General features: G+C 41.8%; 215 protein-coding genes, 1 tRNA gene, 1 other RNA gene, 2 riboswitches and 5 other annotated features (1 of these 224 only partly in view). Of the genes, 30 read left to right on the top strand and 187 right to left on the bottom strand.

Annotated features, from left to right (window positions below; translation table 11 throughout):
• Positions 1 to 691 precede the first annotated feature (691 nt).
• From BW986_RS03530 to BW986_RS03505, 6 genes are all read right to left on the bottom strand, one after another.
• On the bottom strand, positions 692 to 832 hold the full coding sequence (locus tag BW986_RS03530) for a YrzI family small protein (protein ID WP_076365157.1): 141 nt from the start codon (positions 830 to 832) through the stop codon (positions 692 to 694).
• A gap of 486 nt (positions 833 to 1,318) precedes the next feature.
• Complete coding sequence (locus tag BW986_RS03525) at positions 1,319 to 1,582, bottom strand: YrhC family protein (protein ID WP_076365155.1); 264 nt, start codon at positions 1,580 to 1,582, stop codon at positions 1,319 to 1,321.
• A gap of 113 nt (positions 1,583 to 1,695) precedes the next feature.
• Complete coding sequence (locus BW986_RS03520) at positions 1,696 to 2,832, bottom strand: bifunctional cystathionine gamma-lyase/homocysteine desulfhydrase (protein ID WP_076365153.1); 1,137 nt, start codon at positions 2,830 to 2,832, stop codon at positions 1,696 to 1,698.
• A gap of 1 nt (position 2,833) precedes the next feature.
• Positions 2,834 to 3,757 (bottom strand): PLP-dependent cysteine synthase family protein, encoded by a 924-nt coding sequence (locus tag BW986_RS03515; RefSeq protein WP_076365151.1) that lies wholly within the window; start codon positions 3,755 to 3,757, stop codon positions 2,834 to 2,836.
• Positions 3,758 to 3,851: 94 nt separating this feature from the next.
• On the bottom strand, positions 3,852 to 4,547 hold the full coding sequence (gene mtnN / locus BW986_RS03510) for a 5'-methylthioadenosine/S-adenosylhomocysteine nucleosidase (protein ID WP_076365149.1): 696 nt from the start codon (positions 4,545 to 4,547) through the stop codon (positions 3,852 to 3,854).
• 16 nt (positions 4,548 to 4,563) lie between these two features.
• A complete protein-coding gene (locus BW986_RS03505) occupies positions 4,564 to 5,202 on the bottom strand; it encodes a class I SAM-dependent DNA methyltransferase (protein WP_076365147.1) in 639 nt (212 codons plus the stop codon).
• Between the two features lie 157 nt (positions 5,203 to 5,359).
• Here BW986_RS03505 and BW986_RS03500 point away from each other — a divergent pair, with 157 nt between their 5' ends.
• Positions 5,360 to 5,572: a DUF2536 family protein gene (locus tag BW986_RS03500; protein WP_076365145.1), complete on the top strand. Its 213-nt coding sequence runs from the start codon at positions 5,360 to 5,362 to the stop codon at positions 5,570 to 5,572.
• Between the two features lie 67 nt (positions 5,573 to 5,639).
• On the opposite strand, the gene BW986_RS03495 is transcribed toward BW986_RS03500, so the two are convergent.
• The 8 genes from BW986_RS03495 to mltG all read right to left on the bottom strand — a co-directional run bounded on the left by BW986_RS03495 (position 5,640) and on the right by mltG (position 14,234).
• Entirely contained in the window at positions 5,640 to 6,347 is a 708-nt protein-coding gene (locus BW986_RS03495; RefSeq protein WP_179085994.1) for a YrrS family protein, read from the bottom strand.
• Between the two features lie 89 nt (positions 6,348 to 6,436).
• Complete coding sequence (locus BW986_RS03490) at positions 6,437 to 8,188, bottom strand: peptidoglycan D,D-transpeptidase FtsI family protein (protein WP_076365141.1); 1,752 nt, start codon at positions 8,186 to 8,188, stop codon at positions 6,437 to 6,439.
• 123 nt (positions 8,189 to 8,311) lie between these two features.
• Positions 8,312 to 8,788: a transcription elongation factor GreA gene (gene greA / locus BW986_RS03485; RefSeq protein WP_076365139.1), complete on the bottom strand. Its 477-nt coding sequence runs from the start codon at positions 8,786 to 8,788 to the stop codon at positions 8,312 to 8,314.
• Between the two features lie 302 nt (positions 8,789 to 9,090).
• Positions 9,091 to 9,729, bottom strand: a complete 639-nt coding sequence (gene udk / locus BW986_RS03480; RefSeq protein ID WP_034308619.1) for a uridine kinase — start codon at positions 9,727 to 9,729, stop codon at positions 9,091 to 9,093.
• A 1-nt stretch (position 9,730) separates the two neighbouring features.
• Positions 9,731 to 11,002, bottom strand: coding sequence for a peptidase U32 family protein (locus tag BW986_RS03475; RefSeq protein ID WP_076365137.1), 1,272 nt, complete (start codon positions 11,000 to 11,002; stop codon positions 9,731 to 9,733).
• A gap of 32 nt (positions 11,003 to 11,034) precedes the next feature.
• Positions 11,035 to 11,964 (bottom strand): peptidase U32 family protein, encoded by a 930-nt coding sequence (locus BW986_RS03470; protein WP_076365135.1) that lies wholly within the window; start codon positions 11,962 to 11,964, stop codon positions 11,035 to 11,037.
• The gene (locus tag BW986_RS03465; protein WP_081395487.1) at positions 11,951 to 12,616 is read right to left on the bottom strand and encodes an O-methyltransferase; all 666 of its coding nucleotides are present in this window, start codon (positions 12,614 to 12,616) and stop codon (positions 11,951 to 11,953) included. Before BW986_RS03465 ends, BW986_RS03470 begins: the two co-directional genes overlap by 14 nt.
• Before the next feature lie 481 nt (positions 12,617 to 13,097).
• Positions 13,098 to 14,234, bottom strand: coding sequence for an endolytic transglycosylase MltG (gene mltG, locus BW986_RS03460; RefSeq protein ID WP_076365131.1), 1,137 nt, complete (start codon positions 14,232 to 14,234; stop codon positions 13,098 to 13,100).
• 335 nt (positions 14,235 to 14,569) lie between these two features.
• Between mltG and BW986_RS30000 the strand changes: the two genes are divergently transcribed.
• Entirely contained in the window at positions 14,570 to 14,725 is a 156-nt protein-coding gene (locus BW986_RS30000; protein ID WP_169803977.1) for a hypothetical protein, read from the top strand.
• Positions 14,726 to 14,941: 216 nt separating this feature from the next.
• On the opposite strand, the gene BW986_RS03455 is transcribed toward BW986_RS30000, so the two are convergent.
• The 15 genes from BW986_RS03455 to cymR all read right to left on the bottom strand — a co-directional run bounded on the left by BW986_RS03455 (position 14,942) and on the right by cymR (position 28,719).
• Entirely contained in the window at positions 14,942 to 15,232 is a 291-nt protein-coding gene (locus tag BW986_RS03455; RefSeq protein ID WP_063232962.1) for a DUF1292 domain-containing protein, read from the bottom strand.
• Positions 15,233 to 15,243: 11 nt separating this feature from the next.
• The gene (ruvX, locus tag BW986_RS03450; protein ID WP_034308633.1) at positions 15,244 to 15,669 is read right to left on the bottom strand and encodes a Holliday junction resolvase RuvX; all 426 of its coding nucleotides are present in this window, start codon (positions 15,667 to 15,669) and stop codon (positions 15,244 to 15,246) included.
• Positions 15,669 to 15,938, bottom strand: coding sequence for an IreB family regulatory phosphoprotein (locus BW986_RS03445; protein WP_034311358.1), 270 nt, complete (start codon positions 15,936 to 15,938; stop codon positions 15,669 to 15,671). The genes ruvX and BW986_RS03445 overlap by 1 nt, the downstream gene beginning before the upstream one ends.
• Before the next feature lie 66 nt (positions 15,939 to 16,004).
• Positions 16,005 to 18,641, bottom strand: a complete 2,637-nt coding sequence (alaS, locus tag BW986_RS03440) for an alanine--tRNA ligase (RefSeq protein ID WP_076365129.1) — start codon at positions 18,639 to 18,641, stop codon at positions 16,005 to 16,007.
• A gap of 309 nt (positions 18,642 to 18,950) precedes the next feature.
• Positions 18,951 to 20,027 carry an AI-2E family transporter gene (locus BW986_RS03435; RefSeq protein ID WP_076365127.1) on the bottom strand — a complete coding sequence of 359 codons (1,077 nt, stop codon included), beginning with the start codon at positions 20,025 to 20,027 and terminating at the stop codon, positions 18,951 to 18,953.
• 228 nt (positions 20,028 to 20,255) lie between these two features.
• Positions 20,256 to 20,471, bottom strand: coding sequence for a hypothetical protein (locus BW986_RS03430; protein WP_063233024.1), 216 nt, complete (start codon positions 20,469 to 20,471; stop codon positions 20,256 to 20,258).
• Complete coding sequence (locus tag BW986_RS03425) at positions 20,461 to 20,919, bottom strand: PRC-barrel domain-containing protein (RefSeq protein ID WP_076366283.1); 459 nt, start codon at positions 20,917 to 20,919, stop codon at positions 20,461 to 20,463. The genes BW986_RS03430 and BW986_RS03425 overlap by 11 nt, the downstream gene beginning before the upstream one ends.
• A 237-nt stretch (positions 20,920 to 21,156) precedes the next feature.
• Entirely contained in the window at positions 21,157 to 21,318 is a 162-nt protein-coding gene (locus BW986_RS29995) for a hypothetical protein (RefSeq protein ID WP_179085993.1), read from the bottom strand.
• Positions 21,290 to 22,063: a TPM domain-containing protein gene (locus tag BW986_RS03420; RefSeq protein ID WP_076365125.1), complete on the bottom strand. Its 774-nt coding sequence runs from the start codon at positions 22,061 to 22,063 to the stop codon at positions 21,290 to 21,292. Before BW986_RS03420 ends, BW986_RS29995 begins: the two co-directional genes overlap by 29 nt.
• Positions 22,063 to 22,632: a LemA family protein gene (locus BW986_RS03415; RefSeq protein ID WP_397221448.1), complete on the bottom strand. Its 570-nt coding sequence runs from the start codon at positions 22,630 to 22,632 to the stop codon at positions 22,063 to 22,065. Before BW986_RS03415 ends, BW986_RS03420 begins: the two co-directional genes overlap by 1 nt.
• Before the next feature lie 87 nt (positions 22,633 to 22,719).
• A complete protein-coding gene (gene recD2 / locus BW986_RS03410) occupies positions 22,720 to 25,125 on the bottom strand; it encodes an SF1B family DNA helicase RecD2 (protein WP_076365121.1) in 2,406 nt (801 codons plus the stop codon).
• Between the two features lie 36 nt (positions 25,126 to 25,161).
• A complete protein-coding gene (locus BW986_RS03405; RefSeq protein ID WP_076366281.1) occupies positions 25,162 to 25,827 on the bottom strand; it encodes a tetratricopeptide repeat protein in 666 nt (221 codons plus the stop codon).
• Positions 25,828 to 25,948: 121 nt separating this feature from the next.
• Positions 25,949 to 27,064, bottom strand: coding sequence for a tRNA 2-thiouridine(34) synthase MnmA (gene mnmA, locus BW986_RS03400; RefSeq protein ID WP_076365119.1), 1,116 nt, complete (start codon positions 27,062 to 27,064; stop codon positions 25,949 to 25,951).
• 29 nt (positions 27,065 to 27,093) lie between these two features.
• The gene (locus BW986_RS03395) at positions 27,094 to 28,239 is read right to left on the bottom strand and encodes a cysteine desulfurase family protein (protein ID WP_076365117.1); all 1,146 of its coding nucleotides are present in this window, start codon (positions 28,237 to 28,239) and stop codon (positions 27,094 to 27,096) included.
• Positions 28,240 to 28,299: 60 nt separating this feature from the next.
• Positions 28,300 to 28,719 carry a cysteine metabolism transcriptional regulator CymR gene (gene cymR, locus BW986_RS03390; RefSeq protein WP_076365115.1) on the bottom strand — a complete coding sequence of 140 codons (420 nt, stop codon included), beginning with the start codon at positions 28,717 to 28,719 and terminating at the stop codon, positions 28,300 to 28,302.
• A 518-nt stretch (positions 28,720 to 29,237) separates the two neighbouring features.
• Between cymR and BW986_RS03385 the strand changes: the two genes are divergently transcribed.
• Positions 29,238 to 30,509, top strand: a complete 1,272-nt coding sequence (locus BW986_RS03385; RefSeq protein ID WP_076365113.1) for a replication-associated recombination protein A — start codon at positions 29,238 to 29,240, stop codon at positions 30,507 to 30,509.
• Between the two features lie 610 nt (positions 30,510 to 31,119).
• Here the strand turns inward: BW986_RS03385 and BW986_RS03380 are convergent.
• Positions 31,120 to 31,521, bottom strand: coding sequence for a hypothetical protein (locus tag BW986_RS03380; protein ID WP_076365111.1), 402 nt, complete (start codon positions 31,519 to 31,521; stop codon positions 31,120 to 31,122).
• Between the two features lie 120 nt (positions 31,522 to 31,641).
• The gene (locus BW986_RS03375; RefSeq protein WP_076365109.1) at positions 31,642 to 31,908 is read right to left on the bottom strand and encodes a hypothetical protein; all 267 of its coding nucleotides are present in this window, start codon (positions 31,906 to 31,908) and stop codon (positions 31,642 to 31,644) included.
• Between the two features lie 804 nt (positions 31,909 to 32,712).
• On the opposite strand from BW986_RS03375, the gene tagU reads away from it, so the two are divergent.
• Entirely contained in the window at positions 32,713 to 33,642 is a 930-nt protein-coding gene (tagU, locus tag BW986_RS03365) for a polyisoprenyl-teichoic acid--peptidoglycan teichoic acid transferase TagU (RefSeq protein WP_076365105.1), read from the top strand.
• A 461-nt stretch (positions 33,643 to 34,103) separates the two neighbouring features.
• Here tagU and BW986_RS03355 read toward each other — a convergent pair whose 3' ends face one another.
• From BW986_RS03355 to BW986_RS03335, 6 genes are all read right to left on the bottom strand, one after another.
• Positions 34,104 to 34,562 (bottom strand): hypothetical protein, encoded by a 459-nt coding sequence (locus BW986_RS03355; RefSeq protein WP_081395486.1) that lies wholly within the window; start codon positions 34,560 to 34,562, stop codon positions 34,104 to 34,106.
• Positions 34,563 to 34,676: 114 nt separating this feature from the next.
• Complete coding sequence (locus BW986_RS03350; RefSeq protein ID WP_397221442.1) at positions 34,677 to 34,850, bottom strand: VanZ family protein; 174 nt, start codon at positions 34,848 to 34,850, stop codon at positions 34,677 to 34,679.
• Between the two features lie 141 nt (positions 34,851 to 34,991).
• Positions 34,992 to 35,123, bottom strand: a complete 132-nt coding sequence (locus BW986_RS30595) for a YwzD family small protein (protein ID WP_260320715.1) — start codon at positions 35,121 to 35,123, stop codon at positions 34,992 to 34,994.
• 255 nt (positions 35,124 to 35,378) lie between these two features.
• Positions 35,379 to 35,516 (bottom strand): hypothetical protein, encoded by a 138-nt coding sequence (locus tag BW986_RS29990; RefSeq protein ID WP_170974034.1) that lies wholly within the window; start codon positions 35,514 to 35,516, stop codon positions 35,379 to 35,381.
• A gap of 241 nt (positions 35,517 to 35,757) precedes the next feature.
• On the bottom strand, positions 35,758 to 35,991 hold the full coding sequence (locus BW986_RS03340) for a hypothetical protein (protein ID WP_076365099.1): 234 nt from the start codon (positions 35,989 to 35,991) through the stop codon (positions 35,758 to 35,760).
• A gap of 30 nt (positions 35,992 to 36,021) precedes the next feature.
• Positions 36,022 to 36,126 carry an anti-repressor SinI family protein gene (locus BW986_RS03335; protein WP_076365097.1) on the bottom strand — a complete coding sequence of 35 codons (105 nt, stop codon included), beginning with the start codon at positions 36,124 to 36,126 and terminating at the stop codon, positions 36,022 to 36,024.
• Between the two features lie 18 nt (positions 36,127 to 36,144).
• A riboswitch (cyclic di-GMP riboswitch) is annotated at positions 36,145 to 36,226 on the bottom strand.
• Between the two features lie 1,227 nt (positions 36,227 to 37,453).
• Here BW986_RS03335 and purF point away from each other — a divergent pair.
• Complete coding sequence (gene purF, locus BW986_RS03330) at positions 37,454 to 38,824, top strand: amidophosphoribosyltransferase (protein WP_076365095.1); 1,371 nt, start codon at positions 37,454 to 37,456, stop codon at positions 38,822 to 38,824.
• A gap of 912 nt (positions 38,825 to 39,736) precedes the next feature.
• On the opposite strand, the gene BW986_RS03325 is transcribed toward purF, so the two are convergent.
• The 20 genes from BW986_RS03325 to BW986_RS03235 form a co-directional block, all read right to left on the bottom strand.
• Complete coding sequence (locus BW986_RS03325; RefSeq protein WP_076365093.1) at positions 39,737 to 41,536, bottom strand: ABC transporter ATP-binding protein; 1,800 nt, start codon at positions 41,534 to 41,536, stop codon at positions 39,737 to 39,739.
• A gap of 276 nt (positions 41,537 to 41,812) precedes the next feature.
• Positions 41,813 to 42,289 (bottom strand): lasso peptide biosynthesis B2 protein, encoded by a 477-nt coding sequence (locus BW986_RS03320; protein ID WP_076365091.1) that lies wholly within the window; start codon positions 42,287 to 42,289, stop codon positions 41,813 to 41,815.
• A 31-nt stretch (positions 42,290 to 42,320) separates the two neighbouring features.
• Positions 42,321 to 42,626 (bottom strand): lasso peptide biosynthesis PqqD family chaperone, encoded by a 306-nt coding sequence (locus tag BW986_RS03315; protein WP_076365089.1) that lies wholly within the window; start codon positions 42,624 to 42,626, stop codon positions 42,321 to 42,323.
• Complete coding sequence (locus BW986_RS03310) at positions 42,620 to 43,558, bottom strand: aldolase (RefSeq protein WP_076365087.1); 939 nt, start codon at positions 43,556 to 43,558, stop codon at positions 42,620 to 42,622. Before BW986_RS03310 ends, BW986_RS03315 begins: the two co-directional genes overlap by 7 nt.
• Before the next feature lie 99 nt (positions 43,559 to 43,657).
• Positions 43,658 to 43,783: a paeninodin family lasso peptide gene (locus BW986_RS29475; RefSeq protein WP_142244520.1), complete on the bottom strand. Its 126-nt coding sequence runs from the start codon at positions 43,781 to 43,783 to the stop codon at positions 43,658 to 43,660.
• 79 nt (positions 43,784 to 43,862) lie between these two features.
• Entirely contained in the window at positions 43,863 to 45,800 is a 1,938-nt protein-coding gene (locus tag BW986_RS03305) for an asparagine synthase-related protein (RefSeq protein ID WP_076365085.1), read from the bottom strand.
• A gap of 1,352 nt (positions 45,801 to 47,152) precedes the next feature.
• Complete coding sequence (locus BW986_RS03300) at positions 47,153 to 48,382, bottom strand: nucleotidyltransferase domain-containing protein (protein WP_076366277.1); 1,230 nt, start codon at positions 48,380 to 48,382, stop codon at positions 47,153 to 47,155.
• 244 nt (positions 48,383 to 48,626) lie between these two features.
• Positions 48,627 to 49,790: a DegT/DnrJ/EryC1/StrS family aminotransferase gene (locus BW986_RS03295; protein WP_076365083.1), complete on the bottom strand. Its 1,164-nt coding sequence runs from the start codon at positions 49,788 to 49,790 to the stop codon at positions 48,627 to 48,629.
• A 17-nt stretch (positions 49,791 to 49,807) separates the two neighbouring features.
• The gene (locus BW986_RS03290; protein WP_076365081.1) at positions 49,808 to 50,431 is read right to left on the bottom strand and encodes an acetyltransferase; all 624 of its coding nucleotides are present in this window, start codon (positions 50,429 to 50,431) and stop codon (positions 49,808 to 49,810) included.
• Positions 50,428 to 51,048 (bottom strand): sugar transferase, encoded by a 621-nt coding sequence (locus BW986_RS03285; RefSeq protein ID WP_076365079.1) that lies wholly within the window; start codon positions 51,046 to 51,048, stop codon positions 50,428 to 50,430. Before BW986_RS03285 ends, BW986_RS03290 begins: the two co-directional genes overlap by 4 nt.
• Positions 51,032 to 52,225, bottom strand: a complete 1,194-nt coding sequence (locus tag BW986_RS03280; protein ID WP_076365077.1) for a glycosyltransferase family 4 protein — start codon at positions 52,223 to 52,225, stop codon at positions 51,032 to 51,034. The genes BW986_RS03285 and BW986_RS03280 overlap by 17 nt, the downstream gene beginning before the upstream one ends.
• A 1-nt stretch (position 52,226) precedes the next feature.
• Positions 52,227 to 53,507 (bottom strand): nucleotide sugar dehydrogenase, encoded by a 1,281-nt coding sequence (locus tag BW986_RS03275; protein ID WP_076366275.1) that lies wholly within the window; start codon positions 53,505 to 53,507, stop codon positions 52,227 to 52,229.
• 7 nt (positions 53,508 to 53,514) lie between these two features.
• Positions 53,515 to 54,519 (bottom strand): NAD-dependent epimerase, encoded by a 1,005-nt coding sequence (locus BW986_RS03270; RefSeq protein ID WP_076365075.1) that lies wholly within the window; start codon positions 54,517 to 54,519, stop codon positions 53,515 to 53,517.
• A gap of 13 nt (positions 54,520 to 54,532) precedes the next feature.
• Positions 54,533 to 55,654 carry a glycosyltransferase gene (locus BW986_RS03265; protein WP_076365073.1) on the bottom strand — a complete coding sequence of 374 codons (1,122 nt, stop codon included), beginning with the start codon at positions 55,652 to 55,654 and terminating at the stop codon, positions 54,533 to 54,535.
• Positions 55,655 to 55,791: 137 nt separating this feature from the next.
• Entirely contained in the window at positions 55,792 to 56,757 is a 966-nt protein-coding gene (locus BW986_RS03260; protein WP_076365071.1) for an ATP-grasp fold amidoligase family protein, read from the bottom strand.
• Between the two features lie 363 nt (positions 56,758 to 57,120).
• Positions 57,121 to 58,365, bottom strand: a complete 1,245-nt coding sequence (locus BW986_RS03255) for a lipopolysaccharide biosynthesis protein (protein ID WP_076365069.1) — start codon at positions 58,363 to 58,365, stop codon at positions 57,121 to 57,123.
• A gap of 140 nt (positions 58,366 to 58,505) precedes the next feature.
• Complete coding sequence (locus BW986_RS03250) at positions 58,506 to 60,335, bottom strand: polysaccharide biosynthesis protein (protein ID WP_076365067.1); 1,830 nt, start codon at positions 60,333 to 60,335, stop codon at positions 58,506 to 58,508.
• A gap of 442 nt (positions 60,336 to 60,777) precedes the next feature.
• Positions 60,778 to 61,542 (bottom strand): tyrosine-protein phosphatase, encoded by a 765-nt coding sequence (locus BW986_RS03245; RefSeq protein ID WP_076365065.1) that lies wholly within the window; start codon positions 61,540 to 61,542, stop codon positions 60,778 to 60,780.
• Between the two features lie 136 nt (positions 61,543 to 61,678).
• Positions 61,679 to 62,356 (bottom strand): CpsD/CapB family tyrosine-protein kinase, encoded by a 678-nt coding sequence (locus BW986_RS03240; RefSeq protein ID WP_076365063.1) that lies wholly within the window; start codon positions 62,354 to 62,356, stop codon positions 61,679 to 61,681.
• 36 nt (positions 62,357 to 62,392) lie between these two features.
• Positions 62,393 to 63,082, bottom strand: coding sequence for a YveK family protein (locus BW986_RS03235; protein WP_076365061.1), 690 nt, complete (start codon positions 63,080 to 63,082; stop codon positions 62,393 to 62,395).
• A 478-nt stretch (positions 63,083 to 63,560) separates the two neighbouring features.
• Here BW986_RS03235 and BW986_RS03230 point away from each other — a divergent pair, with 478 nt between their 5' ends.
• A complete protein-coding gene (locus tag BW986_RS03230) occupies positions 63,561 to 63,872 on the top strand; it encodes a helix-turn-helix domain-containing protein (RefSeq protein ID WP_076365059.1) in 312 nt (103 codons plus the stop codon).
• 968 nt (positions 63,873 to 64,840) lie between these two features.
• Here the strand turns inward: BW986_RS03230 and BW986_RS03225 are convergent.
• Positions 64,841 to 66,094, bottom strand: a complete 1,254-nt coding sequence (locus BW986_RS03225; protein ID WP_076365058.1) for an O-antigen ligase family protein — start codon at positions 66,092 to 66,094, stop codon at positions 64,841 to 64,843.
• Positions 66,095 to 66,230: 136 nt separating this feature from the next.
• On the opposite strand from BW986_RS03225, the gene BW986_RS03220 reads away from it, so the two are divergent.
• The 5 genes from BW986_RS03220 (at position 66,231) to BW986_RS03200 (ending at position 74,314) form a co-directional block, all read left to right on the top strand.
• Positions 66,231 to 67,181 (top strand): right-handed parallel beta-helix repeat-containing protein, encoded by a 951-nt coding sequence (locus BW986_RS03220; protein WP_076365056.1) that lies wholly within the window; start codon positions 66,231 to 66,233, stop codon positions 67,179 to 67,181.
• Positions 67,182 to 68,451: 1,270 nt separating this feature from the next.
• Positions 68,452 to 70,476, top strand: coding sequence for a hypothetical protein (locus tag BW986_RS03215; protein WP_076365054.1), 2,025 nt, complete (start codon positions 68,452 to 68,454; stop codon positions 70,474 to 70,476).
• Positions 70,477 to 71,487: 1,011 nt separating this feature from the next.
• The gene (locus tag BW986_RS03210; protein WP_076365052.1) at positions 71,488 to 72,666 is read left to right on the top strand and encodes an MFS transporter; all 1,179 of its coding nucleotides are present in this window, start codon (positions 71,488 to 71,490) and stop codon (positions 72,664 to 72,666) included.
• A gap of 857 nt (positions 72,667 to 73,523) precedes the next feature.
• The gene (locus BW986_RS03205) at positions 73,524 to 73,715 is read left to right on the top strand and encodes a hypothetical protein (RefSeq protein ID WP_048681418.1); all 192 of its coding nucleotides are present in this window, start codon (positions 73,524 to 73,526) and stop codon (positions 73,713 to 73,715) included.
• 125 nt (positions 73,716 to 73,840) lie between these two features.
• A complete protein-coding gene (locus tag BW986_RS03200) occupies positions 73,841 to 74,314 on the top strand; it encodes a VOC family protein (RefSeq protein ID WP_076365050.1) in 474 nt (157 codons plus the stop codon).
• Positions 74,315 to 74,364: 50 nt separating this feature from the next.
• On the opposite strand, the gene BW986_RS03195 is transcribed toward BW986_RS03200, so the two are convergent.
• Complete coding sequence (locus BW986_RS03195; RefSeq protein ID WP_076365048.1) at positions 74,365 to 76,248, bottom strand: S8 family peptidase; 1,884 nt, start codon at positions 76,246 to 76,248, stop codon at positions 74,365 to 74,367.
• A 392-nt stretch (positions 76,249 to 76,640) separates the two neighbouring features.
• Here BW986_RS03195 and BW986_RS30590 point away from each other — a divergent pair, with 392 nt between their 5' ends.
• Positions 76,641 to 76,775, top strand: a complete 135-nt coding sequence (locus BW986_RS30590) for a hypothetical protein (protein WP_260320682.1) — start codon at positions 76,641 to 76,643, stop codon at positions 76,773 to 76,775.
• 62 nt (positions 76,776 to 76,837) lie between these two features.
• Here BW986_RS30590 and BW986_RS03190 read toward each other — a convergent pair whose 3' ends face one another.
• The 17 genes from BW986_RS03190 to BW986_RS29985 form a co-directional block, all read right to left on the bottom strand.
• Complete coding sequence (locus BW986_RS03190; protein WP_076365046.1) at positions 76,838 to 77,545, bottom strand: ABC transporter ATP-binding protein; 708 nt, start codon at positions 77,543 to 77,545, stop codon at positions 76,838 to 76,840.
• Positions 77,545 to 78,327 (bottom strand): ABC transporter ATP-binding protein, encoded by a 783-nt coding sequence (locus BW986_RS03185; protein ID WP_034308746.1) that lies wholly within the window; start codon positions 78,325 to 78,327, stop codon positions 77,545 to 77,547. The genes BW986_RS03190 and BW986_RS03185 overlap by 1 nt, the downstream gene beginning before the upstream one ends.
• Positions 78,299 to 79,264 (bottom strand): branched-chain amino acid ABC transporter permease, encoded by a 966-nt coding sequence (locus BW986_RS03180; protein WP_076365044.1) that lies wholly within the window; start codon positions 79,262 to 79,264, stop codon positions 78,299 to 78,301. The genes BW986_RS03185 and BW986_RS03180 overlap by 29 nt, the downstream gene beginning before the upstream one ends.
• Positions 79,265 to 79,277: 13 nt before the next feature.
• A complete protein-coding gene (locus BW986_RS03175) occupies positions 79,278 to 80,156 on the bottom strand; it encodes a branched-chain amino acid ABC transporter permease (protein WP_076365042.1) in 879 nt (292 codons plus the stop codon).
• Between the two features lie 163 nt (positions 80,157 to 80,319).
• Complete coding sequence (locus BW986_RS03170) at positions 80,320 to 81,498, bottom strand: ABC transporter substrate-binding protein (protein ID WP_076365040.1); 1,179 nt, start codon at positions 81,496 to 81,498, stop codon at positions 80,320 to 80,322.
• Between the two features lie 550 nt (positions 81,499 to 82,048).
• Positions 82,049 to 82,756, bottom strand: coding sequence for an ABC transporter ATP-binding protein (locus BW986_RS03165; protein ID WP_076365038.1), 708 nt, complete (start codon positions 82,754 to 82,756; stop codon positions 82,049 to 82,051).
• Entirely contained in the window at positions 82,756 to 83,535 is a 780-nt protein-coding gene (locus tag BW986_RS03160; protein ID WP_076365036.1) for an ABC transporter ATP-binding protein, read from the bottom strand. Before BW986_RS03160 ends, BW986_RS03165 begins: the two co-directional genes overlap by 1 nt.
• The gene (locus BW986_RS03155; protein ID WP_076365034.1) at positions 83,510 to 84,481 is read right to left on the bottom strand and encodes a branched-chain amino acid ABC transporter permease; all 972 of its coding nucleotides are present in this window, start codon (positions 84,479 to 84,481) and stop codon (positions 83,510 to 83,512) included. Before BW986_RS03155 ends, BW986_RS03160 begins: the two co-directional genes overlap by 26 nt.
• Positions 84,482 to 84,494: 13 nt before the next feature.
• A complete protein-coding gene (locus BW986_RS03150) occupies positions 84,495 to 85,373 on the bottom strand; it encodes a branched-chain amino acid ABC transporter permease (protein WP_076365032.1) in 879 nt (292 codons plus the stop codon).
• Between the two features lie 76 nt (positions 85,374 to 85,449).
• Complete coding sequence (locus BW986_RS03145; protein ID WP_076365030.1) at positions 85,450 to 86,637, bottom strand: ABC transporter substrate-binding protein; 1,188 nt, start codon at positions 86,635 to 86,637, stop codon at positions 85,450 to 85,452.
• A gap of 186 nt (positions 86,638 to 86,823) precedes the next feature.
• Positions 86,824 to 87,585, bottom strand: a complete 762-nt coding sequence (locus tag BW986_RS03140; protein WP_076365028.1) for a tRNA threonylcarbamoyladenosine dehydratase — start codon at positions 87,583 to 87,585, stop codon at positions 86,824 to 86,826.
• Positions 87,586 to 87,696: 111 nt separating this feature from the next.
• Positions 87,697 to 88,845, bottom strand: coding sequence for a M20 family metallopeptidase (locus BW986_RS03135; RefSeq protein ID WP_311316525.1), 1,149 nt, complete (start codon positions 88,843 to 88,845; stop codon positions 87,697 to 87,699).
• Between the two features lie 280 nt (positions 88,846 to 89,125).
• The gene (locus BW986_RS03130) at positions 89,126 to 90,097 is read right to left on the bottom strand and encodes an NERD domain-containing protein (RefSeq protein ID WP_076365026.1); all 972 of its coding nucleotides are present in this window, start codon (positions 90,095 to 90,097) and stop codon (positions 89,126 to 89,128) included.
• A gap of 212 nt (positions 90,098 to 90,309) precedes the next feature.
• Positions 90,310 to 90,495, bottom strand: a non-coding RNA gene (gene ssrS / locus BW986_RS03125) — 6S RNA.
• 86 nt (positions 90,496 to 90,581) lie between these two features.
• Positions 90,582 to 92,351 carry an aspartate--tRNA ligase gene (gene aspS / locus BW986_RS03120; RefSeq protein WP_076365024.1) on the bottom strand — a complete coding sequence of 590 codons (1,770 nt, stop codon included), beginning with the start codon at positions 92,349 to 92,351 and terminating at the stop codon, positions 90,582 to 90,584.
• Between the two features lie 12 nt (positions 92,352 to 92,363).
• The gene (gene hisS / locus BW986_RS03115; RefSeq protein ID WP_076365022.1) at positions 92,364 to 93,635 is read right to left on the bottom strand and encodes a histidine--tRNA ligase; all 1,272 of its coding nucleotides are present in this window, start codon (positions 93,633 to 93,635) and stop codon (positions 92,364 to 92,366) included.
• Between the two features lie 97 nt (positions 93,636 to 93,732).
• Positions 93,733 to 93,968 (bottom strand) — a binding site (T-box leader).
• 78 nt (positions 93,969 to 94,046) lie between these two features.
• Positions 94,047 to 94,220, bottom strand: coding sequence for a hypothetical protein (locus BW986_RS29985; protein WP_179085992.1), 174 nt, complete (start codon positions 94,218 to 94,220; stop codon positions 94,047 to 94,049).
• Positions 94,221 to 94,347: 127 nt separating this feature from the next.
• Here BW986_RS29985 and BW986_RS03110 point away from each other — a divergent pair, with 127 nt between their 5' ends.
• Positions 94,348 to 96,117: an N-acetylmuramoyl-L-alanine amidase family protein gene (locus tag BW986_RS03110; RefSeq protein WP_076365020.1), complete on the top strand. Its 1,770-nt coding sequence runs from the start codon at positions 94,348 to 94,350 to the stop codon at positions 96,115 to 96,117.
• 73 nt (positions 96,118 to 96,190) lie between these two features.
• Here BW986_RS03110 and dtd read toward each other — a convergent pair whose 3' ends face one another.
• The 6 genes from dtd to BW986_RS03080 all read right to left on the bottom strand — a co-directional run bounded on the left by dtd (position 96,191) and on the right by BW986_RS03080 (position 104,947).
• The gene (gene dtd / locus BW986_RS03105; RefSeq protein WP_076365018.1) at positions 96,191 to 96,634 is read right to left on the bottom strand and encodes a D-aminoacyl-tRNA deacylase; all 444 of its coding nucleotides are present in this window, start codon (positions 96,632 to 96,634) and stop codon (positions 96,191 to 96,193) included.
• 15 nt (positions 96,635 to 96,649) lie between these two features.
• Positions 96,650 to 98,848, bottom strand: coding sequence for a RelA/SpoT family protein (locus BW986_RS03100; protein WP_076365016.1), 2,199 nt, complete (start codon positions 98,846 to 98,848; stop codon positions 96,650 to 96,652).
• Positions 98,849 to 99,167: 319 nt separating this feature from the next.
• On the bottom strand, positions 99,168 to 99,680 hold the full coding sequence (locus BW986_RS03095) for an adenine phosphoribosyltransferase (RefSeq protein WP_061464220.1): 513 nt from the start codon (positions 99,678 to 99,680) through the stop codon (positions 99,168 to 99,170).
• Complete coding sequence (gene recJ, locus BW986_RS03090; RefSeq protein ID WP_076365014.1) at positions 99,671 to 102,046, bottom strand: single-stranded-DNA-specific exonuclease RecJ; 2,376 nt, start codon at positions 102,044 to 102,046, stop codon at positions 99,671 to 99,673. Before recJ ends, BW986_RS03095 begins: the two co-directional genes overlap by 10 nt.
• A gap of 137 nt (positions 102,047 to 102,183) precedes the next feature.
• The gene (gene secDF / locus BW986_RS03085) at positions 102,184 to 104,445 is read right to left on the bottom strand and encodes a protein translocase subunit SecDF (RefSeq protein WP_076365012.1); all 2,262 of its coding nucleotides are present in this window, start codon (positions 104,443 to 104,445) and stop codon (positions 102,184 to 102,186) included.
• A gap of 196 nt (positions 104,446 to 104,641) precedes the next feature.
• Entirely contained in the window at positions 104,642 to 104,947 is a 306-nt protein-coding gene (locus BW986_RS03080; RefSeq protein WP_076365010.1) for a post-transcriptional regulator, read from the bottom strand.
• A 170-nt stretch (positions 104,948 to 105,117) separates the two neighbouring features.
• On the opposite strand from BW986_RS03080, the gene spoVB reads away from it, so the two are divergent.
• Positions 105,118 to 106,680: a stage V sporulation protein B gene (gene spoVB / locus BW986_RS03075; RefSeq protein WP_076365008.1), complete on the top strand. Its 1,563-nt coding sequence runs from the start codon at positions 105,118 to 105,120 to the stop codon at positions 106,678 to 106,680.
• 28 nt (positions 106,681 to 106,708) lie between these two features.
• On the opposite strand, the gene BW986_RS03070 is transcribed toward spoVB, so the two are convergent.
• Positions 106,709 to 107,389 (bottom strand): DUF421 domain-containing protein, encoded by a 681-nt coding sequence (locus tag BW986_RS03070; RefSeq protein ID WP_076365006.1) that lies wholly within the window; start codon positions 107,387 to 107,389, stop codon positions 106,709 to 106,711.
• 169 nt (positions 107,390 to 107,558) lie between these two features.
• Between BW986_RS03070 and BW986_RS03065 the strand changes: the two genes are divergently transcribed.
• Positions 107,559 to 107,930 (top strand): TIGR04086 family membrane protein, encoded by a 372-nt coding sequence (locus tag BW986_RS03065; protein ID WP_179085991.1) that lies wholly within the window; start codon positions 107,559 to 107,561, stop codon positions 107,928 to 107,930.
• 45 nt (positions 107,931 to 107,975) lie between these two features.
• On the opposite strand, the gene yajC is transcribed toward BW986_RS03065, so the two are convergent.
• The 10 genes from yajC to safA all read right to left on the bottom strand — a co-directional run bounded on the left by yajC (position 107,976) and on the right by safA (position 117,329).
• Positions 107,976 to 108,260 carry a preprotein translocase subunit YajC gene (gene yajC, locus BW986_RS03060; RefSeq protein WP_076365002.1) on the bottom strand — a complete coding sequence of 95 codons (285 nt, stop codon included), beginning with the start codon at positions 108,258 to 108,260 and terminating at the stop codon, positions 107,976 to 107,978.
• 42 nt (positions 108,261 to 108,302) lie between these two features.
• Positions 108,303 to 109,442 carry a tRNA guanosine(34) transglycosylase Tgt gene (gene tgt / locus BW986_RS03055; RefSeq protein WP_076365000.1) on the bottom strand — a complete coding sequence of 380 codons (1,140 nt, stop codon included), beginning with the start codon at positions 109,440 to 109,442 and terminating at the stop codon, positions 108,303 to 108,305.
• Positions 109,443 to 109,478: 36 nt separating this feature from the next.
• A complete protein-coding gene (gene queA, locus BW986_RS03050; protein ID WP_076364998.1) occupies positions 109,479 to 110,507 on the bottom strand; it encodes a tRNA preQ1(34) S-adenosylmethionine ribosyltransferase-isomerase QueA in 1,029 nt (342 codons plus the stop codon).
• A gap of 38 nt (positions 110,508 to 110,545) precedes the next feature.
• A complete protein-coding gene (locus tag BW986_RS03045; protein WP_076364996.1) occupies positions 110,546 to 110,752 on the bottom strand; it encodes a DUF2905 domain-containing protein in 207 nt (68 codons plus the stop codon).
• Positions 110,749 to 111,747, bottom strand: coding sequence for a Holliday junction branch migration DNA helicase RuvB (ruvB, locus tag BW986_RS03040; RefSeq protein WP_034308811.1), 999 nt, complete (start codon positions 111,745 to 111,747; stop codon positions 110,749 to 110,751). The genes BW986_RS03045 and ruvB overlap by 4 nt, the downstream gene beginning before the upstream one ends.
• Before the next feature lie 11 nt (positions 111,748 to 111,758).
• Positions 111,759 to 112,373 carry a Holliday junction branch migration protein RuvA gene (gene ruvA, locus BW986_RS03035; RefSeq protein WP_076364994.1) on the bottom strand — a complete coding sequence of 205 codons (615 nt, stop codon included), beginning with the start codon at positions 112,371 to 112,373 and terminating at the stop codon, positions 111,759 to 111,761.
• Positions 112,374 to 112,703: 330 nt separating this feature from the next.
• Entirely contained in the window at positions 112,704 to 113,204 is a 501-nt protein-coding gene (locus BW986_RS03030) for an intercompartmental signaling factor BofC (protein ID WP_076364992.1), read from the bottom strand.
• Positions 113,205 to 113,314: 110 nt separating this feature from the next.
• Entirely contained in the window at positions 113,315 to 113,914 is a 600-nt protein-coding gene (locus BW986_RS03025) for a YhcN/YlaJ family sporulation lipoprotein (RefSeq protein WP_076364990.1), read from the bottom strand.
• A 102-nt stretch (positions 113,915 to 114,016) separates the two neighbouring features.
• Positions 114,017 to 114,964 carry a phosphotransferase gene (locus tag BW986_RS03020; protein ID WP_179085990.1) on the bottom strand — a complete coding sequence of 316 codons (948 nt, stop codon included), beginning with the start codon at positions 114,962 to 114,964 and terminating at the stop codon, positions 114,017 to 114,019.
• Positions 114,954 to 117,329: a SafA/ExsA family spore coat assembly protein gene (gene safA, locus BW986_RS03015; RefSeq protein ID WP_076364986.1), complete on the bottom strand. Its 2,376-nt coding sequence runs from the start codon at positions 117,327 to 117,329 to the stop codon at positions 114,954 to 114,956. The genes BW986_RS03020 and safA overlap by 11 nt, the downstream gene beginning before the upstream one ends.
• Before the next feature lie 321 nt (positions 117,330 to 117,650).
• Here safA and ypfJ point away from each other — a divergent pair, with 321 nt between their 5' ends.
• A complete protein-coding gene (ypfJ, locus tag BW986_RS03010; protein ID WP_076364984.1) occupies positions 117,651 to 118,496 on the top strand; it encodes a KPN_02809 family neutral zinc metallopeptidase in 846 nt (281 codons plus the stop codon).
• A gap of 87 nt (positions 118,497 to 118,583) precedes the next feature.
• On the opposite strand, the gene nadA is transcribed toward ypfJ, so the two are convergent.
• From nadA to nadB, 3 genes are read right to left on the bottom strand one after another with little or no spacing between them, the layout of a single operon-like run.
• Positions 118,584 to 119,690, bottom strand: coding sequence for a quinolinate synthase NadA (nadA, locus tag BW986_RS03005; RefSeq protein ID WP_076364982.1), 1,107 nt, complete (start codon positions 119,688 to 119,690; stop codon positions 118,584 to 118,586).
• Positions 119,687 to 120,538 carry a carboxylating nicotinate-nucleotide diphosphorylase gene (gene nadC / locus BW986_RS03000; RefSeq protein WP_076364980.1) on the bottom strand — a complete coding sequence of 284 codons (852 nt, stop codon included), beginning with the start codon at positions 120,536 to 120,538 and terminating at the stop codon, positions 119,687 to 119,689. The genes nadA and nadC overlap by 4 nt, the downstream gene beginning before the upstream one ends.
• Positions 120,519 to 122,102, bottom strand: coding sequence for an L-aspartate oxidase (nadB, locus tag BW986_RS02995; protein WP_076364978.1), 1,584 nt, complete (start codon positions 122,100 to 122,102; stop codon positions 120,519 to 120,521). The genes nadC and nadB overlap by 20 nt, the downstream gene beginning before the upstream one ends.
• A gap of 103 nt (positions 122,103 to 122,205) precedes the next feature.
• Here nadB and BW986_RS02990 point away from each other — a divergent pair, with 103 nt between their 5' ends.
• Both BW986_RS02990 and BW986_RS02985 read left to right on the top strand, forming a co-directional pair.
• The gene (locus BW986_RS02990; protein ID WP_076364976.1) at positions 122,206 to 123,333 is read left to right on the top strand and encodes an IscS subfamily cysteine desulfurase; all 1,128 of its coding nucleotides are present in this window, start codon (positions 122,206 to 122,208) and stop codon (positions 123,331 to 123,333) included.
• 49 nt (positions 123,334 to 123,382) lie between these two features.
• On the top strand, positions 123,383 to 123,913 hold the full coding sequence (locus tag BW986_RS02985; protein ID WP_076364974.1) for a transcription repressor NadR: 531 nt from the start codon (positions 123,383 to 123,385) through the stop codon (positions 123,911 to 123,913).
• A gap of 57 nt (positions 123,914 to 123,970) precedes the next feature.
• Here the strand turns inward: BW986_RS02985 and BW986_RS02980 are convergent, their stop codons facing one another.
• The 11 genes from BW986_RS02980 to BW986_RS02930 form a co-directional block, all read right to left on the bottom strand.
• Positions 123,971 to 124,675, bottom strand: a complete 705-nt coding sequence (locus BW986_RS02980) for a DUF6944 family repetitive protein (RefSeq protein WP_076364972.1) — start codon at positions 124,673 to 124,675, stop codon at positions 123,971 to 123,973.
• A 398-nt stretch (positions 124,676 to 125,073) separates the two neighbouring features.
• Positions 125,074 to 125,949 carry a prephenate dehydratase gene (pheA, locus tag BW986_RS02975; RefSeq protein ID WP_076364970.1) on the bottom strand — a complete coding sequence of 292 codons (876 nt, stop codon included), beginning with the start codon at positions 125,947 to 125,949 and terminating at the stop codon, positions 125,074 to 125,076.
• Positions 125,950 to 126,452: 503 nt separating this feature from the next.
• Positions 126,453 to 126,902, bottom strand: coding sequence for an ACT domain-containing protein (locus BW986_RS02970; RefSeq protein ID WP_076364968.1), 450 nt, complete (start codon positions 126,900 to 126,902; stop codon positions 126,453 to 126,455).
• Between the two features lie 40 nt (positions 126,903 to 126,942).
• On the bottom strand, positions 126,943 to 128,232 hold the full coding sequence (gene obgE, locus BW986_RS02965; RefSeq protein WP_076364966.1) for a GTPase ObgE: 1,290 nt from the start codon (positions 128,230 to 128,232) through the stop codon (positions 126,943 to 126,945).
• 48 nt (positions 128,233 to 128,280) lie between these two features.
• Positions 128,281 to 128,820, bottom strand: coding sequence for a Spo0B domain-containing protein (locus tag BW986_RS02960; RefSeq protein WP_076364964.1), 540 nt, complete (start codon positions 128,818 to 128,820; stop codon positions 128,281 to 128,283).
• A 539-nt stretch (positions 128,821 to 129,359) separates the two neighbouring features.
• Positions 129,360 to 129,650, bottom strand: coding sequence for a 50S ribosomal protein L27 (gene rpmA / locus BW986_RS02955; RefSeq protein WP_034308845.1), 291 nt, complete (start codon positions 129,648 to 129,650; stop codon positions 129,360 to 129,362).
• 12 nt (positions 129,651 to 129,662) lie between these two features.
• Positions 129,663 to 129,995, bottom strand: a complete 333-nt coding sequence (locus BW986_RS02950) for a ribosomal-processing cysteine protease Prp (protein WP_076364962.1) — start codon at positions 129,993 to 129,995, stop codon at positions 129,663 to 129,665.
• Between the two features lie 13 nt (positions 129,996 to 130,008).
• Positions 130,009 to 130,317, bottom strand: a complete 309-nt coding sequence (gene rplU / locus BW986_RS02945; RefSeq protein ID WP_034308849.1) for a 50S ribosomal protein L21 — start codon at positions 130,315 to 130,317, stop codon at positions 130,009 to 130,011.
• Positions 130,318 to 130,330: 13 nt separating this feature from the next.
• Positions 130,331 to 130,414 (bottom strand) — a sequence feature (ribosomal protein L21 leader region).
• Between the two features lie 75 nt (positions 130,415 to 130,489).
• Positions 130,490 to 131,962 carry an Rne/Rng family ribonuclease gene (locus BW986_RS02940; RefSeq protein ID WP_260320752.1) on the bottom strand — a complete coding sequence of 491 codons (1,473 nt, stop codon included), beginning with the start codon at positions 131,960 to 131,962 and terminating at the stop codon, positions 130,490 to 130,492.
• 42 nt (positions 131,963 to 132,004) lie between these two features.
• Complete coding sequence (locus BW986_RS02935; RefSeq protein ID WP_076364959.1) at positions 132,005 to 132,871, bottom strand: M50 family metallopeptidase; 867 nt, start codon at positions 132,869 to 132,871, stop codon at positions 132,005 to 132,007.
• Positions 132,864 to 133,613, bottom strand: coding sequence for a M23 family metallopeptidase (locus BW986_RS02930; RefSeq protein ID WP_076364958.1), 750 nt, complete (start codon positions 133,611 to 133,613; stop codon positions 132,864 to 132,866). Before BW986_RS02930 ends, BW986_RS02935 begins: the two co-directional genes overlap by 8 nt.
• A 259-nt stretch (positions 133,614 to 133,872) precedes the next feature.
• Between BW986_RS02930 and BW986_RS02925 the strand changes: the two genes are divergently transcribed.
• Complete coding sequence (locus BW986_RS02925) at positions 133,873 to 134,316, top strand: S1 domain-containing RNA-binding protein (RefSeq protein ID WP_076364957.1); 444 nt, start codon at positions 133,873 to 133,875, stop codon at positions 134,314 to 134,316.
• A 128-nt stretch (positions 134,317 to 134,444) separates the two neighbouring features.
• Here BW986_RS02925 and minD read toward each other — a convergent pair whose 3' ends face one another.
• The 10 genes from minD to BW986_RS02875 form a co-directional block, all read right to left on the bottom strand.
• Positions 134,445 to 135,248, bottom strand: coding sequence for a septum site-determining protein MinD (minD, locus tag BW986_RS02920; RefSeq protein WP_034308862.1), 804 nt, complete (start codon positions 135,246 to 135,248; stop codon positions 134,445 to 134,447).
• Positions 135,249 to 135,250: 2 nt separating this feature from the next.
• Positions 135,251 to 135,934, bottom strand: coding sequence for a septum site-determining protein MinC (gene minC, locus BW986_RS02915; RefSeq protein ID WP_076364956.1), 684 nt, complete (start codon positions 135,932 to 135,934; stop codon positions 135,251 to 135,253).
• 116 nt (positions 135,935 to 136,050) lie between these two features.
• Entirely contained in the window at positions 136,051 to 136,569 is a 519-nt protein-coding gene (gene mreD / locus BW986_RS02910; protein ID WP_076364955.1) for a rod shape-determining protein MreD, read from the bottom strand.
• A complete protein-coding gene (gene mreC / locus BW986_RS02905) occupies positions 136,566 to 137,438 on the bottom strand; it encodes a rod shape-determining protein MreC (protein WP_034308869.1) in 873 nt (290 codons plus the stop codon). Before mreC ends, mreD begins: the two co-directional genes overlap by 4 nt.
• 135 nt (positions 137,439 to 137,573) lie before the next feature.
• Positions 137,574 to 138,593: a rod shape-determining protein gene (locus BW986_RS02900; RefSeq protein ID WP_034308871.1), complete on the bottom strand. Its 1,020-nt coding sequence runs from the start codon at positions 138,591 to 138,593 to the stop codon at positions 137,574 to 137,576.
• Positions 138,594 to 138,742: 149 nt separating this feature from the next.
• Positions 138,743 to 139,417: a RadC family protein gene (radC, locus tag BW986_RS02895; protein ID WP_053537324.1), complete on the bottom strand. Its 675-nt coding sequence runs from the start codon at positions 139,415 to 139,417 to the stop codon at positions 138,743 to 138,745.
• Positions 139,418 to 139,469: 52 nt separating this feature from the next.
• Entirely contained in the window at positions 139,470 to 140,039 is a 570-nt protein-coding gene (locus BW986_RS02890; protein ID WP_076364953.1) for a Maf family protein, read from the bottom strand.
• A 193-nt stretch (positions 140,040 to 140,232) separates the two neighbouring features.
• The gene (locus tag BW986_RS02885) at positions 140,233 to 141,207 is read right to left on the bottom strand and encodes a hypothetical protein (protein WP_142244518.1); all 975 of its coding nucleotides are present in this window, start codon (positions 141,205 to 141,207) and stop codon (positions 140,233 to 140,235) included.
• A gap of 308 nt (positions 141,208 to 141,515) precedes the next feature.
• The gene (locus tag BW986_RS02880) at positions 141,516 to 142,268 is read right to left on the bottom strand and encodes a prepilin peptidase (protein WP_076364949.1); all 753 of its coding nucleotides are present in this window, start codon (positions 142,266 to 142,268) and stop codon (positions 141,516 to 141,518) included.
• Positions 142,269 to 142,813: 545 nt separating this feature from the next.
• Complete coding sequence (locus BW986_RS02875; RefSeq protein WP_076364947.1) at positions 142,814 to 144,103, bottom strand: bifunctional folylpolyglutamate synthase/dihydrofolate synthase; 1,290 nt, start codon at positions 144,101 to 144,103, stop codon at positions 142,814 to 142,816.
• Positions 144,104 to 144,201: 98 nt separating this feature from the next.
• On the opposite strand from BW986_RS02875, the gene BW986_RS02870 reads away from it, so the two are divergent.
• Together BW986_RS02870 and BW986_RS02865 are read left to right on the top strand one after the other, a co-directional pair.
• Positions 144,202 to 145,143, top strand: a complete 942-nt coding sequence (locus BW986_RS02870) for an ATP-grasp domain-containing protein (protein WP_076364945.1) — start codon at positions 144,202 to 144,204, stop codon at positions 145,141 to 145,143.
• The gene (locus BW986_RS02865) at positions 145,112 to 145,954 is read left to right on the top strand and encodes an ATP-grasp domain-containing protein (RefSeq protein ID WP_076364943.1); all 843 of its coding nucleotides are present in this window, start codon (positions 145,112 to 145,114) and stop codon (positions 145,952 to 145,954) included. Before BW986_RS02870 ends, BW986_RS02865 begins: the two co-directional genes overlap by 32 nt.
• 73 nt (positions 145,955 to 146,027) lie before the next feature.
• Here the strand turns inward: BW986_RS02865 and BW986_RS02860 are convergent, their stop codons facing one another.
• A complete protein-coding gene (locus BW986_RS02860) occupies positions 146,028 to 148,679 on the bottom strand; it encodes a valine--tRNA ligase (protein ID WP_076364941.1) in 2,652 nt (883 codons plus the stop codon).
• A gap of 42 nt (positions 148,680 to 148,721) precedes the next feature.
• Positions 148,722 to 148,950, bottom strand: a binding site (T-box leader).
• Between the two features lie 226 nt (positions 148,951 to 149,176).
• On the opposite strand from BW986_RS02860, the gene BW986_RS02850 reads away from it, so the two are divergent.
• The gene (locus tag BW986_RS02850) at positions 149,177 to 149,368 is read left to right on the top strand and encodes a hypothetical protein (protein ID WP_076364936.1); all 192 of its coding nucleotides are present in this window, start codon (positions 149,177 to 149,179) and stop codon (positions 149,366 to 149,368) included.
• Between the two features lie 56 nt (positions 149,369 to 149,424).
• On the opposite strand, the gene ysxE is transcribed toward BW986_RS02850, so the two are convergent.
• The 8 genes from ysxE to hemA form a co-directional block, all read right to left on the bottom strand.
• The gene (gene ysxE, locus BW986_RS02845) at positions 149,425 to 150,495 is read right to left on the bottom strand and encodes a spore coat protein YsxE (RefSeq protein ID WP_260320644.1); all 1,071 of its coding nucleotides are present in this window, start codon (positions 150,493 to 150,495) and stop codon (positions 149,425 to 149,427) included.
• 95 nt (positions 150,496 to 150,590) lie between these two features.
• Entirely contained in the window at positions 150,591 to 151,985 is a 1,395-nt protein-coding gene (gene spoVID, locus BW986_RS02840) for a stage VI sporulation protein D (protein ID WP_076364934.1), read from the bottom strand.
• 411 nt (positions 151,986 to 152,396) lie between these two features.
• Positions 152,397 to 153,686, bottom strand: a complete 1,290-nt coding sequence (gene hemL, locus BW986_RS02835; RefSeq protein WP_076364932.1) for a glutamate-1-semialdehyde 2,1-aminomutase — start codon at positions 153,684 to 153,686, stop codon at positions 152,397 to 152,399.
• Positions 153,687 to 153,727: 41 nt separating this feature from the next.
• A complete protein-coding gene (gene hemB / locus BW986_RS02830) occupies positions 153,728 to 154,720 on the bottom strand; it encodes a porphobilinogen synthase (RefSeq protein WP_076364930.1) in 993 nt (330 codons plus the stop codon).
• Positions 154,717 to 155,514, bottom strand: a complete 798-nt coding sequence (locus BW986_RS02825; RefSeq protein WP_076364928.1) for a uroporphyrinogen-III synthase — start codon at positions 155,512 to 155,514, stop codon at positions 154,717 to 154,719. The genes hemB and BW986_RS02825 overlap by 4 nt, the downstream gene beginning before the upstream one ends.
• A complete protein-coding gene (hemC, locus tag BW986_RS02820) occupies positions 155,514 to 156,446 on the bottom strand; it encodes a hydroxymethylbilane synthase (protein WP_076364926.1) in 933 nt (310 codons plus the stop codon). Before hemC ends, BW986_RS02825 begins: the two co-directional genes overlap by 1 nt.
• A gap of 9 nt (positions 156,447 to 156,455) precedes the next feature.
• A complete protein-coding gene (locus tag BW986_RS02815) occupies positions 156,456 to 157,286 on the bottom strand; it encodes a cytochrome C assembly family protein (protein ID WP_076364924.1) in 831 nt (276 codons plus the stop codon).
• Positions 157,287 to 157,296: 10 nt separating this feature from the next.
• Positions 157,297 to 158,643 (bottom strand): glutamyl-tRNA reductase, encoded by a 1,347-nt coding sequence (gene hemA / locus BW986_RS02810; RefSeq protein ID WP_076364922.1) that lies wholly within the window; start codon positions 158,641 to 158,643, stop codon positions 157,297 to 157,299.
• A 253-nt stretch (positions 158,644 to 158,896) separates the two neighbouring features.
• On the opposite strand from hemA, the gene BW986_RS02805 reads away from it, so the two are divergent.
• Positions 158,897 to 159,379, top strand: coding sequence for a LiaF transmembrane domain-containing protein (locus BW986_RS02805; RefSeq protein WP_076364920.1), 483 nt, complete (start codon positions 158,897 to 158,899; stop codon positions 159,377 to 159,379).
• 74 nt (positions 159,380 to 159,453) lie between these two features.
• Here BW986_RS02805 and yihA read toward each other — a convergent pair whose 3' ends face one another.
• The 34 genes from yihA to BW986_RS02640 all read right to left on the bottom strand — a co-directional run bounded on the left by yihA (position 159,454) and on the right by BW986_RS02640 (position 193,663).
• The gene (gene yihA / locus BW986_RS02800) at positions 159,454 to 160,035 is read right to left on the bottom strand and encodes a ribosome biogenesis GTP-binding protein YihA/YsxC (protein WP_034308918.1); all 582 of its coding nucleotides are present in this window, start codon (positions 160,033 to 160,035) and stop codon (positions 159,454 to 159,456) included.
• The gene (gene lon, locus BW986_RS02795) at positions 160,032 to 162,353 is read right to left on the bottom strand and encodes an endopeptidase La (RefSeq protein WP_076364918.1); all 2,322 of its coding nucleotides are present in this window, start codon (positions 162,351 to 162,353) and stop codon (positions 160,032 to 160,034) included. Before lon ends, yihA begins: the two co-directional genes overlap by 4 nt.
• Before the next feature lie 255 nt (positions 162,354 to 162,608).
• Positions 162,609 to 164,279 (bottom strand): ATP-dependent protease LonB, encoded by a 1,671-nt coding sequence (lonB, locus tag BW986_RS02790; RefSeq protein WP_076364916.1) that lies wholly within the window; start codon positions 164,277 to 164,279, stop codon positions 162,609 to 162,611.
• Between the two features lie 182 nt (positions 164,280 to 164,461).
• Positions 164,462 to 165,730, bottom strand: a complete 1,269-nt coding sequence (gene clpX / locus BW986_RS02785) for an ATP-dependent protease ATP-binding subunit ClpX (RefSeq protein ID WP_076364914.1) — start codon at positions 165,728 to 165,730, stop codon at positions 164,462 to 164,464.
• A 431-nt stretch (positions 165,731 to 166,161) separates the two neighbouring features.
• The gene (gene tig / locus BW986_RS02780) at positions 166,162 to 167,454 is read right to left on the bottom strand and encodes a trigger factor (RefSeq protein WP_076364912.1); all 1,293 of its coding nucleotides are present in this window, start codon (positions 167,452 to 167,454) and stop codon (positions 166,162 to 166,164) included.
• A 184-nt stretch (positions 167,455 to 167,638) separates the two neighbouring features.
• Positions 167,639 to 168,673 carry a tetratricopeptide repeat protein gene (locus tag BW986_RS02775; RefSeq protein WP_076364910.1) on the bottom strand — a complete coding sequence of 345 codons (1,035 nt, stop codon included), beginning with the start codon at positions 168,671 to 168,673 and terminating at the stop codon, positions 167,639 to 167,641.
• A gap of 166 nt (positions 168,674 to 168,839) precedes the next feature.
• The gene (gene leuD, locus BW986_RS02770; RefSeq protein ID WP_076364908.1) at positions 168,840 to 169,439 is read right to left on the bottom strand and encodes a 3-isopropylmalate dehydratase small subunit; all 600 of its coding nucleotides are present in this window, start codon (positions 169,437 to 169,439) and stop codon (positions 168,840 to 168,842) included.
• Between the two features lie 28 nt (positions 169,440 to 169,467).
• Complete coding sequence (gene leuC / locus BW986_RS02765) at positions 169,468 to 170,877, bottom strand: 3-isopropylmalate dehydratase large subunit (RefSeq protein WP_076364906.1); 1,410 nt, start codon at positions 170,875 to 170,877, stop codon at positions 169,468 to 169,470.
• A 70-nt stretch (positions 170,878 to 170,947) separates the two neighbouring features.
• Complete coding sequence (gene leuB / locus BW986_RS02760) at positions 170,948 to 172,060, bottom strand: 3-isopropylmalate dehydrogenase (protein WP_076364904.1); 1,113 nt, start codon at positions 172,058 to 172,060, stop codon at positions 170,948 to 170,950.
• A 15-nt stretch (positions 172,061 to 172,075) separates the two neighbouring features.
• Positions 172,076 to 173,611 carry a 2-isopropylmalate synthase gene (locus tag BW986_RS02755; RefSeq protein WP_076364902.1) on the bottom strand — a complete coding sequence of 512 codons (1,536 nt, stop codon included), beginning with the start codon at positions 173,609 to 173,611 and terminating at the stop codon, positions 172,076 to 172,078.
• Positions 173,598 to 174,626: a ketol-acid reductoisomerase gene (gene ilvC / locus BW986_RS02750; protein WP_076364900.1), complete on the bottom strand. Its 1,029-nt coding sequence runs from the start codon at positions 174,624 to 174,626 to the stop codon at positions 173,598 to 173,600. Before ilvC ends, BW986_RS02755 begins: the two co-directional genes overlap by 14 nt.
• A gap of 62 nt (positions 174,627 to 174,688) precedes the next feature.
• The gene (gene ilvN / locus BW986_RS02745) at positions 174,689 to 175,201 is read right to left on the bottom strand and encodes an acetolactate synthase small subunit (RefSeq protein ID WP_076364898.1); all 513 of its coding nucleotides are present in this window, start codon (positions 175,199 to 175,201) and stop codon (positions 174,689 to 174,691) included.
• A 3-nt stretch (positions 175,202 to 175,204) separates the two neighbouring features.
• A complete protein-coding gene (gene ilvB, locus BW986_RS02740) occupies positions 175,205 to 176,920 on the bottom strand; it encodes an acetolactate synthase large subunit (protein ID WP_076364896.1) in 1,716 nt (571 codons plus the stop codon).
• 115 nt (positions 176,921 to 177,035) lie between these two features.
• Positions 177,036 to 177,294, bottom strand: a binding site (T-box leader).
• A 369-nt stretch (positions 177,295 to 177,663) separates the two neighbouring features.
• Positions 177,664 to 177,939 (bottom strand): GNAT family N-acetyltransferase, encoded by a 276-nt coding sequence (locus BW986_RS02730; protein WP_081395481.1) that lies wholly within the window; start codon positions 177,937 to 177,939, stop codon positions 177,664 to 177,666.
• A gap of 451 nt (positions 177,940 to 178,390) precedes the next feature.
• The gene (locus tag BW986_RS02725; protein ID WP_076364888.1) at positions 178,391 to 178,750 is read right to left on the bottom strand and encodes a YidH family protein; all 360 of its coding nucleotides are present in this window, start codon (positions 178,748 to 178,750) and stop codon (positions 178,391 to 178,393) included.
• Between the two features lie 41 nt (positions 178,751 to 178,791).
• Complete coding sequence (locus BW986_RS29980; protein ID WP_179085989.1) at positions 178,792 to 178,965, bottom strand: hypothetical protein; 174 nt, start codon at positions 178,963 to 178,965, stop codon at positions 178,792 to 178,794.
• A gap of 345 nt (positions 178,966 to 179,310) precedes the next feature.
• Complete coding sequence (locus BW986_RS02720) at positions 179,311 to 179,667, bottom strand: GIY-YIG nuclease family protein (RefSeq protein ID WP_076364886.1); 357 nt, start codon at positions 179,665 to 179,667, stop codon at positions 179,311 to 179,313.
• 18 nt (positions 179,668 to 179,685) lie between these two features.
• Entirely contained in the window at positions 179,686 to 180,441 is a 756-nt protein-coding gene (locus tag BW986_RS02715; RefSeq protein WP_076364884.1) for a DUF2087 domain-containing protein, read from the bottom strand.
• Positions 180,442 to 180,646: 205 nt separating this feature from the next.
• Positions 180,647 to 180,847 carry a hypothetical protein gene (locus BW986_RS02710; RefSeq protein WP_076364882.1) on the bottom strand — a complete coding sequence of 67 codons (201 nt, stop codon included), beginning with the start codon at positions 180,845 to 180,847 and terminating at the stop codon, positions 180,647 to 180,649.
• Positions 180,848 to 181,038: 191 nt separating this feature from the next.
• Positions 181,039 to 181,112: transfer RNA gene (locus BW986_RS02705), tRNA-Arg, on the bottom strand.
• 173 nt (positions 181,113 to 181,285) lie between these two features.
• Positions 181,286 to 181,798, bottom strand: coding sequence for a metallophosphoesterase (locus BW986_RS02700; RefSeq protein WP_076364880.1), 513 nt, complete (start codon positions 181,796 to 181,798; stop codon positions 181,286 to 181,288).
• Positions 181,799 to 181,800: 2 nt separating this feature from the next.
• Positions 181,801 to 182,412 carry an XTP/dITP diphosphatase gene (locus tag BW986_RS02695; protein WP_076364878.1) on the bottom strand — a complete coding sequence of 204 codons (612 nt, stop codon included), beginning with the start codon at positions 182,410 to 182,412 and terminating at the stop codon, positions 181,801 to 181,803.
• A gap of 41 nt (positions 182,413 to 182,453) precedes the next feature.
• Positions 182,454 to 182,588 (bottom strand): hypothetical protein, encoded by a 135-nt coding sequence (locus BW986_RS30585; RefSeq protein WP_260320631.1) that lies wholly within the window; start codon positions 182,586 to 182,588, stop codon positions 182,454 to 182,456.
• A 35-nt stretch (positions 182,589 to 182,623) separates the two neighbouring features.
• Entirely contained in the window at positions 182,624 to 183,745 is a 1,122-nt protein-coding gene (locus BW986_RS02690) for a Ger(x)C family spore germination protein (protein ID WP_076364876.1), read from the bottom strand.
• Positions 183,742 to 185,217, bottom strand: a complete 1,476-nt coding sequence (locus BW986_RS02685) for a spore germination protein (RefSeq protein ID WP_076364874.1) — start codon at positions 185,215 to 185,217, stop codon at positions 183,742 to 183,744. Before BW986_RS02685 ends, BW986_RS02690 begins: the two co-directional genes overlap by 4 nt.
• Positions 185,214 to 186,296: a GerAB/ArcD/ProY family transporter gene (locus tag BW986_RS02680; RefSeq protein WP_076364872.1), complete on the bottom strand. Its 1,083-nt coding sequence runs from the start codon at positions 186,294 to 186,296 to the stop codon at positions 185,214 to 185,216. Before BW986_RS02680 ends, BW986_RS02685 begins: the two co-directional genes overlap by 4 nt.
• Positions 186,297 to 186,512: 216 nt before the next feature.
• Positions 186,513 to 187,592 (bottom strand): GerMN domain-containing protein, encoded by a 1,080-nt coding sequence (locus BW986_RS02675; RefSeq protein WP_076364870.1) that lies wholly within the window; start codon positions 187,590 to 187,592, stop codon positions 186,513 to 186,515.
• A gap of 286 nt (positions 187,593 to 187,878) precedes the next feature.
• Positions 187,879 to 188,682, bottom strand: coding sequence for a glutamate racemase (racE, locus tag BW986_RS02670; protein ID WP_076364868.1), 804 nt, complete (start codon positions 188,680 to 188,682; stop codon positions 187,879 to 187,881).
• Between the two features lie 10 nt (positions 188,683 to 188,692).
• Positions 188,693 to 189,136, bottom strand: coding sequence for a MarR family winged helix-turn-helix transcriptional regulator (locus BW986_RS02665; RefSeq protein WP_076366269.1), 444 nt, complete (start codon positions 189,134 to 189,136; stop codon positions 188,693 to 188,695).
• Positions 189,137 to 189,358: 222 nt separating this feature from the next.
• Positions 189,359 to 189,583, bottom strand: a complete 225-nt coding sequence (locus BW986_RS02660) for a helix-turn-helix domain-containing protein (protein ID WP_028392149.1) — start codon at positions 189,581 to 189,583, stop codon at positions 189,359 to 189,361.
• A gap of 106 nt (positions 189,584 to 189,689) precedes the next feature.
• Positions 189,690 to 190,169 carry an acyl-CoA thioesterase gene (locus BW986_RS02655; protein ID WP_076364866.1) on the bottom strand — a complete coding sequence of 160 codons (480 nt, stop codon included), beginning with the start codon at positions 190,167 to 190,169 and terminating at the stop codon, positions 189,690 to 189,692.
• A 272-nt stretch (positions 190,170 to 190,441) separates the two neighbouring features.
• Positions 190,442 to 191,215 (bottom strand): succinate dehydrogenase iron-sulfur subunit, encoded by a 774-nt coding sequence (gene sdhB / locus BW986_RS02650; RefSeq protein WP_034308984.1) that lies wholly within the window; start codon positions 191,213 to 191,215, stop codon positions 190,442 to 190,444.
• Between the two features lie 17 nt (positions 191,216 to 191,232).
• Entirely contained in the window at positions 191,233 to 192,984 is a 1,752-nt protein-coding gene (sdhA, locus tag BW986_RS02645) for a succinate dehydrogenase flavoprotein subunit (protein ID WP_076366267.1), read from the bottom strand.
• Between the two features lie 70 nt (positions 192,985 to 193,054).
• A complete protein-coding gene (locus BW986_RS02640; RefSeq protein WP_076364864.1) occupies positions 193,055 to 193,663 on the bottom strand; it encodes a succinate dehydrogenase cytochrome b558 subunit in 609 nt (202 codons plus the stop codon).
• Between the two features lie 383 nt (positions 193,664 to 194,046).
• On the opposite strand from BW986_RS02640, the gene BW986_RS02635 reads away from it, so the two are divergent.
• On the top strand, positions 194,047 to 194,517 hold the full coding sequence (locus tag BW986_RS02635; RefSeq protein WP_076364862.1) for a YslB family protein: 471 nt from the start codon (positions 194,047 to 194,049) through the stop codon (positions 194,515 to 194,517).
• A 63-nt stretch (positions 194,518 to 194,580) separates the two neighbouring features.
• Here the strand turns inward: BW986_RS02635 and BW986_RS02630 are convergent, their stop codons facing one another.
• The 14 genes from BW986_RS02630 to zapA all read right to left on the bottom strand — a co-directional run bounded on the left by BW986_RS02630 (position 194,581) and on the right by zapA (position 209,955).
• On the bottom strand, positions 194,581 to 195,813 hold the full coding sequence (locus tag BW986_RS02630) for an aspartate kinase (protein WP_076364860.1): 1,233 nt from the start codon (positions 195,811 to 195,813) through the stop codon (positions 194,581 to 194,583).
• Between the two features lie 88 nt (positions 195,814 to 195,901).
• Positions 195,902 to 196,078, bottom strand: a riboswitch (Lysine riboswitch).
• Between the two features lie 62 nt (positions 196,079 to 196,140).
• A complete protein-coding gene (gene uvrC, locus BW986_RS02625) occupies positions 196,141 to 197,913 on the bottom strand; it encodes an excinuclease ABC subunit UvrC (protein ID WP_076364858.1) in 1,773 nt (590 codons plus the stop codon).
• A gap of 103 nt (positions 197,914 to 198,016) precedes the next feature.
• Positions 198,017 to 198,337, bottom strand: a complete 321-nt coding sequence (gene trxA, locus BW986_RS02620; RefSeq protein WP_464682970.1) for a thioredoxin — start codon at positions 198,335 to 198,337, stop codon at positions 198,017 to 198,019.
• 202 nt (positions 198,338 to 198,539) lie between these two features.
• Positions 198,540 to 199,517, bottom strand: a complete 978-nt coding sequence (locus BW986_RS02615; protein WP_076364854.1) for an electron transfer flavoprotein subunit alpha/FixB family protein — start codon at positions 199,515 to 199,517, stop codon at positions 198,540 to 198,542.
• Positions 199,518 to 199,586: 69 nt separating this feature from the next.
• Positions 199,587 to 200,360, bottom strand: coding sequence for an electron transfer flavoprotein subunit beta/FixA family protein (locus tag BW986_RS02610; protein ID WP_076364852.1), 774 nt, complete (start codon positions 200,358 to 200,360; stop codon positions 199,587 to 199,589).
• A gap of 114 nt (positions 200,361 to 200,474) precedes the next feature.
• Positions 200,475 to 201,248 (bottom strand): enoyl-CoA hydratase, encoded by a 774-nt coding sequence (locus BW986_RS02605; protein WP_076364850.1) that lies wholly within the window; start codon positions 201,246 to 201,248, stop codon positions 200,475 to 200,477.
• Between the two features lie 126 nt (positions 201,249 to 201,374).
• Positions 201,375 to 201,962, bottom strand: a complete 588-nt coding sequence (locus tag BW986_RS02600) for a fatty acid metabolism transcriptional regulator FadR (RefSeq protein ID WP_076364848.1) — start codon at positions 201,960 to 201,962, stop codon at positions 201,375 to 201,377.
• Between the two features lie 199 nt (positions 201,963 to 202,161).
• The gene (locus tag BW986_RS02595) at positions 202,162 to 203,859 is read right to left on the bottom strand and encodes a long-chain-fatty-acid--CoA ligase (RefSeq protein WP_076364846.1); all 1,698 of its coding nucleotides are present in this window, start codon (positions 203,857 to 203,859) and stop codon (positions 202,162 to 202,164) included.
• Positions 203,860 to 204,004: 145 nt separating this feature from the next.
• Complete coding sequence (locus BW986_RS29975; protein WP_179085988.1) at positions 204,005 to 204,151, bottom strand: hypothetical protein; 147 nt, start codon at positions 204,149 to 204,151, stop codon at positions 204,005 to 204,007.
• Between the two features lie 201 nt (positions 204,152 to 204,352).
• Positions 204,353 to 204,760 (bottom strand): DUF350 domain-containing protein, encoded by a 408-nt coding sequence (locus BW986_RS02590; RefSeq protein ID WP_076364844.1) that lies wholly within the window; start codon positions 204,758 to 204,760, stop codon positions 204,353 to 204,355.
• A gap of 65 nt (positions 204,761 to 204,825) precedes the next feature.
• Positions 204,826 to 207,180: an endonuclease MutS2 gene (locus tag BW986_RS02585; protein WP_076364842.1), complete on the bottom strand. Its 2,355-nt coding sequence runs from the start codon at positions 207,178 to 207,180 to the stop codon at positions 204,826 to 204,828.
• Positions 207,181 to 207,215: 35 nt separating this feature from the next.
• Entirely contained in the window at positions 207,216 to 208,934 is a 1,719-nt protein-coding gene (polX, locus tag BW986_RS02580; protein ID WP_076364840.1) for a DNA polymerase/3'-5' exonuclease PolX, read from the bottom strand.
• Between the two features lie 210 nt (positions 208,935 to 209,144).
• A complete protein-coding gene (locus tag BW986_RS02575; protein ID WP_076364838.1) occupies positions 209,145 to 209,690 on the bottom strand; it encodes a CvpA family protein in 546 nt (181 codons plus the stop codon).
• Between the two features lie 4 nt (positions 209,691 to 209,694).
• The gene (gene zapA / locus BW986_RS02570) at positions 209,695 to 209,955 is read right to left on the bottom strand and encodes a cell division protein ZapA (RefSeq protein ID WP_048678967.1); all 261 of its coding nucleotides are present in this window, start codon (positions 209,953 to 209,955) and stop codon (positions 209,695 to 209,697) included.
• Positions 209,956 to 210,125: 170 nt separating this feature from the next.
• On the opposite strand from zapA, the gene rnhC reads away from it, so the two are divergent.
• Positions 210,126 to 211,085, top strand: coding sequence for a ribonuclease HIII (gene rnhC, locus BW986_RS02565; protein ID WP_076364836.1), 960 nt, complete (start codon positions 210,126 to 210,128; stop codon positions 211,083 to 211,085).
• Between the two features lie 441 nt (positions 211,086 to 211,526).
• On the opposite strand, the gene pheT is transcribed toward rnhC, so the two are convergent.
• The 3 genes from pheT to BW986_RS02550 all read right to left on the bottom strand — a co-directional run bounded on the left by pheT (position 211,527) and on the right by BW986_RS02550 (position 216,111).
• Positions 211,527 to 213,941 (bottom strand): phenylalanine--tRNA ligase subunit beta, encoded by a 2,415-nt coding sequence (gene pheT, locus BW986_RS02560; protein ID WP_076364834.1) that lies wholly within the window; start codon positions 213,939 to 213,941, stop codon positions 211,527 to 211,529.
• 28 nt (positions 213,942 to 213,969) lie between these two features.
• Positions 213,970 to 215,010 carry a phenylalanine--tRNA ligase subunit alpha gene (gene pheS / locus BW986_RS02555; protein ID WP_076364832.1) on the bottom strand — a complete coding sequence of 347 codons (1,041 nt, stop codon included), beginning with the start codon at positions 215,008 to 215,010 and terminating at the stop codon, positions 213,970 to 213,972.
• Between the two features lie 58 nt (positions 215,011 to 215,068).
• Positions 215,069 to 215,308, bottom strand: a binding site (T-box leader).
• A 44-nt stretch (positions 215,309 to 215,352) separates the two neighbouring features.
• On the bottom strand, positions 215,353 to 216,111 hold the full coding sequence (locus BW986_RS02550; RefSeq protein ID WP_076364830.1) for a TrmH family RNA methyltransferase: 759 nt from the start codon (positions 216,109 to 216,111) through the stop codon (positions 215,353 to 215,355).
• Between the two features lie 122 nt (positions 216,112 to 216,233).
• On the opposite strand from BW986_RS02550, the gene sspI reads away from it, so the two are divergent.
• The gene (gene sspI, locus BW986_RS02545) at positions 216,234 to 216,443 is read left to right on the top strand and encodes a small acid-soluble spore protein SspI (protein WP_076364828.1); all 210 of its coding nucleotides are present in this window, start codon (positions 216,234 to 216,236) and stop codon (positions 216,441 to 216,443) included.
• A gap of 16 nt (positions 216,444 to 216,459) precedes the next feature.
• On the opposite strand, the gene BW986_RS02540 is transcribed toward sspI, so the two are convergent.
• The 8 genes from BW986_RS02540 to BW986_RS02505 all read right to left on the bottom strand — a co-directional run bounded on the left by BW986_RS02540 (position 216,460) and on the right by BW986_RS02505 (position 225,252).
• Complete coding sequence (locus BW986_RS02540; protein WP_076364826.1) at positions 216,460 to 216,843, bottom strand: general stress protein; 384 nt, start codon at positions 216,841 to 216,843, stop codon at positions 216,460 to 216,462.
• A gap of 156 nt (positions 216,844 to 216,999) precedes the next feature.
• Positions 217,000 to 217,269, bottom strand: coding sequence for a hypothetical protein (locus tag BW986_RS02535; RefSeq protein ID WP_076364824.1), 270 nt, complete (start codon positions 217,267 to 217,269; stop codon positions 217,000 to 217,002).
• Positions 217,270 to 217,394: 125 nt separating this feature from the next.
• Complete coding sequence (locus tag BW986_RS02530; RefSeq protein WP_076364822.1) at positions 217,395 to 218,207, bottom strand: YflT domain-containing protein; 813 nt, start codon at positions 218,205 to 218,207, stop codon at positions 217,395 to 217,397.
• Positions 218,208 to 218,360: 153 nt separating this feature from the next.
• The gene (locus tag BW986_RS02525) at positions 218,361 to 219,290 is read right to left on the bottom strand and encodes a YsnF/AvaK domain-containing protein (protein ID WP_076364820.1); all 930 of its coding nucleotides are present in this window, start codon (positions 219,288 to 219,290) and stop codon (positions 218,361 to 218,363) included.
• A 235-nt stretch (positions 219,291 to 219,525) separates the two neighbouring features.
• The gene (locus BW986_RS02520; protein WP_076364818.1) at positions 219,526 to 220,851 is read right to left on the bottom strand and encodes a (Fe-S)-binding protein; all 1,326 of its coding nucleotides are present in this window, start codon (positions 220,849 to 220,851) and stop codon (positions 219,526 to 219,528) included.
• Positions 220,848 to 222,260, bottom strand: a complete 1,413-nt coding sequence (gene glcD / locus BW986_RS02515) for a glycolate oxidase subunit GlcD (RefSeq protein WP_076364816.1) — start codon at positions 222,258 to 222,260, stop codon at positions 220,848 to 220,850. Before glcD ends, BW986_RS02520 begins: the two co-directional genes overlap by 4 nt.
• Before the next feature lie 117 nt (positions 222,261 to 222,377).
• Positions 222,378 to 223,490, bottom strand: a complete 1,113-nt coding sequence (locus BW986_RS02510; protein WP_076364814.1) for a PucR family transcriptional regulator — start codon at positions 223,488 to 223,490, stop codon at positions 222,378 to 222,380.
• Positions 223,491 to 223,563: 73 nt separating this feature from the next.
• Complete coding sequence (locus BW986_RS02505; RefSeq protein ID WP_076364812.1) at positions 223,564 to 225,252, bottom strand: L-lactate permease; 1,689 nt, start codon at positions 225,250 to 225,252, stop codon at positions 223,564 to 223,566.
• 255 nt (positions 225,253 to 225,507) lie between these two features.
• Here BW986_RS02505 and BW986_RS02500 point away from each other — a divergent pair, with 255 nt between their 5' ends.
• The 4 genes from BW986_RS02500 to BW986_RS02485 all read left to right on the top strand — a co-directional run bounded on the left by BW986_RS02500 (position 225,508) and on the right by BW986_RS02485 (position 229,287).
• Positions 225,508 to 226,239, top strand: coding sequence for a FadR/GntR family transcriptional regulator (locus tag BW986_RS02500; protein ID WP_076364810.1), 732 nt, complete (start codon positions 225,508 to 225,510; stop codon positions 226,237 to 226,239).
• Positions 226,240 to 226,418: 179 nt separating this feature from the next.
• Positions 226,419 to 227,135: a (Fe-S)-binding protein gene (locus tag BW986_RS02495; protein ID WP_076364808.1), complete on the top strand. Its 717-nt coding sequence runs from the start codon at positions 226,419 to 226,421 to the stop codon at positions 227,133 to 227,135.
• 23 nt (positions 227,136 to 227,158) lie between these two features.
• Positions 227,159 to 228,589, top strand: coding sequence for a LutB/LldF family L-lactate oxidation iron-sulfur protein (locus BW986_RS02490; protein WP_076364806.1), 1,431 nt, complete (start codon positions 227,159 to 227,161; stop codon positions 228,587 to 228,589).
• Complete coding sequence (locus tag BW986_RS02485; RefSeq protein ID WP_221408315.1) at positions 228,583 to 229,287, top strand: LutC/YkgG family protein; 705 nt, start codon at positions 228,583 to 228,585, stop codon at positions 229,285 to 229,287. Before BW986_RS02490 ends, BW986_RS02485 begins: the two co-directional genes overlap by 7 nt.
• 61 nt (positions 229,288 to 229,348) lie before the next feature.
• On the opposite strand, the gene BW986_RS02480 is transcribed toward BW986_RS02485, so the two are convergent.
• Entirely contained in the window at positions 229,349 to 230,434 is a 1,086-nt protein-coding gene (locus tag BW986_RS02480) for a M42 family metallopeptidase (RefSeq protein ID WP_076364802.1), read from the bottom strand.
• A 64-nt stretch (positions 230,435 to 230,498) separates the two neighbouring features.
• Positions 230,499 to 230,686, bottom strand: the 3' portion of a protein-coding gene (locus tag BW986_RS02475) for a dUTP diphosphatase (protein WP_076364800.1). Its footprint extends 301 nt past the window's final position; only the last 188 of its 489 coding nucleotides appear in the window; its start codon lies off the right edge, out of view — the gene reads right to left on this strand; its stop codon occupies positions 230,499 to 230,501.

Below are 230,686 nucleotides of genomic sequence, written 5' to 3'. Positions count from 1 at the left end.
GGTTCCATCCCCCGTTTCTTTGGCTTCCCTATTTCATACCTATGCAACAGTGGGCTTGTTCGTGTCTGTCCCACTAAAAGAAATAATGAATGGTGTAAAATGATCAATCCAGCCTGGTTGTATTCCCAAACGAACGAAGGAAAGTGTTCATATAATGATAGGGAATTTTTTAGGGAAAGGGGGTTTTTTACGATGGGATATAACTATGGACCATACGGATGCAGCTATGGTTATCCGGCTCCTGCGCCTTGTTATGCAGGGTCCGGCTACGGCTTTGGTTATGGCCTGTTTATTGTCCTCCTGATTTTATTGCTCATTTTCGGGTTTTGGTGGTTGCCGGGATGTGGATTTGGTTTTGGAGGTTCAGGTCCGTGCTGCTGATACAGGCAAAGAAAAAAACTCGGCCCGAGTGCCGAGTTTTCCCATTTACATATTCACTTCCAACGTTGCAGTTCCGAGTTAAGCAGCGTCATAACCATTAATCACCATACCTTCACTTTATCATGTTTCCAATGGCCTTTTTCCGCTGTATACCATGACAATGCTTCTAGATGCACCGCTAGATCCGTTAGCCGGTATCCTTCTCCTGCCAATAGCAACGCTTCTCTCCTTTTACATATAACAAGTTCAACATATTAACCTCCACCTTTCTTAATTTTTTTTAAAACGGAATACCAACCTCGTATATTTTTTAGAAAAAAGGACGATGTTTCAACGCTTTATCTAGATGTTCTTCTCGAATCTTGTGGATTCTCTCCTGTTGCAAACATTCCTCGGCAGTCATTTTTTTCATTTTAATCGTGATTGTAAAAAAAAGCATATTCAGTGTCATAATATCACCTCCTTTAAGGGAGCGGCCCAACAAAAAGGCATAAAAAGGCCGCAGAAAGTTACGTCCTCCTGCGGGATTTTTTAGAAAATATAAAAAGGCCGCAGGATAAAACACTTCTCCCTGCGGCCGTTATGTCTGAATGATTAATAAAGCCAAATTGCTTTAGAAATATTCCGCTTGGCACAGGTCGAATTTTATATGATTGTCTTTTGAAACGGACGGGCTGATTGCGACGGCTCCATGTAGATACAATGTCATTTTCTCCGACCTCCTTTGGAATATTTTTTATTACTTGGTAAGTATATCCACAAATTCGATATTTGTAAACGGCTTTTGCCTATTTATTTGAAAATTTCGATCTTTTTACCCATTTTCAAGGGCCATTATTACCTAAATAGGCAAGCAGTATGATAAATCTGCCCCTATTGGGCAACATCGTTAGAAACAAAAAAACCTGATTCCATTAAAGAATCAGGTTTGCTTCTATTATTGTAAAGAGTCCTGGTCATCCATATCGGCCAAGATCTTTTTGTATTTTTTGGATAATGAGAAAAAGACTATGGACATGCCCAAGAAAGTTATTGTCGCTCCCATATAGACATACGTGCCAATCATCGCTTTGTCGCCAGAGGGAAGGATGGTTCCTAAATAGAAGAACGAACCCACACATAACAAAGTGATCGCAAATTGTTTAAAATCGACCATTTTCGAACGCAGCAATGCAACCGTTTGTTTTTTGCGGTTTTTCATGCCATTCCACCTTCTTTCAAGCTAATAAGATATCGATATCTCATTCTACCATATTTATTCCAAATGACAGGGTGTAAATAATGGCAGTCAGCTATGAAGCGGTCCCTCTCCGGTTATCCTTGCAGCGCTTGTTCCAAGTCTTCCAATAAATCTTCAACATCTTCCAGACCTACCGAAATACGAATCAACCCATCCGTTATTCCAAGCTCTGCACGGCGCTCAGCCGGAATGGAAGCATGTGTCATCAAGGCCGGAATGGAAATTAAGCTCTCCACTGCCCCCAGACTTTCCGCAAGAGTAAAGAATTTCACTTTATTCAAAACGGATTCGGCTTTTTCGGCACTGCCGACATCAAATGAAACCATACCGCCGAATCCACGCGATTGTTTTTTTGCAATATCATGATTTTGGTGGTTTTCAAGACCTGGGTAATAGATTTTCGATACTTCTTTATGCCCGGATAGGAAACGGACGATTTCAGATGTATTTTTTTCATGTTCTTCCATCCTGATTCCCAGCGTTTTAATGCCTCGCATAAGCAACCATGAATCTTGGGGCCCTAGCACGCCTCCTGTAGAGTTTTGGATGAAATGAAGGTCATTGCCAAGATTCTCGTCATTCACCACGACAAGACCCGCTACAACATCGCTGTGTCCCCCCAGGTACTTCGTAGCGCTATGAAGTACGATATCAGCTCCAAGTGAAAGCGGATTTTGCCAATATGGCGTACTGAAGGTATTATCCACAATGGTGAGAATGCCGTTTTCTTTAGCTATTTTCGATACCTTTTCCAGATCGGTGATTTTCAATAATGGGTTCGTCGGTGTTTCAATGAACAATGCCTTCGTATTGTCCTTTATCTCTTTTTCGATCGAGTGTATGTCGCTCGTATTGATGAACGTTGCTTCCACCCCGAAGCGGTTAAGCACTTTAGTGATGACCCGGAAAGACCCTCCATAAACGTCATCGGTCATTAATACATGATCACCTTGACTGAACAGCATCATAACCGCGGTCATCGCTGCCATTCCTGATCCGAAGGCGAAACCTCTTTTTCCTTCTTCGAGATCCTTGATCAATTCTTCGAGGGCATGGCGGGTTGGGTTGCCCGTACGGGAATATTCATATCCCCGATGATTTCCGGGACCATCCTGTTTATAGGTGCTCACTTGATAAATCGGCACCGAAACCGCACCCGTTTTTTCGTCACCAGAAATGCCGCCATGGATCAATTGTGTTTTTTTTCTCATTTCATATACCTCCCTGATAAATTTTTTTGCTTAAGTATCGTTCACTGGAATCCGGAAATATGACGACGATATTCGACCCCCGGGGAGCCTTTGCTGCTTCTTTCATGGCCGCTGCAAAGGCCGCACCTGAAGAACTGCCGACAAGTAGGCCTTCTTTAATCGCCAATTCCTTTACCATATGGAAAGCGTCACGATCGCTTACCGTATGGATTTGGTCAAAATACGTTTCATCCATATAGGCAGGTAAAAATTCCATCCCGATCCCCTCTGTTTTATGGGGTCCTGCCTTGCCGCCGTTCAAAATCGACCCTTCTGGTTCGACTATGACCGTTTTGACAGCAGCGCCCTTTTCTTTTAAATATCGCGATGTTCCCATGAATGTCCCGCCCGTCCCGGCACCGGCTACAAACACATCCACATCGCCTTCCATCTGTTCCCATATTTCAGGTCCCAGCGTTTTATAATATGCATCAGGATTGGATGGGTTGGCGAACTGCTGGGGACAATATGATCCCGGAATTTCAGCCAGCAGCGCCTTAGCCTTTGCGATTGCTCCTGTCATTCCTTCCTCTGTCGGTGTCTGGATCACATTCGCTCCAAGGGCACGCATCAATTCCTGTTTCTCGGCACTGAATTTCTCCGGAACGCAAAATATCACGTTCACTCCACTGTTTATCGCAGCCAACGCCAAGCCAATCCCAGTATTTCCGGCAGTCGGTTCGATGATCGTCCCGCCCTTTTTCACCTTCCCAGTCTGTAACGCTTGGGCTAACAGTTCTTGACCAAGCCGATCCTTCACACTGCCTCCCGGATTAAAGTATTCGAGTTTGGCAAAGATACGGACCTCATCCGGAAGCGGGAAATGGGTGATTTCCATCATCGGCGTTTTCCCTATCAACTCATGAATATTTTGAAAGACTTTCATATTCGGACATCCTTTCATAGTTATCCTACCAACTTAATAAGAATTATGCAATAAAGAATGATCAGCAGAAAGGCTTCCGCTGATCACTTACCATTCATTTCATTTTTTCAACCATTTTCAAAATCAGTGCCGCTGAATGAAGAGCCGCAGTTTCCAAGAATTTATCAAAGGAAATATTGGACTCCTTACCTGCGATATCCGAAAGGGAACGAATGATGACAAACGGTGTCTTGAATTGGAAGGCTACCTGTGCAATGGCTGCCGCTTCCATTTCCACCGCGTATAAATCGGAGAATTTCCCTCTGACGAATTCAACCCTGTCAGGATCATTCATGAAAGAATCCCCCGTCACGATCAACCCTTTGGCCACTTGTATATCCTCGATTTCTTTTGCTGCTTCTTCCGCTATTGCGAAAAGCTTCTCATCCGGGATGAAAGCTGCAGGCAGCTGAGGGACTTGACCGTATTCATATCCGAAAATCGTCACATCGACATCATGGTGCCGTACTTCCGAGGATATGACCACATCCCCTACATTAAGTGCTGGATGATAACCGCCGGCAGAGCCAGTATTGATGACTGCATCCGGTTTGAATTTTTCTAACAGGATCGCAGTGGACATTGCCGCATTCACTTTACCGATTCCCGATTTAAGCAAAATGACCTCGACACCATTCAGTTTGCCTGTATTGAACTCGGAACCGGCAATGGTCACCTGCTCCAAACCTTCCAATTTATCACGTAAAATCGTAACTTCTTCTTCCATTGCTCCGATTATGGCTACCTTCATTAGTAAAAACCTCTTCCTATAATTTTTCCGCCTCCATAATCCAGACAAATTGATTGCAGCGCTCGAAGCTCACTTTATATCCATTTGCTTCAAGCACACTTTCCAAAAAAGGAATCGTAGTATAATATTCCGTTTGCAAATCGTTTGCCAAATTATGAAAGCCTGCCTGACTTGCATCTTGAATCGCTCGTTCATGCGCTTCCCTTGATTGATACATCGTATCCGCAAACACTATTTTACCACCAGTATTCAGTAACTTTCCATAGTTGGCTATAGCTTTTTCTTTTTCTTCATCGGTTAAATGGTGAAAAGCGTACGTACTCACGATCGAATCAACCTGTTCCGGCTTCGGAAAATCGATAAAATCGCCATCGACAATTTCTGTTTTTCCGCCGAGCTTGCATACCGCTATTTCCCTCATCGCAGGTGAAGGTTCTATTCCCGATACCTTCAGGCCTTTCTTCAAAAGCCTTTCCGTCAAATTCCCGGTACCTACTCCGAACTCGAGCACATGGCCATGAGCCCTATCCGTGACGCTTTCCAATATGTTATCATAATGTTTAAAAACCTCTTGATACTCAATATCGTGTCCACCAACCGTATCATCATACGATTTTGACCATTCTTCAAATAAATCTATAAATTCTCTGCCCATTTTTAATCACCTTTTATGATAAGATAATAAAACCTATAAGCATAATATGAATTAAACACAGAAACAGTTCTTGTTTTTAGGCAAATCATTCATTCGGTTCAGATTCGGCCAAAATGGTGTTAAACTAACAGTATCTAAATGTTGGAGGGGAACAGTCATGAGTTTTCAACTCGACTTAAACTTATTCGAAGATAAAATAGAATTTTTCGAGGCAGAAAGCATTAAGAATCTTGAAGAAAAAATCCAAGCACAAATTGAAATCAATAAAGCGATCATGCTTCAGGTGGAATCCGTGTCACACCAAATGTATGTAAGTGAAGAAGGCAGACGTTTTTATAGTGCAGTCGTCCACTTTAAAGCAAAAAAATGATCACCATGAAAAAACCCCCGAAAAGTGGAATTCCTTTCGGGGGTTTTCGTTTATGAATTTTTGACCATTACCTTTTATCGTTTGTCTTCAGCTCTTCGACTTTTACAGGTTTCCAACCTGATCCGTCCACCCATTCAATATAAACGCGGAAGGTTTTAGGATCATCGCCTTCAGAAACGGTACCAATTGCCGTGCTGGATGAACCGCCGTTTTGCAGCCACCATAGCTTCATGCTGCCTTCATCGATTCCAGCCCCGCTTGCTATGGCTTTACTCATTTCATTCCAATCGACCGAGCCCTTTTCGAAGCTTGTAGTGTGCTCCCCGGATTGCTCAGTTCCTACTGGTTTCCAGCCCTCACTCGTATATGTTGACGCAACATTGCCATCTCCGCTGCCTTCCACTTCCACAAGTTCGGCATCTCCCGCTTTTTCTGAATCTGCACCATCTTCAGCCTTCTCTTCTGCATCTTCCTCTGTTGCTTTACTATCTTCATCTGCTGCATCTTCTTCTGTTGCTTCACTATCTCCTACTGCGTCTTCCTTCTCAGATTCCGTTTCTTCTTCTTTGCCAGCAGGCTTGTCCGCTACTTTCCCCGAATCTGTATCGGCGATTTGCTTTGGTTCAGTCGTGGCTTTTTTTGTTTCGGTGCCATCATCACTTAAGAAAATCGAGACTGCGACAATGACGATTAAAATGGAAACGATGGTGATTGCAATATTATATATTTTATTTACTTTTCTTTTTTGATCTCTCTGATTAAAACGTGAGCCCAAGGTCCATTCCTCCCTTACCATTTCTTACTGCCTCTCATTTTAACATGATTTAGCCAGAGATAGAAGGGAAGGGTTTCCTACACTTTTCGTCAATTCTCGTTTTTGTCCTGGTCCTTGGAGTACAGGACTTTTACAATATCTGAAAAAAGAGGCGTCATGCTGGAACTGTTTTCCTTCGTTTCAAAACTTACGGTAACAAGAGCATATTTGGGCTCTTTATATGGAAAGTAGCCCGCAAACCATTTATTCAGCTGCCCTTTTTCAATATTGGTCTGAGCCGTTCCAGACTTGCCGGCGACCTCCACAGGCAAATCTCTCAAGGAAGCGCCTGTCCCTTTCTCTTCCGTCACGACCTTCCTAAGAAGATGCTGCAACTTCATCGTTGTATATGGAGACAGTGTCTCGCCGCCAATACTTTGATTGGGAAAATCGACTACGGTCGTACTATTGTTAAATTCGACCTTGGAAACGGCTTTAACCTGTTCCTTCTTGCCGCCGCGGGCAATCGTCGCCATCATATTCGCTATCGCAAGCGGTGTCGTTTGGACATCCTGCTGGCCAATTGCTGTTTTGGCAATCATTTTAGGGTCTTTTTTTAAATCGTCATCATGCCAGACTTTCCCGGTTTGTTCATGATGCAACTGAGTGACTTCAGTGTGATAGACGTCCCCTTGCCATCCCGTTTCACCAACAAGCCCTAACATTTTTGCATATTTGTCCAAAAATTCCGGATCCTTCTCTGCTATTTCCTGTGACAATTCGGCAAACGTCCTGTTGCAGCTTTGGGCAAAGCTATTTTCAAAATTAAGCATGCCCAGTTCCCTCTGTTTATCCGTTTTGCCGTCTATCGTCAAATTACAATTGAATGTCCGGGTGGGACTAGCCGCTTCATAATCGATGGCCGCTGCTGCCGTGACCGTTTTGAAGACGGAACCCGGCGTTTTTTGAGTCAGCATCATATTGACGGCCCCTTCGCCATTCGGATCTTTTACATTAAGCGCCGGACGTGATACCATGGCGACGATTTCACTTTTTTCGATATCGATCAGAACGAGACCGCCTTTTTTTATCCCGCGTTCATCGACGAGCTTCTCCGCTTTCTCCTGAATTTCTTTATCGATCGTCGTCACGACCTTCACCGGGTAAAGCGGATTTGCAGGTTCCACATATTTAACATCGACACCGAACATTGGGCCTCCACTGGCGTCCACATGAAAAACGAGCTTCGATTCCCCAGAGGAAAGCAAGAACTCATCGAAGGTCCTTTGCAGTCCCGTATTGCCTATTTTCGTTTCAGGAGATAAATTCATGTCCGGATAACGTTTTTTCTTTTCCGCATCCGATATATTCGTCGTTCCGATCAATTGCGCTGCAGGGGTTTGATCATGATATAATTTCTCTTTCACGGCAAAGACCCCGGGAATCTTCAATTCATTGATTGCCTTGGATTGGCTGGACGTCAACTCTATCGGTTCATCTCCGCCAAATACGAATGGTTCATCCGCTTGTTCTATCGCCCGTTTTAACTCCGCTTCCGATTTTCCTATTATCGAGGCCACTTCATCTATGGGCCAGATCATTTTTTTTAAAAATGGAAATAGGACGAGAGTCGGGATTTCTTCATGTGCAAGCGGTTCTCCATTTCTGTCATAAAACTTTCCGCGTCCATCATCAATCTTTAATATCTGTGAACGCTGATTTACGCTCGCTTCTAATAGGTTCACATCATGCTTTGAAAAAGATTCTGTCGATACAAGTTGGATGTAGGCAAGTCTGCCTATGAGCATCAGCATGAAAGTCGTCAAAAAAACAGCCAGCAACCTCATTCGTTTCTTTTTCATAAAATACACCTCGTAACCATTGTTGACGAGGTGCGAATTTTTAAACAATTATGAACAAATTTAACACGGCACTTTTCCGATAAAAAAGAGGATGCCCCTATGGACATCCTCTTTTGCTTTCATTTAGTCGATGGATACAATCTTCACGCTCATTTCGCCGCCAGGTGTCATGATCGATACCTTGTCGCCGACCCTTTTCCCGATCAGGCTTTTCGCGATCGGGGAATCATTGGAGATTTTCCCTTCGAATGGGTCCGCTTCAACGCTTCCTACGATGGAATATGTTTCTTCGTCACCATTTGGAAGTTCCACGAATGTTACCGACTTCCCTAGTGAAACTGTATCTGTATTCGAATCATCGCCTTCAATGATTTTTGCATTACGGATCATGTTTTCGATTGTTGTGATGCGTCCTTCAACGAAAGCCTGCTCTTCTTTTGCGGAATCGTACTCCGAGTTCTCGGAAAGGTCCCCAAAACTGCGGGCGATTTTGATTCTTTCCACCACTTCTTTACGTTTAACCGTTTTTAACTGTTCCAGTTCCTGTTCAAGCTTTAACTTACCTTCTTTAGTCATTGGATATTCTTTTTCAATTGCCAAAACCCTTCACTCCTTCAAATTCTTTACAGCAAGCTTTCACTGTGACAAGTTTATGTACTATATAGTGCTTAACCCTGAAATTGAGTCAAAATATATAATTGCGCGACTTAAAAAGTACGCGCTTCGATACTAAGAAACAATCCGTTCCTTAGTATATAAACCGACTGCGGTGAGCAGCCGGTTCGTTCTGTATCAATAGAGTATTGCGTTTTCCAACATTTGTCCAGTCTTTCCCAATAAATAAATGGGATTATTTAAATAAACGAAGGAAAATGGCACCTATCATTATTTATGCTATGTTATTACAAAAAAGACTTTTGTTCAAGGATTGTTTGAATTTTTGTCACCATAAGGTCAATCGCCACATGGTTCTGACCGCCTTCTGGTATGATGATGTCGGCATAACGCTTCGTCGGTTCTATGAACTGATTATGCATCGGACGGACGACACTGATGTATTGTTCGATGACGGAATCTATGGAACGGCCGCGTTCTTTAATATCACGGGTCATCCGGCGAAGGATCCGCAAGTCTGCGTCCGTATCAACATATAGCTTCATATCCATCAGGTCCCGTAGGCGCTCATCCTCCAGCACAAGAATCCCTTCAAGGATGATGACATCCTGGGGCTCAACTGTGATGACTTCTTCTGAACGCGTATGGATCGAATAATCATAAACGGGTTTTTCTATCGTTTCATAGCGCAGCAATGCGTTAATGTGATCGATTAGCAAATCATTATCAAATGCAAGCGGATGATCATAGTTCGTTTTCAAGCGCTCTTCAAAAGGCAGATGACTTTGATCTTTATAGTAATAATCTTGTTCGATCATCAAGATGGAATGTCCTTGAAAGAATTCAAAAATGGAACGGGTAACACTTGTTTTACCTGATCCCGACCCTCCGGTAACTCCGATGACCACTGGTTTCTTTCTTGTCATATCAATTCTCCTTCCGCATCATATTGTTCACATAAACTTTTTTATCTACTTGAATGCGGACAATTTGAAGCGGATGGCGGGCTGCCTCCAGCTCCTTACCTGACTCATCCCAGATCGTACCGATTTTTTGAGTGAAGTTTTCGATTTCCGGTCCAAAAAACTCGACTTCATCCCCAGGCTTGAAGAAATTACGTTGCTGCATGGTAACGATTTTAGTTTCCTCATTGTAATCAAGCACCAATCCTGCGAAGTCGAAGCGAGTCTTTACGGTATGATTCCCGAACATTTGTTGTTTATACCCAGGAATTTCCCCTTCCATGAACGATGATGCCGTCTCACGGTTCGCACACTTATCAAGCTCTTCCAGCCATTCTTGTTTAATCTTGAAATTGTCGGGATCGGCACAATACGCATCAATCACTTTACGATAGACGCTGACAACTGTTGCAATATAATGGATCGATTTCATTCTTCCTTCGACTTTTAAGCTGTCTATGCCAATTTCAATCATGCCTGGCAGTGATTCAATCAGCTTCAAGTCTTTTGGACTCATTGCGAATGGAGCATCTTCTTTATCGAATAAAGCCTTTTCCCCGTCTTGATCCAACTCATATAAATCATAATCCCAACGGCAAGACTGACAGCAGCCGCCGCGGTTCGAATCACGTGCCGTCATATGGTTCGAAAGCGTGCAGCGTCCAGAATAGGCAATGCACATGGCCCCATGAACGAAAGCCTCGATTTCGATATCGACCTTCTCCTTCATTTCACGGATTTCATCAGCACTCGTCTCACGTGCCAAAACTACCCGTTCCAAGCCTTCCTCTTTCCAATACTGAACAGCCTTCCAGTTCGAAAGCGATTGCTGCGTGCTTAAATGGATCTCGAGGTTCGGAGCGACCCTTTTACATGTTTCGATGATTAATGGATCGGCGACGATGATACCATGTACCCCAGCCTCCTGAAGACCTTCCAGGTATTCATCCAGACCATCGATATTTTCATTATGTGCGAAGATATTTGTGGTTACATATACTTTAGCACCATACTTATTAGCGAATTCGACGCCTTCCTTCATTTCCTCAAACGTGAAGTTGCCTGCATTGGAACGAAGACCATATTCCTGACCGCCAATGAACACGGCATCCGCGCCGTAATGGACGGCAATTTTTAATTTTTCAAGGTTGCCGGCCGGAGCCAGCAATTCCGGTTTTTTTACAATGACTCTCTTTCCATCAACGATCTTGGAAATTTTATCAGCAATAGCATTCAAGGCTATTCCTCCTCTTTCTCTTACCCTTTTCTTTAATAAACCGATTCTTTAAAGAAGAATCCGGTATCCAACTCACGGTTATCCGGCTGAATCGCTTTGACTTTTTCAAAAAGTTCCGGTTTCATATCATCATAGCGGTCAGGGTCTTCAGCACATACGTCAATCGCTTCCCGATATAACTTTGTCATTTCAATGATATATTCCGGTGTTTGTAATAATCCTTCGATTTTCAGTGAATCGATTTCCGCTTCAATCAATTCCTGAAGTTCATCAATCATGCACATATCGTTCGGACTCATGATATGTGTACCATTTTCATCTTCATAAATCGGATATTTATTTTCACGTTCCTTATCATGCAAGAACATATTTCTATGTTCCTTCCGATTTTCCACTTCCAATGCCTTGCCTTGGTATTCAAAGTAATTGCCAAGGAGCGTACGCTTCGATTGGAACATGCATGTCATGCCATGCACTTGGACTTCAATCTCCACTTCGGCATTTTCCTTCATTTCGACTATCTCGTCCAGACTTATCTCACGGGCAGCAACGGCACGGACAGCACCGCGTTTCCCCCAATAATTACATGTGTACCAGTTCGTTACCGTCATCTCTGTATTCCAGTGCAGGGGCATATCAGGTGCTACGGCACGGACAGCCATCAAGACTGCGGGATCACCGAATATGATCCGGTCGGCACCAGCCTCTTTAAGGAATGTGACATACCCTTCAAGCTCGTCCACTTTTTCATTATGGAAAATGGCGTTCATGGATACGTACACTTTCTTGCCCGCAGCATGTGCTAGCTCAATCGCCTTCTCTACATCTTCACGTTTGAACTCCCCTGCCAGCCTTAGCGCATAACGTTGTTCGCCAATGACGAAGGCGTCGGCGCCAGCATCGATGAGTTTCGTTATATGATCGACACTTGTCGGAGTCACAAGTAATTCAGGCTTTTTCATTTTTGTCACCTCTATGTTTACTAATGGCCACACCATCACCAATCGGCAAAATTACGGTATCGAAGTTGGGATGGTCATGTAACCAGATGTTAAAGTCTCTGATTTTTTTAATAAGAGCTCGCTTTCTTCTCGTCATTTCCATTTCTTCAATGTTTTCAGCAACCAAGCCTTTAAATAAAACATTATCAGTAATGATAATGCCAGCACCGGCAAGGAATGGTTCAAACAGTTCAAAGAATCGCTTGTACTGCCCTTTAGCTGCATCAACGAAGATGATATCAAACGGACCGTGTTCCATCACTTTCGGGCCCGCTTCAAGAGCATCCCCTTCAATGAGGGTGATCCTTTCCGACAGTCCCGCCTTCTTGAAGTTAGCCCTTGCCTGCTCAATACGGGCTTCATTCCGTTCAAGTGTGACGATTCGAGCTTCCGGAAGGGTCTCAGCCATCCTAATGGCCGAATAGCCAATTGCCGAACCCACTTCCAATATCGCCTTTGGCTGATGAAGCCTTAAAATCTGAAGCAGTACCTCAATGCCTTCGGGCTCCATGATCGGCACATTATTTTCCATCGCAAAATCTTCCAACTCCTTAAGCAAACCCGTACGCTCCGGAATTAAGGAATGAAGATATTGTTCTATTTTTCCGTTCAAAACGTTTCCTCCATTTATAAGGAAAACAAAAGCGCTTGGTCAGTAACATGAAAAAATTGATTGGGCAATTTCTTCACAAGGAGCTGAAACAAGTATGCTTGACGATCTACATTTCCTTATCTTTCAAAATAAAACCCGGCATTCGCCGAGTTACGTCACCGATTTAGAATCGGATCAAAAATTCACTTGTACTATTCTATCATAAAAACAAGGGGAAAGTAATATCTCTCCCCCCACAGTCTCATTGCTATTTTTCATTTAGGCTGTTTTCGCATACTTTGTTCCTAACCAAGTATTGCGGTGTGGTTGATTTCCTCTCCATTGCTCGCTTTCCGCGGGGCGGGCGGTGAGCCTCCTCGGCGTAAACGCCTGTGGGGTCTCACCTGTCCCGCTGCTCCTGCAGGAGTCTCGCACTTCCGCTCCAATCAACCTTAAATCGTTTCGTTATAAAAACAACAAGCTTTACGAAAAGAGCTTTCATTTATTTATTGGAAATATGCTCTGCCTTTTTGTTATTGTGGTCATCCAAAGTCTTGGAGTAAAGGACTTCCCCTTCAGGTGTTGCCAAAAAGTACAGATAATCCGTTTTCTCAGGCTTCAGTACCGCATCGATCGATGTCGTTCCGGCATTGGCAATCGGTCCTGGCGGCAGCCCCTTGTTCTTATACGTATTATAAGGGGATTTCACCTCAAGGTCTTTATAATACACCCTGCTCTTATGTGAACCCTTTGCATACAAAACGGTCGGATCCGTTTGAAGCGGCATACCTTCCTCAATACGATTGTAAAAGACGGAAGCTATTTTTCCGCGATCGACTTGCGCCGTCGCCTCTTCTTCAACAAGCGAAGCGAAGGTCAGCATCTGGTGTACGGAATAATCGTTCTTGTCCATTTGGCTCTCGTAAGCCTGCAATGTTTCTTCCGTTTTCTTCAGCATCTCGATGACGATCGATTCCAGGGTCGGCTTTTCCTCATAAAAGTCATAAGTAGCCGGGAAAAGGTACCCTTCAAGCGGATATAGAACCTTTTCATTTTCAATTTCCGAGGTCAGGAGCTGCGGAAATTTCTCTTGCATGGAATTTACGAACTTCTTATCATTCAATTTCTTAAAGACCTTTTTCGGATCTTCACCCGTCTTCACTGCGATGATATCGGCAATTTGGATAAGCTGCTTTCCTTCAGGAATCGTTATCTTCATTGCAGCTTCCTTCATGAGTTTTCCGGTTTTGATGCTTGTGACGATATCTTCAATTGGCATGGAAGGTGATAATTTATACTCCCCTGCCTGAAAACCGGATTCATTGCGGAATTTAATATAATATTTGAATACGCGTGCGTCCTTGATTATTCCCTGCTCTTCAAGCAGTGTTGAAATTCCGTTAACGGAAGAACCGATTGGGATTTTCACTTTCTTGATGGTGTCATCATCCGGATCGACTGGTTTCATGGCTGAGTTGATATATAAAAAGCCCACAAGACCAACAATCCCAATTAGTAAAATAAGCGAAGCTATCGTAATCATGATGATTTTACGAACCAGCTTGGCTTCTCCTTGCTGTTCTAACAATTTCATTCGGATGTGTTCCTTTTTAGATAAATTTTTATCTTTTTCATCCATTTTCATTCCCCCTGCAAACTCACACCAACTACAGAATGGTTTCTAGATGATGCTTTCTCTAATTAATCTTTGCTTCGAACATTATACTAAAATCAACAAATAATTACATGTTTTTTGCAAAACTACATTCATTAATACTCTATTTATGGCAAAAATGCACTACTTTTGTCAATATTCAGATGTTATTTAACAGGAAAATAGTGATATCTAATTTCTTCAGCTTAAAAGATGCACTCTAAATTGTTCCCTTCCCGTATTAGGCATTTCAGGAAATTACAGGAATATCCATGTAGGAATGGTACTATTCATTTAAGATGAAGAAAGGTGTGAAGGAGTTGGATAATTCTTATTTTGTAGGTTGGGGGACATTGGCGCTCATAAACGCCGGACTTGCTCAAGGTAAAAATAGGACGGCGTTGAATTGGTTCTTGCTATCATTATTTTTGGGTCCGCTCGCTACATTTATACTTTTATTCGCAGAGAAAAGATAAGGTGTTACTGGTACTTAAATGAAAAAACCGGCCTTTTAAGGGCTTTCCAGGCACTCGTTTTCCGCGGGCGGTCCGGGAGCCTCCTCGGAGCCTTTGCGCCTTCGGGGTCTCCCCTTGACACGCTTTTCTAAGCAGGAGTCTCGCACACCTATTCCAATCAACTTGCCCCTTTGTCAAAAAAAGAACCGACCTTTAGGGGCCGGTTTTTTTCCAATCTTATTCTTCTTCCGCTTCTTCTTGGTCAAGGAATGTATTTAACATTTCTTCGACAAGATCCCATTCTTCTTCTGTTTCGATCGGTGTAAGTTCACCATCTTTATTATCTTCGCTTGGTACGAATGATGAAGCGTGGATTTCAATTTCTTCCTCGTCATCTTCTGCAGACATCGGATAGTAAAGTACATAAGATTTGTTGAATTTATCTGAATCGAATGTGAAAAGGATTTCGCAAAGCTGCTCGTTTCCGTTTTCATCTACTACTGTAATGTTGTTTTCGCCGTGTTCCATTAGTATTCACCTCATATTGAATTTGTTTGTCTGTCCAAGAATCCTTGCAGGATCATGACAGCTGCCATTTTATCAATGACTTTCTTGCGCTTGCTTCGGCTCACGTCCGCCTCAAGAAGGACACGTTCAGCCGCCATAGTTGTCAACCGTTCATCCCAGAGAAACACCGGCAGCTTGAATTTGTTTTCTAATCGCTTTGCGAAATCTTGGCTGATCTCGCCTCGCGGTCCAACAGTCCCATTCATGTTTTTAGGTAAACCGAGGACAATTTTAGAAACATCATGCTCTTTTATAATTTCATTGAGGCGTTTAAAGCCGAAGTCATTTCCAGCTTCGTTAATTTTGATCGTTTCCAATCCTTGTGCAGTCCAGCCCATCGCGTCACTCAGGGCGACGCCGATGGTTTTTGAACCTAAATCAAGTCCCATTGTGCGCATTAGTATTCCTCTCGATGGTTCTTAAGATACGACTTAACCAATTCTTCGATGATTTCATCGCGTTCAAGCTTACGAATAATGTTCCGAGCATCCATATGGCGCGGGATGTAGGCCGGGTCACCAGATAATAGATAACCGACAATCTGGTTTATCGGGTTATAACCTTTTTCCTGAAGTGCAACATATACTTGAGACAATACTTCTTGTACATCTCTTTCGAATGGTTCTTCGGGAAAATTAAATTTCATCGTTTTATCAAAGGAACTCATTAACATGCACCTCTCCTCAGCGTCCAGAATCCACTATTACCTACATTGTACAACACTTTCCATTGATTATGAAATCGATAAGACCCATTCTTCAACAAAATTAAGTGCTGCATCCAATTTTTCAGGGTCTTTTCCGCCGGCTTGGGCCATATCTGGACGTCCGCCACCGCCACCGCCGCAACGGGAAGCAACTTCTTTGACCAATTTACCAGCATGGAAACCGCGATCGATGTAATCCTTGGTCACCCCGGCAATCAAATTGACTTTATCACCTTGGGCCGAACCTAATACGATGATGACAGAATCGAGCTTTTGTTTCAAATCATCCGCCATGGCACGCAGATTATTCATGTCGGTAGCTTGAACCTTCGCCACCAATACTTGAACCCCATTTATGTCTTTTACGTTAGAAACAAGGCTGCTTGCTTCGATATTACTTAATTTTGCAGTAAGGCTTTCATTCTCACGATGAAGATCCTTCACTTCAGCAAGTACCGTTTCAATTCTTGAAGGTACGTCTTTCAAGTTCGTTTTCAATTTAGCAGCCGCGTCTTTCAAGACACCGATTTGCTCAGTCATCAATTTGTATGCCCCGGCACCCGTTACCGCTTCTATACGGCGAGTCCCTGCACCGATGCCGCTTTCGGAAACGATTTTGAACAAGCCGATTACCGCTGTATTCGGGACATGGACACCGCCGCAAAGTTCTAGACTGTAATCGCCTATTTGAACGACACGGACAATCTTGCCATATTTTTCGCCGAACAAGGCCATTGCGCCCATAGCCTTGGCTTCATCGATGTTTTTATAGTCCGTATTCACTTGTAAGCTTTGCCAAATCTTTTCATTAACAATCGTTTCGATTCTTTCAATCTCTTCCGCCGTTATCTGACCAAAATGAGAGAAGTCGAAGCGAAGGCGCTCAGCCTGTACGAGTGAACCAGCTTGGTTGACATGTGTACCAAGCACATCTTTTAACGCTTGATGCAGAAGGTGCGTCGCTGTATGGTTTTTCGTGATATGGATGCGGTTTTCTTGATTTACCGCAGCAACGATATTGGAATCTGCTGTTAAAGTGCCGGCAGTAACTGTCACACGGTGCAGATTTTGGCCATTAGGAGCTTTTTGGACATCATGGACATCAACCTTCACGGATTCACTGGCCATCGTTCCTGTATCGGCTATTTGTCCGCCGCTTTCCGCGTAGAAAGGAGTCTTGTCCAGTATCACTTGAACTTCTTCCCCTTCTTCTGCCTCCGTAACAAGCTCGCCATTTTTAATGATGGCAGCAACTTTCGCGTCGACAGCTATTTGATCATAGCCGACAAATTCACTTTCAACTTTTATATCGCCCAATACCCCGCCTTGTATTTGCATGGAATCCACATCTTGACGCGCTGAACGGGCACGTTCACGCTGTGCATCCATCTCTTTTTCAAATCCGGCTTGATCGACCGTCATGCCTTCTTCTTCTGCATATTCTTCCGTTAACTCAATCGGGAAACCATATGTGTCATATAAACGGAATGCATCACTGCCCGGAATGGTCGTACCGCCTTTTTCCTTTTCCTTTTTAATGACTTCAGAAAGGATGGACAGTCCATCATTTAGAGTTTCATGGAAGCGTTCCTCTTCATTTTTGATTACTTTTGCAATGAACTCTTTATTGTTGAGGACTTCAGGGTAGAAGTCTTTCATGATTTCGCCTACGACCGTCACAAGCTCGAACATGAATGGTCGATTGATGTTGATTTGCTTAGCATATCGAACCGCCCTGCGAAGTAAACGGCGCAATACATAACCGCGGCCTTCGTTGGATGGTAGAGCCCCGTCACCTACAGCAAAGGCTACCGTACGGATATGGTCGGCAATGACCTTGAATGCCACATCTTTTTCTGTATCAACACCATACTTCACATCGGAAATCTCTTCGACTGCACGGATGATTGGCATGAATAAATCCGTATCATAGTTCGTCGCCACATCTTGAACGACGGAAGCCATACGTTCAAGACCCATGCCTGTATCGATATTCTTCTTTGGAAGCGGTGTGTATGAACCATCAGGATTATGGTTGAACTGAGAAAACACAAGGTTCCAGACTTCCAGATGACGTTCATTTTCCCCGCCTGGATATAGTTCCGGATCATTCGGATCATCGCCATATGCCGGTCCGCGGTCATAGAAAATCTCTGTATTCGGGCCGCTTGGACCCTCACCGATATCCCAGAAGTTTTCTTCCAGGCGAATGATCCTTTCAGCAGGAACACCGATTTTCTTATTCCAGAGTTCGAATGCTTCATCATCTTCAGGATGGATCGTCACAGCCAATTTCTCTTTGTCGAAGCCAATCCATTTTTCATCCGTCAAAAACTCCCAAGCCCATGTGATGGCTTCTTCTTTGAAGTATTCACCAATGGAGAAGTTTCCGAGCATTTCGAAAAACGTATGATGACGTGCCGTTTTCCCTACGTTTTCAATATCGTTCGTACGGATGGCCTTTTGGGCATTTGTAATCCTTGGATTTTCAGGAATCACCCGTCCATCAAAATATTTCTTTAACGTCGCCACCCCGGAATTGATCCAAAGCAATGATGGATCTTCATGAGGAACCAATGACGCACTTGGTTCGATGTTATGGCCTTTTTCACTAAAAAAATCTAAATACATTTGGCGGATTTGAGCACCAGTTAAATACTTCATATATATATCCTCCTTTGAAAATTATGTAATTTTGAGCACACAAAAAACCCCCATCCCAAAAACAGGGACGAGAGTTGACTCGCGGTACCACCCTGATTATGGACGCAGGAATTCACCCAGGCCCATCACCTTCATAAAAGCCTTAACGCGGCATGACGGCAGGTATTAGCTGCTCTCAGGACTAGCTTTCTGCTGCTCTTCACCTGGCAGTCCCTTTCAGCCTAGGGGACCCCTCTCTTTTAGATGGACTTCAGCATACTTCATCCTTCAACGAATTATCTTATGTAATGGATTATATTCACAAGACTTTTATTTGTCAATAAGCGGCGGCTTCTTTCTAAAGTGAACGCGGGCATGAAGCACAAAAACTTTCAACACAGCCAAGATGGGAATCGAAAGGACCATGCCCACGATACCGCCTATTTCGCCCCCGGCCAATAATGCAAGCATGATGAACAGCGGATGCATATGGAGGCTTTTACCGACTATTAACGGCGACAGGATATTTCCCTCAAGAAATTGAAGTACGAGCACGATGACCGCGATGATCAACACCATTTTAACTGACATTGTCGCGGCGATGACCACTGCAGGAATGGCCCCGATAATCGGCCCGAAATACGGGATGACATTCGTTATTCCGATTATCGCCCCCAATAGAAGCGGATATTTCATTCCGAATATCCAGAAGAGCAGCGAGGAAATCAAACCGATCACGACACAAACGATGATTTGTCCGCGGATATAGCCGCCAAGCGACGCATCCACATCACGAACGAATGCCCGCCCCTGCTTGCGCCATTTTTTCGGGGTCATATACCATGCCATTTTTTTTAACACAGTGAAATCTTTCAGGATATAAAAAGCAATGAATGGAATCAACGCAATCAGGACGATGAAATCTATCATCTTCATTGCATACTCCATCGCCTTTTCAGGAATGCGCTTCAGCCAACCTTCGAAAAGGGTGACGCCTTCCTCGAATCTTTCATGAATCCCGAACGGCCATGCAGCCGTTTGATGATTGAGCTTATCGATCCTGCCCCGGTACTGTTCAACCAGTTCCGGCACGCTTTCTGACAGCTCGCGAACCTGGCTGACGATCACGGGAATACCTTTATAGACAGCAAAGCCGATCCCACCGAAAAACAACAAATAGATGATTGTAATTGAAAGCCAGCGACGCATCCCTTTCTCATTTAAATATTCCACTACAGGGTGCAGCAAGTAACTGATGAACGCACCAATCAAAAAAGGCAGCAATACCGTCACGCATACAGTAACGGCAGGTCCCCACATGGGCTTAAGTTTCATAAAAATATAGATAACGAAAAATAAGAGCAATAAAAAACCCAGGCGATAAAACCACTTTAAACGAATACTCACAATAAACACCTCCCGCTCATTTATTCTTCGAAAGGCGGAAGGTTTTCATACATAAAAAAGAGTGCCCTCATTAATTCAGGACACCCATTCCTGCTATAATAATGACTTTAATCTTTTGCGTATTTTCTTCATGTTCCGTTTGACCATCTTCGAGTTCATCAAGTCCGAACCCATATTCATTAGAGTATTGCGTGAACGTCTAGCCATTGCAAACACCTCTTCCGTTAATTACATACTGAAGCGGCGGTCATTTTCCTCAAACAAATCGTCCAATGAGCTTAAACTTCCATCTTCCTCGACCTGATGCGTATTAATGAGCCCTTCGGATAGAGTCATTTCAATAAAGCAATTCCAGCAATAATATTGATTTACGCCAATCTTCCCAACATCTTTACTGCGGCAATTCGGACATTTAATTTCCAAAATGGACACCTCACTGTTCATAAACTGAAACAATGATGGTATCCTTCCCTAATGCAGGCGGCTGTTTTGATTTTATCACTGTCGACTCAGAGAAAAATCCATCCGTTGTTTCATACGCTATAATCGTGCCCATTTTCTCCTTGAAATATACATCCTGCAGTAAACCAAGCTCTTCGCCCATTTCTGAAAAAAGCATGCGTCCCAATAACTCGTCCTTCGATAAGCAAATGGAATCCGCAGGCATTTTACTTAAGGCTGAATCTTGTTGCCCGATCACGACCCCATCTGGACCGAATGTTGAAATATCGTCAAGTTTCAAATGAAAAGCCCTTTTGAACAAAGCTTGCTGATGAACGACCAGCCCTGTTACCTGTCCCATTTCCGAAATTGATAAATCGTGGACCGTGCCGATTCTTTCTCCTTTGATTGTAAAAACCGGCATTCCTTTCAATAAAGAAAACGTCCGCAAGGTCATCCCGCCTTTCCGAACATTTTTATTATCTCTTTCCTGCTGAAAATAGATGTGCTGAAAGGTTTTCCATTGTTGGTCCAACTTCCTTAAAATACAGGGACCATGAAAAAAAAGGCTGTTTTCGCATACTTTGTTGCTATTCACCAAGTAATGCGGTGTGGTTGATTTCCCCTCCAATGCTCGCTTTCCTCGGGGCGGGCGGTGAGCCTCCTCGGCGTGAACGCCTGCGGGGTCTCACCTGTCCCGCTGCTCCCGCGGGAGTCTCGCACTTCCGCTCCAATCAACCTTAAATCGTTTCGTTTTAAAAACAACAATCTTTACGAAAAGAGCATAAAAAAAGACCGGTTTCCCGGTCAGACCCACTGCTTTACCATCCTCTGCTGGCACCTCCGCCACCGGAACTTCCTCCGCCGCCGCCCCGTGGACCGCCGCTGCCGCCTCCACGGCCGCCGCCGCCTCCGCGACTGATGAATATCAAAAGGATATTGATGAGCGTTTGAAGGAAAAATCCTTTAAAGAACTTGGCATCGAGGATGAATACGATGATGACAACGATGATGATCAGGAAAATCTGTAAAGCTGATGGCTGAAAGGTTTCTGACTCGGGCTGAACGGAGAGATCTTGATAAAACTCGTCACCTAGGTTGTATTCTTTCGTGACATCGTTATATACGGCCTTATAGGTTTCCGTCAGGGCAACATCATATTTACCCTCTTTCAGCGCAGGGATGGCCACATTGTCCAAAATCTGTCCAGATTTGATATCGGTAATGGCCCCTTCCAAACCGTAACCCACTTCAATACGGATTTTCTGTTCTTCCATGGCCAGCACAATGAGGACTCCATTGTTCAGCTCGGCATCCCCAAGCTTGAATGATCTCAATGCCTCGACCGAGTACTCCTCGATTTCGGATCCTTCCATCGAATCCACCGTCAAAACGGAAATTTGTGCTTTTGTGGCATCATCCAATCGTTTCCCAAGTTCGATGAGTTCGGATTTTTCCTGATCATCCAGGACTTCGGCAAAGTCCTGAACATATATATCCCCAACTGGTTCAGGAATGTTAGGTTGTGCTGCGGCCACGTTTACTAAACTGAACGTGAGGATGAAGAATAGCGCAAACACAGCGAGTTTTTTCATTATTTATCGCTCCCGAAATCCACCTTTGGCGTTTCTTTTTCTTGATCGGTCACTTCAAAATATGGTTTGGCATCGAACCCGAATGCTCCTGCCATCATATTCTTCGGAAAGCGTTTAATCATTTTATTATAGTTGGTAACTTCATCATTATAGTCTTTTCGTGCTACCGTCAGCCGATTTTCCGTTCCTTCCAAACTATCCATGAGACCCTTAAAGTTCTCATTAGCCTTTAAATCCGGATAGTTCTCGACAACCACCAAAAGCCGGCTCAAGGCCCCACTCAATTCTTGATCGGCATCAATCGCATCTTCAGTCGAATTGGCACCAGCCAGCTTCGAGCGTGCATCACTCACCGCTTTAATGGCTTCCGTTTCATGCGAAGCATACCCCTTAACCGTTTCCACAAGATTCGGAATCAAATCCGCTCTTCGTTTTAATTGGTTATCCACCTGTGACCATTTATTGTCGACGTCTTCACTGGCACTTACAAGGCCGTTGTACGAAGATGCCCCAAAAATGACCAGCAAAACGACAACGACTATCCCGATAATCCAACCCTTTTTCATCAAATCCCCCCTACTCTTCCACATATAAGTTATATTCTATAGTTCCACCAAAACTATGAACTTTAAACAAAATTCATCAAATGGAACCAGCTACATAAAATCATATGGCGTGACATTCTCCATTCCGATCATTGGGTCAGCATGCATGAGAATATCAAGATAACTCGATTGTTGCTGTTCTTCTCCCTTTTCCACCGGCATTTCTTCTTCACTCAAAATCTCCCGCAGCTTTTCACGTAAAGTCGTTTTCCGGCGCATCTCATCATTACGTTCGATCCCTAAACGGAATGCATCTTCTTCACCGCAAAGGATCAAGAAATTTTTACTGCGCGTAATCGCCGTATACAATAAATTACGGCGGAGCATCCGATAATAACTTTTCACTACAGGTAAAATGACAATGGGGAATTCGCTACCCTGCGACTTATGGATGGAGCAGCAATAGGCATGTGTAATCTGGTTCAAGTCCTGTTTCGTGTAAGTCACTTCGATGCCTTCGAACGATATGATGACTTTATCGACATGATCGGTATTTTCTTTAGCGAACAATATGGACACGATTTCACCCATATCTCCATTAAAGACACCCTCCTCTGGCTGGTTCACCAGTTGAAGCACCTTATCTCCCGTTCTGTATATCACATCTCCGAATTTTATTTCCCTGCGCTTTTCATTCGCATTGCCATTGAACACTTCCTGAAGCATTTTATTCAGGGCATCAATCCCTGCAGGCCCTCTATACATCGGAGCCAGCACCTGTATATCCTTTGCCGTGAAACCTTTCGTCCTGGCATTTGCAACCACTTTCTCGATCACTTGGGGGATTTGACCTGTTTGGCAGCGAATGAACGATCGATCTTCCTGCTGTTTCGTGACATCAGCCGGAAGCCTGCCTTTTTTGATTTCATGGGCCAATTCAATGATCGATGAGCCATCAGCTTGACGATAAATATGTTCCAGACTGACAGTCGGTACACAATTCGATGCAAGCAAATCCTTTAAAACCTGCCCAGGGCCAACAGATGGCAGCTGATCTTCATCACCAACCAATATCACTTGGACATTTTCCGGCAGAGCTTTAAATAATTGATGGGCCAGCCACGTATCCACCATGGAAACCTCATCGATGATCACGATGCGGCCATCCAGCTGATTATCCTCATCATGGGAAAAGCCTTCACTCCCGTTCCACCCCAGCAAACGATGGATCGTGACGGCGGGGAGCCCAGTCGATTCGGCCATTCGTTTCGCTGCACGGCCAGTAGGGGCCGCAAGTACGAATGGAAATGGATCGCTTCCTTCTTTTTTATAATCGTTAATGTCCATGGATACACCATGCAGCTCGGCATATAGCTCAACGATGCCTTTGATGACTGTCGTCTTACCGGTACCCGGTCCACCCGTCAAGATTAACATGGGTGATTGGAGGGCTGTCTGGATCGCTTCCTTTTGGGCCGGTGCATAGGAAACACCCAGCCGCTCTTCAAGCTCCCCAAGTGCCAGCAAGAACTCCGATTCCGGGAACTGGTCCTCATACTCGGTTTGGGCAAGCAGCCTCTTGATGTTCATCACGATTCCCTTTTCCGAATAGAAAAGCGAAGGCGGATAAATTCGTTGATCCTCGACAACTATTTTCCCCTCTTGCGTCAATTCGATTATTTCCGAGGAAATGTTCGTGAACTCAATGCGATCCCGTTTATTTTCCTCCAGCAGACGTTTGACGGCCTCCAATAGCTGCTCGGCTTCTATGTAGATATTTCCGTCCTGGAGGCATTGTGATTCAAGCGTATACAAGCATGCAGCCTTGATTCGGTCGGGATGGCTGCCGGAAATGCCCAATTGATGCCCAAGCTCATCCGCCCGTCCAAAACCAATCCCTTCAATATCCTCAACGAGCTTATACGGATTTCCCTGAACCATCGTGATCGTATCCTGCTTATACATTTGATAGATTTTCATAGACAGCTGCGGACCGAAGCCATATTGATTCAGGGCAATCATCACCTGTTCCAGACCTTGATGCTCGACCAATGTATCATATAGACCCTTTGCCTTTTCCCCGGATAGCTTCGGAATGTCATCAAGTAGCGAAGGCTGAGCCAGAATTTTTGAAATGGCCTTTTCACCCAGTGTCTCAACAATGCTTTCAGCTGTTTTTTTCCCAATCCCCTTGAAAAGGTCACCGGATAAATAACTGACGATTCCTTCCTTGGATTGAGGCAGATCCTTACGAAAATGCTCTACATGGTATTGAAGGCCAAAACGCGGATGTTCCTTCATGGCCCCATAAAAAATATAGATCTCATCCTCATGCATCCTTGGAAAATAACCTGTTACGACCGCTTCCTTCTCTTCATAATTCAGATTCGTTTCATGCACGCGAATTCTTACAACCGAGTACATGTTTTCTTCATTATGAAAGATCGTCACTAAATGACTACCTTTCATGAACATTTTCTCTTCTGAAAACAAATCCAACGAATCTTGCTGGCTCAACGCTTCTCCCCACCTTTCCATGCATATGCCGTTTATTTACTCAGCATTCATTTCTTCCATCAGTTTCTTTCCGTGCGCAGCAAGCATATGATCCGGCTGTGCTTCTAAAGCCTTATCAAAATAAACCATCGCAGCTTGCGCATCCTCACGGTACCCTGCAAACGCAACGCCTAAATTATAATAAGCATCCGCATGGCCCGGATCCTGTTCCACCACCAAATTCAATTGATTGATCAATTCATCATACAATTCCGCATTAGCAAGACAAAGTGCATATTGGAATCTCGCATCAACGTCCTCAGGGCTCAGCTCCACCGTTCTCTGTAAATAAGGCATCGCCAATTTCGGTTGATCTAACGCCATCAATGTCAAACCAAGCATGAAGTATGCATCGCTGTTATCCAGTCCCAAACGGATTGCCTTTTCAAACATATCCTTCGCTTCGACCAGTTTAGAATCGGATTCATAATATAAATTTCCTAATGAATAGTAAGCCGCTGCTGCATTTTCATCCAGCTCAATCGCCTTTTTGTAAAACTTGACCGCTTTATCCGTTTCACCCACGGCAGTCAATACATTCCCAAAGTTTATGTAAGCAACAGGCTCATTCGGATTTTCCTCGATCGCCTCATTAAAAACCTTTGCCGCTTCTTCGTATTTCCCTTGCTGCATAAATTCAATTCCTTGTTGATTCTTATCCATATCCATTCACACTCCATTTTTATATTAAAAAGTATAGCATAAGCCAGTAGTCGAATTCAGCGGTACACCCGCAATCCAAAAGAAGTCCCCAACCGCAAACACAGCTGGGGACATGCTTATTTTACCCTACGTAAGTCAGTTTTTCACCTTTTTTAAATACTTCATCAATCGTACCGCCGCCAAGGCACACTTCACCATCATAGAATACGACTGCTTGTCCAGGCGTGATCGCGCGGACTGGCTCGTCAAAGATGACTTCGACATCACCATTTTCCAATACCTTCACCTTAACACCGCTATCCTCTTGACGGTACCTGAACTTTGCCGTACAAGTAAATTCACCAGCCGGTATATGTTCCGCTACCCAGCTCACATTCACTGCACGAAGGGAATTCGAATACAGCACATCATTATCAAAACCTTGACACACATATAAAACATTGCGCTTCAAGTCTTTTCCCGCAACAAACCAAGGTTCGCCGCTGCCGCCAATCCCCAGACCGTGGCGCTGACCGATGGTGTAATACATCAAACCGTCATGCTTGCCCATGACCTTGCCATCCATTGTGACCATATCACCGGGCTGTGCTGGGAGATAATTACTTAAAAACTCTTTGAAATTGCGTTCACCGATAAAACAGATCCCGGTGGAATCTTTTTTCGTTGCCGTGGCAAGACCCGCTTCTTTCGCAATTTCACGGACTTCCTTCTTATCGATGTGTCCAAGCGGAAACATGACTTTTTCCAACTGTTCTTGAGTAAGCTGGTTCAAGAAGTACGTTTGATCTTTATTATTATCGATACCGCGAAGCATTTTGTATTCGCCATCACGGTATTCAACCTGTGCGTAATGACCTGTAGCCACATAATCGGCACCGAGGCTTACGGCATGTTCAAGAAAGGCCTTGAACTTGATTTCCTTATTGCACATTACATCCGGATTCGGGGTACGGCCCGCTTTATACTCATCCAAGAAATAAGTGAAAACTTTATCCCAATACTGCTTTTCGAAATTGACCGCATAATAAGGGATGCCGATTTGATTACAAACGGCAATTACATCATTGTAATCTTCCGTTGCCGTACAAACTCCGTTTTCATCTGTATCATCCCAGTTCTTCATGAAAATCCCGACCACATCATAGCCTTGATTCTTCAATAGCAGGGCTGACACAGAAGAATCCACGCCTCCTGACATACCCACGACGACGCGGGTGTCCTGTGGTGCTTTTCTCATTCTGTCACCTCATTTATTTAAAGAGGGAATTATCTTCCCACTAATCTATTAACGATTTTCACGGTGGTTTCAGCCGCCTGCCTTACTTCCTCTTCCGTATTGTTCAGACCGAAGCTGAAACGAATCGAATTCTTCGTCCGCTCCGAATCTTTCCCGAACATCGCCACAAGCACATGCGACGGATCGATTGACCCAGCAGTACAAGCGGATCCGCTCGATACAGCAACGCCTGCCAAGTCCATATTGACGAGCATCGATTCCACATTCGTACCCGGAAAACTGACATTCAGCAAATGCGGCAGCGACTGTTCCATAGATCCGTTAATTTCATATTGTACATCCGCCTCATCAAAGACGGCAAGCAATACGTCTTTAAATCGCTTGTATTGCTCCTTTTTCTTTTCCATCGTGCTTTGTGCAATGGAAACGGCTTCTGAAAAACCGGCAATGGCCGGCACACTCTCCGTACCAGCACGGCGCTTACGTTCTTGTTCCCCGCCATATAATTGCGGATTCAGCTTCAAGCCTTCACGCATATAAAGAAAGCCGATTCCTTTAGGACCGTTGATTTTATGCGCGGATACACTCAGTAAATCCACACCCAACTCACGAACGTCGATAGAGATCAAACCATATGCCTGAACCGCATCCGTATGGAAAATGGCTTGATGCCCCTTGAGCAGCTGTCCAATTTCAGCAATCGGCTGGATCGTTCCAACCTCATTATTGCCGAACATGACCGAAACCAAAATCGTGTCGTCCCGCAATGCCGCCTTTACATCGGCAATTGAAATAAGCCCCGCTTCATTCACAGGTAAATATGTGACCTCAAAGCCAGACTTCTCAAGGTATTGGCATGTATGCAAAACCGCATGATGCTCTATCTCCGTCGTTATGATGTGCTTTCCTTTTTCTTTATAAGCATTCGCAACACCAATGATCGCCGTATTATCAGCCTCGGTTCCACCGCTCGTGAAAATGATTTCATTCCGCCCCGCACCGATGCTCGTCGCAATACTCGAACGCGCCTCATCCAAAACATGGCGTGCCTCCCGCCCGAAAGCATGAATGCTCGACGGATTTCCGAAGTCATGGCTCATGACTGTCATCATCCTATCGATCACCTTCGGATGCATCGGTGAAGTCGCAGCATGATCTAAATATATTCTGTCCACTTTTTTGTCGCCTCCATTAAAAAACGCAAGCGCCTACATAATAGGCGCATTGCTAATCACTTAAATATAGTACATATATGAATCGATTTCACCCGTATCCTTGTAGCTCGCCAAATCCATAAGCGTCGTATTATCCAATACATCCTTCACGGCATCGCGAATCCGGATCCAAAGCTGGCGCTTCACCGGCTCCTCATCCTCAATTCCTTCAACAGGGGTAATCGGGCCTTCCAATACGCGAATGACATCTCCAGAAGTAATCTCCTGAGGATCTTTAGACAGGATATACCCGCCATACGCACCGCGGACACTCTTCACCAACCCCGCATTACGAAGCGGCGCAATCAACTGCTCCAAATAATGCTCCGACAGATTATGCGTCTGGGCAATCGATTTCAAACTCTTCGGGCCTTCTCCATAATGTTTAGCAAGCTCGATCATGATCGTCAAACCATAACGGCCTTTAGTAGATATCTTCATAATATACACCTCAAATTATTTATCCGTTTCTAAATTCTTTTGAAATTATAGCATATTCCCGCTGGAAATGCATTCACCCGCCCTCCATTTGTCAAATTATCCTAATTGGAGAGGTAGGTAAAATGGGAGAAAAGAATGGAATGCTTTTAGATTGCTGAATGAAATAACAAATATAACGCTGCAATCCATTCTACTAGAACAATAAAACGATTCCCTGGAGCGGCAATCAAGAAAGCGGATATGCCGTACCTATTTGGATATTTCCCTTGATACTCACATTTAGGCACTTCACGATTTTCTATACCTTGTTAAACCTACCATTACAAACAGCCCATTTCGGCTAGACTAAAGGCAGAGTTTAAATTCTCTCATAAGAAGTAGAGGTCGATTTATCAACCATACAGCACAAATTAAATCCCCAAAGGAACTCCCATAATCGATTTCGACTTCTTTTACAGCATAATCAGCGCATTTCCCCCATCAGTTGTGATACCTTATATAAAAAGGAGAGGTGCGCAATGAATATAAAACCGCTTGCTTTCCGGATGCGGCCTCGATCGATTGATGAGATCATCGGGCAGGAGCATCTGGTCGGTGAAGGAAAAATCATCGCAAGGATGGTGAAAGCCAAACAGCTTTCTTCCATGATCCTGTATGGTCCGCCGGGAATTGGCAAGACATCGATTGCAAGTGCGATTGCCGGAAGCACGAAGTTTGCTTTCCGGACGCTGAACGCGGTGACCAATAATAAAAAGGATATGGAAATCGTGGCAGCCGAGGCTAAGATGTCTGGGAAAGTGATCCTGCTGCTTGATGAAGTTCATCGACTCGATAAGGCGAAGCAGGACTTCCTATTGCCTTATCTTGAAAACGGGATGATCACCTTGATCGGTGCAACGACCAGCAATCCCTATCATGCAATCAATCCGGCCATCAGAAGCCGGTGCCAGATTTTCGAGCTCAAATCATTGGAAACCAATGATATAACCAAAGCCCTGGAACGGGCACTTCATGATGAAGAGCGGGGGCTTGGTGCGTATAAAACCGATGTCGGCTTTGATGCCCTTACCCATTTCGCGACCGCTTCGAACGGAGATGTCCGCAGTGCCCTTAACGCTCTTGAGCTCGCCGTCATTTCCACCGAACCCGATGAATCCGGAACCATTCATATAGATGTGCAAATTGCCGAAGAATGCATGCAAAAAAAAAGCTTCTCACATGACAAGGATGGAGATGCCCATTATGATGTTCTCTCGGCTTTCCAAAAATCAATTCGCGGAAGTGATGTGAATGCAGCCCTTCATTATCTGGGGCGCTTGGTCGAAGCAGGTGATCTTGTCAGCATTGCCCGCCGCTTGGTGGTCATCGCTTACGAAGACATAGCTCTGGCCAATCCGCAGGCTGGTCCCAGAGCCCTCGCTGCAGTCGAAGCCGCTGAACGACTCGGCTTTCCTGAAGCCCGGATTCCACTTGCCAACTCAGTGATCGAGTTATGCCTATCACCCAAATCAAACACGGCCATTGCCGCCATTGATGCAGCACTTTCCGACATTCGCAGCGGCCATAGCGGAGATGTACCGGATCATCTTAAGGATGCCCATTACAAAGGGGCCACAGATCTCGGACGAGGCATCGGCTACCTTTATCCGCATGACTACGAGAATGGCTGGGTGAAGCAACAATACTTACCGGACAAACTGCGCAGCAAAACATATTACAAACCGAAAAAGAGCGGGAAATTTGAACAAGCCCTTGCCTCGGTCTATGAAAATATCGAGAAGAAAAAATAACTCCGGATCACTTCAGATCCGGAGGTTTTTTTGTGGAAAATGAAATCTTTTAACATGCCTCATGTTGACAAAAATCCTCCTCCCCTTGAGCATTCACCTTCTCCATGATGCCAACTTTCACCGAAAAGTGTACAGCTGCATTCCACTTCGGCACATTTCTCCTTTTCGAACATCATTTCGAAACTTACTTCTATTAAAATCCCAACTAGATGAATAATTCCAGAGAGTTCTAGTTATATTGACCAATAAATTTAGATATCATTTAGTAACCGTAAAAACAACTTATATCGCCAAAATCATCCACAGGCAGTATGTACAAATGTCACTCAAACGCTCCGGCTATGACTTTCCCAGAAACCGGAACTCTAAAGCTAAAATCCCTTTGAATCGCCTTGCTTGGCCAATCTTTCCCGGAAATTGGTCCGCAATCTGTTAAGGTTTCATCAAGGGCAGAAACAACATTTCAATATATGATTGTACCCGATAACTTTTACAGCATTGAATTTCTGATAATTGCATGCACGTACTTAGTAAGAGGATTACCACTGATACCGGCATGTCCCTTTTCATAAGAAGGCACAACAACTTTTTAGTTGCTGTACCTGTGTGGTCAATCTTCGTCTTTATAGATACCCTTTGAAGCTTTAATCATATTTTCCAGCCACATTTTCTTAAACACATTCACACGACGAGGAGTGCCATTCTCTTCAGCCTCAGTTGAATTTTCAGTTTCTTCTGCGGCCTCGGTAAGGATTTCAGTTGAACTCCCTTCATCTGCCGAACTTTCCGTTGAGCTACTTTCATCTGATGAACTTTCCATTGAGCTGCTTTCATCCGATGAGCTTTCTGTTAAACTGCTTTCATCTGATGAGCTTTCCGTTGAGCTGCTTTCGTCCGATGAGCTCTCCGTTGATTCAGTCACGTATGTTGAGCTCTCCGTTGTATCACTCTCGTATGTTGAGCTTTCCGTCGTATCACTTTCGTACGCTGAACTTTCCGTTGAATATTCCATTTGTTCTTTAGCCTCCAATATTTATTATCCTTAGGGATATCCGCATTGCATATCTAATAGGGATTTTACTTATCACCCATTTTAAAGTAATCTTCTAATTTAAATATTTATTAAATCCGATTAGCCTTCCGCTGATTCATCCTCATCGGCTGTGCTTTCCGCTGATTCATCCTCGTCCGCTAAGCCTTCCGTTGATTCATCCTCGTCCGCTGATTCATCCTCGTCCGCTAAGCTTTCCGTTGTTTCACCCTCGTCCGCTGAGCTTTCCGCTGATTCACTTTCGGTTGATTCACTTTCGTACGATGAGCTTTCCGCTGATTCACTCTCGTTTGTTGGGCTTTCCGTTAAATCGCTTTCGTATGCTGAACTTTCCGTTGAATATTCCATTTATTCTTTAGCCTCCAATATTCATTTATTCTTTAGGGATATCCGTACTGCATATATATGCGCCTGCTTTCTAATAGGGACTTTCCTTATCACCCATTTTAAAGTAACACTCCATCCATTTTGAAAAATTCGACAAATCCATTTTGACTGGTCAAATTCATTAGATTCAAAAACTTTTCTCCTTGGAAAAAAATAACCTCGGAATCTTAATAACGAACCGCTAAAAGCCGGTACGGCCCACATATATTCCAGTTTCTGATATACCATTGTATGGCCCACCCAATTTTTCAACAAAGCCATTTCTATAAACTGAAGTGACACAACAGTCGTTGAATCCTTTCGAGTTCATGAAACACTCCCCATAAACACACATAAACATGGTGATGACAAAACCTACCGCCGTCACAATATTTTACTTTCAAGCAACATCGCAGCAGACTGAGGATTGTATATCCACAATTGCATCTCCAAACATTTAATAATGTAAGAGAACATAACAAATGGCTGTAAGATCATGATTATAAAAAGACTTGCAACCTCTAAATATCTGGAAGTAAACAAAAGAATAAACACTAGGTCAAATTACACACCCAACAACGAAAAAAGTGTAGATTTCCCAATCATTCACTATATTAAACTTTAAATGAATCTAACTTCCTACTCCCTCAGATTTGTTCTAGTTACTAGCAAATAGCACACCAAAATATGTAAAAGGTATTATAAAATAGTAAAATATACTATTCTTTTACTACGAAATTAAATATAATAGATGAAGTGGTCAGAAAAAGAGGAAGGAAGTAAAATATGAGACATGAAAAAAAGAAGAAAAAGAAACGGACATGGCTGAAGGTAGTCGGGATAATTGTCCTACTTTTCATATTAGCCGGGGGAGCTTTTGCCTACTCCGTATGGAATTCACTGACAAAAACCGTTGACACGATGCATACACCAATAGACCGTAACACGGATAAACGAACAAAAGACCTTGCACTATCAGATCAGGAGCCATTCTCGATGCTCATGCTTGGCGTCGATGAACGTGATGGCGACAAAGGCCGTTCAGATACAATGATCGTCTTGACAGTCAATCCACAAAAGAAATCGGTCAAAATGCTAAGCATTCCCCGTGATACACGGACCGAGATCGTCGGTCATGGTACACAGGATAAAATCAACCATGCATTTGCCTTCGGCGGCGCGAAAATGTCCATGGATACCGTTGAAAACTTCCTTGATATCCCAATCGACTATTATATGAAGATCAATATGGAAGGCTTCAAGGATATCGTTGACGCAGTCGGCGGCGTGACCGTTCAAAACGATTTGGACTTCACTTATGAAGGCGTCCATTTTGCAAAGGGAAGCATTAATCTAAATGGAGAAGATGCGCTTAAATATTCACGAATGAGGTATGAAGATCCGAATGGTGATTATGGCCGTCAATCCAGACAACGTGCCATCATCGAAGCTGTCATCAAAGAAGGCGCTAGCCTTTCCTCCCTGACGAAATACGATGATGTTTTCGATGCATTAAGTAAAAATATCCAGACTAATCTGACGTTTGATGACATGATGGACATCCAAAAGAACTACAGGGACGCAAGCAAAAGCATAACCCAAGCAACCATTCCAGGAAATGGAACGAAAATCGACGGAGTCTACTATAATATTGTGTCGGATGAAGAAAAAGAAAAGGTCCAATCCGAATTAAAAGAACAATTATCCATCAAATAAGAAAAAATGTAAGAGCTGTCCGGACCCGCATCCTGACAGCTTTTTCATTTTCTCCGTCCAATATTCTGACAAAAAACGAACACCAATTGTAGAGATTTGTTGGAATTTTTGTTGTTTATTAGGCATTAAAAGACGGTATAATCTAATATGAGCTGAATATTCCATCTCCCCTTGCCCCTTTCAACACTAGACACAATTATTCTTTGGACCCGGAATTCCACAACCAACATATATCTACTATCATAAATAAACCTAAACAAAAGGAGTGTATTTAAATGAAAATCAAAGCAGGCAGCTGGGCTATGCTAAGCACACAGGACAAAATGTTTATTCTGAAAGCCATCAGTGATCGTTCAAGAATGAAATATGTTTCATGAGAAGTAAATCCATTCGGCATTATATGAGAGCAACGCCTCTCCCTTTTCAATAAAATGAACTTGAGCCTGAAAAAGGAGAGGAATCTATTCAAACCGATAATCCCATAATATACGCCATTCGCCTTTTTCTTTGACGACATAGCAATTTTGTTCCAAAGTAAACATTCCAAAGCGAGAATTGAAGACCTGTGTAACTGGAATTTCATAGGCCGTTTTATGCAGCCTTCCACTCTTATCCAACTTCCAGTTCTTCACTTTCTTAGAACGTCCTACATCATACTGAAAGGACTCCACATCCATATGCTGTAAAAATACATGTGACCGATTTTGCACATAATCTGCCCGATCCGGAAACCGCTGCTTCATTTCAGAACTTAACAAATCCCAGGATTTCCCGAACTCCGCTTCACTTTCATACTCATAAAAATCTTCAACCACGCTTTCTGATCCGCTCGGAAAAAGAAAAATGATACACGCTCCTGCAATTAAAACCACGAGAATAGCCGTCAATACTCCTATTGGGATCTTACTGTGTCTGCTCACCCTCATCACCCTCACAGGTTATCTTCCATTTATATATTTATATAGGGAAAACCATAAAAAAGAAGCATGTTGTTAAACTTGCTCCTTCATTAAAAATTATTGGAACTGAGTTCTTCAGATTCGATGACGTCTTCTCCATCGATATAAGAAAAGAAAACAGAAGATTCCTAGCAAACCGCCAAACGTGTCAAGCATGATATCCTGCCACAAGGGAGTTCGGCCACCGGTTAATTTTTGATGCAGTTCGTCCGCACTCGCATAAAAAAGGACTAAGAGCCCCTGCACCATCCATGAGCTTATCATACCAATATGGGGTATTGAACTGCGCTAAAAAAGGGGTAATGCTTTGCTCCTCATACGTCTGCGAGGAAAAAAAGAAGATGACCATCGCCCATGAAATGAGCAAAATGGGGAATATGTATCTACGGATCATATTCTTTCAGGTTGTTCAATGATCCCGCTTAATTTCTCCTTAATCTCTTCCACAAGTTCATTTACAGTAACATCTTGTCCAAACTCACCTTTTGCAAAAGTGTCTTTTAAAATATCAAAAAAATCCATTAGAAATTTCCACTCCAATATTTCATAAGTTGTCCCAATTCTTTTTTCAAAATAAGGAATATAGCTCATATCTTTGATAATCACATATATTGTTGGGGTTGGCAAGCATAAACTAGTTTAAAAACCAAAAATTTACCCAATTTTAACATTTCTGAAATATCCCTTAGGAATGAATACTAGTAAGTTTTAGGTAAATACGTGTGGATATAAGAAAACAAAAAAGGACTGATTCCTCAGCCCCTTCGATAATTCATATTATGCTTGTCCCATAAAATAAGTCATTAATGAAATCAATACTAAAGTAATAGTAATATAAGTCCCAATAAAAATTTTCTTACTTCTTTGTTTCTTTTCATAAACTTCCTCGAACGTAATGAATTTATTTTTTGTCATCAAATAATCTCCTTCTATTTTGATGGCAGCTATCTGACATCGCCTTTTGCGAGGTCCCTTTGCTTGATCTTTATATTGTAGTATCGGCACTACGCTAAAAATATTTAAGTATTATTAACTATTTTTCTATAGGCTATATTTCTTAAGTATGTAGAAGGTTAAGACTAACGCATTATGTACAACAACTAAATTCTATGATTATCATGCTGAATCCTGCCTAGGCACCAGTTTAATTAAGCGCTTACTTTATAAAATTCATGATTATATTTATCCAACCGCAAAATGCCAACCATAACGGTACACTAAATAAAGTTCCCCACATTAATCCCTTCAAAAAGGCAATAGGTACATCCATAATAAAAATCCCCCTCAATAAGGTTGCATTTTTATTATTATCGCCATGTTTATTTTTCTGGATACCTTTTACGTTAATGAAACCAAAAAAAGAAGACTGTATAACAGCCTCCTCTAACATAATTTTTTCCCCTGATTTGCGTTTTCCATTTCATTTTCCTTTTATGAACTTCCGCACATCTTCAATAGATAATCCTAGATTTTTAGCCTCTAACATTAGATAAACCCATTCTTCCCGTTCATTGTTAGCTTCCATGATAAATCCCACCCAACTTGTGGTAAAACAGCCGTCTTAGCAAGGCCTTAGACCTGTAATTTTGCGTCCCTACTTTTCAATAGGTTTGCCTTTCTCAAGAATATTTAACATAAATTATTCTCCAAGATTAATAAATCTCTTGAATTCCCTGTTTAAACCATGATGCCCTAAAAAATTTCCCCTTAATTAAAACTATATTAATGTTAATTATACTTAAAAACGTAATAATAGCTCTTAATACTATTCGTTTTTTTCTGTCATTTTTCAACATCATTCATCAAAAAGTGACATTATAATAGGAAAACACTGGTATAACACGCTTTCTTTACAACTTTTTTATTAAAAGTAGATTTATAATAGCATAAATAATCCCGAAATTACTATTCCAAAAAAATAATATTTTCATTCAAGTGGACTAAGAGATTCAGTTTTAATTTATTTACCCTAAGAAAAAAGCCAGCATTACAAACCATAATATGGCTGTAACCTGACTGTTCGTGACTTCAATAAATATTTAAACACTTGATTCCATTTGGATACCTAATAAATTGCTAAACTTCCCTCCTTTTTCACTCGCTAGTTGATTATATTCACCGACTTGAATAATTTAACCTTTCAATTATTATTACTAAATAGAACTTCTGAAAATAATCATCTCTTTTGTAGTTTTAGACTCTTAGCTCCTTTGACTAACCATTTCGACAAAAGGAGAGTTCACTGCATACTTCCTCATTCACCTTCTTAACACAAAAAAAGGCCTGATTTCTCAGCCCTATTTAACTCCCGTTATGATTTTCCAAGAAAAAAAGTCAATAAAGAAATTAAAATTAAAATAATAGTAATATAAGACCCAATAAAAATTTTCTTACTTCTTTTTTTCTTTTCATAAGCTTCCTCGAACGTAATAAATTTGTTTTTTGTCATCAAATATTCTCCTTATATTTTGATGGCAGCTATCTGACAGCGCTTTCTGCGAAGTCCCTTTGCTTGATCTTCATATTAAAGTATCTTCAAATCTGCAAAAATATTAACTGTATTATTCACTATTTTTATAATGGGCTAGATCTTATAAATTAATATCTGTTCTTTACTATATAGTTTACTATAAATCATACAAATTACCTAAATTCAAAATATTCCATTATACCCAAAAGTCTTTTATACCAAGATAATAATGCTAAGTAATTATCCCTACCTATTCCATAGAGCTGTTTTATGGCTGCAATTAATTTAATCCCTATCCATTTACTAATTAGTAAATAAAAAGGATAGAAATTCACCTTTTGCCAAAAATAACAAAAAGGATATCAACGGGAGGAAGAGAAAAATGGATTCAGAAATGCAGGAGAAATGTGGGGTATTTGGAGTATTTAATCACCCCAAAGCAGCCGAATTAACTTATTACGGACTTCATGCACTTCAACACCGTGGTCAGGAGAGTGCAGGAATTGTGGCTAGTGATGGGAAATCATTCAGGAATCACAGGGGAATGGGATTAGTTACCCATGTATTTTCACGGGACATCCTTGATGGACTAATTGGAAATATGGCCATTGGCCATGTACGATATTCAACCTCTGGTGAAAGTTTACTGCAAAACGCACAACCCCTCGTTTTTAAATATAGCGAGGGGGACCTGGCTGTTGCTCATAATGGCAACCTCGTAAATGCAAGGATAGAACGGGATGTGTTACAACAGCAGGGAAGCATATTTCAAACAACGACCGATACTGAAATTATTGCTCACTTAATAGCTCGTTCAAGTAAACAGCATTTCGCAGAAAGCGCACCTGATATGCTTAAACGTATCGACGGTTCATTTGCCTTGATTATAATGACTGAAAAACAAATGCTAATTGCCCTGGATCGTCATGGGTTACGTCCGCTTAGCCTTGGAAAAATTGGTGAATCAATCATCGCCTCCTCAGAAACATGCGCTTTAAATGCGGTTGATGCTAAGTTCTGGCGGGAAGTTGAACCAGGTGAATGGCTTCTTATAGACGAAAATGGAATTCAAACTGGAAGATTTGCGGAAAAAGGTAAGGTATCCCTTTGTTCCTTTGAATTTGTCTATTTTGCCCGTCCAGATAGCGTTATTCAAGGAAGAAGTGTCTTAACAATCCGGAAGGAATTAGGTCAAATTCTGTCAAAAGAACATCCGACACAAGCTGATGTTGTCGTTGCAGTTCCCGAATCAAGTGTCCCTGCCGCCATTGGTTTTTCCCAACAATCAGGAATTCCATATGAAATGGGGATTATTAAAAACCCTTATGCTGGTCGTTCTTTTATTGAGCCCACGCAAGAATTGCGCGACTTAGCTGTTCGACTGAAATTAAGCGCTGTGCAAGAAATTTTGGAAGGAAAAAGGGTGGTATTAGTCGATGATTCGATTGTTAGGGGAACGACAAGCAAGCGCATTGTCCAATTGATTAGACAAGCAGGTGCCAAGGAAGTCCATGTAAGAATTAGTTCACCTATGGTTAGAAACCCTTGTTTTTATGGAGTGGATATGCCAACTAAGGAAGAACTATTTGCCAACAAACACGAACACGAACGAGCTATGGGACAGGTTATCGGGGCAGATTCATTAGCCTTTTTAAGCACCGAAGGGTTATTAGAGGCTGTAGATGTGGATCTTGGAGAAACTAGCAGTCGCTGTGTAGCCTGTTTTAGTGGTGCATACCCAACTAATATTTGAAGTGATACCGCTTAAGTAGGATAAAAATGGCAGGCACCCACACAAAAACAACTGTCTTTGTGTGATGCCTGCCATTTTCCTACTATTAAACCATGGATTTTGTCACTGTTTTCTCTTACCACTTACAATTACTTACCTCTCTCTTTCTTTCTCTCTCCAAATGGATGGACTACACTTATCTATACAACTTTTTTAAGGTGTTCAAGTTTATGCTGAACCGGGATTTAAGAGTTTCGTGTTACTAGGCTTCTTCACCCTACTCCAAAACCAATACTAATCCACATTACGAATCGTCTATAACCGATGAGCAATTACAATATTGGTCAAGGTTCCTTTGTGTCTTTCGGGCACTTGTTGTTTCATCTAGAACAAGGATCGATGGTTTACGTAAAATTCCTCGGGCTAGTACATGATGGATCTTTAAAACCAAGCATACTAAAGAGCCTAAAACTTTTTTATTTTAGGCTCTCAATAAACAAACTAATGAGTTTTATTTAACACGCTAGATGCTTTGCTAAAGTGGTTCTCCTAACACTATGGAGGTACATTTAGGTTAATACTCATTATATCAAAACATATTACTTTAACCTTCTTCGATGTTGGTTAAAAACCTTGATGAAAATACTATTATCATCGGATTTAAAAAACTTAACTCCTACTAATTTTAAGGGTGTCCATATTTCTCTCATTTGGTATAAAGGCATTTTTAAAAAAATTCACCCTTTCTTAATTAACCCAGTCAATAGAGCAACCGCTCTCTAGATATGAGTCATTGCTTTAAATAGTTACTCTTTATTTAATTCATATAATAATACCCATTATTTGATTGATTAATCCGCATAAAGAAATTCATTTTTTTGTGTCTACCCAATGTTATTAAGAAAGGTCGGCAAATCGGATTTAATTAGAGAATCACATACTTGATTCTATTTGGATACCTAGTAAATTGCTAAACATCCCTCTTTTTTCACTCGCTAGTTGGTTATATTCACCGACTTGAATAATTTCTCCCTGATCCATTACCAATACTTGATCCGCATTACGAATTGTCGATAACCGATGAGCAATGACAATAATGGTCATCGTTCCTTTTAACCTTTCAATAGCGGCTTGAATCTTCGCTTCATTTTCCGTATCTAAAGCACTTGTTGCCTCATCTAAGACAAGGATAGATGGTTTACGTAAAATAGCACGAGCTAGTACAAGTCGTTGTCTTTCTCCTCCTGACAGTCGAATTCCTCTATCACCAATGAGTGTATCAAGACCTTGTGGAAGCTTACTGACAAAATCATCTGCAGCGGCGAACCCTAAAGACTCCCAAATAGATTCATCACTTGCATTCGGGTCAATAATCATCAAATTTTCCCGTATAGTTGCATTAAAGAGAAACGGATCCTGCGGTATATAACTAATCGATTTCCTTAGTGATAATAAGTGATCACTAGTAAGTGGGATACCATCTATACTGACCTCGCCCCGATCGGGTTGATTTAATCCCATTAAAATATCAATTAAAGTACTTTTTCCCGCCCCTGATCGGCCAACAATAGCCGTCATACGGTTAGAAGGTATTTGTACATTTATATTTTTAAGTGAATAGGTGTTTTCATTTGGATTATACCTAAAATAAACATTACGACAATCTAACCCATGTTTTATTTCAATAGGCTTACTATATTTATAATCCGAATCATATAACTCTCTTGCTTCCCTGCATTCATTTTGTAAATCTAACAATGCCTTAAAAGATGGAAGAGTAGATCCTATTTGCTCTAAATTAGATTGGATACTTGTAAACCTTGGCCATAACCTTGAAAAAATAACCATTATCAACATTAATTGTGCTGGCTGGGCCATGAACATTTTTATTGAAAAAAAGACAAAAATCGCAATTAAAAATGAAGAAACAATTTTGAAGATCATTTGAGAAGTTGTATTTAATGTAGTTAACTTAATTCTGTTTTTTTCCATTTTTTCAGTTAAGGAAAGAAACCAACTCAAATGAGAATCTTCTAATGAATTACTTTTGATATCCTTCATTCCATTAAGGTGATCCGTAATGCCAGCTAAGTATGTTTGTGTTTGTTGGAAGCTTTCTTTTCCTAAAGCCTGAGACCTTTTGATGAATTTCCTGGAGAAGAAGATTAGGATCAATCCAAAAACTATAATAAAACTAGTCATTGTAACAGATAGATAAAGTGCTATAACGATTTGAATGAAAGTAAAAATAAGAGAAGATAAGAACTGTAAGAATAAATTAATACCTGCACTCACTTTGAAGGTTTCATTTGTCATGATGTTGATGATATCAGTTTTCCTCTTTTTCAGGTAAAATCCCCAATTTACTTGCAGCAAACCTCCATAGGCCTCATCTCTTAAATGTCTAATAAAACCTTGTTGGATTTTCACACCTAAGATTGTTTGATTCCGCTTAAAAATACTTTGTCCTACCATTAATGACACGTAAACTCCCAGTATCAATAAAAGACTAATCGTTTCAGGAATTCCTATGAATAATTCATTAACCCAACTTAAAAAAGGAACTTCCTCTGTACTAATATCTAAAATACCGGTCAATCCAATCAACGGGATTAATAAGAAAATTCCTACACCCTCTAATAAACCTATTAAAATCATACAAATAAGATTGATATATAGAATTTTCCCCGAATAATCATGTATCCGCTTGGTAAAATGCAAGAGATGCTTCAAAATCATATCCTCCTATCACAGAGCTTGTTTCTTTTTTATCCCGAATGTCTACATAGCATTTTACAATTTTGCTGAGTTACGACATTTGAAGGAAGGGTATTGGGGCACATTGTAGGTTTATAAGAACTTCGACCTAATGGATATAATAGAATACGAATGGGGTTGGTGATTCGTAGAAATAGGAATTTGTTTCTTTATATACACTCTATTATAAACAACCGTTTCCGGAGGAGATCGTGTTAAACATTCCCCCTATAATAATAGGTATCGAGAACGTTAACTAGATTCTTGTACCTTTTCATTGCTGTTCTCTTTAGCGAATTTAGAAACGACCGTGAACCTATCCATCACTTCAGCACCTGTAATATAAAAAGGACCGCTGCGTAGCCAAGCATGTGCAATGAGTTCTCCATTCTCACCTTTAGCTGTCCCTAAATAAAGAGTACTATCAATATTTCTTTTCTCCAGCATTTTCATTCCAGCCATTGCTTTTACAAGGCATTGGCTTTCCCAAAAAGTATAGCGACTCATAATATGAATAGCTCGCGATATACTGGCTAATACCTCTTTATTCGATGAATTGAAGGTATATGAGGTCTCTTTCATTTGTTCACCAAGTGAAGGAGCAACTTTTGAAAATGAGATGCTCTTAAGATAACGGGCTCTACCTAAATGTAAAAAGGCTTCAATAAGCAGCAGCTTTGTTTTATAATTCAATCGAAGAAAATTACGAGCTTTCTTTGTGATATTCATTGTTTCCTCCTAGAGCTAGACATTCATGATACTAGGAATTGATTCTATCTTCTATTTTAACTAGGCCTTGCTCTAACAATTGATTTATAAATTCCGTAACTTGCTCCTCACACTCTGTTTGTGCTACATCATATTGAGACTGTAATGTTGTAATTAACTCATGAATCGTAATGGGCTCCTTCATTAGATCCCATATCTCTCCACCCAATTTACCTAAATTATAATACTTTCCTTTTTGAACACTTAACATCACTTTTTCTCCATCCATGTCACTAACAATGTTTCCTGGACTTTGTAGAATTGCTTTTTCTAACGTAATTTGTTGTGTTTTCAAAATAAAGAATCCTCCTCGTTTATATTTTCTAATATTTGAGATACAAGATTATTGACTGTAAATCCTGTGTTAGGCCGATGCAATTTATACATATGGATTTTATTTAAAATATTTACCGATTCCATAAAATGCCACTCCATTAAGCCTAATCGTGGGACTAGAAAATTACGATATGTATGACAGAATAAAGTTCGGAAACGTTCTAGTTGATTTATTTTTTGTAGTGTAACTTCTCCATGCTCTGTTTTTACTAATTCGAATACAGAGCTTAATGGTAAAGGTTCATTTGAAAAACTAGACGCAACTGGTACAGAAAATTTTGTTTCCCTTTCAAATAAAGGCTGGTAATCTTTCTTTTCTATTCCAAAAGCTTGTAAACTTTCTTGCCATAGTTTTTGTTGTGGATATGAGGGAGTTATAAAAGGTTTATTGTCTTTTGATAGAGAAACAGGGATAACATCATCACTTAAAAGTTGAAATCCTTCATTTAAAAAGGCAGCAGCAAGTGTTGATTTCCCCGCCCCTGAATCACCAATAAAAGCATATGCCTTCCCATTTATATCTATTGCACTTCCATGCAAAGGTAATACTTTTTTCTGAAGTAAGATAATCCCCATACATGTTCCAAGAATATATAGTCGAATATGATCCTTATCGGAATTTGATATAGGTGAAATGGTAATTTTCTTTCCTTCTTGAATCTTGAATATGGCAATGCCTGGAACTTGAAACATAACCATATGATCCTCAACAACATATTTTTGTTTTGGCAAAAGAACTTGCTTCTCCCAAAGCTCTGATAAATCCCCGTATTCAATTTCCACATCGGTCATGTCCTTGGAAATTCCGAGTCTGGGTACTTCAGGAAGGGGTATTTCACTAAAAAGGTTCAATCCGAAAGCTCTATAACCTAAATTTTGTACAATCTCTACCATCTCTTTCACTCCAAATACTAGAAAAATTAATCAAAGCCCTTATACCTTAAAAATTGTATAAGAGCAGTTATTACTTGGGGAAAACAATCAAATCTTTAATTAACTATGGTGAACCGTTTCATCTGGATCATTCTGCGTAGCATCAGGGATGGTTATACCAGGACCTGCCATAGTCATGTTAATGTTAAGTACTTCTAATTTTGGAGTTTGCCATTCTTTTTTCATTTTTGTCACCTCCCTTCAATGAGGTTATTTAATAGGCTCTGTTAAACTATATGGTTGATTCTTCTTTTTTCAACCATCATCATAAACATAGCCTTTTAAGAAAACGATAAACAATTAAACCTCTCATTAAAATTCTAAATTCAGAATCAAAGGCTACATTAGGCTGGGGTTCTGTGCGAAACTTGTTAAGTGCCTTCTTAATTGCTCCCATATTCAAAAAATTAGCTATTAACGGATCCTGACTAAGCTGTTCCACTTCACCAATAAATGCATTCCAGTTTGGGAGCATTCTAGCAATGGTATCTGCACCCTGAACTCCCCTAGTTTTCTGGTTTAATCTAATGTCATCAGGCAAATACCCTTTTGTGGATCGTCTAATGAGTGATCGATCTAAACCATTCTGCACAAATTGTTCCAAAGGAAGGGATAAACAAAATTGAATAACTCGTAAATCATTCGTAGGGTCATGTCCCTGTAATGAATACAGCAAGGATAATTTAGTTCCACTTGTTCCCGTTGGATTCCACACATTCAGATAACCAAAATGATTTTTCCTAATCTCATTAATATTTGTAGGATTAACGCCCATTATATTGATTCCTTGTTCCTCTAGTTTAGAAAAAACTTTAGTTCTCCGAGCAAAATCATCATTAATTAATAATGGCGAATCATCTTGATTATTTGCTTTGATATTAGAATGAAAAGGATAAGCCTTTTTTCCAATCACTTTCATTACTCTCGATCTTTTTACTCCCATATTTTTGCTATAAGAATTTACTTCATGATAAAGGCGGATCCATCTCATTTTTCTTAATAATAAGGCATAGTAATCAAAAGTCGGTCCCCAAGAAATTGTAAAATTCCCCCTTGCACCGTTTAACAATACTCCTATTCCAAGCTTGTTAGCCTCTTCATATATACCCTTCACCCAGACGGAATTTTCAAAAAACTTATAGGGCATTTCCATTATTTCTAGCCAATCATCTAGTACTGATAATGAGCTTTGGCCTTCAAACTTTAAATACTTAGCATTGATATTTCCAACATGATTAACTGTATATTTAATAAGTGGTCTCTCATCTGCTAATCGTTGTTTTGGGGTCCAATCATCAAATTCATCAATAGGGATAGAGCTAAAGGTATATAATTTTTTGTTTTGGTTTCGGAGGGTATTTGCAGCAAAGCTGACAACCGATCCTGAATCCAATCCACCGCTTAAATTGGCTCCCACTTTACGGTGTGTACGTAATCTCGAAGTAGCTGCTCTTTGAAAAACATCTCTAAAAGCCTCTTCGTATTCGTTATTTGATTTCAAGTGCAATTTCTCACTATCTACTATGGAACAATATCTCGAAAGTATTACTTTATTTTCCACTATTGATATTGTATGGGAGGGAGGTATTTGATCTATATTTTTATAGACTGTTGAAAAAGCATCTACAGTATCATTCATCCCTGGAATTGCTAAAAACTCCGCTAACCACTGCTCATTCAGTTTTTTTTCGATATATGGTAATGTAAGAAGAGGTTCAATAGTTGTACAAAAAGCAAATTTCTCATGATTTTTGTGATAATAAAGCGTTCTACTCCCTGCGAAATCTCTTGCCCCAAATAACTTTCTTTTCTTCTGATCCCAAATCATAAATGCAAAGTCACCGATTAAATGCTTAGGAGTTTCTTCTCCCCATTTTTGATAACTTAATAGAATAAGTTGACTATCAGTTAGAATACTTCTATCAATTTTACTAGTATGTAGTTTGTCGAATAATTCTTCACGATTATCAATAATAGCGTCAGCTGTGATTGTACACTGCCTTTCAGAATCGTGGTACGGAAGCTGTTCACCTACAGATTCAGGAGTAATCCATTGAGCGTGGCAACCGAGAAAGACCTTTTCTGAATGCCATATTTGGATAGAATCAGCAGGGTATTTCTGTAAAGCCGTCATTAAATTACGACCATACTGGAGATTTACAGGCTCTTCATTCAAATGATAAATACCGGCTATAGCACTCATGTTTTCCCCCTGCTTGTTATGTTAATATATCGATACCTTTAACTCATTTAGGTTATGAACATCAAGTATACTTATTTTAACTTCCTTCTACGTTGGTTCATTATTTTGATGAAAATACTTCTATCATCTGATTTAAAGAATTTAACCCCGACTAATTTTAAAGGTGTCCATATTTCTTTCATTAGAAATAGAGGCATTTATATTCATCCTTTCCTCAACATATGAATATACATTCTCACTCGTACTTCACTAAGAATATTTCGTTCTTTATAACGAATCCACTAAGTTAAAAATATCATTTATTTTTCTCTGTGTCAATTTAAAATACATCCTTCACAATGATTGTGACTTAGAGAACAGGCTGCATAAATTAGCTATTTTAGCCACACGCATTACACCTTCTTTAGCATACAGAAAGGCCAGTCAGTGGGAAAGAAGCTATCAAAATGGTGAAGAAGGAAATTCTCGAAATCTAACATTTGAAACATTATATTCAACAATGATTAAACACTTTTGTGAATAAATAAACTCATTATCTTATGCTAATTATATTTTTGTTTTAGGGGGTAAAAACGTAAAGAAAATAATTTATACTATATAAATATACATTAAATGGAAGAATAAAAGTTTTTTATTCTACAGATTGCAAATCATTACAAAATATCACAACTATTGTATAAAATTATTTGGAGATGACGTTGAAGAGGCCTAAGAAACGCACTATCTTTTGCTCTAATAGCTCTTTTCAAAAGATATATTGCCTAATGATGAAGTAAAATTAAGAGTAGAAAGGAAGGAGTTTTCCGTTCAAAATTACCTGATTGACCGATATGAATGAAAATTTTTATTCCGGGAAAATAGGAAAAAGAAAAACCTGTTTTTACAGTAAGCAAAATAAATTTTCAATTATTTAATCATAAAAAACAATCAAGATTTTTTAACTCCCAACACATTCATGAAAAATAAGGATTTGCTTACCATTTATAAATGATTAAGAAATACCAAAACGCTGGATTACTTTATTGATGGGATAGAAATCCATTCGAATTTAAGGAGGAGGCAGAGATGGGTGGTTATAACTACTGAATTTCTAAGGTGTAAAATGTACAAAGCTAATGAACAAACAGTGTTCAAAATCGCCAGAAAGTATATTTTTTTCTTCAGTTTAGATTTGATTATCGTATATAAAGTTAAGGAATAGGGTGTTTTCCCCTACCCCACATATTAATTGTCACGCCCAAAGAATATATAAATGATGGAAATAAAAATAGATATAGAAAAGCTATGCAGCAGAAAGAAAACACAAAATACTAAACTATTAAATTAACACTTTTTTGTTTTAGATATTTTTTCTATTTAAGAACTTTGTACCTTGTCTTTCTCCAGAACCACAAAAAAGGACGTAATGGAAAATATAAAAAATGAAGGAATTTAGGCAACTTCAAAGTATTTACATCCATAGAACTTGGGAAAAATAATTTAATAATAAATATAAACTTATGCACATTCGACTTCTGTGAAAATAAATAACGATTAAGGGAGAAATATTTCTTCACATTTGTCAATAACGTATGATGCTTTTGATAATTAGCCATATTATCTTTATGCTGGAGTTCATTTAAATTACCCATTTCTATTATGAAAAAGTACGCCATTTGTGCTTGCTTTCTTGAACGTTTCTCAGTTGATAATAGATGCATCTCTTGATTGATTGGAGTGTTTAATAGCTGAGAAGCTAATATAATTGCTTGCCCTCCTGAATGATTGTTTTGCTGATTGTTTTGCTGATTTTTTTGTAATATATTATTGTTAGTAATTCTTTTTCTTAGAATTTGATCAATATCTACCAACCAACGTAGACGAAACCAAGCATGTCTAGCACCATGTTCAACTAGGAATAAAAACAAATCATCTACTCCAAGATAATAGACAGGATAGCTTGTGATTTCACTAATCCTTTTACGTTCCCATAATTCATTAAAATTCGGCACCTTTGTAGGATAAGGGTGGATTCTCCAATGAAGTTCAATCTCGATCCTCTTTTGAGGGTGAAAATAGGTTACGTGATGATTCATCCATTTCCACTTGGCACATGGGATTTCCTCTCTTTCATAACCCAAAATCAATAAAAACTCGTCTGCTCTTTTTAAATCGGTAATTTGAATTAGAATATCTAAATCCTTTGAAGTTCTCAAGGAAATATCTCCATATAAGTCCGCTGCAATTACAGGACCTTTCAAAAAAAGAAGTCGAATCTGATTTTCTGTAAACACTTTACTTACTTGTTCCATTTCCCCGCTTAAGTGTAGCATTTGAAACGTATTTTTTTTATAATCATTGTACAAGGTTTGAATAACATGTGAAGGAACAATTTTTTCATCAATTTTAATTAACTTTGAATAAATTAATGGATAAACCCGATGATGTCTTGTTAAACTCAGAAATTTCTCCCAATCAATATCTTTAGGTAATTCAATACTTAATTTCTTTATGCTATTTTCATCTTCTATCTTCAGGATCTCAAGTAACAAACATAATTCCTTAGATAATAAATCAAAATCAAGATTGAAATTGTTATCCATTGACTCCTCCTTAGGCATTTTACTAATTTTGATAATTCCCCTCATTAGAACTCTTCCTGATATTAGTACCACTACTTCAAGATAAACTTTTGGCTAAAAATTCCCATTCAAAAAAGACTGTAATCATAACGAGATACTAATAGTATCAGTTATTTCAAAACAGCCATATGATTTTCATCTTGTTAATTGCTTATAATAAAGATATTAAAAAGATTTTATTTTTCAATAAAATAATTGATTAATATTATTTTTTAGAAAGTGTAACTAAAATAGTGTTAATTACTCTTTCCTGTTCTTCAATCGTCATATTTGAACCTGATGGCAAGCAGATACCGTTTGCAAAGAGGTGATCTGAGATACTTACCTTTTCATCATGGGAATAGTATTTGCACCCTTCAAAAATTGGCTGGAGATGAAGTGGTTTCCATACAGGCCTTGCTTCAATATTTACATCCGCTAGTGAATTAATTATATCCACTGGAGAAAATCCGAGTTTTTCGTTATTTACTGTTAAAGTAGTTAACCAACGATTAGAAAACGTATCCTCTAGTTCAGGCATAAATTGTAAGCCTTCAATTTGTTCTAGAGCTTGTTCATATCGTTGAAAAACTAACCGTCTAGCATTTATACGGTTGTCCAATACCTCTAGCTGCGCACGTCCTACACCTGCAAGAATATTACTCATACGATAATTAAAACCTATCTGACTATGCTGGTAATACATAGCAGAATCACGTGCTTGCGTGGCTAAAAATCTAGCTTTCCGTAACGATTCTTCATCATCTGACACGAGCATCCCACCGCCAGATGTAGTAATAATTTTGTTTCCATTAAATGAATAAATCCCAAACTTACCGAAAGTTCCGCTTTTCTTTCCTTTATATGTTGAACCAATCGATTCAGCTGCATCTTCAATAATAGGCACTCTATATTGATTACAAAGTGATACAATTTCATCCATCTTAGCACTCTGGCCATATAAATTCACCACAATAACTGCTTTTGGAAGATTGCCTTGTTGCTTTGCCTCAACAAGGGCCCTTTCTAATGATTTTGGGGACATATTCCAAGTGTCTGGCTCTGAATCAATAAAGACTGGCTCTGCCTTCTGATAAACAATCGGGTTAGCGCTAGCAATAAATGTAAGGGAGGAACAGAACACTTTATCGTTCTGTTTTACATCTAACAATTGTAACGCTAAATGGATTGCTGCTGTACCGGAGCTGAGTGCCGCTGCGCCCTTTGTGCCCGCATACTCAGCCAATTCTTTTTCAAAGGCGTCAACATTTGGACCAAGCGGCGCAATCCAGTTAGATTCAAACGCTTCATTAATATATTTTTGTTCGTTCCCACTCATATGTGGTGATGACAAAAATATTCTTTTCTGCTGTATAGTTGATTGTGTCATAATATCACGACCTTTTACTATTCTATTAATTTAGCAGGTGTCCCTGCTACTTTTTTGAATTCCCCTACATCTCGTATAACAGTTGCTCCTGCACCAACAATACACCAATTACCTATGGTTATATTTGGAATAACCGTTACACCTGCGCCGATATGACTTCCTTCATCTACTTGAACATTTCCAGTTAATGTAGCATTTGGTGAGAGATGAACAAAATTCCCAATTCTGTTCTCATGTTCTACAACCACACCTGTGTTTATTATAGCATGCTGTCCAACCTGAGTATCTGCATTAATAATGGCACCTGGCATTACAACCGTTCCTAATCCTATTGAAGCGGTTGGGCTTATAATTGCACTTCGATGTATAAGAAGTGCATAACGGTCGTACGGAATTTTTAATGTTTCTACAATTTTCTTACGAATTTCATTATTTCCTATTGCAACAATAAAACTAAATTGGGAGTTACTTATCAATTGATTAACTAGGGAAATAGGACCGTATAAAGTCCCATTCTTATGTTTAGTATCTATAAATCTGTCATCTAAATATGCCCCTATTTCGTATTCCTTTAAAGAAAGTAAGATATCCTTAATTACTTTACTATGGCCACCCTGCCCAATAATACAGATCTTTTTCATACACGCCTCTCTTGCATTGAGTCTTTTTGATGTGTACCTCTAAATTTTTCAATGGTAACATGGCCATTCTGACTAATACCTTCAGACTTAAACACCTTATGCACTGTCATAAATAGGATTTTCATATCCAACCAAAAAGAACGATTATCAACATACCAAACATCCAATTTGAATTTTTCCTCCCATAAAATAGCATTTCGACCATTTACCTGTGCCCAGCCAGTAATACCTGGACGGACTTCATGCCGTCTAGCTTGCTCAGGTGTATATAACTCCAAATACTCTATTAATAACGGACGAGGACCGACTAGACTAATATCACCTTTTAATACATTAAACAGTTGGGGCAATTCATCCAAACTAAGCTTGCGGAGTAACTGTCCAAACTTTGTTAAACGCACATGGTCTGGCAGCAATTCACCTTTTTCATCCCTCTCGTCTGTCATAGAGCGAAATTTGTAAACATTAAACGACTTTCCATACATTCCAGGACGTTGTTGTTTAAATATTATAGGTGATCCTAACTTACACCTTATAAGCAAACCAGTTATCAAAAAAACGGGTGACAAAAAGATAAGCCCTAAAAAAGAGAAAATAAAATCAAATAGTCTTTTCAATATAATCACTCTTTTTCTTTTTAGAAATTAAATAGTTAAATAAATTTATTTGTTTATTTATCACTTTTTCTTCATCAAATAGTTCTTCTACAATTTTCCGGCTCTCGTTTCCGAATTTTATTCTTTTATCTTTATTTAATAAAAGTTGGATCATCTTGTCAGATAATTCTTTTGATGAACCTTTATTTACCAAATAACCGTTTCTTTCGTTAAACACTTCTTCCCGACATCCCCTAATATTTGTTGCAATAACCGGTAACTTCATTGACATTGCTTCAATAATAGATCTTGGTAAGCCTTCACGATAAGACGGCAGAACAAATACATCAGTTATAGCCATTAGATCAGGAATATCTTTTCTAAATCCTAATTGGATAATCCCTGTGTTATTTAATAACTCTTTCATCTTATGATAACTACTCTGGTCACGTTCACTTTCCAGCAGACTTCCTATTAATACCAGTTTAATATTATTATGCTTTTTGGAAATACCATTAAAAGCTTCTAATAGCTCAAAAATTCCTTTTTCTTTTACTAACCGTCCTACAAACATAAACACAACATCCCCCTGATCAATACCAAGATTAGATCTAAGTTCATCTATTTTCGATAGTGACTTCAGGTTAGGGTTAAATTTATTATGGATATCAACACCGTTACTCAAATGCAGTATACGATTTTCTTTATGACAGAATTTATCTTTTAAAGCAAGCTCATAATCTTCTCTGCTTTGTAAGAGGAGCCAATCTGTCAAAAAGCGGGCAGCATATTTTTCGATATAATAGAAAAGTTTATATTGTCTAGGTGACATATCTTCATGAAAATAAAAACCGTGAGCCGTATAAATGATATTTTCTATACCGGCCAGTCTGGCTGCAACCCTACCTATTAACGCGGCAATTGGTGTATGCACATGGACAATATCATACTTTTCCCTTTTCATTAACTTGAATAGTTTAATAACTGATTTGAGATTAGAAACAGGGTTGATTTGGCGATCAATTTTTATATCCACCATCGTCAACCCTTCCGTTCTTAACCTTTCAAATCGTCCTGTGTCTGTACATGCGTTATGTACCTCATACCCTTCCTCCATTGACTTGAGTATCAATGGCTTTAATAGAGCATCAACACTCAAATCAATTGCACAAATTTGTAGTACTTTTTTATTTTGCATACTATAATCTCCAAAGAGTAATATTATCAGGGCAGCTTTCTCTTTCTAACACACTCTTAATATCAACAACTATTCCTTTACCATGCTTAAGTAATTGACTAAATTGTTCCCACCCTTTTTGAATATAATCATCGTGGGCTACAGCAAAAACAACTACATCTGCTGGTTTAAGTTGATTATGAGGAATTAATTCAACCCCGTACTCTTTTACTGCTTCACCAAAGTCGGCCATTGCATCTGTGACTTGTACCTCAATTCCAAACTCCTCTAGTTCTCGAATAACATCTATTACTTTAGAATTACGAAGATCTGGTACATTTTCCTTAAAGGTAAGACCCAGTACAGTTACTCTTGCCCCTTGTATAGGCATATTTTTATGAATCATTTGTTTAACCAAAGAAGTTGCAATGAATTTACCCATTTCATCATTAATTCGGCGGCCCGCTAAAATAACTTCGGGGTGATAACCTACGCTTTCTGCTTTATGAGTTAAATAATATGGGTCAACACCAATACAATGTCCCCCAACTAAACCAGGGGAAAATTTCAGGAAGTTCCATTTTGTTCCAGCCGCCTTTAATACTTCATTCGTATCAATATTTAGACGGTCAAATATAATGGATAACTCGTTCATCAGTGCAATGTTAAGATCACGTTGGGTATTTTCAATAACTTTTGCAGCTTCTGCTACCTTAATAGAACTAGCACGGTAAACACCTGCTTCTACTACAGATCCATACACACTAGCTACAGTTTCTAATACATCTTCATTTTGTCCTGATACAACCTTGGTAATTGTTGTAAATTTATGCTCCTTGTCTCCTGGATTAATACGTTCAGGTGAATACCCTACAAAGAAGTCCTTCCCTGCTTTTAGGCCCGATGCTTTCTCCAGTACTGGAACACATTCTTCTTCTGTTGCCCCAGGGTAAACAGTTGACTCATATACAACAATTGTACCTTTTGATAGATTTGCACCTACTGTTTCTGAAGCCTTTAGTAATGGCGTTAAATCTGGTTGCTTATTTTCATTAATTGGGGTTGGAACAGCTACAATAATAAAATCACTATCAAGCAATCTAGACCCATCATTGGTAAACTCAATTTCAGCTGCTACGAGATCATTAGTCTCTACTTCGTTTGTATAATCTATTCCATCTATTAAGGTATTAATACGGTGTTCATTAATATCAAAACCAACAATGCGATGTGTTTTACCAAAAGCAACTGCTACTGGTAATCCTACGTATCCAAGTCCAACTACTGCTATTTTTCTATTCATCTCTAAATCACACTCCATAATATTCTCTGTACCAATCAATAAAGTTGCTAATTCCATCTTTAATATCCGTTTGAGGTTTAAAATTGATATCACGATATAAATCCTCAACATCCGCATATGTTTCCGGAACATCACCGGCTTGAAGTGGTAAAAACTCTTTCTTAGCTTCAATTCCTAATTTTTCTTCGATAGCATTGATAAACTCCATCAATGTTACTGGATTGTTATTTCCTATATTATAAACCTTGTATGGAGCATAACTTGTTCCTGGATCAGGTTTCTTTCCGCTCCATTCTAAATTTGGTTCTGGCTTTCGTTGAATCAAGCGAAAAATACTTTCAACAATATCATCAACATACGTAAAGTCGCGCATCATATTTCCGTTATTAAATACTTTTATAGGTTCACCGTTGATAATTGCCTTTGTAAACAAGAACAAGGCCATGTCTGGTCTACCCCATGGACCATATACAGTAAAGAACCGAAGTCCAGTAGTAGGCAAGCCATATAAGTGACTATATGTATGTGCCATTAATTCATTTGCTTTCTTCGTTGCAGCATACAAACTAATTGGATGATCCACATTATCATGAACAGAAAATGGAAGGTTCGTATTTGCACCATATACTGAACTCGAGGAGGCATAAATTAGTTGTCCAACTTTGTTGTGGCGACATGCTTCTAAAATGTTAGTAAAACCCACTATGTTTGATTCAATGTATGCATGTGGATTCTCTAAGCTATAGCGTACGCCTGCTTGAGCAGCTAAGTTGACAACTGCGTCTGGCATATATTTTTCAAAAATAGCATTAATGCTCTCGCGATCTTCGAGATTCGTTTTCTCAAAATAAAAATTTTTATCCTCTATCAACGAAAGTCGAGATTTTTTTAAATTCACATCATAGTAGTCATTTAAATTATCGATTCCAATAACCGTAATACCGTTTGTTAATAACTTTTTTGATAAATGAGAGCCTATGAAACCAGCTGCACCCGTAACTAATACTTTCATTATAATTACCCCTTTATTTGAATTTATATTGATCTTCGAATTTACTTACAATTTTCTTTACTTCGAATTCCTCAATAACCCTTTTTCTTGCTTGCTTACCTAATAATTTTTTTTCTTCTTCGGTTTTATTTAAAAATTCATTTGTTGCACGAGCAAGCATTTCAGCATTACGAGGAGGAACCACTACACCATAAGGACCGACAATAAATGCCGAATCACCAACATCAGTTACAATACATGGAGTTTCACAAGACATAGCTTCACCAATAACATTTGAAAAACCTTCTCCAGAGGATGATGAAATCAATATATCAGCAGCAGAGAGAATTTTCGGTACATCTTCTCTTTTACCAAGTAAAAACACATTTTCTTCAACCTTATTTTGCTTTAATAATCCTATTAGTTCTTTATTATTTTCATCAATATTTACTCCACATAGTAAAAAGTTCACATCTGACCTCTTTAACTGAATTAAATGAATTGCCTTTATTAAATTCGGGTAATCCTTTTGGACATTCCATCTTCCTACATGTACTATAAGCGGTTTATTTTTCGGTAATTTTATTTCTTCCTCAATTAATCTCTTTGCATTAGGTATTTTATAAAATGTATCTAATTCAAAACCATTTGGTATTGTTATCATATTAGAAGTACTGTAACCAAATTCCGCATGAATTTCTGATGCATTTATTGAGCAACTGATTATAGAATCTACCTTTTTGGAAAGTAATGCATTTAATTTAGCAATCTTTAATACCAAACTTTTATTCATATTTTTCTCAAGATTCGAATGCCTTATACCCCATATAAGTTTTTGTTTAGTGGAACGATTTTTAATTAAAAAACCAAATAAATCTGCATGATACATCCATGTTTGAATAATCTGTGCATCTTTAACAAGAGACCTAGCCCTTTTTATAAAAAAAGGATTAATTATACCTCTTTTCATCCCTAGAGTATGTACTGGTATTCCTAACTCTCTTATTTTAGGACCGAAAAACCCTTCATCCATCATGGAGATAACTTCGAAATCAAACTTTGTATGGTCAGCATTTTTTAACAGCTTAAAAAGCATAGTTTCTGCGCCACCCACATTTAATCCAACTATAATGTGGATAATTTTCAGCTTAGACATATTTTTATCACATCACCTAATGTATTTCTATTACTTCATTTTATTTAATAAAACATTTCATTTTTACCCTTTAAGTATAAAAGTAATGAATTAAATTAATTAATAAGCAAAAAACAATTAACTATATTTTTATAAAATTATTTTTTCACTACTGTTTCACTTTCTATATCTATCCAGCTACCCATTTTTTTGTCCCACTCTAGCGGAGTTATATTTTGTGAACCACCACCGTGATAAAATGTTATTTCTCCAAAATAAATTTTCCCTTTAATATTGTACAAATCTACCCTACAGTGAGGAAACGGTTTAGATAGTATCTCTGCATATTCAATCATTTTATCTAAGTTTTGAGGTTTGGATACTAAGGATTGATCAAAGTGTTCCCTTCCAACTTTCACATTTAGATGATTAAAATTTGTATCATATATATTTCTTCGAGCATCTGCACTATGAGATCCATCAGGATTAGTTGTATCTATATCTACAAATATTAACTTTACTTTTCCTTTAAAGCATAGAAATCGATAATCTATTAATGAACTATTATCTTCACTTTCTAATACTTCTTCAACTATTAATTTAGGTTTAATGTTTTTATAATTCCACTCTCTTGATTGTAAATAATAGTTTTGTTTCAAAGCATAATTAAAATTCCTTTTAAATTTCTCTTCATCAAAAAAGGTATTCCTATCATATATTATATTTGTACCTGAACCATGATTGCATTTGATGAAAACTTTATCTGGCAGTTCTTCAAATTTAATTTCATCAGCATTATTGTATACCCCATAAATATTGGTCAATATTTGTTCTAATCCACACTTTTTTATATACTCTCTAACTTTATATTTATCGGAACAAATAGTTAATAAAGGATCTCTGTTATTAATTTTCAACCACCATAATTTTTCATTAAATAATACAGGATTTTCTAAATTCAATTTTTTACCTGTATTTTCTTTATATTTCATCTTAGCAAATCTTTCATCACTTATTTTAGATACTGCCCTAACTTTAATTTTATTAGCTGATAGGTATAGTTTTTTTATTGATTTATTTCTATTAGAAATTTTTCTTAACGTACTTTTGATTTGAAAAATCATTTTATAAAACCTCCCTTAAGATAGAAATATCACATGCAATGTCACTTAGCGACTCGGGATAACTTCTCTCGGATAATGAGCTCAGGCACTTTTTCTAATAAAGAGACCATTTCCATGACAGGCTTTATAGGGTGTCAACTAAAAAATATCGCAATCGGAGACATAACTCTTTGCTTTTTAATCATTAATTTCGCTTAATCTAACAAGATTAAATACGATTCTATTGCCCACTACCCTAGTAAATAAACTCACATCGGTTATGTGCCCACAAATTATTTTCACCGAAATTCCATGGTCAAATTTTGGTGTTTATCAACAAATGATTTTATCTTCACAAAAAAAAATTTATCACAATTGCGATAATCAATTGACATGATATAATTTATTTTTTTTATATATAATATAAAACAATAAACTGCCACTAAGTAAAGCTTGAAACATACGAGAGATTAATAGGGTATATGATGCTCCATTAATACCATCTGTACTAATGAAATAGTAACTACTAATTATGGTAACAATAGTTACTATTAAATTCATTATGGGTTGTATTTGAATAGCTCTTGCAGCAACAATGGACACAGTGAAAAAGGTTGTAAGAAAACCAAATATCAGGGAAGATGAAATTATTATAAAAGAATCATTATAGGGAGTATACTTACTACCATATAAAATATTCAGTATAAATTCTCCCTGTAGAACAATTAAAGTAATTATTAATAAAGAAACTATTACTGAGACCATAGATAATTGCAAGTTTACCTTCAAAAACTTTTTGATTTTATTTTGTTTGTATGCATTAGCAATTCCAGGGGCAACCAGTAACGAAATTGGTGTAATGAGCATATTGCTAGCAATTAATATATAATATAATGCTGAAAATATTCCTACCTCTTCTGTGCCTGAAAAATATTCAAGAAAGTATTTTGGGATATTAGTGTTCAAGGAACTAATCAACGAAACTACTCCTAATGGAAATGCCATCTTCATTAATTGTATCGAACTGCGATCAAATACAGGAGTATATTCCCCCAACGGTTTCAAATGTTTCAGATCATAATTCACTAATCTTACTATCATTACAATTAGTAACCCCAGAAGAGAGAAAATAAGGCTTCGAGTATAAAAATAAAGGATACCTACTGCAATTATACTAGAAATCCCTCTATACATTTGGGATTTTCCTATTATATCAATCTTGCTTTTCTTTTGATAAAACCCCATACAAATATCACTTAAACCTTCAAAATACTTAATAATTCCCAATAATATGATAACTAAAACAGTTTCAATATTGTTACTATAAAAAAATGCTATAGGAATTATCAATATGAAAGAAAAAGTTAAGTGTATAATTCTCCCACCAAAATATTGAGCGAAATTATATTCATTATTACTGTCAGTCGCTAAAAAGGTTCTTAATTGGAAGCTAAAAAAAAGTACAATGGGAGCAGTAATTGCTAATCCAAGAGAGTAGATTCCAAGGTCAGCAGTAGAGCCAAATCTGGCAATTATAGTAATAATAATCCATTGGGACAATGCATAAATTATATTCCCAAACAAGGACCATGATAATTTAGAAAATATATTATTTAATTTTTTCCACATGTAAGTTTCCCTTATATAAAAATTCTAGAAATTTTATTTTTAATGACTTATTTAAACAATTTATTTACACCATTTCTTTATTTAATTAAACAAGAGGAAAATCAAGCCCTTACTTTACAAGCAATTTTTTCATTCTCCTCTTAGTAGATTGCTTCTTTCATAGCTTGTTGTAATCCTTCTTTAGCATTGGCAATCTCTATTAACTGTTCTTTCAACAGAGCTGTTTGTTTCTCTGGGAGACTATCAATAAACTGCCAAAGAACTTCTCCTTCAACCACAGCCGCTTTTCCAATATGAATCTTCGGAAAAACTTGCTTTGCATAGACTTCATTTTCATTTAGTAGTTCTTCATACATTTTTTCTCCAGGCCGTATACCAGAATACTCAATTCCGATTTCCTCAATTGAGTAACCCGATAATTGAATTAGATTAGTAGCTAAATCTACAATTTTCACAGGTTCCCCCATATCTAAAACAAAGATTTCTCCTCCTCTTGCAAGAGATCCAGCTTGAATAACTAACCGGGATGCTTCAGGGATTGTCATAAAATAACGTGTCATTTCAGGGTGCGTAACAGTAACAGGACCACCAGCTAGAATTTGCTTTTTGAATAGAGGGATTACACTTCCTCTGCTTCCAAGAACATTTCCAAATCGGACGGCTACAAATTTTGTTGTACTATGTTTATCTAACTGTTGTATGACCATCTCAGCAATCCGCTTCGTTGACCCCATTACATTCGTTGGGTTAACAGCTTTATCGGATGAGATCATAACAAAAGTGGATACTCCATAAATATCTGCTGCTTCTGCTACGTTTTTAGTTCCCAAAACATTATTTTTTACGGCCTCATGAGGATTGTACTCCATAAGTGGCACATGTTTATGTGCAGCCGCATGATAGATAACATCTGGTCTTTGGGTGTCCATTACTTCAAATATTCTTTCTCGGTCCTGTATATCTGCAATAACCGGTATGATTTCTATTTGATCTGAATACAATCTTTTCAATTCCATATCAATTTGATAAATACTATTTTCACCATGACCGAGCAGTAAAATTTTTTTTGGAGAGAATCTGCATATTTGACGACAAATTTCCGAACCAATAGAGCCGCCCGCACCCGTTACTAGAATTGTCATACCAGTAACGTATCCCGAGATACTATTCATATCTAATTCAACAGGTTCTCTTCCCAATAAATCTTCTACTTCTACTTCTTTAAACTGATTAACGGCTACTTTTCCTAACATAATATCTTCAATCATCGGCATGATTTGTGTTTTTGCATTTGTTTTCACACATTCATCAAAGATGACCTTTAATTCTTTTTTACTCAATGAAGGAATTGCAATGACAATGTTATCAATATGATATTTTTCAACCATTTCAGGAATATGTTTAGAGTTGCCAACAACAGGTATACCCAAGATATCTAATTTATCTTTCTTAGGATCGTCATCAATAAATGCAATAGGCTTGAGTTCCGTTTCATGATTATTCAGTAGTTGACGAACAACCATGGTCCCAGCTGATCCAGCGCCAATAACCAATGTATTTTTTACATCTAATTGATTGTTTATAAAACGGTCACGCAGCATTCTCCATGAAAAACGGGATCCACCAATAAGGATTACATGCATCATCCACGTTAATACCATAGCTCTTACATATACATCCTGAAAAACCAAAACCTGAATTATAACTACAGTGATAACTGATAGGGTTACGGCTTTTACTATGGATATCAATTCCCCGATACTTGCATACTCCCAAGCCTTTTTATATAGCTTATAAATCGAAGCAAAAATATGATGGCTTATTAATAGAGCGACTGAACTGACTAAGAGTGCTGTTAGCTTAAATATTTCTAAATATGGATGTAGTACTAAATAACTTACGTATATGGCCGATAATACAATTAAGGAATCTAATAGTGCCAGTAGTGTTAGTCGATTTCGGTAGGCCAACCAAATTTCCCCCTTTAATAATGAAATCAGGATACTCACTTTTTAATACCGGAAAAGCAATAATCTAATGTTCTAGGCCTTTACTTTTAAATGAAAACCGGTATGAATTTATTCCAAAACATAACCTTGTATTGTCATTAATATTTCAAATGACTTTCATAGTTCCTTTTCCTTCTTCTGTAGAGCTTCTTTTCTTTTCTTTAGAGACTTTGCCAAGCTCGTCTCTAATTGATTTAACAAGACTTAGGGGGCGACTTGTTGTATGTAACGCAGTACTTTCTTTATAGATTTCGGATTATCATCAACCTTTTCAATCGAATCTATCTCCTTATTAATTCCTTTTACACCGAATCCAATACTTCAAATGACCCCCAAAAAACTTTACACATTAACGAATATTATTTATTATAATAATGAAAGCGTTTCCTAACTTACTATAAATCTAAAAGATTCCTAATATTTTCTTTTTGAATGGTACTGGTTTTTCAACAGCAGGACTTTGGTCCTTTAATAGCTGTTCAGCATTTTCTTTAAAATAAAATGTACGTTCTATCCCATATACTTTAGTAATTGTTTCATAGGCTTGTTGTAACGTGAACCCTCTCGAGCCTATATTATGGGCATCTGTTGCAATAAAATGTGCCAGATTATGTTCGATTATCTTTTTCGAAAATGATTGAATACTTTTACCGAAGTCCCCGATGATACAGCCAGAGGTAAGTTGAGTTAACGCGCCCTCCTGGACCAATTCAAATAATAGTTTATGATTTTCAATCAATTCCTTATTTCTCTCCGGATGTACGATAATTGGTGTGATTCCTTTCAGTAACAGCTCATAAATCACGTCTTGTGTGTATGTAGGAACCCTTCCCGACGGAAGCTCTAGCAGTAAATATGTACCATTATTGTCTAACGTTAGGATTTCTTCGTTTTCAAGTGAAGTAAATATGTCTCGGTGTATTCTTACTTCTTGACCGGGATGGATGATAAGAGGTATATTGTTTTGTTGTAAACTCTCATTTAACCGCACTGCACGGTCAATGATGCTACTCTTAACATTTACATATTTCTCATTTAAGTGATGTGGCGTGGCAAATATATGGGTGATTCCTGCTTTTGCCGCGTTCTTTGCCATGCTCAAGCTTTCCTTCATGTCAGCGGATCCATCATCAACTCCTGGGAGAATGTGACAATGTATGTCAATCAATTTTCACACACTTCCTTTGTGGGATAATAGGCTTAATCACTAAGAAATCAGATAGGAATTAATACCCTGACTAATAGTAGCATATAAAACTGCCATTAAACAGGGTGTTATTTTGTCGAAAATTGTTTTATTTTCTTTAAGATTGATAGTAATAATAATTGCTGTTATCCGTTTCAACGCCATTCAAAACGACTCCAAGCAATGATGTATTAGCTTTGAGTAAAAGCTCTTTTGCTTTTACTGCACTTTGTTTGTTTGTCTTGCCGCTCGCCACTACCATGATCACTCCATCACATTTATTGGCTACAATCTGGGAATCCGGCACTACAAGAACCGGCGGTGTGTCAAAAATGATATAATCATACATTCCTTTTAATTCATCAATAGCTGTTTCTATCGCTTTGGAATTTAATAATTCTGAAGGATTAGGGGGAATCGGTCCACTCGTCAGAATTTCCAGATTAGGCACATTCGTTTTGAAAAGTGCTTTTTCTATGCTCATTTTCTTGGTTAGCACACTCGTAAGTCCCTCTATATTACTAAGGCTAAAAGCATAGTGAACCGATGGTTTCCTTAAGTCTGCATCCACAAGCACCACTTTTTTTTCCTCCTGTGCCAAAACAATGGCGAGGTTTGCAGCGGTGGTCGATTTCCCATCATTAGGCTCCGAAGAAGTTACCACAATGGTTTGGATGTCTTTATCGACTGAGGCAAATTGAATATTCGTTCTAATTAATCGATATTGTTCAGTGATAGGTGATTTAGGATTAGTTTGTGCAATCAAATTCACCTGTTTTTTATCTTTACTTCTCAAAAATCCCGCTTCCTTTCATACTGCTTCTTATACGGATTATCCTTTATAATGTACCTGTGTAATTTTTTGAATCGATCCAAGGATAGGCAATTCCAGTAGTCTCTCTATATCATCCTCGTCCTTGATCGTATTGTCCATATACTCCAGTAGGAATGCCAAGCCGACTCCAGCCATCAATCCGACCACCACTGCAATAGCGATATTCAATACTGGATTAGGCTTTACTGGCGTAGGATTCTCCTTAATTTCTGCCTTGGCAAGAACGCTAACATTATCGACGTTCATTATGTCCTTTATTTCCTTTTGAAAAGTTTCAGATACCGTGTTAGCTATTTCTACAGCCTGCGATGGATTACTATCTTGAACCGTTAAAGAGAAAACCTGCGAATTTTCTTGGCTGTTAATAGTGATTTTTTGACTAAGTTGTTCTACGCTTTGTTCTAGTTCAAGTTCATCAATCACCATCTCCAAAATGGCAGGGCTCTTTATGATCACGCTGTATGTATTGATCATGTCGATATTAGATCGTATTTGAGTCGAGTCCAATTGGTTCTCCGATTGTTTCTGATTAACGAGGATCTGTGTTGAAGATTGGTAAACCGGTGTTAATAAGAAATAAGAAATTGTTCCACTAATCAAAGCAGCAATTAATGTTAGCAGCATGATTAGCTTCCAACGTTTCTTTAATGTTTTAAAAATATCTTTAATACTAATAGTTTCTTCCATTTTATCCTCCTGATATGTTAAAAATGACCTATTGCATTATACCATATATATTACCTATTTTTATGTATTTTCAAGGAAATTTACATGAAACTTACATTCTAAGAATACTTTTCAAATGCCAAAGTAATTTTACAAAAAAGAAAACAGCAATACAAAGGAAATAATTTCTATTTTTTAAAATATTGCATTGATCACATCTATAAAACCCATTTTCCAGAATATTTGTGACTTAAATTTCAATAAACCTAAGTAGACAACAAATCCCAATTTTTCTTATATGATTTATAAACTTTACCTTATATTCTAGAAAATGACCTAACTAAATGCCTATCAAAACAGAAAAATCAGTTTATACATTTAATAATGTCAAGTATTTTAGTTCCTAGTTATCATTAAAAATGAAAGGAAAATGTGTAAACTAAAAATGATAGTTTAAATGAGTATATAATTTTTATATTAATGATTAGGTGTGGTAAAAATGATAGGTTACCGAGTTAAGTCGCTTAGGGAAGAAAGGAAAATGTCAATTAGTGAGCTCTCCTCAAAATCCGGCGTTGCCAAATCCTATATAAGCTCACTGGAAAGAAACCTTCAAACAAACCCTACTATATTAGTTTTGGAAAAAATCGCTAAAATCCTTTGTATTAAGGTCGATGCTCTGTTGAATGAACAAGCAGACAAGGGGATGGATGAAGAGTGGTTGGAAATCATGCTGGATGTTATGGGGGCAGGAATTTCGAAAGAGGAAATGCGCGAATTTATCGAGGTTAGGAAAAGTAATGTTCGATAAATATGAACATTTATGAATTGCTCTCTTCATTGAAAAGCATACTTAACATACACTATTTAAACTTTTCAAGAGAGGAAATATTAGGTATAACCATTTCTCACTCAGTACACCTATTTTTGACTTTTAATAAAATCATTTACGTCATTCGCATAGGCTCTATGATGATATGCCTTTGATTTCGATGTTATCATCTATGAAAATATCAAGCCATCTCATATCCTCTTCATTAAGTCAGTCTCTTCAACACTTTTAAACAAAAGTAAATTTATTCCTTTTTAATAATCTTCTCTAGCCTTTTATATTATCCAAATAATTCAAATATAAACTATTCTCCGTTTTACCATTAGCGACCGGATTTGGAGGAATGATTCTTACAGCCAACATTAGAATAGGGTAACGAAAGCTTTTATTCAACCTTTATATTTTTCACTATTTCTATTTGTTTTTTTCCTTTTTAATCACTCTTCCATACAGCAATAAGGCGGATTATCCCAATTTACCACATTTCATTAACTTTCTAATTTACATTTTTTTTAAAAAAACCAGCATTTCTGCTGGATACTCGAAAGTGTTGAATTATTGTTAAAAGTACCATCTATCTCATGAATGTGATAGGTTAAACCGAAAAAACTATCAAGTATCTAGAAATCCTTAATTTAAATCATCAATCTGAATTTAGTTAACACTCTCGGTTTAGTTCTATTGTGAGAGTATTGTTTTTTCCTTCTACAATATATTACTTTCGATATTACCCAACGATGGTCATTAGGTAATATCGGAATTTTTTTTATAAAGATTTACAAAAATGGTTAATATGTCGTCTGTTCGGAGGTTTGACATTAAGTCCTCTGTCCGAATCCTCTCGAAAAAGTTACCACCTACTGTGTACTAACTAAGTTCTTTTACCCATTATCATTCCGCTGGAAAGCACATAAAAACGAAGCAATTTAATTAATATTTCTTCTTCCTTAAAAATTAAAATTCTTTCTCTGGATATGTTTTGTGTAACATAAAAGGAGGATCACCAACAACCAGGTGCTTCGAGAATAAGTATGTGGTGTGGTAATAACGGAAACTAATAAGCCGAATAGCGAACTGTTCATACCTATCAGTATGTATTTGGTTGTGTTGCCTACATGTTTGATAAGTCTGAGGCTAATACAAAATGTATATATCAATAATCCGATTAAACCAACAAAGCCTAACACCCCGGATTCTGTAAAAACAAGGAGATATAAGTTGTGTACATTTGTATGATATTGACTTTCAAATGGGTAACTACCAAGTCCCATACCTATAATACCGTACTTAGTAACTATAAGTTCTAATGCTTCTTTCATTAGTGATACTTTAAGACTATAACTACCTGCACCGTCTAAATCATCTGTAGCTAAAACTCTTTTTGAAAAAATTTCAGGAGGATTGACAAAAACGTATATAACTATAGCAACAGAAAAAAATATAATAAAAACATTTCTTACATTTAATATTTTTTTCACAATAAATACTTCTCCATTTTTAAATCGTATAGGTTTGGTGATGAATAATGATTTTATCATATAATAATATATAAAAGTTGCTAATGCGTATGCCATACCCCCAAATGAAGCAGTTAAAAATAAATTAATAATAAGCATAGCTAATAAAAAAAAGGACAACAAAGTTTTTCTTTTTATGTCAATATAAAAAAGTAATATTGGTAGAAAGCACACGAGGTATTTTGCTAATGAGTTTGCATTACCTTGGACTGAGATAAGTCTTCCATTACCTGCGAAAAACTCAGAGCTATTCGGTAGAAGTCCTAATTGGGCAAGAACTCCAATGCTCAAAGTCACCATCAATGCATAAATGGAAGTGTCTAAAATTCCAAATAAATTTTTATCTATATTTTTTGAATATGTAAGAATGTGTGATATCACTATTATTTGAATTAAAATTGCAAACAAATACTGAACCATTATTAATGTACTTCCAAAAAAAGATGCTGCATTAAAGGCAGATATTGAACCACCTAAAACAAATAAAATAAGTAGAAAGTATTCTTTCGAACTTAAAATTTTATTGTAACCCTCAAATTGAATTGCTGTAGTAACGATTATAAGTCCAAAACAACTAATTAATATGATGTCATACATTGAAACGTTAAATCCAAGAGGCAAAAAAGTTGTAAATGGGGAAAAAAACACCCCTAATAGAAATATTAAATATATTAGCTTGTTCATGAAGCACCACCTTTTAGTAATCAGCTCTTATTCTATATGAACACCATTGGAAGTACAATCTAAATTCCAAATATTTATACTAAAAAGAGAGGGATTGCATGGTATTATCAAAAGAGAAATATATAATAGTAGGGGGATGATCATTATTATAAAAAACCATAAATTAATTTATATTTTCATTACCCTAGTTTTAATAGGGGGCGCTTTTGTATTAACAAATCACCAATCCAAACAAGTTCAGACGGGTTTAGACAACAATATAACTGTGAATGTTAAATCCTTTAATGCAATTGCTGATGATAAAATTGATGATACCCATCAAATACAAAAGGCTATTGATCATGTATACACAAAAGGTGGGGGGACTGTTTCATTTTCACAAGGAGTATATTTAATTGATGCATTAAAGTCTATAAATTTACGAGATAAAATTACCTTGAAATTTGAAGAAGGAACTACATTAAAGGCTCTTCCAAACAATGCTGAAAGTTATGAAATTTTAAGGATTCATAATGTGAAAAATGTGTCTATATTAGGGGGCGTGACCCTTTTAGGAGAAAGAGAGGAACACAAAGGAAAAACTGGAGAATGGGGATTTGGGATTAGTATAAAGGGATCGGAGAATATATATATAAAAAATAATACAATTCGAAATTTTTGGGGAGATGGTATATATATTGGAAGTACAGAACAACAAAATTACAGCAAAAATATTACCATAGAGAAACCTATCATAAAAAATAACAGAAGACAGGGCATTTCAGTTATTTCAGCGATAAATTTAAAAATAATTAATCCTGTAATAACGAATACGAATGGAACTCCGCCAGCAAGTGGGATTGATTTTGAACCCAACCATCCTTCAGAGTTTCTGCAAGGTATAAAAATTATTAATCCTACTACCGAAAAAAACGAAGGTTATGGGATATTATTTGCTCTAAGTGGTTTTGCAGGTAGTAAACATCCTGTAAGCATAGAGATTCACAAAACGAAACAGATAAGAGATAATATCGGTACTTTCATACCAGGACACTTAACAGGACATATAAAAATGGGTGAAGAATATGTTCTAAAAAACTCAAAGTAGTAAGAAACTGTACTGTAAAATGAATACGATGAAAAAGCCTTTTCCAAGAAGTTAATATTACTACTCTACTTATAAATCTATACGGGGTCCCCATCAAGTAACGAAAGATGGCTAACCAGTCAATAAGTTAATTGGTTAAATTAGTAAACACTGAAATGTGCAATATATAACTGATGATCTGAAAAAAACAAACCTATATAGTTTAAGCAACTAATAAATGACTTCAGTATTATGCTGGAGTCATTATTTTTATGCTCTATTGATAATATTAAACTCTAGATGCGTATTTGGACACTTTGATTTAAGTGTATCATCACTTCAGAATGAGGGAATTAGAAAGCATCTCTAAGAGTTCGATAGATTCCTCTAGCTTAATGCTTCTTAGGTACGTGAAGAGCAATTATTTCTCGTTTATTTTCTTATTTAGCACAAGTTTGCTAAGTTGATATTCTTGAACTGAATTTAACGTATGTAATATTTGTATGTAGTACTTTCCTAGGTGAAAGTTCCTATTTAAGAAGTTAGAACAGTTTTCTACTCATGATGATGTCCTCCTGTCGATTTCTTTTAGCTTTTTTATAAATTGAACAGTCTCTTAAGTACGTGCTTCTGCTTTCTTTAAAATATTCTTTATATACTCTTTAAATTTTACTCTACCTAAACTTCCCTTTCCCCGTCATTCTGTGTAGAAAACCTCCCCTATATTAATCAAACAAATTTCCATAACGTTTTAAGCCACTTTTCGATTTTCCCGACAATCATCCTTCATTAAATTCATGTTTTATTAAGATTTGTTTTAGGTTCTTGACCTGCTTTCAGCATGAAGTCTGTAGGATAAGAAACCAAACGATGGAAACATGTTGTCATGAGAATTATTCTCTATTACTTTTTTAAAATTCATTAAAAATATTCACTTTGGCTTTTCATTAGTTCATATATTTGAATTTAATAAACGGAATTTCTTTTATATAGACAAAGAAACTCCCCGAATAAGCAACTTTTTTTACTGTTTCATTATAGTTCAATTCTTTCAAAATGTAGGGGCTTTTATAAGTGATTGTTATAGTTATTGGCATAAAAAGAAGGGATACAATTGCTAGTAAATTACGGAGAGAGTTTGATAGAAATCGGTATTAAAATATTGAGCATTTAATTAACAATAACTGTGTTACTTGTTGAGACAGGAGAAGAACAACAACATATATTATTATATAAGGAGTTGTATATATGAATAAAAATAAAACCTACCACATAAAGGTTGAAAAGAAAAATGAATAACATCGATTGGGTAAGCATTAAAGATTTTCCGATAATTATCCCTGAAATTGACGATAGCTCAAGGATACAACGAGCTACCGATACAGGGTATACAGTATTTTTTCCAGATGGTGAATATATTTGTAAGAACGTAATTCCTAGAAATAATATGCATTGGTTCGGTTTAGGAAACGCTGTTTTAAAATTACCAAGAGGAACAACAGAAGGAAGCATTTTGTATTATGGAGATTTAAATCATCAAACAGTAGACAATGATGATTCTCTCCCTGCTTTAAAAGGTATCAGAATCGAGGGCATGAAATTTGATAATAATGGAAATAATAGTAATTTAACTCGACTGATTACATTAGTCAACGTATATGATGTAAATATTGAGTACTGTAAATTTTATATAGCTAATACTGGTATTTTATTATCATCTACAACTAGTCATGCTTCCTATGATAAAAACCACAATATAAATATTGATACATGTGAATTTACACAAAGTGATATTACTGTTCCGTTAGGTTTTGCAATTAATATGCAAGCTGCTATTCATGGGGGAAATATACACATGTGTAAATTTATAAATTTAAAGGTTCGTAGTGCGATTAGGATGTATGAAAGTACTATTGTAAATGACCATATATATAGTTCTTCTAGTTGGAACTTTGATAAAAATAAATTTATTAACATAAAAGACCCCTTACCAGGAACCACAGGGACTGGCAATGACGCTAATGGAATGTATTTACGCGGTATTTTCTTGAACGTTACAAATAATGAGTTTTGGGGTGTTGAAGGAAATAATATTGAAATGCAAAATACACAACTTTCAACATTTACACGTAATCCTTTTAACGATGAAAGGTTTAATACTGTTTCAGGAAATAAATTCGTCATCCTTGATGAACATTTATTCCAAGGTGAAGCCGTTGTGCATTTTAGAAATTCTCATACAATTGCAAGTAATAATCAATTCTTTATCGATTGTACAAGTGGTCAAAAAGGGTATTTTCCGTGTATAACAGCTAAATGGGGTCAGCGTGTTCAAATAATGGGAAATAACTTTAAAACCATAAACACACGCGAGGTTGTCGAAATCTATGGAGCAGTAGGAACCTATGGTCTTGATTATGAAGACGTTATTATTTCTAACAATATATTTGATCCGAACATTGTTAAATCATATGGTTCTGTAAAAATAACTTCAGTCGGAACATCAGTTATAAAAAGTGTTTTAATAGAAGGAAATTCATTTAAAGGGTTTAATGCCGTTGAATTCTGTAATGCATTTTTGAATTCGAGTTATGGTCAAATCGAAAAAATAGTTTTTAAAGGTAACTCTGTAGAAGGAAAACCATTCACATTCAAAAATGGATCACCTAAAAAAATTGAATCAGATATGTTTGGAACCTATACTTTTTATGTCAATGCAACCACTGGAGATGACAATAATGCCAGACTAACCGAAATCGGATATCCCGCAAAAACGCTATCTCGTGTCTTGACAATGCTGCCTAAAAACTGTGAAAGTGCATCTATAATAATCAAGATTGCCGATGGGATATATAATAACGTTACTTCTGTCGGATTGTCAGAGTTTCAAATGAACGGAACGTTGACGATTACAGGGAATGTAACTACTCCAAACAAAGTTATCATTCCACGTATATACTTCTGGAATTCGTTTATCCATCAGTTAATAATAGAGGGCGTAAAAACAAACCATGCAACAGCAGATGGTTTATCTTTCCAAAATTTTACCGGGTTTGCCAATATCCGAAACTCCTTACTACATGCTAAAGATGCATTGACAGCTTTAGCATCTGATAGAATCATTGTTGAAAATTGCGATTTTAACAATATAAGATATGGAATAACAGCTCAAAGACTAACTACAATCTATAGTTCTTCAAACACTGGGTTAAGTAGAATAAATAATTTAAGAGCTCAATCTGGTAGTACAATAATTATGAACGGTACTCAACCGTCAGGAACAGAATTAATTGATACTGGTGGACAGTTACGCTAAATAACAAATGATAAACCACAAATTATTTAAGTAACACAATTCAGAATTGCCATTAAGAAACTGTTCACAACTCTCCCTCTTACTTATATCTAATTTCACTACACATGAATCCATCTCAGAAGAATTTTTTTACCCCCATGTAAAGTATGTAATGGTTTTATTTGTTTTTAAATAATGTTATTGTATTCCCTGTTTCCTTCTCTCATTTATGTTGTATGATAAAAAACAAGGAGTTTTAGGTATGATTATTTTGCAGGTATATTGGAAAAGTATTTTCATTCATGCATAAAGATATACCGGAAACTCAGTTAAATGCCATGTTTGTGCATGTACAGGTGCTTACGATATTTATACAGATTGTCTTACCTGTAATGCAAAGGGATTAATTAGTAAAGTTGAGTATAATAGGAGGCTTGAAGAGGGTGAAATTTAAAGTATTTCGTGTAAGACGATATATGTAATCAAAGAAGCAGTATAAGCTATTGCTTCTTTTTTTGTCCTATAACAGTGCCGTTTACCCCCGCATTTTATTACCAAATGAAATACATAATACAGCTTTCACTCACATTGGATTTGCTGTACCTGATTAAAATACTGGAAAATGTTGTATTCTATGAGCAAACCGACCGATTCAACTTGCCTCCTTAATCTTTGGATTAAATTGTAAAGTAATTGTTTCAAATGCCTCATATACAAAGAAAGCGCTTTCATTTATAATTATCATAAGAAAACCAAGCCGAGAGGTGTGTTCAATATGATAGATGAAAATGAAGGGAATTTCTTTAAAGGACTTTTGTTTGGTACATCTTTGAGCATACCGTTATGGATTTCTTTTTTTGGATGGATTAAATTGATTATTAATAGTTTATTTTAGAGCCTTTGGGCTCTTTTTATTTTGTTGTAGTCAATATTACTTAGATTTATAGTGATCACTTAATTGTTATAGATTGTTCTCCATAACTTTAGTAAAATGAGAATGATAATTACTATCAATTAAGGAGAATAAATGTTATGGGTGTACCTTTGTTAAAAGAAGAGCTTCCGGTTGTTAATAAAATCTGGTCAAGTGATTTTATTATGATTTTCTTGGCTAACTTTTTTGTTTTTTTATCCTTTCAGATGACTTCCCCTACCCTTCCGCTTTTTGTAAAAGAGCTTGGCGGGAATGAACGGTATATTGGGTTAGTTGCTGGCATGTTTTTATTTTCTGCCCTGATTGTCCGCCCTTTTGCTGGACAGGCCTTGGAAACAAAAGGCAGGCGTTTTGTTTTCTTGTTCGGTCTAGCCCTTTTGGCTGTAGCAATTGGTTCGTTTGGATATATGATGAGTATTTTCCTTCTTTGCGCTATGAGGATTGTACAAGGGATTGGCTGGGGATATACGACCACCGCATCAGGTACGATTGCCTCCGATCTTATCCCAGCAAGGCGTCGGGGTGAAGGAATGGGATACTTCACTTTATCGGGTAATTTGGCGATGGCTTTTGGTCCTTCATTCGGGCTTTTCTTAGCGGATGTTTTAACCTTTCAACATTTGTTTTTATTTTGCGGAGTATTGAGCCTGGCAGCATGGGTCATGGCTTCAACAATTACGTATAAAAAAGTGGATCATGCTCCTGCCCCAGCTAAAACTAATAGGTTTGACATTTATGAAAAAAGCGCTGTTGCTCCGTCCGTTCTGGTTTTTTTCATTACGGTGACTTTTGGCGGGACTGCTACCTTCTTACCGCTTTATACAATCGAAAAGGGTCTGACAGGTATTCAAGGATATTTTTTTCTTTACGCTTTAGCGCTTATTTTCACACGTATGTTTGCTGGAAAGATCTATGATCAAAAAGGACATCAAGCTGTCTTCATTCCATCTACTCTTTTTATCGTAGTGGCAATGCTTTTGCTAGCCTGGATGCCAAGTAACATGATTCTCTATTTGGCAGCAATACTTTATGGCATTGGATTCGGTGCTGTCCAACCGGCTCTTCAAGCGTGGTCTCTTGAACACGCTGCCCGAAACCGAAAAGGCATGGCCAATGCCACTTTTTATTCGTTCTTTGATCTTGGAATCGGTTTCGGTGCCATCCTCTTCGGACAAATCGGCTATCTGTTTGGGTATATAAGCATTTACATAATGGCAGCAGTCTCAGTGGGGATTTCAATCCTGGCTTACCTATGGATTTTAAGAAAAATGAAGTAATCACACATTAAAGGACATCTTTTTGGATGTTCTTTTTTTTTTTAGGCTCTTTTAGTAAAGATTTTTGTTATTAAAACGAAACTATTTAAGGTTGATTGGAGCGGAAGTGCGAGACTCCTGCGGGAGCAGCGGGACAGGTGAGACCCAACAGGCGTTTACGCCGTGGAGGCTCACCGCCCGCCCCGCGGAAAGCCAGCATCTGGTGGGGAAATCAACCACACCGCATTACTAGGTAATATCTACAAAGTATGCGAAAACAGCCTTTTGTAAAGAATGTTGTTTTTTAAAACGAAACGATTTAAGGATGATTGGAGCGGAAGTGTGAGACTCCTGCGGGAGCAGCGGGACAGGTGAGACCCCACAGGCGTTCACGCCGAGGAGGCTCACCGCCCGCCCCGCGGAAAGCGAGCAACTGGAGGGGAAATCAACCACATCGCATTACTAGGTAATATCTACAAAGTATGCGAAAACAGCCTTTTGTAAAGAATGTTGTTTTTAAAACGAAACGATTTAAGGGTGATTGGAGCGGAAGTGTGAGACTCCTGCGGGAGCAGCGGGACAGGTGAGACCCCACAGGCGTTCACGCCGAGGAGGCTCACCGCCCGCCCCGCGGAAAGCGAGCAACTGGAGGGGAAATCAACCACACCACATTACTTGGTAATATCTACAAAGTATGCGAAAACAGCCTATTGAAAACAGAAGTGATTTTGTAGAACAGTTTATCGAATTTGCATCAGCACATTTTTTAACCCCATGTAAAGTATGTAATGGTTTTATTAGTTTTAAGTAATGTTATTGTATTCGCTGTTTCCTTCTCTCTTTTTCGTTGTATGATAGAAAAAAAAGGAGTTTTGGGAATGATTATTCTGCAGTATATTGGAAAAGTTTTTTCATTCATGCATAAGGATATACCAGAAACTCATGTTAAATGCCATGTTTGTGCAGGTACAGGTGCTTACGATATTTATACAGATTGTCTTACCTGTAATGCAAAGGGATTAATTAGTAAAGTTGAGTATAATAGGAGGCTTGAAGAGGGTGAGATTTAAAGAATTTCATGAGGTCGATATATGTAAACCAGAAGCAATATTGGCTATTGCTTCTTTTTTTCGTCCAAAAAGGTGCCGTTTGTCCCTAACAGTACTAGGGTATTTTATGATCAGGGGGGATACATATGACAGCAATTACTCATATTGGATTGGCTGTACCTGATTTGGATGCTGCGATTAAGTGGTATGAGCAGGTGTTGGGTTTCAGGTTATTGGCGGGTCCCTATTCGTTTGATGCAAGTGAGGAGAATGAACATAATATGACGAATGATCTTCTTGGTGATGATGTTAAAAAAATGCGCAATGCACATTTGATGGCGGATCATGGAGTGGGGATTGAGCTTTTTGAGTTTGTGGAGCCGAGGATGCCTAAAGGTGAGAGTCGCGGTTATGAGGGCTTTTTTCATATTTGCTTGATAGCGGATGATATCGAAAAGCTGGCTGATGATATTGCTGCTTCTGGCGGAAGAAAGCGAAGCGATATATGGAATACCTGGGAGAACAAGCCCTATTATTTAATATATTGTGAAGATCCTTTCGGCAATATCATTGAACTTTACAGCCGTAGCACGGAATTGATGTATGGAAATAGAGATTGATATAAGAGCAGCCCCCAATTTGAGTATTGGGAGCTGTTCTTGTTTTTCTATCACTTTTTAACCGTTGTTTTTCTTGATTCGCTTACGTTTTTCGCTTTGTCTTTGGCATAGGTATATAGGTTCTGCCCTGCTTTTTGCTTAGGGATTTTAACCGAGAATGTGCCTTTGGACGTTGCTGTGGCAGAGCCGATCACTTTTTTTGATGCTTTGATGGATACCGTGGAGTTGGCTTCTGCTTTGCCTGTTACTTTTGTCGTTTTTGTAGTTACTGTGTTGACCGTCGGTTTACTTGGAGCTGTTTTGTCTGCGACTGTCACGGTTTTAATCGAGCTAATATTTCCTGCTTTATCGGTTGCTGTAACGGAAAGGACTTTTCCGGCTTTTTGTTTTTTTGACATCGTTACGGTGAAATTCCCTGCGCTGTTGGAATTTGCTTTGCCTAGAACCGTACTGCCAGTTTTGACAGTGACGGAAGATCCCGCTTCCGCTTTGCCGGTTACTTTGACGGTATTGTCACCTACCGTATTTACGGACGGTCTCGCAGGGGCCGTTTTATCTGCCACTTTAAATGAAACGGGTATACTTTTATTTCCCGACCTATCGATTAGCCTCGTAGAGATGGTCGTGCCGGCTGTTTGTTTTGCAATAGTCGCCGTAAACGTTTTTTCGCCATTGATTTTCACTGTGGCGAGTTGTTTGTTAGCGGTATAAATGGAGACCGTCCCCGTTTTAAAATCGGTCGGGATTTTCCCATTGATCTTCGTGTCCTTATCGGATATCGCGGTCACGGCCGGTTTGGTCAGCGTCTTCATCTCGAGTGCTTTTTTGGCATTGACCCGCCCGTTTCCATAGTATATGTCTTTCCCTTTTACACCTAGGTCCATGGCTGAATCATAGAGGCGGTATTCGACCTCCGTTTTGTTGAGTTTAGGCTCATTGGACCAAATCAGTGCCGCTACACCCGCCACCATCGGCGTGGCCATCGATGTTCCGCTCATCCAGCCGTATCTACCATATGGCAAGGTTGAGAGGATATCATCTCCAGGGGCCGCGATATCGACTGTTGAATGGTAGTTGGAATAACTAGGACGCCTGTCCCTTGAGTCAGTGGCAGCAACGGAAATGACGTGGCTGAATGCGGCTGGGTACACACGCTGTACATTTTTCCCCATATCCCCTTCATTCCCGGCAGCCGCGACGATCAATACGCCCTTTTTATAGGCTTCCTGGACGGCCTTGTTCAGGGCCTCCGAATAACTGGTGTCTCCTAAACTCATATTGATGATGTTTGCCTTTTGCTGAACGGCATAATGTATCGCCTCAATGATATCGGCCGTATTGGCATACTCTCCATCAAAAACGTTGATCGGCATTAGTTTAACGTTCGGAGCAACACCCGTTCCGCCTATGCCGTTGTTCGCAGAACCGGCAATGATGCCTGCGATATGTGTTCCATGCGCGCCTTTTGGTACGATATGCTTCCGATTTTTTATCGTATCATAGGCATTGACGATCTTCCCTTTTAATTCTTCGTGGTTGCGATCGATGCCGTCGTCAATGATCGCCACGATCAATTCCTTCGACCCCATAGTTTTTGTCCATGCTGCACTCGTACCAAGTCTTTTATGATGCCATTGGTCTATGTAAGCTGGATCGTTCGGGCTTTCCATCTTCTTGAAAAGATAGTTTGGTTCTGCATATTCCACATTCTTCTGTTCTTCAAGTTCCTCGATCACGTTGTCGGTCGTTTCCCCTTTAGGAACCTCCACCTTCTCTATCAACTCGTTGATCGGCTCATCGTCCGTCTCTTTATATTTGACGATGACACCATCAGATTGCGGGGTCTCTTCTGCAGAAGCAGCATCTGGCTGGTAGATTGGCAGAATCATAAACAGTAATAATACCGGCAGTAAACCCTGAATAATTTTGTGCATACAATCACTCCAAAAAATATGATTAAGAATAGCTATCGATGAGGTTATATCATGATCCAATTCTACTATTATTCCTAACTAGATTGTATACCGTCTGATTTGGATTTACTAACCTTTTTATCTAGTTAAAATAGCTTATTTAAAAACCAAAAAACCGCTATAAATTTGCACTTTGATTTCCACTTCAGGCACTCGCTTTCCGCGGGCGGTCCGGGAGCCTCCTCGACGCTTCGCGCCTGTGGGGTCTCCCTTGGACTCGCTTTTCCCGCAGGAGTCTCGTACCTTCCGTTCCAATCAACTTATTCAGATAAAAACACATTTGTCTAAATAAGGGGCCGAAGCATCTCACCCCGAATTCATGTTTTTTCTTTTTATATGGATAAAACACTAGCTTGAAGAAATTTGCGATACTCCTGCCTTTTTACTGGCTAGCCAAGACACCACAGCCGCTTGCTTTGATGAGGCTTGGCAGACAGTCGGCGGAAAGGGAGCGGATTTCTGAAATCAGCTGGAACTTTTTAAAATAAAAAAACTGCAGGCAAACCCGATTTTCTTCGAGTTTGCCTGCAGTCCATCGCTATAAAGCGGTTTAATGTCCACCTAAATAGGCATTCTTGATTTCTTCGCTTGCGGTCAGTTCCTCTGATTTGCCCGATAGGACAATTCGGCCGGTTTCGACAACATAGGCTCTGTCCGCGATGGATAGTGCTAAGTTGGCATTTTGTTCGACCAGCAGGATCGTTGTACCTGTTTTGTTGATTTCTTCGATGATGTTAAAGATTTGCTTCACCAATAATGGTGCGAGTCCCATCGATGGCTCGTCCAATAACAGGAGCCGGGGCTTGGCCATGAGGGCCCTTCCCATTGCGAGCATTTGCTGTTCCCCGCCGGAAAGGGTTCCGGATTGCTGTTTCAGGCGCTCTAGCAAACGCGGGAATAATTCATAGACTTTCTCCATATCCTGCTTGATGCCTGCCTTATCTTTGCGTAAATAAGCACCAAGCTGAAGGTTTTCTTCAACCGTCATGTTAGCAAAGACACGCCGGCCTTCAGGGACATGGGAGATGCCCATTTTCACGATGGATTGTGCCGCCTTTCCGCCGATGGATTGCCCTTCGTAGATGATTTTCCCTTGTTTTGGTTTTAATAGGCCGGAAATGCTTTTCAGCATCGTGCTTTTCCCGGCACCGTTCGCCCCGATAAGGGTCACGATTTCGCCTTCGTTAATAGAAAGCGAGACTCCTTTCAAGGCTTGAATGTTTCCATAATAGACGTTGATGTCCTCGATTTTTAACATTATGAAACCTCCTCGCCCAGATAGGCCTCGATGACTTTTGGATTGTTACGGATTTCCTCTGGCTTTCCTTGAGCGATCAGTTGTCCGTGATCGAGTACGTATATGCGTTCGCAAACACCCATGACGAGCGGCATATCATGTTCTATCAATAAGACTGTCAAATCGAATTTCTCACGGATGAGGGCAATCAGGTTCATGAGTTCGTGCGTTTCCTGGGGATTCATCCCCGCAGCCGGTTCATCCAGCAAAAGCAGTTTCGGGTTGGCTGCAAGTGCGCGGGCGATTTCCAAACGTCTTTGTTTACCATATGGCAGGTTCTTTGCCTTTTCATCCTTATATTGATCAAGGTTGAAGATCTTCAGGAACTCAATCGCCTTTTCATCCATTTCCTTTTCGCCTTTAAAATGGATCGGCATGCGGAAGATAGAACTTAAGATGCCATGTTTCGAAAGTGAATGATAGGCCACTTTAACATTATCGATCACGGATAGTTCACTGAATAAGCGAATGTTCTGGAATGTCCGGCTGATCCCTTTTTGCGTGATTTTATATGGAGGCAGTTTTCTTAAGTTCTCACCTTCCAAAGAAATGGTGCCTTCTGTCGGGACGTAAACTCCTGTCAGTAAATTAAAGAAAGTTGTTTTTCCAGCGCCGTTCGGCCCGATCAAGCCAATCAGTTCTCCTGGATATAACTCGACGTTAACATCAGAAACGGCTTTAAGCCCTCCGAACTGGATGCCGACTGAATCAACTTTAAGCAGCGGTGTTTTTATTTTTTTCATGGCTGCTTCCTCCTTTACGTTTGAACATGGATGTTAATTCTTTTGTCCCCATTAAACCTTGTGGACGATAGAGCATCATCACGATAAGGACAAGGCTGTAGATGATCATGCGTGTTTCCGGATAATCCTGAAGGAAAGTCGTGACTACCGTCAGTAATATCGCGGCCAATACGGCACCGGAAAGACTTCCAAGACCGCCAAGTACCACTAGGATCAAAATATCGAATGATTTCAGGAACCCGAAATTCGATGGCTGGATGATATAGAAGTTATGAGCGTAAAGCCCTCCAGCAATACCGGCAAAAAAAGCACCGATCGCAAACGCGACAACTTTGTAATACGTCGTGTTGATCCCCATCGAATCGGCAGCCGTCTCGTCCTCGCGGATCGATATGCAGGCCCTTCCGTGGGTCGAGCTAGTAAAGTTCCGGATGACGATGATCGTAACGATGACTGAAGCGAATACCCACGGCCAAGTGGTCAAATGGGAAACCTGCATGCCGCTCGCCCCGCCGACATAATCGATATTCAAAAGCATGATCCGGACGATTTCCCCAAAACCGAGGGTCGCAATCGCCAGGTAGTCACCCTTTAAGCGTAAGCTTGGAATTCCGATGATCAATCCGGCCAACGCTGACGCCAAACCGCCGACTATCAATGCCGCATAAAATGGCATTTCCAGCTTCATCGTCATAACGGCCGAAGCATAGGCACCGACGGCCAGGAATCCGGCATGTCCGATGGAGAACTGCCCGGTTATCCCGATGATCAAGTGCAGGCTCGCTGCCAGAATGATATTGATCCCGATGAACATGAGCGTATTTTGATAAAAAGGATTTAGCGATCCGCCGCCGATTAACACTTGAACTACGGCGAAAAAGATCAATGATAGTGAAATCGAGAGCCAAAAACCTTTTGCTCGCTTAATTGTAGTCATTGCTTTGTCTCCCCTATACTTTTTCTTTTTTGTTTTTACCGAATAAGCCTTGTGGCATGAAAATCAAGATAAGAATCAGTACGACGAAGGCTACAGCATCACGCCATAATGAGTAACCGGCGGCACTGACTAAAGCTTCGATGACACCTAGCAATAGGCCACCGACCATAGCGCCTGGTATAATCCCGATCCCTCCAAGTACGGCGGCAACGAATGCCTTCAATCCCGGAAGCACACCCATGAGCGGCTCGATCTTAATATAGTAAATACCGAAAATGACGCCCGCTGCCCCAGCCAATGCGGAACCGATTGCAAAGGTGGCAGAAATCGTATTATCGACATTTATTCCCATCAGCTTAGCTGCATCCGCATCGAAGGAAACGGCACGCATCGCTTTTCCTATTTTTGATTTATGAACGATGATTTGAAGGATGATCATTAGAACTACGGCCACTCCAAAAATCAAAACCGATTGACTATTGATGGAAACTCCAAAAATATCGAACTTTTCTGTCGGCAATACATCATTCGGATAAGCTTCCGGCTGTGCACCGCGGACGTAGATGAATCCGTATTCGATCAAAAGGGAAACACCGATGGCCGTGATAAGGGCAGCAATCCGTGTTGCGTTACGCAATGGCTTGTACGCGATACGCTCGATCAAAACCCCGAACAGCGCACAGACCGTCATCGAGATTAATAGGGCGGGAATGAATGACAGATCCAGAACCGTTATCGAGTAAAACCCCACGAATGAGCCGACCATGAATACATCGCCATGTGCGAAGTTTATCAATTTAACAATCCCGTAAACCATCGTATATCCGAGAGCGATAAGGGCATAAATACTTCCTAGTGAAACCCCGTTTATTAACTGTTGTATCAATTCCATGTTCGACTCTCCTTGAAAATCTAATTTTATGAGTGATTTGTCCAGACTCTTTTCATTCCGAATTGGGGAAGTTCAGCGACCTGGTATGCTTTGAAAATGAGAATTCGCCAGCACCTTCATATTGACGAAGGGCCGGCGAAAAGGTTGGAGTTTTTCTCCGAAATTAAGGATTGATTTTTGTGTTGAATACTTGTTTTCCTTCTTTAAATTCAAGGATCGTAGCGGATTTGATTGGATTATGTTTTTCATCCAATGTGAATGTACCCGTTACAAGCTCAAGGTCCGCCGTTTTTTCCAGCGCTTCCTTGATTTTTTCTGAATCCGCTGAACCAGCACGTTTAATAGCGTCTGCAAGGAAGTATCCTGTGTCATATCCTAGAGCGTTAAATGCATCCGGGGATTTATCTTTGTACTTCGCTTTAAACGCTGACACAAAATTCTGAATTTTCTCATCAGGGTCACCTGAAGAATAATGGTTCGTGATGAACGTGTTATTTAGAGCTTTTGCACCGGCAATTTCAACTAGCTTAGGAGAATCCCAGCCGTCGCCGCCCATGAATGGTACGTCAAGTCCAGTTTCGCGTGCCTGCTTCACGATCAGACCAGCTTCCTCATAGTAACCAGGAAGGAAAATGAAATCAGGTTTTGCCGATTTCAAACGAGTCAATGTGGAACGGAAATCAGTATCCTTCGCAATGTAAGCTTCCTCAGCCACGATCTTTCCGCCATTTTTTTCGAATTGTTCTTTAAAGGCTGCGGCTAACCCTTTTGAATAATCACTTGCGCTGTCAATATAGATGGCTGCACTTTTCGCTTTGATTTCTTTAGTGGCGAAGTTCGCAGCTACCGTCCCTTGGAACGGATCGATGAAGCTTGTCCGGAAAATGTAATCGTTCAATTTATCCTTGCTGAAAGTGATTTCAGGGCTTGTACCAGATGGTGAGATGACCGGCACTTTATTATCTTGGGCAATCTGTACTTGTGCAATCGAGTTCGTGCTTGTCGCTGCACCGACGATCGCTGCAACCTGATCTTGTGATGTCAGCTTGATCGCTCCGCTTGTCGCTTCAGACGCTTCAGATTTATTATCGACTTTTATAAGTTTGATTTTTTTACCGTCAATGCCTTCTTTATTGATTTCTGCAGTCGCAAGCTCCAGGCCTTCTGCAATCGATTGTCCATATGAGGCTACGCCGCCAGATAATTCAAGGTTGACACCGATCTTGATCGTATCTCCATCCCCGCTTGATTTTTCTGATGAACCAGAGCCGGAACAACCAGCCAGCACTCCTGCTGCAAGTGTCAGAGAAAGGAATGCACCTGCTAACTTTTTCTTTTTCATAAATAATCCCCCTTTTGTAATCAAGCTCTGATGCATGAATATTTATTCAAGATGCCTCAGAAAAAATTGATTAGATGAAATGTTGCAAATTAAATTAATATTTCGAAAAATAGTTTACCGCATAATTTTCATTCCGTCTATACAATAATTGTGAGAAGATTTCGCTAAATAGGATATTTTTCTCAGAGGGTACTATATCATTTTTATCTTTATATATTTTAAATATTGCGAAAATAGGCGGTATAATCAGAAAAAACTGATAATTTAATTATATTGATATTGTAAATTCTTTATTTATTGCTCAAAAAATTTTATTCATTCCCTTATTCTTTTCATCCTATTACTTACATTTTTACCAAAATACAAGTATATTGATAGGGAATTAAACCCAGTTTTTTCGTTGTTTTTTAGTCTTAATTCCTATATCAAAATTGAATAATACTATACTGGATGTATAAAATCATGCATGAATATCACCCACTTTTATCTTCCTGTATATTATGCATATCTCGATCAACAATAAAAAAACCGCCAAACGGCGGTTCCCGGTTCAATGGCCTCCTAAATAGGCCATTTTTATTTCTTCACTTGATGTGAGTTCATCGGCATTGCCCGAGAGGACGATTCGGCCCGTTTCAACGACATAAGCCCGATCTGCAATGGATAGAGCAAGGTTGGCGTTTTGCTCGACCAAAAGGATCGTTGTACCAGACTCACTGATTTCCTGGATGATATTGAATATTTGCTTCACCAGGAGCGGTGCAAGGCCCATCGAAGGTTCATCGAGCAATAATAAACGTGGTTTTGCCATTAAAGCCCTGCCCATTGCAAGCATCTGCTGTTCTCCGCCTGAAAGCGTGCCAGCCTGCTGTTTGATTCTCTCCAGCAGTCTTGGAAATAACTCATAGACCTTTTTCATGTCTTTATTAATGTTCTCTTTGTCTTTTCGCAAATAGGCCCCAAGCTCCAGGTTTTCGGCAACCGTCATGTTAGCAAACACACGGCGCCCTTCAGGTACATGGGATATACCCATTTTCACGATGGACTGTGCAGCTTTTCCTCCTATCGTATCTCCTTCGAACAGAACTTTTCCTTGCTTTGGTTTTAACAGACCGGAAATCGTTTTGAGCAACGTGCTTTTTCCCGCTCCGTTCGCCCCGATCAAAGTCACGATTTCCCCCTCGTTTATCTCCATGGAAACCCCTTTTAGCGCTTGGATATTGCCATAATAAACATTGATGTCCTCTATCTTCAGCATCAGGAAACCTCCTCCCCTAAATAAGCCTCAATAACCTTTGGATCGTTGCGGATTTCTTCCGGCTTTCCGTGGGCGATAAGCTGTCCATGATCAAGGACATATATCCGTTCGCAAACCCCCATGACCAGTGACATATCGTGTTCGATGAGCAAAACGGTAAGGTTGAATTCCCTCCGGATAAAAGCAATGAGGTTCATCAATTCTTTCGTTTCATGCGGGTTCATCCCGGCTGCGGGTTCATCCAGTAAAAGAAGTTTCGGGTTGGCGGCAAGAGCACGGGCAATTTCCAGCCGCCTTTGCTGTCCGTATGGAAGATTCTTCGCTTTTTCATCCTTAAAGTGGTCAAGGTTGAATATCCTCAAGAATTCCAGTGCCTTTTCATTCATTTCCTTTTCCCCGGAAAAATGTCCAGGCACCCGGAATATGGAGCTTGCAATTCCATGCTTGGCAAGCGAGTGGTAAGCAACCTTCACGTTATCGATCACGGATAACTCACTGAAGAGGCGAATATTTTGAAAGGTCCTCGAAATCCCTTTTCGGGTAATTTTATATGGCGGCTGCTTATTCAGGTTTTCCCCGTTCAAGGCAATCGTTCCTTCTGTAGGGACATACACACCCGTCAATAAATTGAAGAAGGTCGTTTTCCCGGCTCCATTCGGTCCTATCAAACCTACTAGTTCCCCTGGAAATAATTCGACGTTCACATCGGATACCGCTTTCAATCCGCCAAAACGGATACCCACCGAATCTACTTTAAGCAACGGTATTGTGGCTTCCATCCTTTGGGCCCCCTTTCGTTTTTTTATGTGTGAACAATGATGTGATTTCTCTTGTTCCCATTAAACCCTGCGGGCGGAAAATCATCATCAGGATCAGGACTAGACTGTAGATGATCATCCTCGTTTCCGGATAATCCTGAAGGAATGTCGTCACGATCGTCAATAGAATTGCGGCTAAAACCGAGCCTGAAAGACTTCCAAGACCGCCAAGTACGACGAAAATCAGTATATCGAAGGATTTCAGGAAACCGAAATTCGATGGCTGGATAATATAAAAATTATGGGCATAAAGCGATCCGGCAATTCCGGCAAAAAAAGCTCCAATGACGAAAGCCGCCACTTTATAATAGGTCGTATTGATTCCCATCGCATCAGCCGCCGTTTCATCTTCCCTTACGGATATGCATGCACGCCCGTGAGTCGAATTCGTGAAATTCCTGATGACTAGGACGGTGATCATGACACAGGCGAAAACCCATGGCCAAGTGGTCAGGTGGGATACCTGCATCCCGCTTGCCCCTCCTACATAGTCAATATTCAAAAGGACGATCCTGACAATTTCCCCAAATCCAAGGGTAGCTATCGCCAGGTAATCCCCCTTCAGACGCAAGCTGGGTATCCCGATGACCATTCCCGCAACAGCGGCGATGACGCCCCCAGCCAATACAGCTATGATGAAAGGAAGTTCCAGCTTCATTGTCATGACTGCGGAGGCATAGGCCCCTACCGCTAAAAAACCTGCATGCCCGATCGAGAACTGCCCGGTTATTCCAATGATTAAATGAAGGCTCGTCGCCAGCATGATATTGATGCCGATGAACATGAGCGTGTTGATATAAAATGGATTAAGGATACCGTTTGAAATGGTGTACTGCATGATTCCGAAAAAAATAAGTGCGAGCACGATCGAGAGCCAAAAACCCTTTGAATTCTTTAAAGTAGTCATCGCCATGTCTCCCCTATACTTTTTCTCTTTTATTTTTACCGAACAGTCCCTGCGGCAAGAAAATCAAAATCAAGATAAGTACGACGAAAGCCACACCATCGCGCCATAATGAGTAACCGGCTGCACTGACCAAAGCTTCGATCACTCCAAGCAGCAGACCGCCGACCATCGCTCCCGGAATGATGCCGATGCCGCCCAAGACGGCTGCAACAAATGCTTTAAGGCCAGGAAGGACACCCATCAACGGTTCGATTTTAATATAGTAGATTCCAAAAATGACACCTGCCGCCCCTGCCAGGGCCGAACCTATGGCGAACGTAGCTGAAATCGTATTATTCACATTGATTCCCATCAGCTTTGCCGCTTCGGAATCGAATGAAACGGCGCGCATCGCTTTGCCGATTTTGGTTTTATGGACAACGAATTGTAGGATGATCATTAATATGATGGAAACAGATAAGATCAATATCGATTGACTGCTGATGGAAACTCCAAATATATCGAGTTTATCCATCGGAAGGACATTATTTGGATAGGCTTCCGGCTGCGCGCCCCGGATGTAAATCAGCCCATTTTCTATCAGAAGGGAAACACCGATGGCCGTTATCAAGGCCGCAATCCGTGTTGCATTACGAAGGGGTTTATAAGCAATGCGTTCAATTAAAACGCCAAAGATGGCACATGTGACCATCGAAAGCAATAAAGCCGGGATGAAGGATAAGTCCATTACGGTAATGGCGTAAAACCCTACAAATGAACCGACCATGAATACGTCGCCATGGGCGAAGTTTATGAGCTTGACGATTCCATATACCATCGTATAACCAAGAGCGATCAAAGCATAAATGCTTCCGAGTGAAATGCCATTTACCAATTGCTGAATCAGTTCCATATTGCACTCTCCCCGTTAAGGTGTTTTTTAAGTGAATATAGAATAGGGGGAACTTGCCCCCTATCCACGTAAGGTATTATGGATTGATTTTTGTCTTGAACGTTTGTTTGCCATCTACATATTCCAGGATGGTCGCCGATTTGATCGGATCATGATTTTCATCAAGGTTCAGTGTTCCGGAAACTAATTGAAGATCTTTGACATCTTCCAATGCTTGTCTGATTTTTTCGGGAGAAGCATCTCCAGATCTCTTGATGGCATCGGCCAGGTAGTACCCAGTGTCATAACCAAGTGCAGCAAATGCATCCGGTGTTTTATCGTATTCCTTTTCGAAGGCTGCAACGAAATCCTGGATTTTGGCATCTTCATCTTCCGGGGAATAGTGATTCGTGATATACGTATTTTTTAAAGCATCCGCTCCGGCAATTTCAACGACCTTCGGGGAATCCCAGCCGTCCCCACCCATGAATGGAAGGTCTATGCCGTCTTCACGTGCCTGTTTTAAGATCAATCCGACTTCTTCATAATAACCAGGAAGGAAAACGAACTCCGGTTTTGCGGATTTGATACGTGTCAATGTAGAGCGGAAATCAGTATCTTTCGTTACATAAGCCTCTTCCGCGACGATTTTACCGCCCTTGGCAGTGAACGCTTCTTTAAAAGCTGCGGCCAGTCCTTTAGAATAATCACTTGCGCTATCCACATAGATCGCAGCCGTCTTCGCATCTATTTCGTCAGATGCGAAATTGGCTGCCACCGTACCTTGGAATGGATCGATAAAGCAAGTTCTGAACACATAATCATTTAATTTTCCAGCTTTGTTGGTAATGTCGGGATTTGTTGCAGTTGGTGTGAGTAGAGGAACTTGATTATCCTGTGCGACTTGAACCTGTGCCAATGTATTCGTGCTTGTCGCAGATCCGACTACAGCCACAACCTTGTCCTGGCTGACTAACTTGATCGAACCGCTTGTAGCTTCTGCTGCATCTGATTTATTATCAACCTTAACGATTTCCAGTTTTTTACCGTTGATGCCCTCTTTATTAATCTCATCGATGGCCAGTTTCAAACCATCTGCAGCCGATTGGCCGAATGATGCCGTACCTCCGGACAATTCAAGGTTGGCCCCAATTTTAATCGTGTCACCCGATTTTGATGAACCCCCGCCTGAACTGCTAGTTTTCGAGTCGCCGCTACATCCTGCCAGCGCCCCTGCAACCAATGAAAGTGATAGAAACACTCCTGCTAGCTTTTTCTTCTTCATTTGAAACCCCCTTGTTTTGTGTGTTCTTTTAAACAAATAGAATATCTGAATAAAAATAATATTCTGAAAATAGTTTATCTCATTCTTTCGACCCCGTCTATATGATATGGATAAAAAAGTTACTAAAAGGAATATCTGCTATTCGGCACAAAAAAACTGACCCTTTATAGAGTCAGTTGTTTTTTATCAATCACTTACACGGCGAACTTCAATATCTTTCAATATATCATTGATCACCCAGCTTGCTGCAATTAAACCCGCTACGGATGGTACGAAAGCATTCGAGGACGGAGGCATTTGGGCTTTACGGATTTTTGCCTCATCATTGCCGACTTCTTTTCGGACATCCTCACGAATGACAATAGGGCTCTCGTCGGAGAAAACAACGGGAATTCCCTTTGTTATGCCCTCTTTACGCAATCTAGTACGAATGACCTTGGCAAGCGGATCGGTATGCGTTTTGGAGATATCGGCAATTTGAAAACGTGTCGGGTCCATCTTATTAGCGGCCCCCATGCTTGAAATCACCTTGATATTCCGTTTCAGGCATTCCTTCATCACATGCATCTTATAAATGACCGTATCCGATGCATCAATGACATAGTCCAGGCCATAACTGAAGAATTCTTCAAACGTCTCTTCTGTATAGAACATTTTAAGAGCGATCACTTCGCAGTCGGGATTGATGTCTTGAATGCGATTTTTCATCAATTCCGCTTTCGGTTGACCGACTGTTGATAATAGAGCATGGATCTGCCTGTTTACATTCGTGATGTCGACATCGTCTTTATCCACAAGAATAATACGGCCTACCCCGGTACGTGCCAATGCTTCGGCTGAAAATGAACCAACGCCTCCAACACCCAGGACAGCAACGGTCGTATTTTTCAGAATATCGATTCCTTCCTTGCCAATTGCCAATTCATTTCGTGAAAACTGATGCAGCATATATATTCAACTCCAATAAATTCTGTTCTTATTTAGTTTCCCAATTAACAATATATCATAAACATCATTAATGACAAGCTAAATATGAGCAGTCTAATCGGAATTGGGGCACTAGGTCATTTTTGATAATTTTTGAATGACGGTTGCCAATAGGAGGGTCCTTTCCGTCAGGCTTGGAATTTCCAAATACTCCTCTTCACTATGTGCATTCCCTCCAATGGGCCCTAGTCCATCCACTGTCGCGATTCCCATATCAGACGTGATGGAAGCATCCGAACCTCCACCTGTGGCCGTATCCGTGATTTCGATGCCGATTTCCTTCCCTGCCTGACGGATCGTCTCTAAAAGCAAGTTCGTTTTCTCATTCTTTTCCATCGGAGACCGGTCCATTTTCCCGCTCAATGTCGTTTTCGTTCCTGAAATATAGGTTTCAGCACAGATTTTTTTCAGTTGCTTGAGGATGATGCCTTCCTGCCTTTTTTCCGAAATCCGCACATCCACAAAAGCAGCCGCATGGGAAGCGATCGTATTAACAGCGGAACCTCCCTCAATCATGCCGACATTAACGCTGATTCCTTTCTGTTGATCATTCAAGCGGTGTAAGGCGATGATCTTATGGGCCAATTCTTCAATTGCACTTCGTCCCTTTTCGGGCTCTATCCCTGAATGGGCGGCCACCCCGACGATATCCACTTTAAACTGACCGCAGCCCCTTCTTGCCGTGACAAGCGAACCGTCCGTCCTAGCCGGTTCAAGAATTAACGCGAACTTCTTATTGGCCGCTTTTTCCGAGATGAGTGAAGCGGAGGACGGAGACCCGACCTCCTCATCACTATTAAGAATGATTTGGATATGCTTATAGCCTGTCTGTCCCGTCTGTTTCAAGCAAAGGATCGCATAAAAAAGCTCAACCAAACTGGACTTCATATCCGCTACACCAGGACCGTATGCCCGGCTACCTTTCACTATAAAAGGACGTTTTTGCGCTGTGCCTTCCGGAAAAACCGTATCCATATGGGCGACGACCAGAATATGCGGTTGATGCGCATCACGATGCTGGATGACCAGCTGATTGCCATGATTCTGTTGCTCAACGGTATTCACAATAAAATCAAGACTTTCAAATTTTGTTTTTAAAATCGAACCAATTTCATCAATACCCTTTTTCGTATGAGAACCACTATCTATATTCACTAGCCGCTCCACTAACTGAAGCATCTCCATCCTCTTTGCATACAATAAATCTTTCAAAGCCCTCACTACTTTCTATCCTTGGCTGACTATCGCTCAACCTTACTATAATTTACGAATCTATATTGCGGAATGTTACTTAAATGAGAATATTTGAAGTTTATTCGATGGTTTTTTTGGTTTTTTCGTTAGCTTGGGGTATTTATTCGTGAGTTTGGCGTGTTTACTCGTGAGTTTAGCGTGTTTACTCGTGAATTTGGCGTGTTTACTCGTGAATTTGGCGTGTTTACTCGTGAGTTTGGCGTATTTACTCGTGAATTTAGGCTATTTACTCGTGAATTTGGGGTATTTACTCGCGAATTAATCCATCAAGTTTATAAACTCTATTTTTAAATTGCCCCGAATAAGGCAATTCCAGTGCAGAGAGCATCCTTTGCATGATATCAATTGAATCGATTTGTAAAAAGAGCCGTGCTTGTTTATTTGTTATATTGGGTTTTATGAGGAGAGCAAAATCACGAAGAGTTTGAATGTGGGCATCTTTCGCGGCGTAAGAACATTGACTGCATGACCATTTGCCCCAGTGATATTGCATATGGGGAGCAGAGCATTCAGGACATTGAACGCTTTTGAGCAGATCTTTCTCATCAATTTGATACAATTCGAGTATATCAGGATTATGCGGAGTGTTTTTATGCAAAATCGTGTTCGAAAGTCTATTGCTCTGCCTTTGGGTTAATTGCTCAGAAGGATACTTTTCTTCAAGGGTGTGAATTTTGGTTATCAGGGTTTCTTTTCCCGTGATTTTTTTGAAAATGGGGGCAAAACCTGGGGTAGTCCTGATGATGGTATTCGAGTTTGCATTGGCAATGAGCGTTTCAATCGGCAGCGAGGGGAATTTGTGAAAAGTAAGCCAATCTTTTAATCGGGATTTTTGCACGTCAACCTGGATTAGCGGATCCAGATATGCCTGTTCCTGTCCATCTTTTGTCCGAATCAATTGGGGATAGGTGCGGTCAAAATAGAGCGTTCCCGCAAAATTTTTCACTTCAATGATGATACAGTAATTCCGGGTGAATATTAGGAAATCCATTTGAAAATAACGGCTCCCATCGGGGCTTAATCTCAAATCATGAAATACACAATATTCTTTCGGAAGATTCTTCAGCTCTTTTCCGATACTCCGCTCCCCGTTATATCCTATACGGATTTTCTGGAAGTCGTTCCTGATTCTTTCCTGTTTTGGATGATTTGCTGGGAGCCTCCTGCTTAATGCCTCCAGTTTGAGCATTTTCATAGGCATTTCACACGGTTTTAGCATCCATACATCAACTCCTTCTCCTTTAGCTTCTATGTAAATGCCCTTTTTTCCTGCCAGGATCTGAAATCAGACGTTTTACCGTGAATTTGCTTTGTTTAATTCATGAGATTTGTAGCTTACTCGTGAATTTGCACCATTTACTCGTGAATTCGAGCCTATTTCAACGCACAAAAAAACCCATGTTGTTTAACATGAGTTGCTTTGTAAGGTGTAAGAGTCCCAATTGTGCCGTTTACGCCTTTGTTTTGAACCCGCTCTCCGCAGGTGGGTGCTCGGTTCCTCGCGTCTGTAAGTCCTCTTCGAGGGAGGCTTTTACGCGGCCAGGAAACTAGTGCTCCCGGTAACTATAAGTGTTCGGTCAAAACTTATAGGTTAAAGAACGAACACATCAGGACTCTTACTTATTGAAGACATCATATCATAATGCTTAACTCTGTTTCAAGAAAAAACACCTAGGTATTTTTTCATATTTTTTCCAAAAAAATTATTTTTTAAGTGCTGCAAGTCTTAGGTTCAGTTCAGCCAATTGCTTGTCACTTACAGTACTCGGTGCGTCAACGAGCAGGTCGCTTGCGCTTGCTGTTTTCGGGAACGCGATGGTGTCGCGAAGGTTCGTGCGGCCTGCGAGCAGCATGACCATGCGGTCCAATCCAAGAGCAATCCCACCGTGTGGAGGTGTTCCGTATTCGAATGCATCCATTAGGAAGCCGAATTGTGCGTTTGCTTCTTCTTCGGAGAATCCAAGTACTTTGAACATTTTTTCCTGAACGTCGCGTTCGAATATCCGCAGTGATCCGCCGCCAAGTTCGTAGCCGTTCAAGACAAGGTCATATGCTTGTGCACGTACGCTTGCTGGGTCTGATTCCAGTTTGTCCATGTCTTCACGGAATGGCATTGTGAATGGATGGTGTGCTGCATAGTAGCGTCCTTCTTCTTCGTCATATTCAAATAGTGGCCAGTCCGTCACCCATAGGAAGTTGAATTTGCTTTGGTCGATCAAGCCTCTTTCTTTACCAAGCTTGTTGCGAAGTGCTCCAAGTGCATCGGCTACGATGCCTTTCTTATCCGCTACGAATAAGATTAAATCGCCCACTTCAGCTTCCAATGCAGATACTAATTGCTCTTGATCTTCTGCGAAGAATTTGGCGATCGGCCCTTTTACGCCGTCTTCTTCAACTTTCAGCCATGCAAGGCCTTTTGCACCGTAAATCGCTGCAAATTCAGCCAATGCATCGATATCTTTACGGGAATAGTCCGCATTTCCGTCCTTAACGACGATCGCCTTAACTTGTCCGCCGTTTGCAACAGCGCCGGTGAACACTTTGAAATCACTGTCTTTGACGATTTCGGAAACATCTTTAAGTTCCATTCCGAAACGTGTATCCGGTTTGTCGGAACCGTAACGGCTCATTGCTTCATTGTAGGTCATTCTAGGGAATGGCAGTGTTACGTCCAATCCTTTTACGTCTTTCATCACTTTAGCCATCATGTTTTCAGCTGTGTTAATGATATCTTCTTGGCTCATGAAGCTTGTTTCAATATCGATTTGCGTGAATTCAGGCTGTCTGTCAGCACGTAAGTCTTCATCACGGAAACAGCGGGCAATTTGATAATAACGTTCGAAACCTGATACCATCAATAGCTGCTTGAAGATTTGCGGTGACTGCGGAAGCGCATAGAACTCACCTTCGTGTACACGGCTAGGCACTAAATAATCACGTGCTCCTTCAGGTGTACTTTTGGTTAAAATAGGTGTTTCGATATCAAGGAAGCCTTCACCGTCCAAGTAGTCACGGATCGCTTTTGTTGTTTGGTTACGCATTTTCAGCGTTTCGAACATCGCTGGACGACGAAGGTCCAAATAACGATATTTCAAGCGGATGTCTTCTGACACATCCGTTCTTTCATCAATGATGAATGGAGGGGTCTTTGCTTCGTTTAAAATTGTAACGTTTTCAGCTTGAACTTCGACCGTTCCTGTTGTTACGTTCGGATTGAAGTTGGCTTCATCACGTTTGATGACTGTCCCTTGGATATCAAGGACGTATTCATTACGGATCTTTTCGGCTGTGGCCAGCGCTTCTGCCGAGATGTCCGGATTGAAAACGACTTGGACGACTCCGCTTCTGTCACGAAGGTCGATAAAGATGACCCCGCCCAAATCCCGGCGTTTTTGTACCCAACCTTTTAATGTTACTTTTTCACCAATTGCTGCTTCTGTCACTTCACCATTGAAGTATGTTCTGCCAAACATGGTATTTCCCCCTTAAGCCTGTAGCTTTTTGAATTGTTCAACGAATGTAGCAAGTTCCACTTGGACTTGTTCTCCAGTTTCCATGAACTTCACATTGATTTTATTATTTGCCAATTCATCATCCCCGAGTGTCGCCACATATCTTGCTTCGAGGCGGTCGGCTGATTTGAATTGTGCTTTCACTTTACGGTCTTGATAGTCTTTTTCGACGGTGAAACCAGCATTCCGCAATTGATGGGCAAGTTTGACGGTATAATCCTTGGCTGTTTCACCTAATGAGACAAGATAGCAGTCAATTCCCTTTTTGATCGGAAGCTCGATGTTTTCTGCTTGGAGGGCAGCAATCAGACGTTCAATGCTTAGTGCAAAGCCGATTCCCGGTGTTTCCGGTCCGCCAAGTTCTTCAGACAGCCCGTTATAACGGCCGCCTCCGCAAAGGGTAGTGATGGCGCCAAAGCCTTCTGCATCACTCATGATTTCAAATGCGGTATGATTATAGTAATCCAAGCCCCGCACCAGGGTCGGATCTTCGACGAAATCGATTTCCAAATCGGTTAAGTGCTGTTTCACCTTTTCGAAATAGATACGGGATTCATCATTTAAATATTCAATGATGGAAGGGGCCGTGCTCATCAATTCGTGATCGTGATCCTTTTTGCAATCAAGGATACGCAAAGGATTTTTTTCGAGACGGTTTTGGCAATCGCCGCAAAACTCGCCGATGCGCGGTTCGAAATGCTTGATTAACGCATTGCGATGCGCTGTCCGGCTTTCCTTATCACCAAGGCTGTTGATCACAAGTTTCAGCTTTTTCAAACCAAGTTCCTTGTAAAGGTTCATCGCAAGTGACAGAACCTCTGCATCGATTCCTGGATCCTTACTTCCTAAAGCTTCAATGCCGAATTGAACGAACTGGCGGAACCGACCTGCTTGCGGACGTTCGTAACGGAACATCGGCCCGATATAATAAAGCTTGACCGGTTGATTGGCCCACCCGAACATTTTGTTCTCGATATATGACCGTACAACCGATGCAGTGCCTTCCGGACGAAGGGTTAAGTTCCTTTCACCGCGATCTTGAAATGAATACATTTCTTTTTGTACGATATCGGTTGTATCCCCTACACCGCGTAAAAATAATTCCGTATGCTCAAAAATCGGTGTGCGGATTTCTTTATATTGGTAACGGTGACAAATCTCACGCGCCGTGTTCTCGATGTACTGCCAAATTTCCGTTTGGCCAGGCAATAAATCCTGGGTACCTCTAGGAATCTGAATAGACATGTGTGTTTCCTCCTTTAAAGCAAGACGCCCTTTCTGATACGGCGCTATACTGATTTTTTCCAAACAAAAAACTCCCGCCCCTTGTAACTTATCCGTTACAAGGGACGAGAGTTTGGATATCCCGTGGTGCCACCCTAGTTGAAGCACAAAAAAGTGCCCCCGCTCAAGAACAGTTAACGCCTGTTTTACGTCCATCTCCTATTAAGTAAATCCGTTCGGAGTGAAGCCTACGGAGGGTTCTTTCATTAAGTCATCATGTGGAATGCTTTCAGCCTCGGCATTTCCTCTCTTTTCATGTGTTTCTTAATTACTCTTCTCCATCATTGGTTATTGCAGTAATAAGTCTGATATTTTATAATCATACGGACGTTAACATCAAATGTCAAGGCAGTCTGAGGATTTTGTCGCATTTTATTGGTTCAAACGTTTTTTCAAATTTTTGATCGTCCGGACATTGACTCCGAATTCGGATGCCAATTCAACATGGTTTGCGCTTTGTTCCTTTTGAATGAAATCGTGAAAATCGACACCCAGTACTTGATTGCCTCCGCTTAAGCTCGTTTGATCTTTTTCGCTGAATTTCATGTGGTTCCCTCCTAGAGTTATATAAGCTCTATTCTTTCCTAAAAAAAATGTTTTTTGCACAGGGAAAGAGGGAAATTTTCATTGAAAGAGAATACATACATATAGCATTAAAAGGGAGAGACAACTTATGAAGAAGAAATCGGGTTTATTCGGCCTGACACTGATGCTGATATTATCAGCGATTTTCCCCGTCAATCACGCTTTTGGAAAAGATGAAGGGGAAAATATCGTGACGACCCAAGTGGTCAATGTCCGTGAAGGTGCAGGACTCAGTTTCCCTATCGTAAAAAAACTGGAAAAAGGGGAATCGTATCCCATTCTGAATGAAGATGGCGACTGGATCGAAATCCGGATCGGCGCCGGCAAAACGGGATGGGTTGCCAATTGGTTAGTGGAGAAACAAACGGGGTCTGATACCAATCAGGTCAAAAAGGAAGCCGGACAAGGTGTGATAACAGGCAGCTCCGTCCGTGTCCGTACAGGTCCCGGCACTACATTTCAAACGGTTGGATCCTTGAGTAAAGGAACGGCTGTTGACATCATTGAAAAGAATGAAAATTGGATTAAGGTCAACACGGCTGATATCGAAGGCTGGGTCTCTTCTGACTACTTGAAGCTTCCCGAAGCATCAGGAAATGCAGCGAAGAAAGATTCAACCAAGAAAAAAGAAACGAATCAATCCGTAAAAACCGGTGTAACTTTGGTGGACCGGCTCAATGTCCGTTCGGAACCATCGACAAGCAGTGCCTCACTCGGAAAGCTGAATGTAAATACGTCAGTGACCGTTTACAGGGTTGAAAATGAATGGGCTGAAATTGATTTCCAAGGAGTCCGCGGTTGGGTAGCTGAACCTTACATACAAGTAAACGAAGATAAAGATGATATGAAAAATGCTACGGCAGGCGCCACTGCAAGGGTGACCGCTACGGGTTTAAATGTCAGGAAAGAAGCCTCTCTCTCAAGCAAGGTCATCGGTTCGGTGAACAAGGATGAGACTTACGCCGTGCTGCAAACAAAGGGAAATATGACACAGATAAAGCTCTCCGGTTCAAAAAAGGGCTGGGTCGTGAGTTGGTACCTTGAAAAGGAGAATGTTGAACAAGCGGCGAAGGAAAAAAAGGTTGATGTAAAAGGAAACAAGATTACCATCATTCATGATGGTACGATCCTTAGAAGTGGGCCTGATGGCAACTCAGAGATTGTCGAGCAGGCCAATGCAGGTGAAACGTTCTCCGCATCTGGTATGGAAGGCGACTGGTATTCCCTTAAACTTAAGGGCGGAAAAACAGCTTATGTGGCCGGATGGATCGTGACGGTCGAAGGGAATCCCGAGCAGATCCAACGGCCTGGCGTTGAGAAATACTTAAAGGATAAAACCATTGTGATCGATCCCGGCCATGGCGGCAGGGATAGCGGTACAATCGGCGCCGGTGGAACACTTGAGAAAAACCTGACGACTCGAACGGCAGAATTGCTGCGGGACAAACTTCAGGCGGCAGGAGCTAAAGTGCTCCTGACCAGAAGCGGAAATACCTATGTTCCACTCCCTTCCCGGGTCAGCACTTCACATATACATAACGCGGATGCTTTCATCAGCCTCCATTATGATAGCACCAAGGACCAGATCACCAGCGGGATAACAACATACTACTATCATGACTATCAGCGTGCATTGGCGGCTACACTGGCCAATTCACTCGGTTCTACGATGCAGGTGCCCAATCGTGGATCACGTTACGGGAATTTTCATGTCATCCGTGAAAATAAACGGGTAGCTACACTCATTGAACTAGGTTATTTAAGTAATCCAGTGGAAGAATTGACGTTAACATCAAATGAATATCAAGAAAAAATCACATCGGCCATTTACAATGGATTGGCGCGATACTTTAAATAAGCAGAAAAGCCAGCTTCGCATCGAAGCTGGCTTTTCTGCCCTTACCCCAACAAAAAAAACCTGCCGCAGCAGGTCATTTCTTGCTTTCAAGTATTAATGTAACGGGACCGTCATTAGTAAGCTGAACATCCATCATGGCACCAAATTGACCTGTTTCCGTATGGATGCCTCTTTTGCGGAGTTCCTCGTTGAATGCTTCATATAATTCATTCGCCTCTTCAGGACGGGCGGCGTCCATGAAATTGGGTCGACGGCCTTTACGGCAATCGCCGTATAAGGTGAATTGTGAAACTGATAAAATCGAACCTCCCACATCCAATAGTGAATGGTTCATCTTTTCATTTTCATCTTCAAATATTCTTAGATTGACAATCTTATCGGCCAAATAGGCGGCGTCATCGATGGTATCACCATGTGTTATACCAACCAACAGGACGAGCCCGCTGTCGATTTGCCCGATTATTTGGTCTGCGACAACGACTTTTGCCGCTTTGGAACGTTGTAAAACAACACGCATGGCAATAAAAACTCCTTAGTTCATTATCCTTCTGACGGAATAAACATCCGAAATTTGCTTAATACGGTCGACGACCTTTTGTAAATGGGCAATGTTATGAATATAGATCGACATGTGAATGGTCGCCACCTTATTCCTGTCGGATTTACCCGAGACCGCTGAAATGTTGGTCTTGGTTTCATTGACGGCTTGCAGCACTTCGTTTAATAAGCCGCGACGGTCATAGCCGCTGATTTCAATTTCAACGATGTATTCCTTGCGTTCGTTGATCGTACTTTCCCATTCAACCGGTACGAGGCGATGATCGGCTTCCCCGCTATCCAGGTTCGGGCAATCTTGTCTATGAACTGAAACTCCACGGCCTTTGGTTATATAACCAACGATTTCGTCCCCTGGTACTGGGTTGCAACAGCGTGATAAACGGATAAGCAGGTTATCAATCCCCGGTACCTGTACGCCTGAGTCACGTTTTTTAGATGTATTGGAGAAGGTTTTCAGATCGGCTACCGCTTCAGAAATATCCGCTTCTTGCTCGACCATTTTCTGCTTACGCCATTTTTCGGTCAGGCGGTTAGCTACCTGAAGGGCTGTTATTCCGTTATATCCGACTGCTGCATACATATCCTCTTCATTCAGGAAGTTGAATTTATCCGCAACACGCCTGATATTCTCGGCAGCCAGGATTTCCTTCAGGTCGAACTCCATATCCTTGATTTCCTTTTCAACAAGCTCTTTGCCTTTTTCGATATTTTCTTCCCGGCGCTGCTTCTTGAAAAATTGGCGGATTTTATTTTTCGCTTGAGATGTTTGCGTTAGCTTAAGCCAATCCTGACTTGGGCCATATGAATGCTTCGATGTTAAGATTTCTATGATGTCGCCAGTTTTCAGTTTATAATCCAGCGGTACCATTTTCCCGTTCACTTTGGCACCAATCGTTTTATTTCCGATTTCCGAGTGAATCCGGTAAGCGAAATCAATCGGGTTGGATCCTGATGGCAGTTCGATGACATCGCCTTTTGGAGTGAAAATGAATACCATATCAGAAAAGAGATCTATTTTAAGGGATTCCATGAATTCCTCGGCATTAGTCGCATCATCCTGGAATTCAAGAATTTCCCGGAACCATGTCAATTTTTCTTCCAGTGAAGGCTGTTCACCGACATCTTTTCCCTCTTTATAAGCCCAGTGCGCAGCAACCCCGAACTCGGCAATGCGATGCATATCGGAAGTACGGATCTGCACTTCCAGCGGATCGCCTTTCGGTCCGATCACCGTCGTATGAAGTGATTGATACATATTCGGCTTCGGCATCGCGATATAGTCTTTGAATCGGCCAGGCATCGGCTTCCAGCATGTATGGATGATCCCTAAAACGGCATAGCAATCTTTTATGCTATTGACGACGATCCGAACTGCAAGCAAATCATAAATTTCGCTGAACTGTTTATTCTGCAAAGCCATTTTGCGATAAATGCTGTATATATGTTTCGGCCTGCCGGATAGGTCAGCCTTAATGTTGACTTCCTCAACGTTTTTACGCACTTCATCAATGACTTCTTCCAGATAGTTTTCACGTTCTGCACGCTTTTTCTTCATCAGGTTGACGATTCGGTAATACTGCTGAGGATTCAAATACCTTAGTGCAGTATCTTCCAGTTCCCATTTAATCGTGCTGATACCAAGACGATGGGCAAGCGGTGCGAAGATTTCCAACGTTTCGTTCGATATCCTTCTCTGCTTTTCCTGCGGCAGATGCTTCAATGTCCGCATATTATGCAGTCTGTCCGCGAGCTTGATCAAGATGACCCGTATATCCTGGGCCATCGCCACGAACATTTTCCGATGATTTTCCGCCTGTTGCTCCTGCTGTGACTTGTATTTGATTTTCCCTAACTTGGTCACGCCATCCACAAGCATGGCGACTTCAGGACTGAAATTTTCTTCAATATCCTTTAAAGTGATCTCCGTGTCTTCAACAACATCATGTAAAAAACCTGCCGCAATGGTTGCAGGGTCCATTTCAAGATCAGCCAGAATGCCCGCTACTTGAATCGGATGAATAATATACGGCTCTCCCGATTTACGGAATTGTTCTCGGTGAGCATACTCTGCATACTTAAACGCTCTATGGATAAATTCAGCTTCTTCCGGCTGAAGATATAAGCTGGCCCGTTCCACAACCTGCTCGGCAGTCAATATTTGATCATTAGCCATTTAATCACCTTAACCCCACTTTAACTGCCACCGGATATGATCCGGATTGAGTATGATTGGTAGCACTTCCCTTTATTCTGCAAAACGTGACAATTTTTGCGAAAAAAAATAAATCCGCTTAAACGGATAAAAGTGCAAATAAACTTATTAGCAGAAAAACTCTTTATTATTACTATTATCGAAAAAAAAGGCAAGGATGTAAAGAGTTAAACGTGTATTTTATGAATAATAGTGCATTTTTTCACTGGAAATTCGACAAAATCCAGCTAAAATGAGTAAAAACAGAAAAAGAGCACCCTGGTCAGGGTGCTCTCGTTTATTAAAAGCTCATTAATGTCAAGACATCATAGCCGTCCAATTTATCTTTACCATCCAAGTCGGTCAATTCAATAAGGAATGCAATCCCGGCTACGATTCCGCCAAGCTGTTCAACCAATTTGATCGTCGCTTCGATTGTTCCCCCGGTAGCAAGCAAATCATCCGTAATCAGGATACGCTGTCCCGGTTTAATGGCATCTTTATGGATTGTCAATACATCCTTGCCATATTCCAATCCATATTCGACTTTTATCGTTTCACGTGGAAGTTTTCCTTCTTTTCTCACTGGCGCAAAGCCCACTTCCAATGAGTATGCGACTGGACATCCGATAATGAATCCGCGTGCTTCCGGCCCGACCACCAAGTCGATATTTTTATCGCGAGCGTACTCGACGATTTGGTCTGTTGCGTATTTATAAGCAGCGCCGTTATCCATTAATGTTGTAATATCTTTGAAGACAATACCCGGTTTTGGCCAGTCTTGCACAATTGTTACATATTGCTTTAAATCCATTGCTTTGTTTCCTCCTCAAGGTCTGTTGCCTCATGAACTAAATAATGATTGAACCAATCGAATAATTGTTGATAGGAAGAATAAACAAGCTCTTGTTCAAGCTCAAATTGCTCTTTCTTTCTTGTATACGATTCAGATTCACTGAGATCGCGTTTTTTCGCATTGGTTGTGAGCATAATTAACCCATTCTCTATTGTAACAAAATCAAGCTCAAAAAACACCTTAGAAATGAAATCCACGGTATCTCTCGACCAGCCGCGATATTTGGCCAGGTCATCACCGTATCTCTTCACGTCAAGCGGACCCTTTTTGGCAAGGAAGGCATAGAACCATTTAAAATGATCCCTTGTTGGCATCGTACTCAAGAAATGGTCCTGTTCATGGGAAAGGTGAGCGTAGATACGCGAAGGGTTCTTATTGGCAATCACCCGTTTCAAATATTCCCTTGAAGGAGGCATGTCCATTAATGCCAAATGACCTTCAAAGCAGTCGAGCTGCTCTGCATCCAGTTCATTCTTGATATGGAGAAGATCTGGATGGTTTTCCAAAAATGGGTATCTGCGATAAATATCTTCCGAGAAAATGACGATCTTCCGGTTTTGTACAGGAATGTCGGCAAGCCACTTCTCTGCCTGTCCCTTGCCGCGGTAATCGAATAACTGCCAATGGTTTACCGAGACATCCTGGACAAAGATCTGGGGCTTTTTCATATTATTCCACTCATTGATGGAAAGCTCACCAATGACCGAGACCGAAGCGTGCGGAGCTATTTCATCGACAAAATGACCGAGACCGAAGCCCACTCCGTCAAGTTTGTGTTTTTCACCATCTTCCAGCTGGACCTTCAAGTGATTTTGGTTGGCACCAATTTTGCGGACACTTGAAAGCTGGACGGAATCTATCAAGATCTTCGGCTTCGGATTCGTAACCCCAAATGGCGCCAGCAAGCTCATTTCCTGAATCGTTTGAATGGAAACTTCAGCTAACGTCGTTGCCCTGTCCAAGTTTGTAATGGGGATGAAGTCCTCTTCGTTCAGTTGTTCCTTCGCAATCAAGTTCATGCGGTCCCTGAGTTCCTGAACATCTTCAATTTTCAATGTCATTCCAGCAGCCATCGGATGTCCACCGAAATGAGGCAGCATTTCACGGCAGGCGGAAAGACTTTGAAATAGATCGAAACCGGCGATGCTACGAGCAGAACCTTTAGCTAATCCCTTTTCCCGGTCATAGCTCAATACAATCGTGGGCCGGTAAAAGCGTTCAACTAGTTTAGAGGCCACAATCCCCACAACTCCGGCGTTCCAGCCTTCCCTGCCGATGATGAGCACACCATTGGACTCAGGCGGGAAGTTTTCCTCGACTTCAGCAATCGCTTCTTCCGCCATTGCCGCAACCATTTCCTGTCGCTCTTTATTGATATCATTGATTTCATGGGCGAGTTCCGTCGCTTCTTCCAGACTTTGTGACATCAATAAATCGACAGCGGGATCGGCATCTCCAAGGCGCCCGACAGCATTGATCCGCGGTGCCATCGCAAAGCCGATCGATTCTTCATTCAATGCTTCCTGCTGAACATTCGCCACTTTCATTAAGGCAACAAGTCCCGGGCGGCGCGTCAAACGTAACTGCTCGATGCCTTTCGCAGCAATGACGCGGTTTTCCCCTTGTAAAGGCACTAAATCCGCTATGGTGCCGATTGCCGCTATCTCAAGCAAATCCTCAGGCATTTCCCCAAGCAAGGCGTGTGCCAGCTTAAATGCGACCCCTACTCCGGCAAGCTCTTTAAATGGATAGGAACTGTCCTCAAGTTTAGGATGGATGATCGCCAATGCCTCAGGCAGTTCCGGTCCCGGTTCATGGTGGTCGGTCAAAATATAATCCATGCCGAGCTCGCCGGCAAGTTTCGCTTCATCGACTGCAGAAATTCCGGTATCGACGGTTATTAATACCTTCACCCCTTGGTCGGCTGCTAGGCGGAATGCCATCGGATTCGGACCATATCCTTCTGTAAACCGATTCGGGATATAAAAGTCAACATCGGCCCCCAATCTCGTCAGCGCCGTCATCATCACTGTGGTCGATGTCACGCCATCCGCATCATAATCACCGAATATACGTATTTTTTCTCCATTTTGAATTGCTTCTCGTATTCTATATACTGCTTTATCCATATCCTTCAATAAAAATGGATCATGAAAAGTTTGATTTTTTACAAATAAAAAGGATCGGGCACTTTCAATCGTATCCAGGCCTCGATTCACAAGCAGGGCTGCAACCAAAGGTGTGATATGAAGCTCTTCAGCTAGTACAGCTACTTTGTTTTCATCGGCAGTCCGTAAGTTCCACCGGGTTTTTGGCTTTAACATTTATTCACCCCTCAACTTACTCATTATACAAAACGAATATACCAGTTTCAATTTTATTTTAAACTCATAATTGGCTGTAATTCCCTGTTCGGCCCAACAAAAAGAAGGCTGGCATCATGCCAGCCCCCTCTCACCTATTAAACTTGTCCTTCAAGACTTTGTTTCTTTTCTTTCGCTGTATTCAGCGGACCTTTCTTCTTCAATTCCCTGATTTTCAAATCAAGCCAAAATTGGGAAGCGATCAATAGCGATGAATACACGCCGCATATTAAACCGATAAACAGAGCAATGGAGAAGTTACGGATAGCTTCACTGCCGAAGATCATCAACGCGATGACCGTGATGAGAACGGTCAGAACCGTGTTAATGGACCTCGTCAAAGTTTGCCTGATACTGATGTTCACTATGTTCTCAAGTTCTTCGGCGGTTTTGATTTTACGGCTGAAGCGCAGGTTTTCACGAATACGGTCAAAGGTTACGATCGTATCATTGATCGAATAACCGACGATCGTCAGAACCGCAGCAATGAAGGTGATATCCACTTCGAGCCGGAGCAAGCTAAAAATCGTGATGATGAAGAAGGCATCATGTATGAGCGCGACCACGGCAGGTACGGCCATTCGCCATTCAAATCGTATCGATACATACAATATGATTCCGATTGATGCGATCGCTAACGCATACATGGCATTTTTCGCAAGCTCTTTTCCTACAGTCGGTGATACGGTGCTGACATTCGGTTCCGCTCCGTAATCCTTCTTGAAATGGTCCTTCAATTCAGCGATTTCCTGTTTATCGAGGACACCGACTGTCCGAACGACAGCATTTTTATTGTCTTTACCAGCGAGCCTGACATCCTTGATATCATCCGCATCGATACCGACCTTTTTCATTTCGGTTTCAACTTGCTGAGTAGTCAAGACGTCTTTGGACGAAACCTCGATTCGGGTACCGCTCGTGAAATCAATCCCAAGATTCAATCTGAAGACGAGAAGGAAAATGATTCCAATAACAGTGACACCGATTGAAATGCCATAAAAAACTTTCCGATGTTTGACGAAATCGATTTTATCAAAGCGTGTTGGCAATGACATCAAATCCATTTTCTCGGATAAATCGTGAATGTATTTCTTCTTCACGCCAAACCATGATGCACGTTTGTCCAGGAACCCGCTATTCACCCACAGGCTCATGAAGAGGCGTGTACCATAGACGGCTGTGATGAAACTCATTAAAATCGAAATGATCAAAGTGGTGGCAAACCCTTTAACCGAGCTTGTTCCATAATAGAATAGAACAGCCGCAGCCAGCAGGGTCGTTAAGTTGGCATCCGTGATGGTAGCAAGTGAATTCTTGGTACCTTCTTTATAAGCCGCTTTAACAGATCTGCCAAGTTTCAATTCATCCCTGATTCGCTCATAGGTTATGATATTGGCATCGACAGCCATCCCGACCCCGAGTACCAATGCCGCAATACCAGGCAGCGTAAGGACCGCATTCATCCAATCAAACACTAATAGCGTCAAGAAAAGGTATATGCTTAATGTGACGACCGCAATGAATCCCGGGAAGCGGTAATACACAAGCATGAAGATAAAAACAAGTGCAATTCCGATGATTCCTGCAAAAATAGTATCATTCAGTGCACCTGCACCGAATTGGGCACCTACAGAAGTGGAATACTTTTCTTTTAAATCTACAGGCAAAGCACCGGCATTAAGAAGGGCTGCAAGCTCTTTCGCTTCTTCCACCGTGAATTGACCGGTAATATACACCTTCTTCGTATTGAAAACTTCACTGACAGCCGGAGCGGATATCATATTGTCCTGTGAAGCTGTATCCTTAATGGAATCTTTTCCTTCCTCGAAATCCAACCAGATTGCAAGTACATTAGTCGGACTTTGCATCGAGGATATTTTTTGAGTGATGTCCTTAAATTTATTCACATCTTTCAATGTGACTTCGACAACCGGTTTATTCTCTTGGAACGTTTGTTTCGCGCCGCCTTCTTTAAGGTCGGCACCGGTCATCATTTCTTTATCGTTGTAGTCACGGAAAGATAATTTAGCTTGTGTCGAGAGGATTTCGCGAGCGTTGTTTTGGTCTTTGACCCCAGCCAATTGAACGCGGATCCGGTCTTTCCCTTCGATTTGAATGTTAGGTTCGCTAACGCCCAAAACATTGACACGCCGCTCAAGTGAGCTTACTGTAGCCCGTAAAACATCCGGGGTGATCTTTTCCCCAGACAGCGGTTTTACTTCATATAACACTTCAAAACCGCCTTGAAGATCAAGACCCAGCTTGATATCCTTTAGGATTCCTTTTGAAGTCGTCCCCATCGCTGCGAAAATCAATAGTGCGATTAGAAAAAACGCAACGATCCTGCTTCTTTTTACCATTATGTAGTAGGCCCCTTTCTATAATACGCCTGTTCCTGAAGTTAAAAACACTGTCATTTTTAGTTTATATGGTAACTGCATACCCTTTGCTTCTTGAGAAAAACGACACAGCTTCCCTGCTTTTTCCAAAAAAAAGCATAACCATATCTATTATGAGACATATACAAACAGCTGTCAATTTAAGTATATCTTTGCGTCATTCTTTAAAAAGTTCCTTCAGTTCCTCTTCAGAAAGCGGCTCCAATAGGTTTGGTGATTTATATGCTTCAACCATTTGGAAGGTCATGAACTGGTTGCTCGAAAATGTCACGATATCTGCGACAAGTTCATGAATGTGAATGTTTTCCTGCGGACGCTTCCATTTATTTTTGGTTAAGGTTCCCCAAATGTCTTCCTCCGTTACGGCATTCAATCCGACCATTTGAAATTCCTCACGCTTGCTCTTCAAAAATGGACGTACCTTTAGATAATACCTTTGATAGGGATGATTCTTTTTTGACATCACTTTGCCTCCAGTAAAAATGATTCTCAAATAAATGCGCATTTTCTTAGAAGGGTTTCAATCATTTGTTAGAACGCAAACAAACACTTTTGTCATGCTTTGTCCAAGTACAAGCATATAGATAATTGTATAGCATAACCGCTTTTTTGAGAAGGCAGGGAGGGAGTTCAATGTCCAAATTTTTAAAAGGGACGCTGATTTTATTAATCGCAAGCCTGATTACAAGGGTTCTTGGTTTCATTAACCGCATTGTCATCGCCCGCTTCATCGGCGAAGAAGGCGTTGGTTTATATATGATGGCATTACCGACCCTCTTTCTCGTCGTGAACATAACCCAGTTAGGCCTGCCAATCGCCATTTCGAAATACGTGGCTGAGGCCAATGCCAGAGGTGATGAGCGGAAAATCAAGAAAATCCTTGTCGTCTCTTTGGCCTGCACCATTACTCTATCGATGATTTTCACTCCTGCGATGCTGCTTTTCGCGCCGGTTCTCTCAGATTACCTATTTACTGATAAACGGACGCTATGGCCGCTCATGGCGATTGCCCCTATCGTACCGATCATCGCCGTCTCATCCGTACTGCGCGGTTATTTCCAAGGCAAGCAAAATATGAAGCCCTTCGCTTTCTCGCAAGTTATCGAACAGGTGGCCAGAATCACTTTCATAGCCGTCCTGACGAAGGCCTTTTTGCCATATGGAATTGAATATGCAGCAGCCGGTGCGATGTTCGCATCGATTATCGGGGAACTTGTATCTCTCTTCTACTTATTGACCAGCTTTAAAATAAAGAAACATTTTAAGTTCAGAAAGGGTTTCTTCAAGAATGTCAAATCGGGAAAAGGAACGTTCACGGAATTGATGGGGATCGCCCTTCCTTCTACCGGAAGCAGGATGATCGGATCGGTTTCGTGGTTTTTCGAACCGATAGTGGTCGCCCAAAGTTTGGCAATCGCCGGAGTCACCGCAGCCGCAGCCACCAGTCAATACGGGGAGCTGACAGGGTACGCACTGCCTTTACTCATGCTTCCATCTTTCGTTACATCATCATTGGCGACGGCACTTGTCCCGGCAGTGAGTGAAGCCCGGACGACCGGAAACTTTTTACTCGTTGAACATAGGCTTCAGCAGGCCCTGAAAATCACCTTTATCACAGGCTGTTTAGCTATCGTCATTCTGTTCATCTTTGCCGAACCGATTTTACAAGTCATGTATGGCTCTTCGCATGCTGCTGTTTTCATTAAATTCCTGGCACCTTTTTTCATCCTTTATTACTTTCAATATCCGCTGCAATCCATGCTGCAAGCACTGGATCTTGCAAAGGCCGCAATGTTCAACAGCCTGGCCGGAAACATCCTTAAAATCGGTGTAATCTGGCTGCTGGCGTCAAAGGAGAGTTTCGGGATCATGGGTGCCGCAATCGGGATAGCCGTCGGTACGATGCTCGTCACCTTCCTGCATTTTTCAACCGTGCTGAAGGTCGTTCCTTTCACGCTCCATTTCCGCAGCTATATATCAGCTTTGATCCTTGCTTTAATTTCAGGATGGGGCGGTTATTATCTTTATCAATTCCCGCTTTCTTCACTGCCACTTGGCACAAGGCTCATGTTTTCCGTGACGGTCGTCATCCTGCTGTTCACATTTTTCCTGCTCATGACCGGCAGCATAAAAAAGGCGGATCTGATCAGGATTCCTGTAGTGGGCGGCTTTTTATCAAAATTCGCTTGGAAATGAAATGAACCGAAGCATTAAAAGGCTTCGGTCATTTCTTCGTTTCATTTTTATCGATGTAAAATTGGCCATCTATGTACCCACAAATCGAAATCTCTTTTATCTTCGTTTCTCCCAGTTTTTTCAACTGGTACCGGAGCCAAAAATGATTTTTGCCAATTCTATCGAGATTGCTCTCCTGTATCTCCCCGTCAATTATAAGGGGATAAGGTGTTTCCTTGGTTTTAGACCGTTTGCCTTTGGTATTCTTGATGATCGAAAGCTTCCCGGTAGATTCAAGAATTGCGAATTGCACCTCATTTAAATCATTAATTCCCTGTTCTCGCAGCTGGGTCAATAAATCATCGAAAGTATATCGTTGCTTACGCATCGCTTTTTCATCTATTTTCCCTTGATTGATGATGATCTGCGGCGTACCATCCACGATGTTTCGAAATCTAATGCTTTTCAATGAAATGAAAGCCAATATTATTTGGATGAAAGCAAGTACGAACATCGGAATGATTTGCCTGAAAAATGGTCTATCCAAATCTTCAAAGGATAGGACGGCGATGTCCCCGATCATGATGGATACCACTAAATCAAGAATGCTCAATTCCCCAACTTCCCGCTTACCCATCATTCGAAAAAGGATTAAGATGACTAGATAGATCACTGTTGTCCTAAAAATAATAGCCAGGATATCCACTTCAATACCACATCCTTCATCCATAGCATGGCTTGGGAACTGAAAAATTACTCCATAATCTTTTCTAATTTTGAGGGAAGCTTCTTAAACCTGGTCTAAAGGTTCGATACGGGGAATATGCTTGTACAAACACATAAACAGGCTATACGTATCAGCCTTGTAAAAAGGAGGAATACCCATCGAAACTAAAAAAATGAGTGTCGCCGTAATTTATGGCGTAGGCTCCATCTTTGCAATAGCGATGATTGCAAGTTTAATCGTTTCCATCCTTCTTCGTTTTACTTCACTGACGGAATCATCCCTGACATACGTGGTCATGATCGTGTCCTTTTTATCGCTTTTCATTGGTGGATTCATTTCAGGAGGCAAAGGGAAAAAGCAAGGACTATTCTTGGGAGGAAGCACTGGGCTGCTTTATCTGTTGGTCATGTTCCTTTTTCAATATTTAGGCCACGATGCACTTTTCACCATCAAGCAATGGATATACTATGGCTGTTTTGTGATTACGGCCATGATGGGCGGCGTGCTTGGGGTCAACATGAGTTCCGACTCCCGCACCGATTAAAAAACACAGCAAAAAACCGGGCACATGGCCCGGTTTTCGTTTGTATTATACGGATACTTCTTTATTCGGTGCGCTTTCCGTAATTTCACGGATTGCTGCACGGTCAAAAGTCAGTTTTGTGCCGTCTGGTGATTTAATGACGATTTTCAGGTCATCGATTGCATCGATTGTTCCGTGCATGCCGCCGATAGTAGCAACTTTATCACCTTTTTTCAAACTGCTTTGCATGCTTTGCGTAGCCTTTTGGCGTTTTTGCTGCGGGCGGATTAATAAGAAATAGAACAATACGAACATTAAAATCAACGGAAGTATTTGTGTTAAAGAACCCATTTTATATATTCACTCCTTTCATTCATTAAAATATTTATGGAATTAGAAGTTTCTCGCATTTGGTTCATTGAAACCATACTGCTCAAAAAACTCTTCCCTAAAGTCTCCAAGACGATCTTCTCGAATAGCTTGTCTGACCTGTTCCATCAAGTTTAACAGAAAATGAAGATTATGGTAAGTCGTAAGACGAATCCCAAAGGTTTCTTCACATTTAATCAAATGGCGGATATATGCCCGGCTATAATTCTTGCATACATGGCAATCGCAATTTTCATCGATTGGACCGAAATCGCGTGCATACTTCGCATTTTTCACAACCAGCCGTCCATTGCTCGTCATGAGCGTACCATTACGCGCAATTCGCGTCGGCAGTACACAGTCAAACATATCGATACCGCGGAGTGCACCATCGATCAATGAGTCCGGTGAACCGACCCCCATAAGGTAACGCGGTTTGTCAGTTGGCAAAAGCGGACTTGTAAACTCAAGTACGCGGTTCATGATATCCTTCGGTTCCCCTACGGATAGTCCTCCAATAGCATAACCCGGGAAGTCAAGGGAGACAAGGTCTTTTGCACTTTGTTTGCGAAGATTTTCAAACTCCCCGCCTTGAACGATTCCGAACAGCCCTTGGTCATTTGGGCGCTCATGTGCATTTAAACACCGTTCCGCCCAGCGCGATGTCCGTTCTACCGACTTCTTCATATACTCTTCAGTCGCCGGAAATGGCGGACATTCATCAAATGCCATCATAATATCGGAGCCAAGCGCATTTTGTATTTCCATCGCTTTTTCCGGAGATAAGAATAATTTATCGCCATTCAGATGGTTCCTGAAATGCACGCCCTCTTCTTCAATTTTGCGGAATTCGCTCAAACTGAAGACTTGAAAGCCGCCTGAGTCGGTCAAAATCGCCCGATCCCAGTTCATGAACTTATGCAATCCGCCAGCTTCCTTGATGATTTCATGCCCCGGACGCAACCATAGGTGGTACGTATTGCTCAGGATGATGCCTGCCCCCATTTGTTTCAAATCTTCCGGGGACATCGTTTTGACAGTAGCCATCGTTCCAACCGGCATAAATGCCGGCGTTTCAAAAGAACCATGCGGCGTATGGACCCGGCCTAGCCGTGCCCCTGTCTGTTTACATGTTTTGATTAACTCATATCGTATTGCAGTCAACGCAATAACTCCCTTCAAGAGCTTCACACTCTTATATTACTTAATTAACATTGCATCTCCAAAACTAAAGAACCTGTATTTTTCTTCCACAGCCGTTTCATAGGCATGAAGGACATGCTCCCTGCCTGCAAGTGCAGAAATAAGCATGATTAAAGTCGATTTGGGCAAATGGAAGTTCGTAATCATCGCATCGATCCCTTTAAACTCATAACCAGGATAAATGAAGATGCTCGTCCAGCCATTCTCTTCCTTGAAAACCCCATCATTGCGGGACGCAATCGTTTCCAATGTCCTTGTGGACGTTGTGCCGACCGTAATGATTTTCCCGCCTTTACCTTTCACATCATTCAGCAATCTGGCTGTGCCTTCCGTCATTTGATAAAATTCCGAATGCATTTCGTGGCTGTCAATATCGTCGACACTTACTGGACGGAATGTACCAAGTCCAACATGCAGCGTGATGAAGGCGATGTGGACACCCATCCCTTTAAGTTTCTCAAGTAAATCCTCCGTAAAATGCAGGCCAGCGGTAGGTGCCGCTGCCGATCCACGTTCACGCGCATATACCGTTTGATAGCGATCCTGGTCGTCGAGCTGTTCCTTGATGTATGGAGGTAACGGCATTTCGCCAAGCTTCTCCAGTATTTCATAAAATATGCCGTCATATTTAAATTCAAGGATCCTTCCGCCATGCTCGAGCACGCCTGTACAGACGGCACTCAGCTTACCATCGCCAAAAACGATTGTCGAGCCTTCTTTAATCCGTTTGGCCGGCTTCACAAGCGTTTCCCATACATCATCATGCTCTTGCTTAAGCAGCAATACTTCGATTTTTGCACCGGTTCCTTCTTTACTGCCGTATAGTCGGGCCGGAAGCACCTTCGTATCATTCAACACCAGGCAATCTCCCGGTTTGATATATTCCGTGATATGGCTGAATACATCATGCTGAAGCTTACCGGTTTCCTTGTCCAGCACCATCAATCTACTAGCTTCCCTATCCTCCAAAGGAACTTGGGCAATCAGTTCCTCCGGTAAATGAAAATCAAACATATCCAATTTCATCTGTTCCACTTCCTTACGTGTCTATCAAGCTGTAATCATTATTTAAAACGGCCGATCAAATAAAAAATGGCGGACAACACAACACTGACGATGATTGATGTAACGATAGGAAAGTAAAACGTCGTATTCCCCTTTTTCAGAAAAATATCTCCCGGCAGCCTGCCGAGATGAATATATTTCATCGCAAAACCAATCACGAATATAATCGCACCAAGAATCATAACCATCTTTGGTATATTCATCATTCAGGCATCTCCATGCCGAAATGCTCATAAACCAGCTGTGTTGCCATCCGGCCTCTTGGGGTACGCTGAAGAAAACCGACTTGTAACAGATATGGTTCATACACATCTTCGATCGTATGTGCCTCTTCGCCAATCGTTGCCGCAATCGTTTCCAGACCCACTGGTCCGCCACGGAATTTTTCAATGATCCCTTTAAGTAATTTATGGTCAATATGATCGAGTCCTAAACGGTCGACCTGCATTAATTCAAGCGCATAATCGGCAAGCTCGGCCGTTATCGTACCATCCCCGCGCACCTGGGCGAAATCCCGGACCCTCCGTAAAAGCCGATTGGCAATTCTCGGGGTGCCCCTTGACCTTCTTGCAAGCTCAGCTGCTGCTTGATCATCCATTTCCGTATCCATGATTCTTGCTGTACGGATGATGATATCAGTCAAATGGTTTTCCGTATAGTATTCAAGACGGCTCAAAACGCCAAAACGGTCCCTGAGCGGTGCAGATAATGAGCCTGCACGTGTCGTGGCCCCTACTAGGGTGAACGGCGGCAAGTCAATCCTGATCGAACGGGCTTCCGGTCCCTTACCAACTACAATATCCAGACAGAAATCCTCCATAGCCGGATATAGCACTTCTTCAACGACACGTGGAAGACGGTGAATCTCATCGATGAACAATACATCACCTGGTTCAAGTGCACTCAAAATGGCCGCCAGATCTCCCGGCCGCTCAATGGCGGGACCGGAAGTCGTGCGGATATTTACACCCATTTCATTGGCGATGATGACGGCAAGCGTCGTCTTTCCAAGACCAGGCGGTCCATATAAAAGTACATGATCGAGCGTTTCTTCACGCATCCTAGCCGCTTCGATGTATACACTTAAATTCGCTTTCACTTTATCCTGTCCGATATATTGCTTTAAGTTTTGCGGCCGCAGGCTTTGTTCAAAGGACAGTTCGTTCAAATCGGCTTCCTGATTGAATATTCTCTCCTCCATTGCGCCACTCCTTATCTTAACATCATTTGCAATGCTTTCTTAATATATTGCTCGGTCGTCATATCTTCAGGCTGCAATTTCTTGGCAACCTTTTGGATTTCCTTTTCAGAATAACCAAGAGCCTTCAATGCAAGAATGGCTTCATCCAATTCCTCCGTATATCCATTTGGACTGAGTGCAGCCGTTATGCCTTCGTTAAACAAGCTTGGAAACGCATCCGGAATGATGTTCTCAAGTTTCCCTTTTAAATCGAGAATCATCTGCCGTGCCGTTTTCTTTCCGACTCCCGGGAATTTCACCAAAAACGATTCATCTTCATTTTCGATCGCCTGTACCACCTGATCAACCTGGCCTGAGGCCAATATGGCTAGCGCACCCTTCGGCCCGATTCCCGTTACATTCAATAATTTTGTGAATAGCGCCTTTTCTTGACGAGTCTGAAACCCGTATAATGCGGCCATATCCTCACGAACATAATGATACAAGAAAACTTGTATTTCTTTCTGGTATTGAGCGGAAAAAATAAAAGGATTCGGTGTCATCACTTGATATCCGATCCCCCCATTTTCCACGACTATGTATTCAGGCCCAATATAATCGACCTTGCCTTTTATATAATCATACAAATTAATTCTCTCCCTGATTTTGCTGTACCTCTCATTTTATCATAAAAAGGGGGTGTTGTTCATTAAAAGTTATTTAGTAGCCGCAAAGACTTTTACAATGGAGGATATCCCGTTTCATTACATTTGGGGTATTATCCCTTCCTACAGTTTGTAGACAAATGGGGTTCTATCTAAATTTTATACAAGGTGATTGGAACGGGTGTACTGGACTTCTGCGGGAAAGCGAGTGCCTGGAGGCAACGTTCAAATGGTACAAACACTAAAAAACTGTAGACAAACCCAATTTTCATCGAGTTTATCTACAGTCTGAAGGATGGGTGTCATCCCATCCTAGTTCACCGAATATGGTTCATACTCTTTAATGAGCTGTTTATATTGGTCTTTATTCATGATCGGAATCCCTTTTTGCAGTTCCTCCTGCTTGTATGCTTCAAGTTTACCAACGTCTATTTGGTAGAAAGTATGAATGATCTTCGCGTGCTCGGGCCTTCCGATAAAAATGGATAACGTACCATCTTCCCTCATCCCAAGGTAACCATTCGCTTTTAAAAGCGGGGATATGTCATTTTCAATTTTCTTCATGACAATCTGCTCTTCATTTTGATCGACCACTTTCCATCCTTCATATTTTGACCAAAAATCCTCCATCGACCAAATTGTTTCTGTCAATTTCTCTTCACTTAACTCTCCATCCAGATACATACGCTGAAGAATGACCTTCCTTTCAATAGGATCATTTTCCTTTTGAACGGTATCTTCGGCAAAAACGGTTAAGCAAAATGGCAATATGAAAAGCGTCATGAAAAATTGGATTCTAAGTTGATTAATCAATATATTCACCTCTTAAGGCGTTTACTTTTTATGTAGTTTGACCCCAAATAAGGATTATTAACCAGAAAAAAATCAAAAAAAGCTGACTCCATATCGGGTCAGCCCACTAATTATTTCAAGTGATTTTCGTGAATGTTAAGATTATCGAACAAGTCATTTGCATCCAAAATGATCATTTCCCGCGTATCGCCATCCCGAAGATTGTTATCAAGTGTCATCGTCCTGAAATAGACACCTTCATCGGTGGTTACATATAGGGTTCGGCCATTGGTAAGGGGGCCGATTTCCTTTTTGATTCTTTCTTTAACATCTTTTGCTTGGCTGTAGTCATCAAGCCGTAGGGCTACCAGCATTTCATCTTTCATGATGATTGTCCTGGCATCGATGACCGGCTCCACTTTCTTGGCGATTCCATTTACTTTATCGGCAAAAGCGCCTTCATAAGAATTATAATAAGAAGATTTTGCCTTAAGCGGTTTACTTTCATGTCCATGGTAGTTACGGTCACTCTTACTGTACGCATCATCTTTATCGTATAAACCTTGCACCATATTCTCATAATTGATGTTGCGTACCAATGCATCTTTTTCATGGTACCCTGTATCATTCGTGATATTTTCATTTTCCGCTGTATCATTATTAGCACATCCAACCAAACTGACGGCGGCCAATACCGTACAAAGCGGAAGTGCCCATTTTATTTTCTGCACCAATAACCCTCCCATTGCAATAGAATGAGCTATATTTCGCTCATAATTAGCATGGGTGTCGAACAGGAAATGTACTCTGTAAGATACGGCCAAAAATCAGTTTTAATTCCTATTAAGGGAAGAAATCCTTTTCGCCAATTTTTCATTCATCTCCATCCGCTCTGAAAAACCTTCCACGGTCATTTTCCAGACCGAATGAAGCTGGGAAGAACTTTTATTAAGACGATTCCATTCACGGAAAATATCGGTAGGATAAGTTAAAGCATATAAAAAGGCCAGGTCTGACTGATACCTTTGCAATTGCGGAACTTCCCACAGTTCTGTGGCCGCATCTTCCAAATGAGGCAAAATACGATTTGCATACTGTAAATAATCAATGCACCTCGGTGCATTCGCCATTAGGTCAAAATCGATTAACGTCAAAGTGCCGTCCGCTCTCCGCAGGAAATTATGGTGTGCACAATCACCATGAATGATGACTTTCTTTTCCTTATTCCATAAAGACTGATTTTTATCAAACCCCTCCAGCGACCATTCACCCCATCTAATCCATTCCTTGATAATATCTTCGGAAACATATTGGCGAACATAAGAAAAGTTCTTTTTAAATAGTGATAAGCGTTCTTTCCACTTTTTTGATTGATTGAACACAGGAGCGTTAATGGAGATATGTTCCGACACATCATGGAAGCTTTCCAGTAACTGAATGCCCTCTAAGCGGTCCTTATGTTTGGAGTATCTGAATTTTTTCTTACTCGGCGGAAAATAGTCCATACTGCCATACCATTTCCCTTTAAATTGAAAGGGCATTAAATTCTGATGAATATAATAAGTTTGATGAAATCCCTTTTGTTTTAATAACGAAGTCAATTCCCTTTGCCGATCCCATTTTTCAAAACTGTCGAATCCTTTTAGGATCATGGGATGACCCTTTTCAAAAGTTAATAAATAGACACTGCTTTGAATATGGTGGACATTCTTTGGCTTACGATTTAAATAAGATAGGAGACGAGTGTTAAAAACACTGTCTCCTTGATAATTAGTAGTCATCGCTTTCATCTACATATGTCGGTATCCCAAATGTTTCCGGCGCACGAACTCCCCCGAATTGGCCTGGCTGGCCTCCCATTTGTCCAGGTAACATAGCTTCCGGCTGACCACCAAGCTGACCGCGCATCATGTCTGGCTGACCACCAAATTGTCCCGGCATCATTCCTGGTTGGCCCCCATTTTGGCCGCCCATCATCATGTCCCGCTGACCACCGAATTGTCCCGGCATCATACCTGGCTGGCCTCCATTTTGACCGCCCATCATCATGTCCGGCTGACCACCAAATTGTCCCGGCATCATACCTGGCTGGCCTCCATTTTGACCGCCCATCATCATGTCCGGCTGACCACCAAATTGTCCCGGCATCATACCTGGCTGGCCTCCGTTTTGGCCGCCCATCATCATTCCCGGCTGACCTCCGTTTTGGCCGCCCATCATCCCTGGCTGGCCTGGGTTTTGACCGCCCATCATCATTCCCGGCTGGCCTCCGTTTTGACCGCCCATCATCCCTGGCTGGCCTCCGTTCTGGCCGCCCATCATCATTCCTGGCTGGCCTCCGTTCTGGCCGCCCATCATCATTCCTGGCTGGCCACCGTTCTGACCGCCCATCATTCCTGGCTGGCCACCGTTCTGACCGCCCATCATCCCTGGTTGGCCTCCGTTCTGACCGCCCATCATCATTCCTGGCTGGCCTCCGTTTTGGCCGCCCATCATCCCTGGCTGGCCTGGGTTTTGACCGCCCATCATCATTCCTGGCTGGCCTCCGTTTTGACCGCCCATCATCCCTGGCTGGCCTGGGTTTTGACCGCCCATCATCATTCCTGGCTGGCCTCCGTTTTGACCGCCCATCATCATTCCTGGCTGGCCTCCGTTCTGGCCGCCCATCATCATTCCTGGCTGGCCTCCATTTTGGCCGCCCATCATCCCTGGCTGGCCTGGGTTTTGTCCGCCCATCATCATTCCTGGCTGGCCTGGGTTTTGACCGCCCATCATCATTCCTGGCTGGCCTGGGTTTTGACCGCCCATCATTCCTGGCTGGCCTGGGTTTTGACCGCCCATCATCATTCCTGGCTGGCCTGGGTTTTGACCGCCCATCATCATGAATCCGTATGATTCTTCTGACTCATCATCATATTGGAATGGCATCTCCATTCCCATTTGAGACTCTTTCGGTGACATCCCTGGGTATTGGGCCTGTTGCTGTGATTGAACGGATTGATATTGGTGATAATCTGGATGGTGTTGTGCATTGCCCATTTGTTGGTTTCCTTGATACTGCCCCTTCACTTCCGGCCCATAAGATCCAAGTAACCCCTTATTACAGCCGCAATCCTCCTCATCCTCACCGGCAGTCTGGGAATAATGCTGAGGGAAGTTTTGATTGTATGAAGAAGGCGATTCGCCTGGTGACTCATAATCTTGTTGCATATATGAACCTGCTGCTTGAGGTTGTTGATTCATCCCTCCATAATAATGGTGCGGAACCGGTGCGGAGGCTTGATATGGATAATGTTGCTGGTTTGTTGCATTCATGCTCGCCCCTTGGACGAATCCTTGATCCATCATTTGCATGTCAGGAGATTCTCCCCAAGCATCAGAGCTCTCTTCCATCATTTGATAACCTTGTATTTCCGGAGCCGCCTGATACCCTTGTGCGCCTTGATATGGTGCTTGCATGCCTTGCATTTGCGCCCATGGTGGCGGCTGAATACAATAACCGCTTCCAGGTAAGATTGGCGTTACTGGAATACAATCATCCACCGGCTCACTATATTCCTGAGCTGGCTGTACAGCTGGCTTTTTCTTCTTCTTTTTGGTTACTGCAGGCTCTTCTTTTTTCTTTGGTAAAGGTGGCGGTGCTGGAGGCTTTTGCACACTCATATTGGTCATGTTGACCATGTAATAATTATTGATGTCGATCTCCGGAATCACCGGCATGGGTACCGGCACTTCTTTTGGAACGATTACTTGCTTTTCTTTAATGATTGGCTTTGGCTGAACGATCTGCTGCTCTTTCTTAACTGGCTGCGGAACGATCTGCTGCTCTTTTACTGGCTGTTGAAATTTCGGCTGTTCTTTAACGGCCGGTTTTTGCATATTTTGCTGCTCTTTCATAGGTGCTGACTTAGGCTGGAACTGTGGAATTTGGGATTCTTTCATTCCCGGCTGAATATTCACGTTTGGTTTACCCGTATCTTTTATAACAGCTCCGGATGTCCCTGGTATTTTAATTTTCATTCCGGGCATCATCATGTCCGGGTTGCTCAATTGCGCGTTAACTTTTTTAAGTTCTTCAAAACTGACGCCGTATTTTTTGGCGAGTTTCCAAAGTGTATCGCCTTTTTGGACTATATGAATTTTCACGCTGCTAACCCCTCCTGTGCATATGTCCATATATTCTATGAAGCAGTGGGTGAATTGCTATTATTTTTATCATGAAAACTTATGCGTAAAAAATGACTTTTATGATTCGATCAATGATTTAGGGACATAGAAGGTACTTTTTTGGAGAGGAAATAAATGATAGGCCATCTCGAAAAAGGAAATTCCCCCCTTTGAATTCCATTCCTGAATCGCTTCTTTCAGGCTTCTGTCTAAACTCAGGGAAATCCGGGTATAAGAAAAAGTAAATGACCTAAGGCTTTGTCTTAAGGTACTAATTTTACATCCCTGGGGGTAATATTAATGAAATGGAAAGGCAGACAGGGCAGCTCGAACGTCGAGGACAAAAGAGGCATGAGCGGAAAAGGCATGGCCGGAATCGGCGGAGGGCTCGGATTGGTAATTGTCTTGATCGTGACGCTCCTTGGCGGTAATCCAAGCGAATTGCTAGGCAGCTTGAATTCCACTGAATCGAACCATGGCGGCTCATATGTCGAAACTGATGAAGAAAAGGAACTTGCGCAGTTCGTATCTGTCGTCCTTGCAGAAACGGAGCAGGTCTGGGCAGAAGAATTCCGTAAAAATGGACTGGAATATAAGGAACCGAACCTTGTCCTGTATTCAGGTAGTGTCGAATCGGCATGCGGGATGGCAGCGTCTTCCGTAGGGCCATTTTATTGTCCGGGTGACATGAAACTATATATTGATCTCAGCTTTTATCAAGAGTTAAAGCAAGAATTCCAGGCACCCGGGGATTTCGCCATGGCCTATGTCATCGCCCACGAAGTCGGACATCACGTTCAGACACTTTTAGGAACAACGGAAAAGGAAATGCCCGATCGTTCAAAAGTAAGCGAGACCGAATATAATAGGTTTTCTGTCCGTCTTGAATTACAGGCAGATTATTTGGCTGGAGTTTGGGCACATCATGTCCAAGGAGAGAATTTGCTTGAAGAAGGCGATCTTGAGGAGGCCTTGAATGCAGCAAGTGGTGTGGGGGATGACCGTATCCAAGAAAGGGCACAAGGGTACGTGGTGCCAGACAGCTTCACGCATGGTACTTCCGAACAGAGGAAACGGTGGTTCAATAAAGGATTTAAATCTGGTGATATGAATGAAGGCAATACTTTTAAAGCGAATAACCTTTAAACGTTCTTAGCTGTTTCGATTACATAAGGAAAAGGGGGTCAATCCCCCTTTTTCTTATGATCCAAAGTCTTTTTAGAAAGCACTGACTCAAACGCGCTCCAGCATTCTGTTTAATGCCAGGATGGCATTATCCGCAATGTTTTTCTCCACTTTTATCGGATTGATGATGATACCTTCTTCAATGGATTCAAGCGCCCATAGCAGGTGAGGCAGATCAATCCGGTTCATTGTTAGACATGGACACATATTCGGATTTAACGAGATGATGTTCTTGTCAGGATTATTGGCGATAAGTCGCTTGACAAGGTTCATTTCCGTACCGATTGCCCAAGAACTACCTGGTTCGGCTTTTTCGATCATATTTATGATGTACGATGTCGAACCCGCATAATCTGACAGGGCGACTACCTCACGGCGACATTCGGGATGAACGATGATATTCATTTCAGGCTGCTCCGCTCTAAGCGTTTCAATATTCGCCGTAGTGAAATTTTCATGGACTGAACAATGTCCTTTCCAAAGAAGTACCTTTAGATCTTCCAGGTCCCCTTCATAGATCAATTCATCTTTATGCGGATCCCAGACAGCCATTTCATTCAATGGGATTCCAAGGTCAAAGGCAGTATTCCTCCCAAGATGCTGATCGGGAAGAAAAAGGATCCTTTCTTTTTGCGAGAGGGCCCACGAGACCATCCCTTGTGCATTGGAAGACGTCACCGTCGCCCCGCCATTTTTCCCTACAAAAGCTTTGATGGCCGCTGTGGAATTCACATAAGTTAGCGGAAGGATCGTATCGCCAAATAAATCCTGAAGCTTTGTCCAGGCCCGTTCCGTTTGTTCAATATCCGCCATATCCGCCATGGAGCAGCCTGCACGCATGTCAGGAAGGATAACCGTCTGCCCTTCTTCCGTCAAAATATCTGCTGTTTCAGCCATGAAATGCACGCCACAGAACACGATATAATCCGCTTCGCGATTTTGCGCGGAAAGCTGGGCCAATTGAAGTGAATCCCCCGTTGAATCCGAAAATTGAATGACTTCCTCCCGTTGATAATGATGACCTGGAATATAAAGACGGTTCCCCAGTCGTTTCTTAATGTCAAGGACCCGATTCTCCATCTCTTCCTTTGTCATCGTTTTATACTTTTCAGGTAATGCATTTCCTGCTGTTTTAGCCATCTCCAATATGTTCATTTCAATATTCCCTCCCGCTCTTTGACCTTTGCGCTAATATCAAGTGCCCTGACACTGTGCGTCAAGCTGCCCAACGAAATATAATCTACCCCTGTTTCCCGATATGAGGCTAGATTGTCTAAATGGATCCCTCCAGAAGCTTCAGTTATGATGTGGGCGGGAACCAATTTAATCAGTTGCTTGATTTCTTCGGGGCTCCGGTTATCGAACATGATGATATCTGCACCGGCTTCCACTGCTTCAAGCACCTGTTGTGGTGATTCCGTTTCCACTTCCACTTTAGTGGTATGTCCCAGTTTGGATTTTACCGTTTGAACCGCTTTCGTTATGGACCCAGCGAAAGAAATATGATTGTCCTTTATCATGACTGCATCATACAAACCATACCGGTGATTGAATGCCCCGCCGGAACGGACCGCATATTTTTCAAGCATCCGCAGGCCTGGTGTAGTTTTCCTCGTATCACAAGCTCTCGTCTTCGTCCCCGCTAAAATCATGGCAGCTTTATGTGCCTGTGTCGCAATGCCGGACATGCGCTGCACTAAATTCAAAACGACCCGTTCCCCTTTTAACAGGGAGGCCATATCGCCGGTCATTTTAGCAAGCTGTTGTCCTTTTTCGAAAACTTCGCCATCTTGAAAAAACAGGGAAACCTCGATTTGCTCATCCAACAATGCAAATCCCGTCTTGATGACGTCTCCTCCACTAAAGACCCCGCCTTCTTTTGCGATGAATGTCAAAGTTCCTTGTTCACCTTGATCAAAAATCGTATCACTCGTTACATCGCATTCCCCTATATCTTCCATTAAAAATTGTTGCAGCATCTGCTTAAGCTTCAATATATTCATATAGTCGTCTCCTTTTCACTCGGTTTTTTACATCCGTGCATGCAAGGATAACCGAATTTTCAAGCCATTGGGCGTCATCTTCGTTAGGATAGTCACTGCGGAAATGACCGCCCCTGCTTTCCGTTCTGGTCAATGCTGATTCGGCAATCAGCCACGCCACGATGATGGCATTGATTTTCGTTATTTCTTGTATCGATAATGCCGTTACTTCCATATGGAGCAATTTTTCGATAGTAAATGTCTCAAGATAATCCTTCAGTCGAGTTAAACCAGCTTCATTCCGAACGATTCCCGCTTCGTTCATTAATTTTTCCTGTAATGTCGAGAGATCAGGTAGAAAGGAAATTTGACTGGAAATCTTGGACCGCCCTTTTTCTTCAGGTATCGGCCTTGCCGGGACTTTAGCAAGGAAACGGCCAAGCGTATTTCCAAAAACCAATCCTTCGAGAAGGGAATTGCTTGCCAATCGGTTTGCACCATGTACACCAGTGCATGCCACTTCACCAACTGCATACAAAGAGGGTACAGAGGTTTGCCCCGATTCATCCACTTCAATTCCTCCCATTAGAAAATGGTTTCCTGGTGCAACCGGGATTTTCCCCATTTGAAGGTCCAGCCCGCTTTTTTCACATAATGAGCTCACTGTCGGAAAACGATTTTTAAAATCCTTTATCATCGAAATATCCAAAAATACCTTTTCACCGCGCTGCAAATAAGAAAAAATCGTCTGTGCAACAATATGCCTTGGTGCTAGATCTTTCAAGCTATGGACATCCTCCATGATCGGCGTTCCCATTTCCGTCACTAATCTCGCACCATCCCCGCGAACCGCTTCTGAAACCAGCCCTTTCGCTTTGCCATTTACAAAAAGCAGGGTCGGATGGAATTGTATGAATTCCATGTCACGAACTTTTGCACCGGCCTTGAATGCTAGTGCGATTCCATCACCTGAAACCGTTTGTGAATTTGACGTGAAATGGTATAGGGAACCACAGCCGCCTGTTGCCAAAACCGTCTGTTCTGCATGATAGGCAACAAGTTGCCCTGCCTTATCAAGTGTTCTGACGCCTATGCAAGAATCATCTTGCCCGATGATCAATTCCACTGCAGCAACATTCTCCATCACAGTAATCGATGATTGTTTTAAACGCCCTATAAGATGTTCCATCATGTACTTTCCTGTTGCATCACCGTGACTATGAAGGATTCTTCGTTCACTGTGGGCGCCCTCCATGCCAAGCAATAGAGTTCCGTCCTGATCCTGGTCAAATCGCATACCCGAATCAATAAGTTCAGCTATAACCGAAGGTGCCTCTTCGACGAGTTTTTCCACTGCCTTCACCTTGTTATATCGCTGACCAGCTGCCAGCGTATCTTTTTTATGAAAGGATACTCGGTCACGATCAGATATTGCAGCAGCAATCCCGCCCTGGGCTAAGTAAGAATTACCATGACGGATATTTGATTTTGTGATGAGTATCACATGCTTATGTTCACTTGCTTCCAATGCCGTTTTTAAGGCAGCAATCCCGCTGCCTATCACGATGATTTCCGCTTTTACCATTATTTCATTCCTCCTGTTTATGACAGGTGTCTTGACAACTATATTTACATATTATTAAACTATTATCAAGAGTTTTTTAAGATTAAAGGATGGAAGTGATTTCTTGATTTATTTGGATTACGCCGCTACAACTCCGATTGATGAGGAGGCTCTCGACGTATTCAGCCAAGCATCCCGGACGTTTTTCGGGAATGCGAGCAGTTTGCATGATATTGGCTCTGAAGCGGCACGTTTATTGGATATGTCACGGCAGCAACTCGCAGAAATGCTGAACATAAAAAAGGAAGGAATCATCTTTACAAGCGGCGGATCAGAAAGCAACATGCTTGCCATCGATACATTCATCGCTTCGAAACCAACCTGGCAGAACCACTTGATTGTAAGCCGAACCGAACATGCATCTCTTGCCAATTTCGTGGCAAAACTTGAACAAGAAGGATTCGAGGTTACTTATTTACGGCATTTGGAAGATGGCCGGGTTGATATTGAACATCTGCAGGAATGTATGTCGGAGAAAACATGTTTGGTCATTGTCCAGCATGTGAATTCGGAAATCGGGGTCATTCAACCCATTGAGCAAATAAGTGAAGTCGTTCGAAAACACCAGGCTTTTTTTCATGTGGATTGTGTCCAATCATTTGCTAAATTACCGCTTGGGAAGATAGCTGCCTCATGTGATGGACTATCCATTTCCAGTCATAAAGTTTATGGTCCAAAAGGGATTGGTGCCATCATTTTCCCGGCCATCCATCAGTTGAAGCCTTCGGTACCGAATATCACTCATGAGTATGGTTTCAGACCAGGAACAGTGGACGTCCCCGGAATTGCTTCCTTCGTAACCGCTGCCAAGAAATTGGGGGATATCATGGAAGATGAACGAAAGCGGATTTCCACACTTAGGATGCAATTGATCCAACGGCTTACGGAAAGGAAAATCGATTTTCAAATCATCGAAGCAAAAAACGCGCAATTGCCTCACATTCTGGCGCTGACCTTCGCTGGATTGCAAGGACAGTACATCATGTTGGAATTAAACCAGAAAGGATTCGCCGTTTCGACGGGAAGCGCCTGTCAAATCGGTAAACAGGATCCTTCAAAAACGATGATGGCCATTGGGAAAAGCGAAGATGAAGCCCATCAAATCGTCCGCCTTTCCTTTGGCAAAAACACGACGGCTGACGACATTCACAAGTTGGCGGACTGCATCGAAGGAATAGCTGCCATTCGATAAAACCCTCCAATCTGTGTTAGAATGTTTGTAATTAAAGAGGTGAATGTTTATGGAAAGAAAGAAATTACTTGGGGAAGAAAGACGGACGAAACTCTTACATTTATTGCAAACAAGCACGGAGCCTGTAACGGGCAGCGAGCTTTCGCAGATAACGAATGTAAGCCGGCAGGTTATCGTTGGTGACATAACCCTACTGAAAGCGCGGAATGAACCTATCATTGCCACAAGCCAAGGCTATCTGTACTTACAAACGGGGAGCACGCAAAAGCCGGAAAGGATCATTGCTTGCCAACACGATCCTTCCCGGACCCAAGAAGAGCTATATTTACTTGTGGATATCGGCATCACGGTGAAAGATGTCAAAATCGAGCACCCCGTATACGGCGACCTAACCGCTTCCATCATGGTCAGCAGCCGGAAGGAAGTCCAGCAATTCCTTTCAAGGGTGACGGCAACGAACGCATCTTTTTTATCGGAACTGACGAGCGGCATCCATCTCCATACACTGAGCGCAGCATCTGAAGATCTGCTCGACGAAGCGGAGTGTGCTTTAAGGGATGCCGGCATTTTAGTTGATTGATAACGCAAAATCCTCAAAAGCCATATCTTTTGAGGATTTTTTCATTGGCCATCATGGTCACCCATCATCGGAATTGCTTTCATTTGAGCTGCCTTCCCCGGAGTTTTCTTCCTGGTTACTTCTCAACTGCCCGATAAGACTAATGACGGAACCGACCGCCTGAACCCAGCCTCCCGTCGCTTGGATTAATTCAGCATGAGATGGCTTCTCTTCCAAATCAGGATATTGATATTTTTGTAGTTCCTGCTCTTTTCCCTGCTCCTTATCTTGCTCTTCTTCCTTTTGATCCTTTTCTTGGTCTTTTTCTAGAACACTATTTTTAAGTTCCTCAATTCCGCCTATCGCTTGCATCGAATTCCCAATCGCCTGCAACAAATTTCCCGTAGCATTGAAAGCCTGCTCCGGTTCATCCGGATTTTCGAATGCCCCGGCCAAAGCGGTACCTCCGCCCAACGCTTGGATCAAATTACCTTTGATGATCAATTCCTGTTTGGTTACTTCATCGAAATCAATGACTAATCCTAAGATAACCGTCGAATTTCCGATTGCTTGTAATTGGTTTCCTAATTTATCCAGTGACCAGGTTTCTTCTGCGTCCGCCAACAAGGCATTTCCTGTTGCTTGAAGTTCATTTCCAATCAAATCCAAGTTATTACGAAATTCTTCGTCCAAGACATCGGATGGTGTACCCGCTATAGCAGAAAGGACAGTTCCTATCGCTTGAATCCAAGAACCGAAAGTTTCTTTGAATTGATTATCCATCTCTGCTGACCACCACCCTCTCTCTGCATTTTTGATAAAAAAGGTGCTTCCATGATTCAGTCATCAACGTATGTATTACTGTTCCGATTTCAACAGACTACCTAACGGGATTTACTTATTGTATTTGCGTTCATCACAATCGGTGTTTGTTTCCCATCCAGAATCATAGGCTCTTTTTATCATGAAAAACTTCGTCCATCTTCCCCTAAATCAAAATATGAATGGCATTCCTTCCTGCCTATTGCTATATATTTCATCTAATGACAGCCAACCATTTTAGGAACTTGTCACAAGGGTAATAAAATCTTAACGAACACAAAAAATGCCCCGGAAATACTCCCGGGGCACCCATCTTATTCATTATGTACAACTTCAGCTGAAATTGTACCATTTATCATTCATCGTTGCGGTACACCTGTTTGCACTTTAAAGCATGAATAGCTTCCCATGATCGAAACCGTACATCCTAAGGCCTCGAGCTCAGAGATCGCTCCTGGGATGAGGACATCATCAAGGGACATTTCGATGTCGATGATGAAAAAGTAATTGCCCAATCCTGTTTTCATTGGTCTTGATTCAATCTTGGAAAGGTTAAGTTTCCTCCAGGAAAAAGCGGAAAGGACTTGGTGCAGCTGTCCTGAGTGGTCGGCAGGCAGCTGAATCATCAAGGTCGTTTTCTTGTCCCCTTCAACGGTCAAATGCCCTTCATAATCGACTTCACTGTTGGATACGACGATAAACTTGGTGTGATTATGTTCATAATCGTGAATATTTTGTTTTACAATCGTCAAACCGTACTCTTCCGCAGCCATATCATTTGCAATCGCAGCAATATTGATATCGGGATTCTCCATCACCATCTTCGCAGCGGCTGCAGTGGATGTGCCATACTCATATGGAATGCCCCTTAGCTCATTATGTAGAAATTTGCGGCATTGAGCTATGGCATGGGAATGCGAATAAACCATGTCAGGTTTGAATCCAGGATATGCATGATCCGGATGCACCATATAATGCTGTTGGATTGGAATCGTCACTTCGCCTTTTATCGGTAATGTGACTTCATGGACTAAGTAATCCATCGTTATATTTACCGAACCCTCCAAAGCATTCTCGATCGGCACGAGCGCGTGATTCACTTCCCCGTCCCGAACAGCATCAAGGCAGTCCGGAATCGTGTTCATCGGTATTTTTATATCATTAGGAAATAGTCGCGATACAGCTAAATCCGTGAATGTTGCTTTTGGTCCAAGAAATGCAATTTTTGACGTCATATTATAAACTCCTTCTCACGGAAAATCTACTGTTTATGTTATGCCATTTTCTGATTTTTTACAATACTTAATCGTTAATTTCCTCTTATAAATGAAAACAGCCTGTAGACAAACTCAATAATAATTGAGGATGTCTACAGGCTGTTTTAGATTTTTAAAATTTTACCGTTGATTGGAACGTAGGGCACTCGCTTTCCGCGGGCGGTCCGGGAGCCTCCTCGGCGCCATTGCGCCTGCGGGGTCTCCCTTGGACACGCTTTTCCCGCAGGAGTCTCGTACCTTCCGTTCCAATCAACTTGGTTTTAACATTACTATCATCCCCAACACTAATTCCTTTGGTCTACTGCCGCATGAAACGAATAGGCAAACTGTTCGTTCATCTCTTTATAACATAGTAGCAGCCACTCTCAGAATCGGTTGGAAAAGGTTTCGGAGTGAGACGATTCCGAAACCTTTTTGTCTACAAATAGACAGCCTGTACATTTGAAATGTACAGGCTGTTTTCAAGCGCCGTTACCAATGATTTCGACTTTTTCGACGAACTCCATTTTGCGCAGTTTAGTAAGCAGATCATCAATATCCATCGTCATCCCGCCCGTATTCAGGGATAGGGTGACATTTGCACGTCCCTGCAAAGGGATCGTTTGGTGGATGGTCATGATGTTGCAACCGGATGAGGCGACGAGCCGTAAGAGCTCCGATAGAGTACCAGAACGATCTTCGAGATAGAAGAACAGTGTAATCAGCTTTTCCTTAACAACTGTATGAAACGGAAAAACCGTGTCACGGTACTTGTAAAATGCACTCCTGCTTAGGTCCACTCGCTGTACCGCTTCCCAAACTGATTCTGCTTTTCCCCGTTCAATCATTTCTTTTGCATCCAGCGTTTTTTTCATCGCTTCGGGAAGGACATCCTCTCGAACGAGGAAAAATTTCTGATCGGCCTTATTCAAACTCCGCACGCCTCCTTTTGCCTGCCATCATGGTTTACAATCAATCAACAAATTCAAATTCATATTCAAGGATACGGACAATATCGCCATTTGTCGCACCTTTTTGGCGAAGGCCTTCGTCGACTCCGAATGAACGAAGCTGTCTGGCGAAACGACGTATGGACTCTTCACGGGTGAAGTCAGTCATTTTGAATAGACGCTCGACCTTGAATCCTGATACGGCAAAGCTGCCATCGGATTCGCGTTCAATGTTAAATTCATCAGACTGTGATGTATGTTTATATAGAACCCGATGGATTCCAGTATTCTCTTCTTCATGGTCAAGAGGGAACTCAGGCGTTTCTTCGATTTTATCAGCAATTGCATAAAGAAGCTCACGGAGCCCTTCACGGGTCACTGCAGAAACCGGGAAGACAGGATAGTCCTCTTCCAGCTTTTCCTTGAATGCCGCTAAATTATCTGCTGAGTCCGGCATATCCATTTTACTTGCTACAATGATTTGCGGACGTTCAGTCAAACGAAGGTTATACTCTTCCAACTCTTTATTGATTGTTTGGTAGTCTTCAAATGGATCACGGCCTTCAAGACCCGACATATCGATTACATGAATGATTACCCTCGTTCTTTCAATATGGCGCAGGAATTGATGTCCAAGGCCCACTCCTTCTGAAGCACCTTCAATCAGACCAGGTAAATCGGCCATGACAAAGCTACGGTGATCTTCCGTTTCCACCATTCCAAGGTTCGGTACGATCGTCGTAAAATGGTATTCGGCAATTTTAGGCCTTGCTGCGGACACGACGGAAAGCAAAGTGGATTTCCCTACACTCGGGAAACCAACCAAACCGACATCAGCCAACAGTTTCAATTCCATGATGATATCGCGTTCCTGGCCCGGTTCGCCGTTCTCAGCGATTTCAGGTGCAGGATTGGCAGGTGTGGCAAAGCGGGAATTTCCCCGGCCCCCGCGGCCACCCTTGGCGATGATGGCGCGCTGCCCGTGCTCAACTAAATCAGCAATGACTTCCTTCGTTTTATCATCAATGACAACCGTGCCTGGTGGAACCTTGATGACCATATCCTTTGCAGCCGCACCGTGCATGTTTTTGGACATGCCATGTTCTCCGCGAGGTGCCTTAAAGTGACGTTGATAACGGAAATCCATTAATGTACGCAAGCCCTCTTCCACTTCAAAAACGACATTGGCCCCATTACCGCCATCTCCGCCAGCAGGACCGCCTTTAGGTATGAATTTCTCACGACGATAAGCAACTATCCCGTTACCACCGTCTCCGCCTTTTACATAGACTTTCGTTTGATCGACAAACATGCTATCACTTCCTTGTTTTCTGCAAGTCATTTCTTGCTGTATACTTCTCTAAAAGTTAATATCCATCTTAAAAAATATTTCATCCTCATTACATTCAAGAATTTCAATCGATTGCTCGGCCGTCAATGAACTTTCCAAAAACTCGATCACTGGGGATTGATCAATGAACCTGCCTTGCATATGAAATGAACAGCGCATATCGCTCACTTCTTTTTTACACATGGAAACAGCCAGTATATTTTCAAAAAACGGATCCAGATTCTTATCCAGAATTTCAAAGAAATCGTTTGTCCAGCGATACATCAGCCCGTCCATCTCAGTTGAGCCTTCAAAAACATCAATGATTTCATATTCGCAATAAAAGGATCCATTATTCCAATTCGACGTCAACAGCATCTCGGTGAATTTAGGTAAATTCAAACTGGAAAGGCGTGCTTCATTCTGGGTTTCAACAATGATTTCATCAATTATGCCCTTGACACGGTCGATTCTGTTCAACTCCAGATTCCCTTTGATGATTTGAATTTTATTCAGCCAGTCATGCCTGGTTTGACGCAGAGTTTCAATAGTCGTCCAATTTTTATCCATTATTAACACCTTCAATTATGATAAAGAAACTTTTTTCGGCTCTATCATGTTGAATACTTCCATTTGTACAGTATATCAAAAAAACAACAAACAGGAAATGAAGCTTGATTCACATGCCTTCACATGAAAGCCCCCGTCCAAAAAATACAGCCGCACACCCTGAGTTCTTTGGACGATGGTAGAGCCATTTGAACTAAAAAAGAGAATGGGCCTTATTTATGCACCAATTGGAGATATTATAGTTGAATTGGAGTGTCTATTTGGTTTAACCAAATCGGATGGATGAGTATTCTTGGATTTCCCCCCTGAAAGTTTAAGAAAGCCCGCCTATTGGCGAGCCATTTGTAAGTCAGAGGTTGTTTTCCTTATACTAATGACTAAAGTCTCCTGCCAAATGCTGGTTCGTTCCTAATAGTATAAATAAAGGGCCGGACCCCTTCATCACTATATAACATACCATTATTAAAAATGACGCGGTATATAGTGTCTTGTAGAAGGAATCAGACCCTTTTGAGTCAGCCTCTGTTCAAAGATGCCAATTATGCTTCTTGTGCAACTGGATATACGCTTACTTTTTTACGGTCACGTCCGAAACGTTCGAATTTAACAACACCGTCTACTTTAGCGTATAGAGTATCGTCTCCACCACGGCCTACGTTCTCACCTGGATAGATTTTTGTTCCGCGTTGACGGTAAAGGATAGAACCACCAGAAACGAATTGACCATCTGCACGTTTAGCGCCAAGACGCTTAGATTGAGAGTCACGTCCGTTCTTTGTAGAACCTACTCCTTTTTTCGAAGCGAAGAACTGAAGATTTAATCTTAACATTTGTTCCACCTCCTATTGGTTGAGGATAATTTTCATGTATTTACCATAATCACGTTCGATGGTTTGCAGCGATATGAGCATGCCGTTCAAAAGCAGCTGAACCTTCCCTTCCGATTCCGGCGAAAGATTCCCCGGAATGACGCAGCGAAGATAGCCGCCTTCTCGCCCTTGCTCAATCTCAGGCTCTACGTCCGTTAAGGACATGATCGCATTGACTGCACCGAAGGAAACAGCCGATACACCTGCACAAACGATATCAGAACCTTTTTTAGCAAAATTAGCATGTCCGCTTAAGGTGAACGAAGCAATCCGTTCCTGCGGAGCATCAAATACAACTTTAATCATCTAGAATCAGCCCTTACGCGTTGATTGCTTCGATAACAACTTTTGTGTATGGTTGACGATGACCTTGTTTTTTACGATTGTTCTTCTTCGCTTTGTATTTGAAAACAGTGATTTTCTTTTGCTTACCTTGTTTTTCGACAGTACCTGTTACAGTAGCGCCTTCAACTAGTGGAGCACCAACTTTCACGTCTTCGCCACCTACGAATAAAACTTTGTCAAATGTAACAGTTTCGCCTGCTTCTGCGTTTAATTTTTCAATGTAAACCGCTTCGCCAGCTGCTACTTTAATTTGTTTACCGCCAGTTTCGATAATTGCGTACATACTTGCACCTCCTTAAATGTCTCAGACTCGCCAATCACAGGCGTTTTACCAGAAAGGCAAAAGCTTAAAACCTGTTGTTGAGCGGTTGTAGCACGGGTGCTACAAACATAACATTAAAATCCTAACATGAAACAGGAAAGGCTGTCAATATATTTATTAGAATTCCCGTTCTTCACCCGAAAGCCCGCCCGATTTCCTGAATGCTTCCGAAACGCTTGATGGAATAGGCATTCCTCGAACCTTGGATAAAAGATAGGAATATCTTTTTAGCGATCAATTCCTCCAGTGTCGGCCGATATGATTCTTTTTCGCCAAGCAGCACGTCCGCCACCGCTTTACTGACCTCCACCCAGACCGCTTCATCATCCGTCTTCCTGTGTTCCAGCAGTTCCCGTTCCAACCGGAAGGCCACCGTTTCCGGGCTCTCGATTTTACCGCTTCCACTGCACACGGGGCATTGTACCGACATCATTTCACTCAAAGACGGGGAGGTTCGCTTTCTCGTCATTTGTAAAATGCCCAATTCCGTAAAGCCGATGACCTGGATTCGCTTCTCATCCCTCACCGCTTCCTTTTTGACGATATCGATGATTTCCTGCTCATGCCGTGAATTGTCCATATTGATGAAATCTATCAAGATGATTCCGCTGATATTCCTCAATCTCAGTTGACGGGCGACTTCTTTTGCCGCAGCCTGATTAACCGCAAACAATGTTGCTTCCTTCTCCACCTTGCCGGTGAACTTACCTGAATTGACATCGATTACGGTGAAAGCCTCCGTTTCTTCAAAAATTAAATAACCGCCATTCTCAAGCCAAACGATTTTCTTGGCCATTTTCTCAACTTGCGCTTCGACATTCCATTCGGAAAAAATATTCTTTGGACCAGATACATGGGATATTTCCCATTCCTTATGGTTTTCCAGTATCCACTTTTTCAGCTCCCGATAAGCCTCGAAATCATCGATGGCTAGTTCCCCTGTCGCCGTTCCCGACATTTCAGAAATGATCATGTCAAGGTATGCGTCCCTCTCATAGAGTATGGACGGGGCCTTAAGGGACGCAGCCTTAACTTCAAGCCCTTTATAGTGCTCCCGCAATCCAGCTAACCTGTCAAGGAATACCGATTCACTTTCGTTCTCCATCGAGGTGCGGACAATCAATCCCTCATCAGGATTTTTATACTGCAAGGCCGTTTCCCGCCACTGCTTTTGAAGATCCTCGTTTTTGAATTTCTTTGAAACACCAACATAATCTATTCCATGTATGTATACGAGGGACTCTGTTGAAAACTCGATCAGACCAGTCAATTTAGCTCCTTTGGTGCCCGATTCATCCCGAGTCACCTGAACTAGCAGCTTTTCTCCCTGATGGACAAATTGACCGACAGATGCTTTCCCATCACTTTTTTTTGTCAGCTGGAAAGAGGGAATCTCGTCACGGTGTAAAAAACCATTCTTCTCTGCACCATAATCAACGAAGACGGCGTCCATTCCCGGTAAAACCTTCGTCACTTTCCCAAGATAAATATTGCCGACCGTACTGCGCTTTTGTGGCGGCATGATTTCAAGTTTACGTAGAACACCATTCTCTAGTACGGCCACTCTTTTTTCGCGTGAAGCTAGGTTCGCGATCATTTTTTTCATCAAAAAAAATCCTCTCCTCAATTTGAAGAAAGGATAACATATTTAATAAGAATATAATAGGTCGCCGATCTTCCCGTTTGTCATTTTCTCGGAAAAATAGGCGTGAAGGATTTCCGTTTCATCCAACGAGCCGCTCTCTTTCCCGTTTTTCATGATGATGACGGGGTGTTTACAACCGCGTTGAAACAGTTCCAGCACTTTATAAATCGGTTCTTGTGAATCCACAGAGATCGGCTTCAGTTTCGCCAAATCATTCGTATGCCCGTAATGGCGCTGCAAAAGGAAGCGGATGAAAGCATAATACCTCTGCCGCCATTCCATGACGAGTGAGAGACTTATGAAAAAGATGATGAGCCAGATGTTCAAATTGAGCGGATCCAGAATGATCCAGGTCAAAAAAGCCAGGACAGCGAATACAGCAGAAAAGTGAAGTGTATGTTTCTGCGCTTCCAGAAAGGTGCAGTATAGGGATACACAGATGAATAGCAGACGTCCCCCGTCCAAGGGCCAAATTGGCAGCAGATTAAAAATCAGCAGCATAAGATTCATATACAAAAAGGGCTGATACAGCTCATATGGGATGATAGAAAAGAAATAGAGCAAAAAAGCTGCACCAATGAGCCAAACATGTTGAAGCGGACCGGCAAGCACCACCGCCAAATCCTCCTTCAAACTCTTATTCCCGTACTCCTCAGTCTCGACAGCCCCGCCAAAAGGAAGCAGCTGGATTGACTTTATCCGCCATTTGAAATGCTGGGCACAGATAGCATGCCCCATTTCATGAATGAAGACGATGAGCAACAGCATCATCATCTCAACGAAATGGGCAGTGAGGATGGCGATGCCAATGACAAACCACAATGTCGGATGCACCCTGATTTTAAACAGTAATTTCCCATATTCACTCAAAGGAAATCACCTTTTTAGGATCGACGAAAGCATCATTTTCTTTTATCGCCAAATAAAATCTGCCCTTGGATCCATCTTCACTTAGTGTTACCTGTCCGACTTCATTGCCCTTTTTAACGAACTCATACAATTTCACATCAATTCCTTCCAGCTGCCCATACCAGGATTCACTTTTATTGGCATGCTGAATGACGACCGTCTTTCCAATCCCCTCCTTTTCACCGGCAAAAATGACTACCCCTTCATTGACGGCCTCGACCTTTGAGCCTTTGCTCGTTTCCAATATGATTCCCTCACCGTTCGTCTCGAAGTTTTGGGTAATTTTCGCAGAGGCTGGCATTGCATATTCCTCATTCGAATCAACAGTTTCCTTATCGGCTTCATTCGGTAAAAATGCGATCGGTTTACCAAACGCACTTTCATACCAGTTGGAGATTGAAGCGAACTGAAATTCCTTGTTCATGTTCTCCGTGACAAAGCTTCTGGCAGGGTCCAGCCGCACAGAAGGGTGTTTGAACATCACAGCGATAATCAGGAACAGGCATACACTGGCAAGGATTTTAAAGAAAAAATGTTCTTTTTTGAAGAGCGGATGATCTTTCTCGGAATACCCGTTATATGAATCAATCCCATATGGTTCCTCATTGTTGATCTCCGTCCAACTGCTGCCACCTGCCGGTTTATCATTGAACTTGCGTCTCTTGGCGATACGATTTCGGATATCTTTCCTGCGATCATCCATTCCAGATTTCCCCCCTGCTCATGTCAAAGCGCTATATTACAGCGTATGAGCAACTTGTCCAGACTATGACGGAGAAAAGATTTTCTTTCTGCACATCCCTGAAAAAAATTTTTTCAATGAAAAATCATCCGGAAACTTATGAATTTCCAAGGGGATTCGGGTAATCGATTCAGAAAATCGAATAATTGAGATTGATATTGTTCCCCGAAATTTGTTATAATAAAGTGGTTTTAACATTATTGAGGGGGAACAATTTTTTATGTCAATCGAAATAGGCAGCAAAGTACAAGGTAAAGTAACAGGTATCACTAATTTTGGAGCATTCGTAGAATTACCAGGAGGCTCAACAGGTCTTGTGCATATCAGTGAGGTAGCAGATAGCTATGTAAAAGACGTAAATGACCATCTTAAAGTAGGCGACCAAATTGAAGTAAAAGTGATTAGTGAGAAAGACGGAAAAACTGCCTTGTCCATCAAAAAGGCTATAGATAGACCCGAAGGGCAAACCTCTTCTTATACCAAACGCCCACCACGCCAAGGGGATAGCCGTTCTAAAGATTTTCGTTCAAAAAGCAATTTTCAACCAAAGGAAAATTTCGAAGATAAAATGTTACGCTTTTTAAAGACTAGTGAAGAAAATTTATCGACTCTTAAACGCAGCACCGAATCGAAACGCGGCGGCAGAGGCGGAAGACGCGGATAACCCGCGCTGCATTTTTAGCATATAGATCAGGCAAGCCAGCATATGGCTTGCCTTTTTTATTTTGCAAGAAGCATAAAAAAAAAGCGAGGGCATCAAATGCTCCCGCTTCCTGACATAAGAATATGGATTTACCGCACGCTAAAGAATTTTTTCAATTTGGACATGAAGCCCTTTGGTTCACTGCCAATTGGAGTCAAGGGCACAGATTCACCAAGGATCCTTCTGGCAATGTTCCGATAAGCAAGCGAAACTCTATTGTCCGGATTATAGGCAATGGGTTCCTTTTTATTCGCTGCGACAATGACTTGGTCATCATCAGGAATGACGCCGATCAAATCAATCTTCAGAAAATCGGCAACTCCATCGATATCCATTTCCTCATCCTCATGTAGCAAATGGCCGCGTATCCGGTTGATGATCAATTGAGGCGGTTCAATATGCTCTTCTTTTTCAAGCAAGCCAATAATACGGTCTGCATCCCTGACAGCCGGTCTCTCTGCAGTCGTAACGATGATTGCCTTATCCGCCCCAGCTATGGCATTCCTGAAGCCCTGTTCAATGCCTGCAGGGCAATCGATGATGACATAATCATAGTCAGGCTTCATATCGCTTATGAGTTTCCTCATCTGCTCTTCATTCACCACTGTTTTATCACTATTTTGCGGAGCCGGAAGCAAATAAAGCAAATCCTCGAAATGTTTATCCTTAATGAGCGCCTGGTGAATCTTACAGCGCCCTTCGACTACATCGACCAAATCATAGATGATGCGATTTTCCAAGCCCATGATCACATCCAAATTCCGAAGACCAATATCCGTATCAATCAAGCAAACCTTCTTGCCTAGAAGAGCTAAAGATGTTCCTAAATTGGCGGAGGTGGTCGTTTTCCCGACACCACCCTTACCGGATGTTATAACTATTGCCTCTCCCACGATTAGAGACCCCCTTCTAATCTATTTAAATTAGGTCTATATTTCTTTAAGACTTGCAGTTTTTCTATAATGATATTTTCTTCTTCATCCATGAAGGCACATTCCAAGTCATGTCCCCATTTCGTATATTGATCAGGAGATAAATTCACTTGTCCGGCAATGCGCAGCTGGGCAGGCTTCATGACAGAGGCAGCTATTATGGCCTCATTATTTCCTTTATAACCGGCATGAGCTATTCCCTTCAGCTGTCCCATGATATATATGTTGCCGCCCGCACGAACCGTTCCGTCGGGATTGACATCCCCAATTAAAAGTAAGTCTCCGGGAACTTCAAAAACCTGTCCCGACCTTATCACCTTGGTTACGGTCGTCACTTGGTTTTCATCTTTCCATCGTTTCGCTTCATCTTTCGTCAGGACATTCGAAATCATCTCATCCACGAAAAGCTTCTTCTTTTTATGGATGACCTCTTTAATCTGTTCTTCTTGTTGTTCATCAAGATAGCGGTTCCCTGTATGTACTTTTACGGAAATGGACGGGTCATTTTCTTGAAACTGATAGTTCGCCGAAAGCTTCACTTCTAACTCTTTCAATAATTCGGGAAATGAGCAAGAATCATCGAGATGAAGCATAAACCCGTCTTTTGTTCCCTTAATCATGACATTTTGCTGAATTCTTTTATTCATGACGTTTGTTTCACCTCAATGAAATATAATTCGACATAGGAAAACAAATTTCCTTTTTCTACGTACACGGAAAAGAGAAAATACATTTCCCACCTGCTTCTTAAGACACAGGAACGTTATTCCGTTTCTCCTTGCAAATCAAGCTTTTCAATCATTCTCTTTAAAGGATAGCAACTGATGATAATGAATGCTAGATTCAATAATAAGGTAGGAATCAATCTCCGTTCCGCAAATTCACCAAATCCCATATCTGCAAAAGATAGGATGATATTCATCTGAAAGATGACAACCTCTAAAACTGCCGTGAATAAAAGCGCAGTAAGGCAGGCAACCAATATGTTATTTTGCAGGATTTTCATGCTTTTCGATATCAGATAGGCAAGAAAAGGCAGCAGGAACATGTAAATCCCCAGGATTTCCGTATATACAACATCATAAGTCAACCCTAGAATCGCCCCATAAAGCATACCCATTTTCCTGGATCCGTACATGGTCAGGAAAAAAACGAAAATCATCATGAAATGGGGCACGAGTATTTTATCGGACCCGAATGCATCACCAGCGAACATTTGGGCGAAGATGCTTTCAAAAACAAAAAAAACCAAGGCTATAAAAGAAAGGATGAAATATCTCACTCAGCTTCATCCTCCCCTTCACTTTCTTTCGGTACACCGTCCACTTCACGCTGAACGACCATAACATTATTAATATCATAAAAATCAGTCGATGGTTCAATATATGCGGTCTGGTTCAAACCATATTGATCCACTTTGACATCGACAACTTTCCCGATCAGCAGACCTTTCGGAAAGATCCCTCCATAACCGGATGTGATGACCAATGAATTTTTCTTGATCTTTTTATCATATGGAATCCGTTTCATCAGCAAAAGGTTCTTCTTATCATCGAATCCTTCAATCAAGCCATAAGCTTTATCATCACCTTGAACGATGGCTGAGACACGGTTGGCTTTATCGATCGAACTTAAAAGTTGAACCGAGGCCGTGAAATCCGTCGCTGATTTCACCTTACCGACTAACCCATTGGACGTGATGACTGCCATGTTTTTTTCTACCCCATTACGTTTCCCTTTATTGATCGTCAGCATTTCATGCCAGCGGTCAGGATTACGTCCAATGACCGTCGCCTGAGTGGGCGAATACTTCCGCAGGTCATCTTCTTTTTTGAGGTTATCGCGAAGTTCTTCATTTTCTTCCTTTAAATCTTGAACTTGGGTTTTCAATAATACATATTCATCCAAGCGGGCTTTCAATTTTTTGTTTTCATCGTATGTATGTTGAAGGTCTTTTAAGCCCCCTACAAAACCTGTTATACCCGATACTGGCTTATTAAACACATTTCCTACCCAGCCTGTCGTATCTTTCAGGAATTGCTCCGGCCAAGTTAACTCTTCTCTCTCCCTTAATGAAAAACCGATCAATGCCACGAGAACGATAATACTAACGAGCAAGAGAAGGAGCTTTTTATTAAAAAACTGTGGCATGGTATTACACCTCTATCTAAAATTTACTCTATGATTTTAAAATTACACTATTGATTTAATTAAACAGCAAAACATAAGAAAAACCGGCTCAAAATTGCACCTTTTGTTGAGCCGGCCCTATTTGAGAAGTGATGCTTATCGCGAATCTCTTGATTTAGTCTTGAATAAATGAATGTGGTCCAGCGCTTTTCCCGTTCCGATTGCAACACAATCAAGCGGATTTTCAGCGATGATAACCGGCATTTGCGTTTCTTCACTGATGACTTTATCCAAATTGCGCAGCAAAGCACCCCCGCCTGTCAATACAATGCCTCTGTCCATAATGTCAGCAGCTAATTCAGGTGGTGTTTTCTCTAAAGTGTTTTTCACGGAATCCACAATTGCGGAAACTGTGTCGCTTAATGCTTTGGATATTTCCTCAGCTGTGATTTCGATCGTTTTCGGTAATCCAGTCAATAGGTCACGGCCGCGAATTTCCATGTTTTCTACGCCTTCCGTGTCTCCAGCAGAACCAATTTCCATTTTGATCGCTTCAGCAGTACGTTCACCGATCATCAAATTGTAGTTCTTACGGATGTAAACGATAATGGCATCATCCATTTCGTCACCGGCAATACGGATAGATTGGCTTGTAACGATTCCGCCAAGGGAAATGATTGCCACTTCCGTCGTTCCTCCACCGATATCAACGACCATGCTTCCTGTAGGCTCCCAAACCGGAAGGTCCGCACCGATCGCTGCTGCAAACGGTTCTTCGATAGGATATGCGTCACGGGCTCCAGCTTGTCTAGCTGCATCGATGACTGCACGCTGCTCAACCGCCGTAATTCCAGAAGGCACACAAATCATGACATATGGCTTGTTGCCGAATACGCCCTTCTTTTGAGCTTCCTTCATATAGTACTTCATCATGGTAGCCGTCGTTTCATAATCGGCAATTACTCCATCCTTCATCGGGCGAAGGGCAACCACGTTACCAGGTGTACGGCCGATCATGTTTTTCGCATCGTTTCCGACTGCAACGATTTGCTTTGTATCTGTTTGCACAGCTACAACCGATGGTTCACGTACCGCGATACCTTTTCCTTTCACATAAACAAGCGTATTCGCCGTTCCTAAATCAATCCCTATATCTCTAGCGCCAATTCCAAACATTATGGTATCTCCCTTTCGTAAACAAAAATGCCTTTTTATAAGTTCAAATAATAATTTGTCGTTTTTTGACAATAAGACTCTTTGAAAAAGTTTCCTCTTTTAAAAATCATAAACAATATTATATCGTATCGTCAAAAATTTTGATAGTGTCATAAATAACCTTTTTCCTTCAAACTAACATATTTATGTTCCCCGATAATGATGTGGTCCAATACTTCAATCCCGATTATTTTACCACATTCGACTAACCTTTTCGTTACTTCAATATCTTCTCTGCTGGGAGAGGGGTCTCCGGAGGGGTGGTTATGAAGACAGATGATAGAGGCAGCGGACCTTTTGAAAGCCTCTTTAAAGACCTCGCGCGGATGCACGATCGAGGCATTGAGGCTGCCGATGAATACCGTAGTTTTTTGAAGCACTTGATTTTTCGTATTTAAATAGAGACAGACGAAATGTTCCTGTGATAAAAACCGCATTTCTTCCATGCAATAATTGGCTCCATCCTCAGGAGATCGAATCACATAACGGTCTTGATCATTCAAATTGTTAATTCTCCTGCCAAGTTCGACAGAGGCCAGGATTTGAATCGCTTTTGCTTCACCAATCCCTTTGATCACGGTCAGTTCTTCCACAGATGCTTCTTTTAGCAAGCGCAGGCCCTTAAAGGAATTGATGAGCCTGCCGGATAGTTGCAGGACTGATTCTTCCCTTGACCCCGTCCTGAGTAGCAAAGCAAGCAATTCCTGATTGGAGAGACTTTGCGGCCCGTCCTGCAGAAACCTTTCGCGCGGCCGCTCTTCTTTCGGGTAATCCCGTATTAGCATTTTTTCGCTCAAAAAATCAACCCTTCCTTAGACCAGACGAAATCAAATTAACTTATCCCAACTCTTCCTGCATCGCTTTAAGTTCCCGGGCCAGCCTTGAGACCGGAAGCCCGACGACTGAGAAATAGTCCCCTTTGATTTGTTCGACAAGTAGAGATCCGTATCCTTGAATCCCATAGCCGCCAGCTTTGTCAAAGGGTTCCCCGCTATCCAGATAACGTTCGATTTCAGAATCTGGCAGCTCCCAAAATGTCACTTCCGTTTTTTCTGCGAATACTCTGCGATGCTTGCCGAATAGGATGGCGACACCTGTGTATACTTCATGTGTCCGTCCCGATAACATTTCCAGCATTCTTTTTCCATCCGCCCGGCTTGTCGGCTTGCCCAAAATCTCACCATCAAGGACAACAACGGTATCCGAGCCGATCACCCAGCTTTCCTGAAATTTTGCTGCGATGGCTTCCGCTTTACGGGAGGCCAGTTCTTTCACCGCTGCATCAGGACACATGTTTTCATCAATACTTTCATCGACATTGGAATTCATGCTTTCAAAGGGGATTTGAAGAAATTGTAGAAGTTCTTTACGACGTGGTGATGAAGAAGCTAAAATCAATGGCTGCATAATATAAAAGTCACCTTTCTTTACATAGGGAGATACAATATCTATCCTATCAAATTATGGTGCAATCCACAATTATTGTTTACTAAGAATCGACAAATGCCTGTAAGTATTTCCCGGAAAATAAAAAAGGTGTCACAGATGATTTCATATTGGGGAGCTTGTCCCATTAGGCAGCCCCCCTTTTTTTCTTAACTTAACTCGATATGTTTTGGAAATTCAATAAAAAATCAAGCAGACTTTCTTGAGCCTGGAATAGTTTTTCTTCATTTTTGGAAGTCCCATATTCGTCAATCGACTTTGCGGCAGCAGTCAGGTCATCGTTCATTTTCGAAAACTCCGGCGATAATTTCACCGCCTTCAGTTCATCCATGTTTTTTTTCAGGGTTTCTTCGTTTACCGTCCCTTCCTTTCCACGAAGCTTTGTTGCGGATGTTTCTGCCAACGAAGCATATACCGCCTTCATCTTATCGAGGGTTTTCTCATCTTCCTGGCTTGTCCCAGCCGCTTCAAAATTGATTTCCTTCCAATATACGTCCACATCATAGGACTTCAAGAACAAGGCCAGTTCCTTACTTGCAGCTAGACTCTCTGCCGATCCCAAGAATAGATAATAGCTGTCTTCCATTTTGAAAATTTCAGCAGGAACCTGCTTTTCAATGATATTCTTTTGTATTTGCCTTGCTGCATCCTCGCTGCTGAACACCCCTCCCTGTACAAGGTATGTCTTCAGCTGGTTTCCTGGTTCAGTCACTGCCGCTTTTTTATCCTCAACAGTAGCTTCCGTTGGAATCGGGGCTTCGACCGAAGATACTTCTGCTTTTTCCTTTGTAATCGTTTTAACGGCGATCAAGCCGAGAATCGACCCAAAAAAAACGGCACAAATGACAGCGATCAAGAATGTCTTGATTGGTCTATTATCCGAGCTTTTCAGCGAACTGGTGCCAAAACCGATGAACTTCGGCATTTTCTTCTTTGGCGGTGAGGGGACCAATACGATTTTGTTTTCATTTGAATCCTCAGGGAGTATCCATTCGAAACTCTCATCTGTGTGTTCCTGTTCCTGCTCCTTACTCGCAGCCTCTTGACTTTCAATCTTTTTATCTGGAAATACTTTTTCTTCCCCATTTATTTTAATCGTTACACCCTTGCTTTGTTCCGGCTTGCCCAATTTTTTTCCTCCCCTCCAGATCATTTTTTTCATCCTAACATAGAGGTAAAAAAAAATAACAAGACTTTTGTCGTCTTGTTATTAATAGGTTTCGTCAAATTTCCCTATTCATATATGGGTAACCAAACGGGTTTTCCAGGTACTGGTACTTCTGGTTCATGAACCATTCAATATCGCCTCTCACCAATTACATACATTCCTTTTTCAAGTCATCTTCACTTGCAGCGATTTGGGGATAGTTCCCTACTTCGCTATTGTTCAGGTGATTTTTGACAAATTCCTCTTGCAATAAAGATGGCCCTTTAAGCTCATCTTAAAAAAGTTACATACCAATGTAAAAGGGCATCGCCCCAAAAATAAGCAGTCAATGTCCCAAAAACGATATACGGTCCGAAAGGAATAAGCGTTTTCTTTTTTAGGATTCCGGTCAGCAATCCGATGATGCCAAGGAATGCCCCATAAAAGGACGCAAAAAGAAACGATAATAGCACCATCTTCATTCCCAATACAAAGCCAATCACTGCAAATAGCTTGATATCACCGCCACCCATGCCACCCTTACTCACGACAGCGATCAATAACAGCAGGCTAAAGCCAACCGCTGCCCCGACAATTGAATCCCACCAGGGCGACAGCGGAAATGAGACTCTTAGAACGATAAAAATCACCGTAAAGAAAAGCAGTATTTTATCAGGTATGAGCATATAGGCAACATCAGTCACGAAGATGATCATAAATAATGAAATCAATGTCCAGCCAATCAAGAGTTCGTTCGACCAGCCAAGGAATATGGGAGCAGAGGTAAACAAAACACCGGTCAGCATTTCCACTGCCGGATAAAGGGGTGAAATCCTTGTTTTACAGCCACGGCATTTCCCTTCTTGCAACATATAAGAAATTACCGGTATCAACTCGATGAATGTCAATGTACGCCCGCAAGAAGGGCAGGCGGAGCGACGATACGCAAATGATTGACTGGCTGGAACACTTAAACCGACAACGTTGAAGAATGAGCCTAAAATCAAGCCCAAAACGAAGAGATAGATATGGATAACCATCATTTATACAAAGTGCATGAGGATTCGATTGCCTCTCTTTGAAACCCTACTATAAAAGTCCCTTCCGCTATGTAATAATCACTTCGGTTCTTCATGATTATCATTCCTCCCGTTATTTAATGAAGTAGATCCTACTATTCATCAGTCATATGGAAACAATATATAAACATATTTTAACAAATATACTTGGTGATTTGTTATCAATCACTCTATTAGAGTTTTTTCTTTTCAAGAGACTCTGTTAACAAGAGAAAAGGACCTTTGAAAAGATCCTTTTCCCAGACTGCAGACAAACTCGATGAAAATATAGATAGTACCCTTTTGCCTAAATTGTTTTTAAATAGAATTAATAAAGCTTTAGGTGATGAGGATGCTTTCTAAATATGATTCTATTCAGTGTGATCAACTATAAATGATTACTTTAGTTCAACTGGTGCCCACGAACCATTTGGTTCGTAAAATTGAGGCTGCCATTGACTTCACTTTCAAATGCCTCATTTCTCAACCTTCGGGAAAGATAATTAGTTCGCCGGTAAAGGCACATCCCTTTAGGTATCTTCTCTGTTTAGGAACTCCCTTACAAGCGAAAGGAAATGAAGGGACCCTGTGATGACAAGGATCTCTTTTTCCCCTGTTTTCCTTCTGCCTTCCGTTATTGCCGCCTGCCAATCCCTGTTTATACTTTTATTTGGATGACTGCACTTTTCATAAAGCGTTTTCGCATCCGCCGCCCGTTCATGGTCGAATTCGGTAATGATGATTTCCATCGCTTCCGTTTCCAGTCCATGAAGCATCTCGGAATAATTTTTATCTTTAAATGAACTGAATACAAATCGGTACTTATAGTCGGGGTAATGCACTTTTAGCGTGTCCTTCAGTACGTCGATGCCAGCAGGATTATGTGCACCATCAATGATCACCAAAGGCTCATCCGATATTTTTTCAAAGCGGCCATCCCATTTCGCTTCCCCTATTCCTTTAAGTACGCTTTTTTCATCGATATTTTCCATTCCTAATGTGACAGCAGCAATGGCCAGTGCCGCATTCTCCATTTGATGACGCCCTAACATCCGCATTTCCACATTTTCGATGGACCTGTCTGCAAGCGAAAATGAGAAACTTTGCCCTCGTTCACTTTGCTTTATTTTGCCTACATGAAAGTCTTTGCCTAATTGGTAATAAGGTACGCCTAATGACGACGCTTTTTCTTCAATTACTTTTGCCGGTTCCCTGGCTGTGACTCCGCTGATGATCGGTGCCCCGCTTTTAATGATGCCCGCCTTCTCAAAAGCAATTTCCCCAAGTGTGTTTCCCAGGATGTTCGTATGTTCCAAAGAAATCGAGGTAATGATCGAAAGGAACGGCTGGATGACATTCGTTGTATCGAGCCTGCCTCCCAAACCGGTTTCCATCAAAACCAAATCCACTTCCTTTTTGCTAAAATAAGAGAATGCCATCGCAGTCAAAATTTCGAACTGAGTGGGACCATTCCCCTTACTGTCCATCTCTTGGATGATCGGCCAAAGCTCCCGGAAGACAGCGATAAAATCCTTATCACTGATTTCATCCTCATTTATCTTCAGCTGCTCATTCATCCGTATTAAGTAAGGCGAAGTGAAGGAAGCGACCCGAGTGCCTTGGGCAAGCAGGATTTCTTTAATATATTGCAGTGTTGATCCTTTCCCGTTGGATCCTGCAATGTGAATATACTTTAGCGCCTTGTGGGGGTCACCTAATTCAGTTAGCAATGTTTCCATCCGTGATAGGCCGAAATTCATGCCCAATTGAACTTGGCGCCGTTCAAAAAAATGATTGATTTCTTTTATGGTTGTAACCATTATCGTTGAGCCTCCTCTTTCTTTATACCGCTCTTATGCGTTAAGATTATTTTATCAATATATGAACGATTAACCTAGATGAAAGGTAGTGTTTTACCATGAAACCTTCAGATTTCCACTGTTGGATTGTCGTTAATGGCTATTTACAGCATGATAAGTTTTCCAGTTTGGCTTTGTTCATTAAAGAGGCGGCTGAAAGGAAAGGTATCATGGCAGCCCTTATCCGCAATTCAGATCTCATTCCGATTATCGAAAAAGGAGTGCCACTGCTTAAAGGAGCCTTGGATAGGCTGCCTGATTTTGTCCTGTTCATGGATAAGGACATTCATTTGGCGCGCCATTTGGAATTGCTCGGCATCCCCGTATATAACAGCAGTACAGCAATCGATATTTGCGACAGCAAAGCAAAAACACATCAAGCATTGACGGGGCATGGCATACCGATGCCAAAAACCATATTTCCCCCTTTTACGTACGAAGGGATTGAGAGGGTCAATATGGATGCTTTCATACAAATCGGCATTGAACTTGGGTATCCCCTTGTCGTTAAGGAAGCATACGGTTCTTTTGGGGAGCAAGTATATTTAATCCAAACAGAGGATGAGTTACTAAAGACGATCCGTAATCTTGGCCACAAACCATTTATACTCCAGGAATTCATCGAGCACAGTAAAGGTCGGGATATTCGAGTGAATGTCGTGGGCAATCAAGTCATAGCAGCAATGCAACGCCATTCCGAGCAGGACTTCAGAGCTAATATGACTGCCGGGGGGAAGGCTGCATCCTATATACCCACCAGTGAAGAAGCACAACTTGCCATCCGATGTGCACAAATTCTGGGTGCTGACTTCGCTGGCGTCGATTTGTTGTTCGGTGAAGAAGGTCCGCTTTTGTGCGAAGTGAATTCGAATTCGCATTTACTGAATATTTATGAATGTACAGGCATCAACATCGCTGATAGCATGTTCGATTATATCTTGAAAGAATTAGGAAAAGGAAGTGCATCTGATGAAAAAACAAGCAGGCTGGTTGATTTATAACCGTGAGGATGCCTTGAAAAATAAGGGATACATAGATTGGATGCTTGAAGAAGCAAGTAAGCTTGATCTTGACTTACACTTTCACTTTCGGGAAGACATTAGGATCGGTCATCGTTTCAACGAGTTGTACGTGGAACATGGGACACAGCCAATTTCATTGCCGGACTTTGCTATCGTCCGGACCATCGACCCTTTTTTCACTAAGCAACTTGAGCAACTGGGGATCGCTTGCTTTAACTCCTCCTTCGTATCGGAAATCGCGAACGACAAAGCAAAGACGCATCAATATTTGTCCTCGCTCGGGATTCCAATGGCCGATACCGTATATTGTAACGGAAGGCCGAGTGCCGATGACATGGAGTTCCCTTTCATCGCTAAAGAAACACGTGGCCGCGGCGGGAAACAAGTATATTTAATCGAGCATGCCGATGATCTTGCCGAACTGAATGATGGAAACTGGATAGTCCAAAAACCTGGCTTGTTCGGAAGGGATATCCGCGTCTTTGTGGTTGGGAAAAAAGTGAAGGCTGCTGTACTTAGGGAATCCGCTTCCAGTTTCAAGGCAAATTATACGCTGGGCGGATCGGCTTCTCTATATGAGCTGACTGCTTCTGAATTAGCCCTTGTTGAAAGAGTTATGAGGTCGTTTGATTTTGGCCTGGTCGGTATCGATTTCATATTTGCGGAAGATGGCAACCTCATGCTCAACGAAATCGAGGATGTCGTCGGCAGCCGGACATTAAGTGCACTAAGTGATATGAATATCGTGCAAGAGTACCTTACATTCATAAAAGAAAGAATATCGTCCTAACGGAATATTTTTCTTAAATAGCGTTTAAACACAAAAAGGATGAACCGGCTTCAAGCTGGTTCATCCTTTTGTTTTACAGTTGTTTCAATTCGCTGATCCTGTGGATTACAGAGTCGCGTTTTTCGCTATAGTCTTTTTCCTTGGCACGTTCTTCTTCGATGACGCTTGCCGGCGCCTTTTTAACGAAGCCCTCGTTGCCCAATTTTTTCTGTACGCGCTCAACTTCTTTATTAAGTTTGTCGAGTTCTTTTTCAAGACGTTTCACTTCTTCATCAATATTGATCAGTCCTGTAAGCGGAAGGATCAGCTCTACGCCAGTTACGACAGCTGTCATGGCTTGAGCAGGTTCTTCGACTTCGATTCCGATCGTCAATTGTTCAGGATTACAGAAACGCTCGATATAGCTGCTGTTTTTCTGTAATGTCCCTAAGATGGACTCATCTTTCGCTTTTAAGATCAAATTGATTTTTTTGCTTAGCGGTGTGTTCACCTCAGCACGGATATTACGGACAGAGCGGATGATTTCAACCAGCAGCTTCATTTCCTCGGCTGCAGCTGTATCCGTCAACCCTTCATTCACTTCCGGCCAAGCGGCAACAGTGATGGACTCACCTTGATGCGGTAGGTTCTGCCAGATTTCTTCGGTGATGAATGGCATGAACGGGTGTAGCAATCTCATCGTGTTATCCAGTACATAAGCCAAGATCGAGCGCGTCGTTTTCTTAGCTGCTTCGTCTTCGCCATATAGCGGAAGCTTCGCCATTTCAATATACCAGTCACAGAAATCATCCCAAATGAAGTTGTAAAGCACACGGCCCACTTCACCAAACTCATAACGGTCCGCAAGTCTGGTTACGTTTGAGATCGTTTCATTCAAACGCGTCAAGATCCATTTATCGGCTACGGACTTCTCACCGCTTAAATCGATTTCGTCATATGTCATGCCATTCATGTTCATCAGGGCAAAACGGGATGCGTTCCAAATCTTATTGGAGAAGTTCCAAACCGCTTCCACTTTTTCCGTGCTATAACGAAGGTCCTGGCCTGGCGAGCTGCCCGTGGATAAGAAGTAGCGCAGGGAATCGGCACCGTATTGATCGATTACATCCATCGGATCGACACCATTGCCAAGCGATTTACTCATCTTGCGCCCCTGTTCGTCACGAACAAGTCCGTGGATCAGCACATCTTCAAATGGACGTTCGCCCGTGAACTCAAGCGCTTGGAAAATCATCCGAGATACCCAGAAGAAAATGATATCATAGCCTGTCACAAGTGCCCCGGTTGGATAGTAGCGTTGGAAATCGACACTGTCCTTGTCAGGCCAGCCCATAGTCGAGAACGGCCATAATGCCGAGCTGAACCATGTATCCAGAACATCTGTATCTTGTTCCCAGTTTTCAGCGTCCGCAGGCTCTTCGTGACCTACATACACTTCACCTGTTTCTTTATGGTACCATGCAGGAATGCGGTGACCCCACCAAAGCTGACGGGAAATGCACCAGTCGCGGATATTTTCCATCCAATGCAGGTACGTTTTTTCGAAACGGTCCGGTACGAAATGAACTTTTTCCTCATCGGTTCCTTTTTGAAGTTCAACGGATGCATCTGCCAACGGCTGCATTTTAACGAACCATTGAGTCGAAAGATATGGTTCAACAACAGCCCCGCTTCTCTCTGAATGGCCTACTGAGTGAAGGTGATCTTCGATTTTGAAAAGTACTCCTTCTTCCTGAAGGTCCTTAACGATTTGTTTCCGGCATTCAAAACGGTCCATGCCTTCATATTTACCAGCCTTTTCATTCATCGAGCCATCTTCATGCATGACAAGGATACGCTCCAAATCGTGACGGTTCCCGATTTCAAAGTCATTCGGATCATGAGCCGGAGTAATTTTGACCGCGCCTGAACCGAATTCCATATCGACATAATCATCACCGACAATCGGGATTTCCCGGCCTGTAATTGGCAAGCGGACCATTTTGCCGATCAAGTGTTTATAACGGTCATCTTCAGGGTGTACAGCAACAGCAGTATCGCCAAGCATCGTTTCTGGACGGGTGGTGGCAATTTCAATTTCACCTGATCCGTCAACCAAAGGATATTTCATATGGTAAAATGCGCCCTGCACATCTTTGTAAATAACCTCGATATCGGATAACGCCGTTTTCGTTGATGGATCCCAGTTGATGATATATTCGCCGCGATAAATCAAGCCCTTGTTATAAAGCGAAACGAACACTTCGCGTACAGCTTTTGAAAGCCCTTCATCAAGAGTGAAGCGTTCACGTGTATAATCAAGTCCAAGACCGAGCTTTGACCATTGTTCACGGATATGGCTCGCATACTCCTCTTTCCATTTCCATGTCTCTTCGACGAATTTTTCACGTCCAAGGTCATAACGGCTCACACCTTCAGCACGAAGTTTCTGTTCTACTTTCGCTTGTGTGGCGATACCGGCATGGTCCATGCCCGGTAACCATAAAACATCATAGCCTTGCATCCTCTTCATGCGAGTCAATATATCTTGAAGCGTCGTATCCCAAGCGTGGCCAAGATGAAGCTTACCTGTCACGTTAGGCGGCGGGATGACAATCGTATATGGTTCTTTTTTATCGTCACCTGTCGTTTCGAAAAACTTTCCATCAAGCCACCATTTGTAGCGGCCTTTCTCTATCGTCTGCGGATCATATTTAGTCGGCATAGAAATTTGGTTCTCTTCCATATCATTTCCTCCTTTTTGGGCATAAAAAAACTTCCATCATCACAAAAGGACGAAGGAAGTTGTTCGCGGTGCCACCTTTTTTCCGAAAAAGAAAAAAATCTCTTTCGGCTCTCAAATCGGATAACGGCTCTTCACCGGCCTTCGCTACTAAGTGGTTCACGAAGACTGCTCGCGGACGACTTCGGATGCTGCTGCCTGGAAACCTCGCACCAATTTGGTTCCCTCTCTGAAAAGTGCATTTCATCTTACTATTTCCGGTCTTTGCATTGATTTATATTCATATGTAAAATCATTGAATGCATATAGTATATAGTACAAAAAACATGGGGCTCCAGTCAATCATCTTTTCGCTTTCTTTCTCAGCAACCATCCCATTTGATACTTTCAAGTTCATTTTCTTTATTTTATCCTCCTGGAACAGTGAATGTGACGGCTGTTTCACCTTTTCCACTGCCCACCCATAGAATATAAGAAGTCCTAAAAAGGAAGGTAATAATATGAAGCGTAGATATACTCCCTATACTTTACCGCCTTGGGTGAAGAAAATCCGCGGTGTCTGCCAGCAGTTCATCGTCCCCTTTATCGTGTTCCAAGGATTACGTACGCTGATTTTCCCGACTTTCTTCGATATGCTCCTGCTAATCGCCTTTATTTTCCTGGCCATGTCTTTGTATTTCGACTGGATTTAAGTATTCCCTTACAGCAAAAAAATATACATGACTGGATATGATCCAATCATGTATATTTAGCTTGGGGGTGATTGTTCTTCTTTGGCAGCTTCGGCAGCAGCCTTTTTCTGCTGTTCGATTTCTTCGATTTTCATCACCATATATTCAATATTTTTCAAAAGCCAAAATTGCCGCTGCAGTTGTGTAACATTATCAAGCTCTGAACGATGGCCCCTTCCATCGGAGTAACCCTTCACTAATTCCAAAGCTGAACCAGGGAATGCCAGATAACTTTGCATGAGCAGCAATTCTTCTTCTTTCAACGGAAAATAACGAAAATAGTTATATAGCCAGTCAACGCAGTCATCGCATTGGACAGGATAGGTCCTGGCCGATTTAACGAGAAATGGCAGTAAATCGAAATGCGGCGGAGCCGTATTCGAATTCTCAAAATTGATGAAGTATCCATATCCCCGCTCATCATAAACGAAATGCTTCATGGAAACCTTTCCATGCGTGACCACGGTCCGGACCTTTTCACTATCCTTCGTTTTTTCATACCAGGTTTCAAACTTCTTGATCGAGTACTTCAGCGCCTGTGAAATATCAGTGTAGAAAGAACAAACCGTCAGTTCGAATGGAGACATATACCACTTCTTTTCACAGCTGACAATATACTCATCCATAAAGTCCTTCTCGTTATTCCAGGCATCAAGCGTCCGCTCATAATGGGCTTCCCGTTCCTCGGTATCCACTTGAATTTCCTTAACGGAAAGTGTATGCATCCGAGCAAGCTCCCTGAACATTTGCTTATGTTTCTCATCGCGCTCCCCGTCCCTTTCATTATTGAGCCAGGGCATCAGGTAATATAAACGTCCATTATGAAGAACGGCATATCGCTGATCCATCGTTTGATAAATGGGAACGATCCGGTTATAGCCGCGATGGTACAGTTTTTGAACATTTTTGATAAAATCAATGCCGTTCTGCGGTAACATGGATTTCAAGGCAAATGTACCGCGATCACTGTAAACTTTTTTTACACGCCCGAAGTCCTCAATATATTGTACATACATGGCATATTCCCTCAATACGGTCTCCGTGTCACGATCCCGATTGGCAGGCTGCTGATTCTCGTTTTCCTTCACGAGACTCACTCACTTTCTCTAAAAAAACTGAACGATCCGATCCCTCTGGCACCTAAAAAACAGGAGCAGACCATATGCTCTGCTCTCTGTCCTCGTCAATTCTTATATGCAACCGCCTTCGGTATATAGATGACTTGCCCTTCATGGACGTTCTGATTCGACTCCAATTCATTGCTGAAAAGTATCGATTGAACCGTAACATCATATCGTTGAGCCAAGTCATCAAGCGTTTCCCCTTGCTGAACAATGCAAACCTTCATCCTTACCAGTTCTTCTTCTTGTTTCCGTCCGAATAAATCCATGATGGATAGCTGCTTTTCATCATGATCGGCCGTTTCTTTATCATCACGTTCCGCGGCTTGTTTCCTGCCTTTGAAATTCTTACCCTCCTTAGCCGGAGGCGCTGGTCTTTCCCTCTTTTTGAATAGATCGCTTATGGACGAATTGGATTCCTCTTGCTCCACCTTCACATTCTCATTAAGGATAGGACCCGCTGCAACGTCATCTTCCCCCTGCCTGATGACATCCTCGGTTTCTAAATTTGAAACTGGGCTATTTTGATGCTTGGTTGCATGACTTGGCTCTTCTACTACTTCCTCGCTCACCCTTGGAATCTCCATCTTCTCCATGGAATCCTGCCTGCTAGGTACTTCCTCCAGTTGCGCCTCTCCCATTGAAGGTACCATTTCCGTAGAGTCAGGCGGATCGCCAATTACATCTTCTTCTACAGCTTCTTCCTCTCTATGCACTTCCGTTTCCCACTCCTCCTCTTCAGGATATGGTGAAACGGGCATTTCAAAAACTGGGGCATTATGCTGATCGCTTAAATAAATCGGTTCTTCTTCTTCCTCTTCGTTTGCTTCAGAAATTCGTTTTGCCTCTGCAGAAAAAGGCGCGTATAACTCTTCTTCCTCCTCATCACGAAAAACAGGCTGAAAATCCGGAATTGGCGGCACTGCAGCTGCATAAGGAATATATGACTCATTTTCCCCATCCGTTTCTTCCTGTTCCCCTGTTTCCCCAACTTCCTGCTCGGTATCGAAACGTTCTTCCACATATGAATCATTATAGATTCCGGTTATCAAAAGGTCCGCCTGCAATTTCAAACAGTTATGCTCTGGCATGGCATAATCAAAGCTTTGAATCGAGACATCGACCTCATCCAATGAGGCAATCCGATTATTCGGAATCGTTATATCAACCGGAAAACGGTGAGTGAACTCATTAAGTCCATCGAGATGCCTCTCGACCTTTTGAACCGCTTTTGGCAAAAAGGTCTGCGAAAACTCCTCTTCTTCACCATTTTGCGAGCCTTTGTATTCACCGCTTAAATCTAACGAGCCTCGTATAAAAACATATTGGTCACTTTCTTGAATCGCCACATTCGGATCAAGGGAAATGGAATATAGCTCAGCCACTTCCTGTCCCTTCTGGAACCAAACGGATTCCTCTAAAGAAAATCGTAAATACGATTCATTTTCTTGCGACAAGACAACTCCTCCTTTCAGCTTCAGGAAACGGTACCTATACCAATATCAATCTATGAAGGAGGGAAGCTGTTTATTCCTTAATTTCATATGCAATAAATCTTATAATTCCTGTGCCTTTTAAAAAGAAGGAGATTCAATTTCTAGTCTAAAATTAAGTTGGAGTGCATCAATCGGCCTGAAAAATCCGGCATGATTCGGCCTATCTTCGGGACTTCTACCAATTATTTTTACCCAACGCCGTATTAATCCGACCTTCTACCAATTAGTTCGGCCTCCTACTTTTGATTCGTTTCTTCCATTTACTGATTGAATTCAAAAAAACTGGCTACCTTTCTCCAAAAGCCTTTGGAAAAAAGCAGCCAGTTCAAATTTATTATTATCGAATATAGCAGTAGTTCATGAAGCCTTGCATCATTTTTTTAATTTTGCAAAAGCCTGTTCTGCCGCTGTAATGGTCTTTTCGATATCTTCATCACTATGTGCAGTGGAAAGGAATAAACCTTCAAACTGTGACGGCGGCAAGTAGATGCCTTGATTCGCCATTTCCCTATAGTAAGAAGCAAAGAACTCTAAGTCGGATGTTTTAGCTGTATCATAGTTTACGACTTCTTCATTAGTAAAGAAAAGTCCAATCATGGAACCGGCACGGTTGAATGTATGGGGAACTCCGTACTTTTCCGCTGCTTCTCCAATTCCTTTTTCGAGCATATCCCCTTTTCGGGTGAACTCATCATAGGATTCTGGAGTCAATTGACTCAGCGTTTCAAGGCCGGCCGTCATCGCAAGAGGGTTACCAGACAATGTCCCCGCTTGATAGATTGTCCCACTCGGGGCAATTTGTTCCATGAATTCGCGCTTGCCTCCGAATGCTCCGACAGGCAAGCCTCCGCCGATTACTTTCCCAAGGCAAGTCAGGTCAGGTACGATGCCAAAATAGCCTTGTGCACAATTATAGCCGACACGGAACCCTGTCATAACTTCGTCAAAGATCAATAGAGCCCCGTATTGGGTCGTCACTTCACGTAAGCCTTCGAGGAAACCAGGTTGTGGCGGAACCACGCCCATGTTCCCTGCAACTGGTTCCACGATGATGCAAGCGATGTCTTCGCCAAATTGTTCAAACGCATATTTGGTTGCAGCAAGATCATTATATGCCACGGTAATCGTATTTTTTGCAATGCCTTCCGGTACCCCAGGGCTATCCGGTAAACCTAATGTTGCAACGCCGGAACCCGCTTTGATTAGCAATGAATCGCCATGGCCATGATAGGAACCTTCGAATTTCAGGATTTTATCACGGCCTGTAATGCCTCGTGCCAGCCTTAGTGCACTCATCGTCGCTTCGGTTCCTGAAGATACCATCCGGATCATTTCAATCGAAGGCACCCGTTCAATAACCAACTTGGCCAGTTCATTCTCTATAAGCGTAGAAGTTCCAAAGCTTGTACCTGATTCCGCTACCTTTTTCAATGACTCCACGACACGGTCATTCGTGTGACCCAGGATAAGCGGTCCCCATGAAAGAACATAGTCGATATATTCATTTCCATCGATATCATACATTTTTGAGCCTTTTCCACGCTCCATGAAAATGGGATCCATGTCCACAGATTTGAAGGCACGTACCGGGCTGTTCACGCCGCCTGGCATCAAATTTTTTGCTTCGGCAAACGCTTCTTTCGATTTTTCATATGACCGCATGATTCAATCCCCTTTTTCCATTACAGGTTATATTTTTTATATCATTGATTATCTTCGTTTATCCAGCGTGCTACCTCTTTTGAAAAATACGTAATGATCAAGTCGGAACCTGCGCGTTTCAAGCCTGTCAGCATTTCCATCACTATCGCTTTTTCATCAATCCAGCCATTTTGGGCAGCAGCCTTGACCATTGAATATTCACCGCTGACATTATAGGAAACAACCGGAAGATTAAAGTTATTCTTAACGTCCCTGATGATGTCCATGTAGGAAAGGGCCGGTTTCACGATTAGGAAGTCCGCACCTTCAGCAACATCGGATTCAGCCTCACGGAACGCTTCAAGGCGATTGGCGGGATCCATTTGGTAAGTTTTCCTGTCACCAAATTGTGGGGCACCATTCGCAGCATCACGGAATGGGCCGTAAAAAGCCGAAGCATATTTCACCGCATAGGACATGATCGGAATATCTTCATAACCCGCTTCATCCAGACCTGTACGGATCGCCGCAACGAAACCGTCCATCATATTGGAAGGCGCAATGATATCGGCGCCGGCCTCTGCCTGGCTGATTGCCGTTTTGGCAAGAAGGTCAAGAGAAGCGTCATTGAGGATTTTCTCCCCTTCAACGACTCCGCAATGGCCATGGCTTGTATACTCACAAAGACAGGTATCCGCAATGACAATAACTTCAGGATATTGTTTTTTAATAAAGCGGGTTGCCTCTTGCACAAGTCCGTTGTGATGAAATGCCCCTGTGCCCTGTTCGTCTTTATCATGATCAAAAGGGACACCGAATAATATGACTGATTTAATTCCAAGACTCACGACTTCATCCATTTCGGCCCCCAGATTATCCATGGATAACTGATAGATGCCTGGCATGGAGTTGATTTCATTTTTCACATTTTCCCCGTCGATGACGAAGATCGGATAGATCAAATCCTCTTTATGCAATTGTGTTTCACGGACTAATGCCCTCATGCCAGCACTTGCACGCAAGCGGCGGTGGCGATTGAATGGAATGTTTTTCATGTTAAAGTTCCTCCCTTTTCCCTTCTTGTCAAGATGAAGCGTATTAACTCCGTAACCATGGCATCCGTCGTATAAACATCTGGACAGACATCGACGGATAGCCCATGTTTTTCAGCCGTTTTAGCGGCAATCGGCCCGATTGCTGCGATGATGATCCGGTCTATGTATGTATCCAATTCATGGCGTTTCATGATCTGTAAAAAATGATTGACCGTCGATGAACTCGTAAAGGTTATGATGTCGATTTCATGGTTCTTTATAAGATGCACCAGTTTTTTTTCACTGCTTCGGGGAAGCACTGTATGATAAATAATCACTTCATCACACGATGCACCAGCTTCATTGATCGCCTCCGCAATGACCGCCCTTGCGAGATTTCCTTTTGCCAGCAGCACGCGTGCCCCCGGATCAAGCCGGGTATTGAACTCCGCCACGAACCCTTCGGCAACAAACTGAGCTGGAACGAAATCCGCCTTATATCCATGTCGTTTCAGGGCGGCTTCTGTTTTGGAGCCGATTACGGCTATTTTCGGAAGCTTTAAAGGCTGGTTTCCAAGTAACTTAAAGAAGAAATCCACCCCATTTTGACTGGTCAGGATGATCCAGTCATATGAAAGCAATTCTTCTAACCGCTGTTGCACATCATCCATATGATCAGGAAGAGTGAACTCAAGCAATGGCACGAGAAGCGGCGTTCCGCCATTTTTCTCGATCGACTCTTTTAAACCATCCGCCTGTCCTTTCCCTCTGGTGATTAATACCTGATAATCCTTAAGGGGTTGAACGGGATTCATTACTGATCAAGCTCTTCTTTTACGCGATCGATCAATTCTTTACCGCCCATTTCGCTAATCTGTTTGGCAGCAGCATGCCCAACCGCCTCGGGATCAGTACCCTCAACCATTTCTTTATAAATCACCTTTCCATCCGGGGCAGCGACCAAAGCCGTCAACGAAACGAATCCATCATCTTTTGCCACCGCAAATCCGGCAATCGGCACCTGGCATCCGCCTTCCATTTTATCCAAAAAGGCACGTTCCGCTTCTACCGTTCTTTTCGTTTTTTCACAGGTCAATTTCGCAAGTTCCGCCAACAGATCTTTGTCGTCTTCGCGGCATTCAATGGAAAGTGCTCCTTGCCCAACTGCCGGAATGCAAATATCTTCATCTAAAAATTCCGTAACGATGTCCTGCTCCCATCCCATTCTTGATAGTCCGGCCGCTGCTAAAATGATGGCATCATAATCTTCCGTTTTCAGCTTATTCAGACGGGTATCGATATTACCGCGAATCCATTTAATTTCAAGGTCCGGCCTTCTAGCCAAAATTTGCGCGCCACGGCGCAAGCTGCTTGTACCAATGATGGAACCGGGCTTCAGTTCGGAAAGAGTTTCACCGTTCTTGGAAATCAAGGCATCCCGATGGTCCTCCCTCGGTGGTATGCAGCCAATCGTCAAGCCTGGAGGCAGTACAGCAGGCATATCTTTCATACTATGTACGGCCATATCAATTTCTTTATCGAGCATCGCTTGTTCGATTTCTTTAACGAATAAGCCTTTTCCGCCTACCTTGGAAAGTGTTACATCAAGGATTTGGTCACCCTTTGTGACAATTTCCTTCACCTCGAACTCGTATGGAACCCCAAGCTCTTTAAGTTGATCGATTACCCAGTTCGTTTGGGTGATCGCTAATTTACTACGTCTAGAACCGACAATTATTTTTCTCATAGTTTCCTCCTATGTATTCCAAAAGTGGAATGTTGAAAGGCTTCCGAAAAGGAAAAAGTTAATTAACACAATCATGAAAGATCCAATATTCAGAAAGGCTAGCGTCCTTCCATACATTTGTTTCCGAATTTTCAAGTATAAAAACACACTGTAAGCGATAAGCAAAATGAATGAGCCGATGATCTTCATGTCCAGCCAGGATACCCCAGGCACTTTTATATAAGCCCATTGAATCCCCAGGATAAGGGAGACCACCAATAATGGAACACCTATTACCGCGAGGACATAAGACATATGCTCAAGCTTTGTTAAATCGCCGAGTCGAAGCAGGCGTTTCCCCCATTTCTTCCTTTTCAGTAAATCATATTGAATTAAGTATAAAAGTGAAAAAACGAAAGAAAGCGTGAATGCCCCATATGATAGGATGGCAAAAGTGATATGTATGAGCAATAGCTCTGAAACCAGGCGCTGTGCAAGCACTTGAGATTCTATCTGAACAGGTGCGAAGGTATGGATGGCCATGACCATGAAACCTAGTACATTCGTAAAAAAGACCGTAAAATCGACTCTTAGCAATCGGTTAATGATTAAAGATAGCGATATGAGGACCCATGCATAAAAATATAAGCCTTCAAAAATCGTCAATACCGGGAACCTTCCCGTTTTCAACACATACAGAAACAAAAAAATTGTTTGCAGTACCCAAACAATAGAAAGCAACCAGAAGGCGACCCTATTCGCCTTCTGGTTATTATTAAGGAAATCGATAAAATATAAAAGCATACTGACGGCATACAACAAAACAGTGGCTTCATGCAATCTTGTCATTAGTAATTCCATGTCTACCTCATTACTGGACAGGAACTGGATTCAATAGGGATGGCTTGGAGCTGTTCCGTTCTTTTTCATCCGCAACCAGCTGGTCTTCAATCAATTCCTCTAAATGAAAGATTTTCACGAAATTATTCAATTGCTCTTTTGCATTTGGCTCATCTGCCAGCTCTTTTGCATAAAGTATCGGATCTTTCAGCATTTGGTTGATGATGCTTTTCGTATGCTTGTTCAGAACTTTTTTGTCACGTTCGCTCAAATGCGGAAGCTTTCTTTCGATGCTTTCCATCGTTTCCTTCTGTATCGTTAGGGATTTTTCCCGTAAAGAAGAAATGACGGGAACCACACCAAGCAAATTAATCCATTGGTTGAAGTCCACAATTTCCGATTCGATCATCAATTCTATTTTCTCGGCAGCTTTTTTACGTTCTTCGATATTGGCTTGCACGATCCCTTCAAGATCGTCAATGTCATACAAGAAGACATTTTCCAGCTCACCCAATGTTGGATCGAGGTCACGCGGCACTGCGATATCGACCATAAAAATAGGACGTCCTTTACGAAGCTTATTGACGAATGACATCATTTCTTTTGTTACAAGAAGATCTTTCGATCCAGTGGAAGTAATCAGGATATCGGTATCCACTAAAGCGCATTGCAGCTCTTGAAGCTGTTTCGCCGTACCATTGAATCTCCCGGCCAGGTCGACCGCTTTCTGGAAGGTGCGGTTAATGACTGTAATGCTGTCGGCGCCATTGCTATACAGATTTTGAATGGCCAGCTCACCCATCTTACCGGCACCAAGAATCAAGACGTTCTTGCCATTCAGGCCACCGAAGATTTTTTTTGCAAGCTCTACTGCCGCATAGCTGACAGAAACGGCATTCGTATTGATCTCTGTTTCTGAATGGGCTTTTTTCGCTAATGTAAGGGCTTGTTTGAAGAGATGGTTAAAAACGGTACCGATCGTATCTTCCTTCTGTCCTAACAGATAGCTTGAACGTACTTGTCCCAAAATCTGAGTTTCTCCCAGTATCATGGAATTCAAGCCGCAGGTCACTGAAAATAAATTCTCGGCAGCCCCATCGCTTTCATAGATATACAGGTATTTAGAAAATTCTTCTTTATCGATGTTAAACCATTCCGAAAGAAATTCCTTTATATAATACCGGCTTGTATGAAGCTGGTCACCGACCGCATATATTTCCGTCCTGTTACATGTTGAAATAATAATGTTTTCCAAGATGCTTTTTTTATTTTTAAGAGCTTTCATTGCCTCGGCAAGTTCGGCTTCGTTAAACGATAGTTTTTCCCGAATTTCTACAGGGGCAGTTTTGTAATTTATACCAACCGCTAGAATATGCATCCTTTTGTTTTGCACCCCCAAAATTTTTCATGTAAATTTATTATACCATGTACTAAAATGGTTTCACGCAAATAATATGAACAGTTTATGAAAACGTATGCTACCATGGAAAAGACAGCCAAAACGCCTGATTTGCTACAAAAGGTGTCTAAGCGGTTTTGTATGTTACATACATATTTCGACATTGTGTACAAAAGTACCATATCAAAAATGGCAAAAAACTTCAAGTAATCGAATTGCATAGGAGGATAAAATGAAAACGCAGCGTATTTTCCCAGGAATCGTTTTAATCGGTTTCGGGCTCTATTTTTTTCTTGAACATTCCCAAATCGAAATCTTTCCAGGCTTTTTCACCTGGCCCACTTTATTGTGTATAGTCGGTGCCGCCTTCCTGATTCAGGCATATAGCGGTAATGAATATGAGTCCATCCTGCCAGGCGTAATCTTACTGGGGTTCGGGGCTCACTTCCACATCGTCGAGAACCTGGATATTTGGCCGGATAATATAGGTATCTTTATTTTAATCATCTCGCTGGGATTTATTCTCCGGGCACGCAAAACAAAATCTGGAATGTTTCACGGCATAGTAATATTCATCGTCTCGATCACTTTGTTATTCTATGATAAAATCACAACGTCTTTCGGGTTTGTTGATACAACTACTGCGAATATCGAAAGGTTTTGGCCATTTGCCTTGATGGCAATCGGAATTTATTTTTTGGTTCGAAAAAAGTGAAAATCATTGATTGGAAATTTTCATGAATTCCATAAGAAAAAAAGGGTATTCCAGTTGCGGAATACCCTTTTCTTTTACATGTATTTCTTAAGGACGCCCCATGCTTGTTCCTTACCTTCGCCTGTTTCTCCAGAAAATAGAAGCAATTCATCTTCTTTTTCCATATTTAACGTTTGGCGCGTGATTTTCAAGTGCTTCTGCCATTTGCCTTTTGGAATTTTATCCGCTTTGGTGGCAATAACGATCCGGGGCAGATCATAATGCTTCAGGAATTCATACATTGCGATATCATCCTTTGTCGGCGGATGACGCAAATCGACGATCAGAAGCGCAGCGCGAAGCTGGTCACGGGAAGTGAAGTACGTTTCGATCATCTTTCCCCAAGCATCACGCTCCGTCTTGGATACTTTTGCATAACCATAACCCGGTACATCCACAAAATGGAGTGCTTCATTTATGATATAAAAATTCAAGGTCTGCGTCTTACCCGGTTTAGAGGATGTGCGCGCCAAGTTTTTTCGATTGATCATTTTGTTGATGAAACTGGATTTCCCAACGTTGGAACGGCCTGCCAAGGCAAATTCCGGTATTGGGGTATTTGGATATTGTTCAGGCTTCACAGCACTGATGACAATATCTGAACTCGTCACTTTCATTCGTTCACACCTACCAATGCATGCTCAAGGACTTCATCGACGTGTGAAACTGGAACAAATGTTAATGCTTTACGGACACTTTCCGGGATATCATCAATATCCTTTTCGTTATTTTGCGGGATGATGATTTTCGTAAGTCCTGCGCGATGGGCCGCTAAAGATTTTTCTTTAAGCCCGCCGATCGGAAGAACCCGTCCGCGTAATGTAATTTCGCCTGTCATGCCTACCTCTTTTCTGATCGGCCTATTTGTAAGGGCCGATATTAACGCTGTTGCAATCGTGATGCCTGCAGAAGGGCCATCTTTTGGGACCGCACCTTCGGGGACATGAATATGAATATCATATTTTTCATGGAAGTTCGCATCAATCTGAAGTTTCTCGGTTTTTGAACGGACATAACTGAAAGCAGCCTGGGCTGACTCTTTCATTACATCGCCAAGCTTTCCTGTCAGGATCAGCTTGCCTTTACCTGGTGATAAGGAAACCTCGATCTGAAGCGTATCGCCACCTACCGACGTGTATGCTAACCCATTGGCTACACCGACTTGGTTCTCGACTTCCGCCTGTCCATAATGGAACACGGTTTTCCCTAAAAACTCCTCGACATTCTTTTCAGAAATGACGACCCGCTTTTTATCTCCGGACACGATGATTTTTGCAGTCTTCCGACAGATGCTTGCTAGCTGTCGCTCCAGACTCCGAACGCCGGCTTCCCGAGTATAGTAACGGATGATTTTTGTTAGAGCTTCCTCACGGATTTGCAGTTGTGTCTTCAATAAACCATGGTTTTCGAGCTGTCTAGGCAGCAAGTGATCCTTGGCTATATGAAGTTTCTCTATCTCAGTATAACCTGCAATCGAAATGATTTCCATACGATCACGAAGCGGACCGGGAATCGATCCCAAATTATTCGCCGTCGCGATGAACATGACTTTGGAAAGATCGTAGGTTTCTTCAATATAATGATCACTGAAATTATGATTTTGCTCCGGATCGAGCACTTCCAGCATCGCTGCTGATGGATCTCCCCTAAAGTCATTGGACATCTTATCGACTTCGTCCAGTAAAAAGACAGGATTGATCGTTCCGGCTTTTTTCATGCCTTGAATGATCCGTCCCGGCATCGCCCCTACATATGTGCGGCGATGTCCGCGGATTTCTGATTCATCGCGCACTCCACCTAAAGATATACGGACGAAATTCCTATTCAGGGAAGAAGCGATCGATTTAGCCAGGCTGGTTTTCCCGACCCCTGGCGGTCCCGCCAAGCAAAGGATCGGTCCCTTCAATGAATTGGTCAATTGCTGGACGGCCAAATACTCAAGCACCCGCTCCTTCACCTTTTCCAAACCATGGTGGTCCCGGTTCAGGATTTTTTCGGCTTTATGAATATTCAAGTCATCTTTGGTCGCTTTGGTCCAAGGAAGCGAAATCAGCCATTCGATATAATTGCGGATGACAGAACTCTCGGCTGAGCTCGAAGGAACCTTTTCATAACGGTCCAATTCCTTTAATGCCGTTTCTTTGATGTGCTCAGGCATATCCGCTTCTTCTATCTTTTCGTTGAGGACCTCAATTTCCCCTGTTTTTCCTTCTTTATCGCCCAATTCCTTTTGGATCGCTTTCATTTGTTCTCGTAAATAATATTCCTTTTGAGTCCGTTCCATCGAACGCTTAACCCGCTGGCCGATTTTTTTCTCGAGAAAAAGAACTTCTTTCTCGTTATTGATGATTTCGATTACACGGCTTAAACGCTCTTTCATATCAATGGTCTCAAGCACTTCTTGCTTCTCCTTCAATTTCAAAGGCAAATGTGAAGCGATTATATCCGCCAATCGCCCAGGCTCTTCAATATCCGAAGTGGACGAAAACGTTTCACCGGTTATTTTTTTGGACATTTTTATGTATTGTTCAAAATAATCCAGTAGTGTGCGCATTAATGCTTGATGTTCAGCATCCTTTTCATCACTGTCTTCATATATTTTAATCTTGGCACCATAATGTGTCTCATAATCGTAAAATTCAATGACTTCTGCGCGGTTCAACCCTTCCACCAACACCCGGATTGTACCATTCGGAAGCTTCAACATCTGTTTTACCTTTGTTAAAGTCCCCATTGTAAATAAATCCTCTTCACCTGGTTCGTCCAACGAAACATCTTGTTGTGTCGTCAAAAATATAAGATGGTCTTCCACCATTGCTTTCTCAAGGGCTTGCACCGATTTATCTCGGCCTACATCTAAATGAAGTACCATCGTTGGATATACAAGCAGTCCTCTTAGCGGCAGGAGGGGGACGATGATTTCTTTATCAGTCATTTCCTGACACCTCCATCTAATTAGTATCGTCGTTGTAAACTATTTACCCATGTTCTCAACCTTTTAACAATTCTATCCTATTTATATAGAAGTGTCTATTCGTTTACCTTAACACGTTTCGACTGCTTTTATTATCTCCAATATTGGATAAAAAAGCACGTCTGAATGCGTGTTTATTTTTACGTCAGGTTTGTCGGGAACGCCAATATGGTCCTTAAAATGCCCCGGTTCCATTTTTTAGCCGGGGCATTTCCTTTATACACTTTCTTTTTTCGATAGGTCTAAGGTTGTAAGGATTTGTTCCGACATCAATTCTTTTTTCAGTGCCTGATCCAGCACTTCTTTTACATTCGAAACGGGAATGATTTCTATATCCTTGATTTCAGATAGAAGCGGCTGCATGTTTTCGGCTGGGATGATTACTTTCTTTGCCCCGGCCAGTTTAGCAGCTTTGATTTTCGGAATGACACCGCCAATCGGTTTAACGCCGCCATGAATGCTTATTTCCCCAGTCATCGCCACGGTGTGATCAACAGGGATTTTATATATGGCCGAGTATATGCCTGTGGCCATTGCAATTCCTGCAGAAGGGCCATCAACTGGACTTCCGCCCGGAAAGTTCACATGGATATCGAATTGATCGGCAGGCACTCCCATCGACCGTAAAACCGTAATGACATTTTCTATCGAACCTTTTGCCATGCTCTTGCGGCGAACCGATTTCCCACTCCCGCCGCCGATACTTTCTTCTTCAACGATGCCGGTAATGTTTATCGAACCTTTTTCATCAGAGGCAGCCATGACCGTAACCTCGATTTCCAGCAACGCCCCGCTGTTGGGACCATAGACTGCAAGACCGTTGACAAGACCTATTTTAGAATTCGATTCTATTTTCCTGTCCATTCTTGGGGTCAGCTGACTGCTATGGGCCATCCAATCTATATCTTCTTCTCTGATAAAAGTCCTGTTTTCATTAATTGATATTCCTGCAAGAGTCTGAATCATGTTGACGGCTTCCCTGCCATTTCGGGCATAATCCGAAATCGACTGCAAGCCTTTTTCACTGATGGTGATCCCCACTTTATCAGAGGCATTCTTAGCCACGGTGATTATTTCTTCCCGGTCAAGTTCACGGAAAAACACTTCTATGCATCTTGAACGTATCGCAGGCGCGATTTCATTTGGCGTTCTTGTTGTGGCTCCAATCAGCCGAAAATCAGCCGGTAGTCCATTTTTAAAAATATCATGGATGTGAGTTGGAATATTTTGATTTTCCTCTTGATAATAAGCACTTTCCAGAAAGACCTTGCGATCCTCCAATACCTTTAACAGTTTATTCATCTGTATTGGATGAAGCTCCCCTATTTCATCTATGAACAGTACGCCGCCATGAGCATTGCTGACTGCACCCTGCTTTGGCTGCGGAATACCTGCCTGTCCCATTGCCCCGGCTCCTTGGTAGATTGGATCGTGCACAGAACCAATGAGCGGATCGGCAATCCCTCGTTCATCGAACCTGGCTGTGGTGGCGTCCAATTCAACGAAAACGGCCGAATTCTTAAAGGGGGATTTTCCATTTTTCTTCGCCTCTTCCAAAACAAGTCTGGCAGCTGCCGTTTTCCCTACCCCTGGAGGACCGTAAATTATCACATGCTGGGGGTTCGGCCCACATAAAGCAGCTTTTAAAGATTTAATCCCATCTTCTTGACCGACGATTTCATTAAATGTGCTTGGTCTAACCTTTTCTGCCAATGGCTCTGTTAACGAAATCGATCTCATCTTCCGTAATTGGTCCATCTCTTTACGTGAATCACGGTCAATGGAAACTTTTTGTGTCCGCTGGCCTTTCAATAAGTTCAAAAAATACAATCCAATAATGATCCCAAAAAACAGCTGGATAAACAACGCCAATCCTGTCCAATTCATCGTATTCCCTCCTGCACTCTCCTAGTTTGTCATTTCTGTTAGTATCTCCTTTGGAAGGGCGAAATTATCCAAGAAATTCGTGTTGAAAATTTTGGCGTTTTTATCCTAAATAACAACATTTTTTAAAAAAGACAAAGAAAAAGACTGCCAGGATGAACTGGCAGTCTTGCTTTTCCATATTATCAAGCAGATGTTTTCTTTTCTTGTCCTTTGATGGTTGTACCGTCTTTTAGGACGAGTTTTGGAGATTCATTTTTCGAAATCGTGCTGCCTGTGATTATACATTTTGCTACATCATCACGTGAAGGCAGATCGAACATCACTTCAAGAATGATGCCTTCGATGATGGAGCGCAGACCACGTGCACCAGTTTTACGTTCAATTGCCTTTTTAGCAATTTCACTTAGCGCTTCCTGTTCGAATTCCAATTCAACATCGTCAAGCTCAAGCAATTTTTGATATTGTTTAACAAGGGCATTTTTCGGCTGTGTAAGGATTTCAATCAAAGCAGCTTCATCCAATTGCTCAAGAGTCGCAATTACCGGAAGACGTCCGATGAATTCCGGAATTAATCCGAAACGAAGCAAGTCTTCAGGAAGGACTTTGGAAAGCAATTCTTTTTCTGCAATATCATCCTTTTTCACGTCAGAGCCAAAGCCGATGACTTTTTGACCAAGACGGCGTTTGATGATCGGTTCGATGCCATCAAATGCACCGCCGCAGATGAACAAAATATTGGTCGTATCGATTTGGATGAATTCCTGATGTGGATGTTTACGACCACCTTGAGGCGGAACGCTTGCAACCGTTCCTTCAAGTATTTTCAATAAAGCTTGTTGCACACCTTCACCAGACACGTCACGTGTAATGGAAGGATTTTCGGATTTACGGGCAACTTTATCGATTTCATCAATATAAATGATGCCTTTTTCCGCTTTTTCCACATCATAATCTGCTGCTTGGATCAATTTTAGCAGGATGTTTTCGACATCTTCCCCAACATATCCAGCTTCCGTCAATGAAGTGGCATCAGCAATGGCAAAAGGAACATTCAGTAATCGCGCCAATGTTTGCGCAAGAAGGGTTTTCCCGCTTCCCGTCGGTCCGATTAGGGCGATGTTACTTTTGGAAAGCTCCACATCGTCGACTTTGCTATTGGAATTGATACGTTTATAATGGTTGTAAACAGCGACAGCCAAAGATTTCTTTGCCTGTTCTTGTCCAATCACATATTCGTCAAGAATTTCGCGAATTTCCATAGGTTTAGGAACATCTCTGAATTCTACTTCTTCATCAGTGCCAAGCTCTTCTTCGACGATCTCCGTACAAAGTTCTATACACTCGTCACAAATATAGACACCTGGACCAGCAACCAGTTTACGGACTTGTTCTTGTGTTTTACCGCAAAAAGAACATTTTAACTGTCCTTTTTCATCATTAAATTTAAACATGTACGTTCACCCCTTTAAATACTCTTCCAACTCTATTACATAGCGGTACCCAATCGTAATGAAAAAAACTAGGCACACATCTACTTAAACATTCCAAAATCCTAAGTATGTTTTGCATTTTATCATGTTCTTGGAAGTTTAGTAACAAAAATGCTCACGGTCCGAGTTGTTAAATAAGTACAATAATCAATCAATATGTATTTGCCCTTTACCAGTATGCCCAAAACTTTGGATCTTTAAAAGCAGGATTTGCTGTATAAATATGTATATGCGGTATTAGAACTAATCTACACCGAAATCCAAAAAAAATCAATCAGGAAGTAACCGATATTTAAAATTTACACTAATTCTCAATATGTATAAAACAAGGCACGATTACTCGCGCCTTGTTTTTTTAAAGAAAATATTTTAATCTACTTATTTAATAAAAATTATTTTGCGTCAACTGTTTTGCTGTTTTCTACCAAGAAGTCAATCGCTTTCTTAATTTTAAGATCGCCTTTGATTCCTTCTAAGTTTCCAAGAGCTTGTTTGATCGCGTCAACTTCCATATTGTACATAGTAGCCATTTGTGCAAGTTCAGCTTCTACATCTTCGTCAGTAGCTTCAAGTTTTTCAACTTCAGCAATCGCTTCAAGAGTTAGGCTCGTACGAACTTGTCCTTCAGCTTCTTCTTTCATTTGAGCTTTTAAAGCTTCTTCGTCTTGACCTGAGAATTGGTAGTAAAGCTCCAAATTAAGACCTTGAGATTGAATGCGTTGAGAGAACTCATTCATCATGCGGTCAACTTCATTTGAAATCATTGCTTCAGGAACGTCTATTTCTGCACCTTCAACAGCTTTACCAATTACAGTGTTTTGAATGAAGTTTTCTTCTTCATGTTTTTTGTCATGCTCTAATTTATGTTTTGTTTTTTCTTTAAGTTCAGCCAAAGTTTCCACTTCGTCGTCGACATCTTTCGCGAACTCATCATCCAACTCAGGAAGTTGTTTTGTTTTGATTTCGTGAATTTTCACTTTGAATACTGCTGGTTTACCTGCAAGTTCAGCAGCATGGTATTCTTCAGGGAATGTAACTTCGATATCTTTTTCAGCGCCAGTTTCAAGACCTACAACTTGCTCTTCAAATCCTGGGATGAAAGAGTTAGAACCGATTTCCAATGAATGGTTTTCTGAAGCTCCGCCTTCGAATGCTTCACCATCAACGAATCCTTCAAAGTCAAGAACAACTGTATCGCCTTCAGCAACTTGTCCTTCTTCTTTAACGACAAGCTCAGCTTGACGCTCTTGCAAAGTTTTCAATTCGTTTTCAACATCTTCGTCAGTTACTTCAGTATTGAAATTTTCAACTTCAACACCTTTGTAATCTCCCAATTTAACTTCAGGCTTAACTGTTACAGTTGCAGTGAAGATCAGGTTTTCGCCTTTTTCCATTTTCTCGATGTCGATTTCTGGACGATCTACAGGCTGAATTCCAGCTTCTTCGACAGCATTTGCATAAGCATCCGGAAGAATGATATCAAGCGCATCTTGGTAAAGTGATTCTACGCCGAATTTTTTTTCGAACATTTGACGTGGCATTTTACCTTTACGGAAGCCAGGTACATTTACTTGTTTCACTACTTTTTTGAAAGCTGCGTCTAAACCTTCGTTTACTTTTGCAGCGTCAACTTCGATTGTTAGTACGCCTTGATTACCTTCTTGTTTTTCCCATTTTACAGACATGTGTTTCCCTCCAAAAAATCTATATACTTCAATAATAAGCATTGGATGAATATGCTTTGCAAGTGTTAACAAGTCATCCTTCAAATATACCCAAAAAATATTGGGGAAATCGTCAAAATTAGACGATTATACATTACAACCACTACATTATACCACAGGATTAATCTGTTACAACAGCAATAGCTTAAATAATGGGATAAGAAATTTCTTCAATTTCTTTTATATAGGAAAGAATATCCGCAACGCTTTCCTCATCAGCATGGTAAATGTCCGCTAATTCCCTCATGAAAACTTCCCCGGTCATGTATTCTTCCGCCAAGGCATGGTAGGCAGCTGCCCACGCAGGCAAGCTTTCTGGTCCTGGTTCAAAAGGAAACAATAAAAAAGAATGACGTTCAATCAAACTATGGACCATTTCAAATAAGCTCGGATTATCCTGACTGATTTCCTCTTCGGTCAGTCCGGTTACCTTCTTATAGAATGCCGTCTCCTTCAAACTTTTCAATTCCCTTGGTATGACCGACTTTGATTGATTGAATTTCTTCAACATCACTTCCTCGTTATATTCCTGGTCGATAAGGATGTTTAGGAGCATCGTTTTAAAGAAAGGGTGTCCCTCATCTTTTTGTAGAAATTCTTCGATTTGAGGGATAAATGGTCGAATATTGATATTCGTGAGTTTTGAAATGACCATAAACATTTCATTATCCGTTTTCCCTTCAAAAAGTTCATCCTCCTGCAATTCCTCTGAAAGCTGCTGCTTTTGCCTTTCCTTTTCCTCTTTTTTATCCTCGAGGGCCCTTTTACTGAACTGAAGCATCTTTTCAAAATGTTCCTCTTTATCAAAAGGGATTTGGTTTTCTTCAAATAACAGTTCGATCGTCGTGACCATTTCCTGATGCTCGCCTAATTGCAGCAGTACCATCAAATAAATATTGATCAGTTGAAAGTAGTCGCCGATGCCTTTATTCAACATCTCTATACACAACTCTTTTGACTCCTGGTAATACTCAAGTTCGACTAATGAGACCACTAGTCCCATGCAAACTTCATCATTTTCGGGCTCATGCTCCCTGGCTTGGCTGAAAAGCTGTGCAGCCGCTTTAAAGTTTCTGTTTCCAAGCTCATCCAGCCCTTTTACAATCAGCCTTTCACCGAGATTTGGAAAGGCGATAATTTTGGTTTCTCCGACCTTCTTTTCGTTGTTCTCATCATCCATCCTATTTTCCGCCTCACCGTTCGCTTTTTGAGAAACAGTTTAGCATGTAATAGCTGGAAACACAAAAAATTATATGCCTGATGAACGCCTTTTCGTCATTCCCCGATAAAAAAAAATCCCGCATCCTATCAATCATGAAAGGAGAACGGGAAATGACATTCTTCAATTAAATACTCGATATAGCCTTTTTTTGAGATTCATAGGCAGAAATCTCTTTATCATATTGAAGCGTTATAGAAATTTCATCCCAGCCTTTGATGAGCATTTCCTTCCAATATGGATGAATTTCAAAGCTTGTTTCAAACCCTTGACCATCCTTCAATGTCTGATTGGGAAGGTCGATCGTCAACTCATAATCAGGTGCCGACACTCTCTCCATTAAATAGTTTACTTCAGTCTGGGTTAAAGCGATGGGAACCATGCCATTTTTCATGCAATTACTTTTAAAGATATCAGCATAAGAAGGAGCGATGATGATATCGAATCCGTAGTCTTTCAATGACCAAGGGGCATGCTCACGCGAAGAACCGCAGCCAAAATTCTCACCTGCTATTAAAATGGACGTGTTTTGATTTTGGGGCTGATTCAATTCAAAATCAGGACGTTCCTTTCCATTTTCATCAAAACGCCAGTTATAGAATAAAAACTCGCCAAATCCGCTTCGCTCAATCCGTTTTAAAAATTGCTTTGGAATGATTTGGTCCGTATCCACGTTTTTACGGTCAAGTGCCGCCGCTCTTCCTTTATATATAGTAATGGGTTCCATTCTCTGCACCTCCGGTTAATTCGTATTCTTAATGGACTTGTTCAGTTCTTTTCAAATTCCTGATATCGACAAACTTCCCATGAATGGCGGCCGCGGCAGCCATGGCCGGACTAACCAGGTGTGTTCTTGCTCCAGCTCCTTGCCTGCCTTCAAAGTTCCGATTACTTGTGGAGGCACAATGCTCACCGGCCGGAACAACGTCAGGATTCATGCTCAGGCACATGCTGCAGCCCGATTCACGCCATTCGAAGCCCGCTGATTTGAAAATCTCATCCAACCCTTCATCTTCCGCTTGCCTTTTGACACTTTGTGAACCGGGAACGACCATCGCCCGAACCCCTTTATGAACAGTTTGGCCATCGATCATTTCTGCGGCTTGCCGTAAGTCCTCAATGCGTGAATTGGTACACGATCCTATGAATACATGTTGGACGGGAATTTCCGTGATCGGCATGCCTTCCTTAAGACCCATATACTCAATGGCCCGATTCAGTTCTTTAGGATCCATGATATCTTCTGCGAAGGTAGGTACTTTTCCGTCCACTCCACTAGCCATTCCAGGATTTGTCCCCCAGCTGACCATTGGTGAAATCAGACTGCCATCAAGAATGATTTCTTGGTCATATACAGCATCCTCATCACTGGAAAGTGACTTCCAGTCCTGAACACATCGCTCGAACTCTTCTCCCTTAGGCAAATATTTACGACCTTTCAAATAAGAGAAAGTTGTTTCATCCGGAGCTACCAGCCCGGCTCTGGCACCGCCTTCGATCGACATATTGCAAACCGTCATTCTCTCTTCCATTGACATATCCCGGAAAACTTCCCCACAATACTCAATGATATGTCCCGTACCGAAATCGACACCGAATTTAGAAATCACATATAAAATGACATCTTTCGCCATCACGCCATGACCAAGCTTGCCATTAACCTCAAGCTTTAATGTTTTGGGTTTTGTTTGCCATAGGGATTGTGTGGCCAAAACATGCTCGACCTCACTCGTACCGATTCCAAACGCAATCGAGCCAAACGCACCATGTGTGGAAGTATGACTGTCACCGCATACAATCGTCATCCCTGGCTGTGTAAGACCTAATTCCGGCCCGATAACGTGAACGATACCTTGATCCGGGCTGTCTAAATCAGCAAGACGGATACCGAACTCCTTACAGTTTTGCTCAAGCGCCTCTAATTGTTTCCTTGCAATATCATCCTCGATGAAATAGCGATTAACGGTTGGCACATTATGATCCATTGTCGCGAAAGTGCGGTCAGGTCTCCTGACTGTGCGTCCTTTTAATCTCAAACCTTCAAATGCTTGCGGAGAGGTCACTTCATGAATATATTGAAGGTCTATATAAATTAGATCCGGTTTATTCTCCTCTTCATTTACAATATGGCGATCCCATATTTTCTCTATAATTGACTTTCCCATCACTATCCCACCTCGATCAATCTTGTATTTTTTTAAAAAACACGGCCTAATGTTAGGCCGTGAAAGAAGTTTATGCGTAAGCTCCCATGATGTTGGAAATGGCTTCCTGGTCTAAAAGATTTGCTTTAATTTCTGCAATCATTTCTGAAGTAGACGTAATATTCGGTTGGCCATTTGCGATATCACCTGTTCTCAAGCCATATTCAAGGACCGTTTCCACCGCCTGCTCAACGGCTTTCGCTTCATCTTCCAAACCAAAGGATAGACGCAGCATGGAAGCCGCCGATAAAATCGTCCCAATCGGATTGGCCAGATTTTTGCCCGCGATATCCGGTGCAGAGCCATGAATCGGTTCATATAGATTTGGCCCTTTTGTTGATATGGAGGCGGAAGGGAGCATTCCAAGCGAGCCGGTCAATACCGACGCTTCGTCGCTTAAAATATCACCGAACATATTCTCCGTCACGATAATATCAAATTGTTTCGGGTTTTTGATCAATTGCATGGCTGCATTATCAACAAGCATATGTTCAAGAGTTACATCCGGATAGTCCTTGGCAATTTCTTCAGCCGTCTCACGCCACATCCTGCTGGATTCAAGAACATTCGCTTTATCCACGGATGTTACTTTTTTCTTGCGATCCGACGCTAAGGCAAAAGCAAGTTCAATGATGCGTTTCATTTCGCTTTTCTGATAGAAAAGTGTATCGACGACCGCCTCTTTCCCCTCTTTTTCAACGCGCTCACTTGGCTTTCCGAAATAAAGGCCGCCAGTTAGTTCCCTGACAATCACGAAATCCACATCTTCAATGAATTCCTTTTTAAGAGGAGAAGATTCCGACAAGCTGGAATAATAGCTGATTGGACGGATGTTAGCATAAAGATTCAAATCTTTTCGGATTTTCAGCAACCCTCGTTCCGGCCTTAGGTGCGCAGGCTGGTCATCCCACTTAGGTCCTCCAACGGCCCCTAATAATACCGCATCGCTGTTTTTACAAATCTCCACTGTTTCATCCGGCAGGGGCGTACCTGTGTTATCGATGGCCCCGCCGCCAATCTCACCATATTGAAATTCAAAATCGTGTCCATATCTTTGGGCAACGGCTTCGAGGATTTCTACAGCGCCTCTTGTTACTTCTTTCCCGATGCCATCTCCTTGAAGCACCGCAATATTCCTTTTCATCGAAATCTCCCCTTCCTATAGTAATACTGCTTTTACTTCTAGTTCCTTCATGATGATCACACGGTTCACAGCATTCAAATATGCTTTGGCGGATGCTTCCAAGACGTCCTGATCAAGACCGCGGCCGCTTGTTTCCACTCCGTTATAATTAAGTTTCACAAAAACCTGGGCAAGGGCATCCATTCCGCCGCCCACCGATTGAATTCGATAATCCAGCAAGCTGATCTCGCCGCCCAAACATCTTTCAAGCGTGTTATATAGGGCTTCTACACTTCCTGCACCTGTAGCCGCTTCCTGTATCTCTTCATTGTCGCCTTTTTTCAGCGTGACCGTCGCAGTCGCCGTCTGATGGGTACCATGGGAAATCTGTAAGGAAACCATGTCATAAAAACTGATATCCGTCGCTTTCTCTTCAAGCACCAGCGCAACGATATCTTCATCTGTCATCGTCTTTTTATTATCGGCCAATTCCTTGAATTGGACGAATAACGAGTTCATTTCCTCATCCGTTACCGTAAATTTCAACTCTTTTAATCTTTCTTTGAAAGCATGGCGTCCTGAATGCTTTCCTAAAACGAGTGAATTGGACGAAACCCCTACCAGTTCAGGTGATATGATTTCGTATGTCGTTTTTTCTTTTAACACGCCATCCTGGTGAATGCCCGATTCATGTGCGTATGCATTGGCACCAATAATGGCTTTATTAGCAGGAACTTGCATTCCCGTAAGGCGGCTGACCAAATCACTGGTCCTTTTAATTTCATTCAATACAAGATCCGTTCCCGCTTGATAGAAATCTTTACGGATGTAGAGTGCCATAGCCACTTCTTCGAGCGCCACATTTCCTGCACGTTCTCCAATTCCGTTGATTGTGCCTTCGACTTGCGTAGCCCCGCCTTCGATGGCCGCCAATGAATTGGCTGTCGCCATTCCAAGATCGTCATGGCAGTGTGCGGATAAACTAACTTTATCAATAGAAGGAACATGTTCACGAAGATACCTGAAAATGTTTCCGTATTCGATTGGAGCTGCATACCCTACAGTATCCGGGATGTTAATGACCTTGGCACCAGCTTGAATGACCGCTTCAACGATTTCAGCCAAATAGTCAAGTTCTGTACGGCTTGCATCTTCAGCAGACCATTGCACGATCGGAAAACGCGCCGCTCCGTACTTAACCATTTCAACCGCCTTTTCAATCACTTGCTGCTTCGACATTTTCAACTTATATTCACGATGAATGGGCGAAGTGGCGATGAACGTATGCAATCTTGGTTCTGCGCCGCCCCTTAATGAATCCCAAGCTGCATCAATATCACCTTTTACAGCACGCGCCAGCCCTGTGACAGAGCTGTTTTTGATTTTGCGCGCGATTTCCTGTACGGAGTTGAAATCCCCTTTGGATGCTGCCGGAAAACCGGCTTCGATAATATCAACACCCAATCTTTCAAGCTGATAAGCAATTTCAAGTTTTTCGGTAAAATTCAAATTTACACCGGCTGATTGCTCCCCATCTCGAAGTGTAGTTTCAAAAATATTAATTTTTCGCAACGGCTACCACTTCTTTCTCTTTTTGTTGAGGTTTCACGAATGGCATCATTTTTCTTAATTCACGGCCAACCACTTCGATTTGATGTTGGTTTTCACGATTATTGATCGCATTGAAGACTGGACGATTCGCTTGGTTCTCCAAGATCCATCCTTTAGCGAACTCACCGTCTTGGATGTCTTTCAAGATCGCTTTCATTGACTCTTTCGTAGTTTCCGTCACAACGCGTGGTCCAGAAACGAAATCTCCCCATTGAGCTGTGTCAGAAATGGAATAGCGCATGTTTTCCATACCGCCTTCATACATAAGGTCAATGATTAATTTAAGTTCATGTAAACACTCGAAATATGCTACTTCCGGTTGGTATCCAGCTTCTGTCAATGTTTCGAATCCAGCTTTCACAAGGGCAGTCAATCCGCCGCAAAGTACTGCCTGCTCTCCAAATAGATCCGTTTCCGTTTCTTCTTGGAAAGTGGTTTCCAAACCGCCAGCTCTTAAAGAACCGATTCCCCGAGCGTATGCAAGTGCCAATTCCCTTGCTTCACCCGTTACATTTTGATAGATGGCGAATAATGCCGGCACCCCTGCACCTTGTTCATATGTACGGCGAACAAGATGTCCCGGACCTTTTGGAGCGACTAATAATACATCCACGTCTGCCGGAGGAACGATTTGATTGAAATGGACGTTGAATCCGTGTGCGAACATTAACGCTTGACCTGCACGCAATACCGGTTTGATTTCTTCTTGGTATACTTTCGGCTGAGTTTCATCCGGTAATAGGTTCATGATTACGTCTGCCTGTTCAGCTGCTTCTTTCACTGTGTAAACATTAAAGCCGTCTTCCACCGCTTTATCGAATGATTTACCTTTCCTGATTCCGATGATTACATCTACACCGCTGTCACGTAGGTTTTGTGCGTGTGCGTGTCCTTGTGAACCATATCCGATTACCGCTACCTTTTTATTGTTGAAAAAATTCTCGTTTGCTTCTGCGTTATAATATACTTTTGCCATAATAATTACATCTCCCTTTTCATCATTGTTTTTGTTTTGTTTTTTGTTTTTTTTGTTTTGGTTTATACGATTGTCGCACTCTTAGCGTGTGCAATTTGCATTCCACGCGGGATGGCGGCTGTCCCTGTCCTTGCCAATTCCTTGATGCCATATGGCTTGATCAGTTCAATGAAGGCTTCGATTTTATCCGATTCCCCAGTGATTTGAACTGTCAGGCTATCTTTACTGACATCTATAACTGACGCTCGGAAGGGTTCGATGACTGAATAAATCTCAGCTCGGGTTTGCGTGGTCACCAATATTTTGATGAGTGCAAGTTCCCTCGCCACAATCGATTGATTCGTAATATCAAATACCTTCAAAACATCGATCTGCTTATTCAATTGCTTGGTGATCTGTTCAATGACAGCTTCGTCATCAACATCGACCACGAAGGTCATCCTTGAAATGCCATTCTGTTCGGAGGGTCCGACAGTCATGCTTTCAATGTTATAATTTCTTTTCGTGAACAGGTTCGTAATCCGATTCAGGACGCCTGGCCGGTTGTTCACGGTGAGGCTAAGAATTCCCTTCATTGATTAAACTCCTTCCATTTCATCAAGCCCTTTTCCTTGTGCTACCATCGGGAAGACATTTTCGTTTTGTTTTACACGGAAATCAATCAACACCGGACCATCAGTCTTTAACGCTGCATCCAGGCAGTTGCTTGCCTCTTCCTCCGTCGTCACTTTGTATCCTCGAATTCCATAAGCATCGGCCAATTTCACGAAATCCGGATGCGATTGAAAAATACTGTGTGAGAAACGGTTATCATGAAAGAGTTCCTGCCACTGTCTTACCATCCCGAGTGCCCCGTTGTTGACGATGATGATCTTGATTGGCAGATTCATTTCGGCAATGACCGAAAGTTCCTGCAGGCACATCTGGAATCCGCCATCCCCCGAAATGGAAAGCACCGTCGCTTTCGGATTCGCCAGTTGCGCTCCGAGAGCCGAAGGTAAGCCAAAGCCCATCGTCCCCAATCCACCGGAAGTGACCCATGAATTCGGTTTGTTAAACGGATAGTACTGCGCTGCCCACATTTGATGCTGCCCAACATCCGTCGTAACAATGGCCTCCCCATTCGTTTTTTCATGAAGCATCTGGATGACACGCTGAGGTTTCAGTACGCCTTCTTCATGTGTATAACGCAATGGGAACTCTTCATTCCATGCCGTCAGCTGCGTTGTCCATACATCAATTTCCGGTTTCTTGCCATTTTGCGTAATCAACTCCGCCAGTGCTTCCTTGGCACTTCCGACGACCGGAATTTTTGTCTGAACATTTTTACCGATTTCCGCTGGATCAATATCGATATGGGCCACTGTTGCATGCTGTGCGAATTTCGCTAGATTCCCAGTCAATCGATCATCGAACCTGGCACCGATATTGATTAATAGATCACATTTCGATAACGCCATGTTTGCTGCATAGCAGCCATGCATACCACCCATTCCGATAAAGAGAGGATGTTCGGCCGGAAAGCCTCCAAGGCCCAATAAAGTGTGGACGACAGGAATGCCTTGCTGCTCGACATATTCCTTTAATAGATGGGAGGCCTTTGCATGCAGGACTCCTGCCCCTGCAAGAATGACCGGTCTTTTCGCTCCGCTTACGGCTTCAACAAGCTTTCTGATTTGTAAGTAATTAGGCTTGGTCGTCGGCTGATAGCCAGGGAGATCCATTTCTGGCTCCTTATCCGTCGATTCACCTTCTATAATGGCCATATCCTTAGGTATATCGATTAATACTGGACCGGGGCGGCCGCTTGAAGCGATATAAAAAGCTTCTTTTATAATGCGCGGAAGGTCTTCCGGCTTCCTCACCTGATAGTTATGTTTTGTAATCGGGGTAGTGATCCCCAGTACATCAGCTTCCTGGAAAGCATCCGAACCAATTACACTGGTAGCAACCTGACCCGAAATTACCACAAGCGGTAAAGAGTCAATCATTGCATCAGCCAAACCGGTGACAATGTTCGTTGCCCCTGGACCGGATGTGACTATGACCACCCCCGGCTTGCCGGTAATCCTGGCGTATCCTTCGGCTGCATGAATCGCACCTTGTTCGTGCCTTGTCAAAATATGAAAAAGTTCTGAACTGTAAAGCTTGTCATAAATCGGCAATACAGATCCACCCGGATAACCAAAGATGACTTCAACATTTTCCTTTTTCAATGCATCCAGCAGAAATTCGGCTCCACTATAATGTGTCTTTCCACTCTTCCGATCAGCAACAACTGACTTTTGTGTCATTTCGTAAAAACCTCCTTCACTTTTCCACTAAATGTTTTCCTAAGATTCAGAATTTTCAGCTTTTTAAGCATACAAAAAAGCCTTTTCACCCCAAATGTACTTGCACTCGGCAAGTTAAAGGGGTGAAAAGGCTTGATGAGCCACTCCACGGTACCACCCTTTTTCGCATGAAACTCCATGCGCACTTTGAATAGCCTACACTATTCTCTGTTTTGGTAACGGGTACTGGTACGCACCCGTTCAGCCCTACTAGTCTGACGTTCAAGCTGAAACTCCAAGGTGAGTTCATCTTTTGGGACAATACCGGCTCTCAGCTACCCGGCTCTCTGTGACTGCCTTTTTAAAAGACTACTTATCCTCTTCAATGCTTTTCGCATTATTCACATTTTTTGAAACGCTTATGTTTGATGTCTTGTATTTGTGATTATCTTACGTGTATTTAAGGTAGTAGTCAACAGGTTTTTTGAAATTTTTTGATAATTCCAAATTGAAAGATTTGTTGTATACGCTTACATACCTATCATGACCACATTCTACAAAAAAAAGTTTTTTCAATTTTTAATTAAAAAAACTTCAACTGCCCCATTACATTAAACTTCTCCACTAAAAATATCCTCGCACTACCCACATGATGCCAGCCACCAGTAATGATTTTCTCAAATTGCGGAGGTGAAGATTATCCAAAAAAAGACAGAGGGCTGAACACAGGTGATATTACTCATCCCCTGGTCCAGCCCTTTGGTTCATTTAGCCAATACATCCTCGTATTCTGCATTTTTTTCAAATTGTTTTTGAACGAACGAACATACCGGAACAATTTTCAGTTTTTCCTCCCTTGCGAACCCTATCACCTTTTCAACAAGGGCATTTCCTACCTTTTGCCCGCGAAGCTTGTCAGAAACAACGGTATGATCGACCGTGATTTCATCATCACCTGATTTAAAGAATGTGATTTCCGCTAGTTTCTCACCAGATTCTTCGACAAAAAAAGAACTTTCACCTTTTTTGATATCCACCATCTTGATGACCTCCTTATAGTTCCTCTTTATCATATCTCACAAAATGGAAATTAAACAAATATTTAAAACGTAAACGAAATTGAATGAAGTAAAGTACTTCCAAGAGTTTTAAAGCTAGCATTAACCATGTGAAGTTTATTTACAAACTGATGATGGCTGTTCATTATTTTTTCAAGGAAGGCAAAAGACAAAACTTGATCGTTCTTTTCCTTGCGGCTGATATTCCCTTCCGGTAAAAACTAAGTTTTTCCATGGGTGACGTGTAAAATACTGAATGAATTTATTTTTAAAAGGTTTTAATTACTCTTTCAAACCCAAATGAAATACATCGTTTTTCAAGCTTTCGTTTTTTGATAGCTTTCACTTAATGGAAGAAATCTTTCCGTGATGATGTAAGAATAAGTATATAATAGTAGAAACTAAAAAAACTGCCCTATAGGTTAGGACAGTTTTAAACTTTTATGAAAACAAAATATAAAATGATCATCGATAACAATACGACCATAAAAACAGCGATCAGAATTACGTGCGCACTTGAAGGCCGGAACGTCCCTTCATTGATTTGCCGCTTCTTCTGAAGATAACCGAATGTCGCCAGAACTGTAATCACAAGGCCCAAGGCACACGTAAACATCCCCAGCACGATACTGATCAAGTCAATCCGGTCATCCCGATGCACACCAATCGTAAAATGCAGGCTTGTCGCCAGAAAACCAACCCCCACTATCGCAATCACCGTTCTTATCCATGCTAAGAAGGTGCGTTCATTAGCAAGATGCTGCTGGGCATATTTCAATTGGTCTTTCTCCATGTCATCACCTTAATCGCACGATTTTGATCAATCCTAAAAAATCATCTTTTCAGTAGCCGAAATGCCCTGAACATAGACCCCACAAACATTAGCCCTGCACCGCCGAGCAATAAATATATACATAGTGTTTTATCAATGACATTCAAAGGATAAAGCAATGCCCCCAGCGCAACGATTGCTCCTATCCCCGTTATGGCCCATCCTATTTTTTTCATTCGCAACTCCTAAAATTAATTATTTAGTGAAGGTCCCTGGTTTTCCCTTATTTTAAAAAGTTCCCTCAATACTAGCTTAAACCATTTAAAAACTAACAACAAGTGAGATCCCCTAATTATCTTCACGCAAAAAAAAGAGCCATAAATGACTCCCTGTTTCGAACACGCCCAAACCCAGCCTTTTTTTATCCTTTTCCATACATTCGTTTATTTTTCTTCTTCCCTTGTGCAAAGGGTGGCAATTCCGTGTATCAGGAGACCAATCCCCACCCTCCAAAGGGATAAAGGAACCGCCAATAACCAGGAGGCGGGAATCGTGGAGAATCTCTAAAGGCTTCAAACAAGTCAGTTGGATTTCATTCTATTGTATCCCCGTTCTTCGTACGGCTGTATTTTTTCCAGCCACTCTTCTTCAAGTTTTTTCAATTCCCGTTTAGCATCAAAAAAACCTGTTTCTTTCGGTTTCAATACCTGCAGTACCTCAAAAGAAAAAGCATCTTTCCCATATTCGTTCCACTCACCTTGCAGCACTTTATTCGTGTTTGTTCCGATTTCCAATTCAAATTGTTTCCCCTTCAACGTCTTTAAATTCCTGGTGCTTCCGATAAAGACTTTATTATTTACCGTATTTCTTATTTGATATACACCTGCTTCAACTTTCGTTTCTTTATATAATTGCTTCAATTCTTTTTTACGATCCATATTTCTCGCCTCCAGTCATCATTTCTTCAGCCAATATTGGCTCCCATCAGCCTTTCTATCCAAGAATCCATATTCTATTAAATATCTTCTCAATAGAACATGATCAGGATAAACGGCACCCAATATTTGATTAATTTCTTTCTCTTCGTATTTCCGCTCTTTTTCAAATCGGTTGATAATTTCTTGGAGAATGATCAGTCTTTGTTTTTCCTTTGGCGGGAAAGACTTTAATGTATCCTGACTGCCTTTAGGGAAGTATTTTTTCAGTACAGCCACCTTTTCATCCTCGGTAACGTTATAACGATCATCGACCATCCTTGCCTTTTGATGAAGCGGGATGAATGCCGGCGCATGTTCATCTTTATCTTTCAAAAGTTCCATCAAGGCTAAAAACAACTTAGCCTGACGCTCTTTCTCTTTCAACACAAAGCGATGGTTCCTAATGGTGGAAGGACTCCCAATTCCCATTTCCTCCTGAACCTCAGCATCATTCTTCCCTTGGTAAAAAAGGCGAAGCAGGCGATTTTGATGGTCCGTGAGACCCGTAAGTTTTTTATCGAGATCAATCAAGTAATCGAAAACGGAGCGGTGTGCATGTTCAATATGAATTCCCATATACCTCTTTGCTTCATAAAGAACCCCATCTTTCGGGTATACGATCCCCTTTTCAATTGCATTTCCACACAGCAAACAAACATATTGATTCTCACCTTCGATATACCCTTGTTTAAGCTCATCCTGAGATGCGCTCCAAAACATTTCAGCATCCTTCATTAAACAAACACTTCCCTAAAAAGTTTATAATATAATAAACATAATATTAATTTGTTTGCTTTATGTCAATGTTTTTCCTGTTTTTTATAACTCCAGCAACCTGAGATCATAAAAAAGATTAAATAGAATCAGATATAGAAAAAAGGCATCCGATCATGGATGCCTTTTTTCTGTCATATGAAATTTCGTTAGAGCTCATTAAGTATTAGCTTGGCACAAACTTAAGTATTCCTTCCAGATAAACACCTTGTTCTTTTCGTGCGCATTCCCTCAACTTGATTCTTCCTTCTTTTTCTAACTCCTTGGCTAATTGGACCACTTCAGTTCCACCTTCGGTTATTTCGACTGAGAAGAAATTGCCCCGAGTGGAAGTTTGAATGAACTTGAATAATTTATCTTTATTCATCGAAACATCTCCTTATTTATAACAAGTTCGACATAAAAGGTCATCCACCTGCGATAAATATGAAATAAAAAACATCTTATCATTATGCGAACATTATAAAAGGATGCGAATCGAAATTACCCTCATTAACTTATAAAGCTCAAAAAAGAAAAAAAGCCAAAACCTTAGAAGGTTTTGGCTTTTTTAGTTAGTGTCCCAGGAGAGATTCGAACTCCCGACCGACGCCTTAGAAGGGCGTTGCTCTATCCAGCTGAGCTACTGAGACGTTTATGATATAAGTTGCGGTAAAACTTATGTATTACCTTAACTGTTCCCTTAGGACACTTCTTATTATAGTAGGATATCAAAAGAAAGTCAACGGTTTTTCAAAAAAAGTTTTTCTCTTTTTTTATGAACCAGGAAGCGGGGAAAAACGCTTCCTGTTCATTATACATGAAGTCATTCCATTTGATAAGCATTTCTTAGTTCCTCAACGATTTTTCCTTCAAGGTCATAAAAGATGATTTCAAGTTGGTCATTTCCAATATCCAAAATGGCATAGGTTTTCTCTTTTCGTCCACGCGGCTGCCGTATGCTTCCCGGGTTGATGAAGAGCTTGCCGTCAATCAATTCTGAACCCGCAGCGTGGGAATGGCCAAAGAAAATAATATCCGCCCCTGTCTCTTCACTTTTATATGATAGGTTCATCAAGGTCATATTTATGTTATAGAGGTGTCCATGCGTAAGGAAGAAACGCTTGCCTGCGATAGTCTCGACAATATCATTCGGATATGCCGAATCATAGTCACAATTCCCACGAACGGCTAAGAACTCCGACATGTGAGGGTCATTTCTTTCCAACTCTGAATCACCGCAATGGATCATGGCAGCAACCTCTTGTTTATGACGGTCGGCAATCATGCTGATTTCATGAGTTAAGCCATGACTGTCACTCATTATAAGCACTTTCATCGTCACATTCCTTCTTCCCTTTTTAGAAATGGATCAAGTTTTTCATCCAGAGCTCTCAATGCGTTGGCACGGTGGCTGATTTTGTTTTTTTCCTCTTTTGTCAATTCGGCGTTTGTTTTGCCCTGTTCCTCAACAAAAAAGATGGGATCATAACCAAATCCATTCGTTCCTGAAGGCTGTTCTGTAATCAAGCCTTCCATCGTTCCCGATACCGTAATCGTTTCCTGGTTGGGTGACGCTAGCGCCAAGGCGCAATAAAATCTCGCCGTCCTATCCTCTTTCGGCACGCCTTCCAGCTCCCGGAGGACTTTTTCCGTGTTTGCTTCATCACTCTTGGACTCTCCAGCATAGCGCGCAGAATATACGCCAGGACGGCCCTCCAATGCATCTACAATCAATCCGGAATCATCAGCAATGACAAAGTGGCCTAGCTGATGGGCAATGGCCTCTGCCTTCAGGATCGCGTTTTCTTCAAAAGTCGTTCCTGTTTCCTCGACATCAGGAGCATCCGGTACATCGAGAAGTGTTTTGACTTCATATCCTTTTGCAGAGAGTAAGCTTTCGAACTCCTTGGCTTTCCCTTTATTTTTCGTTGCAATGATAACTGTCTTCATTTTTCATTTCACCCTTTTTTATTTTATCGGCATGAAGCTCATTATGGGCTAAGAAAGAATTCGCTGTAACTCGTTATATGTAAAAGCCGCATCTTCTCCAATGCCAAACGGACGAATCCAGCGCTGCCCTTCACAACAACGGCCGCTGGATTATCCAGATAAGTTAAGTCTAACACAACTCCCTCATCTGCAATAACCCGAAACTTGTAATCTAACGTTTGTAATTTTCACTATGTTCAATATGGATATTAACTTTTATGTTATTTATTGAAGTCTTATCAAAGGAATTAATAATTTTATTATCCCACTTATTTACATGGTATCTGTATGCCTTTTCACTGATGTTAAAAAGGTCTGTTTTGATTTCCCCCCCTGTCTCCAATGTCTTCAAAATATCTTCCTTAATTTTTATTTCCACCTTTTTTTCGATTTTTCCCATATCAAAGTTATCTATATTTTGTTTTAATATTCCATTTGCTCTCACTTCTAGATCATATAAGGGTTTCTTTTGCCGCTCCAACACCATGATGTTTGTTTTGGGGTCCATGATTTCAACACTTACCTTTTGTTCGTTCAGCGAAAAGAACATCACTGTCGCCTTATTTTCAACCCAGTTTAAGCCTATCAAATCTTTTTTACTTACGAACCCTTTATATTGTTGTTTTGATACAACATAGCCGCCATTCAACGTTGGTATCTTCTTTCCTTTCCCTCCCTCTGAGAAATGATGCTCATTTATGACCAAAGAGGGAATTAAAATGGAACCAACCGGTTGATAAAACTTCGAAACCAGTTCACTGAATTTTAAAGGTGAAATGAAATAGTTCTCATTAATAACGGTCTCTGGCCTTTGAATGATCGTGAATAAGTTAGGAAGATTAAAGAAACTATCACTGTCAAACACCTTTTTAATATCCGCGTTCGTAACGAACAGCCATGAATTGTATCGCAATAAGGGCTCTTTCCCAACATATTCAATGAAATCATTCATTTTATTCTTGATTACACTCTCACTTAGAATGAAGGAGTTAATATGCCCGATATAAAGCGGTAATGCGGCATGTTGTTCTAAATCGGTAAATGCTTCCTCGATACTTTCCCCTTTACCTACCCCAATGACAACAGTAGATTTTTCTTGTAATGCAGTGGCCCCCTCTTGCTTTGCAATATCCGCAAAATTCAACGCTTGAAAGTATAAGATGAATTCACCCTTTTTATAATCGATCCCCAGGGCTGATCCATATGTTTGGGCTTGAATTTCCTTCATTCCCCAGCACCCTGTCGTCAGTAAAAGTTGACAGCCAATAACCATGACTGCAATTAGCTTTCTCATTTGTTTGACTCCTTTTGAGGTTCATTATCAGTGGACTGTATAGCTTGATTCCGCTTCCTTAATATCCCATACGGAAGCCTGAATAAGACTTTTAACATATCCGATTTATTTGGTTTGGAAAGTGGATTCACAAAAGGCTGACCGAAACTTTCCAAGGAAACCACAACAATCAAGATAAGGAATATTCCCATGAAGAATCCAAACAAGCCTAAGAACGCTGAACACGTAAATATGAATAACCTTATAAGAACGATATTCCCAGCAATATTCTGATTGATTAAGGTATAGCTTGCGAGAACTGTAACAGCTATTATTACAAGCATGGAGGGTGAAGTCAGCCCTGCCCGAATCGCTGCATCGCCTATGATCAACCCACCCAATACAGAAACCGTCGGACCTACAGCTTTTGGCAGACGAAGACCAGCTTCTTTAAATAGTTCAAACAATATGATCATCATGAAAGCCTCCACCGAAGCAGGTATCGGCAATCCCTGTCTCGTGATTGAAATCGTCGCAAGAAGCGAAAAGGGAATTTGGTCGAATTGATAGGAAACTAACGCTATAAAAAAACCAGGTAACGTAACCGTTACAAATAAGGCGACTGCACGAATGATGCGCATGAAACTGATGTAAAAAAAGCTTGCATGTGCGTCATCGGCAGAATACAGTAACTGATTAATGCTGGTTGGTCCGATCAGGCATGTGGGATTCCCGTCCACCAAGATGGCAAAGCGCCCTTGATTCAAGGATTCAACAACATAGTCCGGTCGACCGATATAATCCATTAAAGGGAAGATGGAAAATTGAGTATCATATAGGAGTTCTTCAACTTGGTAACTGCTGACTATGATATCAACCTTTAATGAATCCAATCGTTTTTTAATATCCAACAGAATCGACGGATTAATAATGTCATCTATATAAAGTAGCAATATTTTAGTTTTACTTCTTTTCCCGACTGTATATTCAATGCATTTAAGTGTTGAAGTTTTTAACCTTTGGCGAATTAAAGACATATTATCCGATATATTCTCAACAAATCCATCTCTAGGTCCGCGAATGGAAGATTCTATATTGGATTCTTCCGGACTACGCTTAGGGGAATTAGCTAATGGGGTATAGTAAATTTCATTAAAAGATTCATTAATAATGATTAGGTCTCCTGAAAAAAGAATGCTTTCTACTTCCTCTTTTAAATCGGAGTCTTTTTTTAGCGTACTGATCTCCATAATATTGCTTAATCGATCAATTGTTAGTTCCCCATTTTCTTGAACCGCTTTTGATATTGTAGGCAGTATCACTTCATTGATAAATTGCATATCCACTAAGTTTGGCGCATATAAAAACCCCAACAAATAACGACCTTCAGGATCAAATGTTTTTGTTCTTAAAACAACATCAGAGGAATGTTCGAACCATTTTTGGATTTGGACAATGCAAGAAGGAGTTCCATTCAATATTCCCTTCCTCATAATGTTTCACCTTTTCCTTTTCCCTTTTTTATAATAAGGAATAACAGTATGATTGCAGCACTTAACAGAAACAGACTACTGATCGGAAAGAAATATTTGTATATAAAATAAAAAAATGAAGTGGCATCCCAATGGATTAGCGTACCAAAAACAATCATTGAATATAGGGAAAGCAGTATCCACTTCTGATGTTTTGAATTTGAGATTAATTTATATCCTAAAAATAAACATAAACTTACTCGAATCATGGCACCTGAAAGCCATTGGAAAATGGAAAGGAAATCGAGGCGTGTAATATAATAGCCAAACCTTAACAACTTCCATTGTTCATAAGCTGGATTCCTCATTTTCACAGCTTCCACAGAACCAAATTCGGCAATCGCTCCCATGAGGGGTCCTAACGTCAGCATGATTAAAATTACACCAACTAATAGAAGCCACTTGGCTTTTAGCTTATTTTTCAGGTAAGGAGTCAAAAATAGAAAAACGAGAATTTCTAAATATCCTGCACTCGTATACAAAATTCCATTTAGAGTATTGCGATACCCGCTTTCAAATATCGGGAACAATAATTCGTAATTCTTATTACTCGTATTCCCCAGCCCCACAAATATCCCGAAAAAGGTGACGAACGGAAGAAACAGGAAAGCCAAAGTACTTATGGTGCGTATTCCTTTATAAGTTGCAAAAATACAAATAAAAGTGAATAGGCTTACGACTACGATGTTTGGTATGTCATGAGTATAATTAGCTTTTGCCCAAATCACTGTAAATTTGACGGTAATGAAGGCGTTAAATATAAAGTACAACCCAAATGCTATAGTGAAAACATATGTAACAAAAGGTGTAGACCATTTTTTTAGAAAAGCGATTATATCTTCTTTATCTAGTTTTTTATAAATATTAAAAATAAATAGGGTCCAAACGATACAGGGAACAACACTGATTATGACACTTATCCATGCGTCGCGTTGAGATGCGGTTAAGATATTGGGAAGAAGCAGGACATGTACCATGAATCCTGTATTCATAATGATTAAAACATAGATGTGTACAGCCTGAATTACCTTTTGATCCATAATATCCCCCCATTGAAAGTAATTTCCCCTTTTAAAAATTTATTTATGTAAAAACTTTCTCACGGTACGAGAAATTGCCTGGCAGGGGTAGTATTTTCATCTCATGCAATAATTAAGATGTATAGGCCCTAAAAGGGTGGTAATTCAATTCCGGAGGCAAAAAAATAAGAGACAGCTTCAGGCTGCCTCATTGTGCTATTTCGAATGTAACGTTCTTTAAAAACTGCCTGTGTTGACTTTCTCTGGACGGACCACTGGTTCGGATAATTTCTTTCCTTCTTCATTAAGAACATCGGCGCTGCCCTGCACTTGTACTTCAACGCTTTCTATTCCTTTCTGTTCAGTTAAAGAAAGGACCAAGGCATCAAGGACTTCTTGTGATACTTTTTTCTCTTTAAAGCTTCCAAGGATATTTTCGTTAAAATTGAGGCTGACCTTACCTTCTGCCACTTTAGGCTCGTCAAGTAAAGCTACATCACTCATGAACCCTGTTTGCAGGTTAGAACCCGAAGGACTCTTCGTTAATTCCTGAATGACTGCTGTTACATTATCAGACACTGTTTCACTGATCCTGCGCGTCACCGGAACATAATAAGTATACTCCTCGTCACCGCCTACATAATAAACGGTCAGTGCTTTTGTATTGGAAATGTCGACTACGTCACTCGTATCGATATTGATTCCTGACGACCTTGAGATATTTTCATCTATCGGTGTGCCATTGACCGGCATTTCGGAAATATCTTCCCCATTGATTCTCATTTGGATTTTTTCGACCGAGTCGAATTGTGTCAGGGTCCATGTAATGGCTTGAAGGATTTTAAGTTCATCCTCTTTCTGATAGTTTTTGAACTCTGGCGAAAAGTCCGCTACAGCCACTCCGTCTTTAATGTTCACGCTTATTTGGGTATCGGCAGGAATGACGGCCCTGAACCCATTTGGAAGTTTATCCGTGACTGGTCCGTTACTGACAAGGTAATCAAGGGCCTGTTTAGCGACAGCTTCCGATTTAGGAAGTTCCAATGTCTGTGGAACCACATACCCGCTTTTATCAATTAAATATAACTCCGTCTTCACCGTTTTCGATTCAACAGCGCCTTCTTCTCCATCAGCCGCCGGCTTTTCCTCACCATTCGTTTCTGTTTCTTTCAATGAAGATTCATCCTCGACTAAAGAAACATCCTTTGGTGGATCAATTTCCTTTTTCTCTTCACCGCCAAATAATCCGCAGCCCGAAAGCCAAAAAGAAGATGCCAGAATGGTCACAGCCATTGTTACTTTTGATTTATTGGACATAAAATCACTCCTAGGACAGTTTGTACTCCTATTTATACGAGCCCTAGGGGAAAATAGACCAATTATTTTTCTCTCTGATAATGGAGCCGGGCAACTTGCCCGTACTGCTGCATCTTTGTCAGCTTCATTGGGATTTCAGGAACTCCTGATTGGAACAATCGAATCCCTTTCCCTTCTGTCCCTTAAAGCCAATCCATGCTTCCATCTTCTCTAGCGATATATCCATCCTGGCTTGCAGCTATATACATTTTTCCCCTCCAAAAAAAAAGACTTCCAAATGGAAGCCTTATAAGTGATCAATTTTAATTGTTTCGATGTCATTGACATGAATACCGAGCCAGCTCGACGCGATGGAACCGAACATATCTTTTGAACCGGTTGTGTAAAAGTGATGAACTGGTCGGAGCTTGCTTTTATTGATTAATTTATAGTAATCCAAAATGACACTTGCCTCACGGGCCGTCTCTTCCCCAGAGGAAATGACTTGTACTTCATCCCCCATATAGGTAGAGATTACAGGCCCCAGCAGTGGATAATGGGTACAGCCAAGGATCAATGTGTCGATCTTCGTTTTCTTCAACGGGTTCAAGGTTTGTGCCACGACCCTATTGACGATACCCCCTTGAAACTCCCCGCTTTCCACGATTGGGACAAATTTCGGACATGCCAAACTATCTACTTTCACATCGGAATTGATGGAAGCAAGCGCGTCGTCATAAGCTTTGCTTTTTACCGTACCTTCCGTACCAATAACGCCAATATGCAAGGAATCAGAAACTTTCAATGCCGCCCTTGCCCCTGGATGTATGACACCCAGCACAGGAATCGGAAGTATTGCCCTGATCTCATCCAATACGGCTGCAGTCGCCGTATTGCAAGCGATGATCAGCATTTTTATATCCTTCTTCATCAAGAACCTCGTCATCTGCCATGTGAAGGTTTGGACATCTTTTTTTGTCCTCGGCCCATAAGGGCATCTTGCTGTGTCACCTAAGTAAATTATATTTTCATTTGGTAGCTGACGCATGACTTCTTTAGCAACTGTCAAGCCGCCTACCCCTGAATCAATGATGCCTATCGGTTGTTTCAAAAAACTCGCCTCATTTTTCTTTCATTTCTTGATGTAGTTTTGCTAGAATCCCTTTGAGGGACCTTATGTCAGATTCGTTAAAATTGACTAACACGCCACTCAAGTACTGTTGTCGTTTATTTATTACTTCTTCGATAATCCGTTCACCCTCTTCAAGAAGGTGAATTCGAACCACACGCCGGTCCTTTTCATCCCTGACACGCTGAACAAGCTGATGTTTCTCCATGCGGTCAATCAGATCCGTCGTTGTGCTGAAGGCGAGAAACATCTTCGTGGACAATTCGCCAATCGTCATGTCGCCTGATTCAAAAAGCCATTGCAAAGCCACGAATTGAGGAATGGTAATTTTATAATCATGGAGAATTTCCCTTCCCCTTTGCTTAAGCCATGTCGATACATAGCGCAATTCCTTCTCGATTTCGGCTACATATGCCGCCTGCTTCTCTTCATCCATACACACAGCTCCCCACTTCATGAAACTTATCATACTACCATTTTGGATGAAAGTGAAATGATTTTCAAGATTGATTGCCTGGAAGCATAATGAAACCCCATACATAAAAATAAGCAGCATCCAAAGAAGTCAAAACAACCAAGTTGCTTTGCCCTTCCTTATATGCTGCCAATAAACGGGAGAGAAATTATTTATAAGGCTTACGTATTAAGAGTTAACACATTAAAGCTTAAGTTCTCCCATACGAAGGAGTTCTATGACTGCCTGCGAACGTCCTTTAACTCCAAGCTTCTGCATCGCATTCGAAATATGGTTTCGAACTGTTTTTTCGCTAATAAACAATTCACCTGCGATTTCTTTTGTTGTTTTGTCTTGTACTAGTAACTCAAATACTTCTTTTTCTCTTTTGGTGAGTAGTGGCTTATGAGTGAATTCGTTCTCCTTCAAGTAATGTTACCCTCCTTGCCTTCACCAGCATAAAACCCGGAGTGGGTGTCTATTTAGTCAAGATATAGTATGTCGGCTAGTGCAATGGAGTGACTCTTTTGCTTGTCTAAATGGAAATATTTTTAGGAATATTCAGCTCTGTATGCCACATCGATCGCTTCATCTCTTCCGTCCAAGCTACGGGCCTTCCGGTGGCCTTGGAGACTTGTACAATCGTCCCCCTGCCCGTTAAACAAATTGAACCATCTTGTTTGGTCCCCATATAATGTATGTCCACTGAAGAATTTCCGATATGGTCAGCTTTCACATGGATTGTCAGCCGATCATTGAAAAACACCTGCTTCAGGTAATCACACTGTATATTTGCAACAACCGGCATCTCACCGCATACAGCCGAGGTCCAATCCTTCATGAACCCCATACTGTTGAAATACTCAATCCGAGCCTCCTCAAAATAAGTAAAAGGAATCGTGTTATTCAAGTGCCCAAACATATCAGTTTCCGAAAAGCGAACCTTAATCTCATGTTTAAAAGAAAAATCATTGATCCACTCCGTTATATTATCGATATATGATATTCTGCCCAACTTGTGCACACCCTTTCTGAATTGAATGACTATTCACTCATTTTATAAGAAAACAACGATAATGAAAAGGATTTTCTATTGAAGCAGGTCAATTTTATCAAGCTCACTTCATTAATCAAACCCTTCACCGTTGGCTTGATGCTGCATTTACACTTCGATCCCAGTTATCAATCATTTATTATTGCTGTCGGTTCCCAACCAAGTCCACGTTTATAAAACAATGTAAAAAAAAGAACCCATATCATAAGATACAGGTTCTTTCTTGTTCATCATTAAACTTCATCGCTGCCGAAGAAGTTACGGAATTGTTGGATCGTAGTATCACGGTTCAACGCGGCAATCGAAGTCGTTAATGGAATGCCTTTAGGGCAAGACTGCACACAGTTTTGTGAGTTACCGCAGTTTGCAAGTCCTCCATCACCCATGATCGTATTTAAACGTTCAGCTTTGTTCATTGCACCTGTTGGATGTGCATTGAATAAACGAACTTGCGATAATGGTTGTGGCCCAATGAAGTCTGAATTGCTGTTTACGTTCGGACAAGCTTCCAGACAAACACCGCAAGTCATACATTTAGATAACTCGTAAGCCCATTGGCGTTTCTTTTCTGGCATACGAGGTCCTGGTCCAAGATTGTACGTTCCATCGATTGGAATCCATGCTTTTACCTTTTTCAATGAGTCGAACATACGGCTGCGATCGACTTGCAGGTCACGAACAACAGGGAATGTACGCATTGGAGCTAGACGAACCGGCTGCTCCAATTGATCGATAAGAGCTGTACATGATTGTCTTGGTTTACCATTGATAACCATTGAACAAGCACCACATACCTCTTCAAGACAGTTCATGTCCCATGCGATTGCTGTAGTGTGCTTGCCTTGTACAGTTACTGGATTACGACGAATTTCCATTAGAGCGGAAATTACGTTCATATTCGGGCGGTACGCTAATTCGAATTCCTCATCATAAGGAGCTGAATCCGGTGTATCTTGACGAGTGATTATAAAACGGACTGTTTTAGTCTCAGATTTAGTTTCAACCATTTTTTTGCTCCCCCTCTTTAGTGTTTCGTTGTGTAGTCACGTTTACGCGGTGCGATCAGTGATACATCAATATCTTCATAATGGAATTCAGGTGCTTGATCCAAGCCTTTGAATGTTGCCATAGTAGTTTTCATGAATTCCTCATCATTACGTTCCGGGAAATCAGGTTTGTAATGCGCTCCGCGGCTTTCGTCACGGTTTAACGCACCAATTGTGATTACACGAGCCAATTGCATCATGTTTTGCAGCTGTCTAGTGAATGCTGCTCCTTGGTTACTCCATTTTGCCGTGTCATTGATGTTAATTTTCTTGTAACGTTCCATCAGCTCAAGAATCTTGTTATCCGTTTCTTTCAGCTTGTCATTGTAACGAACTACAGTAACATGCTGTGTCATCCACTCACCAAGTTCTTTGTGAAGGATGTACGCATTTTCGTTACCATCAAGAGACATGACTTCATTCCATTTCTCCTGTTCTTGTTTTTCGTACCCTTCATACAATGAAGAAGGAATGGATTCTGAAGTTTTATCAAGGCCTTCAATATATTTAACGGCATTCGGTCCAGCGACTGAACCACCATAGATTGCAGAAAGAAGTGAGTTCGCACCAAGACGGTTACCGCCATGTTGTGAGTAGTCACACTCACCTGCAGCGAATAAACCTTTGATGTTAGTCATTTGGTCATAATCCACCCAAAGTCCGCCCATTGAATAGTGAACGGCAGGGAAAATTTTCATTGGAACTTTACGAGGATCTTCACCCATGAATTTCTCGTAGATTTCAATGATTCCGCCAAGTTTTATATCAAGTAATTTAGGATCTTTATGTGATAGATCCAGGTAAACCATGTTTTCTCCATTTATGCCAAGCTTCATGTTCATACATACGTCGAAGATTTCACGAGTCGCGATATCACGAGGTACCAGATTACCATAAGCAGGGTATTTTTCTTCAAGGAAATACCAAGGTTTTCCGTCTTTATATGTCCAGATACGTCCACCTTCACCACGAGCGGATTCACTCATCAGACGAAGTTTGTCATCTCCAGGGATTGCTGTCGGGTGAATTTGAATGAATTCACCATTTGCATAATTTACACCTTGTTGATAAACGATGGAAGCTGCTGATCCTGTATTGATCATTGAGTTAGTTGATTTACCGAAAATGATTCCAGGGCCGCCGCTCGCCATGATGACTGCGTCGCCAGGGAATGATTTGATTTCCATTGAAGTCAGGTTTTGAGCTACGATACCGCGTGCTGTTTGCTCATCATCGATAACAGCTCCAAGGAATTCCCAGCCTTCATATTTCGTTACAAGGCCTTCAACTTCATAACGGCGAACTTGCTCGTCCAATGCGTAAAGTAATTGCTGACCAGTTGTTGCACCAGCGAATGCTGTACGGCTATGTTGAGTACCACCGAAACGACGGAAATCAAGAAGACCTTCCGGAGTACGGTTGAACATTACACCCATACGGTCAAACATGTGGATGATCGATGGTGCTGCTTCGCACATCGCTTTAACCGGCGGTTGGTTAGCCAAGAAATCTCCGCCATAAACTGTATCGTCGAAGTGGATGTATGGAGAATCCCCTTCACCTTTTGTATTAACTGCCCCGTTGATTCCGCCTTGGGCACAAACTGAGTGAGAGCGTTTAACAGGCACTAAAGAAAATAAATCAACCTGTTGTCCCAGCTCTGCTGCTTTGATCGTAGCCATTAATCCAGCTAGACCTCCACCAACGATAACTATTTTACCTTTACCCAATTCTGTCACTCCCTTATTTCCATTAGCCAAGCTATGTTTTTCCTAATACTTATAAATGAACTCTATCTTCTTATACGAAAGCGAAAATTGCGCTGACTCCGATATAAGAAAGAAGAACGAAAACGATCAATGTAAAGTAAGTCATGATTCTTTGCGATCTTGGTGAAACTGTCAGACCCCAGCTCACAGCAAATGACCATAATCCATTAGCAAAGTGGAAGATTGCCGAGATTACACCAACAATATAGAACACAAGCATGAATGGACTAGAGAAAATATCTGCCATCATGTCAAAGTTAACTTCAGCACCCATAGCTGCTTGAATCCTTGTTGCCCATATATGCCAAACAAGGAAAATCAATGTTATGATTCCAGTTAGGCGTTGCAGCATGAACATCCAGTTACGGAAGAAACTAAATCTGCCTAAATTGTTTTTTGCTGTAAAGGCAATATAAATTCCGTACACAGCATGGAAAATGAGCGGTAGATAGATGACGACCCATTCCACCAAAATCTTCACGGGCGTAAACTCAATTAAATGAACTGCCCCATTAAAAGTTTCTTCTCCTTTTGTTGCCATAAAGTTTACCGATAAATGAAAAATTAGGAATAGACCAATTGGAATTACTCCTAGAAGTGAATGAAGCCTGCGATTCCCAAACTCACGATTCTTTGCCACTAAGTGCCCCCCCTTAATTTGTGAAAAATCATGCAAAGATAATCTGGTGGCTACCTTTTATCTCCGCGTGAAAATACAGTATAGAGTCAAAAAACTCCTCTATACTTCCTTTACAATTATGTGACATGTCCATTTTACTCCTGACTTCTATGTGCGTCAAGAAAACGGATACAAGAAATCTCTTTTTCAGAATAGATTTTATTGGATTAATTTGTCTATTTTTTATCTATCATGCATATATTTTGAAGAAATTACTCATTAATCTATTAATATCTCGCAATAATTTCTCATTTTTTTCCAATTGTTATTTAAATAAATAAAAAACAGTATAATTTGCAAAAGAAATGCGTTTATAATAGATTTACAGAAAGAGGCGATAAATTATGAAAAAAAATATTGCTGCTGCGATAGAAGAAGAGATTCATACTGAAGAAATTCAAACTGAAGAATTCAAAGTTCCAGCTTTCGGGTACGAATTAATCAGAGAAGTTCTATTGAACGATATTCTCGGAAAAGACTCAAATCAAATCCTCTATTGGGCAGGTAAACAATTAGCAAGAAAATTCCCATTGAATGGCGATCAGGAAGTTATTGAATTTTTCCAAAGCGCTGGATGGGGCAATCTGGAAATCTTGAAGTATACGAAACACGAGATGGAATTATCCCTGACGGGTGAAATAATCAGCCGCCGCCTGGATTTACACCCTGATTGTCACTTTCAGCTTGAAGCCGGTTTCCTTGCCGAGCAGTTTTCACTGCAAAAAAAATTCCTCAGCGAATCAACGGAAGAAATCAAACGCCGCGCAAAAAAAGTGATATTCACCATCCAATGGGATCCCAGAGATCCAATCTAATGAGCCCTTAAAACAGACTTACCCTTTTTACCGGAAGTCTGTTTTTTATTGGACTCCTGACACTTAAGCTAGCACATTTGCATGCTGACCAAGTTTAAATGCTTCATGAAGGGATTCAACCGCCTTCACCATTTCCTTTTCATTGACGACAGTCGAAACTTTAATTTCCGATGTGCTGACCATTTTCACCTGGATGCCTGTATTGGCCATCACCTCGAACATCTCGGCAGCCACTCCGGGATTGGATACCATACCAGATCCGACGATGGACACTTTGGCCAACCCGCTCTCCGTTTCGACCCGGTCGAATCCCAATTGTTCTTTATTATTTTCCAGCACGATCAAGGCCGCTTCCGTATCTTCACTTTTTGTGGAAAAAGATAGATTGGTCGTATCCTCGGCTGTCATGCTTTGAATGATGATGTCCACATTAATTTGGTTTTTCGCAAGTGTCGTGAAGATTGTGGATAATGAACCAAGTGATTGGGGCAAACCATAAATTGTGACCCTCGTAATACTGTCTTCAAAAGCAATGCCGCGTACAATTAAGTTTTCTTCCATAGTTGCTTCCTCCTCAATGATCGTTCCTGATTCTCTCTCCATGCTTGAACGGACTTCAAGCGGAATTTGATAATTTTTTGCATATTCGACTGCCCTTGGATGAAGGACGCCCGCCCCCAGGTTGGCAAGTTCCAGCATTTCATCGTAAGAAATGGATTGGAGTTTTCGCGCGCCTTTTATGTAGCGTGGATCCGTTGTGAAAACACCCGTTACATCCGTATAAATATCGCATCTATCCGCATTCAGCGCTGCGGCGATGGCAACCGCCGTCGTATCGGAACCGCCTCGCCCCAAGGTAGTGATTTCCCCATTTACATCGTTACCCTGGAAACCGGCCACGACCACTATTTTCTTCTCTTGAAGCTGAGCTTGGATCCTTGAAGCATCGATGTTTAAAATCCGGGCATTCCCATGAACGGATTCCGTTTGCATGCCAGCCTGCCAGCCAGTATACGAAATGGCTTCATGCCCTTCTTCAATCAATGCCATCGTTAACAGGGAAATCGTTACCTGTTCCCCAGTAGTCAATAGCATATCCATTTCCCTTTTGCTCGGGTTTCCGGAAATATCACGGGCCATGGAAACCAATTGGTCCGTTGTTTTCCCCATAGCTGAAACAACGACGACTACCTCATTTCCATTCTCAGCTTCCTCGATTACCCGATTGGCAACATTTTTGATTTTTTCTACGCTACCGACGGATGTTCCGCCAAATTTTTGAACGATTAACGCCATCCTCATGCACCCTCTCTACTTTTTAGGCAATAAAAAAAGCAATGAGAAATATCTCATTGCTGTGATCACATATCTAATACTGTAAACACAGTGAGATAGCTCTCCAGGGTATAAACCCTGACAATCCGCCATTTATTAAATGTCGGACCAGGAAAACAAGGTATGAGTCTTATCTTCCTTCGGCGTCATCCCCTTTCAAAACCTTTCATGGAAGCTCATACTTCTCCAGGTTTTTACTCTTGAATTCCGCACCTCTATCAGCACTTTTTAAGTTGTCTAGTTAAAAATTCCTTTTAATCATAGCATAGTGATTTATCGGTAGCAAGATTATTCTTGTAATTTTCTAACGATTCCCTCGGCTACCCCTTTTGGCATACCAGCTTCCATGATTTCCTCGACTGTTGCCTCTTTGATTTTCTTCAATGATCCAAAATGCCTTAATAATTGCTTCCTTCTTTTTTCCCCGACTCCTGGAATATCATCAAGCTGAGAGTGAACCGCATTTTTCCCGCGTAGCTGGCGATGAAAAGTAATCGCGAACCGATGCACTTCATCCTGAATTCTTTGCAATAGGTAAAATTCCTGGCTCCGTGAATCAAGAGGTACGATTTCAAGAGGATTTCCGATCATCAATTGCGATGTCCTATGCTTTTCATCCTTAATGAGGCCTGAAAGTGGAATCTCAAGGCCCAATTCATTTTCCAAAATATCCCGAACGGCTTCGACATGTCCCTTTCCGCCATCAATGATGATCAAGTCCGGAAGCGGCAGCCCTTCTTTCAATACTCGTGAATACCTTCTTCTGACCACTTCACGCATCGATTCATAATCATCGGGTCCCTGGACCGTCTTGATCTTATATTTTCGATACTCTCTTTTTTCCGGCTTCCCATCAATGAACACGACTAAAGCGGAAACAGGGTCACTTCCCTGGATATTGGAGTTATCGAAAGCTTCAATTCGATGCGGTGTGTAGATACCCAGTTGGTTCCCGAGGTTTTCCACCGCATTGATCGTTCTTTCTTCATCCCTTTCAATCAAAGAGAATTTTTCCTGAAGGGCGATGGAGGCATTTTTATTCGCCAATTTAAGCATGTCTTTTTTCGCCCCCCTTTTGGGGTGAATCGTTTTGACACCAAGCAGCCCTTCGGCCATTTCGGCATCCACTGATTCAGGCAGCAAGATTTCCTTTGGTTTAAAATGGTTCGTAATCTCGTAAAATTGACCGAGGAATGTAAGAAGTTCCTGTTCGGGTTCATCATAGACCGGAAAAAGTGAAACATCCCTTTCTATTAATTTACCCTGCCGGACAAAAAATACCTGAACGCACATCCAGCCCTTATCATAGGCAAACCCAAATACATCCCTGTCGATGAAATCGGTCGTCATCATTTTTTGCTTCTCCATCGTAATATCAATGTGGGCAATCTTGTCACGGAACTCCTTGGCCCTCTCGAAATCGAGCTCTTCTGATGCCACTAGCATTTTTTCAGTCAGTTCTTTTTTTATTTCAGTATGCCCGCCGTTCAAGAACCGGTTTATATCATCCACCATTTTTTTATATTCATGTTCCTCTACTTCATATACACATGGGGCCAGGCACTGTCCAAGATGATAGTAGAGACAAACGCGATCGGGTAATGTATTGCATTTTCTTAGGGGATAGATGCGGTCGAGCAATTTTTTCGTTTCGTTAGCTGCAAATGCATTCGGATAAGGACCGAAATATTTCCCTTTGTCTTTTTTTACTTTTCGCGTAATGATTAGACGTGGGTGGCGTTCCGCAGTCAGCTTGATGAAAGGATACGTCTTATCATCCTTTAGCATGACATTATATTTTGGGTCATGTTTTTTGATTAAGTTCAACTCTAAAATAAGAGCCTCTATATTGGATGAGGTGACGATGTATTCGAAATCCTCAATCTCATTCACGAGCCGAAATGTTTTTCCATCATGAGATCCCGTAAAATAAGAACGGACCCGATTTTTCAACACCTTCGCTTTGCCTACATATATGATCGTTCCCTGACGATCTTTCATTAAATAACAACCAGGTTGATCGGGAAGAAGGGCAAGTTTATTCTTTATTTGTTGATTCATGCATTCAGCCTCCTGTTCTCCCATTATTACAATCATTATATATCAAGATAGCGAAAAAAGCTTCAAGTCCGCAGACTTGAAGCTTTTTTTAGCTAACTTACTATTACGCGTGTTTTGCAATAAGTTCAGCAAGTGCTTCTTTAGGTTGGAAACCAACAACCTTATCAACCACTTCACCGTCTTTAAGGACGATTAATGTCGGGATGCTCATCACACCGAATTTTCCTGCTGTTTCTTGGTTTTCATCTACATCCACTTTTACGATTTTTGCTTTATCGCCAATTTCAGTATCAAGCTCTTGAAGAACAGGAGCGATCATTTTACAAGGTCCGCACCATGGAGCCCAAAAATCTACAAGAACAACACCTTCGCTTGTATCTGTTGTGAAAGTTTGGTCAGTTGCATTTACAATAGCCATATATATTTCCTCCTCAAATTTACTCAAATAACTAAAGACAGTATACCATTGTTGCTCGAATCGATGCTAATATTTTGCTTCAGTGGTAGGATGTCCAAAAAAAGAATAAATATGCAGGCCGAAAGTCCTTGCCTCTTAATCCAAATAAAAGGCAAGACATGTATCGGCTTATGCCAAATGTCTTGCCCCCTTATCTGTATTATCTCTATTATGCGTTAACTTTTAGTTTTTTGAATTCTTCCGTAAGTAACGGAACAACTTCGAAAAGGTCTCCGACAATTCCATAATCAGCCACATTGAATATGTTAGCTTCCGGGTCTTTATTGATGGCAACGATAACCTTGGAGTTGGACATCCCGGCTAAATGCTGGATCGCACCGGAAATTCCGCAGGCGATATAAAGGTCAGGTGTTACGACTTTGCCCGTTTGCCCGATTTGCAAAGAGTAATCGCAATAGTCCGCATCACATGCTCCGCGGGAAGCTCCTACCGCTCCGCCAAGAACTTGTGCAAGTTCCTTTAATGGTTCAAAGCCATCTTCACTTTTCACGCCCCGTCCACCTGCGATGATTACTTTCGCTTCGGAAAGGTCTACCCCTTCGCTAGCTTTTCTAACAACATCTTTAATGATAGTGCGTAAATCCTTAATATCCACACTTAATGTAGAAACATCACCAGAGCGGGACTCATCTTTCGCTAATGGTTCGATATTGTTCGGACGGATTGTCGCGAATATCACGCCATCTGTAACAATTTTCTTTTCAAATGCCTTACCAGAATAAATCGGGCGGGTGAAAACGATATTTCCGCCTTCTTCTTCAATAGCTGTAACGTCCGAAATCAAACCTGACTCAAGCTTTCCTGCCAATTTAGGTGCAAGGTCTTTTCCTAGGGCCGTATGTCCAAAGAAAATCCCTTCTGGCTTTTCCTGCTCGATGATGGCAATCAAGCTTTGCGCATATCCATCTGAAGTATATTGTTTCAATTGATCATTCTCTACTGCAACAACCCGGTCCGCGCCATATTGGATCAATTCATTTCCGAAACTTTGAACACTGTCACCAACCAAAACACCTACGATTTCCCCGCCATCTGCAGCAAGTTTAGCCGCACCGATAGCTTCAAATGATACATTTCTTAGTGAACCGTCACGAACTTCGCCCAATACAAGAAACTTTCTAGCCATTTATAAAGACCTCCTGTGCTCTATTTTTCTTTTTTGCCGTGTTTGTTGTTTTGAAAAGTACGTTTAAGATTAAATCACTTTTGCTTCACTGCGTAATAATTGAACAAGTTCGCTAACTTGATCACTGATTTCTCCGTCCAATACTTTTCCAGCTTCTTTTTTAGCAGGAAGGTAAATTTCAATCGTTTTTGTTTTTGCTTCAACATCTTCTTCTTCCAAATCCAGGTCATCCAATTCCAATTCTTCAAGCGGTTTTTTCTTCGCTTTCATGATTCCTGGCAATGAAGGATAACGCGGCTCATTTAGCCCTTGTTGAGCTGTCACCAACAATGGAAGGGATGCTTCGATCGTTTCAGAGTCCCCTTCGACATCACGGATAACGCTTACATTTCCATTTGCGATGTCCAGTTTAGTAATGGTTGTAATATAAGGAATTTCTAAAATTTCGGCAACGCGTGGTCCCACTTGACCAGAACCGCCATCGATTGCAACGTTTCCTGCAATGATTAAATCGGCATTTTTACCTTTTAAGTATTCACCGATAATTTTGGCAGTCGTGAATTGGTCGCCATTTTCTATGTCGTCTTCTATATTTATCAATACGGCTTTGTCAGCACCCATTGCCAGCGCTGTACGTAATTGCTTTTCAGCCTCTTCGGTTCCGACAGAAATAACCGTTACTTCTCCGCCTTGTGCATCACGCACCTGGATTGCTTCTTCAACTGCATACTCATCGTATGGATTAATGATGAATTCTGCACCATCCTCATTAATTTTTCCGTTGGATAGTGTAATTTTTTCTTCTGTATCAAATGTTCTTTTCAGCAGTACATAAATGTTCACGATAATACCTCCCGAATAATTTGAGTTTTGAAGATTATGAATTTTATTGATATATAGTATTGTTCTACAGATTTCATCAAAATCCTGCATGATATATAAAAATAGTTATTTCTATCATTTCCCTTTGAATACAGCTTCCCTTTTTTCAATGAAAGCGCTGATTCCTTCTTTTGCATCAGCGGTATCGAAAGCTTGGCCAAAGAGGGCGGCTTCCCTTTCCACACCTTTATGGTAGGAATCATGCTTAGAATAATTCAATAACTCAATGGCCGACTTTAAAGCCAATGGGCTTTTCTTGGCAATTTTATTGGCTAGTTCCTTAGCTTTTGGAATCAGTTCTTCATCCGTGAAGGCATGATTCGCCAATCCGCATTGCACAGCTTGCGTACCAGATATCGGTTCACTTGTAAACAGCATTTCAGCAGCCTTTGCCATGCCTACATAACGAGGAAGTCGTTGGGTCCCCGCAAATCCAGGGATTAAGCCCAACTGCAGCTCAGGCAAACCAAGTTTAGCCCTTTCGGTGACCAATCGGATGTGACAGGCCATAGCCAGCTCCAATCCTCCGCCAAGCGCTGCCCCATGGATGGCTGCAATGACCGGTTTTGGAAAAGATTCGATTTTCTCAAATACAGATTGGCCATTCTTGGTCAGCTTCTCGAAGGCTTTCCCGTTCTCCACTTCAGTAAACTCTTTAATGTCTGCTCCAGCAGAGAAGAACCTTCCTTCACCATGAACAAGGACAACCCGTACGGCATCGTCTTTCTCAATTTGATCGAAGGCCTCTGAAAGCTCTCCGATGATAGCCGAAGAAAGCGCATTTGCAGGTGCATGATCAATCGTTATAAAAGCCACATGATTTTCGACAGAAAGCTTAAGATATTCCATATCAATCCCTCCAGGCATCCTAGTCAAACTCTTTTGAAAATTCAATATGTATCACTTCCCTAATGAAACCGGAAGCATGATTAATCGATTCTTTCGAGGATGGCTGGCCATCCTCTATTTAAATCGTTAACTTTTCTGGCCACAGCCACCAATTAGAAGGCGGTGAACGTCTGGTGCAAGGTCAGGAAGAGAGTACTTTTGCTCATTCATGACCCAAGTCGTCACTGTTTCGTCAATCGTTCCAAAAATCATCTGCCTGGCAAGTAAATTATTTAGATCAGGCAGGAATTCGCCGTTCTCTTTTCCTTCAATAATGATCTGATCGATTAAATTTAAATACCCTCTTAACACATCATTAATTCTAAGGCGCAATTCTTTATTCGACTGTCTTAATTCCAACTGAGTGACAATTGCTAAATTCACGTCTTCTGAAAGGTTTTTAAAATGTTTTTGGATGAGCACATGCAGTTTATCCGAAGCAGTGGTCTTTCCTTTTATTTCTTCTTCGATCTGTTCCACAAAAGAGCCCATCTTTTCATGGAATAATGATATTAATATATCTTCTTTATTTTTAAAATATAGATATATGGTGCCATCCGCTACGCCTGCCTGCTTGGCGATTTTGGATACTTGGGCTTGATAGTACCCGTTTTGGGCAATGACGATAACGGCCGCTTCAATAATTTGATTATACTTTGGTCTGTTGCTTTTCACTGGATGTCCCCTTTCAGAAAATGAATGAATCATCATTCATATTTCTATCATAAAATGACGACCTTTTACTGTCAAGCAAAAACTTCAAGAGTCCTGACATTCCACTTATGTTCATTGTACAGCCCCCACCCATAGCTTGTCCAGCCGTTCGGCAAAACACGGAGCTCTCTTCCGCTGCTCCGTTAAAAAGGGGGCCTGTTTACGCTTCTTTTCTTTCCTCGGATATTTTTTTCTTTTCCTCCTCGATAAGGACTCTTCTCAGGATCTTTCCAATCGTCGTTTTAGGAAGTTCATCCCTGAATTCATAGCTGCGCGGCACCTTATAGGAAGCCAGGTTCTTTCTGGCAAATTCATTCAATTCCTCTTCAGTGGCCCTGGCATTTTTTTTCAGTACGACATAGGCCTTGACTGTCTCACCGCGATAGGGGTCAGGGATACCTGCCACAACCACTTCCTGTATGGCCTCATGCTCGTATAGCACTTCCTCCACCTCTCGTGGATATATATTGAAACCGCCTGCAATGATTGTATCCTTTTTCCTCTCGACCACATAAAAGAACCCCTGCTCATCCATGTAACCCAGATCTCCTGTAAGCAGCCAGCCATTTTTAAAGGTGTTTTCCGTTTCATCCGGACGGTTCCAATATCCTTGCATTACCTGTGGTCCCTTTATCGCAATTTCGCCTATTTCATTCGGAGGAAGCTCTTCAAAGGTTTCCAGGGACAGAATCACCGAGTCAGTATCTGGCCACGGCAGCCCGATGCTTCCTTTTACACGCGGCTGATCCCAGATGAAATTAGCATGGGTCACCGGTGATGTTTCAGAAAGTCCATAGCCTTCAACAAGCTTCCCGCCAGTAATTTTCTCAAACTGCTCTTGAACCTCTACGGGCAATGATGCAGAACCGCTAATACAGGCATCGATGGAAGAAAGGTCATATTTAGCGATATCCGGATGGTTCAAGAGGCCGATATATATCGTTGGCGCTCCTGGAAACATGGTCGGTTTCTGTTTTTGAATGGTTTTAAGCGTCGCTTCGACATCGAACTTTGGCATGATGATCATGGTGTTCCCTTCCATGACGGAAAGAACCAAGACTGTAGTCATACCGTACACATGGAAGAAAGGCAGAATCGCAAGGATCCTTTCCTCACCGCGCTTATTTTTATAAAGCCAAGCATTGCACATTTTCGTATTCGCAAGCAAGTTCTTATGAGTAAGCATGACCCCTTTTGGAAAGCCTGTAGTCCCGCCAGTATATTGCAAAAGGGCAAGGTCATTATCCACATCGATCGGCACAGTGACTTCTTCAGTCATCTTTCGTTTCATGATTTCGGAAAATAAATGATGATTCCCTTCATGCTCCACATTGATGACAATGCCATATTGCTTTTTTTGAATAAAAGGATAGATAAGATTTTTCGGAAAAGGTAAATATTCCTTGATAGCGGTTACAATTATATGTTCTATATCCGTTCTTGATGCCACTGCAGCAACACGGGGAAATAAAATATCCATCGCCAAAATTATTTTCGCTCCGGAATCTTTCATTTGATATTCCAATTCACGTTCAGTATAGGTTGGATTCGTTTGAACCACGACTCCGCCGGCCATCAATATCCCAAAAAAGCTTATGACACCCTGAGGGCAGTTAGGAAGCATGACGGCAACGCGTTCACCTTTTTGAAGACCGATACTTTTTAAATAGGCAGCAAATTTTAAAGCAGATTCATGCACTTCCCGGAAAGTTAATTCTTTTCCCTGGAAATGAATCGATACTTTATCGGGGTATTCATCGGCTGATTCCTTTAAAAAAGAATAAAGAGGTTTATCTTCGTAAGACAAAACAGCGGGTATCTGTTCCGGATAAATAGCTTGCCATGGCTTATTGCTCATTTGCCCCCTCCTTCTGAATATTCTCAATACTCTTTTCATTATAATACAATCGGGATTTTCTTACAATTGCCGGATTTCAAAGTATAAAGACCCTATGATGAGATATATGTCCTATACCGACCCCAGGGAATATTGGATGCAACACTTAAAAAGGGGAACAAAAAAAGGGTGTCCATTTCGAATATCCATCCGTTAACCGGATCACCCATCCGTCATGGATTGGCATTTGCATGGCCAGTAAAGCATGCAACGATAATTCTTCAATCTTTTGTATCAATTTGGACTGATCCATACTCCTCCTCTTCCGAAAAGTCTATTTGATATATATGCCACACCAACTCTTTTTAATGGAACTCAAATAAAAGAAGCGGCACAATGGCCGCTTCAGTTGAAGAATGTCATATAAATGATTCCAAACAGAAAAAAGATTCCGCAACAAACAATTAAGACTTTTGCAAGTTTCTCCACAGCTTACTCCCTCTCATGAAGGGCATTAGGAAATCCCTGCGCCGATGACAAAAGATAATGCGATTGATATGATCATCGATAGGAATCCAACTGCCCGATTATCGTTTTGTATCTCTTCATCTATTTTAAATCCAGGAGTCATAAATTCAAAAATGAAATAACCGATCAATAGCAGGACAAATCCGTATACGCCCCAGCCAATCATGGTAAGAAGCGAATTCTGATGGAGAATGGACTGTTGGAATACATAGGCGATCCCAAATATTTTACCACCTGTTGCCAACGCGACAGAAAGGTTTCCTTGTTTGATTTCCTCCCAGTTCTTGTACTTTGTGACAAGTTCAAAAATGGCTAAAAAAACAATCATGCACAGAATGACGACACTGTAACGAGCAGCTATATATACATATTCATTTTCCCACATGTTCACCATGGTCCAACTCCCGAATGGTAACTAGCCACCCGGCTTGGCTGAATGACCGGAGTGACCGCTTTCCTTTATTTAAATTCCACCACCGTAACACCTGTTCCGCCTTCACCGGCTTCGCCGAAGCGAATCCTTTTGACAGAGCGGTGATTTTTCAAGTATTCCTGGACCCCGGCCCGGAGAGCACCCGTTCCTTTACCATGAATGATGGAGACACTGGAATAACCGGCCAAAAGAGCATCATCAATGTACTTTTCAACTCTTGATATTGCATTTTCAAAGCGTTCCCCACGGAGGTCAAGTTCGACGCTAACGTGATAATCGCGGCCTTTGATCGTGGTGAGGGGCTTTGTTTCTTTTACTTTTGTGGCCTTGATGAATTCCAGGTCTGACTCCTTCACCTTCATTTTCATGATGCCGATCTGAACCTGCCATTCATTATTTGAGACCTTCTCGATCAAGTGACCTTTTTGACCGAAGCTTACGACCTTAACTTCATCTCCAGGTTTCAAGCTTTTATCCAGCGGCCTTGCAGCTTTATTTGAAGTTTTTTTCACTTTTGGCGCTGCTTCTTCAAGCCGCTTTTTGGCATCGATCAGCTCATGCTCTTTAACATCGGCATGCTTTTCAAGTCGCAGTTTACGTAAGTCGGCAATAATCGCTGCCGCTTCCTTTTGTGCATTTTCAACGATTGACGCTGCCTCTTTTGCTGCCTTTTCAACCATCGCATCCCGTTCTTCATGGTATTCATCAATTTGCCTTTGAAGGTCTTTATGAAGAATTTCCGCCTGTTCCAGGTGATTCTTGGCTTCCTGTTCTTCTTCTTCGGCCTTTTTGCGGCTGTCTTCAAGGGACGCTATCATATTCTCAACTTTGTTCGTATCCTCACCAATATGGCTGCGGGCGCTGCTTATCACGCTTTCTTCCAAACCAAGGCGTTTGGAAATTTCAAACGCATTACTCCTACCTGGTACACCGATCAAAAGTTTATAAGTGGGACTCAAGGTTTCCACATTAAATTCGACGCTTGCATTAATGACACCTTCCCGATCATATCCATACGCTTTTAATTCCGGATAATGTGTCGTTGCGATCACACGTGCTCCGCGCTTATATACTTCATCCAAAATGGAAATGGCCAAAGCAGCACCTTCCTGTGGGTCAGTTCCCGCTCCAAGCTCATCGAATAAAACAAGGCTGTCATAATCGACATGCTTAAGGATATCGACAATATTGACCATATGTGAAGAGAATGTACTTAAGCTTTGTTCAATCGACTGTTCATCGCCAATATCGGCATAAACGGAGGAAAACACAGCCGTTTCGGATCCATCCAGCGCAGGGATTTGCAGACCGGACTGGGCCATTAACGTACAGAGGCCGATCGTTTTCAGGGTAACCGTCTTACCACCTGTATTCGGACCGGTGATGACGATTGTAGTAAATTCATCACCAAGAAAAATATCATTGGCCACGACAACATCACTCGGAATGAGCGGGTGTTTCGCTTTGAATAATTTCACGCGTCCCTCATCATTCAGAATCGGCTTGGATCCTTTTATCGCTTTTGCATACTTTGCCTTGGCGACAAGGAAATCGATTTGTGCAAGCACTTTGACATTATGAAGCAATTCAGGAGTGTACGCACCGACTTTTTCCGATAGTTCGACCAATATTCGTTCTATTTCCTGCGTTTCCTTCACTCGGGTTTCCTGCAGGACATTATTCAGCTGAACGATTGCTTGCGGTTCAATGAACAACGTCTGCCCTGATGAGGATTGATCATGGATGATCCCGCCATACACACTCCGGTATTCCTGTTTTACCGGGATGACGAATCGGTCATTCCGGATGGTGATGATGGCATCGGATAACATTGTTGATGCATTGGAAGAACGGATCATGCTTTCTAGTTTTTCCCTGACACGGCTTTCGTTCGTCCGAATTTGGTTTCTTAGGGCACGAAGCTTGTCGCTGGCAGAATCCATCACTTCGCCATGTTCGCTTATAGAAAAAGTAATTTCCTGCTGCAAATCTATCAATGGATGCAGGGAATCGATATATTCGGCCAAAAGCGGAACATCAATCTCCTGCTCTGCAAGTTCTTCAAAGAAACGGCTGAGGATCCTGCCGGCACGAATCGTACTCGCAAGTTCCATCAATTCCATCGGTGAGAGCATTCCGCCAATCTGTGCCCTTTTTGCATGCGGACGGATATCAAAAATCCCGCCCAATGGCAAGTTACCTTTCAACCGGACGATTTTGGCTGACTCATCCGTTTCTTCCTGCCATCTCGACACCTCTTCAAAATCCGTGGAAGGCATCAATTGCTCTGCCTTCTCTTTTCCTATGGATGAGGATGCGTGTGAAATTAATTGTTCTTTTATTTTATGAAATTCCAATGTCTTTAAAGCTTTATTATGCATGGAGTTAAAGCTCCTCCTTATTTATGGGCAAATAGTTAATCATTTCTCTTTAAAAACGCCAATAATCCATCCGTATCCCTTGCATTAAGAACCGTTGATTCCTTGATCCAGCCTTTTTTGGCTGATGAGACCCCAACAGGCATATGTTCAAGCATGTCGATGCTGTGGGCATCCGTATTGATTACGATCGGAACGCCTGCTTCCTGTGCCTTGCGCAGATGGGGAGGTGCCAAATCCAATCGGTTCGGGTTCGCATTCAATTCCAAGACAGTATTCGTTTCACGGGCCAGTTCAATCAGCATTTCTATATCAACATCATATCCGTCCCGTCTGCCGATGATCCTTCCCGTTGGATGGGCAATGATATCGACATGCGGATTATTCAGGGCCGTTTTTAAGCGCTCCATTATCGTTTCCCTAGGCTGTGAAAAGCTTGAGTGAATCGATGCGATCACCAAATCCATCTCTGCAAGCAGCTCATCTTCATAATCAAGGGTCCCATCAGGAAGTATATCCATTTCAATCCCTGAAAGAACGGTAAAGTCAGCGTATTTTTCATTTAGTTCATGGATGATACGTTTTTGTTCACGTAAACGTTCCACGGTCAAGCCGTTCGCCACTTTCAGGTATTGCGAATGATCGGTGATGGCCATATACCGATACCCTTTTGCACGGCATGCTTCAATCATTTCTTCAATCGTATGGGCCCCATCACTCCATGTGGTATGCATATGCAGGTCACCTTTGATGGCCTCTAAAGATATGAGAGGTTCATTAGCATCATAATGCTCCACTTCCGTTCCGTCTTCACGCAGTTCTGGCGGAATGAAAGGAAGACCAAAATGATTATAAAATTGTTCTTCCGTTTCGAACGTCAATACCTCACCGGTTTCAGCCACTTCCACCCCATATTCGCTGATTTTCTCGCCGCGGTCTTTAGCAAGCTGGCGCATCCGCACATTGTGATCCTTCGAACCTGTAAAATGATGGAGTGTCGTGATGAATTCCTGATCCTTCACGATCCGGAAATCGACAGAAATATCATATTCGTAATCAAGCACGACCGATACTTTAGTATCACCGGCCGCAATAACCTGCTTAATCCCCGCTAATGCAAGCAGTTGATCCTTAACTTCTTCGGGATGATCTGTCGAGATGATGAAGTCGAGGTCCTTGATGGTTTCCCTCATACGCCGGATGCTGCCTGCCCTGGAAGAACGGATGATGTTTTCCATGTTAGCAAGGGCCGTTTCTATATCAGCCGCAATCGGCCTCATGAAGGCAAGGGGCAGCCGATCGGGCCTTGAACCCGCCTCGGCAATTGCAGACAGGATCTTCTCTTCCGTCTTTTTGCCGAAACCGGCAAGCGCCGCGACCCTGCCTTCTTCACAGGCGATTTTAAGATCATTCACATCATTGACATGCAGCTCTTTATGAAGCTTGGCAATTTTCTTCCCGCCCAGGCCTTGAAGCTGCAGAAGCGGAATCAATCCTTTTGGCACCTGCTCCTGCAGCTCTTCAAGTACGGTCGATTTCCCCTCATTTATATACTCTTTGATGACGGATGCCGTTCCTTTCCCAATTCCATTTAAAGCGGTAAAGTCCTCGATGGCCGAAAGGCTCCGTTCATCCGTTTCTAAGGCACCCGCTGCCTTTCGGAAAGCTGAAACCTTGAACGGGTTCTCTCCTTTTAGTTCCATATATATTGCAATCTTTTCTAATAGTTTAATGATATCTTTTTTATTAATTGTCATTTAATTCACCGCCGAAAAAATTAGTAGGGTGTCCATTGTTCACTTTCTTAAAGATACCTTTCTTGGAGGTAAAGTACAAGCAGTCAGGTTCTTAACTTTCGAATCAAATAGGGGGAAGTTACATCCTGCCACATAAAAAGGGGCCTCCCCCGTTCAAAGTATAGGAATCCAGGACTTTGAGAAAGGGAGGCAGGCCCTCTTATACTGACATTAAGATTGTTTTACACCATTAAACCAAAGTTCCTTCACTTGCTCGGAAAGGAACGGCGTATGTTTCACGATCGATTCTGCCATAAATGAGCCAGTTAATGGTTTCTGGATGGAATCCATTGGCAGCATGGCAGCTATATATAATATAATAAACATGATAAGATAGACTTCTAGAAAACCCAATATCCCTCCACCCCAGCGATTCAGCTGCTTTAATATCGGTAGATGGGTAATGAAATTGAGCATGGATCCTATCATTTGCCAAAGGATCTTGGCAGCAAAGAAAATGATTGCAAAGGCAATTGCATTGTAATACGCGGTATCAAGCCCGACTGTATCGAAAAACATATTAAGGGTCGAGGAATCACCCATCGTTGGGAACGGAATCCACAATTTCAAATTGGGAGCAAGATCTCCGTAAAATACATAAGCGACGATGAAGGCTACAATGAACCCTGTCATATGAACCGCTTGTAAAATGAAGCCACGCTTTAAACCGATTAATAAACCGATTAAAAGAATGGCCAGAATTGCTAAATCAAGCATGTACTCAGTCCTTCTCTCTCTTTAATTCCAGTTGAAGCTGGTCTAGTTCATCTTTTAATTTAATATATTCGTGGATGGTATTCACGGCCGTTAACACCGCTAGCTTGCTTGTATCCAAGTATGGATTTTTCATCCTGATCTCTCTCATTTTTTCGTCAACCATCGAAGCGACCAGGCGCATATGACTAGCGCTTTCTGTGCCGACGATTGTATATGGTTGTCCGTATATATCAACTGTTGTTTTATTTCGTTTATCGTCTGACAAAATGATGCCCCCAATCTAACAATCCTAATTCTATCATATCATGAAGTTTTTCGTCACGAAAGAGAGTACATCGTCATTTCTCGCATAAAAATTTCAATAATTTGTCAAACGAAAGCGGATTTAGGAAGATGATCACCTTTAAACAAAATGAAGTTAGGAGCTAACCCATTATGTCCCATGTTGTTTTACTTATCAGTCCTGAACAAATAAAGGAGATGAAGTCCCATTACTCTTCATCCTTGGCTTCCAAGCTGCCGCCGGGGAGCATCTTTTCCGCAAAACCGCCGCTATGTACGGTGACGGCCTATAAATCCGGGAAGGTCCTTTTTCAAGGTAAGAATGCCGAACTAGAAGCGGTAAAATGGCAAAAAGGATCCACTGCTGCCGCTCCAAAGAAAAAAACGGCATCCTCTGCATCAGTCAAGGCCCATCGATATTCGCCGCCTGCAAATATCGGAACGATGTCAGTGATCGGCTCCGATGAGGTCGGAACAGGAGACTATTTCGGCCCGATCACCGTCGTAGCCGTATATGCAAAAAAGGAGCAACTTACACTATTGAAGGAGCTTGGTGTCCAAGATTCCAAAAATCTGAAAGATCCACAGATCATCGAAATTGCCAAACAGATTAAGGATGTCGTGCCATTCAGCCTCCTTACATGCGACAACCCGAAATATAATGCGCTGCAGGCAAAGGGAATGTCACAAGGAAAAATGAAGGCACTCCTCCATAACCAAGCAATCAAGCATCTGATGCAAAAAATCCAGCCGGAGCAAGCGGAAGCGGTTCTTATTGATCAATTCGCTCAACCAGAGGTATTTTTCAATTACCTCAAAGGCCAAGAACTATTCCAGGCTAATGCCACCTATCTATGCACAAAAGCGGAAGGCGTTCATCTTGGCGTTGCAGCCGCATCCATCCTGGCCCGATATGCATTCGTCAAACGCTTTGACTTGCTGAGTGAAAAAGCCGGATTCAAAATCCCTAAAGGTGCCGGATTTGCAGTCGATGAAGCAGCCGCAAGATTGATTCATGAAAAAGGAATCGATTCATTACACGAATTCACGAAAACCCACTTCGCCAACACAGAAAAAGCGAAGCGACTATATCAACAGAAATATCATAAATAGAAGAAAGCGGCTGACCTTCCGGAACAGCCGCCTTTTTCTCGTGAGTTTACGTTTTACTCGTGAGTTTACACCGTTTACTCGTGAGTTTACGCCTTTTACTCGTGAGTTTGTGCCATTTACTCGTGAGTTTACGTTTTACTTGTGAATTTACGCTGTTTACTCGTGAGTTCACGCCTTTTACTCGTGAGTTCACACCATTTACTCGTGAGTTTACGCCTTTTACTCGTAAATTTACGTTTTATTCATGAGTTTCACCGTTTACTCGTGAGTTTACGCCTTTTACTCGTGAGTTTGTGCCATTTACTCGTGAGTTTACACCTTTTTCTCGTAAGTTCACGTCATTTACTCGTAAATTTACGTTTTACTCGTGAGTTTACGCCTTTTACTCGTAAAATCCAAAAAAGACAGCTCCTCATGATTCAGGGAGCTATCTTTTTGGTTTTATCCTCTTAGTTCTGCGCCAGCTTTTTCTTTAACGGCTTCAAGAACTTTATCATGTGCTTTTGTAATGTCCTCGTCCGTTAGAGTTCGTTCCGGGTCGAAGTATTTCAGTGAGTAGGCGATGGATTTCTTGCCTTCCTCCATTCTTTCACCTTCGTATAAGTCGAAGATGCTTACTTCTTTCAGCAGTTTGCCACCGGCTTCTTCAATAATATCCTGAATGTCCCCGGCTTTCGTAGCTTGATCCACAACTAGCGCGATATCGCGTGTGGTTGATGGATAGCGCGGAATTGTTTGGTAAGCAATCGGCGCGACTTCGGCTTCGGCCAATGCTTTTAAGGAAAGTTCGAAAATGTATGTTTCTTTAATATCCAAGTCTTTTTGGACAGTTGGGTGCACTTGGCCGATAAAGCCGATCACATTACCATTCAATAGTACTTCCGCTGTCCGTCCTGGATGCATGTCGTTAATTTCCGCTTGGCGATAACTGATTTGATCAGCTAATCCAAGTGTGTCGAACAATGCTTCGATCACGCCTTTGGCTACAAAGAAATCGACTGGTTTCTTTTCACCTTGCCATAGATGTGACTCCCATAGACCGGTGATTGCTCCAGCAATATGTTCTTTTTCTTCAGGCAGTTCTTGTTCGTCACGCTTAAAGAATACCGAACCGATTTCATACAGTGCCAGTGAATCAATTTGGCGGGCGTTGTTATATTTCACGACTTCCAGCAATTGAGGCACGATGCTTAAACGCAGCTGGCTTCTTTCTTCACTCATTGGCATAGCTAATCGAATGGATTCTCTTGCTTCCAATGCGAATTGGGACGCTTTTTCCTGGCTTGTCAGTGAATAGGTCACCGCTTGATAAAGGCCTGCGCCTTCAAATGTACGGCGTGCTTTCCGCCGTTTAATTTGATAGTCAGTCAATTGGCCTGGGGTAGCAGAACCAATTGGCAGTGTAGCGGGAATGTTATCGTATCCATATAAACGTGCAGCCTCTTCGACTAAATCAGCTTCAATCGTAATATCACCACGGCGTGTCGGGACTGTGATCGTGAATGTTTCATTGTCAAGTTCAACGCCAAATTGCAGACGTTTGAAGATCGATTCCACAACCGATACAGTCATGCTTGTTCCAAGAAGTGTGTTGATTTTTTCAAGAGTGATGCTAATGACCGCAGGTTCCATTGTCAATTCGTCAACTTCTGCTGCTCCTTGTAGGACTGTTCCGCCTGCATATTGTGCAATCAATTGTGCAGCACGTTCTCCAGCTTCACGTACACGGGCCGGGTCAACACCTTTTTCAAAGCGGGCACTAGCTTCACTGCGTAATCCATGGTCCTTTGAAGCTTTACGAACTACTGTACCTGCAAAATATGCACTTTCAATAATGATGTTCGTCGTATCATTTTTCACTTCGGAATCCGCTCCGCCCATCACACCAGCTATCGCTACAGGCTCGCTGCCATTTGTGATCACTAAATGGTCAGGTGTCAAAGTGCGTTCCGCTTCATCCAATGTTACGATTTTTTCAGCATCCTTCGCTCTGCGGATGACGATTTCCTTTGAACCAAAGCGGTCATAATCAAAGGCATGGAGCGGTTGGCCGTATTCAAGTAAAATGTAGTTCGTGATATCCACCACATTATTATGAGGTCGGATACCTGCAGACATCAACCTAGTCTGCATCCAAAGCGGTGAGGGTCCGATCTTAACATCCTTGATGATTTTAGCAATGTATATCGGGTTATCTTCTTTCGCTTCAACTTTGACACTGATATAATCAGTTGCTTTTTCAGCTGCCTCTTCTTTCTCGACAACCGGCCATTTCACTTCCCGGCCTAGAATGGCTCCCACTTCGTATGCAACACCAAGCATGCTCAATGCGTCGGAACGGTTTGGGGTCAGCCCAAGTTCAAGCACTTCATCACTTAAACCAAGTTCCTCCAATGCATCTTTCCCTACTTCCACATCATTAGGGAAGACGAAGATACCTGTAGCATAATCCTTTGAAACGAGCTTGGATTCGAAGCCCAATTCCTGAAGCGAGCAAATCATTCCGTGCGATTCCTCTCCACGAAGTTTTGCTTTCTTGATTTTGAAATTACCTGGAAGGACTGCGCCAACAGTAGCGACTGCGACTTTTTGGCCTTTATCGACATTCGGTGCTCCACAGATGATCTGAACGGGATTTTCGGCCCCGATATCAACTTGGCATTTATTCAATTTATCCGCATTTGGATGCTGTTCACGTTCAATGACATGCCCGATGACGACCCCTTTTAGCCCTTCACTTTTCTTTTCCACCCCTTCAACCTCAATGCCGCTTTTCGTGATTTTGTCAGCTAGCTCCGTCGCATTGATGCCTGAAAGGTCAACATAATCTTGTAACCATTTATATGACACAAACATGGTAGGTCCTCCTTTTTAAAATAAAAATTTATGCTTCGTGATGGTTGAATTGTTTTAAGAATCGAACATCATTCGTATAGAAATGACGGATATCATCCACACCGTACTTCAACATGGCAATCCGTTCCACGCCGATTCCAAATGCGAATCCAGAGTATTTCTTGGAATCGAAGCCAGCCATTTCAAGGACGTTCGGATGAACGATCCCGCCGCCAAGCACTTCGATCCAGCCTGTTTGTTTACATACGCTGCAGCCATTACCACCACAGATTTTACAAGAAATGTCCACTTCGACGGAAGGCTCCGTAAATGGGAAGAAACTTGGACGAAGACGGATTTCACGGTCTTGCCCGAATACTTTTTTCGCAAATACGTCCAGCGTTCCTTTCAGGTCGCTCATGCTGATGTTCTCATCGATGACCAAGCCCTCAATTTGCTGGAATTGATGGGAGTGTGTCGCATCATCGTTATCACGGCGATATACTTTTCCTGGGCAAATGATTTTAACAGGACCTTGACCTTTATGTTTTTCCATCGTTCTGGCTTGAACAGGTGAAGTGTGCGTACGCATCAGGATTTCATCCGTTATATAAAAGGAATCCTGCATATCACGTGCCGGATGGCTTTTTGGCAAGTTAAGTGCCTCGAAGTTGTAGTAGTCGCTTTCAACTTCAGGACCTTCCGCAACGGTATAACCCATACCGATGAATAAGTCTTCGATTTCTTCCACGACACGTGTTAATGGGTGTAGATTCCCCTTGTTAACCGGACGTCCAGGAAGTGTGACGTCAATCGTTTCAGTTGCTAGCTTTGCATTGACTGCCGCAGTTTCAAGTGCTTTTTGTTTTTCCTCGATCTTTGTTGCTATCGCTTCCCGTACATCATTGGCAAGTGCCCCGATTTTCGGGCGTTCTTCGGCAGATAATTTACCCATGCCGCGCAATACCTCAGTGATTGGCCCTTTTTTCCCTAAATAAGCAACTCGGACTTCATTCAGTTCTTTTAATTCGGAAGCGGCGGCAACTTTTTGCAACGCTTCTTCCTGCAGTTCTAGTAAACGTTCCTGCATCATGTCTTCCTCCTTTATTTTCCTTTTGTAAAAATGAACACAAAAAAACCCCAATCCCTAAAGGGACGAGGTTTATGTATCGCGGTACCACCCTTATTAGTGCACGAAAAAAAACTTCAGCACTCACTTCATTAAAAATAACGGCTCTTCACCGGAACATTTTTCGGACATCATGTCTTCCCAATGCCAACTCGAAAGGTGAATTCCCTTAAGCAGTGCCATAAAAATGCTTTCAGTCAAGGCATCTTTTCCCTGGATATGGTTAACTTAAGCTACTACTCTTTGTCATCGTTGTTTTCATTATAAAATTCTGTTTTATTATATTATAATTCTTCCGCCGTTTCAAATCGATTTTCGTAAATAGTACATTAATATCCCGGCAGCGATCCCCACATTCAATGATTCGCTTTTTCCGTAGATGGGAATATAAAGGTTTTTAGTCGTTTTATCCAGTAATTCCTTCGATACTCCTTGGCCTTCATTACCGACCAGCAGGGCAAACCGGGAAGACTTTTCCACTTCTTCAAATGGCGATGCGCCTTCTAATGCCGTGCCATATACCGGTGTGCCGCTTTCCTTCAGTTCATCGATGATTTCGAAAAGGTTCCCTTTGATGACAGGCATATGAAAGAGGCTCCCTTGCGTCGAACGGACCACTTTGGGATTATACAAGTCAGCACACCCTTCACCAAGTATGACCGCATCGATTCCAGCTGCATCCGCTGTCCTGATCATCGTTCCAATATTCCCCGGATCTTGTACGGCATCGATCAACAATAGTTTATCCGGATTGATGGACGCCATGCTCGTTGATTTCTGTTCACAAACCGCAGCAATTCCCTGCGGGGCTTCGGTATCACAAATCGCCTTCATAATATCATTTTTCACATAAATGAGCTCTGTGCCTTCCACTTTAAAATGGGCAGGCATTTCAGTTTCTTCATTGATGATCACTTCCAAGACGATTTCTTCTTTTAAAGCTTCTTCAACTAGGTGAAAACCCTCGACTAAATATTTACCGGTTTTATCTCGTTCTTTTTTCGTCAAAAGTTTTTTCCATTGCTTAACTTGCGGGTTTTTTACGGATTCGATATATTTCAAGGGTAAACGCTCCTTTAACTTCACACTGATTTTCCTATTATAACGCAATTCACATACATATTGCATGCGAGTTTGTGAAATGCTATTAATGTCAGTCATTATGTGTTAGAGGAGGAATAATTATGAATTTAAACTTACGTAATGCGATCATCCAAAATGTATCTGGAAATTCGCAAGAGCAGCTGGAAGACACGATTGTCGATGCCATACAAAATGGCGAGGAAAAAATGCTTCCTGGATTGGGAGTATTATTCGAGGTCATCTGGCAAAATTCATCTGAGCAGGAAAAACAGGAAATGATCACTGCCCTCGAATCAGGATTAAAAAAATAACAGCCTTCAGAGGCTGTTATTTTTTTGATTTCGCTTCGCAAGCCTTCAGTTCTTCGATGGAGACTTCTTCCTCAAGCAGCAAGATGAATTTTTTTGCGCTCACTTCTTCAAGCATCGCTTTTGTCTCATCATAAGAGTAGCCGTATTTCGTGAAAAAGCTGCGTAAATCTCCAGATCCTTCATCTGTGAAGTAGTGGAAGATTCTTAGAAAAAGAGTGTCCTCCTTATCCTGATTGGCGATGATCAGGATATCCGTATGTTCATTTCCAAGCTGCACATCATTTTTTATATTAGCTGCTACTGTCATTTGGGTGCCAGATACGCCTTTAGCTTTTAAGTCTTGAATTGCAGCAAGTAGTTCTGGAATAGAGTCAAAAACACCATATACGTTTTTTTCCATGTTTCTCCCCCTCCTTGTTACTCTACTTAAAATAAAATACCTTTGTCATTATACCTTGCAGCTTTAACAATAAACAAGCAAATAGTCCATTGAGAATTCCTGACTAACCCTTTGCCTAAAGGTTTTTTTAATAGGCTGTTTACGCATACTTTGTTGTTATTTACCAAGTAAATCGGTGTGGTTGATTTCCCCTCCAGATGCTCGCTTTCCGCGGGGCGGGCGGTGAGCCTCCTCGGCGTAAACGCCTGTGGGGTCTTCACCTGTCCCGCTGCTCCCGCAGGAGTCTCGCACTTCCACTCCAATCAATCTTAAATAGTCTCGTTTAAAAACAACAATCTTAACGAAAAGAGCCTTTAAATAAAAACAACATGGTTCAGTTTGCAGATAAAAAGGGTTGGGAAAATATATCCTTCTTATGATTTCCATCAAAGGGAGACCCCGCGGAAAGCAACGTCCAAATTTCACAAGCATAAAGAAACTGCAGACAAACTCGATTTTCATCTAGTTTGTCCGCAGTCTGAACAGCCTTGTGCAGGCTATGATTTTGCGTATTACAGATTGTCGGTATTTATTCGATTTTTGATGTATTCATCCTGCAAGCCTTCCTCTTGCTGTCCGCTGGCATTCGGGCTCACACTCCGATCCAGTGAGCCTTGAGAATCCAGGGCTTTGTCAGTATCGGCAGAAAACGGGTCTTCATGAGGGTCGCTTGCTAGTGTTCCTTCATGGTCCCCTGGTTTTTTCTTCTTGAATTTTTCTGTGGAGTTCCCCCAGATTTCCTTTTCTTGAGCTCGCTTTGTATCCAGCTCTTCATTTTCAAAGATGTTCGCAGAATTCCCATGAAGTTCTTCGCTTCTTCCTGGCTGTGCTTCCACTTCCCCTGTTTGATAGGCATTTGCTGTTGTTTCAGGAAAAAGGTTCGGATCCGGATTGTTCACCACCCCAGTTTTAAGCGGATTCTCTACAGGATCGTCCGTATCCTCGCTGCGATTGGCAGTTAAGCTCTCCCGTGTTGATACGGTTTCAGATTCATCTAAAAGAATCAGGAATTTTCCAGCCTCCACTTCATTTATATAAGCGGTGGCTTCACTATCGGCAAGCCCTAACTCACCTAGTTGGTTCCTTATATCTTCAGAACCCTCATTCAGGAAGAAGTGTTTCATCTTATCAATGAAGGAATCCTCGCTAGAGTTAGTAACGACGTCGACATCCGGATCACGCTTTTGATTGACGAAATCCAAATCTTCTTTCTTATCAGCCATTACCGTTATTTCCCCTTCATGGACCCCCTTTTCTTTGAGGGATTGAATAGCCTGGATTATTTCTCTTTCCGTATTAAAAACACCATATAATGTTTTGCCCATCCATCTTCCTCCTCCTATTATTCCGATATTTCTTCTTATGTGTATTTATACCCTGATGGGTGCCAATTAAACAAAAAGGTTTGTCTTTCCTAGAGTCTTTAAAACCCAAAAGAAGCCTGCAGTTTTAATAACTGCAGGCTATTTCCTTCACCCTTAGAAGCGGTCAGTTCTACGTTCAGCTGCCTTTTTCTCATTTACGATCGATTCATCTGTACTATCAAGGTGGATATCTTCCTTTTTAAGAGTATCCTGAACTTGTTCCGTTTCTTGTACAGCATGCTTCTTGATGACAATTTCATCTGTGACGACCGGTTTTTTCGAAACTTCCAATTTTTCTTCAACTACGGGGATCCGTAATGTTTCCCCATCTTCAATGCTTCCAGCTTCCAGATCCGATTCACGTCCGGAAACTGATCTATGCTCGACTGTCACTTCTTCGTGTTCAACAGGGACATTAATCGTTTTATGCTGTTCATTGACTTCTTTGTTAATGACGACTTCTCCTGTCTGAACTCTTTCTTTGTCAATGTTCAACTGTTCTTCACGAAGTTTAAGCGTCCTTTCATCTTCTGTCAATTCACGGCCTTGTCCGTTGACTCCATAAACATCTTCCTTATTTAATGCATCGGTTTTTTCAGTGCCATTGTATAGTTGGTTAGTGGAATTTGTATCAAGCCGTGTAGCGGCAGCATCCATATTCCCGGTCGTGAATTTATCTCTTGCCGTACCAAGATGGCCTTCACCTTCTTCTACCAGAACCAGGACTTTTCCATTTTCTACATCAAAGACATGTTCAGCCGCTTCACTATTCGAAAGGCCTGCATTCGCCAATCTTGTTGAAAGGTCTGCCGTATCATCCGGCATGAAGAAACGTGCCACCTTGTCCATAAATGATTCGTCATTAGGAACATTCGTCATGGTATGAACATCCGTTTCACGTTGGGTATTCGTGAAATCCAATGTTTCTTCCTTGTCTGCGACGACCGTGATATCGTCCCCTTCAAAGCCCTTTGCCTTAAGTGCATTGATTGCCTGGATCACTTCTGCATTTGATTCATATACTCCATATACTGTTTTATTCATTTTACATTCCTCCTTAGGTTTTGTTGTTTCGTTTAGTGGGTGCTATGTATAAACTCTACCCGCTATGAGCCTAATTAAACGAGGAATCAATATTTCATTTTTGTTATATCATTTACAAATTGTTCTCAGCACAGAACGCTTTTTCAATTCAAATCCAGACTTTTCAAGGGTTTCCCCATTTATAAAAATGTAATGTTTAACCAAATAATGCTATTTCATTTTTTCTTTTCTTCTATTATAATGCCACAGCCTTTATTAGCAGGTCCGCTATATGCACCGCCTTCGTACATTCCCCCAAGTTTTCCCTCTCGATCCCCAATTGCATTTGCAACAGACAGCCAGGGTTTGCCGTGACAACAATATCGGCCTGTGTCGATTTCGTGTGTTCCATTTTGGAGTCGAGAATATTCATGGACATCTCTGATTCAACAATATTATAAATCCCAGCAGAGCCGCAGCATCGATCGGCATCTTTCATTTCCCTGAAATCGATCCCTTCTATCGATTGAAGGAGAATTCGCGGAGCAAAGGATGTGTTCATCACATTCCGTAAGTGACAGGAATCCTGAAAAGTTACGGATTGAGCCGGCAGTTTCAAACGAACTTTTTCCTGAAAACGCAAATCAACAAGAATCTGACTTATATCTTTCAACTTATTTTTAAATGCGATTGCACGGTCATGCCATTCCGGTTCGCCTTGGAGCAAATGGTCGTAATCTATGAGAAAAGCTCCACAACCGCCGGCATTCGTAATGATATAATCAACTTCCTCCGCTTCAAAAGCTTCTATATTACGCTTGGCCAGTTGCTTTGCACCTGCTTTTTCGCCACTGTGCCCATGAAGCGCCCCGCAACATGCCTGGGATTTCGGAATCACGATTTCACATCCTGCCAGTTGAAGAAGCTTTAGTGTGGCCTTGTTCGTTTCCAAAAACATCGTATCCATCAAGCAGCCGGAAAAGAAAGCCACCTTTTTGAGCGGCGTTCCGATTGCAGGCAGCCCGGTTGGCCTATTTTTCATTTCCGATTTTTTCGGGACTTTCGGCAGTACCTTTTCCATGGTTGCCAAATTATTGGGAAGCATATTGAGGACTCCCGTTTTTCGGGCCATGTATTGCAGACCTGATCTCTGATAGAAGCCAAGTAAACTCGTCATGGCCTGCATTCGCTCCTGGTGCGGGAATAATCCACTAAAAACGGCTTTGCGGATCGTTTTTACAGGGTAACTGTGGTTTTTATTCTGATGGATGATATCTCTTGCTTCTTCAAGAAGATGTCCATATTTCACACCTGAAGGACACACGGGTTCACATGCCCTGCAGCCGAGGCAAAGACTCAATGAACGTTCTACATCCTCATCGGGCTCAATCACACCATCCGCCACCGCTTTCATAAGTGCAATCCGGCCCCTTGGTGAATGGGATTCCTTCAGCCCCGATTCCATGTATGTCGGGCAGTGGGGTAAGCAAAAGCCGCAGCGCATACAATTCAACAATTCATCTTCATTCATCCTGTCAGCGAATTGCTTGGCAATGGTTTCCCTTTCCTGAACTGTCGTCATGATGAAACCACCACCCTTTTCCTGGTTTCCTTGGCAAATACCTTGCCGGGATTCATGATGTTATTGGGATCGAAAGCTTGTTTAATCGCTCTCATGGCATCAATCCCTTCTTTCTTCAGCTTCCATTCAAGATAAGGGGCCTTCATCGCCCCTACACCATGTTCACCGGTAATCGTCCCGCCAAGGTCGATAGCCGCGGCAAAAATGTCGGCAAAAGCGAGCTCCACTCTCTCCATTTCCTCATGATCACGAGCGTCGGTAATGCACGTTGGATGCAGGTTCCCATCCCCAGCATGGCCGAAAGTGCAAATGTCCACGTTATGCTTGACAGCGATCTCATTAATCGCTTTAACCATTTTGGCAATTTCCGAGCGTGGAACGGTGGCATCTTCCAAAATGGTCGTCGGCTTAAGGCGTGCCAGTGCAGAGAGGGCTGTCCGTCTTGCGGTTTTCAAGGCAACAGCGTCAGATTCCGTTTCGGCAATTTCCACGGAAACCGCCTTTTCCTCTAGACAGATATCGGCCATCCTTTTCATATCACGTTCCACCACTTCAGGCGGACCATCCTGTTCAATCAGCAGGACGGCTTCCACATTGGTGGGCAAACCGATTTTCGCGAAGTCCTCAACCACGATCAACGTCGGCCGATCCAGAAATTCCAATGTAACTGGAATGATTTTATTAGAAATGATCTTAGCCACTGACTGGGCTGCAGCATCCAGATCTTGATATAAGGCAAGCATCGTCTTTGTCGTTTCCGGCATTGGGATCAACTTTAAGATCGCTTCGGTAACAATGCCCAAGGTCCCTTCTGAGCCGACAAAAAGTTTTGTTAAATCATATCCGGCTACATCTTTGGCAAGCTTGCCCCCTGTTCTAATGATGTCCCCATTCGGAAGGACCACCTCAAGGCCAATGACATAATCACGGGTTACTCCATACTTTAAACCTCGTAGTCCACCAGAGTTCTCATTAATGTTTCCGCCAATAGTGGAGATTTTCATCGAACTGGGATCCGGCGGATAAAACAATCCCTTTTCTTCTACTGCTGAAATCAAGTCCAATGTGATAAGCCCAGGCTGTACGGTCGCCGTTAAGTTCTCCTCATCTATTTCAAGTAATGAATTCATTCGATTGAATAAAAGGACAATCCCCCCCTCAGTCGGGCAAGTGCCTCCGCTTAAATTCGTCCCAGACCCGCGTGGAACGATCGGAACATTGTATTCGTTGCATACTTTGACGATGGCTGCGACTTCAGCTGAGCAGCCCGGTTTAATGACAGCATCCGGCATCGCTTGAAACCCTGGCGTTGCATCATATGAGTAGACTAGACATTCCACTTTCGAGTCATCGTAATTCTCCTGACCGACGATGGTAAGAAGTAGCTGCTTAACCTGCTTTGTTAACATGTACATCCTCCTCATATAAACATAGGAAATTCGAGATTTTTTATATGATGTAAGTATAAGAAAAAAACACTCAACCATCTATGTATGAACATACAGAATTTAGAGCTTTCCACAGAATTAATTTGTATGTTTACCCAATACATTTAATGCTAGATACATAGTGACTAAATCGGCTAGCTTCCTAGGATTCAGCCGGGTCAAATCTTCTATCCGCTTGAGCCTGTAATGGAGGGTATTGATATGGATATGCAGGGCTCTAGCGGTCTCCTTTAAAGATAGATCACATGCAAAATACATGGAAAGGGTTTTAAGCAGCTCCTCATTAGGAAGCAACTCCTGAATCGTCCGGGATAAATATTCCTGTCTTGTTTCAGCGGTAACTTCATCAAGCAGGACCTCAAGCTTCAAGTCCTCGTCAAATATGATCCCCGATGAAGGAAACGCGATTTTCAAAGAACGTTCCGCTTTAAAAAACGCTGACCTGAACGCAGATCCCGATGCACGCGAACTAACTCCTGCACACACTTTATAACCTGAACTCTCTTCCAGCTTTTTTTGCAGATTACTTAATTTCTTTAATTGCTGGATTTTTGACCCGATGAAATCGGCTATAGAAAGAATGACGAATTGGTTCCTCCCCCATCGGACTGCGATGTCATCGGGATGCTGCTGTCTTATGTATATCTGAAGCGTTCTCCACACATGAGGTTCAATGATTTCCTCAGTCTTAAATTCACCAAGGGTGATGATCCGGTCTGCATGAACATCGACCCCAAGCAACTTGGCCTTCTGAAGGAAAAGCTCATTGAACGTCTGCAGCTGGTGCCATTCAAATACAAAGAATTCCATCAGACGTGATTGGGATTCTGCTTGTTCGATATGATAGCTTTCCTGAATGAACATCTCCGTCATCTTTTTTAAAAGTTCCGCATAGGGCGAAACATGTTTAGGGTCGCCCGTAATTCCAATGACACAAACTGCTTCCTGGTTGAAGAAGATAGGTAGATTTATACCTGCCTTCACTCCTTTCCAACTTCGTTCATCCTGTTTATTGATGATCAATTTCTCACGATTATTGAAAGCGTGGATAGCTCCTTCATGATAAGATCCAATACGGCTGTTATCGGTACTGGCGATAATCGTGCCAGCATGATCAATAATGATGATTTCCTCATCAATCAGTTTACGAACCTCATGAACCAATTTTCCTGCAACAGCTGTCAATTGCATGATATGTCCTCCTTTTTTGAATGGACTTGAAAATATTTCGAGGCTCCCCTATGAAAAGGGAGCCTCATTCTACTTATGGAATCATCCAGGAAAGGACGCCATTTTGCAAGAAGGTAATTACACAAACAAGCAGCAATAAAAATAAACTATGTTTGAGTGTGAATCTCAATAATTCCGATTCCCTGCCCGCCAATCCAACGGCAGCACAAGCAATCGCTATCGATTGGGGGGAAATCATCTTTCCGGTAACCCCTCCGGAAGAATTCGCCCCAAGTGCCAAGACCGGCTCCATCCCCACTTTAAGGGCGGTCACTTTTTGCAGACTGCCAAATAAGAGGTTGGCTGATGTATCCGATCCGGTAATGAACACACCCAGCCAGCCGAGAACCGGTGCGAAGAACGGAAATAAATCACCCGATTTTGCAAGGGTCATCCCTAATGTCGTCGACATGCCTGAAGCATTCGTTACATAGGCAAAAGCCACCACGGCAGAAATCATCAAGATTGGTTTTGCCAACTCTTTCATCGCTTCAACAAAGGTGCCAAAAACGTCTTTTGCAGACATGTGTGCGATGAACTTCGTTACGATGGCAGCCAGTAAGATCGCAGTCCCGGCCGCTCCGAGCAGTTCTATTTTATAGAAAGCCGCAATCGGCAATCCATCGCTTCCGATTATCGCATTATGCAGACCTGGGACTTCGATTTGGAAGGTTAATAGTTTCCCGAGTTCATTGATTCCGCCAAGCAACACATTGTTGCCTTCATAATGTCCAGAGAGCGCCGGCTTTATCGGGTTCATCCCCCATATTGTTATGAAAAGCGTTAACAGAAGGAATGGTGACCAAGCATGGAATATCTGCCATTTCGTGTATTTTGTTTCCGCTTCTTCCGGATATAAAGTTTCGACAGCTGCTGCCGTTTCCTCGGATGCAAAGCGAAAGATCGTTTTAGGTTTCCAGAATTTAAGGAAAATCGCCAATGCAAATAGTGACACTAATGCGGAAAGGATGTCCGGTAATTCCGGCCCAAGAAAATTCGAACTTAAGTACTGTGTGATGGCAAAGGAAAATCCGGAAACCAATATTGCCGGCAAAACTTCAAGCGACCTTTTCCACCCAGTCATTATTAAAATGAGATATAGCGGAATGAAAGCCGAAAGGAATGGCAATTGGCGGCCGACCATTTTTGAAATCTCCATGGCGGCTATGCCAGTGGGGCCTTCCATGGCGATGATCGGTATTCCAACCGCCCCGAATGCTACCGGAGCGGTATTCGCGATCAAACAAATCCCGGCTGCATATAGCGGGTTAAATCCAAGACCGACCAAAAGCGCGGCTGAAATGGCAACCGGTGCCCCAAATCCCGCGGCCCCTTCCAAAAAGGCCCCGAAAGAAAATGCCACCAATAATGCCTGGAGGCGGCGGTCTTCCGTAAGCGAAAGCACCGAAGAACGAATGATATTGAATTGTCCGCTTTTAACAGTCATTTTGTACAAAAATACGGAAGTGATGATTATCCATCCGATTGGGAGCAGCCCATATACGGCTCCTTGTGAAGCGGACATCACTGCTTTTCCTGCAGGCATTCCATATATCAATACAGCCACTGCAAGAGCTACAAGCAACGTGGTTATACCTGCAATGTAACCTTTCATACGTTTGATGGTAAGTGCCCAGAAAAAGTAAAGAATTGGAATGAGTGCGGCAAGAGATGATAAAACTAAATTATCGGTGATCGGCGTAAAGTTTTGTGTCCATGTCATTCATTTCGACTCCATTTTCTATAAATTTTTTAAAAAATTCAGAAATCAACCGCTAATTGAAACCCCTTACATATTCGAAAATTCTAAGTCATCAGATGACTTGATGAGTACTCATTAAAATTAAAGTATTAAAAATATAAAATCAAGATTTTTTTTATTTTTTGTTGATTTTTTTATCCTTCCGGAAGTGTCAAAGATCATTTGTGTTATATAATATTAACCAGAGAAACTCATAGAAAATAGAGGTGCTACTACTTGGTATATAAAAAAATAAAGCCGAAAAAAATTTATGAAGAAGTCAGCGATGAACTTTATGAAATGATTCGGTCAGGCAGCCTGAAACCAGGTGAACAATTGGATTCCATTCAGCAGCTTGCGGAAAATTTCCAAGTCGGGCGCCCGGCCATCCGCGAAGCATTAAGTGCATTGAGTTCAATGGGTCTTATTGAAATAAAACAAGGTGAAGGAACATTTGTCAAAACCTTCGACCCCACCATCATGAACCACCCTTTGTCTGCCGCCCTTTTGATGGATCAAGACAATATCAAGCATTTACTGGAAGTCCGGAAAATACTTGAGTCCGGTACAGCAGAAGTGGCAGCGAAGAAGAGAACAGAAGAAAACCTTATCGAACTCAAGGAAAGGCTTTTTGATATGGAAAAGGTGTCAGATGATGAAGAACTAAGTGATAAAGCAGATATCGCCTTCCATGTTGCAGTGGCAAACGCATCACAAAATGAGCTGCTGATCACATTGATGAACCACGTTTCAGAATTAATGACGGAAAAGATGCGGGATATCCGTCGGATTGCGCTTTATTCCGAAGAGATGTCACTTAAGAAGCTTTACCAGCAGCATGTCAGGATTCATGATGCAATCGTGGCACAGGATGAAGACGGAGCCCGCAGTGCCATGCTGTTTCACCTTCAAAGCGTCGAGGAAGCACTGGATCGGGTCATCCAAAAAAATCAGCAAAAACACAGTTGACCTTCTTTTAAATTTCAAAAATACCCTATACAAAAAAGGATTAAATTGATATATTATTTTGAAAACGATTACTTCATTTAAAAAATCTTGGAAATTGGTATATTCTATTAACCATTTCCTTTTTCCATTTTCTAGTCATCAGATGACCTGTTAACCTATTACAAAAAGGAGGAGTTCAAATGAAAATCACTCTCTTTGCAACATGTTTAGTGGATTTGTTTCAATCCAACGTCGGCAAAGCGACAGTGGAGCTACTCGAGCGATTAGGATGTGAGATCGATTTTCCGGAGTCCCAGATATGCTGCGGACAGCCCGCATATAATAGCGGATATACGAAAGAATCGAAGGAAGCCATGAAAAAGATGATCAAAACGTTCGCGGATGCTGAATACATCGTAACCCCTTCCGGTTCCTGTGCAGCGATGTTCAAAGAATATCCGGTCCTTTTCAAAGGCGATGCCGAATGGGAAAAGAAGGCGGAATCATTAGCGGCCAAAACATATGAATTGACCCAATTCATCGTGGATGTCTTAAAAGTGACCGATGTCGGGGCGACCCTTAAGGGAAAGGCCACTTATCATACTTCATGCCATATGACACGGCTGCTTAAGGTGAAGGAAGCACCTGCCATTTTGTTAAGCCATGTAAGGGGACTGGAAATGACACCACTCCCGGATGCCCAAAACTGCTGCGGGTTCGGGGGGACCTTTTCGGTTAAGATGGGGGACATTTCCGGGCAAATGGTCGAGGAGAAAGTCTGCAATATTGAAGCTACCGATGCCGATTTTTTAATTGGCGGGGATGCCGGATGTTTGATGAATATCGGCGGACGGATCCAAAGGAAGGGGCAACCGGTGAAAGTGCTTCACATTGCGGAAGTCCTGAATAGTATTTAAAGAAAGCGAGGAGGGGAAAACTAATGGCTATGAAAACCAGCTCTGCCAAGTTTAAAGACCGGGTGGATGAAGGAATACATAATGATTTTATGCGATTGGCCGTATCGAGTGCCCAAGAACGATTACACGGACGGCGGCTGACTGCCGTTGATGAATTGGGAAGCTGGGAGGATTGGCGTTCCCTTGGGGAAGAAATCCGGCAGCATGTGCTTAATAACCTTGATTTCTATTTGCACCAGCTTGCAGAAAACGTTTCGAAAAGGGGCGGTCATGTCTTCTTCGCTGAAACCGCTGAAGAAGCAAGCGGATACATCAAGGATGTCATTGTAAAAAAGAACGCCAAAAAAGTCGTGAAATCCAAATCGATGGTCACGGAAGAGATCAATTTGAATGCAACTCTTGAAGCAGTTGGCCTTGATGTCGTTGAAACGGACCTTGGTGAATATATTTTACAAGTGGATGATCATGACCCACCTTCCCATATCGTCGCACCTGCTCTCCATAAAAATAAGGAGCAGATTAGGGATGTTTTTAAAGAAAAGCTTGCATATACGCAAACCGAAAAACCGGAAGAGCTTACCGCCCATGTGCGGGGCATTCTGCGGAAAGATTTCTTAAGCGCCGATGTGGGCATTACCGGCTGTAATTTTGCCATTGCGGAAACGGGCTCGATCGGTTTGGTGACGAATGAAGGAAATGCCGATTTGGTTACTGCCCTCCCAAAAACGCAAATCACCGTGATGGGAATGGAACGGCTTGTGCCTACATTCGATGAATTCGAAGTCCTTGTCAGCTTATTGACAAGAAGCGCTGTCGGCCAAAGGCTGACCAGTTACATCACCGCACTTACAGGGCCTCGAGATGATGGCGATGTAGACGGACCCGAGGAATTTCACCTTGTGATCGTAGATAATGGACGCTCCTCCATTTTAGGAACTGAGTTTCAATCCGTTCTTCAATGCATTCGATGTGCTGCCTGTATAAATGTCTGCCCGGTTTATCGCCAGGTTGGCGGTCATTCATATGGTTCCATATATCCGGGTCCAATCGGAGCTGTGCTGTCTCCCTTACTCGGGGGGTATGATGATTTCAAGGAGCTGCCATATGCCTCCACTCTTTGTGCAGCCTGTACTGATGCCTGTCCGGTCAAGATTCCTCTCCATGATTTACTGAGGAAGCATCGTGAGGTCATCGTCGAAAAGGAAAAAATGGCGCCATTTTCAGAAAAGATGGCCATGAAAGCCTTTGGAATCGGTGCGGCCTCGCCTATGCTTTATAAGTTCGGCTCCAAAATGGCTCCATCCGCGATGTCTCCTTTTAAAACGGGGGATATCATCTCGAAAGGACCGGGACCACTCAAAACTTGGACAGAAAGCCGCGAGTTCCCTGCTCCAGGGAAAGAGAGCTTTCGGGACTGGTTCAAAAATCGGGAAAAAGGAGGGAAACCATCATGAATGGAACCATCCATAATGAAGGGACTTTTTTAAACAATATAGCCAAAAACCTGGGAAGGGCTCCTATTACGGAAGGCATCTCCGTTCCGGAATGGAAGCACGCCCCCCAAAAAGAAGTTTTGAAACATGCGACACCAAATGATCTTGTCGCGGAATTGGAGGAACAATGTAAACGGGTGCATACTCAGTTTCACGTCACCGACTCCAAGCAAGTGATGCATTGTTTAAAACAGGTGATCGAGGAACTTGGAAACGGCCCCTTGATCATCCCTAAGGACGATCGATTTTCCGACTATGGATTGGATGGTATCTTAAAGGAAAAAGATGTCCATATATGGGATCACCAAGCCGGGAAAGAAAATATCGAAAAAGCAGAAAATGCTAACATCGGAATCACATTCAGTGAGATGACACTAGCAGAATCTGCGACCGTCGTCTTGTTCAGCGACAAGGACCATGGCAGGTCCATCAGCTTCCTTCCTTCCTGCCATGTTTCCATCATTCCCAAAAGCACCATCGTTCCGCGGATGACACAGGCTGCTGCGGCCATCCGTTCAAAAGTTACCCGGGGCGAAGTCGTTCCCTCCTGCATCAACTTCATAACAGGGCCGAGCAATTCGGCTGATATCGAAATGGACCTTGTCGTCGGCGTCCATGGTCCCATCAAAGCGGTCTATATAATCGTCGAAGATAAGTAGAAATAAGGAAAAGAAAAAGGAGAGGAACCTAATTAGGCCTCTCCTTTTTTAACTTTCCATATTACTCGTAAATGATCCGATCAACCGCTTCACGATCGAGGCGTTTGATCACCTCGACAATTAGCTTAACCGCATTCTCATAATCATCCCGGTGGAGCATTGCTGCGTGTGAATGAATGTAGCGTGTGGCAATCGTGATTGCCAGTGCCGGAACACCATTTGCCGTTAAATGGATGGAGCCGGCATCCGTCCCGCCGCCTGGAATCGATTCATATTGATAAGGAATATTCATTTCATCTGCCGTGTCGGTGACAAAATCGCGTAATCCCTTATGTGCCACCATCGATGAGTCATAGATGACGATTTGCGGGCCTTCCCCCATCTTACTCATCGCTTCTTTTTCGGAAATCCCCGGTGTATCACCAGCAATGCCGACATCGACGGCAAAACCGATATCCGGCTGAATTTTGAATGTGGATGTTTTGGAGCCACGCAAGCCGACCTCTTCTTGCACAGCGCCAATTCCATAAACTACATTAGGGTGGTCGCTGTCTTTCAGCTGTTTAAGCACATCAATGGCGATTGCACAGCCAATTCGATTGTCCCAGGCTTTGGCCAGCAGCATCTTTTCATTATTCATGACCGTGAATTCAAAATATGGCACAACCATATCCCCTGGCTTGACGCCCCATTCCTTAACCTCTTCTTTGCTGGATGCACCGATATCAATAAACATATCCTTAATATCAATCGGCTTCTTCCGCGCCTCCGCTGACAGGATATGCGGCGGCTTGGAACCGATAATCCCAGTTAGATCACCTTTACTTGTAACGATCGTCACGCGCTGTGCCAGCATTACCTGTGACCACCAACCCCCTACCGGCTGAAAACGCAAAAATCCTTTATCATCAATTTGGGTGATCATGAAACCGACTTCGTCCATATGCCCTGTAACGACGATTTTCGGTCCGTTTTCATCACCCGTTTTCTTGGCAATCAAACTTCCCAGGCCATCTGTCGATATTTCATCCGCAAATGGTGTTATGTATTCGGTCATCACTTTTCTTACTTCACTTTCATTTCCTGCAATTCCTTTAGCATCCGTTAAGTCAGCAAGCATCCTTAACGTTTCATCCAATTGAGCCATCCTTATACCTCCCTATAAATTACATTACAAGAATAATTATACAGATAATCGATTGCATAAACAATCAGTAGCCTTGCTTTTGCCTTTCATAGTTCACTTCATTTTTGCTTACATATGCTTTTTCCACATCCACTGCTGAAAATCCAAGCAACTCCCCTAAATGTAAATACGCAGCAAAAACCTTTTGGAAAGATGACTCTGTCAACTGTGTGCGAAATTCACTTATATATCCGTAAATAGCCGTAAATTGAA

The sequence above is a fragment of the Peribacillus simplex genome (assembly GCF_900156045.1).
GTDB classification, from domain to species: domain Bacteria; phylum Bacillota; class Bacilli; order Bacillales; family DSM-1321; genus Peribacillus; species Peribacillus simplex_D.
The sequence above is the reverse complement of the archived record's forward strand: the minus strand, read 5'-3'. Positions and strand labels throughout refer to the sequence as shown.

What these genes read in the sequence shown, in the direction of transcription:
- BW986_RS03530 (WP_076365157.1), bottom strand. Translation starts at nt 832, where the DNA reads ATGACACTGAATATGCTTTTTTTTACAATCACGATTAAAATGAAAAAA.
- BW986_RS03525 (WP_076365155.1), bottom strand. Translation starts at nt 1,582, where the DNA reads ATGAAAAACCGCAAAAAACAAACGGTTGCATTGCTGCGTTCGAAAATG.
- BW986_RS03520 (WP_076365153.1), bottom strand. Translation starts at nt 2,832, where the DNA reads ATGAGAAAAAAAACACAATTGATCCATGGCGGCATTTCTGGTGACGAA.
- BW986_RS03515 (WP_076365151.1), bottom strand. Translation starts at nt 3,757, where the DNA reads ATGAAAGTCTTTCAAAATATTCATGAGTTGATAGGGAAAACGCCGATG.
- mtnN (WP_076365149.1), bottom strand. Translation starts at nt 4,547, where the DNA reads ATGAAGGTAGCCATAATCGGAGCAATGGAAGAAGAAGTTACGATTTTA.
- BW986_RS03505 (WP_076365147.1), bottom strand. Translation starts at nt 5,202, where the DNA reads ATGGGCAGAGAATTTATAGATTTATTTGAAGAATGGTCAAAATCGTAT.
- BW986_RS03500 (WP_076365145.1), top strand. Translation starts at nt 5,360, where the DNA reads ATGAGTTTTCAACTCGACTTAAACTTATTCGAAGATAAAATAGAATTT.
- BW986_RS03490 (WP_076365141.1), bottom strand. Translation starts at nt 8,188, where the DNA reads ATGAAAAAGAAACGAATGAGGTTGCTGGCTGTTTTTTTGACGACTTTC.
- udk (WP_034308619.1), bottom strand. Translation starts at nt 9,729, where the DNA reads ATGACAAGAAAGAAACCAGTGGTCATCGGAGTTACCGGAGGGTCGGGA.
- BW986_RS03470 (WP_076365135.1), bottom strand. Translation starts at nt 11,964, where the DNA reads ATGAAAAAGCCTGAATTACTTGTGACTCCGACAAGTGTCGATCATATA.
- mltG (WP_076365131.1), bottom strand. Translation starts at nt 14,234, where the DNA reads ATGGATGAAAAAGATAAAAATTTATCTAAAAAGGAACACATCCGAATG.
- BW986_RS03455 (WP_063232962.1), bottom strand. Translation starts at nt 15,232, where the DNA reads ATGGAACACGGCGAAAACAACATTACAGTAGTAGATGAAAACGGAAAC.
- ruvX (WP_034308633.1), bottom strand. Translation starts at nt 15,669, where the DNA reads ATGCGCACAATGGGACTTGATTTAGGTTCAAAAACCATCGGCGTCGCC.
- BW986_RS03445 (WP_034311358.1), bottom strand. Translation starts at nt 15,938, where the DNA reads ATGAGTTCCTTTGATAAAACGATGAAATTTAATTTTCCCGAAGAACCA.
- alaS (WP_076365129.1), bottom strand. Translation starts at nt 18,641, where the DNA reads ATGAAGTATTTAACTGGTGCTCAAATCCGCCAAATGTATTTAGATTTT.
- BW986_RS03430 (WP_063233024.1), bottom strand. Translation starts at nt 20,471, where the DNA reads ATGAACAGTGAGGTGTCCATTTTGGAAATTAAATGTCCGAATTGCCGC.
- BW986_RS03420 (WP_076365125.1), bottom strand. Translation starts at nt 22,063, where the DNA reads ATGAAAAAACTCGCTGTGTTTGCGCTATTCTTCATCCTCACGTTCAGT.
- BW986_RS03405 (WP_076366281.1), bottom strand. Translation starts at nt 25,827, where the DNA reads ATGGATAAGAATCAACAAGGAATTGAATTTATGCAGCAAGGGAAATAC.
- mnmA (WP_076365119.1), bottom strand. Translation starts at nt 27,064, where the DNA reads ATGAGAAAAGCACCACAGGACACCCGCGTCGTCGTGGGTATGTCAGGA.
- cymR (WP_076365115.1), bottom strand. Translation starts at nt 28,719, where the DNA reads ATGAAGATATCTACTAAAGGCCGTTATGGTTTGACGATCATGATCGAG.
- BW986_RS03385 (WP_076365113.1), top strand. Translation starts at nt 29,238, where the DNA reads ATGAATATAAAACCGCTTGCTTTCCGGATGCGGCCTCGATCGATTGAT.
- BW986_RS03380 (WP_076365111.1), bottom strand. Translation starts at nt 31,521, where the DNA reads ATGGAATATTCAACGGAAAGTTCAGCGTACGAAAGTGATACGACGGAA.
- BW986_RS03375 (WP_076365109.1), bottom strand. Translation starts at nt 31,908, where the DNA reads ATGGAATATTCAACGGAAAGTTCAGCATACGAAAGCGATTTAACGGAA.
- tagU (WP_076365105.1), top strand. Translation starts at nt 32,713, where the DNA reads ATGAGACATGAAAAAAAGAAGAAAAAGAAACGGACATGGCTGAAGGTA.
- BW986_RS03350 (WP_397221442.1), bottom strand. Translation starts at nt 34,850, where the DNA reads ATGGTGCAGGGGCTCTTAGTCCTTTTTTATGCGAGTGCGGACGAACTG.
- BW986_RS30595 (WP_260320715.1), bottom strand. Translation starts at nt 35,123, where the DNA reads ATGGATTTTTTTGATATTTTAAAAGACACTTTTGCAAAAGGTGAGTTT.
- BW986_RS29990 (WP_170974034.1), bottom strand. Translation starts at nt 35,516, where the DNA reads ATGACAAAAAATAAATTCATTACGTTCGAGGAAGTTTATGAAAAGAAA.
- BW986_RS03340 (WP_076365099.1), bottom strand. Translation starts at nt 35,991, where the DNA reads ATGTTAGAGGAGGCTGTTATACAGTCTTCTTTTTTTGGTTTCATTAAC.
- BW986_RS03335 (WP_076365097.1), bottom strand. Translation starts at nt 36,126, where the DNA reads ATGGAAGCTAACAATGAACGGGAAGAATGGGTTTATCTAATGTTAGAG.
- purF (WP_076365095.1), top strand. Translation starts at nt 37,454, where the DNA reads ATGGATTCAGAAATGCAGGAGAAATGTGGGGTATTTGGAGTATTTAAT.
- BW986_RS03320 (WP_076365091.1), bottom strand. Translation starts at nt 42,289, where the DNA reads ATGAATATCACAAAGAAAGCTCGTAATTTTCTTCGATTGAATTATAAA.
- BW986_RS03310 (WP_076365087.1), bottom strand. Translation starts at nt 43,558, where the DNA reads ATGGTAGAGATTGTACAAAATTTAGGTTATAGAGCTTTCGGATTGAAC.
- BW986_RS29475 (WP_142244520.1), bottom strand. Translation starts at nt 43,783, where the DNA reads ATGAAAAAAGAATGGCAAACTCCAAAATTAGAAGTACTTAACATTAAC.
- BW986_RS03305 (WP_076365085.1), bottom strand. Translation starts at nt 45,800, where the DNA reads ATGAGTGCTATAGCCGGTATTTATCATTTGAATGAAGAGCCTGTAAAT.
- BW986_RS03300 (WP_076366277.1), bottom strand. Translation starts at nt 48,382, where the DNA reads ATGGATAACAATTTCAATCTTGATTTTGATTTATTATCTAAGGAATTA.
- BW986_RS03295 (WP_076365083.1), bottom strand. Translation starts at nt 49,790, where the DNA reads ATGACACAATCAACTATACAGCAGAAAAGAATATTTTTGTCATCACCA.
- BW986_RS03290 (WP_076365081.1), bottom strand. Translation starts at nt 50,431, where the DNA reads ATGAAAAAGATCTGTATTATTGGGCAGGGTGGCCATAGTAAAGTAATT.
- BW986_RS03280 (WP_076365077.1), bottom strand. Translation starts at nt 52,225, where the DNA reads ATGCAAAATAAAAAAGTACTACAAATTTGTGCAATTGATTTGAGTGTT.
- BW986_RS03275 (WP_076366275.1), bottom strand. Translation starts at nt 53,507, where the DNA reads ATGAATAGAAAAATAGCAGTAGTTGGACTTGGATACGTAGGATTACCA.
- BW986_RS03270 (WP_076365075.1), bottom strand. Translation starts at nt 54,519, where the DNA reads ATGAAAGTATTAGTTACGGGTGCAGCTGGTTTCATAGGCTCTCATTTA.
- BW986_RS03265 (WP_076365073.1), bottom strand. Translation starts at nt 55,654, where the DNA reads ATGTCTAAGCTGAAAATTATCCACATTATAGTTGGATTAAATGTGGGT.
- BW986_RS03260 (WP_076365071.1), bottom strand. Translation starts at nt 56,757, where the DNA reads ATGATTTTTCAAATCAAAAGTACGTTAAGAAAAATTTCTAATAGAAAT.
- BW986_RS03255 (WP_076365069.1), bottom strand. Translation starts at nt 58,365, where the DNA reads ATGTGGAAAAAATTAAATAATATATTTTCTAAATTATCATGGTCCTTG.
- BW986_RS03235 (WP_076365061.1), bottom strand. Translation starts at nt 63,082, where the DNA reads ATGGAAGAAACTATTAGTATTAAAGATATTTTTAAAACATTAAAGAAA.
- BW986_RS03230 (WP_076365059.1), top strand. Translation starts at nt 63,561, where the DNA reads ATGATAGGTTACCGAGTTAAGTCGCTTAGGGAAGAAAGGAAAATGTCA.
- BW986_RS03225 (WP_076365058.1), bottom strand. Translation starts at nt 66,094, where the DNA reads ATGAACAAGCTAATATATTTAATATTTCTATTAGGGGTGTTTTTTTCC.
- BW986_RS03220 (WP_076365056.1), top strand. Translation starts at nt 66,231, where the DNA reads ATGATCATTATTATAAAAAACCATAAATTAATTTATATTTTCATTACC.
- BW986_RS03215 (WP_076365054.1), top strand. Translation starts at nt 68,452, where the DNA reads ATGAATAACATCGATTGGGTAAGCATTAAAGATTTTCCGATAATTATC.
- BW986_RS03210 (WP_076365052.1), top strand. Translation starts at nt 71,488, where the DNA reads ATGGGTGTACCTTTGTTAAAAGAAGAGCTTCCGGTTGTTAATAAAATC.
- BW986_RS03205 (WP_048681418.1), top strand. Translation starts at nt 73,524, where the DNA reads ATGATTATTCTGCAGTATATTGGAAAAGTTTTTTCATTCATGCATAAG.
- BW986_RS03200 (WP_076365050.1), top strand. Translation starts at nt 73,841, where the DNA reads ATGACAGCAATTACTCATATTGGATTGGCTGTACCTGATTTGGATGCT.
- BW986_RS03195 (WP_076365048.1), bottom strand. Translation starts at nt 76,248, where the DNA reads ATGCACAAAATTATTCAGGGTTTACTGCCGGTATTATTACTGTTTATG.
- BW986_RS03190 (WP_076365046.1), bottom strand. Translation starts at nt 77,545, where the DNA reads ATGTTAAAAATCGAGGACATCAACGTCTATTATGGAAACATTCAAGCC.
- BW986_RS03185 (WP_034308746.1), bottom strand. Translation starts at nt 78,327, where the DNA reads ATGAAAAAAATAAAAACACCGCTGCTTAAAGTTGATTCAGTCGGCATC.
- BW986_RS03180 (WP_076365044.1), bottom strand. Translation starts at nt 79,264, where the DNA reads ATGACTACAATTAAGCGAGCAAAAGGTTTTTGGCTCTCGATTTCACTA.
- BW986_RS03175 (WP_076365042.1), bottom strand. Translation starts at nt 80,156, where the DNA reads ATGGAATTGATACAACAGTTAATAAACGGGGTTTCACTAGGAAGTATT.
- BW986_RS03170 (WP_076365040.1), bottom strand. Translation starts at nt 81,498, where the DNA reads ATGAAAAAGAAAAAGTTAGCAGGTGCATTCCTTTCTCTGACACTTGCA.
- BW986_RS03165 (WP_076365038.1), bottom strand. Translation starts at nt 82,756, where the DNA reads ATGCTGAAGATAGAGGACATCAATGTTTATTATGGCAATATCCAAGCG.
- BW986_RS03160 (WP_076365036.1), bottom strand. Translation starts at nt 83,535, where the DNA reads ATGGAAGCCACAATACCGTTGCTTAAAGTAGATTCGGTGGGTATCCGT.
- BW986_RS03155 (WP_076365034.1), bottom strand. Translation starts at nt 84,481, where the DNA reads ATGACTACTTTAAAGAATTCAAAGGGTTTTTGGCTCTCGATCGTGCTC.
- BW986_RS03150 (WP_076365032.1), bottom strand. Translation starts at nt 85,373, where the DNA reads ATGGAACTGATTCAGCAATTGGTAAATGGCATTTCACTCGGAAGCATT.
- BW986_RS03145 (WP_076365030.1), bottom strand. Translation starts at nt 86,637, where the DNA reads ATGAAGAAGAAAAAGCTAGCAGGAGTGTTTCTATCACTTTCATTGGTT.
- BW986_RS03140 (WP_076365028.1), bottom strand. Translation starts at nt 87,585, where the DNA reads ATGCTGCATCAGTTTTCACGAAATGAATTGGCAATTGGCAAGGAAGGA.
- BW986_RS03130 (WP_076365026.1), bottom strand. Translation starts at nt 90,097, where the DNA reads ATGCTAAAACCGTGTGAAATGCCTATGAAAATGCTCAAACTGGAGGCA.
- aspS (WP_076365024.1), bottom strand. Translation starts at nt 92,351, where the DNA reads ATGTTTGGCAGAACATACTTCAATGGTGAAGTGACAGAAGCAGCAATT.
- hisS (WP_076365022.1), bottom strand. Translation starts at nt 93,635, where the DNA reads ATGTCTATTCAGATTCCTAGAGGTACCCAGGATTTATTGCCTGGCCAA.
- BW986_RS29985 (WP_179085992.1), bottom strand. Translation starts at nt 94,220, where the DNA reads ATGAAATTCAGCGAAAAAGATCAAACGAGCTTAAGCGGAGGCAATCAA.
- BW986_RS03110 (WP_076365020.1), top strand. Translation starts at nt 94,348, where the DNA reads ATGAAGAAGAAATCGGGTTTATTCGGCCTGACACTGATGCTGATATTA.
- dtd (WP_076365018.1), bottom strand. Translation starts at nt 96,634, where the DNA reads ATGCGTGTTGTTTTACAACGTTCCAAAGCGGCAAAAGTCGTTGTCGCA.
- BW986_RS03100 (WP_076365016.1), bottom strand. Translation starts at nt 98,848, where the DNA reads ATGGCTAATGATCAAATATTGACTGCCGAGCAGGTTGTGGAACGGGCC.
- BW986_RS03095 (WP_061464220.1), bottom strand. Translation starts at nt 99,680, where the DNA reads ATGGATTTAAAGCAATATGTAACAATTGTGCAAGACTGGCCAAAACCG.
- recJ (WP_076365014.1), bottom strand. Translation starts at nt 102,046, where the DNA reads ATGTTAAAGCCAAAAACCCGGTGGAACTTACGGACTGCCGATGAAAAC.
- secDF (WP_076365012.1), bottom strand. Translation starts at nt 104,445, where the DNA reads ATGGTAAAAAGAAGCAGGATCGTTGCGTTTTTTCTAATCGCACTATTG.
- BW986_RS03080 (WP_076365010.1), bottom strand. Translation starts at nt 104,947, where the DNA reads ATGTCAAAAAAGAATCATCCCTATCAAAGGTATTATCTAAAGGTACGT.
- spoVB (WP_076365008.1), top strand. Translation starts at nt 105,118, where the DNA reads ATGTCCAAATTTTTAAAAGGGACGCTGATTTTATTAATCGCAAGCCTG.
- BW986_RS03070 (WP_076365006.1), bottom strand. Translation starts at nt 107,389, where the DNA reads ATGGATGAAGGATGTGGTATTGAAGTGGATATCCTGGCTATTATTTTT.
- BW986_RS03065 (WP_179085991.1), top strand. Translation starts at nt 107,559, where the DNA reads ATGAGTGTCGCCGTAATTTATGGCGTAGGCTCCATCTTTGCAATAGCG.
- yajC (WP_076365002.1), bottom strand. Translation starts at nt 108,260, where the DNA reads ATGGGTTCTTTAACACAAATACTTCCGTTGATTTTAATGTTCGTATTG.
- queA (WP_076364998.1), bottom strand. Translation starts at nt 110,507, where the DNA reads ATGAAATTGGATATGTTTGATTTTCATTTACCGGAGGAACTGATTGCC.
- BW986_RS03045 (WP_076364996.1), bottom strand. Translation starts at nt 110,752, where the DNA reads ATGATGAATATACCAAAGATGGTTATGATTCTTGGTGCGATTATATTC.
- ruvB (WP_034308811.1), bottom strand. Translation starts at nt 111,747, where the DNA reads ATGGAGGAGAGAATATTCAATCAGGAAGCCGATTTGAACGAACTGTCC.
- BW986_RS03020 (WP_179085990.1), bottom strand. Translation starts at nt 114,964, where the DNA reads ATGACTACTAATTATCAAGGAGACAGTGTTTTTAACACTCGTCTCCTA.
- ypfJ (WP_076364984.1), top strand. Translation starts at nt 117,651, where the DNA reads ATGAAATGGAAAGGCAGACAGGGCAGCTCGAACGTCGAGGACAAAAGA.
- nadA (WP_076364982.1), bottom strand. Translation starts at nt 119,690, where the DNA reads ATGAACATATTGGAGATGGCTAAAACAGCAGGAAATGCATTACCTGAA.
- nadC (WP_076364980.1), bottom strand. Translation starts at nt 120,538, where the DNA reads ATGAATATATTGAAGCTTAAGCAGATGCTGCAACAATTTTTAATGGAA.
- nadB (WP_076364978.1), bottom strand. Translation starts at nt 122,102, where the DNA reads ATGGTAAAAGCGGAAATCATCGTGATAGGCAGCGGGATTGCTGCCTTA.
- BW986_RS02985 (WP_076364974.1), top strand. Translation starts at nt 123,383, where the DNA reads ATGGAAAGAAAGAAATTACTTGGGGAAGAAAGACGGACGAAACTCTTA.
- BW986_RS02980 (WP_076364972.1), bottom strand. Translation starts at nt 124,675, where the DNA reads ATGGATAATCAATTCAAAGAAACTTTCGGTTCTTGGATTCAAGCGATA.
- pheA (WP_076364970.1), bottom strand. Translation starts at nt 125,949, where the DNA reads ATGACGTCAAAAATTGCATTTCTTGGACCAAAAGCAACATTCACGGAT.
- obgE (WP_076364966.1), bottom strand. Translation starts at nt 128,232, where the DNA reads ATGTTTGTCGATCAAACGAAAGTCTATGTAAAAGGCGGAGACGGTGGT.
- BW986_RS02960 (WP_076364964.1), bottom strand. Translation starts at nt 128,820, where the DNA reads ATGGATAAAAATTGGACGACTATTGAAACTCTGCGTCAAACCAGGCAT.
- rpmA (WP_034308845.1), bottom strand. Translation starts at nt 129,650, where the DNA reads ATGTTAAGATTAAATCTTCAGTTCTTCGCTTCGAAAAAAGGAGTAGGT.
- BW986_RS02950 (WP_076364962.1), bottom strand. Translation starts at nt 129,995, where the DNA reads ATGATTAAAGTTGTATTTGATGCTCCGCAGGAACGGATTGCTTCGTTC.
- rplU (WP_034308849.1), bottom strand. Translation starts at nt 130,317, where the DNA reads ATGTACGCAATTATCGAAACTGGCGGTAAACAAATTAAAGTAGCAGCT.
- BW986_RS02940 (WP_260320752.1), bottom strand. Translation starts at nt 131,962, where the DNA reads ATGAAAAAAATGATCGCGAACCTAGCTTCACGCGAAAAAAGAGTGGCC.
- BW986_RS02930 (WP_076364958.1), bottom strand. Translation starts at nt 133,613, where the DNA reads ATGGATGATCGCAGGAAAGATATCCGAAATCGTATCGCCAAGAGACGC.
- BW986_RS02925 (WP_076364957.1), top strand. Translation starts at nt 133,873, where the DNA reads ATGTCAATCGAAATAGGCAGCAAAGTACAAGGTAAAGTAACAGGTATC.
- minC (WP_076364956.1), bottom strand. Translation starts at nt 135,934, where the DNA reads ATGAATAAAAGAATTCAGCAAAATGTCATGATTAAGGGAACAAAAGAC.
- mreC (WP_034308869.1), bottom strand. Translation starts at nt 137,438, where the DNA reads ATGCCACAGTTTTTTAATAAAAAGCTCCTTCTCTTGCTCGTTAGTATT.
- BW986_RS02900 (WP_034308871.1), bottom strand. Translation starts at nt 138,593, where the DNA reads ATGTTTGGAATTGGCGCTAGAGATATAGGGATTGATTTAGGAACGGCG.
- radC (WP_053537324.1), bottom strand. Translation starts at nt 139,417, where the DNA reads ATGCTAATACGGGATTACCCGAAAGAAGAGCGGCCGCGCGAAAGGTTT.
- BW986_RS02890 (WP_076364953.1), bottom strand. Translation starts at nt 140,039, where the DNA reads ATGCAGCCATTGATTTTAGCTTCTTCATCACCACGTCGTAAAGAACTT.
- BW986_RS02880 (WP_076364949.1), bottom strand. Translation starts at nt 142,268, where the DNA reads ATGATGGTTATCCATATCTATCTCTTCGTTTTGGGCTTGATTTTAGGC.
- BW986_RS02875 (WP_076364947.1), bottom strand. Translation starts at nt 144,103, where the DNA reads ATGGTTACAACCATAAAAGAAATCAATCATTTTTTTGAACGGCGCCAA.
- BW986_RS02870 (WP_076364945.1), top strand. Translation starts at nt 144,202, where the DNA reads ATGAAACCTTCAGATTTCCACTGTTGGATTGTCGTTAATGGCTATTTA.
- BW986_RS02865 (WP_076364943.1), top strand. Translation starts at nt 145,112, where the DNA reads ATGAAAAAACAAGCAGGCTGGTTGATTTATAACCGTGAGGATGCCTTG.
- BW986_RS02860 (WP_076364941.1), bottom strand. Translation starts at nt 148,679, where the DNA reads ATGGAAGAGAACCAAATTTCTATGCCGACTAAATATGATCCGCAGACG.
- BW986_RS02850 (WP_076364936.1), top strand. Translation starts at nt 149,177, where the DNA reads ATGAAGCGTAGATATACTCCCTATACTTTACCGCCTTGGGTGAAGAAA.
- hemL (WP_076364932.1), bottom strand. Translation starts at nt 153,686, where the DNA reads ATGCGGTCATATGAAAAATCGAAAGAAGCGTTTGCCGAAGCAAAAAAT.
- hemB (WP_076364930.1), bottom strand. Translation starts at nt 154,720, where the DNA reads ATGAAAAACATTCCATTCAATCGCCACCGCCGCTTGCGTGCAAGTGCT.
- BW986_RS02825 (WP_076364928.1), bottom strand. Translation starts at nt 155,514, where the DNA reads ATGAATCCCGTTCAACCCCTTAAGGATTATCAGGTATTAATCACCAGA.
- hemC (WP_076364926.1), bottom strand. Translation starts at nt 156,446, where the DNA reads ATGAGAAAAATAATTGTCGGTTCTAGACGTAGTAAATTAGCGATCACC.
- BW986_RS02815 (WP_076364924.1), bottom strand. Translation starts at nt 157,286, where the DNA reads ATGGAATTACTAATGACAAGATTGCATGAAGCCACTGTTTTGTTGTAT.
- hemA (WP_076364922.1), bottom strand. Translation starts at nt 158,643, where the DNA reads ATGCATATTCTAGCGGTTGGTATAAATTACAAAACTGCCCCTGTAGAA.
- BW986_RS02805 (WP_076364920.1), top strand. Translation starts at nt 158,897, where the DNA reads ATGAAAACGCAGCGTATTTTCCCAGGAATCGTTTTAATCGGTTTCGGG.
- yihA (WP_034308918.1), bottom strand. Translation starts at nt 160,035, where the DNA reads ATGAAAGTGACGAGTTCAGATATTGTCATCAGTGCTGTGAAGCCTGAA.
- lon (WP_076364918.1), bottom strand. Translation starts at nt 162,353, where the DNA reads ATGACTGATAAAGAAATCATCGTCCCCCTCCTGCCGCTAAGAGGACTG.
- lonB (WP_076364916.1), bottom strand. Translation starts at nt 164,279, where the DNA reads ATGAATTGGACAGGATTGGCGTTGTTTATCCAGCTGTTTTTTGGGATC.
- clpX (WP_076364914.1), bottom strand. Translation starts at nt 165,730, where the DNA reads ATGTTTAAATTTAATGATGAAAAAGGACAGTTAAAATGTTCTTTTTGC.
- tig (WP_076364912.1), bottom strand. Translation starts at nt 167,454, where the DNA reads ATGTCTGTAAAATGGGAAAAACAAGAAGGTAATCAAGGCGTACTAACA.
- BW986_RS02775 (WP_076364910.1), bottom strand. Translation starts at nt 168,673, where the DNA reads ATGGATGATGAGAACAACGAAAAGAAGGTCGGAGAAACCAAAATTATC.
- leuD (WP_076364908.1), bottom strand. Translation starts at nt 169,439, where the DNA reads ATGGAACCCATTACTATATATAAAGGAAGAGCGGCGGCACTTGACCGT.
- leuC (WP_076364906.1), bottom strand. Translation starts at nt 170,877, where the DNA reads ATGGGAAAGTCAATTATAGAGAAAATATGGGATCGCCATATTGTAAAT.
- leuB (WP_076364904.1), bottom strand. Translation starts at nt 172,060, where the DNA reads ATGAAAAGGAATATTGCGGTGCTTCAAGGAGATGGCATCGGGAAAGAA.
- ilvC (WP_076364900.1), bottom strand. Translation starts at nt 174,626, where the DNA reads ATGGCAAAAGTATATTATAACGCAGAAGCAAACGAGAATTTTTTCAAC.
- ilvN (WP_076364898.1), bottom strand. Translation starts at nt 175,201, where the DNA reads ATGAAGGGAATTCTTAGCCTCACCGTGAACAACCGGCCAGGCGTCCTG.
- ilvB (WP_076364896.1), bottom strand. Translation starts at nt 176,920, where the DNA reads ATGACACAAAAGTCAGTTGTTGCTGATCGGAAGAGTGGAAAGACACAT.
- BW986_RS02730 (WP_081395481.1), bottom strand. Translation starts at nt 177,939, where the DNA reads ATGGTGGATATCAAAAAAGGTGAAAGTTCTTTTTTTGTCGAAGAATCT.
- BW986_RS02725 (WP_076364888.1), bottom strand. Translation starts at nt 178,750, where the DNA reads ATGGAGAAAGACCAATTGAAATATGCCCAGCAGCATCTTGCTAATGAA.
- BW986_RS29980 (WP_179085989.1), bottom strand. Translation starts at nt 178,965, where the DNA reads ATGAAAAAAATAGGATGGGCCATAACGGGGATAGGAGCAATCGTTGCG.
- BW986_RS02720 (WP_076364886.1), bottom strand. Translation starts at nt 179,667, where the DNA reads ATGGATCGTAAAAAAGAATTGAAGCAATTATATAAAGAAACGAAAGTT.
- BW986_RS02715 (WP_076364884.1), bottom strand. Translation starts at nt 180,441, where the DNA reads ATGAAGGATGCTGAAATGTTTTGGAGCGCATCTCAGGATGAGCTTAAA.
- BW986_RS02710 (WP_076364882.1), bottom strand. Translation starts at nt 180,847, where the DNA reads ATGAATAAAGATAAATTATTCAAGTTCATTCAAACTTCCACTCGGGGC.
- BW986_RS02700 (WP_076364880.1), bottom strand. Translation starts at nt 181,798, where the DNA reads ATGAAAGTGCTTATAATGAGTGACAGTCATGGCTTAACTCATGAAATC.
- BW986_RS02695 (WP_076364878.1), bottom strand. Translation starts at nt 182,412, where the DNA reads ATGAAGACAGTTATCATTGCAACGAAAAATAAAGGGAAAGCCAAGGAG.
- BW986_RS02690 (WP_076364876.1), bottom strand. Translation starts at nt 183,745, where the DNA reads ATGAGAAAGCTAATTGCAGTCATGGTTATTGGCTGTCAACTTTTACTG.
- BW986_RS02685 (WP_076364874.1), bottom strand. Translation starts at nt 185,217, where the DNA reads ATGAGGAAGGGAATATTGAATGGAACTCCTTCTTGCATTGTCCAAATC.
- BW986_RS02680 (WP_076364872.1), bottom strand. Translation starts at nt 186,296, where the DNA reads ATGGATCAAAAGGTAATTCAGGCTGTACACATCTATGTTTTAATCATT.
- BW986_RS02675 (WP_076364870.1), bottom strand. Translation starts at nt 187,592, where the DNA reads ATGTCCAATAAATCAAAAGTAACAATGGCTGTGACCATTCTGGCATCT.
- BW986_RS02665 (WP_076366269.1), bottom strand. Translation starts at nt 189,136, where the DNA reads ATGGATGAAGAGAAGCAGGCGGCATATGTAGCCGAAATCGAGAAGGAA.
- sdhB (WP_034308984.1), bottom strand. Translation starts at nt 191,215, where the DNA reads ATGGTTGAAACTAAATCTGAGACTAAAACAGTCCGTTTTATAATCACT.
- BW986_RS02635 (WP_076364862.1), top strand. Translation starts at nt 194,047, where the DNA reads ATGAAAAAAAATATTGCTGCTGCGATAGAAGAAGAGATTCATACTGAA.
- BW986_RS02630 (WP_076364860.1), bottom strand. Translation starts at nt 195,813, where the DNA reads ATGGCGTTAATCGTTCAAAAATTTGGCGGAACATCCGTCGGTAGCGTA.
- uvrC (WP_076364858.1), bottom strand. Translation starts at nt 197,913, where the DNA reads ATGAATCAACAAATAAAGAATAAACTTGCCCTTCTTCCCGATCAACCT.
- BW986_RS02615 (WP_076364854.1), bottom strand. Translation starts at nt 199,517, where the DNA reads ATGGCTAGAAAGTTTCTTGTATTGGGCGAAGTTCGTGACGGTTCACTA.
- BW986_RS02605 (WP_076364850.1), bottom strand. Translation starts at nt 201,248, where the DNA reads ATGGAATATCTTAAGCTTTCTGTCGAAAATCATGTGGCTTTTATAACG.
- BW986_RS02595 (WP_076364846.1), bottom strand. Translation starts at nt 203,859, where the DNA reads ATGAGCAATAAGCCATGGCAAGCTATTTATCCGGAACAGATACCCGCT.
- BW986_RS29975 (WP_179085988.1), bottom strand. Translation starts at nt 204,151, where the DNA reads ATGGATCAGTCCAAATTGATACAAAAGATTGAAGAATTATCGTTGCAT.
- BW986_RS02590 (WP_076364844.1), bottom strand. Translation starts at nt 204,760, where the DNA reads ATGGTGAACATGTGGGAAAATGAATATGTATATATAGCTGCTCGTTAC.
- BW986_RS02585 (WP_076364842.1), bottom strand. Translation starts at nt 207,180, where the DNA reads ATGCATAATAAAGCTTTAAAGACATTGGAATTTCATAAAATAAAAGAA.
- polX (WP_076364840.1), bottom strand. Translation starts at nt 208,934, where the DNA reads ATGACAATTAATAAAAAAGATATCATTAAACTATTAGAAAAGATTGCA.
- BW986_RS02575 (WP_076364838.1), bottom strand. Translation starts at nt 209,690, where the DNA reads ATGCTTGATTTAGCAATTCTGGCCATTCTTTTAATCGGTTTATTAATC.
- rnhC (WP_076364836.1), top strand. Translation starts at nt 210,126, where the DNA reads ATGTCCCATGTTGTTTTACTTATCAGTCCTGAACAAATAAAGGAGATG.
- pheT (WP_076364834.1), bottom strand. Translation starts at nt 213,941, where the DNA reads ATGTTTGTGTCATATAAATGGTTACAAGATTATGTTGACCTTTCAGGC.
- pheS (WP_076364832.1), bottom strand. Translation starts at nt 215,010, where the DNA reads ATGCAGGAACGTTTACTAGAACTGCAGGAAGAAGCGTTGCAAAAAGTT.
- sspI (WP_076364828.1), top strand. Translation starts at nt 216,234, where the DNA reads ATGAATTTAAACTTACGTAATGCGATCATCCAAAATGTATCTGGAAAT.
- BW986_RS02540 (WP_076364826.1), bottom strand. Translation starts at nt 216,843, where the DNA reads ATGGAAAAAAACGTATATGGTGTTTTTGACTCTATTCCAGAACTACTT.
- BW986_RS02535 (WP_076364824.1), bottom strand. Translation starts at nt 217,269, where the DNA reads ATGGAAATCATAAGAAGGATATATTTTCCCAACCCTTTTTATCTGCAA.
- BW986_RS02530 (WP_076364822.1), bottom strand. Translation starts at nt 218,207, where the DNA reads ATGGGCAAAACATTATATGGTGTTTTTAATACGGAAAGAGAAATAATC.
- BW986_RS02525 (WP_076364820.1), bottom strand. Translation starts at nt 219,290, where the DNA reads ATGAATAAAACAGTATATGGAGTATATGAATCAAATGCAGAAGTGATC.
- BW986_RS02520 (WP_076364818.1), bottom strand. Translation starts at nt 220,851, where the DNA reads ATGACGACAGTTCAGGAAAGGGAAACCATTGCCAAGCAATTCGCTGAC.
- glcD (WP_076364816.1), bottom strand. Translation starts at nt 222,260, where the DNA reads ATGTTAACAAAGCAGGTTAAGCAGCTACTTCTTACCATCGTCGGTCAG.
- BW986_RS02510 (WP_076364814.1), bottom strand. Translation starts at nt 223,490, where the DNA reads ATGCAATTGACAGCTGTTGCAGGAAAATTGGTTCATGAGGTTCGTAAA.
- BW986_RS02505 (WP_076364812.1), bottom strand. Translation starts at nt 225,252, where the DNA reads ATGACATGGACACAAAACTTTACGCCGATCACCGATAATTTAGTTTTA.
- BW986_RS02495 (WP_076364808.1), top strand. Translation starts at nt 226,419, where the DNA reads ATGAAAATCACTCTCTTTGCAACATGTTTAGTGGATTTGTTTCAATCC.
- BW986_RS02490 (WP_076364806.1), top strand. Translation starts at nt 227,159, where the DNA reads ATGGCTATGAAAACCAGCTCTGCCAAGTTTAAAGACCGGGTGGATGAA.
- BW986_RS02480 (WP_076364802.1), bottom strand. Translation starts at nt 230,434, where the DNA reads ATGGCTCAATTGGATGAAACGTTAAGGATGCTTGCTGACTTAACGGAT.